The sequence below is a fragment of the Pseudomonas sp. DW-iso3 genome (assembly GCF_058725305.1).
On sequence record NZ_JBZXDZ010000006.1, the window covers coordinates 230,389 to 461,074 of the forward strand.

General features: G+C 61.3%; 189 protein-coding genes, 2 tRNA genes, 3 pseudogenes and 1 riboswitch (2 of these 195 running past the window's edge). Of the genes and pseudogenes, 112 read left to right on the forward strand and 82 right to left on the reverse strand.

The window, feature by feature from the left end:
- A protein-coding gene (secB, locus tag AC4PS7_RS19005) for a protein-export chaperone SecB (protein ID WP_010213875.1) crosses the window boundary here: on the forward strand, positions 1–396 show its 3' portion. 84 nt of this gene lie to the left of the window's left edge; the window shows 396 of its 480 coding nt (coding positions 85–480); its start codon lies off the left edge, out of view; it ends in the stop codon at positions 394–396.
- A 119-nt stretch (positions 397–515) separates the two neighbouring features.
- On the opposite strand, the gene AC4PS7_RS19010 is transcribed toward secB, so the two are convergent.
- The gene (locus AC4PS7_RS19010) at positions 516–971 is read right to left on the reverse strand and encodes a tRNA (cytidine(34)-2'-O)-methyltransferase (RefSeq protein ID WP_010213874.1); all 456 of its coding nucleotides are present in this window, start codon (positions 969–971) and stop codon (positions 516–518) included.
- Between AC4PS7_RS19010 and AC4PS7_RS19015 the strand changes: the two genes are divergently transcribed.
- On the forward strand, positions 970–1,410 hold the full coding sequence (locus AC4PS7_RS19015) for a hypothetical protein (RefSeq protein ID WP_044286495.1): 441 nt from the start codon (positions 970–972) through the stop codon (positions 1,408–1,410). The genes AC4PS7_RS19010 and AC4PS7_RS19015 overlap by 2 nt on opposite strands.
- Before the next feature lie 533 nt (positions 1,411–1,943).
- On the opposite strand, the gene ntrC is transcribed toward AC4PS7_RS19015, so the two are convergent.
- The 5 genes from ntrC to glnA all read right to left on the reverse strand — a co-directional run bounded on the left by ntrC (position 1,944) and on the right by glnA (position 7,346).
- Positions 1,944–3,380 carry a nitrogen regulation protein NR(I) gene (gene ntrC, locus AC4PS7_RS19020; RefSeq protein WP_008435682.1) on the reverse strand — a complete coding sequence of 479 codons (1,437 nt, stop codon included), beginning with the start codon at positions 3,378–3,380 and terminating at the stop codon, positions 1,944–1,946.
- Positions 3,377–4,462, reverse strand: a complete 1,086-nt coding sequence (gene glnL / locus AC4PS7_RS19025; RefSeq protein WP_010213871.1) for a nitrogen regulation protein NR(II) — start codon at positions 4,460–4,462, stop codon at positions 3,377–3,379. Before glnL ends, ntrC begins: the two co-directional genes overlap by 4 nt.
- Positions 4,463–4,749: 287 nt before the next feature.
- Positions 4,750–5,175 carry a cupin domain-containing protein gene (locus AC4PS7_RS19030; protein ID WP_154847466.1) on the reverse strand — a complete coding sequence of 142 codons (426 nt, stop codon included), beginning with the start codon at positions 5,173–5,175 and terminating at the stop codon, positions 4,750–4,752.
- A gap of 77 nt (positions 5,176–5,252) precedes the next feature.
- The gene (locus tag AC4PS7_RS19035) at positions 5,253–5,789 is read right to left on the reverse strand and encodes a chorismate mutase (protein ID WP_021492187.1); all 537 of its coding nucleotides are present in this window, start codon (positions 5,787–5,789) and stop codon (positions 5,253–5,255) included.
- Between the two features lie 150 nt (positions 5,790–5,939).
- The gene (gene glnA / locus AC4PS7_RS19040) at positions 5,940–7,346 is read right to left on the reverse strand and encodes a type I glutamate--ammonia ligase (RefSeq protein ID WP_010213867.1); all 1,407 of its coding nucleotides are present in this window, start codon (positions 7,344–7,346) and stop codon (positions 5,940–5,942) included.
- 334 nt (positions 7,347–7,680) lie between these two features.
- Between glnA and thiI the strand changes: the two genes are divergently transcribed.
- Together thiI and typA are read left to right on the forward strand one after the other, a co-directional pair.
- The gene (gene thiI, locus AC4PS7_RS19045) at positions 7,681–9,135 is read left to right on the forward strand and encodes a tRNA uracil 4-sulfurtransferase ThiI (protein WP_010213865.1); all 1,455 of its coding nucleotides are present in this window, start codon (positions 7,681–7,683) and stop codon (positions 9,133–9,135) included.
- A 139-nt stretch (positions 9,136–9,274) separates the two neighbouring features.
- Positions 9,275–11,095: a translational GTPase TypA gene (gene typA, locus AC4PS7_RS19050; protein ID WP_010213863.1), complete on the forward strand. Its 1,821-nt coding sequence runs from the start codon at positions 9,275–9,277 to the stop codon at positions 11,093–11,095.
- Positions 11,096–11,301: 206 nt separating this feature from the next.
- Here the strand turns inward: typA and AC4PS7_RS19055 are convergent, their stop codons facing one another.
- Positions 11,302–11,736 (reverse strand): YkgJ family cysteine cluster protein, encoded by a 435-nt coding sequence (locus AC4PS7_RS19055; RefSeq protein ID WP_010213857.1) that lies wholly within the window; start codon positions 11,734–11,736, stop codon positions 11,302–11,304.
- 238 nt (positions 11,737–11,974) lie between these two features.
- Between AC4PS7_RS19055 and AC4PS7_RS19060 the strand changes: the two genes are divergently transcribed.
- The 6 genes from AC4PS7_RS19060 (at position 11,975) to AC4PS7_RS19085 (ending at position 21,202) form a co-directional block, all read left to right on the forward strand.
- Complete coding sequence (locus tag AC4PS7_RS19060) at positions 11,975–14,425, forward strand: glycogen/starch/alpha-glucan phosphorylase (RefSeq protein ID WP_010213856.1); 2,451 nt, start codon at positions 11,975–11,977, stop codon at positions 14,423–14,425.
- A gap of 199 nt (positions 14,426–14,624) precedes the next feature.
- Positions 14,625–17,696, forward strand: coding sequence for a DUF2339 domain-containing protein (locus AC4PS7_RS19065; RefSeq protein WP_492179689.1), 3,072 nt, complete (start codon positions 14,625–14,627; stop codon positions 17,694–17,696).
- Positions 17,696–19,051, forward strand: coding sequence for a DUF3999 domain-containing protein (locus AC4PS7_RS19070; RefSeq protein ID WP_492179690.1), 1,356 nt, complete (start codon positions 17,696–17,698; stop codon positions 19,049–19,051). Before AC4PS7_RS19065 ends, AC4PS7_RS19070 begins: the two co-directional genes overlap by 1 nt.
- Before the next feature lie 109 nt (positions 19,052–19,160).
- Entirely contained in the window at positions 19,161–20,171 is a 1,011-nt protein-coding gene (locus AC4PS7_RS19075) for a class 1 fructose-bisphosphatase (RefSeq protein ID WP_003187818.1), read from the forward strand.
- Between the two features lie 176 nt (positions 20,172–20,347).
- Positions 20,348–20,602, forward strand: coding sequence for a hypothetical protein (locus tag AC4PS7_RS19080; protein ID WP_010213853.1), 255 nt, complete (start codon positions 20,348–20,350; stop codon positions 20,600–20,602).
- Between the two features lie 30 nt (positions 20,603–20,632).
- Positions 20,633–21,202, forward strand: coding sequence for a lipocalin family protein (locus tag AC4PS7_RS19085; RefSeq protein ID WP_010213852.1), 570 nt, complete (start codon positions 20,633–20,635; stop codon positions 21,200–21,202).
- Between the two features lie 116 nt (positions 21,203–21,318).
- On the opposite strand, the gene AC4PS7_RS19090 is transcribed toward AC4PS7_RS19085, so the two are convergent.
- Positions 21,319–22,683: a formimidoylglutamate deiminase gene (locus AC4PS7_RS19090; protein WP_069672827.1), complete on the reverse strand. Its 1,365-nt coding sequence runs from the start codon at positions 22,681–22,683 to the stop codon at positions 21,319–21,321.
- 147 nt (positions 22,684–22,830) lie between these two features.
- Between AC4PS7_RS19090 and hutC the strand changes: the two genes are divergently transcribed.
- The 22 genes from hutC to AC4PS7_RS19200 all read left to right on the forward strand — a co-directional run bounded on the left by hutC (position 22,831) and on the right by AC4PS7_RS19200 (position 49,370).
- On the forward strand, positions 22,831–23,541 hold the full coding sequence (hutC, locus tag AC4PS7_RS19095; RefSeq protein WP_232920667.1) for a histidine utilization transcriptional repressor HutC: 711 nt from the start codon (positions 22,831–22,833) through the stop codon (positions 23,539–23,541).
- Positions 23,538–24,098, forward strand: a complete 561-nt coding sequence (locus tag AC4PS7_RS19100) for a HutD/Ves family protein (RefSeq protein WP_069672826.1) — start codon at positions 23,538–23,540, stop codon at positions 24,096–24,098. Before hutC ends, AC4PS7_RS19100 begins: the two co-directional genes overlap by 4 nt.
- A gap of 405 nt (positions 24,099–24,503) precedes the next feature.
- Positions 24,504–26,174 carry a urocanate hydratase gene (hutU, locus tag AC4PS7_RS19105; protein WP_010213847.1) on the forward strand — a complete coding sequence of 557 codons (1,671 nt, stop codon included), beginning with the start codon at positions 24,504–24,506 and terminating at the stop codon, positions 26,172–26,174.
- 141 nt (positions 26,175–26,315) lie between these two features.
- Entirely contained in the window at positions 26,316–27,773 is a 1,458-nt protein-coding gene (locus tag AC4PS7_RS19110; RefSeq protein ID WP_010213845.1) for a purine-cytosine permease family protein, read from the forward strand.
- Between the two features lie 69 nt (positions 27,774–27,842).
- Entirely contained in the window at positions 27,843–28,808 is a 966-nt protein-coding gene (locus AC4PS7_RS19115) for an ABC transporter substrate-binding protein (RefSeq protein ID WP_010213844.1), read from the forward strand.
- A 71-nt stretch (positions 28,809–28,879) separates the two neighbouring features.
- Positions 28,880–29,731: an ABC transporter permease gene (locus AC4PS7_RS19120; RefSeq protein WP_010213842.1), complete on the forward strand. Its 852-nt coding sequence runs from the start codon at positions 28,880–28,882 to the stop codon at positions 29,729–29,731.
- A complete protein-coding gene (locus AC4PS7_RS19125; RefSeq protein ID WP_010213841.1) occupies positions 29,728–30,552 on the forward strand; it encodes a quaternary amine ABC transporter ATP-binding protein in 825 nt (274 codons plus the stop codon). Before AC4PS7_RS19120 ends, AC4PS7_RS19125 begins: the two co-directional genes overlap by 4 nt.
- Positions 30,553–30,712: 160 nt before the next feature.
- Complete coding sequence (gene hutH / locus AC4PS7_RS19130) at positions 30,713–32,221, forward strand: histidine ammonia-lyase (protein ID WP_029529263.1); 1,509 nt, start codon at positions 30,713–30,715, stop codon at positions 32,219–32,221.
- 32 nt (positions 32,222–32,253) lie between these two features.
- A complete protein-coding gene (gene hutH / locus AC4PS7_RS19135) occupies positions 32,254–33,792 on the forward strand; it encodes a histidine ammonia-lyase (protein ID WP_137205725.1) in 1,539 nt (512 codons plus the stop codon).
- Between the two features lie 161 nt (positions 33,793–33,953).
- Positions 33,954–35,363, forward strand: coding sequence for an amino acid permease (locus tag AC4PS7_RS19140; RefSeq protein WP_010213837.1), 1,410 nt, complete (start codon positions 33,954–33,956; stop codon positions 35,361–35,363).
- Between the two features lie 15 nt (positions 35,364–35,378).
- Positions 35,379–36,584, forward strand: a complete 1,206-nt coding sequence (gene hutI / locus AC4PS7_RS19145) for an imidazolonepropionase (protein WP_010213836.1) — start codon at positions 35,379–35,381, stop codon at positions 36,582–36,584.
- A gap of 12 nt (positions 36,585–36,596) precedes the next feature.
- Positions 36,597–37,397, forward strand: coding sequence for an N-formylglutamate deformylase (gene hutG / locus AC4PS7_RS19150; protein WP_010213835.1), 801 nt, complete (start codon positions 36,597–36,599; stop codon positions 37,395–37,397).
- 129 nt (positions 37,398–37,526) lie between these two features.
- Positions 37,527–38,462 carry a choline ABC transporter substrate-binding protein gene (locus tag AC4PS7_RS19155; RefSeq protein ID WP_010213833.1) on the forward strand — a complete coding sequence of 312 codons (936 nt, stop codon included), beginning with the start codon at positions 37,527–37,529 and terminating at the stop codon, positions 38,460–38,462.
- A gap of 153 nt (positions 38,463–38,615) precedes the next feature.
- Entirely contained in the window at positions 38,616–39,545 is a 930-nt protein-coding gene (locus AC4PS7_RS19160) for an alpha/beta hydrolase (protein ID WP_010213832.1), read from the forward strand.
- A gap of 103 nt (positions 39,546–39,648) precedes the next feature.
- On the forward strand, positions 39,649–40,620 hold the full coding sequence (gene pip / locus AC4PS7_RS19165) for a prolyl aminopeptidase (protein ID WP_010213829.1): 972 nt from the start codon (positions 39,649–39,651) through the stop codon (positions 40,618–40,620).
- Entirely contained in the window at positions 40,617–41,054 is a 438-nt protein-coding gene (gene dtd, locus AC4PS7_RS19170) for a D-aminoacyl-tRNA deacylase (protein ID WP_021492176.1), read from the forward strand. The genes pip and dtd overlap by 4 nt, the downstream gene beginning before the upstream one ends.
- 266 nt (positions 41,055–41,320) lie before the next feature.
- The gene (locus AC4PS7_RS19175; RefSeq protein WP_492179691.1) at positions 41,321–43,057 is read left to right on the forward strand and encodes a glucan biosynthesis protein G; all 1,737 of its coding nucleotides are present in this window, start codon (positions 41,321–41,323) and stop codon (positions 43,055–43,057) included.
- On the forward strand, positions 43,050–45,620 hold the full coding sequence (gene mdoH / locus AC4PS7_RS19180; RefSeq protein WP_021492174.1) for a glucans biosynthesis glucosyltransferase MdoH: 2,571 nt from the start codon (positions 43,050–43,052) through the stop codon (positions 45,618–45,620). Before AC4PS7_RS19175 ends, mdoH begins: the two co-directional genes overlap by 8 nt.
- Before the next feature lie 187 nt (positions 45,621–45,807).
- On the forward strand, positions 45,808–46,608 hold the full coding sequence (locus AC4PS7_RS19185) for a transporter substrate-binding domain-containing protein (protein ID WP_042571346.1): 801 nt from the start codon (positions 45,808–45,810) through the stop codon (positions 46,606–46,608).
- Positions 46,609–46,827: 219 nt separating this feature from the next.
- Positions 46,828–47,625 carry a transporter substrate-binding domain-containing protein gene (locus AC4PS7_RS19190; RefSeq protein WP_021492173.1) on the forward strand — a complete coding sequence of 266 codons (798 nt, stop codon included), beginning with the start codon at positions 46,828–46,830 and terminating at the stop codon, positions 47,623–47,625.
- Positions 47,626–47,683: 58 nt separating this feature from the next.
- Positions 47,684–48,643, forward strand: coding sequence for an amino acid ABC transporter permease (locus tag AC4PS7_RS19195; RefSeq protein WP_010213816.1), 960 nt, complete (start codon positions 47,684–47,686; stop codon positions 48,641–48,643).
- On the forward strand, positions 48,636–49,370 hold the full coding sequence (locus AC4PS7_RS19200; RefSeq protein WP_010213814.1) for an amino acid ABC transporter ATP-binding protein: 735 nt from the start codon (positions 48,636–48,638) through the stop codon (positions 49,368–49,370). The genes AC4PS7_RS19195 and AC4PS7_RS19200 overlap by 8 nt, the downstream gene beginning before the upstream one ends.
- 16 nt (positions 49,371–49,386) lie before the next feature.
- Here the strand turns inward: AC4PS7_RS19200 and AC4PS7_RS19205 are convergent, their stop codons facing one another.
- The 12 genes and pseudogenes from AC4PS7_RS19205 to ubiE form a co-directional block, all read right to left on the reverse strand.
- Positions 49,387–51,294, reverse strand: coding sequence for a methyl-accepting chemotaxis protein (locus AC4PS7_RS19205; RefSeq protein WP_029529262.1), 1,908 nt, complete (start codon positions 51,292–51,294; stop codon positions 49,387–49,389).
- A 182-nt stretch (positions 51,295–51,476) separates the two neighbouring features.
- Complete coding sequence (locus tag AC4PS7_RS19210; RefSeq protein WP_414811780.1) at positions 51,477–52,349, reverse strand: methyl-accepting chemotaxis protein; 873 nt, start codon at positions 52,347–52,349, stop codon at positions 51,477–51,479.
- A pseudogene (locus tag AC4PS7_RS19215) lies at positions 52,335–53,393 on the reverse strand (methyl-accepting chemotaxis protein); the annotation flags it as partial. The pseudogene AC4PS7_RS19215 and the gene AC4PS7_RS19210, both read right to left, overlap by 15 nt.
- A gap of 87 nt (positions 53,394–53,480) precedes the next feature.
- Positions 53,481–54,188 carry a 16S rRNA (uracil(1498)-N(3))-methyltransferase gene (locus AC4PS7_RS19220; RefSeq protein ID WP_010213807.1) on the reverse strand — a complete coding sequence of 236 codons (708 nt, stop codon included), beginning with the start codon at positions 54,186–54,188 and terminating at the stop codon, positions 53,481–53,483.
- Positions 54,185–54,973 carry a twin-arginine translocase subunit TatC gene (gene tatC, locus AC4PS7_RS19225; protein ID WP_010213805.1) on the reverse strand — a complete coding sequence of 263 codons (789 nt, stop codon included), beginning with the start codon at positions 54,971–54,973 and terminating at the stop codon, positions 54,185–54,187. The genes AC4PS7_RS19220 and tatC overlap by 4 nt, the downstream gene beginning before the upstream one ends.
- Positions 54,970–55,374 carry a Sec-independent protein translocase protein TatB gene (gene tatB / locus AC4PS7_RS19230; protein WP_010213803.1) on the reverse strand — a complete coding sequence of 135 codons (405 nt, stop codon included), beginning with the start codon at positions 55,372–55,374 and terminating at the stop codon, positions 54,970–54,972. Before tatB ends, tatC begins: the two co-directional genes overlap by 4 nt.
- Positions 55,375–55,384: 10 nt before the next feature.
- A complete protein-coding gene (locus tag AC4PS7_RS19235) occupies positions 55,385–55,663 on the reverse strand; it encodes a twin-arginine translocase TatA/TatE family subunit (RefSeq protein WP_003171180.1) in 279 nt (92 codons plus the stop codon).
- 26 nt (positions 55,664–55,689) lie between these two features.
- Entirely contained in the window at positions 55,690–56,022 is a 333-nt protein-coding gene (locus AC4PS7_RS19240) for a phosphoribosyl-ATP diphosphatase (RefSeq protein ID WP_003209299.1), read from the reverse strand.
- A gap of 3 nt (positions 56,023–56,025) precedes the next feature.
- Positions 56,026–56,418: a phosphoribosyl-AMP cyclohydrolase gene (gene hisI / locus AC4PS7_RS19245; protein ID WP_010213799.1), complete on the reverse strand. Its 393-nt coding sequence runs from the start codon at positions 56,416–56,418 to the stop codon at positions 56,026–56,028.
- Between the two features lie 41 nt (positions 56,419–56,459).
- Positions 56,460–58,064, reverse strand: a complete 1,605-nt coding sequence (gene ubiB, locus AC4PS7_RS19250; protein WP_010213796.1) for a ubiquinone biosynthesis regulatory protein kinase UbiB — start codon at positions 58,062–58,064, stop codon at positions 56,460–56,462.
- Positions 58,061–58,684 (reverse strand): ubiquinone biosynthesis accessory factor UbiJ, encoded by a 624-nt coding sequence (locus AC4PS7_RS19255; protein ID WP_045791391.1) that lies wholly within the window; start codon positions 58,682–58,684, stop codon positions 58,061–58,063. The genes ubiB and AC4PS7_RS19255 overlap by 4 nt, the downstream gene beginning before the upstream one ends.
- Complete coding sequence (gene ubiE / locus AC4PS7_RS19260; RefSeq protein ID WP_003171186.1) at positions 58,684–59,454, reverse strand: bifunctional demethylmenaquinone methyltransferase/2-methoxy-6-polyprenyl-1,4-benzoquinol methylase UbiE; 771 nt, start codon at positions 59,452–59,454, stop codon at positions 58,684–58,686. The genes AC4PS7_RS19255 and ubiE overlap by 1 nt, the downstream gene beginning before the upstream one ends.
- 144 nt (positions 59,455–59,598) lie before the next feature.
- Here ubiE and AC4PS7_RS19265 point away from each other — a divergent pair, with 144 nt between their 5' ends.
- From AC4PS7_RS19265 to AC4PS7_RS19275, 3 genes are all read left to right on the forward strand, one after another.
- Positions 59,599–59,874, forward strand: coding sequence for a polyhydroxyalkanoic acid system family protein (locus tag AC4PS7_RS19265; protein ID WP_010213787.1), 276 nt, complete (start codon positions 59,599–59,601; stop codon positions 59,872–59,874).
- 105 nt (positions 59,875–59,979) lie between these two features.
- Complete coding sequence (locus tag AC4PS7_RS19270) at positions 59,980–60,402, forward strand: phasin family protein (protein WP_010213785.1); 423 nt, start codon at positions 59,980–59,982, stop codon at positions 60,400–60,402.
- A 12-nt stretch (positions 60,403–60,414) separates the two neighbouring features.
- A complete protein-coding gene (locus tag AC4PS7_RS19275) occupies positions 60,415–61,398 on the forward strand; it encodes a phasin family protein (RefSeq protein WP_010213784.1) in 984 nt (327 codons plus the stop codon).
- 78 nt (positions 61,399–61,476) lie between these two features.
- Here AC4PS7_RS19275 and AC4PS7_RS19280 read toward each other — a convergent pair whose 3' ends face one another.
- From AC4PS7_RS19280 to AC4PS7_RS19325, 10 genes are all read right to left on the reverse strand, one after another.
- The gene (locus tag AC4PS7_RS19280) at positions 61,477–62,097 is read right to left on the reverse strand and encodes a TetR/AcrR family transcriptional regulator (RefSeq protein WP_010213783.1); all 621 of its coding nucleotides are present in this window, start codon (positions 62,095–62,097) and stop codon (positions 61,477–61,479) included.
- Positions 62,098–62,124: 27 nt separating this feature from the next.
- Positions 62,125–63,807, reverse strand: a complete 1,683-nt coding sequence (gene phaC / locus AC4PS7_RS19285) for a class II poly(R)-hydroxyalkanoic acid synthase (RefSeq protein WP_044286515.1) — start codon at positions 63,805–63,807, stop codon at positions 62,125–62,127.
- An 88-nt stretch (positions 63,808–63,895) separates the two neighbouring features.
- Positions 63,896–64,741 (reverse strand): poly(3-hydroxyalkanoate) depolymerase, encoded by an 846-nt coding sequence (phaZ, locus tag AC4PS7_RS19290; protein WP_010213781.1) that lies wholly within the window; start codon positions 64,739–64,741, stop codon positions 63,896–63,898.
- A gap of 149 nt (positions 64,742–64,890) precedes the next feature.
- A complete protein-coding gene (phaC, locus tag AC4PS7_RS19295; RefSeq protein WP_010213779.1) occupies positions 64,891–66,570 on the reverse strand; it encodes a class II poly(R)-hydroxyalkanoic acid synthase in 1,680 nt (559 codons plus the stop codon).
- Between the two features lie 249 nt (positions 66,571–66,819).
- Positions 66,820–67,197 (reverse strand): gamma-butyrobetaine hydroxylase family protein, encoded by a 378-nt coding sequence (locus tag AC4PS7_RS19300; RefSeq protein ID WP_010213778.1) that lies wholly within the window; start codon positions 67,195–67,197, stop codon positions 66,820–66,822.
- Between the two features lie 148 nt (positions 67,198–67,345).
- A complete protein-coding gene (hslU, locus tag AC4PS7_RS19305; RefSeq protein WP_010213775.1) occupies positions 67,346–68,683 on the reverse strand; it encodes an ATP-dependent protease ATPase subunit HslU in 1,338 nt (445 codons plus the stop codon).
- A gap of 36 nt (positions 68,684–68,719) precedes the next feature.
- On the reverse strand, positions 68,720–69,250 hold the full coding sequence (gene hslV, locus AC4PS7_RS19310; protein ID WP_003171209.1) for an ATP-dependent protease subunit HslV: 531 nt from the start codon (positions 69,248–69,250) through the stop codon (positions 68,720–68,722).
- A gap of 257 nt (positions 69,251–69,507) precedes the next feature.
- The gene (locus tag AC4PS7_RS19315) at positions 69,508–70,209 is read right to left on the reverse strand and encodes an SPOR domain-containing protein (protein WP_010213772.1); all 702 of its coding nucleotides are present in this window, start codon (positions 70,207–70,209) and stop codon (positions 69,508–69,510) included.
- A gap of 1 nt (position 70,210) precedes the next feature.
- On the reverse strand, positions 70,211–71,947 hold the full coding sequence (gene argS, locus AC4PS7_RS19320) for an arginine--tRNA ligase (RefSeq protein ID WP_021492327.1): 1,737 nt from the start codon (positions 71,945–71,947) through the stop codon (positions 70,211–70,213).
- Between the two features lie 110 nt (positions 71,948–72,057).
- Positions 72,058–74,277 (reverse strand): primosomal protein N', encoded by a 2,220-nt coding sequence (locus tag AC4PS7_RS19325; protein WP_044286517.1) that lies wholly within the window; start codon positions 74,275–74,277, stop codon positions 72,058–72,060.
- A gap of 216 nt (positions 74,278–74,493) precedes the next feature.
- Between AC4PS7_RS19325 and rpmE the strand changes: the two genes are divergently transcribed.
- The 3 genes from rpmE (at position 74,494) to AC4PS7_RS19340 (ending at position 76,992) form a co-directional block, all read left to right on the forward strand.
- Positions 74,494–74,712 (forward strand): 50S ribosomal protein L31, encoded by a 219-nt coding sequence (rpmE, locus tag AC4PS7_RS19330; RefSeq protein ID WP_010213765.1) that lies wholly within the window; start codon positions 74,494–74,496, stop codon positions 74,710–74,712.
- A gap of 35 nt (positions 74,713–74,747) precedes the next feature.
- On the forward strand, positions 74,748–75,542 hold the full coding sequence (locus tag AC4PS7_RS19335; protein ID WP_492179692.1) for a thermonuclease family protein: 795 nt from the start codon (positions 74,748–74,750) through the stop codon (positions 75,540–75,542).
- Positions 75,543–75,723: 181 nt separating this feature from the next.
- Positions 75,724–76,992, forward strand: a complete 1,269-nt coding sequence (locus tag AC4PS7_RS19340; protein WP_492179693.1) for a malic enzyme-like NAD(P)-binding protein — start codon at positions 75,724–75,726, stop codon at positions 76,990–76,992.
- A 191-nt stretch (positions 76,993–77,183) separates the two neighbouring features.
- Here AC4PS7_RS19340 and AC4PS7_RS19345 read toward each other — a convergent pair whose 3' ends face one another.
- Positions 77,184–79,643: a penicillin-binding protein 1A gene (locus tag AC4PS7_RS19345; RefSeq protein WP_370737443.1), complete on the reverse strand. Its 2,460-nt coding sequence runs from the start codon at positions 79,641–79,643 to the stop codon at positions 77,184–77,186.
- Between the two features lie 51 nt (positions 79,644–79,694).
- Between AC4PS7_RS19345 and AC4PS7_RS19350 the strand changes: the two genes are divergently transcribed.
- The 11 genes and pseudogenes from AC4PS7_RS19350 to hemE all read left to right on the forward strand — a co-directional run bounded on the left by AC4PS7_RS19350 (position 79,695) and on the right by hemE (position 94,451).
- A complete protein-coding gene (locus AC4PS7_RS19350) occupies positions 79,695–79,841 on the forward strand; it encodes a hypothetical protein (protein WP_021492324.1) in 147 nt (48 codons plus the stop codon).
- Between the two features lie 23 nt (positions 79,842–79,864).
- Positions 79,865–80,518: a type IV pilus biogenesis protein PilM gene (gene pilM / locus AC4PS7_RS19355; protein WP_021492323.1), complete on the forward strand. Its 654-nt coding sequence runs from the start codon at positions 79,865–79,867 to the stop codon at positions 80,516–80,518.
- Positions 80,515–81,069 carry a PilN domain-containing protein gene (locus AC4PS7_RS19360; protein WP_010213760.1) on the forward strand — a complete coding sequence of 185 codons (555 nt, stop codon included), beginning with the start codon at positions 80,515–80,517 and terminating at the stop codon, positions 81,067–81,069. The genes pilM and AC4PS7_RS19360 overlap by 4 nt, the downstream gene beginning before the upstream one ends.
- On the forward strand, positions 81,066–82,025 hold the full coding sequence (locus AC4PS7_RS19365) for a pilus assembly protein PilP (RefSeq protein WP_305436877.1): 960 nt from the start codon (positions 81,066–81,068) through the stop codon (positions 82,023–82,025). Before AC4PS7_RS19360 ends, AC4PS7_RS19365 begins: the two co-directional genes overlap by 4 nt.
- Positions 82,026–82,163: 138 nt before the next feature.
- Positions 82,164–83,420: pseudogene (locus AC4PS7_RS19370) on the forward strand (type IV pilus secretin PilQ); the annotation flags it as partial.
- Positions 83,421–83,424: 4 nt separating this feature from the next.
- Positions 83,425–83,943, forward strand: a complete 519-nt coding sequence (gene aroK / locus AC4PS7_RS19375) for a shikimate kinase AroK (RefSeq protein ID WP_010213757.1) — start codon at positions 83,425–83,427, stop codon at positions 83,941–83,943.
- A gap of 125 nt (positions 83,944–84,068) precedes the next feature.
- Positions 84,069–85,169, forward strand: a complete 1,101-nt coding sequence (gene aroB, locus AC4PS7_RS19380) for a 3-dehydroquinate synthase (protein ID WP_021492321.1) — start codon at positions 84,069–84,071, stop codon at positions 85,167–85,169.
- A 10-nt stretch (positions 85,170–85,179) separates the two neighbouring features.
- Positions 85,180–86,751, forward strand: a complete 1,572-nt coding sequence (locus AC4PS7_RS19385) for an SPOR domain-containing protein (RefSeq protein WP_010213754.1) — start codon at positions 85,180–85,182, stop codon at positions 86,749–86,751.
- 353 nt (positions 86,752–87,104) lie between these two features.
- The gene (gene gltB / locus AC4PS7_RS19390) at positions 87,105–91,550 is read left to right on the forward strand and encodes a glutamate synthase large subunit (RefSeq protein ID WP_069672821.1); all 4,446 of its coding nucleotides are present in this window, start codon (positions 87,105–87,107) and stop codon (positions 91,548–91,550) included.
- Positions 91,551–91,582: 32 nt separating this feature from the next.
- On the forward strand, positions 91,583–93,001 hold the full coding sequence (locus AC4PS7_RS19395; RefSeq protein WP_010213750.1) for an FAD-dependent oxidoreductase: 1,419 nt from the start codon (positions 91,583–91,585) through the stop codon (positions 92,999–93,001).
- A 382-nt stretch (positions 93,002–93,383) separates the two neighbouring features.
- Positions 93,384–94,451 carry a uroporphyrinogen decarboxylase gene (hemE, locus tag AC4PS7_RS19400; RefSeq protein ID WP_010213749.1) on the forward strand — a complete coding sequence of 356 codons (1,068 nt, stop codon included), beginning with the start codon at positions 93,384–93,386 and terminating at the stop codon, positions 94,449–94,451.
- A gap of 122 nt (positions 94,452–94,573) precedes the next feature.
- Here hemE and AC4PS7_RS19405 read toward each other — a convergent pair whose 3' ends face one another.
- On the reverse strand, positions 94,574–95,788 hold the full coding sequence (locus AC4PS7_RS19405) for an MFS transporter (protein WP_420820065.1): 1,215 nt from the start codon (positions 95,786–95,788) through the stop codon (positions 94,574–94,576).
- A gap of 184 nt (positions 95,789–95,972) precedes the next feature.
- Here AC4PS7_RS19405 and AC4PS7_RS19410 point away from each other — a divergent pair, with 184 nt between their 5' ends.
- Entirely contained in the window at positions 95,973–96,866 is an 894-nt protein-coding gene (locus AC4PS7_RS19410) for a LysR family transcriptional regulator (RefSeq protein WP_010213746.1), read from the forward strand.
- Positions 96,867–97,618: 752 nt separating this feature from the next.
- On the opposite strand, the gene AC4PS7_RS19415 is transcribed toward AC4PS7_RS19410, so the two are convergent.
- From AC4PS7_RS19415 to AC4PS7_RS19510, 20 genes are read right to left on the reverse strand one after another with little or no spacing between them, the layout of a single operon-like run.
- The gene (locus tag AC4PS7_RS19415) at positions 97,619–98,071 is read right to left on the reverse strand and encodes a hypothetical protein (RefSeq protein WP_096143961.1); all 453 of its coding nucleotides are present in this window, start codon (positions 98,069–98,071) and stop codon (positions 97,619–97,621) included.
- 26 nt (positions 98,072–98,097) lie between these two features.
- Positions 98,098–99,324 carry a beta-ketoacyl-ACP synthase gene (locus AC4PS7_RS19420; protein WP_010213741.1) on the reverse strand — a complete coding sequence of 409 codons (1,227 nt, stop codon included), beginning with the start codon at positions 99,322–99,324 and terminating at the stop codon, positions 98,098–98,100.
- On the reverse strand, positions 99,324–100,052 hold the full coding sequence (gene fabG / locus AC4PS7_RS19425) for a 3-oxoacyl-ACP reductase FabG (RefSeq protein ID WP_010213740.1): 729 nt from the start codon (positions 100,050–100,052) through the stop codon (positions 99,324–99,326). Before fabG ends, AC4PS7_RS19420 begins: the two co-directional genes overlap by 1 nt.
- Positions 100,049–100,510: a hotdog family protein gene (locus tag AC4PS7_RS19430; protein ID WP_010213738.1), complete on the reverse strand. Its 462-nt coding sequence runs from the start codon at positions 100,508–100,510 to the stop codon at positions 100,049–100,051. Before AC4PS7_RS19430 ends, fabG begins: the two co-directional genes overlap by 4 nt.
- Positions 100,507–101,673 (reverse strand): beta-ketoacyl-[acyl-carrier-protein] synthase family protein, encoded by a 1,167-nt coding sequence (locus AC4PS7_RS19435; RefSeq protein WP_042571358.1) that lies wholly within the window; start codon positions 101,671–101,673, stop codon positions 100,507–100,509. Before AC4PS7_RS19435 ends, AC4PS7_RS19430 begins: the two co-directional genes overlap by 4 nt.
- A complete protein-coding gene (locus AC4PS7_RS19440; protein ID WP_021493276.1) occupies positions 101,670–102,152 on the reverse strand; it encodes a hypothetical protein in 483 nt (160 codons plus the stop codon). The genes AC4PS7_RS19435 and AC4PS7_RS19440 overlap by 4 nt, the downstream gene beginning before the upstream one ends.
- Positions 102,149–102,883, reverse strand: coding sequence for a class I SAM-dependent methyltransferase (locus AC4PS7_RS19445; RefSeq protein ID WP_042571360.1), 735 nt, complete (start codon positions 102,881–102,883; stop codon positions 102,149–102,151). Before AC4PS7_RS19445 ends, AC4PS7_RS19440 begins: the two co-directional genes overlap by 4 nt.
- Complete coding sequence (locus AC4PS7_RS19450) at positions 102,880–104,127, reverse strand: NAD(P)/FAD-dependent oxidoreductase (protein WP_305436878.1); 1,248 nt, start codon at positions 104,125–104,127, stop codon at positions 102,880–102,882. Before AC4PS7_RS19450 ends, AC4PS7_RS19445 begins: the two co-directional genes overlap by 4 nt.
- 33 nt (positions 104,128–104,160) lie before the next feature.
- Positions 104,161–106,473: an MMPL family transporter gene (locus AC4PS7_RS19455; RefSeq protein WP_010213728.1), complete on the reverse strand. Its 2,313-nt coding sequence runs from the start codon at positions 106,471–106,473 to the stop codon at positions 104,161–104,163.
- On the reverse strand, positions 106,463–107,125 hold the full coding sequence (locus AC4PS7_RS19460; RefSeq protein WP_021493274.1) for an outer membrane lipoprotein carrier protein LolA: 663 nt from the start codon (positions 107,123–107,125) through the stop codon (positions 106,463–106,465). The genes AC4PS7_RS19455 and AC4PS7_RS19460 overlap by 11 nt, the downstream gene beginning before the upstream one ends.
- 29 nt (positions 107,126–107,154) lie before the next feature.
- A complete protein-coding gene (locus AC4PS7_RS19465) occupies positions 107,155–107,580 on the reverse strand; it encodes an acyl-CoA thioesterase (RefSeq protein ID WP_021493273.1) in 426 nt (141 codons plus the stop codon).
- Positions 107,573–109,114, reverse strand: coding sequence for an HAL/PAL/TAL family ammonia-lyase (locus AC4PS7_RS19470; protein WP_010213722.1), 1,542 nt, complete (start codon positions 109,112–109,114; stop codon positions 107,573–107,575). Before AC4PS7_RS19470 ends, AC4PS7_RS19465 begins: the two co-directional genes overlap by 8 nt.
- A complete protein-coding gene (locus AC4PS7_RS19475; RefSeq protein ID WP_010213720.1) occupies positions 109,098–110,033 on the reverse strand; it encodes a lysophospholipid acyltransferase family protein in 936 nt (311 codons plus the stop codon). Before AC4PS7_RS19475 ends, AC4PS7_RS19470 begins: the two co-directional genes overlap by 17 nt.
- On the reverse strand, positions 110,030–110,764 hold the full coding sequence (locus tag AC4PS7_RS19480) for a glycosyltransferase family 2 protein (RefSeq protein WP_010213719.1): 735 nt from the start codon (positions 110,762–110,764) through the stop codon (positions 110,030–110,032). Before AC4PS7_RS19480 ends, AC4PS7_RS19475 begins: the two co-directional genes overlap by 4 nt.
- Positions 110,757–112,427, reverse strand: a complete 1,671-nt coding sequence (locus AC4PS7_RS19485; protein ID WP_021493271.1) for an acyl-CoA synthetase family protein — start codon at positions 112,425–112,427, stop codon at positions 110,757–110,759. Before AC4PS7_RS19485 ends, AC4PS7_RS19480 begins: the two co-directional genes overlap by 8 nt.
- The gene (locus AC4PS7_RS19490; RefSeq protein ID WP_010213716.1) at positions 112,424–112,969 is read right to left on the reverse strand and encodes a COG4648 family protein; all 546 of its coding nucleotides are present in this window, start codon (positions 112,967–112,969) and stop codon (positions 112,424–112,426) included. Before AC4PS7_RS19490 ends, AC4PS7_RS19485 begins: the two co-directional genes overlap by 4 nt.
- Positions 112,966–113,220, reverse strand: a complete 255-nt coding sequence (locus tag AC4PS7_RS19495) for an acyl carrier protein (protein WP_003187949.1) — start codon at positions 113,218–113,220, stop codon at positions 112,966–112,968. The genes AC4PS7_RS19490 and AC4PS7_RS19495 overlap by 4 nt, the downstream gene beginning before the upstream one ends.
- A gap of 9 nt (positions 113,221–113,229) precedes the next feature.
- Positions 113,230–113,499: a phosphopantetheine-binding protein gene (locus AC4PS7_RS19500; protein ID WP_010213712.1), complete on the reverse strand. Its 270-nt coding sequence runs from the start codon at positions 113,497–113,499 to the stop codon at positions 113,230–113,232.
- Positions 113,477–114,289, reverse strand: coding sequence for a lysophospholipid acyltransferase family protein (locus AC4PS7_RS19505; protein WP_010213711.1), 813 nt, complete (start codon positions 114,287–114,289; stop codon positions 113,477–113,479). The genes AC4PS7_RS19500 and AC4PS7_RS19505 overlap by 23 nt, the downstream gene beginning before the upstream one ends.
- Entirely contained in the window at positions 114,265–114,984 is a 720-nt protein-coding gene (locus tag AC4PS7_RS19510) for a beta-ketoacyl synthase chain length factor (RefSeq protein ID WP_042571366.1), read from the reverse strand. Before AC4PS7_RS19510 ends, AC4PS7_RS19505 begins: the two co-directional genes overlap by 25 nt.
- Positions 114,985–115,288: 304 nt before the next feature.
- On the opposite strand from AC4PS7_RS19510, the gene AC4PS7_RS19515 reads away from it, so the two are divergent.
- Positions 115,289–116,059 (forward strand): ParA family protein, encoded by a 771-nt coding sequence (locus AC4PS7_RS19515; protein WP_010213709.1) that lies wholly within the window; start codon positions 115,289–115,291, stop codon positions 116,057–116,059.
- Positions 116,060–116,543: 484 nt separating this feature from the next.
- A complete protein-coding gene (locus AC4PS7_RS19520; protein WP_492179695.1) occupies positions 116,544–116,732 on the forward strand; it encodes a DUF6124 family protein in 189 nt (62 codons plus the stop codon).
- A gap of 129 nt (positions 116,733–116,861) precedes the next feature.
- On the opposite strand, the gene trxC is transcribed toward AC4PS7_RS19520, so the two are convergent.
- From trxC to AC4PS7_RS19550, 6 genes and pseudogenes are all read right to left on the reverse strand, one after another.
- On the reverse strand, positions 116,862–117,296 hold the full coding sequence (gene trxC, locus AC4PS7_RS19525) for a thioredoxin TrxC (protein ID WP_010213707.1): 435 nt from the start codon (positions 117,294–117,296) through the stop codon (positions 116,862–116,864).
- 111 nt (positions 117,297–117,407) lie between these two features.
- Positions 117,408–118,871: a protein adenylyltransferase SelO gene (selO, locus tag AC4PS7_RS19530; protein WP_010213706.1), complete on the reverse strand. Its 1,464-nt coding sequence runs from the start codon at positions 118,869–118,871 to the stop codon at positions 117,408–117,410.
- 48 nt (positions 118,872–118,919) lie between these two features.
- Entirely contained in the window at positions 118,920–122,258 is a 3,339-nt protein-coding gene (gene mscK / locus AC4PS7_RS19535) for a mechanosensitive channel MscK (RefSeq protein ID WP_010213705.1), read from the reverse strand.
- 50 nt (positions 122,259–122,308) lie between these two features.
- Positions 122,309–124,051: a potassium/proton antiporter gene (locus AC4PS7_RS19540; RefSeq protein WP_010213704.1), complete on the reverse strand. Its 1,743-nt coding sequence runs from the start codon at positions 124,049–124,051 to the stop codon at positions 122,309–122,311.
- A 243-nt stretch (positions 124,052–124,294) separates the two neighbouring features.
- Positions 124,295–125,167 (reverse strand): methyl-accepting chemotaxis protein, encoded by an 873-nt coding sequence (locus tag AC4PS7_RS19545; RefSeq protein WP_370694346.1) that lies wholly within the window; start codon positions 125,165–125,167, stop codon positions 124,295–124,297.
- 30 nt (positions 125,168–125,197) lie between these two features.
- Positions 125,198–125,959: pseudogene (locus tag AC4PS7_RS19550) on the reverse strand (MCP four helix bundle domain-containing protein); the annotation flags it as partial.
- Positions 125,960–126,198: 239 nt separating this feature from the next.
- Between AC4PS7_RS19550 and AC4PS7_RS19555 the strand changes: the two are divergent.
- Positions 126,199–126,429, forward strand: coding sequence for a hypothetical protein (locus AC4PS7_RS19555; RefSeq protein WP_010213700.1), 231 nt, complete (start codon positions 126,199–126,201; stop codon positions 126,427–126,429).
- Positions 126,426–126,719: a cell division protein ZapA gene (locus AC4PS7_RS19560; RefSeq protein WP_016977202.1), complete on the forward strand. Its 294-nt coding sequence runs from the start codon at positions 126,426–126,428 to the stop codon at positions 126,717–126,719. Before AC4PS7_RS19555 ends, AC4PS7_RS19560 begins: the two co-directional genes overlap by 4 nt.
- On the opposite strand, the gene AC4PS7_RS19565 is transcribed toward AC4PS7_RS19560, so the two are convergent.
- Both AC4PS7_RS19565 and putA read right to left on the reverse strand, forming a co-directional pair.
- Entirely contained in the window at positions 126,716–128,518 is a 1,803-nt protein-coding gene (locus AC4PS7_RS19565; RefSeq protein WP_010213698.1) for an acyl-CoA dehydrogenase, read from the reverse strand. The genes AC4PS7_RS19560 and AC4PS7_RS19565 overlap by 4 nt on opposite strands.
- A 228-nt stretch (positions 128,519–128,746) precedes the next feature.
- Positions 128,747–132,700, reverse strand: coding sequence for a trifunctional transcriptional regulator/proline dehydrogenase/L-glutamate gamma-semialdehyde dehydrogenase (gene putA / locus AC4PS7_RS19570; RefSeq protein WP_492179697.1), 3,954 nt, complete (start codon positions 132,698–132,700; stop codon positions 128,747–128,749).
- Positions 132,701–133,160: 460 nt separating this feature from the next.
- On the opposite strand from putA, the gene putP reads away from it, so the two are divergent.
- From putP to AC4PS7_RS19590, 4 genes are all read left to right on the forward strand, one after another.
- Positions 133,161–134,645, forward strand: a complete 1,485-nt coding sequence (gene putP / locus AC4PS7_RS19575; RefSeq protein ID WP_492179698.1) for a sodium/proline symporter PutP — start codon at positions 133,161–133,163, stop codon at positions 134,643–134,645.
- Positions 134,646–134,848: 203 nt separating this feature from the next.
- Positions 134,849–136,825 (forward strand): type VI secretion system Vgr family protein, encoded by a 1,977-nt coding sequence (locus AC4PS7_RS19580; protein ID WP_492179699.1) that lies wholly within the window; start codon positions 134,849–134,851, stop codon positions 136,823–136,825.
- Between the two features lie 21 nt (positions 136,826–136,846).
- Positions 136,847–137,530, forward strand: a complete 684-nt coding sequence (locus tag AC4PS7_RS19585; protein ID WP_492179700.1) for a DUF4123 domain-containing protein — start codon at positions 136,847–136,849, stop codon at positions 137,528–137,530.
- A gap of 134 nt (positions 137,531–137,664) precedes the next feature.
- Positions 137,665–138,501, forward strand: a complete 837-nt coding sequence (locus tag AC4PS7_RS19590; RefSeq protein WP_010213693.1) for a 23S rRNA (adenine(2030)-N(6))-methyltransferase RlmJ — start codon at positions 137,665–137,667, stop codon at positions 138,499–138,501.
- 138 nt (positions 138,502–138,639) lie between these two features.
- Here the strand turns inward: AC4PS7_RS19590 and msrA are convergent, their stop codons facing one another.
- The 4 genes from msrA to aceE form a co-directional block, all read right to left on the reverse strand.
- Positions 138,640–139,287: a peptide-methionine (S)-S-oxide reductase MsrA gene (msrA, locus tag AC4PS7_RS19595; protein WP_010213692.1), complete on the reverse strand. Its 648-nt coding sequence runs from the start codon at positions 139,285–139,287 to the stop codon at positions 138,640–138,642.
- Positions 139,288–139,359: 72 nt separating this feature from the next.
- Positions 139,360–142,053 carry a putative bifunctional diguanylate cyclase/phosphodiesterase gene (locus tag AC4PS7_RS19600; protein ID WP_010213691.1) on the reverse strand — a complete coding sequence of 898 codons (2,694 nt, stop codon included), beginning with the start codon at positions 142,051–142,053 and terminating at the stop codon, positions 139,360–139,362.
- Positions 142,054–142,368: 315 nt separating this feature from the next.
- Positions 142,369–144,015, reverse strand: a complete 1,647-nt coding sequence (gene aceF / locus AC4PS7_RS19605; protein ID WP_045791371.1) for a dihydrolipoyllysine-residue acetyltransferase — start codon at positions 144,013–144,015, stop codon at positions 142,369–142,371.
- A gap of 11 nt (positions 144,016–144,026) precedes the next feature.
- Positions 144,027–146,672: a pyruvate dehydrogenase (acetyl-transferring), homodimeric type gene (aceE, locus tag AC4PS7_RS19610; protein WP_010213689.1), complete on the reverse strand. Its 2,646-nt coding sequence runs from the start codon at positions 146,670–146,672 to the stop codon at positions 144,027–144,029.
- Between the two features lie 383 nt (positions 146,673–147,055).
- On the opposite strand from aceE, the gene glnE reads away from it, so the two are divergent.
- The 8 genes from glnE to AC4PS7_RS19650 are packed head-to-tail and all read left to right on the forward strand — an operon-like array spanning position 147,056 to position 156,996.
- Entirely contained in the window at positions 147,056–149,995 is a 2,940-nt protein-coding gene (gene glnE / locus AC4PS7_RS19615) for a bifunctional [glutamate--ammonia ligase]-adenylyl-L-tyrosine phosphorylase/[glutamate--ammonia-ligase] adenylyltransferase (RefSeq protein ID WP_010213688.1), read from the forward strand.
- A 54-nt stretch (positions 149,996–150,049) separates the two neighbouring features.
- On the forward strand, positions 150,050–151,084 hold the full coding sequence (gene waaF, locus AC4PS7_RS19620; protein ID WP_492179701.1) for a lipopolysaccharide heptosyltransferase II: 1,035 nt from the start codon (positions 150,050–150,052) through the stop codon (positions 151,082–151,084).
- 1 nt (position 151,085) lies between these two features.
- Complete coding sequence (gene waaC, locus AC4PS7_RS19625; RefSeq protein WP_042571374.1) at positions 151,086–152,147, forward strand: lipopolysaccharide heptosyltransferase I; 1,062 nt, start codon at positions 151,086–151,088, stop codon at positions 152,145–152,147.
- Positions 152,147–153,271 (forward strand): glycosyltransferase family 4 protein, encoded by a 1,125-nt coding sequence (locus AC4PS7_RS19630; protein WP_010213684.1) that lies wholly within the window; start codon positions 152,147–152,149, stop codon positions 153,269–153,271. Before waaC ends, AC4PS7_RS19630 begins: the two co-directional genes overlap by 1 nt.
- Positions 153,268–154,074: a lipopolysaccharide core heptose(I) kinase RfaP gene (rfaP, locus tag AC4PS7_RS19635; RefSeq protein ID WP_010213682.1), complete on the forward strand. Its 807-nt coding sequence runs from the start codon at positions 153,268–153,270 to the stop codon at positions 154,072–154,074. Before AC4PS7_RS19630 ends, rfaP begins: the two co-directional genes overlap by 4 nt.
- Positions 154,074–154,808, forward strand: coding sequence for a lipopolysaccharide kinase InaA family protein (locus tag AC4PS7_RS19640; RefSeq protein WP_010213681.1), 735 nt, complete (start codon positions 154,074–154,076; stop codon positions 154,806–154,808). Before rfaP ends, AC4PS7_RS19640 begins: the two co-directional genes overlap by 1 nt.
- Positions 154,805–155,557 (forward strand): lipopolysaccharide kinase InaA family protein, encoded by a 753-nt coding sequence (locus AC4PS7_RS19645; protein WP_042571376.1) that lies wholly within the window; start codon positions 154,805–154,807, stop codon positions 155,555–155,557. Before AC4PS7_RS19640 ends, AC4PS7_RS19645 begins: the two co-directional genes overlap by 4 nt.
- Positions 155,557–156,996 carry a lipopolysaccharide kinase InaA family protein gene (locus AC4PS7_RS19650; RefSeq protein ID WP_044286538.1) on the forward strand — a complete coding sequence of 480 codons (1,440 nt, stop codon included), beginning with the start codon at positions 155,557–155,559 and terminating at the stop codon, positions 156,994–156,996. Before AC4PS7_RS19645 ends, AC4PS7_RS19650 begins: the two co-directional genes overlap by 1 nt.
- Positions 156,997–157,114: 118 nt before the next feature.
- Here the strand turns inward: AC4PS7_RS19650 and AC4PS7_RS19655 are convergent, their stop codons facing one another.
- Entirely contained in the window at positions 157,115–159,214 is a 2,100-nt protein-coding gene (locus tag AC4PS7_RS19655) for a TonB-dependent receptor family protein (RefSeq protein ID WP_021493258.1), read from the reverse strand.
- A 206-nt stretch (positions 159,215–159,420) separates the two neighbouring features.
- On the opposite strand from AC4PS7_RS19655, the gene AC4PS7_RS19660 reads away from it, so the two are divergent.
- From AC4PS7_RS19660 to AC4PS7_RS19685, 6 genes are all read left to right on the forward strand, one after another.
- A complete protein-coding gene (locus tag AC4PS7_RS19660; protein WP_010213675.1) occupies positions 159,421–159,756 on the forward strand; it encodes a YceK/YidQ family lipoprotein in 336 nt (111 codons plus the stop codon).
- Between the two features lie 133 nt (positions 159,757–159,889).
- Positions 159,890–161,647, forward strand: a complete 1,758-nt coding sequence (locus tag AC4PS7_RS19665; RefSeq protein WP_010213673.1) for a carbamoyltransferase family protein — start codon at positions 159,890–159,892, stop codon at positions 161,645–161,647.
- Positions 161,648–162,544, forward strand: a complete 897-nt coding sequence (locus tag AC4PS7_RS19670; RefSeq protein WP_044286540.1) for an antimicrobial resistance protein Mig-14 — start codon at positions 161,648–161,650, stop codon at positions 162,542–162,544.
- Complete coding sequence (locus tag AC4PS7_RS19675) at positions 162,541–163,941, forward strand: PIG-L deacetylase family protein (RefSeq protein WP_042571380.1); 1,401 nt, start codon at positions 162,541–162,543, stop codon at positions 163,939–163,941. The genes AC4PS7_RS19670 and AC4PS7_RS19675 overlap by 4 nt, the downstream gene beginning before the upstream one ends.
- 59 nt (positions 163,942–164,000) lie before the next feature.
- The gene (locus tag AC4PS7_RS19680; RefSeq protein ID WP_010213669.1) at positions 164,001–165,149 is read left to right on the forward strand and encodes a glycosyltransferase; all 1,149 of its coding nucleotides are present in this window, start codon (positions 164,001–164,003) and stop codon (positions 165,147–165,149) included.
- Complete coding sequence (locus tag AC4PS7_RS19685; protein WP_010213668.1) at positions 165,146–166,027, forward strand: glycosyltransferase; 882 nt, start codon at positions 165,146–165,148, stop codon at positions 166,025–166,027. Before AC4PS7_RS19680 ends, AC4PS7_RS19685 begins: the two co-directional genes overlap by 4 nt.
- 55 nt (positions 166,028–166,082) lie before the next feature.
- On the opposite strand, the gene AC4PS7_RS19690 is transcribed toward AC4PS7_RS19685, so the two are convergent.
- Positions 166,083–167,939 (reverse strand): O-antigen ligase family protein, encoded by a 1,857-nt coding sequence (locus tag AC4PS7_RS19690; RefSeq protein ID WP_042571381.1) that lies wholly within the window; start codon positions 167,937–167,939, stop codon positions 166,083–166,085.
- A 158-nt stretch (positions 167,940–168,097) separates the two neighbouring features.
- On the opposite strand from AC4PS7_RS19690, the gene msbA reads away from it, so the two are divergent.
- The 3 genes from msbA (at position 168,098) to AC4PS7_RS19705 (ending at position 172,360) form a co-directional block, all read left to right on the forward strand.
- Complete coding sequence (gene msbA / locus AC4PS7_RS19695) at positions 168,098–169,903, forward strand: lipid A export permease/ATP-binding protein MsbA (protein WP_010213666.1); 1,806 nt, start codon at positions 168,098–168,100, stop codon at positions 169,901–169,903.
- Between the two features lie 113 nt (positions 169,904–170,016).
- On the forward strand, positions 170,017–171,441 hold the full coding sequence (gene hldE, locus AC4PS7_RS19700) for a bifunctional D-glycero-beta-D-manno-heptose-7-phosphate kinase/D-glycero-beta-D-manno-heptose 1-phosphate adenylyltransferase HldE (RefSeq protein WP_010213665.1): 1,425 nt from the start codon (positions 170,017–170,019) through the stop codon (positions 171,439–171,441).
- Positions 171,434–172,360: an NAD-dependent epimerase/dehydratase family protein gene (locus tag AC4PS7_RS19705; RefSeq protein WP_492179702.1), complete on the forward strand. Its 927-nt coding sequence runs from the start codon at positions 171,434–171,436 to the stop codon at positions 172,358–172,360. The genes hldE and AC4PS7_RS19705 overlap by 8 nt, the downstream gene beginning before the upstream one ends.
- A 40-nt stretch (positions 172,361–172,400) precedes the next feature.
- Here AC4PS7_RS19705 and AC4PS7_RS19710 read toward each other — a convergent pair whose 3' ends face one another.
- From AC4PS7_RS19710 to AC4PS7_RS19725, 4 genes are read right to left on the reverse strand one after another with little or no spacing between them, the layout of a single operon-like run.
- Positions 172,401–173,360 (reverse strand): hypothetical protein, encoded by a 960-nt coding sequence (locus AC4PS7_RS19710; protein WP_010213662.1) that lies wholly within the window; start codon positions 173,358–173,360, stop codon positions 172,401–172,403.
- 41 nt (positions 173,361–173,401) lie between these two features.
- Positions 173,402–174,214 carry an aldo/keto reductase gene (locus AC4PS7_RS19715; protein WP_044286544.1) on the reverse strand — a complete coding sequence of 271 codons (813 nt, stop codon included), beginning with the start codon at positions 174,212–174,214 and terminating at the stop codon, positions 173,402–173,404.
- The gene (locus AC4PS7_RS19720; RefSeq protein ID WP_010213658.1) at positions 174,211–175,386 is read right to left on the reverse strand and encodes an NAD(P)/FAD-dependent oxidoreductase; all 1,176 of its coding nucleotides are present in this window, start codon (positions 175,384–175,386) and stop codon (positions 174,211–174,213) included. The genes AC4PS7_RS19715 and AC4PS7_RS19720 overlap by 4 nt, the downstream gene beginning before the upstream one ends.
- Before the next feature lie 55 nt (positions 175,387–175,441).
- The gene (locus tag AC4PS7_RS19725; protein WP_010213655.1) at positions 175,442–175,777 is read right to left on the reverse strand and encodes a DMT family transporter; all 336 of its coding nucleotides are present in this window, start codon (positions 175,775–175,777) and stop codon (positions 175,442–175,444) included.
- 101 nt (positions 175,778–175,878) lie between these two features.
- Here AC4PS7_RS19725 and AC4PS7_RS19730 point away from each other — a divergent pair, with 101 nt between their 5' ends.
- Together AC4PS7_RS19730 and waaA are read left to right on the forward strand one after the other, a co-directional pair.
- A complete protein-coding gene (locus AC4PS7_RS19730; protein ID WP_010213654.1) occupies positions 175,879–176,769 on the forward strand; it encodes a LysR family transcriptional regulator in 891 nt (296 codons plus the stop codon).
- A gap of 23 nt (positions 176,770–176,792) precedes the next feature.
- Entirely contained in the window at positions 176,793–178,070 is a 1,278-nt protein-coding gene (gene waaA / locus AC4PS7_RS19735) for a lipid IV(A) 3-deoxy-D-manno-octulosonic acid transferase (protein WP_042571382.1), read from the forward strand.
- 120 nt (positions 178,071–178,190) lie between these two features.
- On the opposite strand, the gene AC4PS7_RS19740 is transcribed toward waaA, so the two are convergent.
- Positions 178,191–179,630, reverse strand: a complete 1,440-nt coding sequence (locus AC4PS7_RS19740; protein ID WP_010213649.1) for a TolC family outer membrane protein — start codon at positions 179,628–179,630, stop codon at positions 178,191–178,193.
- Positions 179,631–179,826: 196 nt separating this feature from the next.
- Positions 179,827–179,932: riboswitch (TPP riboswitch) on the forward strand.
- Positions 179,933–180,080: 148 nt separating this feature from the next.
- Between AC4PS7_RS19740 and thiC the strand changes: the two genes are divergently transcribed.
- Entirely contained in the window at positions 180,081–181,985 is a 1,905-nt protein-coding gene (thiC, locus tag AC4PS7_RS19745) for a phosphomethylpyrimidine synthase ThiC (protein WP_010213648.1), read from the forward strand.
- A 166-nt stretch (positions 181,986–182,151) separates the two neighbouring features.
- Complete coding sequence (gene cytX / locus AC4PS7_RS19750; RefSeq protein ID WP_198729723.1) at positions 182,152–183,441, forward strand: putative hydroxymethylpyrimidine transporter CytX; 1,290 nt, start codon at positions 182,152–182,154, stop codon at positions 183,439–183,441.
- Here cytX and AC4PS7_RS19755 read toward each other — a convergent pair.
- Positions 183,410–184,156: an RsiV family protein gene (locus tag AC4PS7_RS19755; protein WP_042571384.1), complete on the reverse strand. Its 747-nt coding sequence runs from the start codon at positions 184,154–184,156 to the stop codon at positions 183,410–183,412. The genes cytX and AC4PS7_RS19755 overlap by 32 nt on opposite strands.
- Positions 184,157–184,349: 193 nt before the next feature.
- Here AC4PS7_RS19755 and AC4PS7_RS19760 point away from each other — a divergent pair, with 193 nt between their 5' ends.
- From AC4PS7_RS19760 to AC4PS7_RS19795, 8 genes are all read left to right on the forward strand, one after another.
- Positions 184,350–184,967 (forward strand): NUDIX domain-containing protein, encoded by a 618-nt coding sequence (locus tag AC4PS7_RS19760; RefSeq protein ID WP_010213645.1) that lies wholly within the window; start codon positions 184,350–184,352, stop codon positions 184,965–184,967.
- Positions 184,958–185,407, forward strand: coding sequence for a DUF1249 domain-containing protein (locus AC4PS7_RS19765; RefSeq protein WP_003171323.1), 450 nt, complete (start codon positions 184,958–184,960; stop codon positions 185,405–185,407). The genes AC4PS7_RS19760 and AC4PS7_RS19765 overlap by 10 nt, the downstream gene beginning before the upstream one ends.
- 97 nt (positions 185,408–185,504) lie before the next feature.
- The gene (cpdA, locus tag AC4PS7_RS19770; RefSeq protein WP_069672804.1) at positions 185,505–186,320 is read left to right on the forward strand and encodes a 3',5'-cyclic-AMP phosphodiesterase; all 816 of its coding nucleotides are present in this window, start codon (positions 185,505–185,507) and stop codon (positions 186,318–186,320) included.
- A gap of 205 nt (positions 186,321–186,525) precedes the next feature.
- Positions 186,526–187,134, forward strand: coding sequence for a YqiA/YcfP family alpha/beta fold hydrolase (locus AC4PS7_RS19775; protein WP_010213640.1), 609 nt, complete (start codon positions 186,526–186,528; stop codon positions 187,132–187,134).
- 45 nt (positions 187,135–187,179) lie between these two features.
- Complete coding sequence (gene parE / locus AC4PS7_RS19780) at positions 187,180–189,087, forward strand: DNA topoisomerase IV subunit B (protein WP_010213638.1); 1,908 nt, start codon at positions 187,180–187,182, stop codon at positions 189,085–189,087.
- Positions 189,087–190,091: an esterase-like activity of phytase family protein gene (locus tag AC4PS7_RS19785; RefSeq protein WP_010213636.1), complete on the forward strand. Its 1,005-nt coding sequence runs from the start codon at positions 189,087–189,089 to the stop codon at positions 190,089–190,091. Before parE ends, AC4PS7_RS19785 begins: the two co-directional genes overlap by 1 nt.
- Positions 190,092–190,164: 73 nt before the next feature.
- The gene (gene parC / locus AC4PS7_RS19790; RefSeq protein WP_010213634.1) at positions 190,165–192,429 is read left to right on the forward strand and encodes a DNA topoisomerase IV subunit A; all 2,265 of its coding nucleotides are present in this window, start codon (positions 190,165–190,167) and stop codon (positions 192,427–192,429) included.
- Positions 192,430–192,605: 176 nt separating this feature from the next.
- A complete protein-coding gene (locus AC4PS7_RS19795) occupies positions 192,606–193,316 on the forward strand; it encodes a PqiC family protein (RefSeq protein ID WP_074900656.1) in 711 nt (236 codons plus the stop codon).
- A 174-nt stretch (positions 193,317–193,490) separates the two neighbouring features.
- On the opposite strand, the gene AC4PS7_RS19800 is transcribed toward AC4PS7_RS19795, so the two are convergent.
- On the reverse strand, positions 193,491–194,993 hold the full coding sequence (locus tag AC4PS7_RS19800) for an AhpA/YtjB family protein (RefSeq protein ID WP_010213632.1): 1,503 nt from the start codon (positions 194,991–194,993) through the stop codon (positions 193,491–193,493).
- 133 nt (positions 194,994–195,126) lie between these two features.
- Here AC4PS7_RS19800 and serB point away from each other — a divergent pair, with 133 nt between their 5' ends.
- Entirely contained in the window at positions 195,127–196,341 is a 1,215-nt protein-coding gene (serB, locus tag AC4PS7_RS19805; protein ID WP_492179704.1) for a phosphoserine phosphatase SerB, read from the forward strand.
- Between the two features lie 123 nt (positions 196,342–196,464).
- Here the strand turns inward: serB and asd are convergent, their stop codons facing one another.
- From asd to AC4PS7_RS19820, 3 genes are read right to left on the reverse strand one after another with little or no spacing between them, the layout of a single operon-like run.
- Entirely contained in the window at positions 196,465–197,325 is an 861-nt protein-coding gene (gene asd, locus AC4PS7_RS19810) for an archaetidylserine decarboxylase (RefSeq protein ID WP_010213628.1), read from the reverse strand.
- Between the two features lie 15 nt (positions 197,326–197,340).
- A complete protein-coding gene (locus tag AC4PS7_RS19815) occupies positions 197,341–198,156 on the reverse strand; it encodes a rhodanese-like domain-containing protein (protein WP_010213626.1) in 816 nt (271 codons plus the stop codon).
- Positions 198,157–198,213: 57 nt separating this feature from the next.
- A complete protein-coding gene (locus AC4PS7_RS19820) occupies positions 198,214–199,749 on the reverse strand; it encodes an HDOD domain-containing protein (protein WP_010213625.1) in 1,536 nt (511 codons plus the stop codon).
- 166 nt (positions 199,750–199,915) lie between these two features.
- Between AC4PS7_RS19820 and motA the strand changes: the two genes are divergently transcribed.
- Entirely contained in the window at positions 199,916–200,767 is an 852-nt protein-coding gene (gene motA / locus AC4PS7_RS19825; RefSeq protein WP_010213623.1) for a flagellar motor stator protein MotA, read from the forward strand.
- A gap of 3 nt (positions 200,768–200,770) precedes the next feature.
- Positions 200,771–201,790, forward strand: a complete 1,020-nt coding sequence (gene motB, locus AC4PS7_RS19830) for a flagellar motor protein MotB (RefSeq protein WP_010213622.1) — start codon at positions 200,771–200,773, stop codon at positions 201,788–201,790.
- Between the two features lie 51 nt (positions 201,791–201,841).
- On the opposite strand, the gene rsgA is transcribed toward motB, so the two are convergent.
- Complete coding sequence (gene rsgA, locus AC4PS7_RS19835) at positions 201,842–202,873, reverse strand: small ribosomal subunit biogenesis GTPase RsgA (RefSeq protein ID WP_003171340.1); 1,032 nt, start codon at positions 202,871–202,873, stop codon at positions 201,842–201,844.
- A gap of 108 nt (positions 202,874–202,981) precedes the next feature.
- Between rsgA and orn the strand changes: the two genes are divergently transcribed.
- Together orn and AC4PS7_RS19845 are read left to right on the forward strand one after the other, a co-directional pair.
- The gene (orn, locus tag AC4PS7_RS19840; protein ID WP_010213620.1) at positions 202,982–203,524 is read left to right on the forward strand and encodes an oligoribonuclease; all 543 of its coding nucleotides are present in this window, start codon (positions 202,982–202,984) and stop codon (positions 203,522–203,524) included.
- Positions 203,525–203,715: 191 nt separating this feature from the next.
- Entirely contained in the window at positions 203,716–204,333 is a 618-nt protein-coding gene (locus tag AC4PS7_RS19845) for a trimeric intracellular cation channel family protein (RefSeq protein ID WP_174555606.1), read from the forward strand.
- Here AC4PS7_RS19845 and queG read toward each other — a convergent pair.
- Complete coding sequence (queG, locus tag AC4PS7_RS19850) at positions 204,330–205,394, reverse strand: tRNA epoxyqueuosine(34) reductase QueG (protein WP_010213618.1); 1,065 nt, start codon at positions 205,392–205,394, stop codon at positions 204,330–204,332. The genes AC4PS7_RS19845 and queG overlap by 4 nt on opposite strands.
- A 63-nt stretch (positions 205,395–205,457) precedes the next feature.
- Between queG and AC4PS7_RS19855 the strand changes: the two genes are divergently transcribed.
- The 12 genes from AC4PS7_RS19855 to AC4PS7_RS19910 all read left to right on the forward strand — a co-directional run bounded on the left by AC4PS7_RS19855 (position 205,458) and on the right by AC4PS7_RS19910 (position 219,808).
- Positions 205,458–206,318 carry an NAD(P)H-hydrate dehydratase gene (locus AC4PS7_RS19855; protein WP_047544060.1) on the forward strand — a complete coding sequence of 287 codons (861 nt, stop codon included), beginning with the start codon at positions 205,458–205,460 and terminating at the stop codon, positions 206,316–206,318.
- Positions 206,306–206,776 (forward strand): tRNA (adenosine(37)-N6)-threonylcarbamoyltransferase complex ATPase subunit type 1 TsaE, encoded by a 471-nt coding sequence (tsaE, locus tag AC4PS7_RS19860; RefSeq protein WP_010213616.1) that lies wholly within the window; start codon positions 206,306–206,308, stop codon positions 206,774–206,776. Before AC4PS7_RS19855 ends, tsaE begins: the two co-directional genes overlap by 13 nt.
- Positions 206,777–206,791: 15 nt before the next feature.
- Positions 206,792–208,213 (forward strand): N-acetylmuramoyl-L-alanine amidase, encoded by a 1,422-nt coding sequence (locus tag AC4PS7_RS19865; protein ID WP_010213615.1) that lies wholly within the window; start codon positions 206,792–206,794, stop codon positions 208,211–208,213.
- Positions 208,213–210,129, forward strand: coding sequence for a DNA mismatch repair endonuclease MutL (gene mutL / locus AC4PS7_RS19870; protein ID WP_010213614.1), 1,917 nt, complete (start codon positions 208,213–208,215; stop codon positions 210,127–210,129). The genes AC4PS7_RS19865 and mutL overlap by 1 nt, the downstream gene beginning before the upstream one ends.
- Positions 210,129–211,100: a tRNA (adenosine(37)-N6)-dimethylallyltransferase MiaA gene (miaA, locus tag AC4PS7_RS19875; RefSeq protein ID WP_492179706.1), complete on the forward strand. Its 972-nt coding sequence runs from the start codon at positions 210,129–210,131 to the stop codon at positions 211,098–211,100. Before mutL ends, miaA begins: the two co-directional genes overlap by 1 nt.
- 95 nt (positions 211,101–211,195) lie before the next feature.
- Positions 211,196–211,456 carry an RNA chaperone Hfq gene (gene hfq, locus AC4PS7_RS19880; protein WP_003171355.1) on the forward strand — a complete coding sequence of 87 codons (261 nt, stop codon included), beginning with the start codon at positions 211,196–211,198 and terminating at the stop codon, positions 211,454–211,456.
- Positions 211,457–211,468: 12 nt separating this feature from the next.
- Entirely contained in the window at positions 211,469–212,770 is a 1,302-nt protein-coding gene (hflX, locus tag AC4PS7_RS19885) for a ribosome rescue GTPase HflX (RefSeq protein ID WP_010213610.1), read from the forward strand.
- Between the two features lie 96 nt (positions 212,771–212,866).
- On the forward strand, positions 212,867–214,042 hold the full coding sequence (hflK, locus tag AC4PS7_RS19890; RefSeq protein ID WP_010213608.1) for an FtsH protease activity modulator HflK: 1,176 nt from the start codon (positions 212,867–212,869) through the stop codon (positions 214,040–214,042).
- Entirely contained in the window at positions 214,042–214,908 is an 867-nt protein-coding gene (gene hflC, locus AC4PS7_RS19895; protein ID WP_010213607.1) for a protease modulator HflC, read from the forward strand. Before hflK ends, hflC begins: the two co-directional genes overlap by 1 nt.
- A gap of 294 nt (positions 214,909–215,202) precedes the next feature.
- Positions 215,203–216,390 carry an ATP phosphoribosyltransferase regulatory subunit gene (locus AC4PS7_RS19900; protein WP_010213606.1) on the forward strand — a complete coding sequence of 396 codons (1,188 nt, stop codon included), beginning with the start codon at positions 215,203–215,205 and terminating at the stop codon, positions 216,388–216,390.
- A 54-nt stretch (positions 216,391–216,444) separates the two neighbouring features.
- Entirely contained in the window at positions 216,445–217,734 is a 1,290-nt protein-coding gene (locus AC4PS7_RS19905; RefSeq protein ID WP_010213605.1) for an adenylosuccinate synthase, read from the forward strand.
- Positions 217,735–217,873: 139 nt separating this feature from the next.
- Complete coding sequence (locus AC4PS7_RS19910) at positions 217,874–219,808, forward strand: methyl-accepting chemotaxis protein (RefSeq protein WP_010213604.1); 1,935 nt, start codon at positions 217,874–217,876, stop codon at positions 219,806–219,808.
- A gap of 93 nt (positions 219,809–219,901) precedes the next feature.
- On the opposite strand, the gene AC4PS7_RS19915 is transcribed toward AC4PS7_RS19910, so the two are convergent.
- From AC4PS7_RS19915 to AC4PS7_RS19930, 4 genes are all read right to left on the reverse strand, one after another.
- Entirely contained in the window at positions 219,902–221,467 is a 1,566-nt protein-coding gene (locus tag AC4PS7_RS19915) for an ABC transporter permease (protein ID WP_492179707.1), read from the reverse strand.
- Entirely contained in the window at positions 221,467–222,492 is a 1,026-nt protein-coding gene (locus AC4PS7_RS19920) for an iron ABC transporter substrate-binding protein (RefSeq protein ID WP_492179708.1), read from the reverse strand. Before AC4PS7_RS19920 ends, AC4PS7_RS19915 begins: the two co-directional genes overlap by 1 nt.
- A gap of 144 nt (positions 222,493–222,636) precedes the next feature.
- Positions 222,637–222,723: transfer RNA gene (locus AC4PS7_RS19925), tRNA-Leu, on the reverse strand.
- Between the two features lie 152 nt (positions 222,724–222,875).
- Positions 222,876–222,962 (reverse strand) — tRNA-Leu (locus tag AC4PS7_RS19930).
- A 225-nt stretch (positions 222,963–223,187) separates the two neighbouring features.
- Here AC4PS7_RS19930 and rnr point away from each other — a divergent pair.
- The 8 genes from rnr to AC4PS7_RS19970 form a co-directional block, all read left to right on the forward strand.
- Positions 223,188–225,815 carry a ribonuclease R gene (gene rnr / locus AC4PS7_RS19935; RefSeq protein ID WP_010213601.1) on the forward strand — a complete coding sequence of 876 codons (2,628 nt, stop codon included), beginning with the start codon at positions 223,188–223,190 and terminating at the stop codon, positions 225,813–225,815.
- Positions 225,812–226,567 (forward strand): 23S rRNA (guanosine(2251)-2'-O)-methyltransferase RlmB, encoded by a 756-nt coding sequence (rlmB, locus tag AC4PS7_RS19940; RefSeq protein WP_010213600.1) that lies wholly within the window; start codon positions 225,812–225,814, stop codon positions 226,565–226,567. Before rnr ends, rlmB begins: the two co-directional genes overlap by 4 nt.
- A 309-nt stretch (positions 226,568–226,876) precedes the next feature.
- On the forward strand, positions 226,877–227,299 hold the full coding sequence (gene rpsF / locus AC4PS7_RS19945) for a 30S ribosomal protein S6 (RefSeq protein WP_003236224.1): 423 nt from the start codon (positions 226,877–226,879) through the stop codon (positions 227,297–227,299).
- A 28-nt stretch (positions 227,300–227,327) separates the two neighbouring features.
- A complete protein-coding gene (gene rpsR, locus AC4PS7_RS19950; RefSeq protein ID WP_002551829.1) occupies positions 227,328–227,558 on the forward strand; it encodes a 30S ribosomal protein S18 in 231 nt (76 codons plus the stop codon).
- A gap of 36 nt (positions 227,559–227,594) precedes the next feature.
- The gene (locus tag AC4PS7_RS19955) at positions 227,595–228,488 is read left to right on the forward strand and encodes a YybS family protein (RefSeq protein ID WP_010213598.1); all 894 of its coding nucleotides are present in this window, start codon (positions 227,595–227,597) and stop codon (positions 228,486–228,488) included.
- 18 nt (positions 228,489–228,506) lie between these two features.
- Entirely contained in the window at positions 228,507–228,953 is a 447-nt protein-coding gene (gene rplI / locus AC4PS7_RS19960) for a 50S ribosomal protein L9 (protein WP_003171376.1), read from the forward strand.
- 109 nt (positions 228,954–229,062) lie between these two features.
- A complete protein-coding gene (gene dnaB / locus AC4PS7_RS19965; protein ID WP_010213597.1) occupies positions 229,063–230,460 on the forward strand; it encodes a replicative DNA helicase in 1,398 nt (465 codons plus the stop codon).
- Positions 230,461–230,556: 96 nt separating this feature from the next.
- On the forward strand, positions 230,557–230,686 hold the beginning of the coding sequence (locus tag AC4PS7_RS19970; RefSeq protein WP_010213596.1) for a YgiQ family radical SAM protein. Its footprint extends 2,174 nt past the window's final position; the window shows 130 of its 2,304 coding nt (coding positions 1–130); the start codon lies at positions 230,557–230,559; the stop codon falls past the right edge of the window.

Consider the following 230,686-nt stretch of genomic DNA (forward strand, 5'->3'; position numbering starts at 1 on the left):
TTCGAAGCGCCGAAAAGCCCGGCCATCTTCCGCCAGGAATGGACCCCAAGCGTTGCACTGGACCTGAACACTCGCCAGAAGGCCCTGGAAGGCGACTTCCACGAAGTCGTGCTGACCCTGTCCGTGACCGTCAAGAACGGCGAAGAAGTGGCCTTCATCGCTGAAGTGCAACAGGCCGGTATCTTCCTGATCCAGGGCCTGGACGAAGCGTCCATGAGCCACACCTTGGGCGCGTTCTGCCCGAACATCCTGTTCCCGTATGCCCGTGAGACCCTGGACAGCCTGGTCACCCGTGGCTCGTTCCCTGCGCTGATGCTGGCTCCGGTGAACTTCGATGCCCTGTACGCTCAAGAGCTGCAGCGCATGCAACAGGAAGGTTCGTCGACCGTTCAATAAGTCGATGCGGTAAAAATGTGGGAGGGGGCTTGCCCCCGATAGCGGAGTGTCAGTCACATAGATGTCGACTGGCACTCCGTCATCGGGGGCAAGCCCCCTCCCACACTTGTTTTACGGTGTTACTTGAAACCGAGCTGGCGCCAGCCTTCGTAAACCGCGACGGCCACGGTGTTGGACAGGTTCAAGCTGCGGCACCCCTCGCGCATCGGCAAGCGCAGGCGATGGCCATCGGGCAGGGCGTCGAGTACCTCGGCCGGCAGGCCACGGCTTTCCGGACCGAACAGGAAGGCGTCACCTTCGGCAAAGCTGACATCGTGGAACGGTTGCGAGCCCTTGGTGGTGAACGCGAACAGTCGCGGATGCCCCAGGCTTTCCAGGCAACTGGCCAGGTCGGCGTGGCGCTTGAGCGTGGCGTACTCGTGGTAGTCGAGCCCGGCACGGCGCAGGCGCTTGTCGTCCATGTCGAAGCCCAGGGGCTCGATCAAATGCAGGTGGCAGCCACTGTTGGCGCACAGCCTGATAACGTTGCCGGTATTCGGCGGAATTTCTGGTTGAAAAAGGATGACGTGAAACATGCACGGCTCCGAAGGCAAAGATGCGCTGCATTCTACCCCTGAAGAGGACCCAAGACCGAAGCTTATGCCTCGGGTCATGGGCTCATTGGCGATTGTTGGCATGATGGTGGGCCTGATGATCGGTCGCCTGACCACACCGGACCCGGTCGAACTGCAGCAGGTCGAGACCGCGGCGGACGGCGTGGTGGTGTGGTTCAACAGCGAACCCAAGCTGCACGGCGAGCATATCGACGGCACCGTGGCGCTGCTGTTCGACGCACAGGGCCAGGCCGCCGGTGGGCAGCTCAAGGTCAATGACAAGGATGTGAACTGGCGCGTGCGCAAGACCGATGGCGGCCTGCTGCTGAACCTGGTGGCGGCTCGGCCGTTGCGCGGGGAATGGAAAGGGGAGGAGGCTGACGGCCGCTGGCGGCTGGCGATCCATCTCCAAGAGCAATAAAAGAGGGAGTTCCCGGCCTGCCTGTACCAGGGCTCCCAAAACAGGGTGAAGCTTGCAAAGCTTCGGTGTTAAAGAGGGAATCCCCGGCCTGCCTGTACCGAGGTTCCCCAAAGCGGTGTGGGGCGCGACGCTGCTCGCGTCAAGCACCCCGGGTGTAAAGAGGGGATTCTCGGCCTGCCTGTACCAAGGTCCCCGAAACTGGGTAGTACAAGGGTTATTGCAGGGCGCGTGCCAGAGTGGCGACGTTGTGCCAAAAAAATCCTAAAAAAAGCGCAAAGCCCCGGAATACGGGGCTTTGGTGTTTTTGGTATTCAGATTGTCATCAACGAGCCTGAGGCTTGATGCGTTAGATTCATGCCCGATGCCGGTTCATGGTGCATTGAAGCGGTGCACGGCGCTGGAACTTTGTAGCGGTCCAAATGTGGGAGGGGGCTTGCCCCCGATAGCAGTAGGTCAGTCACAACATCTGTGGCTGATATACCGTCATCGGGGGCAAGCCCCCTCCCACATTGGATCTTCAGTGGATCTGAGATTCAGGCTTCATCACCCTCGTCATCATCCCCACCATCCACCTTCATCCCCAACTCCTTGATCTTGCGCGTCAGGGTATTGCGGCCCCAACCCAGCAACACGGCGGCATCGCGGCGGCGACCGGCGGTGTGCTTGAGGGCGGTCTCGATCATGATGCGCTCGAACGCCGGCACGGCGCTGTCCAGCAGGTTCGACTGGCCGCGCGCCAGGGCCTGGTCGGCCCATTGGCGCAGCGCTTGTTCCCAGTTGGTCACCGGCGCGGAATCCTGCGGAAGGCTCAACAGCTCCGGAGGCAGGTCGCTGATGTGCACTTCGCGTCCGGAGGCCATCACCGTGATCCAGCGGCAGGTGTTCTCCAACTGACGCACGTTGCCGGGCCACGGCAGGTTCTTCAGGTATTCCTCGGTCTCGCTTTTCAGCAGCTTCGGCTCGACGGCCAGCTCCTGAGCGGCGCGGCTGAGGAAGTGGCGGGCCAGGGTCGGGATGTCTTCGCGACGGTCCGACATGCGCGGGATATGGATGCGGATCACGTTGAGGCGGTGGAACAAGTCCTCACGGAATTTGCCCGCGTGCACCAGGGTTTCCAGGTTCTGGTGGGTCGCCGCGATGATGCGTACGTCGACCTTGACCGGTGTGTGTCCGCCCACCCGATAGAACTCACCGTCCGCCAGCACGCGCAGCAGACGGGTCTGGGTGTCGGCCGGCATATCGCCGATTTCATCGAGGAACAGCGTGCCGCCGTCAGCCTGTTCAAAGCGCCCGCGACGCAGGTTGGCTGCGCCAGTGAATGCGCCTTTTTCGTGGCCGAACAGCTCGGATTCCATCAAATCCTTTGGAATCGCCGCCATGTTCAACGCAATGAACGGCGAGGCTGCGCGTGGGCTGTGACGGTGCAGGGCATGGGCGACCAGCTCTTTACCGGTCCCCGACTCGCCGTTGATCAGCACGGTGATGTTGGAATGGCTCAAGCGCCCGATGGCGCGAAACACTTCCTGCATCGCCGGCGCTTCGCCGATGATTTCCGGGGTGCGGGTCAGGGCGGGTGGAGCTTCCTGGTTCTGTTGTTCCTGGGCGTGCTGGTTGGCGCGTTTGACCAATGCCACCGCTTCGTCCACGTCGAACGGCTTGGGCAGGTATTCAAAGGCGCCGCCCTGATAGGACGCGACAGCGCTGTCCAGGTCCGAGTGCGCCGTCATGATGATCACCGGCAAGCGCGGGTGCTGCTCGCGAATCCGCGCCAGCAGGTCCAGGCCACTGGCGCCGGGCATGCGGATGTCCGAGATGATCACGTCGGGCTGCTGGCGCGCCAGGCGGCTCATTACACCGTCGGCGCTGTCGAAGCTCTGGGTGGTCATGCCTTCCTGTTGCAAGGCTTTCTCGAGGACCCAGCGGATAGAACGGTCGTCATCGACGATCCAGACAGTTTCACTACGGCTCATGTCGATGGGGCTCCTTGTTCCAGTGGCAGAAAGATCGAGAACGTGGTGTGGCCAGGATGGCTCTCACACTCGATCAGACCCTGGTGCTGGCTGATGATGTTCTGGGTAATGGCCAGGCCCAGCCCGGTACCGTCCGGGCGGCCACTGACCATGGGAAAGAAAATGGTTTCCTGCAGTTCCGCAGGAATCCCCGGGCCGTTGTCGATGATCTCGACCTTGGTCACCAGGCGATGGCGCACATGGCCAATGGTGAACTGACGCAGGGCGCGGGTGCGCAGGCTGATGCGGCCCAGGCGCAGCTCGTTCTGGCTGCTGATGGCCTGCATGGCGTTACGTACGATATTGAGCACCGCCTGAATCATCTGTTCGCGGTCGATCAAAACGTCGGGAATGCTTGGGTCATAGTCGCGCACCAAGGTGATGCAGCCCTGGCTTTCGGCCTCAACCAGCTGACAGACACGCTCCAGCACTTCGTGCACGTTGGTCATCGCCAGCGACGGCAGCTTGTTGGAGCCGAGCATGCGGTCCACCAGGTTACGCAGGCGGTCGGCCTCTTCGATGATGACGTTGGTGTAGTCCTTGAGGTTATCGTCCGGCAGCTCGCGGGCCAGCAGTTGCGCTGCGCCACGGATACCGCCCAGCGGATTCTTGATCTCATGGGCCAGGCCGCGCACCAGCATCTTGCTGGTCTCCTGCTTGGACAGCTGCGCTTCTTCCTTGGTGATGCGCAGCAGGCGGTCGCGCGGGTGCACTTCCAGCAGCAGCAGGGTGGCGCCGTTGCTGAGGATCGGGGTCACGGCGTAGTCGACGGTCAGGGTCTGGCCGGTCAGGGCCGTGAGCATCGCTTCGCGCTTGGTGAAGGGGTGTGCCTGCTCCACGGCCTGGCGCAATGAGCTCAAGGCTTCGGCTGACTCGGTGAACAATTCGCTGATGAACTGCCCATGGCTGCGCTGGCCGCTGATGGCCAGGAGCATCTCCGCCGCCGGGTTCATGTACTCAAGACGCAAGTCGTCGTTGAGTAGGATGGTCGCGGTGGTCAGGTTGTCGAGTAGCAAACGGTGCAGTGCATCGCTGATGGTCATCAGGACCTCTTTTGGAGCAACGCGCGGGCTTGAGGCACACGCTGATACAAGGAAAATGCAAAAACCAAACCAAGGCTCCGAAAAGAAGCGTGCAAGCCCTGAAATGGGGGTTTTAGGCGCGAAACTGTGGCGTTCTGCCAGCTTGCTCGGGAAGTTTCGAACCAAAATGGGCTGGGCAGGTGGGTAGGGTGCAGCCTATCGCACCAATATAGTGCGGTTTTGTGAAGGTTGTTCAGGAAGTGCTGGGCGGACCGTTTTCAATGCGGGGTGAAAACGGTTCGGGACGGTCAGCGTTGCTCTGACAGTGGCATGCCTGGAGTGCCCGCATAAAAGACCAGAAGCTCAACGGGTGTGCTTCCGGTAATGCCGCGATGTTCGGTGCCCATCATCTCGGCCAGGGTTTGCCCTTGCCTCAAGGTCCGCGAGGCGCCGCTTGCGCGGGTGTCAACGGTCAACTCCCCTGAAACGATGTAGGCAGCGTTCGGCATCGGGTGGGTGTGCCAAGGCAGTTGCGTGCGTGCCGGGATCTTCAGGCGTATCAGCGTGAGCTGCGGCGTGCCGGACGGGTAGGCTTTGTAGGGCGTGCCGTCCCAAGACTCGCTACGTTCAAGCAAGACCTCTTTCTCGATCTGCGCCGCATCTTTTGCCTGCGTGCCGCAGCCCAGCAACGACAAAACTGTCGCTGCTGCAGTCAAGCACTTGAGGGTGTCCATGGTTCCATCCTATTCGGTCAGTGAACGCTCAGGCTATGGCTGTCGGCCCAGGTGAAGATGCAGGACGGTTCCTCAAATCAAGTAGGTCGAACGCACAGCTCGGCCGTGGCACGGATCATCGCCAGTTGCCGCAGTGGATCGTTCAGCGGCTCATGCACGGCTTCGGCCAGCCACTGTGGGCACTGCGGGTCGGTGCGCTGCGGGGTAAAGTCGGCCAGCTGCTGCAGCAGGCGTTTTTGCAGTTCATCCAGCTGCGGGCGTATCTGTTTGATCAGGTCCGGGCGTGGGTCGTCCGGCGCCTTGCCTTGGAACTGCCAGTCGGAAAGGTGGGTGTATTGCACCAGCTTGTTGGCCTCGATCTGCGCCGAAAAAAACTGCTCGGCGGCGGCCGCGTCCAGCTTGTAGGTCGGTGCCTGGGCGCTAACGCTGGCGATCACCTCTTGTTCGCGCTTTTTATCTTCCACGGGCTTTTTGCTGTCCCATTTGCTCAGGGCTACCTGGTCGGCGATCTCCAGGCGTTCGGCAATGCTGTTGAGCAGCGGCTCCAGAGTGGGCGGCGCAGCACTCGCACTGGCACTGACGAACAACAGAGCGAACACAAGTCGACGTTTCAAGGATGATCTCCTGTGGGAGCGGGGCTTGCCCGCGATGGCGGAGTATCAGTCAATACAACAGGTGCTCGATGCGGCGCAATCGCGGGCCAAAAAAAAGACCTCCCGAAGGAGGTCTTTTTTCATCACGCTACATTAAGCAGCGCTACCGGATCAGCAGCTGTAGTACAGCTCGTATTCCAGTGGGTGTACGAAGGTGCGAACCTTGATTTCTTCTTCGCTCTTCAGGCCGATGTAAGCGTCGATGAAGTCGTCGCTGAACACGCCGCCTTTGGTCAGGAACGCACGGCCCTTGTCCAGCTCTTCCAGGGCTTCTTTCAGGCTGCCGCACACTTGTGGGATCTCTTTGGCCTCTTCAGGCGGCAGGTCGTACAAGTTTTTGTCGGCGGCGTCGCCAGGGTGGATCTTGTTCTGGATACCGTCCAGGCCAGCCATTACCAGGGCAGCGAAGGCCAGGTACGGGTTGGCTGCTGGATCCGGGAAGCGTGCTTCGATACGGCGAGCGCGAGGGCTGGACACGTATGGAATACGGATCGACGCGGAACGGTTGCGCGCCGAGTAGGCCAACATTACCGGTGCTTCGAAACCTGGGACCAGACGTTTGTAGGAGTTGGTCGACGGGTTGGTGAAGCCGTTCAAGGCCTTACCGTGCTTGATGATACCGCCGATGAAGTACAGGGCAGTGTCGGACAGGCCGGCATAACCTTCGCCAGCGAAGGTGTTCTTGCCCTCTTTGGCGATGGACAGGTGAACGTGCATACCCGAACCGTTATCGCCGTACAGAGGCTTAGGCATGAAGGTAGCGGTACGGCCGTAGGCAACGGCAGTGTTGTGTACGCAGTACTTCAGGGTCTGTACTTCGTCAGCCTTGGCCACCAGGGTGTTGAACTTCACACCGATTTCGTTCTGGCCGGCAGTGGCCACTTCGTGGTGGTGCACTTCGATGGTCAGGCCCATGTCTTCCATGGCGTTGCACATGGAGGTACGGATTTCGTGGTCGTGGTCGAACGGCGGAACTGGGAAGTAGCCACCTTTGATGCCTGGACGGTGGCCATGGTTGCCGCCTTCCACGTCTTGATCGGACATCCAGGAGCCTTGTTCGGAGTAGATCTTGAACATGGAGCCGGAGATGTCGGACTTGAACTTCACTTGGTCGAAGATGAAGAATTCTGGCTCTGGGCCTACGAATACAGTGTCACCGATACCGGTCGACTTCAGGTATTCCTCGGCACGCTTGGCGATCGCACGTGGGTCGCGGTCGTAGCCTTGCATGGTCGAAGGCTCGATCACGTCGCAGACCAGGATCAGGGTCGGCTCTTCGGTGAACGGGTCGAGTACGGCAGTGCTGTCGTCCGGCATCAGGATCATGTCGGAGGCTTCGATGCCTTTCCAGCCAGCGATGGAGGAACCGTCGAACATTTTGCCTTCTTCGAAGAAAGCTTCATCCAGCGCGTCGCGAGCCGGCATGGTCACGTGGTGCTGAGTGCCTTTGGTGTCCGTGAAGCGCAGATCAATCCATTTAACGTCATGATCTTTGATGAGTTGAACCGACTTCGACATAGTGTCCTCCGGGTGGCTTCGGGCTGGGGTAGTGGAGTTAGCCCTTAGAATGTGGGTGATGCCGGCGCGGATAGTCCGCCATGGCAACCTGCCTCACAAGAGAGCAAATTGCATGCCAGTGCGCCAACATGGGTTTTCTGCTCAAAAAACGACCCTATAAAGGTGCATTACGACAAAAGACTAAAAATGGCGCACCGCAATGTAGCGGAAAGGCGCACAAATGCACCTATTTAGTGCGTGATACGTGCGATGCATATTAACTGGTTAAACCTTGAGCGATTTCCGCTATAATCCGCGCCCCCCTTTTTCAGCAGGCCCGGCGCGCGCTGTTTCCATGAAATTAATCGTTAAAGTCTTCCCCGAGATCACCATCAAAAGCCGACCGGTACGGACGCGTTTCATCCGTCAGTTGGCCAAGAACATCCGTGCCGTGCTCCGCGATCTGGACCCGGCTGTGGTGGTGAACGGCGTGTGGGACAACCTCGAGCTGGAAACCCGTGTCACCGAGCCCAAAGCCTTGAAGGACATGACCGAGCGCCTGAGCTGCATGCCGGGCATCGCGCATTTCCTGCAGGTGGATGAGTACCCGCTGGGCGACTTCGATGACATCACCGAGAAGTGCAAACAGCACTACGGCAGTGAGCTTGAAGGCAAGATCTTTTCGGTGCGCTGCAAGCGTGCCGGCAAGCACACCTTCAGCTCCATGGACGTCGAGAAATACGTCGGCAGCAAGCTGCGTCGCGAGTGCGGCGCATCCGGAATTTCCCTGAAAGCGCCGCAAATTGAAGTGCGCATGGAAATTCGCGACCAACGGTTGTTTGTGATCCACAGCCAGCACAACAGCATCGGCGGCTACCCGCTGGGCGCCCTGGAACAGACCCTGGTGCTGATGTCCGGCGGTTTCGATTCCACGGTGGCGGCCTACCAGATCATGCGCCGCGGTCTGATGAGCCACTTCTGCTTCTTTAACCTGGGCGGACGTGCACACGAATTGGGCGTGATGGAAGTCGCGCATTTTATCTGGAAGAAGTACGGCAGCTCCCAACGCGTGCTATTTGTGAGCGTACCGTTCGAGGAAGTGCTGGGCGAAATTCTCGGTAAAGTCGATAACGGTCATATGGGCGTGGTATTGAAGCGTATGATGTTGCGCGCGGCCTCGCGAATCGCCGACAAGTTGCAGATCGATGCACTGGTAACCGGTGAGGCGATCTCCCAGGTCTCCAGCCAAACGCTGCCGAACCTGTCGATCATCGATTGCGTCACCGAGAAGCTGGTCTTGCGCCCGCTGATCGCCAGCCATAAGCAGGACATCATCGACCTGGCAGAGCAGATCGGCACCGCCGACTTTGCCAAGCACATGCCCGAGTACTGCGGGGTCATTTCGGTGAACCCCAAGACCCACGCCAAGCGCCATCGCGTGGAGCATGAGGAGAAAGAATTCGACATGGCGATTCTGGAGCGTGCGCTCGAGAACGCCAAGCTGGTCCCGATCGATCGCGTGATCGACGAATTGGGCCAGGACATCAAGATCGAAGAAGTCAGCGAAGCCCTGGCCGGCCAGATCGTCATCGACATCCGTCACCCGGATGCCGCTGAGGATGAGCCGCTGGAAATCGCCGGCATCGACGTACAAACGCTGCCGTTCTATGCATTGAATGCGCGTTTCAAGGAACTGGATAACAGCCGTCAGTACCTGCTGTATTGCGACAAAGGCGTGATGAGTCGCCTGCATGCCCACCATTTGCTCAGTGAGGGACATGCCAATGTGCGCGTTTATCGACCGAGCTAAGAGCCCGGGGCTGTTTGCCTGTGGCCTGCGTCACCGGCCCCCCGACTCTGCCGTCAAGCTGTAACGGCAAGGCCTGACTCTACTGTTAATCGCTGCCACGACCTGTCAGCACACCGAATCCTCTGATCGAGATACACAAGTGATCGAAAATCTACGTAACATCGCCATCATTGCTCACGTTGACCATGGTAAAACCACCCTGGTAGACAAACTCCTGCGTCAATCCGGCACCCTGGAGCGCAACGAGCTCAACGACGAGCGCGTGATGGACTCCAACGACCAGGAAAAAGAGCGCGGTATTACCATCCTGGCTAAAAACACCGCTATCAACTGGAACGGCTACCACATCAACATCGTGGATACCCCGGGCCACGCCGACTTCGGCGGCGAAGTAGAACGCGTAATGTCGATGGTTGACTCCGTTCTGCTGCTGGTTGACGCTCAAGACGGCCCTATGCCGCAAACCCGTTTCGTGACCAAGAAGGCGTTCGAAGCCGGCCTGCGTCCGATCGTGTGCATCAACAAGGTTGACCGTCCAGGCGCGCGTCCGGACTGGGTTCTGGACCAGATCTTCGACCTGTTCGACAACCTGGGTGCCACCGAAGAACAGCTGGACTTCAAAGTCGTCTACGCCTCGGCCCTGAACGGTATTGCCGGTCTGGACCACACCGACATGGCTGAAGACATGACCCCGCTGTACCAGTCGATCGTCGACAACGTACCAGCCCCGGCTGTTGACCGTGACGGCGCGTTCCAGATGCAGATCTCCGCTCTGGACTACAACAGCTTCCTGGGTGTTATCGGCGTTGGCCGTATCGCCCGTGGTCGCGTCAAGCCGAACACCCCGGTTGTCGCTATCGGCGCCGACGGCAAGAAGCGCAACGGTCGTATCCTGAAGCTGATGGGTCACCACGGTCTGCACCGCATCGACGTTGAAGAAGCGGCCGCTGGCGACATCGTGTGCATCAGCGGTATGGACTCGCTGTTCATCTCCGACACCCTGTGCCACCCGGACACCGTCGAGGCGATGAAGCCTCTGACCGTTGACGAGCCAACCGTTTCCATGACCTTCCAGGTAAACGACTCGCCTTTCTGCGGTAAAGAAGGCAAGTTCGTGACCTCCCGTAACATCAAGGAGCGTCTGGACAAAGAGCTGCTGTACAACGTTGCACTGCGCGTTGAAGAAGGCGACTCGGCTGACAAGTTCAAGGTTTCCGGCCGTGGTGAGCTGCACCTCTCGGTACTGATCGAAACCATGCGTCGCGAAGGCTTCGAAATGGGCGTTGGTCGTCCAGAAGTGATCATCCGTCAGGTTGACGGCGTGAAGCAGGAACCGTTCGAAAACGTCACCATCGACACCCCGGAAGAATCCCAGGGCAAGGTGATGGAAGAGATGGGTCTGCGTAAAGGCGACCTGACCAACATGGTGCCGGATGGCAAAGGCCGTGTGCGTCTGGAATACAACATCCCTGCTCGTGGTCTGATCGGTTTCCGTAACCAGTTCCTGACCCTGACCAACGGTGCTGGCATCCTGACCTCGATCTTCGATCGCTACGACACCATGAAGTCCGGCGACATGTCCGGCCGTCAGAACGGTGTTCTGGTATCGGTAGAAACCGGCAAGGCACTGACCTACTCCCTGGAAACCCTCCAGGCGCGTGGCAAGCTGTTCGTTGAACACGGTCAAGAGATCTACAACGGTCAGATCGTTGGTCTGAACAGCCGTGATAACGACATGGGCGTCAACCCAACCAAAGGCAAGAAGCTCGACAACATGCGTGCTTCGGGTAAAGACGAAACCATCGCTCTGGTTCCACCTGTTCGCTTCACCCTGGAACAGGCCCTGGAATTCATCCAGGACGACGAGCTGTGCGAAGTCACGCCTAAGTCGATCCGCCTGCGTAAGAAGATCCTGGACGAAGGCGAGCGTACCCGCGCTGCCAAGAAAGCCAAGAACTGAGTTAACTCAGGCTGAATGAAAAACGCCCCCGGTCGAAAGGCCGGGGGCGTTTTTTTTTATGCCTGCAAAATGTGCAGTGATTGTGCCGGCCTCTTCGCGAGCAAGCCCGCTCCCACATTTGACCGCGTTTTTTCAGGATGAATGAGGTCAAGTGTGGGGGCGGGCTTGCTCGCGAACGCGGTAGCCCAGGCAATAAAGAACTTGGATCAGAACTTATCGAGTGTCCGAAACTTGGTCTCGCGCACCACTTCCTTCGGCTTGTACGCGCAATACCCAGGGCGTGGACCGATCTTCGGGTGGTTGCGGCAGGTATCCGGGCGCTTGTCATAAATAGTGCAGAAGCGCGTCTTACGATCCAGGTACAGGCAATCGTTGTTGCTCATGCGCTGCAGGGTAAAAATCTCGGATTTGGCGTTGAAGCGCTCGACGATGCCTTCCTTCTGCAAGCGCTTGGCGATGTTCTTCGGCGGGTCGCCGCGCTCGAATTCATCGACGATACCAATGCGGATCAGGTCCTTGATCTTCACTTCGACCGGCAGCGTGCAGCAGCTGGACACGCAACCACCGCACATATGCGCGGAATATTTCTGCCACGTTTCAAGACGGTCGAGTTCCGCGGCGGCGATCAGTTGAGGCTTCATCAGGGTTCCAAGGTGGGGCGGTGTCCGGGCGCGCGATCATACCGGGATTGATGATTTTTTGAACAATTTTTTATGGGTTTCGGCCAGAAGGCGCGCTTGTATCAAAAGCAGGCACGGCCAATGCATCAAAACCCTGTAAAGGTAAATGCGTTAAAAAAGTGCCGAACCAGAGCGTCTACCGTCTGTCAGACCGTCTAGGCTCTAGCAACTCCTTCTATCTCGCCCGAGGTCGCAATTGATGTCTCAGGAACCACTTGAACGAGAAGCAGAGGTAGCCGCATTCCGCGATGCCGTCTTGACCAAACTTACCTACGCGGTGGGCAAGGACCCGGATCACGCCTTCGACCACGACTGGTTCGAAGCCATTGCCCTGGCCGCGCGCGACCAGATGGTCGATCACTGGATGGACCACACCCGGCGCATCTACCGCAAGGGCCAGAAGCGGGTTTACTACCTTTCCCTGGAATTCCTCATCGGCCGCTTGCTCTACGACAGCCTGAGCAACCTCGGCGTGCTGGAAATCGCTCGTGAAGCGCTCTCGGAGCTGGGTGTCGACCTTGAGCGCATCCGCCTGCTGGAGCCCGATGCCGCACTGGGCAACGGCGGCCTGGGTCGCTTGGCGGCGTGCTTCATGGAAAGCATGTCGACCCTGGGCATTGCCGGCCATGGGTATGGCATCCGTTATGAGCACGGCTTGTTTCGCCAGGCGATTGTCGATGGCTGGCAGCAGGAGCAGACCGAGCGCTGGCTGGACTTCGGCAACCCATGGGAATTCGAACGCCCTGAAGTGGCGTACCCGATCGGCTTTGGTGGCAGCGTCGAAACACTGGAAGATGCCTCCGGGAAAATGATCCAGCGATGGACGCCGAACGAAACCGTGCGCGCCATTGCTTATGACACGCCGGTTGTCGGCTGGCGCGGTGCCAGCGTCAACACGCTGCGGCTGTGGCGTGCCCGGGCGGTGGAAGACCTGCACCTGGAGCGCTTCAACGCCGGTGACCACCTTGGCGCGGTCGCCGAAGTGGCACGCGCCGAAAGCATCTCCCGAGTGCTTTACCCGGCCGACAGCACCGAAGCAGGGCAGGAACTGCGCCTGCGCCAGGAATACTTCTTTGTCGCCGCCTCCCTGCAAGACCTGCTGCGCCGCCACAAGAACATGCACGGCTCGGTGCTGAGCCTGGGCGAACACGCCGCGATCCAGCTCAACGACACCCACCCGTCCATCGCCGTGGCCGAGCTGATGCGTCAATTGGTCGACCTGCACCACATTCCGTGGGAAGCGGCGTGGGATGTGACGGTGGAAACCCTGTCGTACACCAACCACACGCTGCTGCCTGAAGCGCTGGAAACCTGGCCGGTCGGCCTGATGGAACGCATGCTGCCCCGGCACATGCAGATCATCTACCTGATCAACGCCCAGCACATCGACTCGCTGCGCGCCAAGGGCATCCACGACTTTGACGTACTGCGCGCGGTGTCATTGATCGAAGAAGACAACGGCCGCCGCGTGCGCATGGGCAACCTGGCATTCCTGGGCTCCCACAGCGTCAACGGCGTGTCCGGCCTGCACACCCAATTGATGCGCAGCACGGTGTTCTCCGAGCTGCACAAGCTGTACCCGGAACGCATCAACAACAAAACCAACGGCATTACCTTCCGTCGCTGGTTGTACCAGGCCAACCCCAAGCTCACGTCCATGCTGGTGGAAGCGCTCGGCCCGGACATTCTCGACAAGCCCGAAGAGCGGTTGGTGGAGCTTGAGCCATTTGCCGAAAAACAGACGTTCCGCAAGGCATTTGCCGAGCAGCGCCTGCACAGTAAGCGCGCGCTGGCGGACATCATTCACGAGCGCCTGGGCATTGCGGTCAACCCGGCGGCGATGTTCGACGTGCAGGTCAAGCGTATCCACGAATACAAGCGCCAGTTGCTCAACCTGCTGCACACCGTGGCGCTGTACCAGGCCATCCGTGCCGAGCCGGGCACCGACTGGGTGCCGCGCGTGAAAATCTTCTCGGGCAAGGCGGCGGCCAGTTATCACCAGGCCAAGTTGATCATCAAGTTGACCAACGACATCGCCCGCACGGTCAATAACGACCCGACCGTACGCGGTTTGCTCAAGGTGGTGTTCCTGCCCAACTACAACGTCAGCCTGGCGGAAAGCATCATTCCGGCGGCGGATTTGTCGGAGCAGATTTCCACCGCCGGTTTCGAGGCCTCGGGCACCAGCAACATGAAGTTCGGTCTCAACGGTGCGCTGACCATCGGCACGATGGACGGCGCCAACGTGGAAATGCACGAGCGTGTGGGGGCCGAGCACATGTTTATCTTCGGCCTCAGCGCGCAGCAGGTGGAAGCCCGCAAGCACGCTGGTGAATTCAATGCAGGTGCTGACATCGCGGCGTCTCATCGGTTGAATGACGTGCTGCAAGCGATCCGCGGCGGGGTGTTCTCGCCGGACGATCCGGGCCGCTACGCGGGGCTGATCGACGGGCTGATCGACTACGACCGCTTCCTGGTGTGTGCCGACTTCGATTCGTACTGGGACGCCCAGGCGCGGGTTGAGGCGCATTGGCATGATTCCAAGGCGTGGTGGCGTTCGGCGGTGCTGAATACGGCGCGGATGGGTTGGTTCAGCTCGGATCGGACCATCAGGGAGTACGCGACCGAGATCTGGAAAGCCCTCGACTGAACACGGCTGACCTGAATATGTGCGCGGGCTTGTGTGGGAGCTGGCTTGCCTGCGATAGCATCACCTCGGTGTGACAGATACACCGAGGTGTCTGCGTCGCGGGCAAGCCAGCTCCCACACACGCCCGCTTCCACATGGGTGCAGCGTCGATATACTAGGCCTCGGTTTGCCTGCCTCGGGCTGCTTAGGGATATCGACCATGCAATGGATTTTCATGCTGATTGGCCTGGTGCTCGGCTGGACGCTCGACGAATCGTTCAGTGATGCGGGTATCGGTGCGCTGCTGGGGCTGGGCATTGGCCAGGCGATTCGCCTGGCGCAGCTGTCGGCCCAGGCGGACAAGCAGGCGCGTCAGTTGGACACCACGCAGAAGTCGCTGATCGCGCTGGGCGAGCGCTTGCGGCAACTGGAAGTGCCCGCGCCTGCAAGCAGCGTGAAGGTCGAGCCCTCTGTTCCCGAATCGGCACCTGTCGCCAAACCGCCCGAGCTGGTGTGGGAGCTGCCTGCCGAGTTGGCCCCCGTTGCCAGGGGCGCCGAACCGAGCCAGCCGCTGCCGGATGACGTGTGGGCTCCGGCGCCGACGCCTAAAGAACCTGTAATCCCTCGCGGCCCCAACCTGATCGAGCGCGCTATTGAAGGTGCGCGCAATTGGCTGTTTGGCGGCAACACCGTGCTGCGGGTCGGCGTGGTGCTGTTGTTCCTCGGCCTGGCTTTCCTGCTGCGTTATGCCACTGAAGGCATGGTGGTGCCGATCGAGCTGCGCTACGCCGGCGTTGCCGCTGCCGCGTTGGGCCTGCTGGGCCTGGGCTGGTGGCTGCGGCTGCGCAACGGTAACTACGGCTTGATGCTGCAAGGCGCGGGGATTGCCGTGTTGTACCTCACGGTATTTGCGGCAATGCGTTTGCATCCCCTGATCGATCCTGGCGCGGCAATGGGGTTGCTGGTAGCCGTCACGGTCTGTTCGGCGATCCTGGCAATCACCCAGGATGCCATCGGCCTGGCCTGTGCGGCGGCGTTGGGTGGTTTTGCGGCACCGATCCTGGTGTCGACCGGCGCCGGAAGCCATGTGGCGCTGTTCAGCTACTTTGCGTTGCTCAACGCCGGCATCCTCACGATTGCCTGGTTCAAAGCCTGGCGCCTGCTGAACGTGATCGGTTTTGTTGGCACCTTTGGTATTGGTTTCGCCTGGGGCATGCGCGCCTACACGCCGGAGCTGTTGTGGAGCACCGAGCCGTTCCTGATCCTGTTTTTCCTGATGTACCTGGCTATCGGCCTGTTGTTCGCGCGGCGTAAATTGCTGGAAACCCAGGACGCCCCCGAAGATGCCAGCCGGGGCGCGCAACTGCGCTGGTCGGCGGCCAAGGGGGATTATGTCGATGGCACGTTGTTATTCGGCCCGCCGCTGGTGGGCTTCGGTCTGCAGTTCGCGCTGGTACAACACCTTGAGTTCGCTGCTGCGTTCAGTGCGCTGGGCCTGGGCATCATTTACATTGTCCTGGCCCGCGTGCTCAGTGGCGGGCGCGCCTTGCTCCTGACGGAAACCTGCCTGGCCCTTGGCGTGATCTTCGCCAGCCTGGCCATTCCCTTGGGCCTTGATGCGCGCTGGACTGCTGCGGCGTGGGCCGTCGAAGGCGCCGGGATCTTCTGGCTCGGTCTACGCCAGCATCGCCCCGTCGCGCGGGCGTTCGCCCTATTGCTGCAACTGGGTTCGCTGCTCGCCTTCCTTGGCGAACTGCGCGATGGCCAGGACACCTTGCTGCAGGGGCCGCCATTGGGAGCGTTGCTGCTGGGTGCGGCACTGCTGTTCAGCTTTTATCAAATACACAACGCCGCGCCGCAACAGACCCGGCGTTGGGAGCGCCTCGGCGCTCCAGGGCTCGCCGTCCTCGGCCTGGGCTGCGCTTACCTGCTGGCGCCGCTGTTGTTTTCGACCCAAGGCAGCATCGTCAGTTGGTCGGTTGCGGGCCTTGCGACCGTGTGGGCGGGCCTGCGTATCGGCTCGCCATGGGTCGTGCGCTGTGGCGTTGCCGTGCAAGTACTTGCGGGCGCGCTGTTTGCGCTCGACCCCGTGAACAATGCCTGGACACCGCTGATCATTGCCTTGGCGGCCATGCTCGGCGCCTGGTGCTTGCCCCGTGGGCGCTTGTCCGCCGGTCTGCTGGCCTGGGGCGTGGCGTGGTGGGCGTTGGCGGTGATCATTGAAGTCTGGCGCTTGGCACCTGCGGCCTTGCACGCTTCGCTGTTGGTGCTGGCGGCCGCGCTGAGCGTGGTGATCTGGACGGCACTGGCGCTGCGTTTGCGCTGGGCGGCGTTGGGTATCGCCAGCACGTTGTTGATGCCTGCGGTGGGGCTCGTGTTGTTGGGCGCGTGGACCGAGTATTACCACCCGGCCGCGCAGTTCGGCTGGCTGGCCTGGTGGGTGGTGTTCGTGGTGCATTTCATCTCGCTGCGGCATTTGTCGACGGTGGTGCCCGGCAAAGTGCTGAGCGCGGCTCACGTACTGGGTTGTTGGATGCTGATCGGTGTGCTGGCGCTGGAACTGCGCTACGGCCTGCTGGTGCTGTCGAGCGAATACAACGCCTGGCGCTGGTTGGGCTGGGCGATTCTGCCAAGTCTCTATCTCGTGCTGGCTGCCGCACCGCGCCATTGGCCATGGCCGGTGTCGGCCTACCCCAGGGAATACCGCGTGCTCGCTGCATTACCGCTGGCGGTGCTGATGCTGGGTTGGTTCTGGCTGGCGAACATCTTTAGTGACGGCACGGCCAAGCCGCTGCCCTATGTGCCACTGCTCAACCCATTGGACCTGGGCCTGCTGTTCGCGCTGCTGGGCATTTACCTGTGGTCGCGCAGTGCGGCGCCGGAACGTGGGCCGCGCGTTGAGTTGATCGCCCAGGGCGTGGCCGGCATTTCGCTGTTCGCATTCTTCACAGCGCTGGTGATGCGTACCGCCCACCATTGGGGCGGCGTGCCGTTTCATCTGGATGCGTTGCTGGAGTCCATGCTGGTGCAGGCCGGCCTGTCGATCGTCTGGACCCTTATTGCCCTCGGACTGATGATCGGCGGCCATTTGCGCCATCGTCGCGAAGTGTGGCTGATCGGCGCGGCACTGATTGCCGTGGTGGTGGCCAAGTTGTTTTTTGTCGAGCTGAGCAACCGTGGCGGTTTGGCGCGGATCGTGTCGTTTATCGGCGTGGGCGGTTTGTTGCTGGTGGTTGGCTACTTTGCGCCGCTGCCGCCTAAGCGCGTTGAACCTGAGGGAGCATCTTCTTGATGGGCAGGCTGAGTCTGAGTGGGTTGACGATATGGATGCTGTGTTCGGCGACGTTTGCTCAAGAACGTCCGGCTGATTTCGCCACCCAGGTGCCGCTGGCCGTAAGCGGCGCTGGTCCCTGGTATAGCCTGGAGCTGCCATTGGCGGTTCAAATGAGCGCGCGCCAGGCAAATCTCAGCGATGTTCGGGTTTTCGACGCTGCCGGTGAGCCTCAGGCGTATGCGTTGTCGCGCCCGTCCGCGCAGCGCACCGAGAGCCGCAACGTCACCGACGTGAAGTGGTTCCCGCTGTACGCTGCCGACACCGAGCAAGCCTTGCCTGACGTGGTGATGAAGGCCACCACCACCGGCGCCCTGGTGGAAATCACACCGTCCACTGCCGCTAAGCCCGGCAAGCAGGTACTGCGTGGCTGGGTGTTGGACGCCAGTGCGATCAAGGCGCCGTTGCAGCAATTGAGCCTGGACTGGAGCCATGAGCAAGAGGGCTTCCAGCGTTTCAGCATTGAAGCCAGTGATGATTTGCAGCACTGGCAAGCCTGGGGTGATGGGCAAGTGGCGCGTTTGTCATTTGCCGATGAGCGGGTCGAGCAGCATGACGTGAGCCTGCCCGGTCAATCGGCGCGTTACTTGCGGTTGGTGTGGCAGGGCCAGGCGGCGCCGTTGCTGACGTCGGCCCGCCTGGAGAGCTCCACTCGCAGTAACCTGCCGATGCCGTTGGTGTGGTCGCAAGCGTTGCCGGGGGGTCGCCTCAAGGCGGGCGAGTACAGCTGGCAATTGCCCACGGGGCTGAATGTGGAGCGCTTGCGGGTCGAGTTGAAGCAGCCCAACACGCTGGCGCCCGTGACGTTGTCGGGGCGAAGTGAGGTCAAGCAAGCGTGGCAGCCGTTGAGCAATGGCCTGCTGTACCGCCTGAGCCAGAACGCCAAGGAGGTGGTGCAGGATGAATTGCAGTTGCCGGGCCAGGCGGTTGCTCAGTTGAGATTGCAGGTGGACGAGCGGGGCGGCGGCCTGGGCGTCGAAGCGCCCGTGTTGCGCGTTGCCGTACGGGCCACGCAGTTGGTGTTCCTGGCACGGGGTGAGCCGCCGTTCACCCTGGCGTTGGGGAATGTGTCCGTGAAAGGGGCGAACTTGCCGCTGTCGACGCTGATCCCCGATTACCGTGACGAGCGCCTGAAAACCTTGGGCCAGGCCACGTTGGCGGGGGAGATCGCGGTCAAACCGGCTGCGATTGCTGCGTTACCCGACACTGGCCCCGACCTGAAGAAGCTCGGCCTCTGGGCCGTGCTGCTGCTCGGCGTGGCGGCACTGGGCGCCATGGCCTACAGTTTGCTGCGCAAGCCGCCGGTGGCACGTTAAATAAAGTCCATGAACTCTATTGGGTTTAAATCCTCTGATAGGAGGAAATACGCCCCGACTCGCGTTAAACTGCGCGGGTTTTCAAGCCCCCCATTTTCCGGAGCCTTACATGTCCCGCGTTACCTTGAGTCGCTATTTGATTGAGCAGACCCGCAGCAACAACACGCCTGCCGATCTGCGCTTCCTTATCGAAGTGGTGGCGCGTGCTTGCAAGGAAATCAGCCACGCCGTGTCCAAAGGCGCACTGGGTGGTGTCCTGGGCAGCATGGGCACCGAAAACGTGCAGGGCGAAGTGCAGAAGAAGCTCGACGTGCTCTCCAACGAGATTCTGCTCGAAGCCAACGAGTGGGGCGGTCACCTGGCCGGCATGGCGTCCGAAGAAATGGACAATGCCTACCAGATCCCCGGCAAATACCCGAAAGGCGCCTACCTGCTGGTGTTCGACCCACTGGACGGCTCGTCCAACATCGACATCAACGCCCCGGTCGGCACCATCTTCTCGGTATTGCGTTGCCCGAACGAATACCTGAGCCAGAACGAAGCCCTGAACGAAAAGGCCTTCCTGCAGCCAGGCACCGAGCAGGTCGCTGCCGGCTACGCCATCTACGGCCCGCAGACCATGCTGGTACTGACCCTGGGCGACGGCGTCAAAGGCTTCACCCTGGACCGCGAAATGGGCAGCTTCGTACTGACCCACGAAGACATTTCCATCCCGGCTTCCACCCAGGAATTCGCGATCAACATGTCCAACCAGCGTCACTGGGAAGAGCCGGTGAAGCGCTACGTCAACGAACTGATGGAAGGCGAAGAAGGCCCGTTGAAGAAAAACTTCAACATGCGCTGGGTCGCCGCGATGGTCGCCGACGTGCACCGCATCCTGACCCGTGGTGGCTTGTTCATGTACCCACGCGACAGCCGCGAGCCGTCCAAGCCAGGTAAGCTGCGCCTGATGTACGAAGCCAACCCGATGTCCTTCCTGGTCGAGCAAGCGGGCGGCGCGTCGACCGACGGCCACCAGCGCATCCTCGACATCCAGCCTGAAGGCCTGCACCAGCGTGTGGCGGTGTTCCTGGGTTCAAAGGAAGAAGTTGAGCGTGTGACGGCCTATCACAAGAAGTAAGTTGATGCGATAAGTGACCGGCGTTGTTGTGAGCCGGTTCACCCTTGAAGAAGCCCCGAAACGTTTCAGCGTTTTCGGGGTTTTTTTGTTTTCGTTCATCGGGAACCAGACACCTCTTTTCCCTTCTAAGCTTCTGGCAGATACCCACGCTGCTTCGTCCCTCCAGGAGTTTTTCCATGTCGTTACGCCGTCTCGCTTTGCTGGCTTTTTGCGTGTTGTTGGGCGCTTGCAGCAAGGTCAACCAAGAAAACTACGCGAAGTTGTCGGCTGGCATGGCCAAGGCTGAGGTGGAGTCGTTGCTGGGTAAGCCGACCGATTGTTCCGGCGCGCTGGGCATGTCCAGTTGCACCTGGGGCGATAAAACCAGCTTTATCAGCGTTCAATATGCCGGTGACAAAGTTCTGATGTTTTCCGGGCAAGGCCTGAAGTAAACCGGGGCGAGAGCCTGCGGGAGAAGAAGAATGATGCGTTTTGTTTTGTTCCTTTGTGCCAGCCTGTTTTTGGCGGGCTGCGCCAGCCATTCTGGCGATGATCTGCAACCCAAGACAGCCGGCAGCGTCAACCTCAAGCGTTACCAGGGCACCTGGTATGAGTTGGCCCGATTGCCGATGTATTTCCAGCGCAATTGCGCCCAGTCCGAAGCGCGCTACACCCTGTTGCCCGATGGCGATATGTCGGTGTTCAACCGTTGCTTGACGACCGAATGGAAGTGGGAAGAAGCCAAGGGCACCGCCACCCCGCAAGTGCCAGGCAAGACCGACAAGCTCTGGGTGGAATTCAATAACTGGTTTACCGCGCTGTTACCCGGCGTCGCCAAGGGCGACTACTGGGTGCTGTATGTCAGCGATGACTACAAGACTGCGATCGTCGGCAGCCCTAGCCGGCGCTACATGTGGATCTTGTCGCGCACGCCGACGGTCAATGCGGACACCCGCGAAGACCTGCTGAGCAGGGCGCGGCAACAGGGGTATGACACCACACGTTTGATCTGGCGCACGTCGGACAAGCAGATGGCGAAAACCTCGCAATAACCCTGAATCAATGCGGATCAAAATGTGGGAGCGGGCTTGCTCACGAATGCGGCGTGTCAGTCGACAGATGCAATGACTGGCACACCGCATTCGCCAGCAACCCCGCTCCCACAGTTTTAATCGAGTAAGTCCTTTAATACCTGTGTGAAGGCGCGATTGCTGTCCTCTTCGCCGGCATGGTGCCCATCGCGCACCACCCACTTCCCATTGACCAGCACATCCCGCACCTGCCGATCTCCGCCTGCGAACAGCCAGCGATTGAGAATCCCGTCCTCCGTTGCCGTCGCCAGGTACGGATCATTACCGTCCAGCACAATCCAATCCGCTCGCTTACCCACTTCCAATCGACCAATCGGCTGCCCCAGCGCTTGGGCACCACCGTCCAGCGCGGCATCAAACAGCGTGCGGCCGACCATCGGCTGATCACCGCGATACAGCCGGTTACGCCGCTGATCGCGCAAGCGCTGGCCGTATTCCAGCCAACGCAACTCTTCCACCACGCTCAGTGATACATGGCTGTCGGACCCGATGCCCATGCGTCCGCCCTGGGCGAGAAAATCCACCGCCGGGAAAATCCCGTCACCCAGGTTGGCCTCGGTGGTCAGGCACAAGCCGGCAATCGCACGGCTCTTGGCCATGCGCGCGACTTCATCCGCATCGGCATGGGTGGCATGCACCAGGCACCAGCGCTCATCCACTTCTACGTTGTCATACAGCCATTGCAGCGGACGTTTGCCGCTCCAGGCCAGGCAGTCATCGACTTCTTTTTGCTGTTCGGCGATGTGGATATGCACCGGGCACGCCTTGTCGCTGGCGGCCAGCACTGCATTGATTTGTTCGGGCGTCACCGCACGCAAAGAGTGGAAACACAACCCCAACTGTTGCGCCGGTTGTGCGGCGAGGATGGGTTTCAACTGCGCCTGCAGGTCCAGGTAGTGTTCGGTGCTGTTGATAAACCGTCGCTGGCCTTCATTTGGCGCCTGGCCGCCAAACCCGGAGTGGGTGTAAAGCACTGGCACCAGTGTCAGGCCAATCCCGCTGCTGGCTGCCGCCTGGCTGATCTGCCGCGACAGCTCCGTACGATCGGCATACGGCTGGCCGCTGATGTCATGGTGCACATAGTGGAATTCGGCCACCGACGTGTAGCCGGCCTTGAGCATTTCGATGTACAGCTGGCGTGCGATCACCTGCAATTGATCCGGGTTGATCTTGCCCACCATGCGATACATCAGGTCGCGCCAGGTCCAGAAACTGTCATTCGGGTTACCGGCAACTTCCGCCAAACCGGCCATGGCACGCTGGAATGCATGGGAGTGCAGGTTCGGCATGCCCGCCAACACCGGGCCTCTCAGCCGTTCTGCACCCTCTGCCCTGGCATTGGCCTCTACTTTGATCAGCAGGCCATCGGCGCTGACTTCAAGACGTACATCATTGGCCCATCCATTAGGCAGCAGCGCGCGTTCGGCAAAGAAAGCGGACATGATCAAGGCACCCCGGTCGTGTGTTTATTTGTATATACATATACAGACGTTTGCCTGCTCGGTAAACTCCGGCAATCTATGCATCTTTTCCCCCTGCAAGGATTCCCTGTGCCGACTCCGCCTGCCAAGTCTTCGCTGGCTGCCCACATGGACGAAAGTCCGGCGCCCTTGTATGCCCGCGTCAAACAGATGATCAGTCAGCAGATTCTCAACGGCAACTGGCCGCCTCATTACCGCGTGCCGTCGGAGAGCGAACTGGTCAGCCAGCTGGGTTTCAGCCGCATGACCATCAACCGCGCCCTGCGCGAGCTCACCGCCGAAGGGTTGTTGGTGCGCATGCAAGGTGTCGGCACCTTTGTCGCTGAGCCCAAGAGCCAGTCTGCCCTGTTCGAAGTGCACAACATTGCCGATGAGATCGCCTCCCGCGGTCATCGGCATACCTGCCAGGTCATCCACCTGGGCGAAGAGGCCGCCGGTTCCGAGCGCGCCGTCGCCCTGGAGATGCGCGAAGGTGGACGGGTATTCCACTCGTTGATCGTGCACTTCGAAAACGATATTCCCGTGCAAATCGAAGACCGTTTCGTCAACGCCCTGGTCGCGCCGGAATACCTGCAGCAGGATTTCACCCAGCAAACGCCCTACGCCTACCTGAACCAGGTGGCGCCACTGACCGAAGGCGAGCACGTGGTCGAAGCCATCCTCGCCGACGCGGCCGAGTGCAAGCTGCTGCAGATCGAACCCACCGAACCGTGCCTGTTGATTCGCCGACGCACCTGGTCGGGCCGCCAGCCGGTGACCGCCGCGCGTTTGATCCACCCCGGTTCCCGTCACAGCCTGGAAGGACGTTTCAGCAAATGAGTTCGGTAACAGTCTGGCGCGCCGCCGATTACGTACGCATGCCGTGGAAAAACGGCGGCGGCAGCACCGAAGAAATTACCCGCGATGCCGGTACTGGCCTGGATGGTTTTGGCTGGCGCCTGTCGATTGCCGATATCGGTGAGTCGGGCGGGTTCTCCACATTCGCCGGCTACCAGCGCGTGATCACTGTGATCAAAGGCGCGGGCATGGTGTTGACCGTGGATGGTGAGGAACAGCGCGGGTTGTTACCGCTGCAACCGTTCGCGTTCAAAGGTGACAGCCAGGTGTCGTGCCGGCTCATCACTGGCCCGATCCGCGATTTCAACCTGATCTATTCGCCACAGCGTTACCACGCCCGCCTACAGTGGATCGACGGTGTGCAGCGTTTTTTCAGTACCGCTCAGACGGTGCTGGTGTTCAGCGTGGCTGATGAAGTGAAGGTGTTGGACCAGAAGCTGGGTCATCACGATTGCCTGCAAGTGGACGGTAACACTGGCGTGTTGGACATCTCCGTCAGTGGCCGCAGCTGCATCATCGAGCTGGCTCCGCGCGGTTAAAACTGTGGGAGCGGGCTTGCTCGCGAATGCGGTATCTCAGCACCAGATAGGCTGGCTGACCCACCGCATTCGCGAGCGAGCCCGCTCCCACATTTGTTTTGTGGTAAGCACAAATTCTGTTTCCTGCCCCTCGCACCAATTTGTTACCAAATGCCCCAGCGTGGCGCAAAACCCCGCTGTCGTGACAAACCTTTCGCGTAGCAAAACGCCTCCGCAAGAAATTTCATAAAGTCTCAAAGCCTTATTTTCCAAGGCTTGAGCTCGACTTCGAAAAAAATCCGCACGGCGCCCTCGGGAAGTTGGCCGCTTGATTGCATATGCTTGTATGTACAAGTAAAGATGTGTGCGTAAGACTCTGCTTCGCACCATCCATGTTCGCGCATCGATCGCCGAGGAGTCCTAGCTGTGACCAAGCCTACAAAGTACCGTGACGTCGAAATCCGTGCCGCCCACGGTAACAAGCTCACCGCCAAAAGCTGGCTGACTGAAGCGCCGCTGCGCATGCTCATGAACAACCTTGACCCGCAAGTGGCCGAGAACCCGAAAGAATTGGTGGTGTACGGCGGTATCGGCCGTGCAGCGCGTAACTGGGAGTGCTACGACCAGATCGTCGAGAGCCTCACTCATCTGAATGACGACGAAACCCTGCTGGTGCAATCCGGCAAGCCGGTCGGCGTATTCAAGACCCACAGCAATGCCCCGCGCGTGCTGATCGCCAACTCCAACCTGGTGCCACACTGGGCCAGCTGGGAACACTTCAACGAACTGGATGCCAAGGGCCTGGCCATGTATGGCCAGATGACCGCCGGCAGCTGGATCTACATCGGCAGCCAAGGCATCGTCCAGGGCACTTACGAAACCTTCGTAGAAGCCGGCCGCCAGCACTACAACAGCGACCTTACCGGCCGTTGGGTACTCACCGCCGGTCTCGGCGGCATGGGCGGCGCGCAGCCTTTGGCGGCAACCCTGGCCGGTGCCTGCTCGCTGAACATTGAATGCCAGCAGGTCAGCATCGACTTCCGTCTCAACAGCCGCTACGTCGATGAGCAAGCCACCGATCTCGACGACGCCCTGGCGCGTATCGCCAAGTACACCAAGGAAGGCAAGGCCATCTCTGTCGCCCTGCTGGGCAACGCGGCGGAAATTCTGCCGGAACTGGTCAAGCGCGGCGTGCGTCCGGACATGGTCACCGACCAGACCAGCGCCCACGACCCCCTCAACGGCTACCTGCCGGCCGGTTGGACCTGGGACGAATACCGCGCCCGCGCCAAGACCGAGCCTGCTGCCGTGATCAAGGCCGCCAAGCAGTCGATGGCCGTACACGTCAAAGCCATGCTGGAATTCCAGAAACAAGGCATCCCGACCTTCGACTACGGCAACAACATTCGTCAGATGGCGCAAGAAGAAGGCGTGGAAAACGCATTCGACTTCCCAGGTTTCGTCCCGGCCTACATCCGCCCACTGTTCTGCCGTGGCATCGGCCCGTTCCGTTGGGCGGCGCTGTCCGGTGACCCGCAGGACATCTACAAGACCGACGCCAAGGTCAAAGAGCTGATCCCAGACGACGCCCACCTGCACAACTGGCTGGACATGGCGCGTGAGCGCATCAGCTTCCAGGGCCTGCCGGCGCGAATCTGCTGGGTTGGCCTGGGCCAGCGCGCCAAGCTGGGCCTGGCGTTCAACGAAATGGTACGCAGCGGCGAGCTGTCGGCACCGGTCGTGATCGGCCGTGATCACCTGGACTCCGGCTCGGTCGCAAGCCCGAACCGCGAAACCGAAGCCATGCAGGACGGCTCCGACGCCGTGTCCGATTGGCCACTGCTCAACGCCTTGCTCAACACTGCCAGCGGCGCGACCTGGGTGTCGCTGCACCACGGTGGTGGCGTGGGCATGGGCTTCTCCCAGCACTCCGGCATGGTCATCGTCTGCGACGGTACCGATGAAGCGGCCGAGCGCATTGCCCGTGTACTGCACAACGACCCGGCCACCGGTGTGATGCGTCACGCGGACGCCGGTTACCAGATCGCCATCGATTGCGCCAAAGAGCAGGGCCTCAATCTCCCGATGATCAAATAGCTAATGTGGGAGCGGGCTTGCTCGCGAATGCGGTGGGTCAGCTACAGAAAGATTGACTGGACGTCCGCTTTCGCGAGCACGCCCGCTCCCACATTTGATCTGCAGTGAACCAGGAAACAATCCATCAGAGGTTGAACACACATGGCTGCAAATGACGCACGTGCAAGCACCACCCCGTTGATCGAAAGGCGTTCGATCGACTACATCCCGGAAGCGGAAAGACACGGTCGTCTATTTAGCCAGTTCACCCTGTGGATGGGTGCCAACCTGCAGATCACCGCGATTGTCACTGGGGCCTTGGCCGTGGTGCTGGGCGGTGATGTGTTCTGGTCGTTGATCGGCCTGTTGGTCGGTCAATTGATCGGCGGTGGCGTCATGGCGTTGCATGCGGCGCAAGGGCCCAAGCTCGGCCTGCCGCAGATGATCTCCAGCCGGGTGCAGTTTGGGGTGTATGGCGCGGCGATCCCGATTGTGCTGGTGTGCCTGATGTACCTCGGCTTCACCGCCACCGGAACGGTACTTTCCGGTCAGGCGCTGGGTCAGTTGTTCGGGGTCAGCGACAGCGTCGGTATCCTGATTTTTGCCAGTGTCATCGTGCTGGTCACGGTGCTCGGTTATCGGGTGATCCATTTCATCGGCCGTGTCGCCAGCGTTATTGGCGTGATTGCCTTTGTCTACCTGTTCAGCCGTCTGATGAGCCAGACCGACGTTGGCGCACTCTTGCAGATTCGCCATTTCAGCTGGAGCAGCTTCCTGCTGGCGGTGTCGCTCGCGGCCTCCTGGCAGATCGCCTTCGGCCCCTACGTGGCGGACTACTCACGCTATTTGCCGAGCAACACCTCCTCGCTGAAAACCTTTCTCGCCGCGGGTGCGGGTTCGGTGATTGGCGCGCAGGTGGCAATGATCCTCGGCGTGTTTGCCGCGGCGATGTCCAACGGGCAATTCGCCGGTCACGAAGTCGCCTACATCGTGGGCTTGAGTGGTACGGGTGCCACCGCTGCGCTGCTGTACTTCAGCATCGCCTTCGGCAAGGTCACCATCTCGACGCTGAACTCTTACGGCAGCTTCATGTGCATCGCGACCATCATCAGCGGCTTTCGCGGTCGCCTGGAGGTCACGCGCTTGCAGCGTCTGGTGTTCGTGCTGGCGATTGTCGGCACGGCGACCTTGATCGCGTTGCTCGGCCAGCATTCGTTCCTCGGGGCATTCAAGTCTTTCATCCTGTTCCTGTTGGCGTTCTTCACGCCCTGGAGCGCGATCAACCTGGTGGACTACTACTGCATCACCCGTGAACGCTATGACGTGCCGGCGCTGGCCGACCCAAACGGTCGCTACGGTCGCTGGAACCTGCTGGGTATCAGCGTGTACGTGTTCGGCGTGCTGGTGCAGTTGCCGTTCATCTCCACCAAGTTCTACACCGGCCCTTTGGTGGCCGCGCTGGGTGATGTGGATATTTCCTGGATCATCGGACTGGTGCTGCCGGCAGCGCTGTATTACCTGTGTGCGAAAAAATGGCACGGCACGGTGCCCGATCAACTGATCCTGCCAACAGAGCAGGGCGCTATACCAAGAACAAACGGGCTGGCTGCACAAGCCTGATGGGACGTGGACAGGGCAGGACGCCTACTGACTGCCGTAATCCATTTCAAGATTGGGAGCGTCACAACAATGAAAATGCATAAGACCCTGATGGCCACCTTGCTCTCTGCAGGTGTGTTGGCAAGCGCTGGCGCCCAGGCGGCAGGTTGGTGCGAATCCGGCAAGCCGGTGAAGTTCGCAGGCCTGAACTGGGAAAGCGGCATGTTGCTCACCGACATCCTGCAAACCGTGCTGGAAAAAGGCTACGACTGCAAAACCGACAGCCTGCCGGGCAACTCCATCACCATGGAAAACGCCCTGAGCAGCAACGACATTCAGGTCTTCGCCGAAGAATGGGTGGGCCGCAGTGAAGTCTGGAACAAGGCCGAGAAGGCCGGCAAAGTCGTCGGCGTCGGCGCCCCGGTTGTCGGCGCTATCGAAGGCTGGTACGTGCCGCGTTATGTGATCGAAGGTGATGCCAAACGCAAGCTGGAAGCCAAGGCACCGGACCTGAAAAATATTGCCGACCTGGCCAAGTACGCCTCGGTGTTCAAGGATCAGGAAGAGCCGTCCAAGGGCCGTTTCTACAACTGCCCGGCTGGGTGGACCTGCGAGCTGGACAACAGCGAGATGCTGAAAAGCTATGGCCTGGAAAGCACCTATACCAACTTCCGTCCAGGCACCGGCCCGGCGCTGGATGCCGCCGTGCTGTCGAGCTACAAGCGTGGCGAGCCGATCCTGTTCTACTACTGGTCGCCAACGCCGCTGATGGGCCAGGTCGACCTGGTCAAGCTGGAAGAAAAGCCCGGTGTGGATAAAAGCGTGAGCATCAAGGTCGGCCTGTCCAAGACCTTCCACGAGCAGGCGCCTGAACTGGTGGCTGTGCTGGAAAAGGTCAACCTGCCTATCGACCTGCTGAACCAGAACCTGGGTCGCATGGCCAAGGAGCGCATTGAGTCGCCAAAACTGGCGAAAATTTTCCTCAAGGAACATCCTGAAGTTTGGCACGCCTGGGTGAGCGACGACGCAGCCAAGAAAATCGACGCGGCCTTGTAGGTCAAGCGTGCCCGGCTACCCTGAGGGGCAGCCGGGCGCCTGGCCACAACCCACTGGATCGAGAGCACGATATGTTTCCTGAGAGTTTTACGTTTTCCATCGCCGACTGGGTCAACGGTTGGGTGGACTCATTGGTCACCAACTACGGTGATGTGTTCCGGCACATTTCCGACACCCTGCTGTGGGCCATCGTCAACCTGGAAGGGTTGCTGCGCGCAGCGCCCTGGTGGCTGATGCTGGCTATCGTCGGCGGTGTCGCCTGGCACGCCACCCGCAAGGTGGTGACCACGGCGGTGATCGTCGGTTTGCTGTTCCTCGTAGGTGCGGTTGGCCTGTGGGACAAGCTGATGCAGACCCTGGCCTTGATGATGGTCGCCACGGTGATCTCGGTGTTGATCGGCGTGCCGCTGGGTATCCTGTCCGCACGCAGCAATCGCCTGCGCTCGGTGCTGATGCCGCTGCTCGACATCATGCAGACCATGCCGAGCTTCGTGTACCTGATCCCGGTGTTGATGCTGTTCGGCCTGGGCAAGGTCCCGGCGATTTTCGCCACGGTGATCTACGCCGCACCGCCGCTGATTCGCCTGACAGATTTGGGGATTCGCCAAGTCGACGGCGAAGTCATGGAAGCGATCAACGCCTTCGGTGCCAACCGTTGGCAGCAACTGTTCGGCGTGCAGCTGCCGCTGGCGTTGCCGAGCATCATGGCCGGTATCAACCAGACCACCATGATGGCGCTGTCGATGGTGGTGATCGCCTCGATGATCGGCGCCCGAGGCTTGGGTGAAGATGTCCTTGTCGGCATCCAGACCCTCAACGTCGGGCGTGGCCTTGAGGCCGGCTTGGCGATCGTGATTCTCGCAGTGGTCATCGACCGCATTACCCAGGCCTATGGTCGTCCCCGGCATGAGGCGAGCAAATGACTACTGTCAGCAAAATCGAAGTTAAAAACGTCTTCAAGATCTTCGGCGCCCGCTCCAAGGATGCGCTGTCGCTGATCGGCCAGGGCAAGACCAAGGACCAGGTGCTTGCCGAGACCGGCTGCGTGGTCGGCGTGAACGATCTGTCCCTGAGCATCGGCACGGGTGAGATCTTCGTGATCATGGGCTTGTCGGGTTCCGGCAAGTCCACGTTGGTGCGCCACTTCAACCGCCTGATCGATCCCACCAGCGGCGCGATCCTGGTGGACGGCGAAGACATCCTGCAACTGGACATGGAAGCCCTGCGCCAATTCCGTCGGCACAAGATCAGCATGGTGTTCCAGAGCTTCGGCCTGCTGCCCCACAAGAGCGTGCTCGACAACGTCGCCTACGGCCTGAAGGTACGGGGTGAAACCAAACAGGTGTGCGCTGAACGCGCCCTGCACTGGATCGGAACCGTCGGCCTCAAGGGCTACGAAAACAAATATCCGCACCAGCTCTCTGGCGGCATGCGCCAGCGCGTCGGCCTGGCCCGTGCATTGGCGGCGGATACCGACATCATCCTGATGGACGAGGCCTTCAGCGCCCTCGACCCGCTGATCCGCGCCGAGATGCAGGACCAATTACTGGAGCTGCAAAAGACCCTGCACAAAACCATCGTGTTCATCACCCATGACCTCGATGAGGCCGTGCGTATCGGCAACCGCATTGCGATCCTCAAGGACGGCAAGCTTATCCAGGTCGGCACGCCTCGGGAGATCCTGCATTCGCCGGCGGATGAGTATGTGGATCGGTTTGTCCAGCGGCGGGCCGCGGTGGTCTGATTTCGACCTTGTGGTGAGCCGGCTGGCGCTATCGCAGCGGTGCGACGATTCGACAAGCCAGCTCCCACAAGTTAATCGGTTCACACAGTTCAGCTGTGGGAGCCGGGCTTGCTCGCGAAGAGGCCGGCAAAGCTGCACAAGAATTAAAGAAGGTATGAAGATGTCCCAGGCAACAAAAATCACCATCGCCGATGCGCCATTGCGCTGGCAGGACGTAGCCGCCGTCGCCCGTCATGGCGCTGTCCTCGAACTTTCGGGCCAGGCCTGGGCGCGCATCGACAATGCCCAGGCCATCGTGCAGCGCATTGTCACCAGCGGCGAGCGCGCCTACGGCGTGAACACCGGCCTGGGCGCGTTGTGCAATGTGTCGCTCAAGGGTGAACAACTCAGCCAGTTGTCGCGCAACACCTTGCTGAGCCATGCCTGCGGCGTCGGCCCGGTGCTGAGTGACGAGCAGACCCGCGCGATCATCTGCGCGGCGATCATCAACTACAGCCACGGCAAATCCGGCCTGCATCCGCAGGTGGTGCACTCGTTGCTGGCGTTGCTCAACCATGGCATCACACCGCAAGTGCCGTCCCAGGGGTCGGTGGGTTATTTGACCCATATGGCCCATGTCGGGGTGGCCCTGCTGGGTGTGGGCACTGTGAGTTATCAAGGCCGGATCGTCCCGGCTCAAGAAGCATTAAGCGCGGAAGGTTTACACCCGGTAGTGCTGGGCGCCAAGGACGGCCTGTGCCTGGTCAATGGCACGCCGTGCATGACCGGCCTGAGCTGCCTGGCCCTGGCCGACGCCCATCACTTGTTGCAATGGGCCGACGTGATCGGCGCCATGAGCTTCGAAGCCCAGCGCGGCCAGATCGACGCGTTTGACGAAGAAATCATCGCCCTCAAACCCCACCCAGGCATGCAACAAGTGGGCATCAACCTGCGCGCCTTGCTTGATGGCAGCGAAGTGATCGCCAGCAGCCAAGGCATTCGCACCCAGGACGCCCTGAGTATCCGCTCGATCCCGCAGATCCATGGTGCGGCGCGCGATCAGGTAGAGCACGCCACCCGCCAGATCGAGACCGAACTCAACAGCGCCACCGACAACCCGTTGGTGCTCGGCACGCCGGACCACTACCGCGTGGTGTCCCAGGCCAACCCGCATGGGCAGTCTGTGGCGCTGGCGGCGGACATGCTGGCGATTGCCATGGCCGAAATCGGCGCGGTGGCCGAACGTCGCCTGGACCGTCTGATCAACCCGCACGTCAGCGGCTTGCCGGCGTTCCTGGTGAGCAACCCAGGGGTCAACTCCGGGATGATGATCGTGCAGTACGTCGCCGCTTCGCTGTGTGGGCAAAACCGCCAATTGGCACAACCGGCGGTGCTCGACAACTTCGTCACCTCGGGCCTGCAGGAAGACCACCTGAGCATGGGCACCAATGCCGCGCTCAAGCTGCACCAGGTGCTGGCCAACGTGACGCAGATCCTCGCTATCGAGTACCTGCTGGCGGCCCAGGCGTTTGAGTTCCTCAAAGAGCAACGCTTCGGCGCCGGCACTGACCGCGCCTGGCGCCTGTTGCGTGAAGTGGTGCCGGCCTATGAGCAGGACCGCTGGCTGGCGCCAGACATTGCGGCCGCCGCCAAGCTGCTCAAAGACACCGATTTACCGAATTTCCACTGAAAACCAATTCAAAAGAACAATTCAAAAGGAGTATGAATGTGACTGCGCTAAACCTGATTCCAGGTCAACTGAGCCTTGCCCAACTGCGAGCTATCTACCAGCAGCCGGTAACCCTTAGCCTGGATGACAGCGCCACGGCGCAGATCGAAGCCAGTGTTGCCTGCGTGGAGCAGATTCTCGCCGAGAACCGCACCGCCTATGGCATCAACACGGGTTTCGGCCTGCTGGCTTCGACCCGCATCGCCAGCGAAGACCTGGAAAACCTCCAGCGTTCCCTGGTGTTGTCCCATGCCGCCGGCGTGGGTGAGCCGATCAGCGACGCACTGGTGCGGCTGGTCATGGTGCTCAAGGTCAACAGTCTGAGCCGTGGGTTCTCCGGAATCCGCCGCCAGGTGATCGACGCGCTGATCGCGCTGATCAACGCCGAGGTGTACCCGCATATTCCTTTGAAAGGTTCGGTCGGTGCCTCCGGTGACCTGGCGCCATTGGCGCACATGTCCCTGGTGCTGCTGGGCGAAGGCAAGGCGCGCTACAAGGGCGAGTGGCTGGACGCGACCGAGGCGCTGAAAGTCGCCGGTTTGACCCCGCTGACCCTTGCCGCCAAAGAAGGCCTGGCGCTGCTTAACGGCACCCAAGTGTCCACCGCCTATGCGTTGCGTGGCCTGTTTGAAGGCGAAGACCTGTTCGCCGGTGCCCTGGCGTGCGGCGCGCTCACCGTGGAAGCGGTGCTGGGCTCGCGCTCGCCGTTCGACGCACGGATTCACGCCGCGCGCGGCCAGCGTGGGCAGATCGATTCGGCTGCGGCCTATCGTCATCTGCTGGGTGAAAGCAGCCAGGTGTCCCAGTCGCACCAGAACTGCGACAAGGTGCAGGACCCGTACTCCCTGCGCTGCCAACCACAAGTCATGGGCGCCTGCCTGACCCAGTTCCGCCAGGCCGCCGAGGTACTGGTGGTAGAAGCCAATGCCGTGTCGGATAACCCGCTGGTATTTGCCGCACAAGGCGACGTGATTTCCGGCGGTAACTTCCACGCCGAACCGGTTGCCATGGCGGCCGATAACATGGCGCTGGCCATCGCTGAAATCGGCTCCCTCAGCGAGCGTCGTATCTCGCTGATGATGGACAAGCACATGTCGCAACTGCCGCCGTTTCTGGTGGGCAATGGCGGCGTGAACTCCGGCTTCATGATCGCCCAGGTGACCGCCGCTGCGCTCGCCAGCGAAAACAAGGCGCTGGCCCATCCCCATAGCGTCGACAGCCTGCCGACCTCGGCCAACCAGGAAGACCACGTGTCCATGGCCCCAGCTGCGGGCAAGCGCCTGTGGGAAATGGCCGAGAACACCCGTGGCGTTCTCGCCGTGGAATGGCTTGCCGCGTGTCAGGGCCTGGACCTGCGTGAAGGCCTGAAAACGTCACCTGCGCTTGAAAAGGCGCGCGGGATTCTGCGCGGCAAAGTGGCGTTCTATGAGAAGGACCGTTTCTTCGCGCCGGACATCAACGCCGCCAGCGAGCTGTTGGCCAGCCGCTGCCTGAATGAGTTGGTGCCGGCCAATCTCCTGCCGAGCCTTTAAGCGCGACAGCGGACCATTGAGGGCGCTGGCTTGCCTGCGATAGCTATCTGTCAGTTGAAGCATGTGTGATTGATACACCGCCATCGCAGGCAAGCCAGCTCCCACATTTGATCTTTTGCAGATTCAGATTTTCTCGGGATAACAATAACTAGGGAAGAGAAATGCAACAGCAAGAAAAGGGTTTGAAACGCGGGCTCAGCGCCCGACATATTCGCTTCATGGCACTCGGTTCCGCGATCGGCACCGGGCTGTTCTATGGCTCCGCCTCCGCCATCCAGATGGCTGGCCCTGCCGTGCTGCTGGCCTACCTGATCGGTGGCGCCGCCGTATTCATGGTGATGCGCGCCCTCGGCGAAATGGCTGTGCACAACCCGGTGGCCGGTTCTTTCGGCCAGTACGCCAGCACTTACCTGGGCCCTATGGCAGGGTTCATTCTTGGCTGGACCTACGCCTTTGAAATGATCATCGTCTGCCTCGCCGACGTGACGGCCTTCGGTATCTACATGGGCTTCTGGTTTCCCGACGTCGCGCGTTGGGTCTGGGTGCTCGGCATTGTGCTTTTGATTGGCGGCCTGAACCTGTGCAACGTCAAAGTGTTTGGCGAAATGGAGTTCTGGCTGTCGTTGCTCAAGGTCGGCGCCATTGTGGCGATGATCCTCGGCGGTTTTGGCATCATGCTGTTCGGCATTCATTCGGCCGGTGAAACCCAGGCCAGCGGCCTCAGCAACCTGTGGGCCCACGGCGGCTTCATGCCCAACGGCATCGGCGGCCTGATCGCCTCCTTTGCAGTGGTGATGTTCGCTTTTGGCGGCATCGAAATCATCGGCATCACCGCCGGTGAAGCCAAGGACCCACAGCGCGTGATCCCCAAGGCGATCAACGCGGTGCCGCTGCGCATTCTGTTGTTCTACGTGCTGACCCTGTTTGTGCTGATGGCTATCTATCCGTGGCCGCAGATCGGCAGCCAGGGCAGCCCGTTCGTGCAGATCTTCAGCAACCTCGGCATCGGCTCGGCGGCGACCATTCTCAATATCGTCGTGATCTCGGCGGCCGTCTCGGCCATCAACAGTGACATCTTCGGCGCGGGTCGCATGATGTACGGCCTGGCCCAGCAAGGGCAGGCGCCCAAGGGTTTTGCACAACTGTCCAAACAGGGCGTGCCCTGGATGACTGTCGTGGTAATGGGGGCGGCGCTGCTTGGCGGCGTGGTGCTCAACTACCTGATCCCGGAAAACGTGTTTCTGGTGATTGCCTCGATTGCGACCTTCGCCACTGTTTGGGTGTGGCTGATGATCTTGTTCACCCAGGTCGCCATGCGCCGCTCGATGACCAAGGAACAGGTCGCCGAACTGAAGTTCCCCGTGCCGTTCTGGCCCTACGCGCCAGCGGCCGCCATCGTCTTCATGCTGTTCGTGTTTGGTGTGCTGGGTTATTTCCCGGACACCCAGGCCGCCTTGCTGGTCGGTGCCGTGTGGATCGTGTTGCTGGTCGTCGCGTACCTGCTGTGGGTCAAACCTTCGGCAGGGCAAGCGGCCAAGGTCCATTACGACGCGGCTTTGTCTCATCGATAACTTAGGGAGGCGTTGATGAAAACGCTTTGGCAACACTGCCACGTCGCAACCATGGCACAGGGCAACTACTCGATCATCGAGGATGCCGCCATGGTGACTGCCGGTTCGCTCATTGAGTGGATCGGCCCCCGCAGCCAGGTACCCACGGCAGATTACGCCCAGGTGCATGACCTGCAAGGCGCGTGGGTCACCCCCGGGCTGATCGACTGCCACACCCACACGGTGTTCGGCGGCAACCGCAGCGGCGAATTCGAGCAGCGCCTCGAAGGCGTGAGCTACGCCGAGATCGCGGCCAAGGGCGGCGGTATTGCCAGCACCGTGCGCGCCACCCGTGCCGCGACCGAGGATGAACTGTTCGCCAGCGCCCACAAGCGCCTGCGCAGTTTGCTGCGCGACGGCGTCACCACAGTAGAGATCAAGTCCGGCTACGGGCTGGATCTGGTCAACGAACGCAAAATGCTGCGGGTGGCCCGTCGCCTCGGTGAAGCACTGCCGGTCAGTGTGCGTGCTACGTGCCTGGCGGCCCATGCCTTGCCACCCGAATACAAAGACCGCGCCGACGATTACATCGACCACATCTGCGTCGAGATGCTGCCGGCACTGGCGGCAGAAGGTCTGGTGGACGCGGTGGATGCGTTCTGCGAATACCTGGCGTTTTCCACCGAGCAGGTGGAGCGCGTGTTCAAAGTCGCCCAGCAGTTGGGCCTGCCGGTGAAGCTGCACGCCGAGCAACTGTCGTCGCTGCACGGCTCCAGCCTGGCTGCGCGTTACCAGGCGCTGTCGGCGGATCACCTGGAATTCATGACCGAAGACGATGCCATCGCCATGGCCGCCTCCGGCACCGTTGCGGTGCTACTGCCGGGCGCCTTCTACTTCCTGCGCGAAACCCAGCTACCGCCGATGGATGCCCTGCGCAAGCACGGCGTGAAGATCGCCATTGCCAGCGACCTCAACCCCGGCACCTCGCCGGCACTGTCGGTGCGCCTGATGCTGAACATGGCCTGCACGCTGTTCCGCATGACCCCGGAAGAAGCCTTGGCGGGCGCCACCCAACATGCGGCCACCGCATTGGGCATGGGCGACACCCACGGCTCGCTGGAAGCGGGCAAGGTCGCGGACTTTGTCGCCTGGCAGATTGATCGCCCCGCCGACCTGGCCTATTGGCTGGGCGGCGAGCTGGATAAACGCGTCGTACGCCACGGCGTCGATGTCACTGTTTGAGGAGTGCTACTTGTGGATAAGGTTCTGAATTTCAAACAAGGCCGTGTGCCGCTGTTGATCAGCATGCCCCACGCCGGCCTGCGCCTGACGCCTGCTGTCGAGGCGGGGTTGATCCCTGAAGCGCAAAGCTTGCCGGACACCGACTGGCACATCCCCACGCTCTATGACTTTGCCGAAGAACTGGGCGCCAGCACCCTGGCGGCCGAGTACTCGCGGTTCGTGATCGACCTTAACCGCCCATCCGACGACAAGCCGCTGTACGCGGGCGCCACCACCGGTCTGTATCCGGCGACACTGTTTGATGGCGTGCCATTGTTCCGCGAAGGGTTGGAACCGAGCGAGGCCGAGCGCGCCAGTTACTTGCAAAAGGTCTGGGGCCCGTATCACCGCACGTTGCAAGAGGAACTGGCGCGGCTCAAGGCCGAATTCGGCTACGCCTTGCTGTTCGATGCGCATTCGATCCGCTCGGTCATCCCGCACCTTTTCGACGGCAAACTGCCGGACTTCAACCTCGGTACGTTCAACGGAGCCGCCTGTGATCCTGAGCTGGCCAACCAGTTAGAGGCCATTTGTGCCGCGCATCCGCAGTACACCCATGTGCTTAACGGGCGCTTCAAGGGTGGCCACATCACCCGTCACTACGGCGACCCTGCGCAGGATATTCACGCGGTGCAGTTGGAGTTGTGCCAGAGCGCCTATATGGAGGAGTTCGAACCGTTCCGTTATCGCCCGGATCTGGCCGAGCCGACTCGGGTGGTGTTGAAGCAGTTGTTGCAGGAGCTGTTGGCGTGGGGGCAGAAGCGCTACGGCTGACCGTCTGTCGCCTGGGTGCAAAACCCGGTCGCCACAGGTCGCTTTTGTCGAGGTCTCGCTGAGTAAGGTTGTGGATACGGCGCGTCAGACGCCACTCCTACAATAAAGCTGCCGAGTGAGACCTCCTCCATGAAACGACTGTTGTTGACCCTCACCGCCGCCGCGTTGCTCAGCGCCCATGCCATGGCCGCCGAACCGGCTTCCTGCAAGAACATCCGCATGGGCGTGGTCAGCTGGACTGACGTGGTCGCCACCTCCGGGATGGCCGATGTGCTGCTCAATGGCCTCGGCTACGACAGCAAACAGACCAGCGCCGTGCAGCAGATCATCTTTGCCGGCATCCGCGACAAGCGCCTGGATATCTTCCTCGGCTACTGGAAGCCCGCGATGGACAACAACATCGCGCCCTTCCTCGCGGCCAAGCAGGTCAAGGTGTTCGACACCCCGAGCCTCGCCGACGCCCAGGCCACCCTGGCCGTGCCGCAGTACGTGGCCGATGCCGGCTTGAAGACCTTCGCCGATATCGCCCGTTTCAAGGACAAGCTCGGCGGCAAGATCTATGGCATCGAGCCAGGCAGCGGCGCCAACACCGACATCCAGAAAATGATCGACACCAACCGCTTCGGCCTTGGCGGCTTCAAGTTGGTCGCCTCCGGTGAAGCGGGGATGCTGGCGGCGGTGCAGCGTGCGGTGAACCGCAAGGAATTCGTGGTGTTCGTCGGTTGGACCCCGCACCCGATGAACATCAACATGAAGATGGCTTACCTCACCGGCAGTGAAGACGTATTCGGCCCCGACGAAGGCCGCGCTACCGTTTCCACCGTCACCGCCCCGGATTTTGCCCAGCGCTGCCCCAACGCCAATCGCGTGTTGGAAAACCTCACTTTCACCGCCGCCCAGGAAAGCCAGTTGATGGTGCCGATCATGGAGCGCGAGTCGCCCCAGGACGTGGCCCGGCAATGGCTGCGTGATCATCCTGAGGATTTGCAGCGCTGGCTGGCCGGGGTCACGGCGTTTGATGGCACGGACGGAGTGGCGGCCGTACAAGCCAGCCTGGAGCTCTGAGCCGAACCTGCCAGACCAGACAACACCGAACTCGTGTGGGAGCCGGGCTTGCCCGCGATAGCGGTGTATCAGGCAATGAATGGTTGGCAGGTACACCGCTATCGCAGGCAAGCCAGCTCCCACATTGATCTCCAGCGTCAGGGATATTCGAGCATGTATCCGATTTCTCCAGAGTTGGCCGCTTTCGTTGCCAAAACTGCGTCCTTCACTGGCGACGACTCGTCGCTCGCCGGGTTGCGCCAGGCCTACAACCACATGTGCCGGGCCTTCACCGCGCCCACGCCTGAGGGCTTGGCGGTCACAGACTTTTCCCTCGCAGGCAGAGGTGTGCGCAGTTACCTGCCGACCATGCTCGGCCCTGCCGATGGTTGGCCGTGCCTTCTTTATATACACGGCGGCGGTTGGGTGGTGGGCGGGCTGGATTCCCACGACTTCATCTGCGTCGAACTCGCCAGCGCTCTGCAAGTGCTGGTGATCGCCATCGATTACCGCCTGGCGCCGGAGCACCCTTTCCCTGCCGCTTACGAAGATTGTCGTGCCGTGTGGCGGGCGATCCAGGCGGGGCAGGGGCCGCATGCGATCAACCGGCAACGTCTGGTGGTGATGGGCGACAGCGCTGGCGGCAATCTGGCTGCGGCCTTGTGCCTGGGCCTGCGCGACGACGGCGAGCCGCAACCTCGGGCCCAAGTACTGATTTACCCAGGCCTGGGCGGCCCGGCGGATTTGCCCTCGCGCCGCGATTGCAGGGACGCGCCCCTGCTCAGCAGCGCCGACACCGACAGCTACCTGGCGCTGTACCTGCAGGGCAGTGGCAAACCGTCGCCCTACGCCATGCCGCTGCTGGCCGCAGACTTCAGCGGTTTGCCCAAGGCGTTCATCGCCGTGGCCCAGTTCGACCCCTTGCGCGACGACGGCATTTTGTACGCCGAGCGCCTGCAAGCGGCGGGTGTGACCGCCGTGCTGTATCCAGGCAAAGGCCTGGTGCATGGCTGCCTGCGCGCGCGGCGGCAGGTGCCGGAAGTGGACCGGCTCTACGATTACCTGCTGGATTACCTGGGCAGCGAAGGGCTGACACAGGTCTAAGCGCTCTAGGACATGCTCATTGCACAATTCGGGTTTATAGTGCCAGACGGCAAAATAAAAGACGTCCCCCCAGGGATGAACCCGACCCCCTACGGAGCGCGCAATGCAGACTTGGTACCCGCAGATCAAACCCCACGCCCGGCACGATCTGGCCGTCGATGACACCCACACGCTGTACGTCGATGAAAGTGGCTCCCCCGAAGGCTTGCCCGTCGTATTCATCCATGGTGGTCCTGGTGCCGGTTGTGATGCCCAGAGCCGCTGCTATTTCGACCCGAACCTTTACCGCATTGTCACCTTCGACCAGCGTGGCTGCGGCCGCTCCACTCCGCGCGCCAGCCTGGAAAACAACACCACCTGGGACCTGGTCGCTGACCTTGAGCGCATCCGCGAGCACCTCGGCATCGACAAATGGGTGCTGTTCGGTGGTTCCTGGGGTTCGACGCTGGCCCTGGCCTACGCGCAAACCCACCCGGAGCGCGTTCACGGCCTGATCGTGCGCGGTATTTTCCTGGCACGTCCGCAGGACATTCATTGGTTCTACCAGGAAGGGGCCAGCCGCCTGTTCCCGGATTACTGGCAGGACTACATCGCGCCGATTCCGCCGGAAGAGCGCCATGACATGATCGCGGCCTACCACAAGCGCCTCACCGGCAACGACCAGATTGCCCAGATGCACGCGGCCAAGGCCTGGTCCGGCTGGGAAGGGCGCATGCTCGGCCTGTGCCCGAGCCCGCAGCATGTGGAGCGGTTTTCCGAGCCGCAACGTGCCTTGTCCATCGCGCGAATCGAGTGCCACTACTTCACCAACAACTCCTTCCTGGAGCCCAACCAGCTGATCCGCGATATGCACAAGATCGCCCATCTGCCTGGCGTAATCATCCACGGGCGCTACGATATGATCTGCCCATTGGATAACGCTTGGGAGTTGCACCAGGCGTGGCCCAACAGTGAGCTGCAGGTGATTCGCGAGGCCGGCCATGCCGCCTCCGAACCCGGCATCACGGATGCCCTGGTGCGTGCGACCAGCCAGATGGCACGTCGTTTGCTCGACTTGCCGCCTGAAGAAGCATGAAGGGCCTGTTGCAACGGGTGCGAGGCGCCCGGGTCGAGGTCGCGGGCGAAATCGTCGGCGCCATCGACCAGGGTTTGCTGGTCCTGGTGGCCGTTGAGCCTGCGGATACGCCGGAGAGTGCCGATAAGCTGTTACACAAGCTGTTGAACTATCGGGTGTTCAGCGACGACGAAGGCAAGATGAACCTGTCGTTGAAGGATATCGACGGGGGGTTGCTGCTGGTGTCGCAGTTCACGCTGGCGGCGGATACCAAGAGCGGGCTGCGGCCAAGCTTCTCCACCGCGGCCCCGCCAGCCTTGGGAGCGGCGCTTTTTGATCACTTGCTGATACAAGCGCAACAATTGCATGGCAAGGTGGCGTCAGGGCGTTTTGGCGCCGATATGCAGGTGCATTTGGTCAATGATGGCCCTGTGACCTTTCTCTTGCAGACGTGAATGTATTAAAAACGACTTTTAATGCCTAAAAACGCAGGATTTCGCTACAAATACTTCGTTATCCCTGATGCGTTGTTTCGCGGGCTACTAGATAATCGCGCGCTACGGGGATCAGCGTTGTTTGGTCCATTTTGACTTAGGTAGAGACTTGTCCGACAACCACTGGGGAATCATTTTGCCCCACGGGAGTCGGAACAATGCTCGCCAACCTGGCATATAGATAGCTGGCCGTTGGTTTTTTGATCTGTTTTCGGCGAGGGTTGCTCGTGATTGTTAGTCCCTGTAATGCACCAAAATTGTCTGCCAAACGGTTACGAAACGCACTGGTGACGGGCTCCGCCCTGTTTTGCCTGTTCGGCGCGGGTCAACTGTGGGCATTCAGTCTGGATGATGTGTCGGCCAAGGCAAAAGAGCTGGCCGGGCAGAAATACGAAGCTCCGCGCAGCAATCTGCCGAACGAATTCCGCGAAATGAAGTTCGCGGACTACCAGAAGATTCGTTTCCGCAACGAAAAAGCCGAGTGGGCCGATCAGAACACCCCGTTCAAGCTGTCCTTCTATCACCAGGGTATGCACTTTGATACACCGGTGAAAATCAACGAAGTCACCGCCGACAGCGTTCAGGAAATCAAATACGACCCGACGCGCTTCGATTTCGGCGACGTGAAGTTTGATCCCAAAGCCACCGAACAGCTGGGTTATGCCGGCTTCCGTGTGCTGTACCCGATCAACAAGGCCGACAAGCAAGACGAAATCATGACCATGCTGGGCGCGAGCTACTTCCGCGTGGTCGGCAAGGGCCAGGCGTATGGCCTGTCCGCCCGCGGCATGGCGATCGACACGGCATTGCCGTCCGGCGAAGAATTCCCGCGTTTCACCGAGTTCTGGATCGAGCGTCCAAAGCCGGGTGAGAAACAACTGGTGATCTTTGCCCTGCTGGACTCTCCACGGGCTACGGGTGCTTATCGCCTGATCCTGCGTCCGGGCACCGACACCATTGTCGACGTGAAATCCCAGATGTTCCTGCGCGACAAAGTCAGCAAACTGGGCGTTGCCCCGTTGACCAGCATGTACCTGTTCGGCGCGAACCAGCCTTCCAAAGTGCTGAACTATCGCCGTGAACTGCACGACTCCAGCGGTCTGTCGATCCATGCCGGCAACGGCGAGTGGATCTGGCGCCCCCTGAACAACCCTAAACACCTGTCGGTCAGCAACTTCACCGTAGAGAACCCGAAAGGTTTCGGCCTGCTGCAACGCGGTCGCGACTTCAGCCACTACGAAGACCTGGACGACAACTACGACAAGCGCCCAAGCGCCTGGATCGAGCCTGAGGGCGACTGGGGCAAAGGCACCGTCAACCTGGTGGAAATCCCGACCGCCGATGAAACCAACGACAACATCGTTGCGTTCTGGAGCCCGGCAGAGCTGCCTGAAATCGGCAAGCCACTGGACGTTTCCTATCGCCTGCACTGGACCATGGACGAAAAGGCCCTGCACCCGAGCGACAGCGCCTGGGTCAAGCAGACCCTGCGTTCCACCGGTGACGTGAAGCAATCCAACCTGATCCGTCAGCCGGATGGCAGCGTGGCCTACCTGGTGGACTTCGAGGGCCCGTCCCTCAAGGCTTTGCCGTCGGATGCCGCGGTGCGTAGCCAAGTCAGTGTCAGCGACAACGCCGAACTGGTTGAAAACAGCGTGCGCTACAACGAGCACACCAAAGGCTGGCGCCTGACCCTGCGCATGAAGATCAAGGACGCAGGCAAGCCGACCGAAATGCGCGCAGCGCTGGTGCAGGACGTTCCGCCACCTGCCCCTGAGCAGGACTCGAGCCACGTGCTCAAGGCCGACAAGGTCCTGGCCAAGCAGCACGAAAAACAGGCCAAGAAAGACGCGAAAGACAAGGAAACCAAGCAGCCAGAAGCTGCCCCAGCCACACCGGAGCCGATCAAGACCGAACAAGTCCTGACCGAAACCTGGAGCTATCAGTTGCCTGCCGATGAGTAACTCTCAAGTCCAGCCAGAAACTCTGCAGGAGTATCTGGCGCATCTACCGATGACCGCTGAGCAGCGCGCCGAGCTGGCGGGCTGCACATCCTTCACCGAGTTGCACGAACGCTTGTCGTCGTCGACCTTTGACGCGCCTGTCGATGCCGCACAGGCGTCGGTCGGCACGCGGTTGACCCTGAGCACGGCCGAAGAGCTGCAAGACGCCGAAATGCTGGCGCTCGACGCCGCTGGCCGCGTGTGCCTGAAGGCCACGCCGCCGATCCGTCGTACCCGCGTGGTCCCGGAGCCATGGCGCACCAATATCCTGGTGCGCGGTTGGCGTCGTATCACCGGGCGCAGCAACCCGCCTGCTCCGCCAAAGGATGAGCGTGTATTGCCGGCTGCGCGCTGGCGTACCGTCGGATCCATCCGCCGCTACATCCTGCTGGTGCTGATGATCGGCCAGACCCTCGTCGCCGGTTGGTACATGAAAGGCATCATGCCGTACCAAGGCTGGTCGCTGGTGGACTTCGATGAAATCCGCAACCAGACCCTGCTGCAAACCGCCACCCAGGTACTGCCATACGCCCTGCAAACCAGCATCCTGATCATGTTCGGGATCTTGTTCTGCTGGGTGTCGGCCGGTTTCTGGACTGCGCTGATGGGCTTTCTGGAGTTGCTGACTGGCCACGATAAATACCGCATCTCCGGTAAAAGTGCCGGTGACGAGCCGATTCCCAAAGACGCCCGTACCGCGCTGGTGATGCCGATCTGCAACGAAGACGTGCCTCGGGTATTTGCCGGTTTGCGCGCGACGTTTGAGTCGGTGGCCGCCACCGGTGACCTGGATCGCTTCGACTTCTTCGTGCTCAGCGACAGTAATGACGCCGACATCTGCATCGCCGAGCAGCAAGCCTGGCTCGACGTGTGCCGTGAAGCCGGTGGTTTCGGCAAGATCTTCTATCGCCGTCGTCGCCGTCGCGTAAAGCGCAAGAGCGGCAACCTCGACGACTTCTGCCGTCGTTGGGGCGGTGACTACAAGTACATGGTCGTGCTCGACGCGGACAGCGTGATGAGCGGCGAATGCCTGACCAGCCTGGTGCGCCTGATGGAAGCCACGCCGGACGCGGGGATTATCCAGACTGCGCCGCGTGCGTCGGGTATGGACACGCTGTATGCGCGCATGCAGCAGTTCGCTACCCGTGTGTACGGCCCGCTGTTCACCGCCGGCCTGCACTTCTGGCAGCTGGGTGAATCCCACTACTGGGGTCACAACGCGATCATCCGCATGAAACCGTTTATCGAGCACTGCGCCCTGGCGCCGTTGCCGGGCAAAGGCGCGTTCGCCGGTTCCATTCTGTCCCACGACTTCGTTGAAGCTGCGCTGATGCGTCGTGCTGGCTGGGGCGTGTGGATTGCCTACGACCTGCCGGGCAGCTACGAAGAACTGCCGCCGAACCTGCTGGATGAACTCAAGCGTGACCGTCGCTGGTGCCACGGCAACCTGATGAACTTCCGCCTGTTCCTGGTCAAGGGCATGCACCCGGTGCACCGTGCGGTGTTCCTGACCGGCGTGATGTCCTACCTGTCGGCGCCGTTGTGGTTCCTGTTCCTGGTGCTGTCCACGGCGCTGCTGGCGGTAAACACCCTGATGGAGCCGCAGTACTTCATGGCGCCACGCCAGTTGTACCCACTGTGGCCGCAGTGGCACCCGGACAAGGCGGTGGCGCTGTTCTCCACGACTATCGTGCTGCTGTTCCTGCCGAAACTGCTGAGCATCATCCTGATCTGGGCCAAGGGCGCGAAAGAGTTCGGTGGCAAGTTCAAGGTGACCTTGTCGATGCTGCTGGAGATGTTGTTCTCCATGCTGCTGGCGCCGGTGCGGATGATTTTCCACACTCGCTTCGTACTTGCCGCGTTTCTCGGCTGGGCTGCGACCTGGAACTCGCCGCAGCGTGACGACGACTCCACCCCATGGAGCGAAGCGGTCAAGCGCCATGGTCCGCAAACCCTGCTGGGCTTCCTGTGGGCGCTGCTGGTGGTGTGGTTGAACCCGAGTTTCCTGTGGTGGTTGGTACCGATCGTGGGTTCGCTGATGCTGTCGATCCCGGTGTCGGTGATCTCCAGCCGTGTCGGTTTGGGCCTCAAGTCCCGTGACGAGAGCCTGTTCCTGATCCCTGAGGAATACAATCCGCCGCAAGCGCTGTTGTCCACCGACAAGTACACCCACGAAAACCGTTGGCACGCGCTGAACGACGGCTTCGTGCGTTCGGTGGTCGACCCGCAGCAGAACGCCCTGGCCTGTGCCCTGGCAACCTCGCGTCATGCCCAGGCCGAGCCGATCGAGTACCTGCGTGCCGAGCGTGTGCGTCACGCGTTGAAAGTCGGCCCTGCCGGCCTCAACAACGCTGAACGCCTGGCCTTGCTCAGTGATCCGGTGGCCCTGGCCCGCCTGCACGAGCAGGTCTGGAGCGAAGGCCATGCCGAGTGGCTCGCCGCCTGGCGGGATTCGATCAAGGCTGACCCGCACGCGCCGTTGCTGCCGTTGCAACCGCTGTTGTCCCAGGCCCAACCGGCCTGATTCAGACGCCCCCGAGGGCTCACCTCGGGGGTGTTTAAAGCGCTGTTCCTACAGCGTCTTCCACTTCTTCCCCTCCTGCGCCAACCCCTTGTTTTTTCGAAACAAAAGACCCTCGTTTGAGGCGTATTGCCGTGCCCGTCGCTGAGTTAGCATCGCCCCCGTATTTGACTCGCCACAGGGATAATCCATGAGCAAAAGCTATTGTTCGGCGCTGTTGCTAAGTGCTGTCGCGTTGATTCACATGGGGTTGGCGCAGGCAGGCGCGATTGATGACGCCGTTCGACGCGGCGTGCTGAAAGTCGGCACAACGCCCACCTATGTGCCCTTTGAAATGACCGATAAACAGGGCCGTATCGTCGGTTTTGAAATCGACCTGCTTAACGTGATGAGCCAGGCTCTGGGGGTAGAGCTTGAAATGGTCTCGATGCCTTATACCGAGCTGGTGACGGGGTTGCAGGCGAAGAGTTTCGACCTGATCGGCAGCGGCATGACCGTCACTCAGGAGCGCAACCTCAAGCTGAACTTCAGCGACTCGTTCATTGTGGTCGGCCAGTCCGTGTTGTTGCATCCACGCCTTGCGGGCAAGGTCGCCAGTGTCGAGGACCTGGACGACGCCAGCTACCAGATCGCCACCACCGAAGGCACTACCGGCGAGGCGGCGGCGCGACGGTTCCTTGGGGCGGCCCGAATCAGCAGTTTTTCGACACCGGAGGAAGGGGTACGCCAAGTGGTGCAGGGCAAGGCGGATGCTTTTATTCATGACGCGCCCTACAACCTGATCGCCCTGAGCCGCCCGGAAAACGCCACGCTGCTGGCACTTGAGCAGCCGTTCACGTTCGAGCCGCTGGCGTTTGGCGTGAAAAAAGGTGATGTCGACAGCCTTAACTGGATCAATCATTTCCTCAACCAGATTGCCCAGGACGGGACCTACGATCGTCTGCATGACAAGTGGTTCAACGACACTGCCTGGCTGGCGGAGATCGAGTGAAAGTCATAACTGCTTACACATCAAGTCGTTGCCTCAATCGCTCACGCACGTGTCTACGCCTGCTCTTTGCTGCCCTGTTGTGGGGCCTTTCCGACATACGCCGATAACAAATAGCCGTGAAACCTTTGTGACAGCAGGGGAGTGGGTTAGGATCGCACCCCGAAATGGTGCAGCCCTTTCGCGCGCCGACCTTATAAGAATCGTTCAGGGGACTTGATGATGAAAAAGTATCTTTCGATGCTGCTGCTTGGCGTCACCGCGCTGGTCGCGGTCAATGCGGCCCAGGCCGGCGCCATCGACGATGCGGTCAAGCGCGGTACGCTGAAAGTCGGCATGGACCCGACCTACATGCCGTTCCAGATGACCAACAAGCGTGGCGAAATCATCGGTTTCGAAGTGGACATCCTCAAGGCCATGGCCAAGTCCATGGGCGTCAAGTTCGAGCCGATCTCCACCGGCTACGACGGTATCATCCCGGCCCTGCTGACCGACAAGTTCGACATGATCGGCAGCGGCATGACGCTGACCCAGGAACGCAACCTGCGCCTGAACTTCAGCGAACCCTTCATCGTGGTCGGCCAGACCCTGCTGATCCGCAAGGAGTTGGAAGGCACCATCAAGTCCTATAAAGACCTGAATGACGAGAAATACCGCCTGACCTCAAAGCTCGGCACTACCGGTGAGATGGTGGCCAAGAAGCTGATCTCCAAGGCCAAATACCATGGCTACGACAACGAGCAGGAAGGCGTGCTGGACGTAGTCAACGGCAAGGCCGACGCCTTTGTGTATGACGCGCCGTACAACGTAGTGGCGGAGAAAAAGGTCGGTAATGGCAAGCTGGTGTACCTCGAAGAACCCTTCACCTTCGAACCCCTGGCGTTCGGCCTGAAGAAAGGCGACTACGACAGCATCAACTTCATCAACAACTTCCTGCACCAGATCCGCAACGACGGCACCTACGATCGCATCCATGACAAGTGGTTCAAGAGCTCCGAGTGGCTCAAGGACATGGAATAAGGCTTAAGACCGAGTCGCGAAGGCAGCCTCACAGGCGACACACACCCTGGAACCAGAAATGAAACAGAAAAAAGCCCAATGGCCCTGGCACCTGCTGACCGTGGTCGTGCTGGTCGGCCTGGCTGGCGCCCTGTACTACGCCACCTCGCTGATGTCCTACGAGTGGCGCTGGAACCGCGTGCCGCAATACTTCGCCTATCAGGCCGAAGTGTCCCAGCGCGCCGAGGACATCTCCACCGTCGTTGAGTTGGTGCGCAAAGGCGACGTCGCCGAAGTGACTCTGCGCAACGACGCGGGCGCCGAGCAAAAGCTGACCGTTGCCGACAACAGCCTGCAAGTCGCGCGTGGCGACGACGTTGCCGAAGGCGATGTGGTGGGCGTGACCCGCCATTGGGCATTGGGCCCGCTGATGTGGGGGTTGTGGACCACGCTGTGGCTGTCGGTGGTGTCCGGCATCCTTGGGTTGATCATCGGCCTGGCAACCGGCCTGTGCCGTTTGTCCAGCAACCCGACCCTGCGGGATCTGTCGACGATCTACGTCGAACTGGTGCGTGGTACGCCACTATTGGTGCAGATCTTCATTTTCTATTTCTTTATCGGCACGGTGCTCAACCTGTCCCGCGAATTCGCCGGGATCGCCGCGCTGTCGTTGTTCACCGGCGCGTATGTGGCGGAAATCGTCCGCGCCGGCGTGCAGTCCATTACCCGTGGCCAGAACGAAGCCGCGCGGTCCTTGGGCCTGAGCGCCAGCCAGTCGATGCGTCATGTGGTGTTGCCGCAAGCGTTCAAACGCGTGCTGCCGCCGTTGGCCGGGCAATTTATAAGCCTGGTGAAGGACACATCACTGGTCTCGGTGATTGCCATTACCGAACTGCTCAAGAGCGGCCGCGAAGTGATCACCACCTCGTTTTCGCCGTTTGAAATCCTGTTCTGCGTCGCAGGCCTGTACCTGCTGATCAACCTGCCGCTGTCGAAAATGGCCAGCCGGCTAGAGCGGAGGCTCGCGCAAAGTGATTGAAGTCCGCGATCTGGTAAAAGTCTTCGACACCCGTGGCCATGTGGTCCGCGCGGTCGACAACGTGACCACCCAGGTGGCCAAGGGCGAAGTGCTGGTGGTGATCGGCCCGTCCGGCTCCGGCAAGTCCACCTTCCTGCGTTGCCTCAACGGCCTGGAAGAATTCGACTCGGGATCGGTGAGCATCGACGGCCTGCAACTGGCTGACCCGAAGACCGACGTGAACGCCTATCGCCGCGAAGTCGGCATGGTGTTCCAGCACTTCAACCTGTTCCCGCACATGACCGTGCTGGAAAACCTGTGCCTGGCGCAGAAGGTCGTACGCAAGCGCAGCAAGAAGGAGAGTGAGGCCAAGGCCCTGGCCTTGCTGGAAAAGGTCGGGATTGCGCAGAAGGCCAACGAATTTCCATCACGCTTGTCCGGCGGCCAGCAGCAGCGGGTCGCGATTGCTCGGGCCTTGGCGATGGACCCCAAGGTCATGCTGTTCGACGAGCCCACCTCGGCGCTCGACCCGGAGATGGTCGGCGAAGTGCTGGATGTGATGAAGACCTTGGCCCTGGAAGGCATGACCATGGTCTGCGTCACCCACGAAATGGGCTTTGCCCGTGAAGTGGCAGACCGGGTACTGTTCTTCGATCACGGCAAATTGCTGGAAGATGCGGCCCCGGCCGAGTTCTTCGATGCGCCGAAAGACCCACGGGCCCAGGCGTTTCTGCGTCAAGTTCTGTAGGACTTGGTCAGGGCGGTCAGACCTTGAACTGCCCCACGCACTGCTGCAAATCCGTTCCCAGTCGCGCCAGTTCGATGCTCGCCGCTGCCGTCTGTTCGCTGGCGGCGGCGGTTTGCTCCGAGGCATCGCGAACTTTCAATACACTGCGATTGATCTCTTCGGCGACCGCGCTTTGCTCTTCGGCGGCCGCGGCAATCTGTGGGTTCATTTCCTGGATGACCAGGACTGTACGGGCGATTTCGCTCAGGGCGTCCCCGGCATTGCGTGCCAGGCCGACGCTGTTGTCGGTCAGCGTACGGCTGTAGTCCAGGATATCGGCGACTTGCTGCGTGCCACTGTGCAAGCCACCAATCAACTCTTCGATTTCCTCGGCGGACTGCTGGGTCCTTTGAGCGAGGCTGCGTACCTCATCGGCGACTACCGCAAACCCTTGGCCAGCCTCGCCGGCCCGTGCGGCTTCTATCGCGGCGTTGAGCGCCAGCAGGTTGGTCTGCTGCGACACGGACTTGATCACATCCAGCACGCTGCCGATCTTCTGGCTCTCCCGTTGCAACGCCAGCATGGCCTGGCTTGAGCGTGCCATCTCATGGGCGAGGTGCTCAATTTGCGCCACGACATCCGTCACGACCTGATCGCCCAGGTCAGTCTGGTGATTGGCCTGGCCGGCGGCAATCGAAGCCTGCTCGGCATGGCGCGCAACTTCCTGGGCGGTGGCCAGCATCTGATTCATGGCGGCTGCCACCTGCTCGGTTTCCTCTCGCTGATTACTCACCCCCGCACGGGTTTGTTCGGTGATGGTGGAAAGCTCCTCGGCAGCGCTGGCGATTTGCTGCGCGTTATCGCTGATATTGCCAATCAGCCCGCGCAGGTTCAGCGTCATCTGAGTCATGCTGTGTTGCAGCTGGCCCAACTCATCTTTGCGACGGGTCTGCACTTCGTGGCTCAGATCGCCTTCGGCAATGCGATTGGCCACTGACAGGGCTTTGCGCAGCGGTGTCACTATTTGTCCGGCAATCACCCAGGCGGCCAGGACGCCCAAAAGCAATGCGGCAGCGGTCACGCCGAGGGTTTGGGTGCGGGCTTGCTCGGCTTCGTGGTCGCGTCGCTGGGTCTGATCCTGGCTCAACAAATCACTCTGCCCGAGTAACTGATCCAACTGCTGCTCCAACTGGTTTTGCGATTTTTCGGTCGTAAGCTGGGCTTCCTTGAGGCGTGTCAGGCGGGTGCGGATCTCGAGTACGGCATTTTTCAGTGCGGTGCTATCGACCGGCAGCTTCGCGACGGCCGCCTGGGCGAGTTCGAGGTTGCGCTCTGCGTCGTTCACGGCCTGGGCATAAGCATCCAGGGAACTGGCAGCCCAGGCGGGGCTTTGGGCTCGATCTTCCGCCTGCTCTATGGCCTGGCGCAGGTTTTCGACGGCGTCGAGGGCTTTTTCGTCTTCTTGATCAGGCAAGTCACTGGCCAGTTGCGCCAGCACGTCGCCGGTCCGCGTGGAGCTTTGTTTCAATTCTTCGCGGGTGTTTTCGCGTGTTTTAACCAGCGAAGGCACGTCCTTGAGTGTGGTGTTGAACGTTGCGCCAATACGCGCCATCTCTTGCAGATACTCAATGGGTTTTGGCGCTATCAGTCGGTTGGAAAGCGCCTTAAGGTGCCCATCGATTTTCTCCATGCTCGCGCTCAACCTATTGAGGCTATTGGCATCGTCAAGGGTGCGGTAGAGGATTCTGTCAGCGCGCAATTCCTCACCTGCCACCGCCAGTTGCGCGAGCACGGTCAGCGTTTGCGAACGGTAGAGGGAGGCCGCCAGGGCTTGCCAGCCTGTTACGGCAATGATGAGGCTCAGGGCCAGTACCAGGGAAAAGCCCAAGGCCAGTTTGAGGGTGACACTGGCGTCACCCAACAGGTGAGTCATTCGACGAAGCATGATCAACCTCCGACAAGTGAGTAGCGGGCGTTATCGTCGTGTCGGGCACCGCAGGTGCGCGCACACATTGACGTGACTTGAACGCTAGCTCTCTTGGCGGTCGGGTGAGCCTGATAAACGTGTAGGAAATTTCACAGACTGAAGGCGGCGACCCTGGGCAGGTCGCCACGCGGTGAGGTGCATCAGACCCTGAAGCGGCCGACCAGTGCTTGCAAATGGGTGCCCAGGCGCGCCAGTTCGGTACTCGACGCTGCGGTCTCTTCACTGGACGCGGCCGTCTGCTCCGACACGTCGCGCACATTCAGCACGCTGCGGTTGATCTCCTCGGCCACCGCGCTTTGTTGTTCGGCAGCGGTGGCGATCTGCGAGTTCATCGCCTGGATGGTCGAGACTGTCCGAGTGATGCTCGCCAGGGCACTGCCGGCACGGCGGGTCAGTTCGACGCTGCTGTCGGTCAGGCCGCGGCTGTTGTCCATGATGGTCGCCACTTGCTGAGTGCCGCTTTGCAGGCCGACGATCAGTTCTTCGATCTCTTCGGTGGACTTCTGGGTGCGCTGGGCCAGGCTGCGCACCTCGTCCGCTACCACAGCGAAGCCACGACCGGCTTCCCCGGCACGCGCGGCTTCAATCGCAGCGTTGAGGGCCAGCAGGTTGGTTTGCTGGGCCACGGACTTGATCACGTCGAGCACGCTGCCGATCTTGTCGCTTTCGCGCTTCAGGTCGCCCATGGCAACCGTGGAGTTGCCCACTTCGGTGGCCAAGCGCTCGATCTGGGCGATGGCTTCGCCGACCACCTTGTCGCCTTCACGGGCCTGCTGGTCAGCCGCTACGGCCGCTTCGGAGGCTTCCTCGGCGTTACGCGCGACTTCTTGCACGGTAGCGGCCATTTCATTCATGGCGGTGGCCACCTGATCCGTTTCGACCTTCTGGCTGTTGACCCCGGCGCTGGTCTGTTCGGTCACGGCCGACAGTTGCTCGGCGGCGCTGGCGATCTGGGTGACGCCGTCGCTGATGCCGCCGATCAGTTCGCGCAAACCGACGGTCATGCTTTGCATGGCACGTTGCAGCTGGCCCAGCTCATCCTGGCGCATGGAGGTGAGGTTGTGGCTCAGGTCGCCCGATGCCACGCGCTGGGCAACCTGGAGGGTCTGGTTCAGCGGAATCACGATCTGGCGCGTGATCGCCCAGGCGGCCACCAGACCAAAGATCAGCGCCAGTACGGTAGCCAGCAGCAAGAGTTGTTTGGCGTGCGCGGCGTCGGCGTCGCGCACCACGGTTTGCGAGAGGGTGAGTTTGTCGCTGTGGCCCAACAGCGTGTCACCCTGGGCACTCATGATCTTCAACGCAGCGGCGGCGGCGGTCTGAGAGTCACGGTACTGGCTGACCGCCGCGCGGTAGGCTTGCAGCGAGGTGCTGGCCTCCTCCAGGTTGGCCTGGTACTGCGCGGGCAGTTGGCCCTGCAGTTCGGTGATCTTTTTCACCGCGTTATCAATGGCGTCGAGGGCCGGTTGTTCAGCCTCGACCTTGGCGCTGTAGGTGTAGCCGCGCACCTGGAAGCGCGCTTGCTGGATCAGTTTGCTCAGGTCGACCACACTATTGAACTGCGTGACGCTGTCGCCTTGCAGCAGGCTTTTTTCGACCTCGCTGACCTTCGCTACGGCGTTGTCGGCGGTATCGCCCAGTTTACTGCGGGCACCTTCACGCTTGAGCCCGGCCTGAACCATGGTGGCAAAGGCCTTTTTATACTGGCTCAGGGCGTCCTGTTGCTGTTCGACAAGGGCCTTGTCGTCGGGTTGTTCGATCAGGTCTGCGGCGGTTTTCAGACCACTGTCCAGCTTGGCGATCAGGTTGTTGACCGCGTCGGTGCCTTGTTCGCCGCGCCGCATTTCGAAGTCCAGGCGCGCCAGGCGCAAGTCCTTGGTCAACCCGTTGAGGCTGGAGATATGGCCCAGCTTGTCACCGCGACTGGTGACATCGCCCAGGCCGGTCCAGCCAGTGAACATGATCAATAATGTCAGCAGTAACACCAGGCCGAAGCCCACGCCGAGTTTGGTCTTGACGCTGATATTCCCCAGCTTTTCGGCTAACCAACGATGCATGCTGCGAACTCCCCTGGAACAAGGCTTGGACTTATTCAAAGGGTATCGGCGGTGACAGACTTTTCTGTAGGAGGGCGGCGAGTGAGATTAGAAGAGACGGGCGAGCAGGGCGGTGACGGCGGTTTCGACGCGCAGGATGCGCGCGCCCAACTGCACGGGCTGCAAGCCAGCTTGGGTGAGCAGGTCCACTTCGTAGGGAATCCAGCCACCTTCCGGGCCGATCGCCAGGGTCACCGGCTCGTCCAGTCCGCGTGGGCAGGCCGGGTAATCACCGGGATGGCCAATCAGCCCCAGGCTGCCTGCGGCCATGGCCGGCAGGCGGTCTTCGACGAAGGGCTTGAAGCGTTTTTCGATGATGATCTCGGGCAATACCGTGTCCCGCGCCTGTTCAAGGCCGAGGATCAATTGCTCGCGAATCGCCTCAGGTTCCAGGAATGGGGTTTGCCAGAAGCTCTTTTCGACCCGGTAGCTGTTGACCAGCACCACCTTGGGCACGCCCATCGCCGCCACGGTTTGCAATACCCGACGCAGCATCTTTGGGCGGGGAAGGGCCAGCAGCAGGGTCAGCGGCAGCTTGGCCGGTGGTGGTTGGTCGACGCTCACTTGCAGCTCGGCTTCGGTGGCTTCCAGGCGCAGCAGTTGCGCATTGCCCATCAGCCCGCCGATGCGGCCGACGCGCAGGCTGTCGCCGACGACGGCGCGATGGACTTCCTGCATGTGCACCAGGCGCCGATCACGCAGTACCACGCGGTCGGCCGCGATGAAGTCGGCCTCTTCCAGTAGCAGCAGGTTCACGGCTGGGTCGCTGGCGGCTGGTCGTCGTCGGGCTGATCATCCGGGTGTTCGCCGCGCTTGCTGATCAAGCCGCTGAACAGGATGCCGATCTCGAACAGCATCCACATCGGTACGGCCAGCAAGGTCTGGGAGAAGATGTCCGGCGGCGTGAGGATCATGCCGACCACGAAGCAGCCGATGATCACGTACGGGCGGATTTTCTTCAGGTACGCCACGTTGACCACGCCGATCCACACCAGCAGTACCACGGCCACCGGAATTTCGAAGGCCACGCCAAAAGCGAAGAACAGCGTCATCACGAAGTCGAGGTAGCTGGTGATGTCCGTCATCATTTCCACGCCGGCCGGGGTGGCGGCGGCGAAGAATTTGAAGATCAGCGGGAACACCAGGAAGTAGGCGAACGCCATGCCGGTGTAGAACAGCAGGATGCTCGACACCAGCAACGGCACGGCGATGCGCTTCTCATGCTTGTACAGGCCCGGTGCGATAAAGCCCCAGATCTGGTGCAGGATCACCGGGATCGCCAGGAACAGCGACACCATCATGGTCAGCTTCAACGGCGTGAGGAACGGCGACGACACATCGGTGGCGATCATCGTCGCACCGGCCGGCAGGTACTGGCGCAGTGGTGTGGAGACGAAGGTGTAGATCTGCTGGGTAAAGGCGAACAACCCGGCAAAGATGATGAAGATGGCCGCTACGCAACGCAGCAGGCGGGTACGCAGCTCGGTGAGGTGCGAGACCAGCGGCATATGCTGGTCGTTTTCCGGTTTATCAGCGCTCATGGGGCTCGCGGCGGCAATGTAGGGTCATGGGGCGCGGGCGACGCGGTGGGCGTCGGCGCAGGCTCGGTTGGCGCGGTCGGTGCCACGGGTGCGGCCTCAACCGCAGGCGCGATGCTGTTTTCGACAGCGGGCTCCGCCGGTTTGGCGGGCTCATGCACGGGCGACAGAATCTTCCGGGCTTCCTGTTCCAACGACAGAATATGCTCGTTGTGCAGTTGCCGACGGATCTCGTCGGCGCCGATTTCCCGTTCAACTTCCTGTTTGATGGCGTTGAAACTGCGTTTCAGGCGCCCGATCCACAGGCCGGCCGTGCGTGCTGCACCGGGCAGGCGTTCCGGCCCCAGTACCAGCAGGGCCACGAGGCCGACGAGCAGCAGTTCAGAGAAGCTGATACCAAACATTAGTCAGTGCTCACGAGTCTTTGCGGGTCGGCTCTTCGACTTTCTCAGCCTGTACGTCGAAGGTACGACGCTCGGTGATCGGCTGAGTGGCCTGCGGGTGCACAGGCTGCGCCGGGGGGACCGGGTTGGCGGCGGGATCGGCCGGCTTTTCGTCGTCGTTCATGGCTTTGCGAAAGCCCTTGATCGACTCGCCCACGTCGGTGCCCAGGTTCTTCAGTTTCTTGGTGCCGAACACCAGTACCACCACCACCAGGATGACGATCCAGTGTTTCCAGTCAAAAATGCCCATGCTGCAAATCCTCTAGTCTTGGTTATTCAGGCGGACGGGCGCGAGGCCTTCTCGGCATGCCCGGACAAGCCGAAGCGACGGTCCAGTTCATCCAGCACTGCCTGCGGATGCTGCCCCAGTTGGGCGAGCATGACCAGGCTATGGAACCATAGGTCGGCGGTTTCGTAGATGACATCGCTGCAGTCGCCGCTGATTTGCGCGTCCTTGGCGGCGATGATGGTTTCGACGGATTCTTCGCCGAGTTTTTCCAGAATCTTGTTCAAGCCCTTGTGGTACAGGCTGGCGACGTAGGAGCTGTCGGCATCCGCGCCTTTGCGGTCTTCCAGCACCTGGGCCACGCGGTTCAGGGTATCGCTCATGTCTTAGTGTCCTGCCGAGTAAATGGCGTCGGGGTCTTTGAGCACCGGCTCGACGGTCTTCCATTCGCCATTTTCGAAAACGCGATAGAAGCAGCTGTGGCGGCCGGTGTGGCAGGCGATGTCGCCAATCTGCTCGACCATGAGGATCACCACGTCGGCGTCGCAGTCGATGCGCATCTCGTGCAGGGTCTGCACGTGCCCGGACTCTTCGCCCTTGCGCCACAGTTTGCCACGCGAGCGTGACCAGTAGATGGCACGCTGCTCAGCGGCGGTGAGGCTCAAGGCCTCACGGTTCATCCAGGCCATCATCAGCACGCGCCCGGTCTTGTAGTCCTGGGCAATGGCCGGCACCAGGCCGTCACTGTCCCACTTGATCTCGTCCAGCCAGTCTTTCATGTTCAGCTCCGGCAATTTGCGACAGTGTATAACCGGATTGGCTATCGACGCACGATCAGATAAATACCCACGGCGACCATGATGCCAGCCGGCCAGTGGCCCAGTTGGTTCAGCGGGCCACCGATGGCCAGCATCACCCCACCGACCAGGTGAGCAGCGCCCAGCAGGCGCAGGAACCAGTCGTCCTTGCGCTTCTTCCAAGGCGGCGCCGGATCCTTGGCGTGGGGCTGGGACATGCGCTCCAGCAGGTCGCGGGTCATGTTGGCCAGGTGCGGCAGTTGTTCCATCTGGCTGTGCAGGTTGCCCAGCACGGTTTTCGGGCTCATGCGCTCGCGCATCCAGCGTTCCAGGAACGGCTGGGCGGTGTTCCACAGGTCGAGGTCCGGGTACAGCTGGCGGCCCAGGCCTTCGATGTTCAGCAGGGTTTTTTGCAGCAATACCAACTGTGGCTGCACTTCCATGTTGAAGCGCCGCGCGGTCTGGAACAGGCGCATCAGCACCTGGCCGAAGGAAATATCTTTTAATGGTTTTTCGAAGATCGGCTCGCACACGGTGCGGATCGCCGCTTCGAATTCGTTGAGCTTGGTTTCCGCCGGCACCCAGCCCGAATCGATGTGCAACTGCGCCACACGCCGGTAGTCGCGTTTGAAGAAGGCGAACAGGTTGCGGGCCAGGTAGTCCTGGTCTTCCGGGGTCAGGCTGCCGACGATGCCGCAGTCGATCGCGATGTACTGCGGGCTCCACGGGTTCACGGTGCTGACAAAGATGTTGCCGGGGTGCATGTCGGCGTGGAAGAAGCTGTCGCGGAACACTTGGGTGAAGAAGATCTCCACGCCGCGCTCGGCGAGCATCTTCATGTCGGTGCGCTGGTCGGCCAGGGTCGCGAGGTCGGTGACCTGCACGCCGTAGATGCGCTCCATCACCAGAACTTTAGGGCGGCACCAGTCCCAATACACTTGTGGCACGTACAGCAGTGGCGAGCCTTCGAAGTTGCGCTTGAGCTGGCTGGCGTTGGCGGCTTCGCGCAGCAGGTCGAGTTCGTCGTAGATGGTTTTTTCGTAGTCGGCGACCACGTCCACCGGGTGCAGCAGGCGTGCATCGGCCGAGAAACGCTCGGCGGCACGGGCGAGGATGAACAGCCATGCCAGATCCTGGCCGATGATCGGCTTGAGGCCAGGGCGGATTACCTTCACCACCACTTCTTCGCCGGTCTTGAGCTGTGCCGCGTGCACTTGGGCCACGGAGGCCGAGGCGAGGGGCTCGACGTCGAAGCGGCTGAAGACTTCGCTGATCTTCTTGCCCAGTTGCTCTTCGATCAACGCCATTGACTGTTGGGAGTCGAACGGCGGCACGCGGTCCTGCAGCAGCATCAACTCGTCGGCGATGTCCTCGGGCAGCAAGTCGCGGCGGGTCGAGAGGATCTGCCCGAACTTGATGAAGATCGGCCCCAGGTCCTGCAGTGCCAGGCGCAGGCGTGCGCCACGGCTCAGTGCCAGTTGTTTGCGCGGGAACCAGCGCCACGGCAGCACATAGCGCACCGCCAGCAGGAACCACGGCAAAGGCAGGGCGAACAGCAGGTCATCGAGGCGGTAGCGGATTACGACGCGCTGGATACGAAACAAACGGCGGACGGCGAGCAGCTTCATGCGTTATCGCTTGGATCAAGGGAACGGCTTAGGCGCTCGAAGCGCGCCTCAAGGCGTTCCAGGTCGATTTTGGCCTTGTCGAGTTCACGAAAGCGCGCTTGCGCTTCCCGTTCTCCGACCAGGGTGCGCGATTCTTCGCTCAGGTATTCGGCGAGGTTCTGGTTAAGGCTGGCGAACCCTTGCTGGTACCAGCGCGAGCGGCTGCGCAGGTGCCCGCTGATCAACTGGGTGGCCACTGGACCGATCCAGCGCGACAGCTCGTATTCCCAGTCCAGTTCCAGGTCCTGCAGCACGGCGGCCAGGTCCATCAGCACCGAACTGTCGCCTTCCAGCTCCACCTCGGCGCTGTGCAGGATGGCCGTCTTGTTGCGGCTCAGGGCCAGGTGCAGCAGGCTCGATGCCGGCGCACGCAGGGTACAGTCGGCTTCTGCGGCCCATTGGCTCGCGAGCATCAGGCCTTCATCGCTGGGCAGGATAAACAGCTGCAAGGCGGGGCTGCGGCAGTCGACGACAATGACTTTGCCGCTGAGGTGCGCAAGCCGCGCCAGGGCGGTACTGTCCAGGCGCAGCACACGGTTGAGGCCGTGTTCAACGCTGGCGAGAAGGCCGGCGTACAGCATCAGGGCTTGATGCCGCGATGCAGGGCGACGATGCCCGAGGTCATGTTGTGGTAGGTCACGCGGTCGAAACCGGCTTCTACCATCATTGACTTCAGGGTTTCCTGATCGGGGTGCATGCGGATCGATTCGGCCAGGTAGCGATAGCTTTCGGCGTCATTGGTGATCAGCTTGCCCATCAATGGCATGAAGGCGAAGGAGTAGGTGTCATAGACCTTGGACATCAGCGCGTTGGTCGGCTTGGAGAACTCCAGCACCAACAGGCGGCCGCCCGGCTTGAGGACGCGCAGCATCGAGCGGATCGCGTCTTCCTTGTGGGTCACGTTGCGCAGGCCGAAGGCGATGGTCACGCAGTCGAAATGGTTGTCGGGGAACGGCAACTTTTCAGCGTCGGCCTGGACGAACTCGATATTGCCCGCCACGCCCTTGTCGAGCAGGCGGTCACGGCCGACCTTGAGCATCGAACCGTTGATGTCCGCCAAGACCACCTGGCCGGTCGGGCCAACGAGCTTGGAGAACTTGGCCGCCAGGTCGCCCGTGCCACCGGCGATGTCCAGTACGCGGTTGCCGGTGCGAACACCCGACAGCTCGATGGTGAACCGCTTCCACAGGCGGTGCATGCCACCGGAGAGCACGTCGTTCATCAGGTCATACTTGGCCGCTACGGAATGGAACACCTCAGCGACTTTTTCCGCTTTCTGGCTTTCCGGGACGTTCTTGAAGCCGAAGTGAGTGGTGGGTTCGGCATCGCTGCCTTTGCGCTGATCAGTCATATCGCTGTCACCAAAAGAGAATGCGGGACATGATAATCCCCAAGGCCTACTTTGTCTTGGCAAGGCTGCAGGTAAGATGGGTGGTCACCGAGACCTTTTGCCGCATCGAAGGTATCCACTTCCCCATAAAGAGGAGTCATTGCAATGGCCCGTATAACCGTTGAGCGTGCACATTCCCTGGGTAAAGAAGACGCACGTGCAAAGGCCGACAAGTTGGCGCACAAACTCAAGGAGCACTATGGCCTGGAGCCGTCGTGGTCCGGCGATACCTTGAACCTCAAGCGTTCGGGGGTTAAGGGCACTGTAGTCGTCGCCGATGATTCGTTGCGCATTGATGTGGAACTGGGCCTGTTGATGTCGGCCATGAGTGGCACCATCAAGTCCGAAATCGAAAAGGCCCTGGATAAAGCGTTGGCGTGATCAACCTGTTCTTAGGGTGCCGATTCTAATTTTCCAGCCTACTTTGTGCCCAAGCCCTCAACTCCTGTGGGCCGTTCCTCCACCCTATTCTGCGTGAGGTGCACCATGGCCAAAGTTATCCTGAAGAAAAAAATCGACGCCCAGACCACTACCTTGAGCGAGGTTAAATCCTACGCCCGCAAGATCTGGCTGGCAGGACTTGGTGCTTATGCCAAGGTCGGAAGCGAGGGCGGCGATTACTTCAAAGAGTTGGTTAAAGCCGGTCAACATGTTGAAAGTAAAGGTAAAAAAGTTGCAGTTGAACAACTTGAAGCCGCCAACAGTCAGATTGACCAAGTAAAGAGTAATGTCTCCTCCGTCAAAGGTCTGGTAGAAGTTCAGCTTGATAAAGTTGAAAAAGCTTTTGACACTCGTGTTGCCAGTGCCTTGAATCGAATCGGCATTGCGTCTAAACATGACGTTGAGACACTCTCTGCTAAGCTCGAAGAGCTGACGACATTGCTAGAACGTGTCGCGCGTAAACACTAAGGAGACATCGGGATGGCTGTTAAAAAGACTACTCAGAAAGAAGGCAGCTCGTGGGTCGGGGAAGTTGAAAAATATTCCCGTAAGATCTGGCTTGCTGGTTTAGGCGTGTACTCGAAGGTTAGCAGTGACGGCGGCAAATACTTCGAGACTTTGGTCAAGGACGGCGAGAAGGCCGAGAAGTTGACCAAAACCACGGTTGGTAAAAAAGTTGAAGCGGCCAAGGCAACTGCCGGTTCCGCCAAGTCGAGCCTTTCGGACACTTGGGGCAAGTTGGAAGAAACTTTCGACAAGCGCCTCAACAGTGCCATTTCGCGACTGGGCGTGCCGAGCAAGGCAGAGCTGAAGACGCTGCACAGCAAGGTCGATACCCTGACCAAGCAAATCGAGAAACTGACCGGCGCTAAAGTGGCTCCCGTGAAAACGGCGGCGGCCAAACCGGCTGCCAAGCCAGCGGCGAAAACCGCAGCGGCCAAACCGGCTGCGAAAACTGCCGCCAAGCCTCTGGTGAAAGCTGCCGCGAAACCGGCTGCCAAACCCGCTGTCAAGGCAACCGCTAAACCCGCCGCCAAGCCGGCGGCAAAAACGGCAGCTGCCAAGCCCGCCGCCAAGTCGGCAGCTAAGCCGGTAGCCGCGAAAGCTGCTGCCAAGCCTGCCGCTAAGCCAGCAGCCAAGGCAGCCGCAAAACCTGCCGCCAAGCCTGCGGCTAAAACCGCAGCCGCAAAACCCGCTGCCAAACCCGCCGCTGCGAAACCTGCAGCCAAGCCGGTCGCCGCGAAACCCGCCGCCAAACCTGCTGCAGCCAAGCCAGCGGCAAAACCAACCGCCGCGAAGAAGCCAGCGGTAGCGAAAAAGCCAGCAGCATCGAAGCCTGCGGTTGCGGCAAAGCCTGCTACTGCGCCAACCGCTTCCACAGCCAACTCGGTGTCCGCGCCGACCCCTGCTGCTGTGACCCCGACTGCAACGCCGGCAACCCCGACGCCATCCAGTCAGTCCTGATTTTTCCCAGGACACAAAAAATGCCCGGCCTGCAAAGGTCGGGCATTTTTTTAGGTGTGTGGGCTTGCTCCGACATGTTTAGACGCTGTCATCCAGGTATTTCAGCGCGAACTTCTCGGTTGCCAGGCGTGCCGGCAGCAATAGATGCGGCGCTACCAGCATCATGACCTGGTACACCACCACCCGTACCTCACCTTCACGATCAATAATCCGTTGGTAATCCAACGAGAACAGCAGGGTCAACGTGATCTGCTCCACCAGTTGCCCCAGGGCCTGGGTGCTACTGACCAACTGACCTGCCGCCTTCAGTCGCGCCAGCAATGACGCCAGGGTCCGCTTGAGCGCAGTCAGCAGGTTGCGAATGCCTTTGGCCAGCTTCGGCAAACGCCCCGCCAGGTTCGACAAGTCCTGGAACAAGAACCGGTAATGCGCCATGCGCTCGACAATCAGGTGCAGGAACAGCCAGTAGTCCTCGGCCTCCAGTTGTGCGTCCGCCGGTGGGTCCAGCAGGGGCGCCAGCTCATTCTGGAAGCGTTCGAACAACCCGAGTACCAGTGGCTCCTTGCCATGGAAGTGGTAGTAGAGGTTGCCGGGGCTGATCCCCATTTCATTGGCCACCTCCATGGTCGACACGTTTGGCTCGCCCTTCTGGTTGAATAACTGCAGGGCACATTCAAGGATACGGTCGCGGGTCTTCATCCAGTCTTCTTAATGTGATCGCTGAGCTCAGCGCACCCGCACATAGGTGCCGGGCGCTGCTTCCATCGGTGGGTAATTCTGGTTGCCCAGGGCGGTAAGGGTTTCCCGTTGCACGCCGGAGCGCTGCTGGATCCACTCCAGCCATTGCGGCCACCAACTGCCTTCGACGTGGTTGGCGTCGTAGTACCAGGCGCGCGGGTCGCTGCTCAGCTTGGGGTTCTCGACGTAATTGGCCTTGGGATTGCCCGGCGGGTTGAGAATGCTCTGGATATGCCCGCTGTTGGACAGCACGAAGCGCCGCTCGCCGCCCAGCAACTGGGTCGAGCGATACACCGCGTCCCATGGCGTGATGTGGTCGTTGATGCCTGCCACGCTGAAGCTGTCCACCGTGACCTTCTGCAAATCGATCGGTGTACCGCACACCTCCAGGCCACCGGGATGACTCAGCGGGTTGTGCTTGAAGAAGTCCAGCAGGTCGCCGTGCAGCGCGGCGGGCAGGCGCGTGTTGTCGTTGTTCCAATACAGGATGTCGAAGGCCGGCGGTTCCTTGCCCAGCAAGTAGTTGTTGATCCAGTAGTTCCAGATCAGGTCATTCGGACGCATCCAGGCGAACACCTTGGCCATGTCGCGGCCGTCCAGCACGCCTTGTTGATAAGACCGACGCTTGGCGGCTTCCAGGGTCTGCTCGTCGGCGAACAGCGTGGCGGGGCTGTCGATCTGGCTGTCCAGCAGGCTCACCAGGTAGCTGGCGCTTGAGATGCGGCGCAGCTGGCGTTTGGCTTGCAAGTGGCCTTGCAGCGCGGCGATGGTCAGCCCGCCGGCGCAGGCGCCCATCAGGTTGACCTCGCGGGCGCCAGTGATCGCGCGGCACACGTTGAGCGCTTCCTCCAGCGCCGCAACGTAGGTGGACAGGCCCCATTCGCGATGCCGTACATCCGGGTTGCGCCAGCTGACCATGAAGGTCTGCAAGCCGTTTTTCAGGGCGTACTGCACAAAGCTGTTGGCCGGGCTTAGGTCGAAAATGTAGTACTTGTTGATTTGCGGCGGCACGATCAGCAGTGGCTTGGCGTACTGCTTTTCGCTCATCGGCTTGTACTGGATCAGTTCCAGCAGTTCATTGCGAAATACCACCGAGCCGGGCGTGGTGGCGACCGTCTTGCCCACTTCGAAGGCGTGCTTGCTCACCTGGCGCGGCAGGCCGTTGTTGTGCAGCATGTCTTCGAACAGATGGGTCACTCCGCGCACCACGCTGTTGCCGCCGGAGTTGAGCAGCTCCTTGATCGCCAGCGGGTTGAGCAGGGTGTTGGAAGGGGAGACCGCATCGTTGATCAGCGAGAAGGCGAAGTGTGCGCGAGTGCGGTCATCGGCGCTCAGAGTGCTGTCATCGATCCAGTGCCGGGTCTGCTTCTGCCAGCTCAGATAAGCTTGCAGGCTACGCCGGTACAGTGGGTTGAGTGTCCAGGTGGGGTCGGTGAAGCGGCCGTCGTTGGGGTTGGGTTCGTGCACGGTTTCACCGAGCAATACGCGCCCCAGTTGTCCGCTCAACGCCCAGGCATGGCGAACGGTATGCACCGGGTTGCGCAAGCCGTGGGCGGCCACGCTGCGCAGGGTCGACAGCAGGTCCCGACCCCGCAGGCCGGTGATCGCATTTTGCGCATTGATGAACGCCGCCGGGGTGGGCGCCGGGTTCGTCACGGGTCTTTCTCGCATGAGCCAACACTCCTTCGTCAAGCCATCAAACAGGCACGCCAATTCAGAACCATAGTCGGTTCCTGGCAAGTTGCGCGGCGGTGTGTCCTTACACGGCCGGTCGCGGATGAATCACCGCACGCATACGCTCCTCTTCAAGAAATTTCATGATGATCGGCGCCACGGCTTCCGCTCGGGTGATCAGGAACAGGTGGCCGTCATCGATGATGTGCAGCTGTGCATTGGGAATGCGCCAGGCCAGCATGCGCATGTTGATCAGCGGGATCAGCGGGTCGTCGTCCCCCGCCAGCACCAGGGTGGGTTGGCGGATCTTGTGCAGCCAGTGGATGCTGGTCCAGCCCAGTCCGGCGAACAGCTGCCAGTAGTAACCGAGCTTGCCGGCCGAGCGCACTTTGCTCGCATGCTCGGCGGCCAGGTTCGAATCGCGGCGGAACGAGCCGCCATAAATCATCGGTGCGATGCGCACCACGTGGGACGGTTGGATGTAGCGCCGGGGACTGGCCATCAGCCACAGCACCTTGGGCTTGCCGGGCACCATAAAGGCCCCGGCAGCGGTGGCGGCGAGAATCAGTTTTTTGCAGCGTTCCGGATAGTCATAGGCGAACTGTTGCGCCAGCGCACCGCCCCAGGACACACCCACGGCGTTCACTTGGCCATAGTCCAGGTAATCGAGCATGCGCGCGGTGAGTTTGGCCAGGCCGGGAAAGCGGTAGGGTCGTTTGGGCGTCGAGGAGCCGCCCACGCCAGGCACATCGAAGGCGATCACTTCCAGGTCCGGGTCCAGCGCCTGGACGAATGGAAACACCAACTCAAGGTTGGCGCCGATGCCATTGAAGATCAGCAACGGCGTCAAGTGAGGCTTGCCCGGGCGCACCGCCGTGCGGAGGGCCTGGCCATCCAGGTCGATGGTACGAAAGATGAACGGTTGCGGCATGCTCAAGCCCTGTGAGGTGGTGCATAGGTCTAATGGGCGATGCGGACCTTGTGGCAGCTGGCTTGCCTGCGATGCCGGCGGTGAATCCAACACCGCTTCCGCAGGCAAGCCAGCTCCCACATCGGTCTCATTTCAACCACAAGGTCGGGTTAGCGTTCATGCACATATGTTCCCGGCGCAGCTTCGGCTGCGGCGTACGTTTTATTACCTAATACCGTCGGTGCTTTCTTTAATTTGCCCGCCCGTTCCGCCTGCCAGGCCTGCCAATGCAGCCACCAGGAATCCGTATGCTTGGTCGCGTTTTCCTGCCACTCCAGCGGCTTGCCGGCCAGGCTGTCGTTGGTCTGGTAACGCGCCTTGGGGTTGCCTGGCGGGTTGAGGATGCTCTGGATATGCCCGCTGCTGGACAGTACAAACTCCACCTTGCCACCGAACAACTGTGCTGATTTGTAGCAGGATTGCCACGGCGTGATGTGGTCATTGGTGCCGGCCAGTGAATAAATATCGGCAGTGACTTGCTTGAGGTCGATGGGCGTGCCGCACACTTCCAGGGCATTCGCCCGCACCAAAGGGTTGTTCTTGAACAGCTCGATCAGGTCGCCGTGGAATGCCGCCGGCAAACGCGTGGTGTCGTTGTTCCAGAACAGGATGTCGAACACCGGCGGCTCGTTGCCCAGCAGGTAGTTGTTGACCCAGTAGTTCCAGATCAGGTCGTTGGGGCGCATCCACGCAAACACCTTGGCCATGTCGCGGCCTTCCAGCACACCGGCCTGGTAGGAGTGGCGCTTGGCCGCCTCCAGGGTCTGCTCGTCGACGAACAGTGCCACCTGGGTGTCCAGCGTGGTGTCCAGCACGCTCACCAGCAGTGTCAGGGCATTGACCTTTTTCTCCCCCAGCGCCGCATAGTGACCGAGCAACGCGGTGCAGGTGATACCGCCGGAACAGGCGCCGAGCATGTTGATGTCCTTGCTGCCGGTAATCGCGGTGACCACATCCACGGCTTCCTTGAGCGCATCGATATAGGTCGACAGCCCCCACTCGCGCTGGGCCTTGGTGGGGTTGCGCCAGCTGACAATGAAGGTTTGCTGGTTATTGCGCAGGCAGAAACGCGCCAGGCTCTTTTCCGGGCTCAGGTCGAATACATAGAATTTGTTGATCTGCGGCGGCACCACCAGCAGCGGGCGTTCGTGCACCTGTTCGGTGATCGGCTTGTACTGGATCAGCTCCAGCACGTCGTTGCGAAACACCACCGAGCCTTCGGTCGTGCCCAGGGTCTTGCCCACTTCAAAGGCGCCCATGTTCACCTGGCTCGGCATGCCGCCGTTGTGCACCATGTCCTTGGCCAGGTGGGACAAGCCATCGAGCAGGCTCTTGCCGCCGGTTTCAAAGAAGCGTTTGACCGCTGCCGGATTGGCCGCGCTGTTGGTGGGGGCCATCGCTTCGGTCATCAGGTTGATCACGAAGTGGCCGCGGCTGATGTCCTGTTCCGACAGGTTACTGTCGCCGATCCAGTCGTGCAGTTCCTTGCGCCACGCCAGGTAGGTTTGCAGATAGCGTTTGTACAGCGGGTTCTGGCTCCAGGCCGGGTCCTGGAAGCGACGGTCGTCGTTCTCGGGCACCAACGCGGACTTGCCGAACATCACGTTCTTCAACTCAACGCCAAAATGTGCGACGTGCTTGACGCTGTGCAACGGTTGTTTGATGGCTTGGGTCAGCACCATCTTCGCTGATGCGAGTAAATCCTTTTTACGTAACGCGATGATCGGATTGAGCCCCAGGGTGTTTTCCGAGGCCTGGCGTTTCAAGTCATCGTTGTTCTTGTTACTCATCTACGACGCTCCATTGTCCGAAAGACGAGTACCGGGGACCGCTGCGCACCCAGTTTCGATACACAACACAAGCCTGGTACTGCGACTCGGGTGACCGTTGATACCGCATCGTCAAATGCAGGGAACTTGCCAGTTCCATTGGTTACCCGAGTTTAATTTTTTTCGCAAGCGGACCAATCGTTGGTCACGCGACAGGGCATTCAAGCAGATGAAATTAGAAAATGCCCTCTAAAGAGCAAGACCCCTGGGCTAGAGCATCAGCCGCACGACCGACTGATCCGGATCGCGGGTTTTGCCGGCTGCTTTGAGTTCGGCGAGGTAATCAGCCCACAGCGCGTCCTGACGCACGGCCAGTTGGTAGAGGTAGTCCCAGGTGAACAGTCCGCTGTCATGGCCGTCGTCGAAGGTCAATTTCAGTGCGTACTGACCGGCTGGTTCGACCTTGGTCAACCGGACGTTGAGCTTGCCGAATTGCAGGATGGGTTTGCCGTGACCCTGGACCTCGGCGGAAGGCGAGTGGGTGCGCAGCAGTTCGGCAGGGAGTTGGTACACCTCGTCGGGCCCGTAGGTAAGGCCGAGGGTGTTGGAGGTTTTGTGCAGGTTTACAGCTGTAGGAAATTTGGACATTGGAGATGATCCTGAAGGAACCGGCTCGAAAATGTGGGAGCGGGCATGCTCGCGAATGGGCAGTGTCAGTCAGTACAGGTGTGACTGATACACCGCATTCGCGAGCAAGCCCGCTCCCACCTTAAAGCAAAGCGGCTCTGCGTGAGGCTTACAGGATATAACGAGACAGATCTTCGTTCTGCGCCAATTCGCCCAAGTGGCTGTTGACGTACTCAGCATCAATCTTGATCACTTCGCCATTCTGCGCACCGGCCAGGTCGCCGGCGCTGAAGGATACTTCCTCCAGCAAACGCTCCAGCAGCGTGTGCAAACGACGGGCACCGATGTTCTCGGTCTTCTCGTTGACCTGCCAAGCAATCTCCGCCAGGCGCTTGATACCGTCCGCCTGGAACTCGATACCCAAGCCTTCGGTTTTCAGCAGCTCACGGTATTGCTCGGTGAGCGACGCGTGCGGCTCACTGAGGATGCGCTCAAAGTCGCCAGGGGTCAGCGCCTTGAGTTCCACGCGGATCGGCAGGCGGCCTTGCAGCTCCGGCACCAGGTCGCTTGGCTTGCTCAGGTGGAATGCACCGGAGGCGATAAACAGGATGTGGTCGGTCTTGACCATGCCCAGCTTGGTGTTCACGGTGCAGCCTTCGATCAGCGGCAGCAGGTCGCGCTGTACGCCTTCACGGGACACATCCACGCCGCCGGAGTTGCCGCGCTTGGCCACCTTGTCGATCTCGTCGATAAACACGATGCCGTGCTGCTCGACCGCTTCCAGGGCCTTGGCCTTGAGTTCTTCCTCATTGACCAGGCGCCCGGCTTCTTCGTCACGCACCAGTTTCAGGGCTTCCTTCACCTTGAGCTTGCGGCTTTTCTTCTTGCCCTTGCCCATGTTGGCGAACAGGTTCTGCAACTGGCTGGTCATTTCTTCCATGCCAGGCGGGGCGGAGATGTCGACGCCGGAGACTTCGGCGACTTCGATCTCGATTTCCTTGTCGTCCAGCTGGCCTTCACGCAGTCGCTTGCGGAACAGCTGGCGGGTGTTGGAGTCCGAGGCCGGCGCGGCGTCCTCGTTGAAACCCATGCGTGCCGGTGGCAGCAGGGCGTCGAGGATGCGTTCTTCGGCGGCGTCTTCGGCGCGGTGGCTGACCTTGGTCATTTCCTGTTCGCGCAGCAGCTTCAGGGCGGCGTCGGCCAGGTCACGGATGATCGACTCGACGTCGCGGCCCACGTAGCCCACTTCGGTGAACTTGGTGGCTTCGACCTTGATGAACGGCGCGTTGGCCAACTTGGCCAGGCGACGGGCGATTTCGGTTTTACCGACGCCGGTAGGACCGATCATCAGGATGTTCTTTGGCGTTACTTCAACGCGCAGTTCTTCGGGCAGTTGCATCCGGCGCCAGCGGTTACGCAGCGCGATGGCAACGGCGCGCTTGGCATCGTCCTGGCCGATGATATGGCGGTTGAGTTCATGGACGATTTCGCGGGGAGTCATGGACATAGTGTTTGGCGGCCTCAAGCGGAATAAGCCTACGGCTTACTCGGCGAGGTCCTGCTCCTCAATGGTCTGGTTGTGGTTGGTGAACACGCAGATATCGCCGGCAATGCCCAGGGCTGTCTCGACGATTTCGCGAGCCGACAGGTCGGTCTTCTTCAGCAGTGCGCTGGCTGCCGCCTGGGCGTAGCCACCGCCGGAACCCATGGCGATCAAGCCATGTTCAGGCTCAACCACATCGCCGTTGCCGGTGATGATCAGAGAAGCGTCTTTGTTGGCGACGGCCAGCATGGCTTCCAGACGGCTGAGGGAGCGGTCGGTACGCCATTCTTTGGCGAGTTCGACGGCTGCGCGCACGAGATGGCCCTGGTGTTTTTCCAGCTGGCCTTCGAAACGTTCGAAGAGGGTGAAGGCGTCGGCGGTAGCGCCGGCAAAGCCTGCGAGAACCTGGCCGTGGTACAGGCGACGCACTTTCTTGGCGTTGCCTTTCATTACGGTATTACCCAGGGAAACCTGGCCGTCGCCGCCCATGACGACTTTGCCGTGGCGACGTACTGAAACGATGGTGGTCAAGGGGAGAGTCTCCACGCAGCGGGGCGAAAATGCCCTGATGGAAACTGATATGGGGGTGGTGAGGGGGATTTCAACTGTAGGACGGGAGGGCGGACGAGTGGTGTTTATGTGCCGGACTCGGTCCTGAGGCCGCTTTAAATCAACTGTGGGAGCGGGCTTGCTCGCGAATGCGCTAGATCAGTCGATACATCGGGTGACTGATACACCGTATTCGCGAGCAAGCCCGCTCCCACATTTTGATTAGCGTTGACTGTGTATCAGCGGCTCTGGCGTTGTTGTAACAACAGGTTGCTAAAGCCCGCGCCGGCCAATTGTTTCTGTGCCACGGTCAGCTGTTCACGGTTGCTGAACGGCCCCACCAGCACGCGATACCAAGTCGCATCCTTCACGGTGCCGGACTCTACCGTCACCGACTGGCCCAGCAGAATGATCTGCGCCCGTACGCGATCTGCATCCGCCTGTTTCGGGAACGAGCCCGCTTGCAGGAAGAACTTGGTCACCGGCGCGGCCTTGGTCTCGGCAACCGGCGGTGCTGGCGGTGGGGTGATCCCGGCCAGTGCGGCCTGGGCACGCGCCGTGTCGATTTTCGCCGCCTCAGCAGGCGTGACCGGTGTGGTCGGCACCTGTGGCGTCGGCAGGGTTTTCTCCGGCACGGCGTCAGGCGGCACGATCACTTCCGACTCCGGCAGCAACGTGTAGAAATCGTACTTAGGCTTCACCGGTGCCGTCGGGCTCGGCGCAGTCTTGTTGGCTTCGGCCATTTTCGTGGCCTTCTGTTGTTCCTGCTTGACCCGTTTGACGTCATCGCCCTTGCCCGGATCCAGTTTCATCAGGAACACGATAAACGCGCCGACGGTGAGGCCGATCGCCAGCCACAGCCAGCCCGGAATCGGCTTCTTCGCCGGGGCTTGGTAGCGGCTGGCGCCGCGCTTGGGTGCAGGTTTTTTCTTGGCAGCCAACTTACATACGCTCCAGAGTTTCCAGGCCCAACAGTTCCAGGCCTTGCTTGAGGGTCCGTCCAGCCAGAGCGGCGAGGCGCAGGCGGCTCTGCTTCTGGGCTTCGTCGTCGGCGGTCAGGATCGGGCAGTTCTCGTAGAAGCTGGAGAACAGGCCGGCGACTTCGTACAGGTAGGTGCACAGGATGTGTGGCGTGCCTTTCTCGCCGACGCTGTTCAGCACTTCGCCGAATTGCGCCAGCTTGGCGGCCAGCTCCTGTTCATGGGTTGCCTCGAGGTTGATCTGGCCTTCGACTTCGCTGAAGTCCTTGCCCAGCTTGCGGAACACGCCGGCCACACGGGTGTAGGCGTACAGCAGGTAAGGCGCGGTGTTGCCTTCGAAGTTGAGCATCAGCTCGAAGTTGAAGCTGTAGTCGCTGGTGCGGTGCTTGGACAGGTCGGCGTATTTCACTGCGCCAATGCCCACCACGCGGGCAATGTTGCGCAGGTCGGCCTCGGCCAGCTCTGGGTTTTTCTCTTTCACCAGGTTGTAGGCACGCTCCTGGGCTTCGGTGAGCAGGTCGATCAGCTTCACGGTGCCGCCGTCGCGGGTCTTGAACGGACGGCCGTCGGCGCCGTTCATGGTGCCGAACCCCATGTGTTCCATGTGCATCGGGTGGGTGACGAAACCGGCGCGACGCGCCACTTCGAACACCTGCTGAAAGTGCAGGGCCTGACGCTGGTCGACGAAATACAGCGCGCGATCGGCCTTGAGTACGCCGCTGCGGTAGCGCACGGCTGCCAGGTCGGTGGTGGCGTAGAGGTAGCCGCCATCGGCCTTGACGATGATCACCGGCAGCGGCTCGCCGTCCGCCGTCTTGAATTCTTCCAGGAACACGCACTGCGCGCCGTTGCTTTCCACCAGCAGGCCCTTGGCCTTGAGGTCGTTGACCACGTTGATCAGGTCGTCGTTGTAGGCGCTTTCGCCCATCACGTCGGCCATGGTCAGCTTGACGTTGAGCAGCTCGTAGATTTCCTGGCAGTGGGACAGTGAAATCTCACGGAAGCGGTTCCACAGCGCCAGGCATTCCTTGTCGCCGGCTTGCAGCTTGACCACCAGGCCACGGGCGCGCTCGGCGAACTCTTCGGATTCGTCGAAGCGCTTCTTGGCGGCGCGGTAGAAGTTTTCCAGGTCCGACAGCTCGTTGCTGGTGATCGGGTTTTCCTGCAGGTAGGCCATCAACATGCCGAACTGGGTGCCCCAGTCGCCCACATGGTTCTGACGGATCACGTTGTCGCCGAGGTATTCCAATACGCGTGCCACGCCGTCACCGATGATGGTGGAGCGCAGGTGGCCCACGTGCATCTCTTTAGCCAGGTTCGGTGCCGACAGGTCAATTACCACGCGTTGCAGCGGGCCGGCCTTGTGCACGCCGATCTTGGCGTCGGCCAGGGCCGCATCCAGGCGCGACGCCAGGGCCTGGGTGTTCTGGAAGAAGTTGATGAAGCCAGGGCCGGCGATTTCAGCCTTGCTCACGCTTTCGTCGACAGGCAGCGCAGCGATGATTTTCTCTGCCAGGTCGCGCGGCTTCATGCCCGCGGGCTTGGACAGCATCATCGCGATGTTGCTGGCGAAGTCACCGTGGGTCTTGTCGCGGGTGTTTTCCACCTGGATCGCCGGCGTCAGGCCTTCAGGCAACACACCTTCGTTGACGAGTTGGGTGAGGGCTTGTTGGATCAGCTGGCGAATGGTGTCTTTCATGGTGTTCTCTTTCGACCGCAAGCGGCGGCGCGCGATGCGCAGGTGGAAAAACTGAGCATTATCCGTGGCGAGGGCGGGCTTGCCAACCTTCGCGGGACCTATGGCCAGGCTTAATACAAATCTACCGGGTCTACGTCCAACGACCATCGCACTTGGCGACCGCTGGGCATTTGCTCCAGGGCAAGCAACCAGCTACTTAATAGTCGATGCAGGGGCGCGCGCGAGGTTGCCTGCAAGAGTAGTTGAGCGCGATAACGCCCGGCACGGCGCTCCATGGGCGCGGGCACCGGGCCGAGCAGTTCGATGCCGTTCAGGCCCAGTTCGCCAAGTAAACGTTCGGCGGCGCTGCAAGCTTCATCGAGGAAACCTTCGGCTTGCCCGGGTTTGTGGGCTTCGGCGCGCAACAGGGCCAAATGGGAAAAAGGTGGCAGGCCCGCGGCGCGACGCTCGCTCAGCGCCTGCTCGGCGAAGGCAAAGTAGCCCTGTTCGGTCAGTTGGATCAGCAGCGGATGGTCGGCCAGGTGGGTCTGGATGATCACCCGGCCTGGCTCTTCGGCGCGGCCCGCGCGGCCGGCGACCTGCACGATCAACTGCGCCATGCGCTCGCTGGCGCGGAAATCCCCGGAGAACAGCCCGCCGTCGGCATCCAGGATCGACACCAGGGTCACCCGTGGAAAATGGTGCCCTTTGGCAAGCATCTGCGTGCCGATCAGGATGCACGGATGGCCTTTCTGGATGGTGGCGAACAGCTGGTTCATTGCATCTTTGCGCGAGGTGCTGTCGCGGTCGACTCGCAGCACCGGGTAGTCAGGGAACAGAATGCCCAGGCGTTCTTCGGCCCGTTCTGTGCCGGCACCGACGGGTCGCAGGTCGACTTTGCCGCATTGCGGGCAGTGGCGCGGTACGCGTTCCACATGGCCGCAGTGATGGCAGCGCAGTTCACCGTAGCGCTGGTGCACGGTCATGCGCGCGTCGCAGCGTTCGCATTCGGACATCCAGCCGCAGTCGTGGCACAGCAAGGTCGGTGCAAAGCCGCGCCGGTTGAGAAACACCAAGACCTGTTGGCCGGCGGCGAGGGTCTGGCCGATGGCTTGTTGCATCGGTCCGGAAATGCCGCTGTCGAGTGGGCGGCTTTTGACGTCAAGGCGCAGGAAGCGTGGCTGCTTGGCGCCGCCGGCACGCTCATTAAGGCGTAGGAGGCCGTACCGCCCGGTGTAGGCGTTGTGCAAACTCTCTAAAGATGGCGTGGCCGAGCCCAGCACAATCGGGATGTCTTCTTGGCGTGCGCGCACTAGCGCCAGGTCGCGGGCGTGGTAGCGCAGGCCTTCCTGTTGTTTATAAGAGCCGTCGTGCTCCTCGTCGATGATGATCAGCCCGGGGTTTTTCATCGGGGTGAACAGCGCCGACCGGGTGCCGATAATAATGTCGGCCTCGCCGTCCCGTGCGGCCAGCCAGGATTCGAGGCGCTCACGGTCGTTGACGGCCGAGTGCACCAGAGCGATGCGGGCGTTGAAACGCTGTTCGAAGCGCGCCAGGGTCTGCGGGCCCAGGTTGATCTCGGGAATCAGCACCAGGGCCTGTTTGCCGGCTTGCAGGGTTTCGCGAATCAACTGCAAATAGACTTCGGTCTTGCCACTGCCGGTGACGCCGGCCAGCAGGAAGGCGTGGAAACTGTCAAAACCTGCGCGAATCGCTTCGTAGGCCGCACGTTGCTCCGGGTTCAGCGGCAATTCCGGTTGGGCCAGCCAGTGTTCGTGGCGGGCGTCGGGGGCGTGCTTGCGGATTTCCACCTGCACCAGGCCCTTGGCGAGCAACAGGTCGAGGCTGTCTTTGCTCAGCATCAATTTGCTTAACAGTTGATGGGCCACGCCATGTGGGTGTTGGGCCAGGGTCGCCAGGGCTTCACGTTGGCGCGGGGCGCGGGCGATGCGCGGGTCGTCGAGGCGCGCACCGGGCACCATCGACCAGAAGCGTTCCTGGCGCGCTTCGGCCAATTCGCCCTGGCGCAGCAGTACCGGCAACGCCCAACTGAGGGTATCGCCGAGGCTGTGCTGGTAATACTGGGCGGTCCACAGGCACAGCTTGAACAGGGCGGGCGGCAGCGGTGGGGTGGCGTCGAGCATGGCCAGCGCGGGCTTGAGTTTTTCCGCAGGCACTTCGCTGTGGTCCGCGACTTCCACCAGGATGCCGATCATTTCCCGTCGGCCAAACGGCACACGCACACGCATGCCCGGCTGCAGCTGTGCCCGCAGCACGCCGGCCGGGGCCCGATAATCGAACAGGCGGCGCAGGGGCGAGGGCAGGGCTAGGCGCAAAATGGCGTCGGGCACGCGGGGGGTCTCTTATAAAAGGCAGGCGGTGGCGCAGGGGCGGGAGCCTAGCAGACAGGGGAGGGCTTGGGTATGCCACGGTTTTCTGATGAAAGGAGGTTTTCAGTCGAATACGCGGCTTGCGTGATTAAAAAGGTCTGGTAGAATCCGCGGCCTAATTACGTGCGGTATTCGACAATAGTGTCGAGTGGCGGCACGCTAGCCCGAGGAAGTGCCATGAAAGCCGATATCCATCCAGCGTACGAAACCATCGAAGTCACCTGCAGCTGCGGCAACAAGTTCGAAACCCGTTCGAACCTGTGCAAGCCACTGGGTACTGACGTATGCAACGAGTGCCACCCGTTCTACACCGGTAAGCAGAAAACTCTGGACACCGGCGGCCGTGTACAGCGCTTTGCTGACCGTTTCGGTGCTTTCGGTGCCAAAAAGGCCTAAGGCCGATCAACTTGGGAAGCCGTTACGGTTTTTCCATGCTGATGAAAAAGGCGTCCCTTGGGGGCGCCTTTTTTGTGCCTGGGATTTGGCTCTCAGTCGCCCAGGCCGAGGTGTTTTGCCGCGCACCGACTTCCCTGGCCCAGGTGGAAGTGCAGCGCGTGGTGGATGGCGACACGGTGCGCCTCAAGGACGGCCGCAGTGTGCGGATGATCGGCCTCAATGCCCCGGAAACCGGCAAGAAGGGCCGCCCCGACGAGCCTTACGCGGTTGCCGCCCGCCAGCGTTTACAGGCATTGGTCGACTCCAGCGACGGCCGCCTCGGCTTGGTGGCTGGGCGCGAGAGCAAGGACCGCTACGGTCGCACGCTCGCCCACCTCTACGGCGCGAATGGTGAGAATCTTGAGGCGCGGCTGCTGGCCGAAGGCCTGGGGTTTCAGGTCGGTGTCGCGCCCAACGTTGATCTTGTTACCTGTCAACAGGCCGCCGAAAACAGCGCCCGTGACGCGCGATTGGGCCTTTGGCGGCAATCGCCGGTGCAAAGCGTGGCGCAGCTCAAACAGTCCGGCTTCGCTCTGGTCAGTGGCCGAGTGAGCAAGATCGAACGCAATCGCGGCGGAATCTGGATCGAATTGCAGGGGGCACTGGTATTGCGCATTGCACCCGACTTCGTCCGTCAGTTCGACGCCGCAGGGCTCAGTGGTCTGCAAGGCAAGCTCGTCGAGGCCCGTGGCTGGGTACAGGATCGCGCCAAGCGCGGCGGCCTGAAAAACGGCCAGGTACGTTGGTTGTTGCCATTGACCGACCCTGGCATGCTCAAATCGACCGATTAAGAAAAAATTGTAGACATTTTTTTAATCGATTGTGAACAGTTGAGCCCTTGTATCCCGTGGCCTTAGACCAAAGTACGTCGCTTTAGGGCCTTGACACCTGTGACTGCCCAGTCTTGTGGGGACTTTACGACACGCGTATCCTCGGCGGTCCGTCGACCAACAGTAAAAGCGGAATGCCGATATGTCTGATTTGAAAACTGCCGCTCTCGAATATCATGCCCATCCTCGTCCAGGAAAGCTGAGTGTAGAGCTCACCAAAGCCACTGCCACTGCTCGCGACCTGTCGCTGGCCTACAGCCCTGGTGTTGCCGAGCCCGTACGTGAAATCGCCCGCGACCCTGAACTGGCGTACAAGTACACCGGCAAAGGCAACCTGGTTGCAGTGATTTCCGATGGCACCGCGATCCTCGGCCTGGGCAACCTCGGCCCATTGGCATCCAAGCCAGTCATGGAAGGTAAAGGCGTGTTGTTCAAGCGCTTTGCCGGCATCGACGTTTTCGATATCGAAGTCGATTCCGAAAGCCCGCAGGCTTTCATCGACACGGTCAAGCGCATTTCCATCACCTTCGGTGGCATCAACCTGGAAGACATCAAGGCACCTGAGTGCTTCGAGATCGAAAAGGCCTTGATCGAACAGTGCGACATTCCGGTATTCCACGATGACCAGCACGGCACCGCGATCGTTACCGCCGCCGGCATGATCAACGCCCTGGAAATCGCTGGCAAAACCCTGGCTGACGCCAAGATCGTCTGCCTGGGCGCCGGTGCTGCAGCTATCTCGTGCATGAAGCTGATCGTCAGCATGGGCGCCAAGCTGGAAAACATCTACATGGTCGACAGCAAGGGCGTGATCCAGTCCGAGCGTACCGACCTGAACCAGTACAAGGCGATGTTTGCGCTTCCGTCCTCCAAGCGCACCCTGGCTGACGCCCTCGACGGTGCAGACGTGTTCGTCGGCCTGTCCGGCCCGAACCTGCTGAGCGCCGAAGGCCTCAAATCCATGGCGGCCAACCCGATCGTGTTCGCCTGCTCCAACCCGGACCCGGAAATCGCGCCGGAACTGGCACACGCCACCCGCGACGACGTGATCATGGCGACCGGCCGTTCGGACTACCCGAACCAGGTCAACAACGTGTTGGGCTTCCCGTTCATCTTCCGTGGTGCCCTGGACGTTCGCGCCAAGCGCATCAACGAAGAAATGAAAGTGGCTGCCGCCAACGCCCTGCGTGAACTGGCCAAGCTGCCGGTGCCTCAGGATGTGTGCGATGCCTATGGCGGCGCCAAGCTGGAATTCGGTCGTGAGTACATCATCCCGAAACCAATGGACAAGCGCCTGATCACCCTGATCTCCGACGCTGTGGCCAAAGCCGCTATCGAGACCGGCGTGGCCACCCTGCCGTATCCGAAAAACTACCCGCTGCAAAGCGTGGATGATGTGTTCAACGGCTAAGCCGTTGTAGCGCACCAACAAAAAGCCCCGGCTCTCGCGAGTCGGGGCTTTTTTGTGGTCGATTAGATCTAAAGGTGGGAGCAGGCTTGCCCGCGATAGCGGTGGATCAATCCGCTCATGTGGTGCCTGACACACCGCAATCGCGGGCAAGCCCGCTCCCACATTGGGCCTGTTTCAGGCCATAAATCTCACTAGAACAGATCGATCGGCGCCGCCTCATCCGCCGGCAACGGGCTGCCCGGTACAACGCCATTGCCCAGCTCGTTGACCGACGGCGGTGTGTCTTCGCTCTTGAACAGTTCGAAGTACGCATTCGGCGTGCTTGGCGAGGCCGCGCGGCCACTCACCGGGTCGATGCGCAGGCTGAGGATACCTTCCGGCTCCGGTTGGGTGTGGGGCGGCTTGTCCTTCAAGGCTGCGCCCATATAACTCATCCAGATCGGCAGCGCGACGGTGCCACCGAACTCGCGGCGACCCAAGCTTTCCGGTTGGTCATAGCCGGTCCACACGGTGGTCACGTAATCGGCGTTATAACCGGAGAACCAGGCGTCCTTGGACTCGTTGGTGGTACCGGTCTTGCCCGCAATGTCCGGACGCCCCAGGGCCAGGGCGCGGCGGCCGGTGCCCTTCTTGATCACGTCTTCAAGGATGCTGTTGAGGATGTAGGTGGTACGGCCATCCACGATGCGCTCGGCCACGGCGGGCGTCTGCGGTTCGGTTGCAGCAGCGTTGGTGGCCGGCGTGGTGCCAGGGGCCGGCTCGATGGTGATGCCGCCATTGCTCGGCGCCGCCAGGCCATCAGTCGCCGCTACACCGTTGACCACATCACCCGGCACGCGTGGCGGGTTGGCGGTGAACAGGGTGTCGCCGTTGCGGCTTTCAATCTTGTCGATCAGGTACGGCGCGATCTTGTAGCCGCCGTTGGCAAAGGTGCTCCAGCCCGTGGCGATTTCCATCGGCGTCAGGGTCGCAGTGCCCAGGGCCAGGGACAGGTTCGGCGGCAGGTCTGACTTGGAGAAGCCAAAGCGCGTCATGTAATCGATGGTCTTGCCGACGCCCATCGCCTGCAGCAAGCGGATCGACACCAGGTTGCGCGACTTGTACAGCGCCTCGCGGATACGGATCGGGCCGAGGAAGGTGTTGGTATCGTTCTTCGGACGCCAGACCTTGTCCAGGTACTCGTCGACAAACACGATCGGTGCATCGTTGACCAGGCTGGCGGCGGTGTAGCCGTTGTCCAGCGCGGCACTGTAGATAAACGGTTTGAAGCTCGAGCCCGGCTGGCGCTTGGCCTGGGTCGCACGGTTGTAGTTGCTCTGTTCGAACGCGAAGCCGCCGACCAGGGCGCGAATCGCACCGTTCTGCGGGTCCAGGGAGACCAGGGCGCCTTGGGCCAACGGCACTTGGCTGAACTTGAGGCTGTCGTCCTTCTGGCGCTGCACGCGGATCAAATCACCCACCTGGGCCACGTCAGACGGCTGCTTGGGCAGCGCGCCCATGCTGTTGGTGTTCAGGAATGGGCGTGCCCATTTCATGCTGTCCCACGCCACATGGGCTTCGCCAGTGCGGGTCAGCACCTGCAGGCCATCTTTCTTCACCTGGGTGACGATGGCCGGCTCCAGGCCGCTGATGGCGCGTTGTTTGCCCAGTTCGGTGGTCCAGGCGCTCAGGGTCTTGCCCGGCAGGCGCGACTCAGGGCCCCGGTAGCCGTGGCGCTGGTCGTAGGTGATCAGGCCTGAGTGCACCGAGTCATTGGCGATTTCCTGCAGGTTGCTCGGCACCGTGGTGGTCACCCGGAAACCTTCGGTGTACGCCTCGCTGCCATAGCGGCCGACCATCTCGGCGCGCGCCATTTCGGCGATATACGGGGCGTTCACTTCCGGCGTCGGCACGTGGTAGCTGGCGTTCAACGGTTCGGCGATGGCGCTTTCGTAAGCGGCCTGGTCGATCTTGCCCAGCTTGTACATGCGGCCCAGGATCCAGTCGCGGCGTTCTTTGCTTCGCGCCGGGTTGGCCAGCGGGTTGAAGCGTGACGGGGCCTTGGGCAGGCCGGCGATCATGGCCATCTGCGCCAGGCTGGCGTCACGGATGGACTTGCCATAGTAAACCTGGGAAGCCGCCTCGATCCCGTAGGCACGGTTGCCCAGGTAGATCTTGTTGACGTACAGCTCGAGGATCTCGTCCTTGGTCAACTGGCGTTCGATCTGCAGTGCCAGGAGGATCTCGGTAGCTTTACGTGAAAAGCTGCGCTCGCTAGTGAGGAAGAAGTTCTTCGCCACCTGCATGGTGATGGTGCTGCCGCCGGACTGAATGTGTCCGCTTTTTACCAATTGCGTGGCCGCGCGCACCAGGCTGCTGGGGTCGACGCCATAGTGGTTGGCAAAATTATCGTCTTCGGCCGACAGCAGGGCGCTGATGAAATTGGGCGGAATATCGGCAAAACGGATCGGTGTGCGGCGCATTTCGCCGAACTCCGCGATCAGTTTTTCATCGCTGCTGTAGACCCGCAAAGGAATCTGCAACTGGATACTTCTGAGGGCCTCTACCGAGGGCAAACCCGGACTAAGGTAGAGGTAGGCCCCGCTGAATACGAGCAGCAGCCCGCAAACGATGGCGACAATGGAGTACCCGAAAAACTTCAGCAGACGAATCAAGGCTTTTGGATTTCCAGAGAAAAGAATGAGTTAGGCCTCGGGGCATGCATGGCAAACGATGGATCGACCCGAGCTGCAGATAAAAAGCGGGAAAAAACGCTGGGCATTAAAGCATTTTTCGACTTGGGGCGTCATTCGCACCTGTTCAACAAGTCGACCGAATGCATGGCGCCCAGCGGCAATCAGGCGGTATGACAGACAAAGCTTTAGGGAGTTTTATGGGAAAAGGATTTTTCACGGGAAAAGCTCGCACCTTGCTGGGTGTCGACATCAATGACACGGCCATCCGCTTGATCGAGCTGGGCCGTTCACCTTCAGGTTTCAACATTCAAGGCTACGTCACGCAGGCGTTGCCGGCGCAAACGGTGGTCGACGGCACACTCCTTGATCTTGAAGGCGTAGGGCGCGCTTTGCGCAGCGCGTGGTCGCGGTTGTCGACATCGGTTCGTGGCGCTGCCGCTGCCGTGGCCGGGCCCTCGGTGATCACGCGGATGATTGATCTGGAAGCCGGCCTCACCGACGATGAGATGGCCTGGATGATCCAGATGGAGGCAGACCAGTACATTCCTTATCCGCTGGATGACGTGGCTATCGACTTTCAAGTGCGTGGGCCGACGGCCCTGGACCCGAACCGGGTCGAGGTATTGCTGGCCGCCTGCTTGAAGGAACAAGTGGAAGCCCGCGAGGCGGTTTTGGCCTTGGCGGGGCTGGTGCCGAAGGTGATCGATGTCGAAGCGTTTGCATTGGCGCGCGCTTGCAGTCAGGATTTCGCCAGCTTCACGCCGAGTCATCGCGTCGATGGTGCACAATGGGCCGTGGATGCCCAGGGGATGGGAATTGCTTGCGGGTTGGCCCTGAGGAGTTTCGCTTGAAGACACGAATCAACCTACTGCCTTGGCGCCAGGCGCTGGCAGAGCGGCGACGCAAGTATCTACTGGCGTGCTTGCTGGCGTTCGCCTGTGCGGCGCTCGCGGCCGTTTGGCTGGCGGACCAGGTGATCGACCGGGCCATCGATCGTCAAGTGACCCGCAATGACCATCTGGGCAAGGAGATCGTTGGCCTGGATTCACGCATCAAGACCATCGACGATCTGCAGGAGCAAAGCCAGCAGTTGGCGCAACGCATGAAAGTCGTTCAAGACCTGCATGATGCCCGCTCGTCCGGTGCTCAACTGTTGGACCAACTGGCGCGCGCGGTCCCCGACGGCGTGCACCTGCATGAGGTGGTGGCCAAGGGGGATACGGTCAGTATCAGCGGCAGCGCTGAATCCAGCCAGGACATCGCTCAATTGATGCGCCGCCTGGAAGCCGCGGAAGGCGCCCATTCCACTCGGTTGCAGCATGTGCGAACGGATGGCGCGCGCGGCAACAATCAATTCCAGCTGATGGTGCGTCAGGGAGAGTCCTCCGAGGCTCAACCTTGAGCCTGCCAAGGCTCAATCTTTCTGCACTCACTTACAACGCTGCAAAATGGTCCCTACCTGGCAAGGCCCTGTTGGGTTGTGCGCTGGCGGGCGTGGTGTTTGTGGTGGGCGACCTTGTGTACCTGAGCCCTTCGCGGGAACGGTTGCACCAGGTCGAGGCGCGGGAAGTGGCCCTGCAGCAGCAAGTCGCACAAAAGACTGGGCTGGCCGCCAGCCTTGCAGCGCGTACGCAGCAGCTCCAACTGATGCAAGCGAAGGTCGACGAACGTTTGCAGGCGTTGCCTGGCGAGTCCGAGATGCCTGGTTTGCTGGAAGACATCGCGCGTCTGGCGCTGGCCAACGGGTTGGTGGTCGAGAGCGTCACGCCTTTGGATGCGTTGTCCAGGTCGTTCTTTCACGAACAACCCGTGCAGGTCGGCGTCGCGGGGGCTTATCACGACCTGGCGATGTTCCTGGCGGGCCTGGGTGGCCTGTCGCGCATCGCCACGGTGCACGATGTGGTGCTTCGGCGTGACGGCAAGCGGTTGCGCCTTGACGTGCTGGCCAAGACTTACTGGCATGCGCAGGGCGGTGGGCGGCTTGTACAGCGGCAGCCCTTTGCCTACGACTCGTCCGCGTTGCGTGATCCATTTCACCGGCTTGCGGTGCGGGTCGATCATTTGATGGGGCGACCGGCCCGTGCGCCGGACTTTGCCCGGCCACGTGGCGTGCTGGAAAACCTTGCAGTGGACCAGTTTGAAATGGTTGGCACGCTGTCTCGTGGGGGGCAGGTTTTTGCTCTGCTACGTGCCTCGTCCAAGGTGCATCGCCTGACGGTCGGGGACTACCTGGGGCCGGACCATGGCCGAGTCACAGCCATTCATGAGCGCTCCATAGAACTGGTCGAGCTGCTTCCCGATGGTCAGGGGGCATGGCTGGAACGCCCGCGAACCCTGGTGCTAAACATCAACTCATAACGGAATCAAACAATGAAAAGGACTTTCTCGTCCTTCGGTGTGGCGCTATGGATAGCGTTCACGGCACCGATGGCTGCTGCTGTGCCCAATCGTGTAGATCTGATCCAGTTGCCGCCTCCCGGCGGCACCACGCTGAGCGCCTACACAGGCGACAAGCTCAGCCTCAACTTCCAGAGCATCGAGTTGCGCACGGCGTTGCAACAAATTGCCGATGTGGCGGGCCTCAATCTGGTTGCCAGTGACGATGTGCAGGGTTCGATCACCCTGCGCCTCAAGGATGTGTCCTGGGATCAGGCGCTGGACCTGGTGCTGCAAGCCAAGGGCCTGGACAAGCGGGTGAAGGCCGGCGTGTTGTTGGTGGCGCCGGCCGAGGAACTGGCTGCGCGCGAGCTGCTCACGCTGGAATCGCGAAAGCAGATGGCCGAGCTGGCGCCGTTGCGCCGCGAGCTGCTGCAAGTCAATTACGCCAAGGCGGCAGACCTGGCCAAGTTGTTCCAGTCGGTCACCGGCCTTGAGGGCGTGACCGATGAGCGTGGTTCGGTGGCGGTGGATGATCGCACCAACAACATCATCGCCTATCAGACTGTCGAGCGACTGGAGGAACTGCGACGGATCGTGGCGCAGCTGGATATTCCCGTGCGCCAGGTGATGATCGAGGCGCGGATTGTCGAGGCCAATGTCGATTACGACAAAAGCCTGGGCGCGCGCTGGGGTGGGCGGCTCAATCGGGGTAACTGGGGCGCGGGTGGCATTGCGAAACCTCCGCCTGAGGGCGCCGCACCGCCGGAAAACCCACCCCCATCACCTTTTGTGGACTTGGGATCACTCACCGGCACCTCGGGCCTGGGCATTGCCTATATCACCGACAACCTGTTGCTGGACCTGGAGCTCACCGCCATGGAGAAAACCGGCAACGGCGAAATCGTCTCGCAACCCAAGGTGGTCACTTCCGACAAAGAAACCGCACGCATCCTCAAGGGCACCGAGATTCCCTACCAGGAATCCAGCTCCAGCGGCGCTACGTCAGTGTCGTTCAAGGAGGCCTCGCTGTCGTTGGAAGTCACCCCGCAGATCACCCCCGATGACCGCGTGATCATGGAGGTCAAGGTCACCAAGGATGAGCCCGACTACTTGAACAAACTCAACGACGTGCCGCCGATCAAGAAGAACGAGGTCAACGCCAAGGTATTGGTCAAGGATGGCGAGACCATCGTGATCGGCGGAGTTTTCTCCAATACCCAGAGCAAAGTGGTAGATAAAGTGCCATTTTTGGGCGATGTGCCGTATCTTGGCCGCCTTTTCCGGCGCGATGTGCTGGCGGAGAAAAAATCCGAGCTGCTGGTATTCCTGACTCCGCGTATTATGAATAACCAGGCGATTGCTGTGAGTCGTTGATTCTGTGCGAAATTTGATTCTTGTAGGACCGATGGGGGCTGGAAAAAGCACCATCGGCCGTTTGCTGGCCAAAGAGCTGCGCCTGCCGTTCAAAGATTCCGACAAGGAAATTGAATTGCGCACGGGTGCCAATATCCCATGGATCTTCGATAAGGAAGGCGAACTGGGCTTTCGTGACCGCGAGCAGGCGATGATTGCCGAGCTGTGCGGCTGCGATGGCGTGGTATTGGCGACCGGCGGCGGTGCGGTGATGCGCGATGAAAACCGCCGCGCGTTGCATGCCGGTGGTCGGGTGGTCTATCTGCATGCCTCGGTCGAGCAGCAGGTGGGCCGCACCGCCCGCGATCGCAATCGTCCGTTGCTGCGCACGGCCAACCCGGAGAAAACCCTGCGGGACCTGCTCACGCTGCGCGATCCGCTGTATCGGGAAATCGCCGATCTGGTGGTGGAAACCGATGAGCGGCCACCCCGGATGGTGGTCCTCGACATTCTTGAGCGCCTGCAACGGCTGCCACCCCGTTAAAGCCCGGCTCGAAATGCGCTATTCTCGGCGGCGCGCTATCACCCTGTGGGGTGTGGCGTAGAGCCATCAGGTGACGTCAGATCTTGACGTCGTCGGTCGTCACTCCATCTCTAACGCGGGGACACATGCAGACACTTAAGGTCGATCTAGGCGAGCGCAGCTACCCGATCCATATTGGCGAAGGTCTGCTGGACCAGCCCGAGTTGCTCGCACCGCATATTGCCGGGCGGCAAGTGGCGATCATCTCCAACGAAACGGTCGCGCCGCTGTATCTTGAGCGTCTGAGCCGCAGCCTGGCGGCGTATTCGGTGATCTCGGTGATCCTGCCCGACGGCGAAGCCCACAAGAACTGGGAAACCCTGCAACTGATTTTTGATGGCCTGCTGACTGCACGCCATGATCGCCGTACTACTGTGATCGCCCTAGGCGGCGGTGTAATCGGCGATATGGCCGGTTTTGCGGCGGCCTGCTACCAGCGCGGCGTGGACTTTATCCAGGTGCCGACCACCTTGCTGTCCCAGGTCGATTCGTCGGTGGGCGGCAAGACCGGCATCAACCACCCGCTGGGCAAAAACATGGTGGGCGCGTTCTACCAGCCTCAAGCCGTGCTGATCGACACCGCGACCCTCAACACCTTGCCGCCGCGCGAGCTGTCGGCGGGCTTGGCGGAAGTCATCAAGTACGGGTTGATCTGCGACGAGCCCTTCCTGACCTGGCTGGAAGAACATGTGGATGCCCTGCGCAACCTGGACCAGGCGGCACTCACTGAAGCGATTTCGCGCTCCTGCGCCGCCAAGGCGCTGGTGGTGAATGCCGACGAACGGGAGTCCGGTGTGCGGGCCACCTTGAACCTGGGCCACACCTTCGGCCATGCGATCGAAACGCACATGGGCTATGGTGTGTGGTTGCATGGAGAGGCTGTAGCGGCTGGCACGGTGATGGCGTTGGAGATGTCGCAGCGTCTGGGCTGGATCAGCGCCCAGGAGCGTGATCGTGGCATCCGCCTGTTCCAGCGCGCCGGTTTGCCGGTCATTCCGCCGGAGGAGATGACTGAGGCGGATTTCCTCGAACATATGGCAATAGACAAGAAAGTGATCGACGGTCGACTGCGACTGGTGCTGCTGCGCCACATGGGCGAAGCAGTGGTGACCGACGATTATCCGAAAGAGATTTTACAGGCCACGCTGGGAGCGGATTACCGCGCCCTGGCCCAGCTTAAAGGTTAATAAGATCCCGATGACTAGTTTGCATGCCGACGAGGCGTTCCTCGGCCATTACCAGTTAAGCCACGACCCTTTTGCTCCACGGGTGCCTGGCTTCAAATTTTTCCCGGCCCAGCGCAAGCCAGTGCTCGGCCAACTGCACCACCTCGCGCGATACAGCCAACTGCTGCTGGTCGTGACCGGCCCGTTGGGCAGCGGCAAGACCCTGCTGCGCCAGGCCCTGGTGGCCAGTACCAACAAGCAGTCGGTACAGAGCGTGGTGGTATCGGCCCGTGGTGCCGGGGATGCGGCGGGCGTGCTGCGTCAGGTTGCCCAGTCCCTGGACGTGGCCACTGCCGAGCCAAACGCGATCCTCAAGCAGGTGGTACAACTGGGCCTGACGGGCCAGGAAGTCTACCTGCTGGTGGATGACGCCGAGCAGCTCGACGAATCCGCCCTGGAAGCGCTGCTGGCGCTGGCGGCGGGTACGCCGGAAGGTCGCCCGCACGTATTCCTGTTTGGCGAGTCGTCGCTGATCGCCGATCTTGAGCAGATCAGCGGTGATCAGGAGCTGTTCCACGTCATCGAATTGCAGCCGTACGAAGAGGAAGAAACCCGCGAATACCTGGCTCAACGCCTGGAAGGCGCAGGGGCGGGTATCGAACTTTTCTCCGCTCAGCAGATCTCTGATATTCACGAAAGCTCCGACGGCTGGCCTGGCACCATCAACCAGGTTGCCCGCGATGCCATGATCGAAGCCATGATTGCCAGCCGCACTGCGGTCAAGCGTCCAAAGATGGGGTTCACAATGCCTAAGAAACACGTATTGGCTATTTCCGCCGTTGTTGTGGTCGCTGTCGCCGCCGCCTGGTTGATCCCAGGTCGCAGCAAGGCACCGACCACCGCCGGCGCGCCAACCGAACAGGCGCAGTTGCCACTGGGCAAGCCCACACCAAATGTTGAATTCGCCAACTCCGGTCAACCGACCAACCTGCCGATGGTCGGCCAGCCTGTGATGCGTGGCCCCCTTGCAGAAGAAGCCGGTGGCATCTCCGAAGGCGACGACGGCGTGCCGGTGGAAGGCTCCAGCGCGACACCGCCAACCGTGACCACCACTGCACCGCCTGCGGGCGTGCCAGCGGGTCAGCCGGCCGCCAAGCCGACCCCCGCGCCTACCCCTGCGCCGACCGTCGCCACCGCCAAGCCTGCGCCTGTGACCAAGCCGGTTGCGCCTGCGCCAACCGTCAAGCCTACCCCGGCTCCAGCGGCCAAGCCGGCTGAAAAACCGGCCGCCACTGTTGCCAAAGCGGGTGCCGCTGGCAGCAGCTGGTACGCCAGTCAGCCTTCCGGCAACTTCGTGGTGCAGATCCTGGGTACCAGCTCCGAGGCCAACGCCCAGGCGTTCGTGAAAGAGCAGGGCGGCGAGTACCGTTATTTCAAGAAAGTGCTCAACGGCAAGCCTCTCTACGTGATCACCTACGGCAACTTCTCCAGCCGTGCAGCAGCCGATTCTGCGATCAAAGCCTTGCCAGCGAAGGTTCAGGCTGGTAAACCTTGGCCTCGCACTGTTGCCAGCGTTCAACAAGAACTCGCAACAACTCGCTGAAGATCCGGCGGCCTTACCCAGGCCGCCCTCCCGGCACCTCAAAAAATAACCGCAAGTGCGTGCAGTCTCTAGAGACCGCGCGCTTTGTGGTGTCTGCGTCACAGTAGCTTTTGAGTCGTAGCGGTCAGAATTAAAAAAGTTTTGACTAGCACAGCATATCGCTTTAAACCTTTCATAAATGCGACATAGATTTGCGAAATTTCGTCGCTAAATTTGTGAGCGTCTGTGTCGGTGTGTACAATGACCTCCCTTTTGCCCCCGCTAAGCCGGCGTACGTTCGGCGTGGAAGGTAACCGGTTGAATTGAAAAGAAATTTGCCTCGATATAAGAGGCAGCCTGGTGAGAAAGTGTCTATGAAAGCAGGTCTGTACCAACCCGATGAATTCAAGGATAACTGTGGTTTCGGCCTGATAGCCCATATGCAGGGCGAACCCAGTCATACCCTTTTGCAAACGGCCATCGAGGCCCTGACCTGCATGACCCACCGCGGTGGGATCAACGCCGACGGCAAGACCGGTGACGGTTGCGGCTTGCTGATTCAAAAGCCCGACCAGTTCCTGCGTGCTGTCGCAAAAGAGCAATTTGCGGTCGACCTGCCCAAGCAGTACGCCGTGGGCATGGTGTTTTTCAACCAGGACCCGGTCAAAGCCGAAGCCGCTCGCGAGAACTTGAACCGCGAGATCCTGGCCGCCGGCCTGCAGCTCGTCGGCTGGCGCAAAGTGCCGATCGATACCAGCGTGCTCGGCCGCCTGGCCAATGAGCGCCTGCCGCAGATCGAACAAGTGTTCATCGCGGGCGAAGGCCTGAGCGACCAGGACATGGCGATCAAGCTGTTTACCTCGCGTCGTCGCTCGTCCGTGGCCAACGCGGCCGACACCGACCACTACATCTGCAGCTTTTCCCACAAGACCATCATTTATAAAGGCCTGATGATGCCGGCGGACCTCACCGCCTTCTATCCAGACCTGAGCGATGAGCGCCTGCAAACCGCAATCTGCGTGTTCCACCAGCGCTTCTCCACCAACACCCTGCCGAAATGGCCGCTGGCCCAGCCATTCCGCTTCCTCGCCCACAATGGCGAGATCAACACCATCACCGGCAACCGCAACTGGGCCGTGGCCCGTCGCACCAAGTTCGCCAACGACCTGATGGACCTGGAAGAGCTCGGCCCATTGGTCAACCGTGTGGGTTCTGACTCGTCCAGCATGGACAACATGCTCGAACTGATGGTCACCGGTGGCATCGACCTGTTCCGTGGCGTGCGCATGATCATTCCGCCGGCGTGGCAGAACGTCGAGACCATGGACCCGGACCTGCGTGCATTCTACGAGTACAACTCGATGCACATGGAGCCGTGGGACGGCCCGGCCGGCGTGGTCATGACCGACGGTCGCTACGCGGTGTGCCTGCTCGACCGTAACGGTCTGCGCCCGGCGCGTTGGGTCACCACGACCAACGGCTTCATCACCCTCGCGTCGGAAATCGGCGTGTGGAACTACAAGCCGGAAGACGTCATCGCCAAAGGCCGTGTCGGTCCTGGCCAGATCCTTGCCGTGGACACCGAAACCGGTCAGATCCTCGACACCGACGCTATCGACAATCGCCTGAAGTCCCGTCACCCGTACAAGCAATGGCTGCGCAAGAACGCCCTGCGCATCCAGGCGACCATGGAAGACAATGACCACGGTTCGGCGTTCTACGACGTCGATCAGCTCAAGCAGTACATGAAGATGTACCAAGTCACGTTCGAAGAGCGTGACCAGGTGCTGCGCCCGCTTGGCGAGCAAGGCTACGAGGCGGTCGGCTCCATGGGCGACGACACGCCGATGGCTGTGCTGTCCCAGCGCGTGCGCACGCCGTACGACTATTTCCGTCAGCAGTTCGCCCAGGTGACCAACCCACCGATCGACCCGCTGCGTGAAGCCATCGTGATGTCGCTGGAAGTGTGCCTCGGTGCCGAGCGCAACATCTTCCAGGAATCGCCTGAGCACGCCTCCCGCGTGATCCTCAGCTCGCCAGTGGTCTCGCCGGCCAAGTGGCGCTCGCTGATGACCCTGGAGCGTCCAGGGTTCGACCGCCAGATCATCGACCTGAACTACGACGAGAGCCTCGGCCTTGAAGCCGCTGTGCGCAACGTCGCCGACCAGGCCGAAGAGGCCGTGCGCGCCGGTCGTACCCAGATCGTGCTGACTGACCGTCACATCGCGCCGGGCAAACTGCCGATCCACGCGTCCCTGGCCACCGGCGCAGTGCACCACCGCCTGACCGAAAAAGGCCTGCGCTGCGACTCCAACATCCTCGTGGAAACCGCCACTGCCCGCGACCCGCATCATTTTGCGGTGCTGATCGGCTTCGGCGCTTCGGCGGTGTACCCGTTCCTCGCGTACGAAGTGCTGGGTGACCTGATCCGCACCGGTGAAGTGCTGGGCGACCTCTATGAGGTGTTCAAGAACTACCGTAAAGGCATCACCAAGGGCCTGCTGAAGATCCTGTCGAAGATGGGCATTTCCACCGTCACGTCTTACCGCGGTGCTCAATTGTTCGAAGCGATCGGCCTGTCCGAAGAAGTCTGCGACCTGAGCTTCCGTGGCGTGCCAAGCCGTATCAAAGGCGCGCGTTTCGTCGACATCGAAGCCGAACAGAAAGCCCTCGCGGCCGAAGCCTGGAGCGCGCGCAAGCCGATCCAGCAAGGCGGTCTGCTCAAGTTCGTGCACGGTGGTGAATACCACGCGTACAACCCGGACGTGGTCAGCACCCTGCAAGCCGCCGTGCAGCAGGGCGACTACGCCAAGTTCAAGGAATACACCGCGTTGGTGGACAACCGTCCGGTGTCGATGATCCGCGACCTGTTCAAGGTAAAAACCCTGGACACGCCGCTGGCCATCAGCGAAATCGAGCCGCTGGAATCGATCCTCAAGCGCTTCGACTCCGCCGGTATCTCCTTGGGCGCCTTGTCGCCTGAGGCCCACGAAGCCTTGGCCGAAGCCATGAACCGCCTGGGTGCGCGTTCCAACTCCGGCGAAGGTGGTGAAGACCCGGCGCGCTACGGCACTATCAAGAGCTCGAAAATCAAGCAGGTCGCGACCGGCCGTTTCGGCGTAACCCCGGAATACCTGGTCAACGCTGAAGTGCTGCAGATCAAGGTGGCCCAGGGCGCCAAGCCCGGTGAAGGCGGCCAGCTGCCAGGCGGCAAGGTCAACGGCCTGATCGCCAAGCTGCGTTATGCGGTACCGGGCGTGACGCTGATCTCGCCTCCGCCGCACCACGACATCTACTCGATTGAAGACTTGTCGCAGCTGATTTTCGACCTGAAACAAGTCAACCCGCAGGCCTTGGTCTCGGTGAAACTGGTGGCAGAAGCCGGCGTGGGCACCATCGCCGCCGGTGTGGCCAAAGCCTATGCCGACCTGATCACCATCTCCGGTTACGACGGCGGCACCGGCGCTTCGCCGCTGACCTCCATCAAGTACGCGGGCGCTCCGTGGGAACTCGGCCTGGCTGAGACCCACCAGACCCTGCGCGGCAACGACCTGCGCGGCAAGGTGCGTGTGCAGACCGACGGTGGCCTGAAAACCGGCCTCGACGTGATCAAGGCAGCGATCCTCGGTGCCGAAAGCTTCGGCTTCGGTACTGCGCCGATGATCGCCCTGGGCTGCAAATACCTGCGCATCTGCCACCTGAACAACTGCGCCACTGGCGTTGCGACTCAGAACGAGAAGCTGCGCAAGGATCACTACATCGGCACCGTCGACATGGTGGTGAATTTCTTCACCTACGTCGCCGAAGAGACCCGTGAGTGGCTGGCCAAGCTGGGTGTGCGTTCCCTCGAAGAACTGATCGGGCGTACCGACCTGCTGGACATCCTTGAAGGCCAGACCGCCAAGCAGAATCACCTGGACCTGACGCCGCTGTTGGGCAGCGACCACATCCCGGCAGACAAGCCACAATTCTGCCAGGTGGACCGCAACCCACCGTTCGACAAAGGCCTGTTGGCCGAGAAGATGGTCGAGATGGCTTCTTCCTCGATCAACGACGCCAGCGGTGGCGAATTCGCCCTGGATATCTGCAACTGCGACCGCTCCATCGGCGCACGCATCTCCGGCGAAATCGCACGCAAGCATGGCAACCAGGGTATGGCGAAAGCGCCGATCACCTTCCGCTTCAAGGGCACGGCGGGCCAGAGCTTCGGCGTGTGGAACGCCGGCGGCCTGCACATGTACCTGGAAGGCGATGCCAACGACTACGTGGGCAAGGGCATGACCGGTGGCAAGCTGGTGATCGTTCCGCCTCAAGGCAGCGTCTACAAGACCCAGGACAGTGCCATCATCGGCAACACCTGCTTGTACGGCGCCACCGGTGGCAAGCTGTTCGCCGCCGGCACTGCTGGTGAACGTTTCGCCGTGCGTAACTCCGGTGCCCACACCGTGGTGGAAGGCACGGGCGATCACTGCTGCGAGTACATGACCGGGGGCTTCGTCGCGGTACTGGGCAAGACCGGTTACAACTTCGGTTCGGGCATGACCGGCGGTTTCGCCTACGTGCTCGACCAGGACAACACCTTCGTCGACAAGGTCAACCACGAGTTGGTCGAGATCCAGCGGATCAGCGGCGAAGCCATGGAATCCTACCGGAACCACTTGCAGCACGTGCTGGACGAGTACGTCGAGGAGACCGGCAGCGAATGGGGTCGTAACCTCGCCGAGAACCTCGATGATTACCTGCGTCGTTTCTGGCTGGTCAAGCCCAAGGCTGCCAACCTGAAATCGTTGCTTTCCAGCATCCGTGCCAACCCGCAGTGATATGCGCCTGAAGAGTTTGATGAGGTTTTAACATGGCTGAACGTCTGAATAACGACTTCCAGTTCATCGATGTCGGGCGCAAAGATCCGAAGAAGAAACTGTTGCGTCAACGCAAGAAAGAGTTCGTGGAGATCTACGAACCCTTCAAACCCCAGCACTCGGCCGACCAGGCCCACCGCTGCCTGGGTTGCGGTAACCCGTATTGCGAATGGAAGTGCCCGGTGCACAACTTCATTCCCAACTGGCTCAAGCTGGTGGCCGAGGGCAACATCCTCGCCGCCGCCGAGCTGTCGCACCAGACCAACACCCTGCCGGAAGTGTGCGGCCGGGTGTGCCCGCAGGACCGTCTGTGCGAGGGTGCGTGCACCCTCAACGACGGCTTCGGCGCGGTGACCATCGGTTCGGTGGAGAAGTACATCACCGATACCGCGTTCGCCATGGGCTGGCGTCCGGACATGTCCAAGGTCAAGCCGACCGGCAAGCGTGTCGCGATCATTGGCGCGGGCCCGGCGGGCCTGGGCTGTGCCGACGTGCTGGTGCGGGGTGGCGTGACCCCGGTGGTGTTCGACAAGAACCCGGAAATCGGCGGCCTGCTGACCTTCGGCATCCCCGAGTTCAAGCTGGAAAAAACCGTACTGAGCAACCGTCGAGAAGTGTTCACCGGCATGGGCATCGAGTTCCGCCTGAACACCGAGATCGGCAAAGACGTGACCATGGAGCAACTGCTCGAAGAATACGATGCCGTGTTCATGGGCATGGGCACCTACACCTACATGAAGGGCGGCTTTGCCGGTGAGGACCTGCCAGGCGTGTATGACGCGCTCGACTTCCTGATCGCCAACGTGAATCGCAACCTGGGCTTCGAAAAGTCGCCGGAAGACTTCGTCGACATGAAGGGCAAGAAGGTTGTGGTGCTGGGCGGTGGCGACACCGCGATGGACTGCAACCGGACGTCGATTCGCCAGGGCGCCAAGTCGGTGACCTGTGCGTATCGTCGTGACGAAGCGAACATGCCGGGCTCGCGCAAAGAGGTGAAGAACGCCAAGGAAGAAGGCGTGAAATTCCTTTACAACCGCCAGCCGATTGCGATTGTCGGTGAAGACCGCGTCGAAGGCGTGAAGGTGGTCGAGACCCGTCTCGGCGAACCGGACGCCCGTGGCCGTCGCAGCCCCGAGCCGATCCCGGGTTCCGAAGAGATCATCCCGGCCGACGCCGTGGTCATCGCTTTCGGTTTCCGCCCAAGCCCGGCGCCGTGGTTCGAGCAGTTCCAGATCCAGACCGACAGCCAGGGCCGCGTCGTCGCCCCGGAACAAGGCCAGTACAAGCACCAGACCAGCAACCCGAAAATCTTCGCCGGTGGCGACATGGTGCGCGGGTCTGACCTGGTGGTGACGGCGATCTTCGAAGGCCGCAATGCCGCCGAAGGGATCCTGGACTACCTGCAAGTCTGACCCTGATTCCAGGTTGAAATGGGATCAAATGTGGGAGCGGCGGTTCGACTTGCTCGCGAATGCGGTTTATCAGTCACCAGATGTATCGACTGACCCACCGCGTTCGCGAGCAAGCCCGCTCCCACATTGGTTTGTGTGTATTCAATAAAGTCATGGGTTGAAATGGGATCGAATGTGGGAGCTGGCTTGCCTGCGATAGCAATCGTGAATTCACCACCGCCATCGCAGGCAAGCCAGCTCCCACACAAACCCCGTTCCACAGTGGGGTTTGCGTCGCCAGTCATTGCGACAAATTGACCCGATAGACAAAAGGCACGGCTCACTCCGTGCCTTTTGCGTCCGGCTCTGAGAAAATGCCCGTACTTTTTTTGCGGATGCCGACATGACTGCCCTCAAGAACGACCGTTTCCTTCGTGCCCTGCTCAAGCAACCTGTGGACGTCACCCCTGTGTGGATGATGCGCCAAGCCGGTCGCTACCTGCCGGAGTACCGCGCCAGTCGCGCCCATGCCGGCGACTTCATGAGCCTGTGCATGAACCCGGAGTTCGCCTGCGAAGTCACGATGCAGCCGCTGGACCGCTACCCACAACTGGACGCGGCCATCCTCTTTTCCGACATCCTCACCATCCCTGACGCCATGGGCCAAGGCCTGTACTTTGAAACCGGCGAAGGTCCGCGTTTCAAGAAAGTCGTCAGCACCCTGGCCGATATCGAAGCGCTGCCGATCCCTGATCCGCACAAAGACCTCGGTTACGTGATGGACGCCGTGAGCACTATCCGCCGCGAGCTTAACGGCCGCGTGCCGCTGATCGGCTTCTCCGGCAGCCCTTGGACCCTGGCCACCTACATGGTCGAAGGCGGCTCGTCGAAAGACTTCCGCAAGACCAAGGCCATGCTCTACGACAACCCGCAAGCCATGCACCTGCTGCTGGACAAGCTGGCGCAGTCGGTCACTTCCTACCTCAACGGACAGATCATGGCCGGCGCGCAAGCGGTGCAGATCTTCGACACCTGGGGTGGCAACCTGTCGGCGGCGGCCTACCAGGAGTTCTCCCTGGCCTACATGCGCAAGATCGTCAGCGGCCTGATCCGTGAACACGAAGGCCGTAAAGTGCCGGTCATCCTGTTCACCAAAGGCGGTGGCCTGTGGCTGGAGAGCATTGCCGACGCCGGTGCTGACGCCCTTGGCCTGGACTGGACCTGCGACATTGGCGAAGCCCGCCGTCGCGTTGGCGGCCAGGTCGCGCTGCAAGGCAACATGGACCCGACCGTGCTGTATGCCAAGCCGGAAGCGATCCGCACCGAAGTTGGCCGCATCCTCGCCAGCTACGGCAAGGGTACCGGGCATGTATTCAACCTGGGCCATGGCATTACGCCGGAAGTGAATCCGGAGCATGCCGGCGCGTTCCTGCGCGCGGTGCATGAACTGTCCGCGCAATACCACGAATAACACGCAAAACAAATGTGGGAGGAGCGGGCTTGCTCGCGAATGCGGAGTGTCAGTTGATACAGTCATGCCTGATACACTGCATTCGCGAGCAAGCCCGCTCCCACATTTAAAGCAGCACCGTATCAGGCCTTCACATTCCCCAACGGCGGCAACTTCGCCAACTTCAACGCCACCAGCAACGCACCCATCAACAGCGCCACGATAAACGCGCCGATGCCGTTCCACCCGGCAAAGTGCCAGAAGAACCCGCCCGCCGTTCCGGCAATACTCGACCCCACGTAGTAGCAGAACAGGTACAGCGACGATGCCTGCCCCTTCGCCTTGACCGCGCGGCGGCCGATCCAGCTGCTGGCCACCGAGTGGGCGCCGAAGAAGCCGAAGGTAAAGATCAGCATGCCCGGCACCACCAGCCACAGTGGGCTGAACAGGGTCAGGAGCATGCCGGCGAGCATCAGCACAATGGTGGCCCACAGCACGCGGCGGCGACCGAGGCGGTCGGCCAGGGAGCCGATTTTCGCCGAACTGTAGATACCCGAGAGGTACACCAGCGACAGCAGGCCGACCACGGCTTGGCTCAGGTCGTAGGGATCGGCCAGCAGGCGATAGCCGATGTAATTGAACATCGTCACGAACGCGCCCATCAGCAGGAAGGCTTCGAGGAACAGCCACGGCAGGCCCGCATCCTTGAAGTGCATGACAAAGCCGTCCACCAGGCTACGCGGCTTGAGACTGCTGGCGCGGAAGTTGCGCGATTCGGGGAGGATTTTCCAGAACACCGTGGCGGCGATCAGCGCCAGGGCGCCGATGATCAACATTGCGGTGTGCCAGCTGACGAAGTCGATCAACACGCCGATGATCAGGCGCCCGCTCATGCCGCCAATCGCGTTGCCACCAATGTAGAGGCCCATGGCCAGGCCGATGTGCTGCGGGTGGATCTCTTCGCTCAGGTAGGTCATGGCCACGGCGGCCAGGCCGCTCAGCGACAGGCCCACCAGTGCGCGCATGAATAGAATCCCTTCCCAGGACGGCATCAAACCACTGGCAATCGTCGCGAACGCCGCGCAGAACAACGCGGCGACCATCACCGGTTTACGTCCCAGGGTGTCGGAAATCGGCCCGGTAATCAGCAGGCCCAGCGCGAGCATCGCGGTGGACACGGACAGGATCAGACTACTCTGCGCGGCATTGATGGAAAACTCGTGGGACAGCGCCGGCATCATCGGCTGCACGCAATACAGCAGGGCAAAGGTGGCGAACCCCCCGGAGAACAGCGCCAGCACCGTGCGCATGAACATCGGCGTGCCTTTTTCGATGTACGCGTCATTGAGCTGGGCCACTACCTCATCGAGGGCAGTGGGCGGGACTTCTTGAGCAAGTGGAGCGACAGCAGAATTCACGGGGACCTCGGGGAGGAAGAGCGTGCCAGGACCGGCCATGCAAAAAAGAATATAGCTGGCTAATGATTCTTTCCAATATATTGTTCGACCTGTTTGATAGTTTTTACGACCTAATGAGGTTTGCATGGAATTGCGTCACTTGCGGTACTTCATTGCCGTCGCCGAAGAACTGCACTTTGGCCGGGCTGCGCAGGTGCTAGGCATCTCGCAGCCGCCGCTGAGTCAGCAGATACAGGCGCTGGAGCAGGAGGTGGGCGCGCGGTTGTTCGAGCGTACCAATCGTCGGGTCGAGCTGAGCGAGGCGGGGCGTTTGTTCCTGCACGAGGCGCGGTTGGTGCTGGCGCAGGTGGACAAGGCGGCGGATGTAGCGCGCCGGGCGCAGCTGGGTGAGCTGGGTGAATTGAAGATCGGCTTCACGTCATCGGCACCGTTTAACTCCAGCATTCCCCAGGCGATCTTTGCATTTCGCCAGGCGTTCCCGGCGGTGCATCTCAATCTGCAAGAGATGAGCAGCACCGAGGTGGCCGAGTCGCTGGTGGACGAGTCGATTCAGGTGGGCTTGATGCGCCCCCTGCCGTTGCCGGACTCACTGAGTGTGGTCGAGTTGATGCGCGAACCGCTGGTGGCCGTCATGAACGCTGGCCACCCGTTGGTAGCAGGCAGTGAGCGTGGCCTGCACCTGGCGCAGTTGGCGGAAGAACCATTCGTGTTTTTCCCGCGCAGCTACGGCAGTGGACTCTACGCGCAGTTGCTCAGCCTGTGCCGAGACGCCGGTTTCAGCCCGCATTTTGCCCAGGAAGCGGGGGAGGCGATGACCATCATCGGTCTGGTCGCGGCGGGGTTGGGCGTGTCGGTGCTGCCCGCGTCTTACCAGCGCATACGGATTGACGGAGTGGTGTATCGCACCTTGCTGGACCCTGAGGCAGTGACATCAGTATGGCTGGTGCAGCGAAAAGGCGCGCAGACGCCGATGGCTGCGGCGTTTGTGGAGTTGTTAACGCGTAAATCCGCTCAGTAAGAACGTGTACTTCAACGCGAAGCAGATCGAATGGAAGCTGTCGAGCTTTAGCGAGGCTGCGAAAGGATCACCGCGCCGTATCTGCAAGACCGCAGCGCCTGCATCGCAGCCTCGCTAAAGCTCGACAGCTCCCACCTTTGTTCGTCGCAGTTTTCCAGCTGTGGTTGCTTCAGGCATATGCCCGAGTTCCCGAAAGGGGCTTGTGAGACGCCGATGGCTGCGGCGTTTGTGGAGTTGTTAACGCGTAAATCCGCTCAGTAAGAACGTGTACTTCAACGCGAAGCAGATCGAATGGAAGCTGTCGAGCTTTAGCGAGGCTGCGAAAGGATCACCGCGCCGTATCTGCAAGACCGCAGCGCCTGCATCGCAGCCTCGCTAAAGCTCGACAGCTCCCACCTTTGATCGTCGCAGTTTTCCAACTGTGGTTGCGTCAGGCATATGCCCGAGTTCCCGAAAGGAGCTTGTGAGACGCCGATGGCTGCGGCGTTTGTAAAGTTGTTAACGCGTAAATCCGCTCAGTAAGCACGCGTACTTCAACGCGAAGCATATCGAGGTGGGAGCTGTCGAGCTTCAGCGAGGCTGCGAAAGGATCACCGCGCCGTGTCTGCAAGACCGCAGCGCCTGCATCGCAGCCTCGCTAAAGCTCGACAGCTCCCACATTTGATCGTCGCAGTTTTCCAACTGTGGTTGCTTCAGGCATATGCCTGAGTTCCCGAAAGGCGCCCTTTGTCGTTTCTGAGGGCGCGACTACCTCAGTTCTGCTTGGTACTGCCCGTCTGCTCAAACAACTGCGCCGCCGACCCTGCCTCACCACTCACACCATTGCTGCGCAACCCCGCCATGATGTCGCTGTCCAGGTTGTTCACCCAACGGTTGTAGTTGCGATGGATCTTGCCGTCCTTGTAACCGAGGTCGCGGCTGTCACGGTAGGTGATCGCGTAGCTGTTGCGGGTGTAGCGAATGTCGATGGCCGCGTAATACTGGTTGCGCACCGTGATCTCGGCCTGCACCAGTTGTGGGCTCAGGCGTTGAACCGTCCATTCACGTTTTTGCAGGGCGTTGACGATCACCGCTTTCATTTTTTCTTCGCTGACTTGGGCGTTGGCCGGCAGGTCGTGCAGGGTGTTGAGGATCGGCTTGCTGGTGCAGCCGGCGGTGACCAGCAGGGTCAGGGTGATCAGGGTGACGCGTAGCAAGGAAGACATTCCGTATTCTCCAATCGATTAAAAAGTCAGGACCAGCGGCGGAAGATCAGCGACGTATTGACGCCGCCAAAGGCAAAGTTGTTGTTCATCACGTAGTCGTGGTGCATCTCGCGGAACTCACCTTGCAGGTAATCCAGCTCTCCGCATTGCGGGTCTACCGACTCCAGGTTGAAGGTGTGCACGTACTGGTCGCGGTTCATCATCTCGATGCTGAACCATGACTCCAGCGCGCCGCATGCACCCAAGGTGTGGCCGAGGAAACTCTTCTGCGAGCTGATGGGCATGCGACTGCCGAACAGACTGCTGGTGGCCAACGTCTCGGCGATATCGCCCTGGTCGGTCGCTGTGCCGTGACCGTTTACGTAGCCGATCGCGGAAGGTTCAAGCCCGGCATCTTCCAGGGCCAGTTCCATCGCACGACGCATGGTTTTCTGTTCCGGGCGGGTAGTGTGCTGGCCATCGGCGTTGCTGCCGAAGCCCACCAGTTCGGCGTGGATATGCGCACCACGGGCCAACGCATGTTCCAGTTCTTCGAGCACCAGCATGCCGCCGCCTTCGCCGATCACCAGCCCGTCGCGGCCGCTGTCGTAGGGGCGCGGGCTGGTCTGCGGCGCATCATTTTTCAGGCTGGTGGCGTAGAGCGCGTCGAACACCATGGCTTCGGTGGGGCACAGCTCTTCGGCGCCGCCGGCGAGCATCAATGGCAAGCGGCCGAACTTGATCGCTTCATAGGCATAGCCGATGCCCTGGCTGCCGCTGGTGCAGGCGCTGGAGGTGGGGATCAGCCGCCCGGTCAGGCCAAAAAAGATGCTGATATTCGCCGCCGTGGTGTGCGGCATCATGCGCACATAGGAGTTGGCATTCAGCCCCTCGGCCACCGAGTTCAGCAGCATGTTGCCGAACGCCTTGATCTCGTCGGTGCTGCCGGTGGACGAGCCGCAGGCCACACCCATGCGCCCGTCCTTGATCGACTCGTCGCCGAGCAAGCCGGCGTCCTGCAACGCCTGTTCCGCCGCCCACACCGCCAGGCGTGACACCCGGCCCATGCTGCGCAGTTGCTTGCGTGTCCAGTGAGCGGGCACGACAAAATCGTCGATCGGCCCGGCCAGGCGCGTGTTCAATTCGGTAAAGCGGTCCCACTCGTCCATGCGCCGAATGCCGCTGCGGTTGGCGCGGAAGTTGGCGGCGATGGTGTCCCAATCGCTGCCCAGGGAGGTCATGCCGGCCATGCCGGTGACGACAACGCGCTTCATCAGCACAGGCCTCCATTCACGGCCAGGACCTGGCGCGTGATGTAGCCTGCCTCGGCCGACATCAGGAAATTCACCGCACCGGCCACTTCTTCCGGCGTACCCATGCGCTGCGCCGGGATCATCTTCATCAGTTCTTCCACCGGCACGTTCTCATCCAGCATGGCGGTGTCGATCAAGCCGGGGGCGACGCAGTTGACGGTGATCTTGCGTTTGCCCAGCTCGATGGCCAGGGCCTTGGCCGCACCGATCAAGCCGGCTTTGGAGGCGCTGTAATTGACCTGGCCGCGGTTGCCGATCAGACCGGAAACCGAGGTGATGCAGACGATACGCCCGGCCGCGCGACGACGAATCATCGGCATCATCACCGGGTGCAGCACGTTGTAGAAACCGTCGAGGTTGGTGCGCATCACCACGTCCCAGTCGTCTTCCGACAAGGCCGGGAAGGCGCCGTCACGGGTCAGTCCGGCGTTGAGCACCACGCCGTAATAGGCGCCATGTTGCTCGACATCGGCTTCCAGGATGGCTTTGCACACAGCACGGTCCGCCACATCGAACTGCAGCACCCGCGCCTTGCGGCCCAGGGCTTCAACCTCGGCCAGCACTGCATCGGCTTCGGCACGACCGCTGCGGCAATGCAGCACGATGTCATGCCCGGCCTGGGCCAGGCGCAGGGCGATAGCGCGGCCGATGCCACGGCTGGAGCCGGTGACCAGTACGGATTCAGTCATGGCGTTACGTCCTTCGATTCATCTAAATAGTTAGCCGCCTGGGGCGGTCGAAATACATTCAAACGGGCGCTGGCCTGGATTCCATCACCGGTCAGGTGGCATTCGAACACACCCATGCCGTTGTCGTCTTCCAGGGAGCGCAGGCCGTGGATCGCCAGCTCAGCGCCTGTCGGGAAGCAATCCACGTTGCACTCGAATTTACGTGTGCCGAGCAGGAAGCCCAGCTCCACGGCTTCGCCTTTCTGACGCGCGCGGCAACCGGCGTAGGCGGCGACGCTTTGCGCCATCAACTCGATGCCGACCCAGGCCGGCAGGCTGCCGTCCGGGCGGTTGAACAGGCCGCCGGGTTTGACGGTCATGCGGGTGTGGATCTGCTCTTCATCGAACGACAGCACCTGGTCGATCAGGATCATGTCGCCCGCGTGGGGCAGCAGTTCGGCGAGTGGCCAATCGATCATGGGGCCTCTCCGATTATCAGGCTGACATTGTTACCGCCGAAGGCAAACGAATTGCTCATCAGGCAGCGCTTTCCCAGGGGTTCTGCAGCTTGCGCCCATTGTAAAGCGGGCAGTGCCGGGTCGGCCTGGCCGTCCCACACATGGGGAGGGACGCGGTTGTGAGCCAGGCTCAACCAGCAGAACGCAGCTTCCAGCGCCCCGGCTGCGCCCAGGGTGTGGCCGCTCATGGGTTTGGTCGACGAACAGGCCACGCCGTCCGGGAACAGGCTGGCGACGGCCAGGCTTTCCATGGCGTCGTTATGTTGGGTCGCCGTGCCGTGAAGGTTCAGGTAACCAATCTGCTCGGGCTGCAGTTGGGCGCTGGCCAAGGCCTTGCGCATCGACTGCAATGCGCCTTTGCCGGTGGGCTCGGGCGCCGAGATATGGTGTGCATCGCAACTGGCGCCGCTGCCCAGCAGGGCGATGGGCGCGCGCTCCTTGCTCATCAGAAACAGCACGGCCGCTTCGCCGATGTTGATGCCGTTGCGGTTCACCGAGAACGGATTGCAGCGTTCGTTCGACACCGCGTCCAATGAGCTGAAACCGTTGAGGGTCAGCTTGCACAGGCTGTCGACGCCGCCGCAGATCACCGCATCGCACACGCCCAGGTCCAGCAAGCGCTGGGCACTCATCAAGGCGCGGGCGCTGGAGGTGCAGGCGGTGGAAATCACATAAGCCGGGCCGCTCAGTTGCAGCCAGTCGGCGAGGAAATTTGCCGGCGCGCTGAGTTCCTGTTGCTGGTAGTCGTAGTCGCCGGGGAATTGCTGTTCCCGCAGGAAGTGGGCGATGCCACGACTGGCCTCGTCGATGCCCGAGGTGCTGGTGCCGAGCACAATGCCGACCCGCGAAGCGCCGTAGGTGTGGATCGCCTGGCGGATCGCGCCCTCGATCTGCAACGCGGCCTCCAGTAGCAACTGGTTATTGCGGCTGCTTTGCTGGCCCAGCTCGGCGGGGATGGTCGCCAGCTCGCCGTGTACACCGGCCACCGGTAATACGCGCTCCGGCACCCAGCCGCTTTCGGCGCGCATCCCGCTGCAGTCACCGGCAAACAGGTTACGGCTGACTTCATCCTGGCCACGGCCAAGGGCGCAGATCACGCCCAGCGCGTTGAGGTAGGCGCTCATCGGGCGGCTCCGAGCGGCGTGATGCGGTAGCTCAAGGGCTGGCCGGTGATGTTCACGCTGAAGACCTCGGACGATTGATACACAATCTGCCAATGCCCCGGCAGGGTGCGCGTCAGGTCCATGGCCTGGGCGCTGGGGTAGAGCGCGCGCACGTCATCCGCCGAGGTCAAGGCAAACAGCAACGCGGCAAACAGCTCACGCGCCTGGGGGTTGGGCGGCAGCAAGCCATCGGCCTGCCATTTGCCATCGATCAGTTTTTGGCGGGCCTGGGGGATGCCCAGCGGGTCCATCATCGACCACCGAATGCCGCCGCCTTCGCGCTGGATCACCAGCAGCCAGTCCTGGCTCTGGCCATCGGCCAGGCGCTGCACATGCAGTTGCACCGGCAAGGCCAGGGTTGGGGTTTTCTCGGGCAGCGGCGGTTGGCTGGCGCAGGCGCTCAGCAGCAACAGGCAGGCGATCAACCACGTGCGCATCATGGGGCAGCGCTCGTCAGAGGTTTGCGTGCCACACAGTTGACCAACGTTTCCTCACGCTGGCCTACCGGTGGCGCCTTGCGCAGGCCCCAGCGTTCCAGCAGGCCGAAATCGCGGGAACGGCTCCACCACAGGTATGGATACGAGACGTGTTGCGGGCCGAATTCAAAACCCTGCTCGCGGATCATCTCCAGGTACTCTTCGGCGCTTTTCTGCACATGCATCGGGTGGCGGAACAGCCAGCGGATCACCCAGGTGTCGATATAGGCTTCGGTGGATTCGGCAAACAGCAGATAACCACCCGGCTTGAGCACGCGGTAGAACTCCTTGAGTGCGCGGTGCTGTTCCACCAGGTGGTGGAAGGTCTGGTGGCAGAACAGGATATCGACGCTTTCGTCCGGCACTTGCAAGGTGGCGCAGTCGCTGCCGATCAGCTCGATGGCCAAGCCTTGGCGCTTGGCTTCTTCACGGCTCAGTTCCAGGCTGTGCGGGTCGGCATCCAGGCCGATCAGGCGCGCGGGGGCGAACACCTGCTGCAAGTACTGGAACGATTTGCCCTGGCCACAACCGGCGTCCAGCAGTACCGGCGCTTCTGGCAAGGAGTCGGTAAACAGGCTACGCAGGTCGTTGATCGCCACGCGCAGCACATGGTGCTGCCAGGTGTGGCTGCGCAGGAACCAAAAGCCGAACTTGGTCTCTTCGACGTAGTTTTTACTCAGGTACTGACTGCTCATACCGGCTCACTCGCACAAATCTCCGATAACATCCGCAACCGGCGCTTGGGCTCGCTCACAAACGGGTTGCGCTCATCCCACGCGTAACCGGCGAGGATCGAACAGATCATCCGGCGAATGTCCGGCGAACTGTCCGGATGGAAGATCACATCCTGGAAGGTCCCGGCGTACCAACCCTCGACGTAGCAGCGGAAGGTGTCCACGCCACGTTTCAACGGCGCTGCAAATTCGCTCTCCCAGTCCACGGTTTCGCCTTTGAGCTGACGATGCAGCACGCCAGCGGCCATGCTCGCCGAGCGCATGGCGATGGTCACCCCGGAGGAAAACACCGGGTCGAGGAATTCCGCCGCATTGCCCAGCAATGCAAAGCCCGGCCCGTGCAGGGTTTTGACGTTGGCCGCGTAGCCGCCGATGGTGCGCGCGGGCGTATCCCACACGGCGTTTTGCAGCACGCCGGACAGGCTTGGGGTTTCCTCGATAAAGCCGCGCAGACAGGCATCGAGGTCACCATCGCGGCCGTCGAAATGTTCCTTGGCCGCGACCACGCCCACCGAGCAGCGACCGTTGCTGAACGGGATGGTCCAGAACCAGATGTCACGCTGGGTCGGATGTGTGGTCACCAGAATCTTGTTACGGTCGAAGCCAGGATGTTCGATGCGGTCTTCGACGTGGGTGAACACGGCCTGGCGCACAGGAAAGTCGGACGGCAGATCCAGGTCCAGCAAACGCGGCAGCACGCGGCCATAGCCGCTGGCATCGAGCACGAACTTGGCCTTGAGGTGGTACTCGCTACCGTTCTCACGGCGTACATGCAGGTAACGGGATTCGCCCTTGAAGTCCACGCCGACGAGGGTCTCGCCGTAGCGAATCTCCACGCCTTGCAGCGCGGCTTGATCGGCCAGCAGCTTGTCGAACTCGCCGCGCTGCACCTGGAAGGTGGTGGGCTTGCCGTTGCTGAAGGTGTCACTGAAATCAAAGGCGCTGTAGCGCTCGCCCCAGGCGAACGCTGCACCCGTTTTCACCTGAAACCCTGCGGCCTGTACCGCTTCGAGCATGCCCGCTTCTTCGATGAAGTCGATGCAGTGGGACAGCAGGCTTTCGCCGATCGAGAACCGCGGGAAATGCTGGCGCTCGATGATCAATACATCATGCCCTTTGCGCTTTAACAGCGCGGCGGCGATGGCCCCGGACGGACCGGCACCGATCACCACCACCTGGCGACGTTCCATTTCAACTATGGGCACGAGGGCTCCTTGCCACATTGGCGATAATCACATTCATAAGGCGTGTTTCTGTTGCCCGGCCCAGGGTGCCAGCATAAAGCTGAATGCCAGTCCCAGGCTGACCGATAAGCCGAAATTACTCACTGCCGGTGTACTGGATACGGCCAGCAGACCAAACGACAGCCAGGTTGTCAGCGCCGCCAGCAATGTTCCCAATAGACTGACCGCAGGGCCGCCAATCTGCTCGCGCATCAGGATCGCGTAGTCGACGCTGATCGCCGTGACCAACAGCAGGCCAAACAGGCTGAACAGCGTCAGCGGCTGGCCCAGCCAACCGAGGCTGGCCAGGCTGCACAGCGCAGCAAGCAGCGGCAGCGCGACGATGCGCAAGGCACCGCCGAAGCCGAACGGCAGGATCAGCAACAGTACAATCAACACGCAGGACATCAACTTCAGTTCTGCCGCGCTGATCTGTGTGTCGGCGAACACCCGGTTCAAGTCACCCAGGCGGTCCACCAGTTGCACGCCGGGTAAATCCACCGCTTGCACCCGCAGCAGCGCCGGGTTGTTCAGGCCTTGCAGGCTGACCATCGCCGCCACGCCGCCGTCCACCGGGCCCAGCCACAAGGTGCGCCAAGGCTCGGCCAATGGGCCTACCAGTGCGGCCTCGATAGTTTGCGTAGGCAACGCTTGCAGTTGCGTCACCTCGGCTTGCAGGGCGCTGGCCGGTACGCCAAGGGCCAGCAATGGCTGCCAGTGTTGCGTCAGTGTGTTCAAGGCATCACGCAGTTGTTGCTGCTCGGCGGGCAGGCTGACCAGTTGATTGAGCGCCAGATAGCCCTTGAGCTTATCCATGTTCACCAATTGATCCAGGCGCTGCGCCAGTGCGCTTTGGCGCTCCAGCAACTGCCGCTCATCCTGCGCCCGCACCAGGAAAAACTGGCTGGTGGGCTGGAACCCGGTAATCCGCGCGACGGCCTGTGCTTCTTCCAGCAATTGCGGCGGCGCGCCGATCCATTGGCGGATATCGTTTTTGCTGTTGAGGTGCCACAGCCCACCGGCGCAAAACAGCAGCACCAGCGCCAGCAGTACGGGGCTCGGTACGCGCTTGAGCAGCGATTCGCGCACCCGCCACAGGCATTCAGCGATGCGCAGCGGCCACTGCGCCGGGCGCAACTCGACGCCTTTGAGCAGCGCCGGCAACAGGCACACGGCGGACAGGTAGGCGCCGACCAGGCCGGCAGCGGAGAACACCGCGATTTGCGTCAACGCCGGGAATGGCGTCCAGGCCAGCGCCAGGTAACCGATGCAACTGGTCGCCAGGCTCAGGCTCAGGCCGGGCAAGGTCAGGCGCAACGCCGGCCAGCTGCGCCATGGGCGCATGCTCCAGCTTTTCGACAGGTAGTGCAGCGGGTAATCCACCGCTACGCCGATCAGGCTGGAACCGAGCACCAAGGTCATCACATGCATATGCCCGAACAGCGCTACACAGGCCACCGCGCCAAACAGCATGCCCACCAGCACCGGCACAAAGGCCAGCAACACGCGCCAGCGGCGGAATGCGAGCAACAGTAACAACAGGATGCCGACGGTAGCGCCGCCGCCGACCCAGGTGATTTCCCGCGTGGCTTGCTGCTGACCATTGGCGGCGTACAGCAAGCCGCTGGCTGCCAGTAGTTGCGCACCGTGTGCGCTGGCTTGGGTGCGACTGGCCTGAAGCAGATCCGCCACCTGCAGCGGCAGTTTCATGTCGAAGGCATTGCCGGTGGTGCGCGCACGCAGCAGCACCCAGCTCTTGCCGTCGGCATCGGCGATCAGTGCGCCGCTGCCGATATCCAACTGCACCGAACCCTGTTGCGGCTGGCTGTTCTGGATACGCCCGGTGAGGCCCAGCCAGTCATCCTGGCTTGGCACCAAACTGAAGCCGGTAAAGGGGTCGAAGAGGGCTTGCACGCGCTCCTGGATAAACGCGTCGGGGTGCTCGATCAGTTGCTCGCGGTCCTTGGCCGAGAGCATCGCCAGGCGACCGCGCAGCAATTGCTCGCGCAGCGCCGGCAAATCGGCTTGCAGGTTCCACTGCACTTTTTCAAACAACCCGCTGGCCTGCCAGTGTTCGCCCAATTGCTGCGCGACGGCCACGGCTTGCTGGCGGTCGGCATGGCCTACCAATACCAGCAGCTCGCGGTTCAGCGGCTCCTGCATACGCTGTTCCGCTTGCTGCTCCAGGGCGTCCGGCGTGTTGCCCGGCACCAGCTCCATCAGGTTGGCGGACAACGGCGCGCCATGGCGCCACTGCCAGCCGGCCAGGGCGAGCACCGCGACCAGCAGGATCAGGAACAGGCGCGGCAGCAGGCGTTCACTGGGCAAAGTCGTGTTGCTCCGCGTCGCTCAATGGCTGGCTGGCGGTACTGTCCTGCATACGCAGCACGGTGCTGTCGCCTTGGGTTTCCAGCAGTTCGATGGTTTGCACCAAGTCACCACCTTCGATGTTGATCTGGGTGAAGACTTGCTTGAGCAACAGTGAGCGCGGGATCAACGTGAGCTTCCACTGTTTGGCCTCGCCTTGCAGCTGCAATTCGAAGTCACGCTGCAAGCCGCTGCTGTCGCCCTGGAGCACGGCGAGGAACAGGCGGTTCTGTTCGGCACCGGCGCTCTTGTTCGGCAGCAGTTGCCAGCCATTGGCGTCGCGGCGTGCAATGCCCTGGGGGCTGATGCGGTAGTCCTGTTGCAGCGGGGTTTTCAGCAGCCACAGCAGGCCGTGGTCCTTGGCGAGGACGAAGGTGCCTTTGCTGACCAAGGGTTGGGGCAGGGCGCGCAGGTGTTTTTCCTGGGTGAAGCTGCCGTGGATCACTGAGGGTTTTGCAAGTTGGTCGCTCAGCTGCTGCAAGTCGAAGGCATGGGCCAGACTTGGAATGCCCAATAGCAGGATTAACGCGATCAAGGTGGGAGCGGGCTTGCTCGCGAAGAGCCTGAGGGCGCCGCGTAGTGTCAGGCGGATCGCGTTATCGTTGACGTCCATCGGGGGCAAGCCCCCTCCCACATGTGACCTCATTTCAAAGCCCTTTCTACGGTGTCGGTGAAGACTTTGGGGGAGGCGAGCTGCATCTCGCGGCTGGCGATTTCTACGGCGACTTGCACGGTGCTGGCGCGGGTCAAGCGCTCGCCGCTGGCCAGGTCGGTGATCAGGTAATTGACCTTCAAGCGGTTCTCCCACTCCACCAGGCTGGCGCGCACGTTGATCGTCTGGCCGAACACGGCGCCGCGCACGTAGCGCAGTTGCATGTCGATGACCGGCCAGGCGTAGCCCGACTCGAGCATCGCCGTGTAGTTGTGGCCGATCTTGTCCAGCAACGCGCAGCGCGCGACTTCCAGGTACTTCACGTAATGCCCGTGCCAGACGACGTTCATGGTGTCGACGTCAAAAAACGGCACGAGGATTTCAGTGTCGCAATGCAGCACGCCTTGGCTACGCATGCAGCCTCCAGTGTTGCTCGGCGATACGTTGCAGGCACAGGCGCAATTCGCCTTCCAGCGCACGGTCTTCGATGACCGGCGGGAAGTCCTTGGCCAGTGCTTCGTGCATCGCCGCCAGTGCTGGCGGTAACGGCCGTGCATCCTCTGCCTGGGCCCGCAGCCACACGCCCTGGTTGGCGGCGAGCAGCGTGGCGGCGGCGACCTGTTCGGTCAGTTCCAGCACGCGGATCGCATCGCGGGCGGCGATGGTGCCCATGCTTACCTTGTCCTGGTTGTGGCACTCGGTAGAGCGCGAGAACACGCTGGCCGGCATGGTGTTTTTCAATGCCTCGGCGGTCCAGGCGCTGGTACCGATCTGTACGGCCTTGAAGCCGTGATTGATCATCGCGCGGTCGGCCGGCGCGCCGGAGAGGTTGCTCGGCAGGCCGTGGTTGTAGCGCACGTCCACCAGCAACGCGAGCTGACGGTCGAGCAGGTCGGCGACGTTGGCCACCAGTGTCTTGAGGCTGTCCATGGCGAAAGCGATATGCCCGCCGTAGAAGTGCCCACCGTGCAGCACGCGTTCTTCTTCGGCGTCGATGATCGGGTTGTCGTTGGCGCTATTGAGCTCGATCTCGATGAACGAGCGCAGCCAGTTCAGGCTGTCGGCCAATACGCCGAGGACGTGGGGCGCACAGCGCAACGAATAGCGATCCTGCAGACGGTGCAGCGGCGCGGTTGGCGCATCGATCGCCAGGTCCTTGCGCAACCACGCGGCGACTTGCATCTGCCCCGGGTGCGGCTTGGCGGCGAACAGGCGCTCGTCGAAGTGTTCCGGGTTGCCTTGCAACGCCACCACGTTCAGCGCGGTGATGCGCGTGGCCAGTTGCAGCAGGTAGTCGGCGCGGGCGAAGGCCAGGCAGGCCAGGCCGGTCATCACCGCGGTGCCGTTCATCAGCGCCAGGGCTTCCTTGGGACGCAGGACCAGCGGTTCCCAACCCAACTCACGGTGCACGTCGATCGCTTGGCGGCGTTCGCCACGGAACATCACTTCGCGTTCGCCGGACAGGGTCGCCGCCACGTAGGACAGTGGCGTCAGATCACCGCTCGCGCCCACCGAGCCTTCTTCCGGGATCAACGGCAGCACGTCGTGTTCGAGGAACGCATGCAGGCGCTCCAGCAACTCCACGCGCACACCGGAAACACCGTGGCACAGCGACTGCAAACGCGCGGCCAGCACGGCGCGGGTGGCTTGGGCGTCGAGCAACTTGCCCAGGCCGCACCCGTGGAAGGTGTACAGATGACGGGGCAAGGCCTCGACGTGCTGCAACGGCACCGCCACCACGCAGGAGTCGCCGTAGCCAGTGGTGACGCCGTAGATCACGCCTTCCTTGTCCAGCAGCGAGTCGAGGAACTGCGCGCCCTTGGCAATGCGCTGGCGATACGCGGCATCGCTCTGCAATTGGGTCGGCGCCTGACGGTTGGCCAGGGCCAGCACGTCTTCGATGCGCAAGGCGCGTTCGCCAAAGGTTACCGGCTCAAGATGCGTCGTCATCGGTCTTCCAGAAAGGGTAAAAGTTGAACCATTGTTGGGGCGCTTCCAGGCAGAACTGACCCAGGCGCGCGGCGTAGCGCGCGGTCCACAGGGCTATGATCTGCTCGCGGGTATTGCGTTTCCATTCGATCATGTCGGCGAAAGGCTCAATGCTCAGGCGATAGCGGCTGTTGTGCTTGAGGCACATCAGCAGGTTTACCGGGCACTTGAGCAAACCGGCCAGCAGCCACGGGCCTTGGGGGAAGGCGGCGTCATGGCCGAGGAAGTCTACGCGCACCGTGCGCCCGCCGTGCAGCGGCACGCGGTCGCCGGCAATCGCCAGCCACTCGCCGTCGTCCAGACGCTGGCTGAGCAGCAGCATGGTGGCCGGGTCCAGCTCGCTGACCTGGATCAGGCGCAAATGGGTCGCCCCGGCTTCGCCCAGCAGGCGATTGAATTGCTCGGCGTGCTTGGTGTGCACCAGCACGTTCATGGTGACCTGCTCGCCAATCTCGGCAAGAGCGCGGCACACTTCCAAGTTGCCCAGGTGCGCGCCCACCAGCATCTGCCCGCGTTCGCCGCGCAGTTGTCCGCGCAATTGCGCCGGGTCGTTGATCTCGATCTGCTCCAGGCGCAGCTTGCCGTTCCACACGTCGAGTTTGTCGAGCAGCGAGTCGGCAAACGCCATGAACTGACCAAAGACTTTCCAGTGAGTGGGGCGCAGTTCATCGCGCCCGCTCCAGTCGGCCAGGCGCTGTTGGTATTGCCAGGCGCTCTGGCGCGCGGTGCGGCCAAACAGGAAGAAGTACAGGACGATGCCGTACAGCACCGGGCTCAACAAACGTCGGCCGAGGACTTTGGCGGCGAAGGCGGTGAGCTTCATCAGCCAATAACTGCCACGTTCCTCGCGGTCGGCCCAGTGTTTGCTGCTGTCGCTCATGCCTGCCACCGTCGCCACAGGATCATCGGCGCCCGCACCAACATGCCGAAAAACAACCGGGTGTGCATGGCTGAGATGCGCACGTTGTCACGAAACAACCGGAAGTGCGACAGGCCGTCGGCGGGGTAGTGCACCTGGGTCGGCAGCCAGCGCATTGGCTGGTTGCGCCAGGCCAGGCGCACCAGAATGTCGGAGTCGAAGTCCATGCGCGTGCCGATGTAGGCCGAGTCCATCAGCGCCAGCACCGGTGTCAGCGGGTACACGCGAAAGCCGCACATCGAGTCGCGGATCTGCAGCGACAAGGTGTTGATCCACACCCACACGTGGGTCAGGTAGCGCGCATACAGGCGGCCTTTGGGCACACTGTCGTCGTATTCGGGGTAGCCGCAGATAATGGCATCGGGGTGACGGCGCGAGGTGTCGAGGAAGGTCTCGACTTCGCGCAGGTCGTGTTGGCCGTCGGCGTCGACTTGCAGGGCGTGGCTGAAGCCCAGGCGTGCGGCTTCGCGGAACCCGGCCATCACTGCACCGCCCTTGCCCTGGTTGGTGGGCAAGGTCAGTAGGGTGACGTTGTCGATCGTCGCCAGTTGCGCCAGAACCGCTGCGCAGGCCGGGCTGCTGCCGTCGTCGACCAACAGGCAAGGCAGGCCACTGTTCAACAGGCTGCGGACCACGGCGGGCACGGCCGCTTCGTGGTTGTAGACCGGGATCAGGGCGCAGGGGTTATGCATTGACGCTCTCCAGCACAATCCGACCGCTGGAGCAGGCCGCAACACCGTTGCGATAGGCGAAATACAACTTGCCGCGTTGCGCATCAAACCGCAGATGCAATTCGATAGCGTCGCCTGGCCGCACCAGTTGCTGGAACTTGAGTACTTCCATCCCGGCAAACGTTGCCGGCAAGTCGAGCAACTGCTGACCCAGATTAAATGCCCACTCCACCTGCACCACCCCCGGTAACACGGGGGTGACCGGGAAGTGCCCGCTGAAGTAGGCCAGGTCTGGCGGGACGCTCAGTTGCAAGGTCCATTCGCCATTGGCTTCGACCTGCTCCAGTACTTCCGGGGCTTTCGGTCGTGATGCCAACAAGAGCCCCTCGACTTGCGCCTGGGGCAGTTTGCCCTGGCTGTTCAGGGGCAGCTGGCGCAGTAACCGCCAGCGCCGCGGCAGTGCCAGGGCTTCGCAATGTTGGCTCAAGTGTTGGCGCAGGGTTTGCGTGAGCGTGCGACGGCCCTGATTGCGCAGCGCATGCAGGCCCTCGTCACTCAGCACCACCAGGGCGCCAAGGGACGCGCGGTTTTCCTGCACCACCCCCAGGCGGGTTTCCGCGACCCACGGGTGGGTCATCAGCGCGTGTTCCAGCATGGGCAGGGAGATGCGTTTTTCTTCCAGCTTGACGATGCGATCCAGACGACCCAGCAGCTCGAAGCGGCCATCGGCATGGATACGTGCAGCGTCGGCGGTTTGTTCGATGTGCCCTTCAGGCAGATACGGTGAAGCAATGCGCAGGGCGCCGTCGGCATCCTGGCTCAGGTGCACGTCGGCAAACGGCTGCCAAGGCTGCGCACCCTGGCGCCAGGCGATACCGCCGGTTTCCGAACTGCCGAGGATCTCTGTCGGCCATTGCTGCAAGCGGTCATAAAGGCTGCCGGCGGCTTCCACGGGCAGTGCGCCGCCGGAGGAAAACACCCGTGACACTTGGCTTAGCGCCGGCCAGTCGAGGTTGTCGCCCATGCGCTTGAGCAGCGCCGGGCTGGCGACCCAGGCAAAATGCGTGTGCTCGCGGCTGGCGCGCTGCAAATCTTCGGGGAAGGCCAGTTGCTTGCGCACAAAGGTACGCCCGGCGCACAGCGGCCAGAGCACTCGGAACAGCAAGCCGTAGATATGTTGAGTGGCAACGCTGCCGATGATGCACGCGTCTTTTAGGTCCGGGCCCCACAGGGTTTCCAGTGCCTCGACTTCATTAGCCAGCTGGCGCAGTGTCTTGTCGATGCGCTTGGGCTCGCCGCTGGAGCCGGAGGTGCACAGGCTCAGTTGGCAGCTGTCCAGATCGAGGGCGGCGGGGCTCAGTGGTGTTTGAAACAGTGCGTCCAGGTCAGCTGCTTCGGTCAGCCAGGCGTCAACGGCGGCGTCCCAGCGCTGACGGGTCTGAGGTTGCAGGTCGGCGGGCAGCAGCACGCTGACCCCGGCGCGCCAGGCGCCCAGCAGGGCAATCGCGAGCAGGCCTGCATCTTCCAGGTACACGGCCAGGCGCTGGATGCCGCGCGCTTGCAGGCCTGCGGCCAGGCTCAAGGACTGCGCCCACAGCTGGGCATGATCCATTGCAGGTTCGGTGGTGACCGGACGCTGTTCCAGCGGCTCAAGCAGCAAGTGCTCAAGTTTCAACCCATTCATACGCGGCCTCGAACCCTTTGTCGTACCAGCCATTCCACGGCAAACAACAGCCCCATCAGCCCGTAGGCGATCAGGCCGTTGTACAACGTCCACCAGCTCAGCGGCGCCCACAGGGTGAGGGCGGCGGCGAGCAGGCCATTACACAGAAAAAACACACTCCACACCACGGTGACCTGGCGGGTATACACAATGGCTTGCGCGGGCAACACCGGGTCGGTCATGCGCGCCAGGCGCTCGACCATCGGCGGGCCGTATTTGAGACTCAGGCCGAACAGCGCCAACATAAACCCGCTGACCAGGCTCGGGTACCAGCGCAGCAGGTGCGGGTTGTCGAACCAGGCCAGCAACAGGCAGAACACCATCACGGCCAACGCCATCCAGCGGCTGCCGGGGCGTCGCGCACCGGTCAGCGTGCGCAGCAGCCACAGGCCGCCCAGCAGCAGCCCGAATTGCCACGGTGCGAAGTGTTCGGTGCCGTAATACACCGCAAAGGGGTACAGCAGCCCCGCCAACAACAGGCCAAGGCCGATCAGCCGGCTCATGCGGCCGGCTGGACCAGACGGTACACCGCCTCAACCACGTCGTTCACGGTACGCACGGCCTTGAATTCTTCGGCGGCGATCTTCTTGCCGGTTTGGCGCTTGATATGGTCGATCAAGTCGACGGCGTCGATGCTATCGATTTCCAGGTCCTGGTAAAGGTTGGCGTCAAGGGTGACGCGTTCCGGCGGCAGTTCAAACAGTTCCACCAAGGCGTCGCGCAAGGTGTTGAAAATATCGTCACGAGTTTGCATGGTCCGGTCTCAAGCTGCCTGTCTGGCCGTGACGAACGCCGCAAGGCTGGCCACGTTGGTGAAGTGATTGCGGGTGTCCTTGGCGTCGGCGTCGATCTTGATGCCGTACTTTTTCTGGATCGCCAGGCCCAATTCCAGGGCGTCTACCGAATCCAGGCCGAGGCCTTCGCCGAACAGGGTTTGCTCGCTACCGATGTCGTCGACGCTGATGTCTTCCAGGCCCAAGGCCTCGATGATCAGCATCTTTATGTCGTGCTCAAGGCGGTGTTGGTCGCTCATCTTCGGCGAGCTCCTTAATAAAATAGTGATGCAGGTAATCGTTGAGCTTGCGTGAGGCCTGGGGTGGGGGCCCCAGTGTTGCGAACGCCTGTGGTTCTATATCGGCACCCACCCGCAAACTGAAGTGCACGCGGCATTTTGGGATGCGATACCAGGGTTCGGCCTTGGTCAGCGTCGTGGGGCTGACCTTGATCACCACGGGAGTGATGATTGTCGCACCGCGCAGCGCAATGGCGGCGCCGCCGCGATGAAAGGCAGGCGCTGCGCCGGGTGTGGTGCGGGTGCCTTCGGGAAAGATGATCAGGGTTTGGCCGCCACGCAGGGCATCAGCCGCCGCATCGAGCATTTCGGCACTGCCGTCGTTGCTGATATAACCCGCGTCGCGCACCGGCCCACGGGTGAAGGGGTTCTGCCACAGGCTCTGCTTGACCACGCAGTTGGCCTGGCGCACCAAGCCGATCAGGAACACCACGTCGATCAGCGACGGGTGGTTGGCGATGATCATCTGGCCTGGGCGGCCGAGTTTTTCCGTGCCTTCGACGCTGTAGGTGAGCACGCCGGCGCGCTGCATCAGGCGGATAAAGAACCAGAACAGCCAACTGATCGTATGGCGGGCGCGGCTGCGGTGTTTTGCAGCGTCCCCTGGCAGGCAACTGAGCAACGGGAACACCAGCAAACGCAGGCACAGGCCACCGAAGCCGAACAGAGCGAAGCTGGCGGCGGTGGCGAACAGGCGCCAGTAATAGGCATCCCGAGGTTTGTCGTTCAGGGCTTGCGTTGCCAGTTCCATACACGGTTCTTCCAGGCATGTTGGCAGGCGACCTGTTCGGTGAGCAGGGTGCGCAGCAGGTTCAGGGCGTGGGGCCACTGGGTTTGAGTGAGTTGGACACTGGCGCTGCTCAGTTCCAACTGCCACTCGTCGCCCGGCGTCAGCAGCAGACCAAGGGCATAGGGAAACGGCACGTCCACAATCCAGCTGGCGTAGGCTTCGGGCGGCTGTTCTTCGGTGATGACCAGCAAGACCGCGGGTGCGCCTTCGTTGAGCAAGGCCGCCGCTTCGAGCATGCCGTGCTCCAGGCCGTCACCTGCGGCCGCGAGGGCTGTCATTTCGCTGGTTTCATTGCGCAAGATCGACCACAGGCCAATCACCGCGTTGTGCACCGACAGGCTGAACTGGGTCGGCGACAGCGGCTGCTCGTTGGCCAGATCGCTGAGAATATCGAGGGTGCGCGGGGTCTCGCCGTGTCGGGAAATAAACACCAACGGCAGGTCCTGCAGGCCCTCGGCCAGTGGCCAGCCCACGCTGAAGGCCATGCGCGCCAGGCGGCTCAGGCGGCGGCGTTGCATGGCCGGCAAAAATGACACGTCAGGGCAGGCATCGCTGGCAGGGAGTAACACCGGGGCCTGGCACCAGGCGCGCCAGTCGTCCACGCTATCAAGCCCTGGGGCCCAGGCGCGCCATTGGGCGATGTTGAAAGTGATCACTGAGAAGTTATCCCGCCCCTGCGGGCTTCCATGTGCGGCTTTTGGCCCCGAATACCGGGACAGGGAGCAATAGCCGAGTGGTGCGCATTATCCCGGTGCCGTGGGGTTCTAGCAAATATTGGTAAAAAATTGTTCACGGCTGATTACAATTTGGTTGGGATTATTTACGGATTGTCCTTTACCCCTCGCCGATTTGGATTGTCAGACCCTTCCTGTTCGTTTGTCGGGGATGGATGAACGAGGTAGCGAACATTCGCTTAAGCCCTCTACACTCGAGCATTCATTGATACACGGAGGTTTTTCCATGCGGCGCGTGGTGTTCAATCAAAAAGGCGGCGTTGGCAAGTCCAGCATTGCCTGCAACCTGGCGGCAGTCAGCGCCAGCGAAGGCTATCGAACCCTGTTGGTGGACCTCGATGCACAAGCCAACTCAACCCAGTACCTCACTGGGCTGACCGGCGACGATATACCGATGGGCATTGCCGAATTTTTCAAGCAGACCCTGTCTTCCGGGCCTTTTTCGAAGAAAAACCGAGTAGATATCTACGAGACGCCCTTCGACAACCTGCATGTGATCACCGCCACCGCCGAACTGGCGGACCTGCAGCCCAAGCTCGAGGCCAAGCACAAGATCAACAAGCTGCGAAAGCTGTTGGATGAGCTGAGCGAAGATTACGACCGGATTTACCTGGACACCCCGCCAGCATTGAATTTTTATGCGGTTTCGGCGCTGATTGCCGCTGATCGTGTACTGATCCCCTTCGATTGCGACAGCTTCTCGCGCCAAGCCCTGTATGGCCTGCTGGCTGAGATTGAAGAACTGAAGGAAGACCATAACGAAGGCCTAGAAGTGGAAGGCATCGTGGTCAACCAGTTCCAGGCGCGGGCGAGTCTGCCACAGCAGATGCTGGAGGAGTTGATTGCCGAGGGCCTGCCGGTATTGCCGGTGTACCTGGCCAGCTCGGTGCGCATGCGCGAGTCGCACCAGGAGAACAAGCCCCTGATCCACCTGGACCCGCGGCATAAGCTGACGCAGCAGTTTGTCGAGCTGCATAACCTGCTGGAAAACGCGTGATCTGAACGACAACACAAAACCCTTGTGGGAGCGGGCTTGCTCGCGAATGCGGTGTGTCAGTTTCAGATGTACAGACTGAAACACCGCATTCGCGAGCAAGCCCGCTCCCACATGTGTATCGCATTCCTGCAGCTGGAGTTGGATTTTTCCCACGGGGGCTGTAGGACGGGTCTGGCAATAGGGGTTGTGCCTTGTAACGTTGCCTACAGGTAAGCCAGAATCGCCCGGCTTGTGCGTCTGGGTGGGCGTCTCTAAGGTTCCCGGGTCGCTGAATGTTCAGTGATCGGGTTTAGTAGCCCAACCGACCAAAGCAGTTACACCGCTCCCAAAGCATGGCGGCATATCGCCTATATGATGGTGGCTGTGCGCAGGGCACTTTCGGGTGCGCCGGTCTTTGCTTTGTTCCCCGGTCTACTAACCTGCGTACAGCTACCGCCCTTCGTTTAGTAGCGAAAAGGTGGTGGCCCTATCAGGGAACAAATGCATGTCTATTCGTCTTTTCAATGTGGCGCCCAACCTCCCCACCGAAACCCTCGTCCTCAACAGCTACGAAACCTTCTCCTCCGTCCGCACCTTGTTGCTCAACCTGTCCAACGACCTCAGCGGCGAACACCGCGACGTGGCCTTGGCCATTCACCAATTAAGCGAACTCGGCGTAATGCTGGTCGGCTAGATGATGGACCGCGAAGCCCCACTAACCTGAGGCTGAAACACGGTCCATGTGGGAGCTGGCTTGCCTGCGATAGCTGTAGTGAATTCAACACTGCCATCGCAGGCAAGCCCGCTCCCACATTTGACCGCGTTACACGCCCTGGCTACGCAACCAGTTCATCAACTGCGGCAACGGAAACGCCCCGCTCTGACGCGCCACTTCGCGGCCGTTCTTGAACAGAATCAAACTGGGAATCGAGCGAATCCCCAACTGCGCCGACAGCTGCTGATTGGCCTCGCTGTCGAGCTTGGCCAATCGGCACTTGCCCTGCAACTGTCCGGCCGCCTGCTCAAACACCGGCGCGAACGACTTGCACGGCCCGCACCAGTCGGCCCACACATCCACCAGCAACGGCAGGTCGCCCTTAATCTGGCTGGCGTAGTCGCCCTGTTTCAGTTCGAAAGGCTTGCTCAACAACACCGGCTGCTTGCAGCGCCCGCATTTGGGCGCGTCACTCAGGCGTTCGCCGGGGATGCGGTTAAGGCCGTTGCAATGGGGGCAGGGGATTACAAGCGGTTCGGACATCGGGAGGGCTCCTAGGGTATGGCCAATAAGTCCAATTTGGAGCCGACGCTGACATTTATCAAGGTAAATGCAGCCCCGAACCGCGCAAGACAAGCCCGCCCACTACAGCGCCTATGAGGAACAGCTGATTTCCAGGTGTTTGCCCCAATCCGGCGGCCGCTGTGCGTATTGCTCCATCCCCGCTTGCTCCTCAAACGGCTTGGACAGCACCTCGTGCAGCCGCCGGACTTCGCTGTAATCCCCTGACTCGGCTGCAGTGATGGCGTTCTGCGCGAGGTAGTTGCGCAGGATGTACAGCGGGTTCACTGCGTGCATCCGCTCACGGCGTTGCTCTTGGCTATATTCCCCATCCCGCACAACACGGGCCTTGTACTGCTCAGCCCAGGCATCAAACCCGGCCAGGTCGACAAAGTCATCGCGCAGTCGCGTCACCGCCAGCGCCGCCGATTCATCCCCCAGGCGGCGGAAGAACAGGGTGTAATCCACGCCGCTGTTCTGCATCAGTTGCAACAAGCGCTCCACCAGCTTCTGGTCATCGTCTTCGGCGGTGGTCAGCCCCAAGCGGCGGCGCATCAAATCCAGGTAATTGGCCTGATACAGCGGCAGGTACAAGCCCAGCGCTTCTTTCAAAGCATCGACGCTGATAAACGGCGTCAACGCCTGTGCCAATGCACTGAGGTTCCACTGCCCAATCGGCACTTGGTTGCTGAAGGAGTAACGCCCTTCATGGTCGGAGTGGTTGCAGATGAAATGCGCGTCAAAGTCATCCAGGAACGCAAACGGCCCGAAGTCGAACGTGATGCCCAGGATCGACATGTTGTCGGTGTTCATCACGCCATGGCAGAAGCCATAAGCCTGCCATTTTGCGATCAGTTCGGCGTTGCGCTCGACGATTTCACGGAACATCGCCAGGTACGGCTCAGGTTGTTCACGGCACTCGGGGTAGTGCAGGTTCAGTACATGCTCGGCCAAGAGTGCCTGCTGCTCGGGCTTTTTGGTGTAGTAGAAGTATTCGAAATGGCCGAAGCGGATATGACTGTGCGCCATGCGCAACACCATCGCGCCGCGCTCCTGCTTCTCGCGCCACACGGGGGTGTCGGAGCCGATCACGCACAGCGCACGGCTGCTGGGGATGCCCAGCGCGTGCAGTGCTTCGGAGGCCAGGAACTCGCGGATGGACGAGCGCAATACCGCGCGCCCATCGCCCATCCGTGAGTAAGGCGTCATCCCGGCGCCCTTCAGATGTAGGTCCCAGTGCTCGCCGGCCTCGTTGTACGCCTCGCCCAGCAACAACCCGCGGCCATCGCCCAGTTGCGGGGTGTAGCCACCGAACTGATGCCCGGAATAGACCATCGCCCGCGGTTCGGCCTCGGCCCACAGCGTGTGGCCGCCGAACAGCTCGGCGAACACCGGTGTTTCGGCAACGGCGGGATCAAGATCGAGCAGGGCCATGGCGGCCGTGCTCGCCACGACCAGGCGCGGTGCGTCGAGGGGCTCAGGCAATACGTGGGTCGAGAACGCGTCGCCCAGGCGTGCGAAGCGGTTGTCGAAGGTCAGTTCGTCGAGGGCTTTCACCGGCCATCTCCAGCAGAATGTCCGAGCATTCTGCTGGGGATAACGGCGTTAGTCGAGTTTGCTCGGCGGCGGTTCCTGCACACCGCCGTCGTTGGCGGGCTTGGCCGGGGTGTCGACCTCCACCAATTTGTATTCCTGGCCGTGGAGGTTCTTGAGGTAGACCTCCATCTGGCGGAACGAGATGTTGATGTGCTCTTTCTTGAACTCGCGATTGATAAAGCGGTTCACTTCGTCGATCACCGGGTTACGGTCGCCGAGGTCGCGCACGTGCATGCGCAGTTCGTGGTCGAGGGTGCTTTCGCCGAAGTTGAGGAAGTACACATGGGGCTCCGGCTCCTTGAGTACCCGTGGGTTGTCGCGGGCGGCCTTGAGCAGCAGTTCCTTCACGCGGTCCAGGTCGGAGCCGTAGTCCACACCCAGCTTCAACGTGACGCGGGTGATGGTGTCGGTCAGCGACCAGTTGATCAGTTGCCCGGTAATGAAGGTCTTGTTCGGGACAATGATGTCCTTGCGATCAAAGTCAGTGATCGTAGTGGCGCGGATGCGGATCTTGCTCACCGTGCCCGACAGGTTGCCGATGGTGATGGTGTCGCCGATCCGCACCGGGCGCTCGAACAGGATCATGATGCCGGAAATGAAGTTGGCGAAAATCTCCTGCATGCCGAAGCCCAACCCCACCGACAGCGCCGCCACCAACCATTGCAACTTGTCCCAGCTCACGCCGAGGGTGGACAGGGTGGAGACGAAACCGACGCCGGCAATCACATACGACAGCAACGTAGTCGTCGCATAGGCGCTGCCCTGGGCCAGGTCCAGCTTGGACAGCACCAGGACTTCGAGCAGGCCGGGCAGGTTGCGCGCCAGCGCGAAGGTGATGCCGATAATGATCAAGGCGCCGAGCAAGTCGCCGATGCTGATGGGGACCATGCTGATATTGGCGCCGGTACCGCTGGTGTATTCGTACAGCGTGACGTTATCCAGATACGAAAATACCGAGATCAGGTCCGACCACACCCAGTACAACGCCGCGATGAAGCCGCCGAGCAAGGCCAGGCGGATCAGGCGCATGGACTGTTCGTTGACCTGTTCGATGTCCAGGGTCGGTTCTTCGATCACCGCTTCGCCGTCGCCGGCTTCCTTGGCGGCTTGGCGTTTGGCCAGGGCGCGCGCGTAGGCCAGGCGCCGGGCGGCAACGCCCAGGCCGCGAACGAAGGTGGCTTCGATCACCAGCCAGAACATCAGCAGGTACAGGGTGTTGATCAGGCGATCGCTGAGCTTGAGCGCGGTGTAGTAGTAGCCAAAGCACACGGCGATAAACAGCGCGACCGGCAGCGCGGTAAACAACAGGCCCACGGCCTTGCGAAACAGCGAAGCCTTTTCATGAGTGGGGCTGTTGAGCAACAGGCGGCCGAGCAGCCAGGCCATCAGCGCGTAGCAGGTCAGTACCACGCCGATACCCAGCACGTCGTCGGCGAGCGCCGCCGGTTGGTGTTCAGCGATGGCCACCACGGCCACCAGCGCCAGCACCACTAACCCGAGCTTGCGCACCCAACCTTGCAGGAATTCGACCTGGGGCTTTTCCCAGCGGAAGTGCAGTTCGGCCACGCCGCCCGGCGCCAGGATGCGATAAGCGGTATAGAACACCAGCCAGGCCTGGGCGATCTGCAGCAGGGCCGAGCCGAGGTTGGCGTTTTGCCCACGAGCGTCGATCTGCAACGCGTAGCCGCACAGCGCCAAACCCAGGGACACCGGCATCGCCAGCAGGATATTGATCAGGATGGCCTGTGGCGTGTGCCACTGGCTGTCACGTTTGAAGTGGCCGATGTCCAGGTGCACCTTGTTCAGGCGCTGATACAGGTTTTTACGGCGCCACAGCAGGGCACCAATCAACAGCAGCAGGGGCAGGAACAGCAGCGGGCGCTGGGTCAGGCCGTCATACAGTTCGCTGACGCTGGAAGCCCAGGGCAAGGTGGCGACTTGCTTGCTCAGGTGCGCCGGGACCGTTTCCAGCCATTCGGTGTCCAGCGGCTTGTTGCTGGGGATCCAGAACATCTGCTCATCCAGCGTCGCCCGCAGGGTAGTGGCGGTGCTGAGCAGTTGTTTCTGGTTCAGTTGCAGCGTGATGGATTCGTTGAGCAGCGCGCTCAGCTCGCGGCTCAGGCGCTCCAGCAGGTCGCTGCGGGTGATCGCCAGTTCCAGCAAGGTGCGGCGCAACTGCGGGGTGACGTCTTCCGGCGACTGGTTGGCCAGCAAGTTATCCACATAGGCGCTGGGAGAGCTGATCAGTTCACGTTGCTGGTTGACCTCGAACTGGTACAGGCGAATGTTGGCAATGTCGTCCGCCAGGTCGCGGTCTACCGTCAGGCGCGGCAAGGCCTGTTTCTGTTTATAGAGGATCTTGGACAGCAGCAGGCTGCCCTTGAGCACGTTGATCTGCTCGTCCAGGGCCGAGTCGCTCTGGGTCACGGTGTCGAGTTGCTGCTTGGTTTTCAGGTTCTTCTGGGTCAGGTCGTTGAGGCGGTCAGTACTTTTGAGCAGGTAATCGGACAGCTTCAGGTTGGCTGCGCTCTCGGTGGCCAGCAGACTGCTGCCGCCGGCCTTTTGCGCTTCGATGGACTGTTGGGTCACCGTTTGTTGGGACTGGGCCAGGCGCTTCTGGTTGATCAGGGTCTGCAGGTCCTGGATCTCTTGTTCCAGGCGCGCGGTTTTCTCCATCACTAGGTCGTGCTGGCTGTTGCCCAGGTCTTGCAGTTGGCTGTTGCCGGCCAGTTCCTGGCGGCGCAGGGGGATCAGCGCGCTAAGGGCCGCGAGTTCGGCGTTGAGCTGGTTGCGCTGGTCGCCGCTGAGGGTTTTGCCGTTGTCTTTGCCGGCCTTGAGGATCGAATTGATCTGCAGGATGCGCGTCTGGCTGCTGCTGATCTCGGTCTGGGCGCGCTCGGGGCGGGTCTGGGCGGCAATGGACAGGCTGTTGGCGTCGGCCAGTTCTTTTTGCAGGTCGCCTTGCTGGGTGGTGCGCTGCACCAGCAACTGCTCAAGCTGCGGCACCGGCAAAGTGGCGTAGCGCTGGGCGACCGGGACGATTTTGGTGGCCTTGAGCCGGGTCAGTTCGCGCTGGTTATCAGCGGTCTGGCGCGGCGCGTCTTCCAGCTGGCGTTTGAGGTCGACCAGGCGCTGCTCGTAATCCTGCTTGTTGCCCAGGTACGTCAGGGTCTGCTGCAGGATGGTCTGAAGGGCCTTCATGTCGGCGTCGGGCAGCTTGCGGTCGGGCAACTTGTCCAGGGTTTGCTGGATGGCGTCGGCGCTGGGCGGGTCGGCCGCGTGAACGGTGCCGACACAAAGTGTCAGGCCCAGCAGGGCAGTGGCGAGGAACGTGCGCAGGGTAGGCATAGAGACCGGTCTTGCAAGGTGAAGAATCGGGGGCGTCGTCGCCCCGCAGTTTAGAGGAAGAGACCGGGGCCCGGGCGACTTCCTTCGGGGAATCTGACGCCCACTTTGCCGATCTTGTTCCCATCCATGACCGCGACGGTCCAGATGGTGTTGTTCCACTCCACCTGATCGCCGACGATGGGGGCGCCGCCGACTTTTTGGGTGATGAAGCTGCTCAGCGGCATATCGGGGTCGATGCCCTCCAGTTTCAGGCCGTACAGCGCCGAAACCGCGCCCAGCTGGGCATCGCCTTCCAGCACGAAGTCGCCGAAGAAACGCAGGTCGAGACCGCGTTGCGGGGCCTGGCTGAACAGTTTGCCCAGTGCCGGCAGGTTGTGTTCGTGGCCGATCACGCAGAGCAAATCGCCGACTTCCAGCACGGTACTACCCGACGGATGGAGCAGTTGCTGGCCACGGAACAGCGCGGCGATCCGCGTACCTTCGGGCATTTTCAGCTCGCGCAGGGCAGCGCCGATGCACCATTTCTCCGCGCCCAGGCGGTAGACGAACAGCTCCCACTCGCTGGTGACGTGCACTTCCAGCGCTGCACGGGAGATCGGTGCCGGGTCCGGCGGTACGGTGACTTTGAGCAGCTTGGCCACCCACGGCAGGCTCGTGCCCTGCACCAGCAGCGACACCAGTACGATAAAGAACGCGAGGTTGAAGTACAGCTGCGCATGGGGCAGGCCGGCCATCAGCGGGAACACCGCCAGAATGATCGGGACCGCGCCGCGCAGGCCAACCCAGGCGATAAAGGCTTTTTCGCGCCCATGGAACGCCTTGAAGGGCAGCAGGCCGACCATCACCGACAACGGCCGCGCAAACAGGATCATCCACAGCGCCAGGCCCAGGGCCGGCAGTGCGATGGGCAGTAAGTCATGGGGGGTGACCAACAGGCCCAGCACCAGGAACATACCGATCTGCGCCAGCCAGGCCATGCCGTCGAGCATATGCAGAATGCCATGACGGCTGCGCACCGGGCGGTTACCGATCACCAGGCCGCACAGGTACACGGCGAGGAAGCCGCTGCCGTGCAGGGCGTTGGTCACGGCGAACACGAACAGGCCACCGGCGATCACCAGGATCGGGTACAAGCCGGTGGCCAGGTTGATGCGGTTGACCATCTGCAGCATCAACCAGCCGCCGCCCAGGCCGACCACGCCGCCGATGCCGAACTCGCGCACCAGGTGCGTCAGCAGGCTCCAGTGCAGGCCGGTCTGGCCGCTGGCGAGCATATCGATCAAGGTGACGGTGAGGAATACCGCCATCGGGTCGTTGCTGCCGGATTCGATTTCCAGGCTGGCAGTGACCCGCTCGTTGAGGCCCTTGCCGCCGAGCAGCGAGAACACTGCCGCGGCGTCCGTAGAGCCGACAATCGCGCCGATCAGCAGGCCCTGGATGAGGTTGAGGTCAAACAGCCAGGCCGCCGCCATGCCCGTGAGGCCGGTGGTAATCAACACCCCCACCGTGGCCAGCGACAACGCCGGCCAGAGTGCCACGCGGAAACTCGCCACCCGTGTGCGCAAACCGCCGTCGAGCAGGATCACGGCCAGGGCGAGGTTGCCCACCAGGTAGGCGGTCGGGTAGTTATCGAAGATGATGCCGCCGCCATCGACGCCGGCGACCATGCCCACGGCCAGGATGATCACCAATATCGGGATACCCAGGCGGGACGAGAGAGAACTCACCAGAATGCTCGCACTCACCAGCAACGCGCCGATCAAGAACAGGCTGTTGATGGTCGTCGCATTCAAAGGCAGTACTCCATAAGCAAACAGGACGGGGCGCAAACTGACCATGCAGTCTGCGTGCCAGCGATTCTAACCTGTTGAATTGCTGCGCTGTCAAAAAGCTTTTTCTGATTTGCGCAAAGCCAAATGTGGGAGCTGGCTTGCCTGCGATGGCGGCGTGTCAGGCGCTAGAGGCGCTGGCTGACACATTGCTATCGCAGGCAAGCCAGCTCCCACAGGGATAGGCGTCGTCAGGCGAATCCGATTTTAGAGACGGAACCGGCCGACCATCCCATTCAGATCCACTGCCAGGCGCGACAGCTCACTGCTCGCCGCACTGGTCTGGCTGGCGCCGGTCGCCGACTGCACTGACAGGTCACGGATGTTCACCAGGTTGCGGTCCACTTCCCGTGCCACCTGGGCCTGTTCTTCCGCTGCGCTGGCGATCACCAGGTTGCGTTCATTGATCTCGACAATTGCCGTATTGATGGTATCCAGCGACATGCCGGCACCTTTGGCGATGTTCAACGTCGATTCGGCGCGTTCCGTGCTGTTGCGCATCGAATCCACCGCATGCTCTGTGCCGGCCTGGATGCTGCCGATCATCCGCTCGATTTCGCTGGTCGATTGCTGGGTGCGATGGGCCAGGGCGCGCACTTCATCGGCCACCACCGCAAAACCGCGACCGGCTTCACCGGCACGCGCCGCTTCAATCGCTGCGTTTAGCGCCAACAGGTTGGTCTGGTCGGCCAGGCCGCGAATCACGTCCAGCACCTTGCCGATGTCGCGCGACTCATTGGCCAGGTCGCCAATCAGGGTGGCCGTGGCTTGCACGTCGCCGCTCATGCGTTCGATGGCGCTGACCGTTTCCTGCACCAGGTCACGGCCATCACCGGCGGAGGTGGTGGCGTTGCGCGAAGCTTCGGACGTGCTCACCGCATTGCGGGCGACTTCTTCGACGGCACTGGTCATCTCATTCACCGCGGTGGCGGCTTGTTCGATTTCGTTGTTCTGTTGGGTCAGGCCACGGGCGCTTTCGTCGGTGACGGCGTTCAGCTCTTCCGCAGCAGACGCCAGCTGGGTCGCGGACCCGGCAATGCGTTGCAGGGTGTCGCGCAGCTTATCCTGCATCTTGGCCATGGCGGCCAGCAGGCGCCCGGCTTCGTCGCTGCCGTCGACCTTGATCGGCCGCGTCAGGTTGCCTTCGGCCACTTCTTCGGCCGCTTCCAATGCCTGGGCAATCGGCAGGGTGATACTGCGGGTCAGCAGCCAGGCGAACAGCAGCGTCAGCAGGGTGGCGATCACCAGAAGGCTCACCACCATGTTGAAGGCCATGTTGTACTGGTCTTCGGCGTCCTTATTGGTGGCCAGGGCCATCTTGTTATTGATGTCCAGCAGACGGGTAAGCACGGCGTTGACCTGCTCGGAGTTACTCAGCAATTCGTTATTGAGCAGGCTGCGCAGCTCTTCCACCTGATTGGCCCGCGACAGGCTCTTCATGCGTTCTTCAATCTGATGGTACTGGCCAAGCAGACGCACGTAGTCGTCGTAGGCCGCACGCTCTTCGCTGCTCTCGATGAGTTTTTCGTAGATGCCCTGGGCCGTGCGAATCTGCTGATTACGCACTTCAAAGGCTTCCAGGGTTTTTTGCTGAACCTCCGGCTCACGGTTGGTCAGCAGGCGGTACGACAACACACGCAGGCGCAGGGTCAGTTGGGTGAATTCGTCGAGGGCGCGAATGCTCGGCACGCTGGACATTGTGATGTCTTCGGTGGCGCCACGGATCTTGCTCATCTGGTTCAGGGCAAACACACCGAGAAACAACATCAGCGCACCAATAAACGCGAAGCCGAGGAAGGCCCTCGGAGCGATATTCATATTACGAAGCGACATGCGGGAATCCTGGGGGAGAAGCGCGATCCGTGCGGCCATCAGACGGGGTGTCCCTCTCTATCGGTCGTACGACTAAAGTCTAAAGGGGCGTGTGCGCTTTTGTCGCATCTGACGAGGGGTTTGGCCGATTCAGGAACCAGATCCGGTAAATGCAGTCACTAAGGCTCGAAAGTGCGGCCCGGCCCTTAAAAATCGGGCTGCGCGCCGGGGATAACCCTGGCATCCGAGGTGAATTTTCTTTATCGTCACCGCCCTTTGAAAAAGCCCGAGAAATCAAAATGTTAGAAGCATCCCTCAGCCAATTGGAACAACTGGTCAGCGACCTGGTACAGCAGAATCAGGATCTGCTGAGCACCAACGAATCCCTCAAGGCGGAACTGGCCCGCGCCAAGGATGAGAACGACAGCCTGCAACTGAACCTGATGGAGCAGGAAGAAAAGCACGGCGCCACTGCCGCACGTATCCAGGCGCTGGTTGAGCGTGTGAGCGCAGGGCCCGTCGGCGCATGAGTGAAGGGATAAAGGTCGTTTCGATTCTCGGAGAGGATTACTCGATCAAGGCTCCGGCCGGGGAAGAGAAAACCCTGATGCACGCCGTGACCCTGCTCAAGGCGTCCCTGGCCACCACCAAGAAGAAGTACCCGACCCTGATCGGTGACAAGCTACTGGTGCTGGCGGCGCTGAACCTGTGCGCCGAGCAGATCGAAATGCAGCAGGCGCACCAGCAGGAACTCGACCGTTACCAAGAGCAAGTCAGCGCCACGGTCGATGTGATTTCCAAGGCGATCGGAACGCCTTAGAACCACTCATCTTGCATGCCGAGGCACGTGTCATCGCGGGCCTCCAAGAGTGCCAGTTCATGATGGCAGCTCGGTACTTCCCAGGTCAGGAAGTACCGGGCGGCCTGGAGCTTGCCTTTATAGAAGGCCACATCCGCCGCATTGCCCTTGGCCAAGCCTTCTTCGGCGCGAATCGCCTGTTCCAGCCAGCGCCAGCCAATCACCGTATGCCCGAACACCTTCAGGTACAGCGCCGAGTTCGCCAGGCTGCTGTTGACCTTGCCGTGGGCGAGATCCGTCAGCAGGCTGATGGTGACGCTTTGCAGGCGGTTGACCAATTGTTCCAGCGGTTCCCTTAGTGCGGTCAGGCTTGGGTATTCCTGCGCCCGTGCGCCGGTTTCAGCAATCAGTCGTATGAGTTGCTTCAACCCCGCGCCGCCGTTCTGCGCCAGCTTGCGCCCCAGCAAATCCAGGGACTGGATGCCGTGGGTGCCTTCATGGATCGGATTCAGGCGGTTGTCACGGTAGTACTGTTCCACCGGGTATTCGCGGGTGTAGCCATGGCCGCCGAGAATCTGGATCGCCAGTTCGTTGGCCTTGAGGCAGAACTCCGAGGGCCAGGATTTGACGATGGGGGTGAGCAGGTCTAGCAGTTCGTGGGCGTGCTTGCGCTCGGCTTCGGTTTCCAGGGTGGTGGTGTCGTCGAACAGCCGTGCGGCGTAGAGGCCAAGGTCGAAGGCGCCTTCCACGTAGGATTTTTGGGTCAGCAGCATGCGCTTGATGTCCGCGTGCTGAATGATCGAGACGGGCGCCGTTGCAGGGTCTTTGCTGTCGGGCAGACGACCTTGCGGGCGTTCGCGGGCGTACTCCAGGGAGTAAAGATAACCCGCGTAACCGAGCATGACCGCGCCCATGCCGACGCCAATACGCGCCTCGTTCATCATCTGGAACATGCAGCTCAACCCCTGGTGCGGCTGGCCCACCAGATAGCCGACGCAATGCCCGTTGTCGCCGAAGTTCAGCGCGGTGGACGTGGTGCCGCGCCAGCCCATCTTATGGAACAGCCCTGCCAGCAGCACGTCGTTGCGCTCGCCCAGGCTGCCGTCGTCGTTGACCAGGAATTTGGGCACGATAAACAGCGAAATGCCCTTCACCCCGGCTGGCGCGTCCGGCAGCTTGGCCAGCACCATGTGCACGATGTTTTCCGACAACGGGTGGTCGCCGCCGGAGATGAAGATCTTGTTGCCCTTGAGTCGATAGGTGCCGTCAGCAGCAGGCTCTGCGCGTGTGCGAATATCCGCCAGCGACGAGCCCGCGTGGGGTTCGGTGAGGGCCATGGTGCCGAAGAAGCGGCCGTCGATCATCGGTTGCAGGAAGCGTCGTTTCTGGTCGTCGGTGCCGAAGCTTTCGATCAGGTTGGCGGCGCCCATGGTCAGGAACGGATAGGAGGTGGACGCCGCGTTGGCCGACTGGAAGTGCGCGAAACAGGCTTGGGACAGTAGGGTGGGCAGTTGCATGCCGCCCGCTTCGAAACTGCGCGCTGCGTTGAGGAAGCCGGCTTCCAGGAAGGCGTCCACGGCGGGTTTCACTTCTGGAATCAGGATGGCCTTGCCGTCTTCGTAGCGCGGTTCGTTTTCGTCGTTCTTGCGGTTGTGAGGGGCGAAGTACTTTTCCGCGATGTTGCGGGCGGTGCTGATGGCCGCATCGAAGGTTTCACGGTTGTGTTCGGCAAACCGCTCGCGCTGGGTCAGACCCTCGGCATCGAGGACTTCATACAGCTCGAAAGCCAGATTGCGGGAACTGAGCAGCGTCTCGGACATGGCGGCTTACCTTTGGAGGAATTGGCCTGAGTCTAAGTGCGCGAATGGTGGGTGGATAGCAAGATTGATCTGGGTGATGGAGGAACAAAACGCGGATGGAAGGCAAAGCGCGGTCAATGGGGGAGCGGGCTTGCTCGCGAATGCGCGATGTCAGTCAACATCTTCATCGACTGACACACTGCTTTCGCGAGCAAGCCCGCTCCCACATTTCTGACCGTGTTGGGTCAGTTAACCGATGGTCATCAGGCTGGCATTGCCACCTGCCGCCGCGGTGTTAACACTCAACGCCCGCTCGATCACCAAGCGCTCCAGCGCAATCGCCGTCTCGCCTTGCGACAAACCTTGCACCCCGACAATCGCACCGCCACGCTGGGCCACTTGCTGGCACACCGCACGCAACTGGTCGGAATCACCGTGGTGCAGGACCGCATCGAACACAACCTCGTCCTTGGTCCAGTCAGCCACGCGCTTGATCTTCGCCTGAATCTCCTTCGGCAGGCGTGGGAACAAGGCCTTGGTCAGGTCAGTTTCCGGCCATACCGCCGAACCGCCGACGGCCAGTACCGCCGTCAGTTGCGTCAGCAGATCGCCTTCCACGTCCGCCAGGCACAGTACATGCTCGCGAGGCAGGATGGCGTAGCTGTTGCGCTCACCGGTCGGGCCGGACAACTGGCGGGTGATACCGCTTTGCGACTGCGCGGCGAACTGGCTGCACAGGGCGCTCAAGTCGCTGAACTTGTTACTGTCGGCCCAGGTTTTCAGGGCGGTCAGCGGCTGGCTCATGGCGTCGCGCAGGCGCACGTCCGGCGCGGCCAATGCGTCGCCGCGGACGAAGGATTGCTCGATGGCATCCGTAGGGCGCGTCGACAGCAGGCGGTACAGGTACAGCGGGCCACCGGCTTTCGGGCCAGTGCCCGACAGACCTTCGCCGCCGAACGGTTGCACGCCGACCACAGCGCCCACGATGTTGCGGTTCACATAGACGTTGCCGGCATTGACGTTGTCGATCACCTTGGCGATGGTCTCGTCGATACGCGTGTGCACGCCCAGGGTCAGGCCGTAGCCGGAGGCGTTGATCTGACCGATGAGTTGGTCGATCTCTTTACGCTTGTAGCGCACCACGTGCAGTACCGGGCCGAAGATCTCGCGTTGCAGTTCGTCGAAGCTGTCCAGCTCGATCAGGGTAGGCATCACGAAGGTGCCGCGCTTGATCTCTTCGCCATCGGCGATAGCCACCTGATACACATTGCGGCCTTTGTCGCGCATGGCCTGGATGTGTTTCTCGATGCCGGCCTTGGCTTCGGCGTCGATCACCGGGCCGATGTCGACGGACAGGCGCTCAGGGTTACCCAGGCGGCATTCCGCCATGGCGCCCTTGAGCATTTCGATGACGCGGTCTGCCGAATCTTCCTGCAGGCACAGTACACGCAGGGCCGAGCAGCGTTGACCGGCACTGTCGAAGGCCGAGGACACCACGTCGATGACCACTTGTTCGGTCAGCGCCGAAGAGTCGACGATCATCGCGTTCTGGCCACCGGTTTCGGCGATCAGCGGGATCGGACGGCCCTGGGCATCCAGGCGACCGGCGACGTTGCGTTGCAGCAGGCGAGCTACTTCGGTAGAACCGGTGAACATCACGCCTTTGACGCGATCATCACCCACCAGGCGGGCACCCACGGTTTCGCCCTGACCCGGCAGCAATTGCAGGACGCCTTCCGGAATACCGGCTTCCAACAGGATGCGCACGGCTTGCGCGGCAACCAACGGGGTTTGCTCAGCAGGCTTGGCCAGTACCGGGTTGCCGGCGGCCAACGCAGCCGCAACCTGGCCGCTGAAGATCGCCAGTGGGAAGTTCCACGGGCTGATGCAGACCACCGGGCCCAGCGGGCGGTGGGCGTCATTGGTGAAATCGTTACGCGCCTGCACCGCGTAGTAGCGCAGGAAGTCCACCGCTTCACGCACTTCGGCGATGGCGTTGGCGAAGGTCTTGCCGGCTTCGCGGGCCAGCAGGCCCATCAGCGGCTGGATCTCGCCTTCCATCAGGTCGGCGGCACGCTCCAGGATTGCAGCGCGCTCGGCGGGCGGGGTGGCCTGCCAGATCGGTCCGGCGCTGATAGCGCACTGGATCGCGTTGTCGACGTCTTCGACGGTTGCTTCTTGTACATGACCGACTACATCACGCAGGTCGGACGGGTTCAGCACCGGTGCCGCCGCTTGCTCGCTGGAGGCGCAGCCGAGCATCGGCGCGGCTTTCCAGTTGTTGTGGGCGGTGGCCAGCAAGGCGCAGGACAGCGACGCCAAGCGGTGTTCATTAGCCAGGTCGATACCGGCCGAGTTGGCGCGGTCGCTGCCGTACAGGTCACGCGGCAATGGAATGCGCGGGTGCGGCAGGCCGAAGCCGCCTTCCAGCGTGGCCATCTGTTCGATGCTGGCCACTGGATCGGCCACCAGCTCCTGGATCGAGATGGATTGGTCGGCGATGCGGTTGACGAACGAGGTGTTCGCGCCGTTTTCCAACAGGCGACGTACCAGGTAGGCCAGCAGCGTTTCGTGGGTGCCGACCGGTGCGTACACGCGGCACGGACGGTTCAGCTTGCCGTCGGAAACCTTGCCTACAACCTGCTCATACAGCGGTTCGCCCATGCCATGCAGGCATTGGAATTCGTACTGGCCGGGGTAATAGTTCTGACCGGCGATATGGTAGATGGCCGACAGCGTGTGCGCATTGTGTGTGGCGAACTGCGGGTAGATGACTTCCGGCACCGACAGCAGTTTGCGTGCGCAGGCAATGTAGGAAACGTCGGTGTACACCTTGCGGGTGTAGACCGGGTAGCCTTCCAGGCCTTCGACCTGGGCGCGCTTGATTTCGCTGTCCCAGTACGCGCCTTTTACCAGGCGGATCATCAGGCGATGGCGGCTGCGGCGTGCCAGGTCGATGACATAGTCGATCACATACGGGCAACGCTTCTGGTAGGCCTGGATCACGAAACCGATGCCGTTCCAGCCGGTCAGTTGCGGCTCGAAGCACAGGCGTTCCAGCAGGTCCAGGGACAGCTCCAGGCGGTCGGCTTCTTCGGCATCGATGTTCAGGCCGATGTCGTATTGCTTGGCCAGCAAGGTCAGGGACAGCAGGCGCGGGTACAACTCGTCCATCACGCGCTCGTATTGCGCACGGCTGTAACGCGGGTGCAATGCCGAGAGCTTGATGGAAATGCCCGGGCCTTCATAAATCCCACGGCCGTGGGACGCTTTGCCGATCGAATGGATGGCTTGTTCGTACGAGGCCAGGTACTTCTGCGCGTCGTGTTCAGTCAGCGCGGCTTCACCCAGCATGTCGTAGGAGTAACGGAAGCCCTTGGCTTCGAACTTGCTCGCGTTGGCCAAGGCCTCGGCAATGGTTTCGCCGGTGACGAACTGCTCGCCCATCAGGCGCATGGCCATGTCGACGCCCTTGCGGATCATCGGCTCGCCGCTCTTGCCGATGATGCGGCTCAGGGACGAGGTGAGGCCTGCTTCGTTGTGGGTAGCGACCAGTTTGCCGGTCAGCAACAAGCCCCAGGTGGCGGCGTTGACGAACAGCGATGGGCTGTTGCCCAGGTGCGGCTGCCAGTTGCCGGTGCTGATCTTGTCGCGGATCAGTGCGTCGCGGGTGCCCTTGTCCGGGATGCGCAGCAGCGCTTCGGCCAGGCACATCAGCGCCACGCCTTCCTGGGACGACAGGGAGAATTCCTGCAGCAGGCCCTGGACAATACCGGCACGGCCGCCGGCGCTCTTCTGGTTGCGCAGTTTTTCAGCGATCGAGGCCGCCAGCTTGTTGGTGGCTTCGGCCATCGGGGTCGGCAGGCGAGCCTGTTCGATCAACATCGGCACCACTTCCGGCTCAGGGCGGCGGTAAGCGGCGGTGATCGAGGCGCGCAATACGGACTGTGGCAGGATGCTTTCGGCGAACTCAAGGAAGCACTGGTGGGCGTGGTCGGTCTGGACCTCGCCTGCATCGTCGGCGTCCTTGCTGCTCAAACCATTGAGTTCGGTCAGGGTTGCACCACCCTCCAGTTTCTCCAGGTAATTGAAAATCGCCTGCTTGATCAGCCAGTGCGGCGTGCGATCAATGGAGGTCGCGGCAGCCTTCAGGCGCTCGCGGGTCGGGTCGTCGAGTTTGACCCCAAGGGTGGTTGTAGCCATTTTCTTATCCTCATGGGTGCCACTACCGAGTGGCATCAGCTGGCGGCAAGATTAGCTTTGCGCATGCAGAGGTGCAACCGGGTGCAACCCTTTTTATTCAGGAAATTTTCGATCGTGATCGGGAAAAAAACACACCGCCAACAGATTCCGCTCCGCCTTGGTGCGTTTGCTTCTGAGATCGGCTGTTCTTGCTCCGAAAAGGAGCAAAAACAGGGTGTTTTTTACAAAACACGTTAAGGTGCAACTTATTCTCGCGAAACTGGTTGCACCTTATTTGCTTTGTTGAATAGCATTCGCGGCCAAGGTGCAACCACCTCGACGGGTCGGTTCATCGGCTGACGGCTTTCCTGGGGAAACGTCAGTCATAAATGCGCGGCACGCAGTTACGTCTACCCACTACCAGTGGGTGGCCGTCTGACAGACCGCTGCTACATAAAAACAAAGCCAGGGCGTCACTCTTATGAGCGTTAGTAATCCAACCCTGATCACGTTCGTGATCTACATCGCAGCAATGGTACTGATCGGCTTCATGGCCTATCGCTCCACCAACAACCTTTCCGATTACATCCTGGGCGGTCGCAGCCTCGGTAGCGTGGTGACTGCCTTGTCGGCCGGTGCTTCCGATATGAGTGGCTGGTTGTTGATGGGCCTGCCGGGCGCGATCTACATGTCTGGCCTGTCGGAAAGCTGGATCGCCATCGGCCTGATCGTCGGTGCTTACCTCAACTGGCTGTTCGTCGCCGGTCGCCTGCGGGTCCAGACCGAGCACAACGGTGACGCCCTGACCCTGCCGGATTACTTCTCCAGCCGTTTCGAAGATAAAAGCGGCCTGCTGCGGATCATCTCTGCCGTGGTGATCCTGGTGTTCTTCACCATTTACTGCGCTTCCGGCATCGTCGCCGGTGCCCGCCTGTTTGAAAGCACCTTCGGCATGTCCTACGAGACTGCGCTGTGGGCCGGTGCTGCAGCGACCATTGCCTACACCTTCGTCGGTGGTTTCCTGGCAGTGAGCTGGACTGATACCGTACAAGCCACGCTGATGATCTTCGCGCTGATCCTGACGCCAATCATCGTGCTGCTGGCCACCGGTGGTGTTGATACCACTTTCCTGGCCATTGAAGCCAAGGACCCGACTAACTTCGACATGCTGAAAAACACCACCTTCATCGGCATCATTTCGCTGATGGGCTGGGGCCTGGGTTACTTCGGCCAGCCGCATATCCTCGCGCGTTTCATGGCGGCGGACTCGGTGAAGTCGATCGCTAAGGCACGCCGCATCTCCATGACCTGGATGATCCTGTGCCTGGGCGGCACCGTGGCCGTGGGTTTCTTCGGTATTGCTTACTTCTCGGCGCACCCGGAAGTCGCAGGTCCGGTCAACGAAAACCACGAGCGTGTGTTTATTGAGCTGGCCAAGCTGCTGTTCAACCCATGGATCGCCGGCGTGCTGCTGTCGGCCATCCTGGCGGCCGTGATGAGCACCTTGAGCTGCCAATTGCTGGTGTGCTCCAGCGCCTTGACCGAAGACTTCTACAAGACCTTCCTGCGCAAAAACGCCTCCCAGGTTGAGCTGGTATGGGTCGGTCGCCTGATGGTGCTGCTGGTTGCGCTGATCGCTATCGCCATGGCCGCCAACCCGGAAAACCGCGTTCTGGGCCTGGTGAGCTACGCCTGGGCCGGCTTCGGCGCCGCGTTCGGTCCTGTGGTGCTGATCTCGGTGATCTGGAAAGGCATGACCCGCAACGGCGCACTGGCCGGTATCCTGGTCGGCGCGATCACCGTGATCGTGTGGAAACACTCTGAACTGCTGGGTCTGTACGAAATCATCCCGGGCTTCATCTTTGCCAGCCTGGCGATCTACTTCGTGAGCAAGCTGGGCGCTCCGACTGCGGGTATGGTCGAGCGTTTTGATGCTGCGGAAAAAGACTACAACCTCAATAAGTAATTCGCTGGGCGTTAAACGCCAGGTGAGTTGAAAAAAGGCCCGCGTCCTACGGATTGCGGGCCTTTTTTTACGTGGGGTTTACGTCGGTCCGAAGAAGATTCAGACGTGTGAACGTAGGGTTTTACTGATTTGCTTGGCGTGTGCTCAGCGGGGCGCAAGGGTGATGCAAAATCGGCAGCCCACCCCTCGCAGAGAAACACCGGATGTTCGCTCCTGCCAATCAAAGCGCCTTTACCCTGACCCTCGATGGGGAGCCCAGTGAATTCAAGGTATTCGAGTTCAGTGGTATCGAATCCATCAGCCAGCCTTACCGTTTTGATATCGAACTGGTCAGCGAGCAGCCCGACCTGGACCTGGAGAGCCTGCTGCACCGGCAGGTGTACCTCGGTTTCGATGATCGGGGCCGGGGTGTCCACGGTCTGGTTTACCGAATGGCGCAAGGCGACTCCGGCCGACGCCTGACGCGGTATCAGATGACGCTTGTGCCGCAGCTTGCCTATCTGGGCCACAGTAGCCACCAGCGTATTTTCCAGCACAAGACGGTGCCGCAGATTGTTGCGCAAGTACTCGAGGGGCAGGGGATCCAGCGCGACCGTTTCGAGTTCCGGCTCAGTGGCACCTACCCGGAGCGTGAATACTGCGTGCAGTTTGGCGAGACGGACCTGGCGTTCATCCAGCGGCTTTGCGCGGAGTTGGGCATTCACTATCACTTTCAGCATTCGTCGGCCGGTCATTTGCTGGTATTTGGCGATGACCAGACCGTTTTCGTCCAAGCAGCCCCGCCCACGCCCTATACCCCCGGTTCCGGGATGGTGGCGGACACCCCGGTGATCAAGCGGTTTGCAGTACAGATACAAGCCCGTACCACGGGGGTGAACCTGCGCGACTACGACTTTCGCAAGCCAAGCCTGGCGCTGGAAAGCGAGGTGACAGGCGAGCAGCTTCCACCGCTTGAAGCTCAGGTTTATCCCGGCCACTTCAACGACCGTGCCCATGGCAAATACCTCGCGCAGCGTGGTCTGGAGCGGCACCGCAGTGACTATCGCGTCGCCCGTGGCAGCGGTGATGAGCCTGCCTTGGGCAGCGGTCGGTTTCTCAAGTTGGCCGGTCACCCGCGGGAAGACTGGAACGACCTGTGGCTGGTGACGCACGTGACCCATGAGGGGCTGCAGCCCCAAGTGCTGGAAGAGTCCGTCACCGAGGTGGCAGGCGGGGATTTCCGCCAGGGTTATCGCAACGAATTTTCCGCTACGCCTTGGGACGCGATCTTCCGCCCGCCCATGCCTGAGCAGCCGCGTCCGACCATTGCCGGCTATCAGAACGCCGTGGTGACCGGCCCCGCCGACAGCGAAATCCATTGCGATGAATACGGCCGGGTCAAGGTGCAGTTGGTGTGGGATCGCGACGGGGAACATAACGACCATTCCAGTTGCTGGCTGCGGGTTGCCAGCGGCTGGGCCCATGATCGTTATGGCTCGGTGTTGATCCCCCGGGTCGGTATGGAAGTGCTGGTGGGTTTCGTCAATGGCGACATGGATATGCCGCTGGTCATGGGTTGCCTGCCCAACGCGGCCACCCAGGTGCCCCTCGACCTGCCGGCGGACAAGACCCGCAGCGTCTTCCGCAGCCAGAGCAGCCCCGGTGGTGGAGGCTACAACGAGCTGCGCATCGAGGACCGAAAGGGCGCCGAGGAAATCTACCTGCGCGCCCAGGGGGACTGGACGCAGCACGTGCTGCATGACCTTCGGGTAAACGTGGATGGCGAGTCGCATCACGAATTGCAAGGCGAGGAGCTGCGCATCACCCACGGCAACCGTCTGACCGACCTAAAGCAAGACGACCACTTGATGGTTGGCGGCTCGCGGCAGGTAAGGGCAGGACAGACCATCCAGATAGGCGCGGGGCAAAGCGTGGTGATCGAGGGTGGCGCAACCGTGACGATTCAGGCGGGCGGACAATCGATCACCCTGTGCGCGGGCGGGATTTTCAGCAGCGTCCCGATCCAGCTTGGCAGTGCGCCCGCTGCGACTGCGGCGCCATTGACGCCTGGCCTGAAGGAAACACTGCTGGCGGTGATTCCCGCTCCACTGAGCCGGGTGCAAGTGGCCAGCCTGAAGCGCAGTGCGCCGTTTTGCGAAGAGTGCGAGCGTTGCAAGAACGGCCAGTGTGGCCTCATCTGACTTTTAAACGGATTTACGAAGATGCATCAACCTTTGCTTCCGGGTGAACAGATGTTTGCAGTGCTGGGCGCTGGCAGCGACGCCAAGCCGCTTGACGCTTGGCGGGCGCTCGCCGCCGGGCCAGCGCCGCAGCCCGTATGGGCCGGCACGGCCTATGCGACATGGGATGAGGTGATGCCCTATGTGGGAATTGTCGAACCGGATAGCCCGTTCCTCGATTGGGCTGCTTCCACGGCCTCCACGGATTGGGGCTGGTTGGCCCTATCGTCGCACCCGCTGGAAACCGTGATTGCACACCTGCAAGGCCTGACCAAGGTCTACCTGCCCGACGGCAAGGAAGTGTTCTTGCGGTTCTGGGATGGTGCTCAGTTCCTGCCGATCCTTCAGCAGACGGGCGGTGAACTATTGCCGGTGTTCCAGCGCTACTTGATCAATGGCCAGTCGCTGACCGTCGCCACTGGCCCGGTCACTGCCGCCAGAGCGAGCCCGTGGTGGCGAGTACCTGCGCCGTTACTTCAAGATCTGGCCGAGCAATCGCCGCACACCCTGATCGATAACCTCCTGCAAGGGCTCGAAGAGCAACGCCCTGACCTCTACACTGCGTTCATGCCGACGACCTTGCGGGACAAGGTCGCCTACTTCACGCGCCGCCGCGAGGTCAGCCACCAGGGTTTGGCGGACTTTCTGGCTTCAGAGTCGAGTTGAAACCAGCGCCTGCTGCAGATCTTCGATCAGTTCGGCGATGGCTTCGGCGCAGTCTTCGCGGGCGAAGCGCGCACCGAAGCACTGCACCAACACCCGCGTAAAAGGTAAACTTCGCCCCCTGCGCAGGAGCAACCATGAATTATCGTCACGCCTTTCACGCCGGCAACCACGCCGATGTCTTCAAACACCTGACCTTGACCCGCCTCATCGCCCTGATGTCGCGCAAGGAGCAGCCGTTCGCCTACCTCGACACCCACGCGGGGATCGGTCTGTACGACCTGCAGGGCGACCAGGCCAACCGCACCGGTGAGTACCTGGAGGGCATTGCGCGCCTGTGGGGCGAAAGCGACCTGCCGCCACTGACCGCCGATTACATGCGTGTGCTGCATGAGATGAACCCGGACGGAGAGTTGCGCTACTACCCGGGCTCGCCGGAACTGGCGCGGCGGCTCACCCGCCCTCAGGACCGTGTGCTGCTCAATGAAAAGCACCCGGAAGACGGCGTGCTGCTCAAGGACAACATGAAGGGTGACCGTCGCGTGAAGGTGCACCTGGGCGAAGGCTGGCATGTGCCGCGAGCTTTGCTGCCGGTCCCGGAAAAACGTGCGTTGATGCTCATTGATCCGCCGTTCGAAAAACTCGACGAGATGCAGCGCTGTGCGGCATCCCTCAAAGAGGCGGTGGGTCGCATGCGCCAGACCGTCGCGGCCATTTGGTATCCGGTGAAGGATCAGCGCATGTTGCGCCGTTTCTACCAGGACCTAGCCGGCACCGGTGCGCCGAAGTTGCTGCGTGTGGAATTGCTGGTGCATCCGCTGGATACGCCCAACACCCTGACCGGCTCGGGCCTGGCGATCGCCAACCCGCCGTGGGGCTTGGAGGAGGAGTTGCGGGAGTTGCTGCCGTGGCTGTCCAAGAAGCTTGGGCAGACCCAGGGTGGATGGCAGATGGATTGGCTGATCGCTGAGTGATCCAGTCTTAAGCCATGCACGGAACCCAATGTGAGAGCGGGCTTGCTCGCGAAGGCGGTGTATCAGTCTACTAATTCAGTGACTGACACCCCATTTTCGCGAGCAAGCCCGCTCCCACATGTTGAATGGCGTTGGCCTTTAGATCGGGCAGCTCACACCCGTTCCGCCGATCCCGCAATAGCCCTGCGGATTCTTCGCCAGGTACTGTTGGTGGTACGCCTCGGCGAAGTACACCGTCGGTGCCTCTTCGATTTCGGTGGTGATCGCGCCCAGGCCGGCCTTGGTCAACTCACCCTGATACGCCTCGGCACTGGCCTTTGCCGCCGCCAATTGCTCCGGGGTGGTCGCGTAGATCACCGAGCGGTACTGACTGCCGATGTCATTGCCCTGGCGCATGCCCTGGGTGGGGTTGTGCAGTTCCCAGAACATCTTCAGCAGGTCTTCGTATTTCACCTTGTCCTGGTCATACACCACCAGTACCACTTCGCTGTGGCCGGTCAGGCCTGAACAGACTTCTTCATAGGTCGGGTTTGGCGTGTAGCCGCCAGCGTAACCGACCACGGTGCTGACCACGCCATCGCGCTGCCAGAACCGGCGTTCGGCTCCCCAGAAACAACCCAGGCCGAAGATCGCGAAGCCGACGTCATCCAGAAATGGGCCGAGCAGCGGATTGCCGTTGACGAAGTGAGTCTCCGGCAGCGACATCGGGGTTTCACGGCCAGGCAGAGCTTGTTCTTGAGTGGGCAGCACGTTTTTGTTCACCAGAATTTCCGAGCGCAAGACCATGATCAGTCCTCTCAGTCAGATTGAGTTGGGTAAGAATTCAGACAACCAGTGTGCCCGAGTGTTACGGCGCTGTCAGGCGATTGGCCCGCGCGGATAGCGTTTGAGCATCGCCAGCAGCTCTGCCCCAGGGATTGGCCGGTCAAACAGGTAGCCTTGGCCCACATCGCAACGGTGGCGGCGCAGGAACGCCAGTTGTTCGGCGGTCTCGATGCCTTCGGCCACCACCTTGAGCTTAAGGTTGTGGGCCATGGCGATCACCGCGGAGGTGATTTCCATGTCGTCCTGGTTGTCCGGGATTTCGTGGATGAAGCTGCGATCGATCTTGATGATGTCGATGGGGAATTTTTTCAAGTAACTCAGCGACGAGTAACCGGTGCCGAAGTCGTCCATGGCCAGGGTCAGGCCAAGGCTTTTCAATTGATCAAGCTGCAGGCGTGTGTCTTCGGTGGCTTCCAGCAGCAGGCCTTCGGTCAGTTCCAGCTCCAGCAGGTTGGCCGGCAGTTGTTCTTCCTTGAGGATGCTGGCAATCGAGGCCACCAGGTCCGGGTCGGAGAACTGTTTGGGTGACAAGTTGATTGCCACCTGCAAGTTGCCCATGCCGCTGGCGCTCAGTTGCTTGCTCATGCGACAGGCCTGGCGGGCGATCCATTTGCCGATGGGGATGATCAGGCCGGTCTCTTCCGCCACGCTGATAAATTGGTCGGGGCGGATCATGCCCTTTTCCGGGTGGTTCCAGCGCAGCAGCGCTTCCATGCCGAGCAGGCGGCCGCTGCGCAGGCACAGCTTGGGCTGGTAAAACACGTCCAGCTCATTCTGGGTGAGGGCGCGACGCAGGTTGTTCTCCACGAACAGCTTGTAGCTGGCCTCGGCGTTCAGTGCTTCGGTAAACACTTGGACCTGATGCTTGCCGTTGGCCTTGGCCTTGTGCAGGGCGAGGCCGGCGTTGCGCATCAGGGTCTGCGGGTCGCGGCCATGCAGCGGTGCGCAGGCCAGGCCCACGGAGCCGGTGACGCTGATCAGCTGATTGTCGACAAACATCGGTTTGTCGAGCGTCGCCAGCAACTGACTGGCCACCTGCTGGCCGCTCTCCAGATCGGTGTCGTCGAGCAGCACCGCGAACTCGTTACTGGCAAACCGCGCCAGGCTGCCGCCGGTACTCAGGCTGTTACGCAAGCGGCGCGCCAGGCTGATCAGCAGCTTGTCGCCGGTCTGGTGACCAAGACTGTCGTTGATGCGCTTGAAGTTGTCGATGTCCACCAGCAACAGGCTGATCGGACTGTCACTGTCACGGGCGAAGCGCTCGTCGAGGTTGCGGATGAACGCCGGGCGGTTGCCCAGGTTGGTCAGGTTGTCGGTGTAGGCCAGACGCTCGATGCGCTGCTGGGCCAGCTTGGTCTGGGTGATGTCTTCGTAGATGCCGATGTAGTGGGTCAACTCGCGGTTGTCGCCATACACTTTGGAAATCGACAACTGGCCCCAGTAGGGTTCGAGGTTTTTACGGCGGCTTTTGAATTCACCCTGCCAGCTGTTGCTCTTGGCCAGGCTCGACGGTGCGTCGAACAGCAACTCACTGAGGTTCTCCAGCGCCGGCAACTGGGCCAGGCGGTGGCCGTGGACCTCCTCGGCGCTGTATTGGGTGATCGCGGTAAAGCTTGGGTTGACGTACTCGACCACGCCGTCGCAATTGACCAGCAGAAAGGCGTTGGCGCTTTGTTCCACGGCGCGCTGGAACAGGTGCAGCGCGCTGGTTGCCGTCCGACGGTTGTGGTTGTTGATGACTTGCGCGAACTGATCGGCCAGCTCGCCGGCGAAGGCAATTTCATCGGCTTGCCAGGCGCGGGTGCTACCGCTTTGCTCTAGGCACAGTACGCCCACGACATGGCCGTCGACGCGAATGCTGGCGTCAAGCATGGCGTGGATGTCTTTGTCGCGCAGGCTGTCGGCCATTTCCCGAGTGCGTGGGTCGCGCATCGCGTTGGTGGCGTCGATCGCCCGGCTGCTGTGCAGGGCTTCCAGGTAGTCCGGGAAGCAGCTGGCATCGATGGATTCGGGCAGGTGGTGTTGCCCGTCGGCGCGGTGGTAGGCCGAAATCGGCACCAGGCGCTGGCCTTCGAGGTTCCAGATGCTGGCGCAGTCGATCTGGTAGATGTCACAGGCACTGCGGGTAATCAGCTCGGCGGCTTCTTGCAGCGAATTGGGGGTGGTGTAGCGCTGACGGGCCAGCAGCAGAATCAACTCTTGCTGGGCGCGCACCCGCTCCAGATGCTGCAGTTGTTCCTGTTGGGCGCGCTGGTTGAGCTCCAGGGCGATCTGCAGGCGGCTATTCTGGTTCTCCAGGTCTGCCGTGGGGGCCGCGGTGGGAATCTCGCTGAACAAGCCATCGACCACCATCAGGTAGCCGCGCAGCAGATGGCGATTGTGTTGCTTATAGGCTTCGCCCATTTCCAGCAGGCTCAGCGGCCCGTCGCTGGTGTGCAGGGTATAGCGCACCAGGTAATGAGGGCTCTGGGTCAGTTGCTGCTGGATGGTGTCGTGCAGTTGATAGCGCGCCTGGGGCTCCATCAGGCTGGCGTAAGGCGTGCCGATCAAGGCACACAATTCGACCGCCGAAAGGCCGAATTGGCGTTCGCAATTGGGGTCGAGGTAAAGAAGGGCCCAGCTTGCCTCATTAAGCCGCTCGAAACGCAGCATACCGAGGCGCGAAGGCACCGGTAACTGCGTCACTACCTCGGCCGCCATACGGGCGACATCGGGTTGGCTTTTCATGGGGGAAACTCACTTGAAATTACGCGCACTGCGCCGGGCTCACGCCCTCTTTTCTGCTGCCTGCGGCAAGGTTGCATCATGCGGCGCGGGCTGACAAGAGAGGATGAAGGCTAAGTGCTATAAGGGGGTTATCGGCCGCGAGAGGGATTTCTGCAATCGAGGTGATGGAAGGTGTACAAACCTGTTTTGTGTGTCCAGCTTCCTGCGGGAAAACAGGCAAAAAAAGCCCCGCCAAGTGGCGGGGTTGAGGTGCGAGCGTGGCGCTCGAAAATCGTTGCAGCCAGGCCTCCTCGGTGAAGAGGAGGCCATGGCGGCTTACAGCAGGATAGTGCGGATATCGTTCAGCAGTTGGCTCAGACGCTGGGTGAAGCGTGCAGCTGCGGCGCCGTTGATCACGCGGTGATCGTAGGACAGCGACAGTGGCAGCATCAGCTTCGGCTGGAACGCTTTACCGTCCCACACAGGCTGGATGGTTGCCTTGGACACACCCAGGATCGCCACTTCCGGCGCGTTGACGATTGGCGTGAAGCCAGTGCCGCCAATGTGACCGAGGCTGGAGATGGTGAAGCACGCGCCCTGCATGTCGTCCGGGGTGAGCTTCTTGTCGCGGGCCTTGGCAGCCAGTGCAGCGGCTTCGGCAGCGAGTTGCAGCAGGCTCTTCTGGTCAACGTTCTTGATGACCGGCACCAGCAGGCCATCCGGGGTGTCGACCGCGAAACCGATGTGCACGTACTTCTTGCGGATGATCGCCTTGCCGCTTGGAGCCAGCGAAGCGTTGAAGTCCGGCAGTTCCTTGAGCAGGTGCGCGCAGGCCTTGAGCAGCAGTGGCAGCACGGTCAGTTTCACGCCGGCCTTCTCGGCCACGGCTTTCTGCGCAACGCGGAAAGCTTCCAGGTCGGTGATGTCGGCCTGGTCGAACTGAGTCACGTGCGGGATGTTCAGCCAGCTCGCGTGCAGGCCGGCCGCGCCGATTTGCATCAGGCGGGTCATCGGCACTTCTTCGATTTCGCCGAAGCGGCTGAAGTCCACGGTACGGATCGGCGGAATGCCCGAACCACCGGTAGCGCCACCAGCAGCCGGCGCTTCCTTGGCCTTCTGCATCATGGCCTTGACGTAAACCTGCACGTCTTCCTTCAGCACGCGACCGTGAGGGCCGGTGGCCGACACAGCGCTCAGCTCAACGCCGAACTCACGGGCCAGTTGACGCACGGCAGGACCGGCGTGAACCTTGGCACCGCTTGGCGCAGGAGCGGCAGCAGCAGGGGCCGGAGCGGCCTCGGCTTTGGCAGCAGGCGCAGGGGCGGCAGCAGCCGGAGCCGCTTCAGCCTTGGCGGCCGGAGCGGCGGCCGGTGCTGGAGCAGCAGCAGGTGCAGCGCCTTGTACTTTCAGCTTGAGGATGAAGTCGCCAGTGCCGACTTCGTCTTCCAGCTTGACCGCGATGCTTTCCACTACGCCGGCAGCCGGCGAAGGGATTTCCATGGAGGCCTTGTCGGACTCCAGGGTGATCAGCGACTGGTCGGCTTCGACGGTGTCGCCGACCTTGACCAGCAGCTCGATGATCTTGGCCTTGCCCGACGAGCCGATGTCCGGGACGTGAATGTCCTGGACGGTGGCGGCGGCAGGTGCAGCGGCCGGGGCTGGAGCAGCCTCGGCAGCAGCAGGCTTTTCAGCAGCAGGGGCGGGTGCAGCAGCGGCAGCAGGCGACGCCGCAGGGGCCGCGTCAGCGGCACCTTCGATTTCCAGTTCCAGCAGTTCGTCGCCTTCTTTCAGGCGATCGCCCAGCTTCACTTTCAGGCTCTTGACCACGCCGGCCTTGGGAGCAGGGATTTCCATGCTCGCCTTGTCCGATTCCAGGGTCAGGATGCTCTGGTCGGCTTCGACGGTGTCGCCGACCTTCACAAACAGCTCGATTACTTCACCTTCACCGCTGCCGATGTCAGGTACGCGAATGAGTTCGCTCACAAAAAATCTCCTCAGCAGTCCAGTGGGTTGCGTTTTTCCGGGTTGATCCCGAACTTGACGATAGCGTCTGCTACCACCTTAGGTTCGATCTCACCGCGGTCAGCCAAGGCTTCCAGGGCTGCCAACACCACGAAGTGACGGTCGACTTCGAAGAAGTGACGCAGCTTCTTGCGGCTGTCACTGCGGCCGAAACCGTCGGTGCCCAGGACTTTGAATTCCTTGGACGGGACCCACTGGCGAATTTGTTCAGCAAACAGTTTCATGTAGTCGGTCGAAGCGATCACCGGGCCTTTACGGCCGGTCAGGCACTCTTCAACGAAGGTGCGCTGTGGCTTCTGGCCAGGGTGCAGGCGGTTGTGACGCTCTACGGCCAGGCCATCGCGACGCAGTTCGTTGAAGCTGGTCACGCTCCATACGTCAGCGCCGACGTTGAACTCGTCACGCAGGATCTTAGCCGCTTCACGCACTTCGCGCAGGATGGTGCCGGAGCCCATCAGCTGTACGTGGTGCGCCGCTTCCTTGGTGTCTTCTTCGAGCAGGTACATGCCCTTGATGATGCCTTCCTCGACACCGGCCGGCATGGCTGGCTGCTGGTAGGACTCGTTCATCACGGTGATGTAGTAGAAAACGTCCTGCTGCTCTTCGGTCATCTTCTTCATGCCGTCCTGGATGATCACCGCCAGCTCGTAGCCGTAGGTTGGATCAAAGGTGCGGCAGTTCGGGATGGTGGCAGCCAGGATGTGGCTGTGACCGTCTTCGTGTTGCAGGCCTTCGCCGTTCAGTGTGGTCCGGCCGGCGGTACCGCCGATCAGGAAGCCACGGGTACGGCTGTCGCCTGCTGCCCAAGCCAGGTCGCCGATACGCTGGAAGCCGAACATCGAGTAGAAGATGTAGAACGGCAGCATCGGCTGGTTGTGGCTGGAGTACGAAGTACCGGCAGCGATGAAGGAGCTCATGGCGCCCGCTTCGTTGATACCTTCTTCGAGGATCTGGCCCTTCTTGTCTTCCTTGTAGAACATCACCTGGTCTTTATCGACTGGCTCGTAGAGCTGGCCGACGGAGGAGTAGATGCCCAACTGACGGAACATGCCTTCCATACCGAAGGTACGGGCTTCGTCCGGGATGATCGGTACGATGCGCGGGCCGATGTCCTTGTCCTTGACCAGCTGCGCGAGGATCCGCACGAAGGCCATGGTGGTGGAGATTTCACGGTCGCCCGAGCCGTCGAGGATAGCCTTGAGGGTGCTCAGGTCTGGCGTCGGTACGCTGAAGCTGTTGGCGCGACGCTGAGGCACGAAACCACCCAGTGCGGCGCGGCGCTCAGCCAGGTAACGGGCTTCGGCGCTGTTCGGCTCTGGCTTGAAGAACGGCAGGTTCTCCAGCTCTTCGTCCTTGACCGGGATGTCGAAGCGGTCGCGGAACAACTTCAGACTGTCGACGTCGACTTTCTTGGTGTTGTGCGCAGTGTTCTTCGCTTCGCCGGCACCGGTGCCATAACCCTTGATGGTCTTGGCCAGGATTACGGTTGGTTGTTCTTTATGGTTGACCGCTTCGTGGTAGGCCGCGTAGACCTTGTACGGGTCGTGGCCGCCACGGTTGAGTTTCCAGATCTCGTCGTCGGACAGGTCGGCAACCATCGCCTTGAGTTCAGGCGTGTTGAAGAAGTGTTCACGCACGAACGCGCCGTCTTTGGCTTTGTAGTTCTGGTACTCGCCGTCGATGACTTCGTCCATGCGACGTTGCAGGATACCGTCGACGTCCTTGGCCAGCAGTGGGTCCCAGAAGCGGCCCCAGATGACTTTGGTCACGTTCCACTGAGCACCGCGGAACACACCTTCGAGTTCCTGGATGATCTTGCCGTTGCCGCGAACCGGGCCGTCGAGGCGCTGCAGGTTGCAGTTGATAACGAAGATCAGGTTGTCCAGCTTCTCGCGGCCGGCCAGGGAGATGGCGCCCAGGGATTCCGGCTCGTCACACTCGCCGTCACCCAGGAAACACCAGACTTTCTGCTTGCCTTCCGGGATGAAGCCACGGGCTTCCAGGTACTTCATGAAACGTGCCTGGTAGATCGCCTGGATTGGGCCCAGACCCATGGATACCGTCGGGAACTGCCAGAAATCAGGCATCAGCCAAGGGTGCGGGTACGACGACAGGCCGTTACCGTCCACTTCCTGGCGGAAGTTGTTCATGTGTTCTTCGCTGATGCGGCCTTCCATGAACGCACGGGCGTAGACGCCTGGCGAGGTGTGGCCCTGGAAGTAGATCAGGTCGCCGCCGTGTTCGTCGGTCGGGGCCTGGAAGAAGTAGTTGAAGCCGATGTCATACAGGGTTGCGCTGGAGGCGAAGCTGGAGATGTGACCGCCCAGGTCCGAATCTTTCAAGTTCGTGCGCATTACCATCGCCATGGCGTTCCAACGTACCAGCGAGCGAATGCGGCGTTCCATGAACAGGTCGCCAGGCATGCGTGCTTCGTGGGTAACAGGAATGGTGTTGCGGTATGGCGTAGTGATGGCGTAAGGCAGTTGCGAGCCGCTGCGGGTCGCGAGTTCGCCCATACGGGTCATCAGGTAGTGAGCACGGTCTTCGCCTTCTTTGTCGAGAACCGATTCCAGGGCGTCCAGCCATTCCTGGGTTTCGACGGGATCGAGGTCTTGCATGGCTTGCTCCAGGGCGGAAAGGCTACCAGAATCGGTTGCCTGAAGTTTGCGACTGGCCTTGTGGGCAGACGACATAAATTCTTGGATGGCCGAAGGTTGCTTCGGCGTCCTGTAGTTTTACTACAAATCGTCGGCCATTTCAGCCTTTCGAATGTATATACGAGTAGTAAAACTACACAAGACTGAGCGTATGGCTCGGTCTGGCTGGTGAGCATAATCGTTATTGTTGATCTTTTGCGAACAAGAAAAGGTGAAAGTTTGATGTTGGCTGCCAAAATGAAATTAATTTCAGCTATTTCTAACCTTTGTTCGACAGTCCTTCATAGAGCGTGGTTCTTACGTTCACACCTACACGCCCTTTACGCGCCGATCAAGGATAGACCATGAGCCTTCCAACACTGGCCGAACTGCCAGCCATTCTCTTGCCAAAAGCCCAGCGGGCCGAGCAGTCATTTCGTGACGCAGTGGCCGCGCTGGACGACGATCATGGACTTTCTGCGTGGACGCCGCAACGGTGGGCCGACTTCGCCCGCGTGTGCGCGGCCAGTGATTTCGTCATTGAACAGAGTGTTCGTGACCCTTTGATGTTGTTGGAGCTGGTGGCCTGGGGCGAGTTGGACCGTGGTTTTGCGCCCGGTGAGTTGTGCGGTCAGATCGCTGGTGCGGTGCAACAAGCCGAAACAGAAGACGAGTTGGGCCGCGTGCTGCGTCGTCAGCGTACGCGCCAGCAAGTGCGCATCATCTGGCGCGACCTGACTCGCCAGGCGGACCTGGTGCAGACCTGCCGCGACCTCTCCGACATGGCTGACGCCAGCATCGACCAGGCCTACCAGTGGCTGTACCAGCGTCACTGCGTCCAGTTCGGCACGCCCACTGGTCGGCGCAGCGGCGAGCCGCAGCAGATGGTGATCCTCGGCATGGGCAAGCTCGGCGCGGTCGAGTTGAACCTGTCGTCGGATATCGACCTGATCTTCGCCTACCCCGAGGGTGGCGAGACCGTTGGCGTCAAGCGCGCCCTGGATAACCAGGAGTTTTTTATCCGTCTTGGTCAAAAACTGATCAAGGCCCTCGACCCGATGACCGTCGACGGTTTCGTGTTCCGCGTCGATATGCGCCTGCGCCCTTACGGTTCGGCCGGTGCGCTGGTGCTCAGCTTCAACGCGCTGGAGCAGTATTACCAAGACCAGGGCCGTGACTGGGAACGCTACGCCATGATCAAGGCGCGCGTCGTCGCGGGCGACCAGGTTGCCGGTGCGCAGTTGCTGGAAATGTTGCGACCCTTCGTTTATCGCCGCTATCTGGACTTCTCCGCCATCGAAGCGCTGCGCACCATGAAGCAGTTGATCCAGCAGGAGGTGCGGCGCAAAGGCATGGCCGACAACATCAAGCTGGGTTCGGGCGGCATCCGCGAAGTGGAGTTCATCGCCCAGGCCTTCCAGCTGATCCACGGCGGTCGTGACTTGAGCTTGCAGCAGCGACCCTTACTCAAGGTGCTCGGCACCCTGGAAGGCCAGGGCTACCTGCCGCCGGCGGTGATCGCCGAATTGCGCAATGGCTACGAATTCCTGCGTTACACCGAGCACGCGATCCAGGCGATTGCCGACCGGCAGACGCAAATGCTTCCGGACAGCCCGGAAGACCAGGCGCGCATTGCCTTTATGCTGGGCTTTGCCGACTGGGCCTCGTTCCACGAGCGCCTGATGTATTGGCGCGGTCGGGTGGACTGGCATTTCCGCCAAGTGATCGCTGATCCTGACGAAGAAGAGGGCGAAGAAAGCGAATTGGTCGTGGGTGGTGAGTGGTTGCCGCTGTGGGAAGAATCCCAAGATGAAGAGGCTGCCTGCCGCCAATTGGCCGAAGGTGGTTTTGCCGACGCAACCAAGGCCCTCAAGGCGTTGGCCGGCCTGCGCAACAGCCCGCAACTGCGTGCCATGCAGCGTTTGGGGCGTGAGCGGCTGGATGCGTTCATTCCGCGCCTGCTGGCCCAAGCGGTCGAACACGCCAACCCGGACTTGGTGCTGGAGCGCGTGCTGCCATTGGTCGAAGCCGTCGCCCGGCGCTCCGCTTACCTGGTGCTGCTCACGGAAAACCCCGACGCCCTGCGTCGGCTGTTGACCCTGTGCGCCGCCAGCCCGTGGATCGCCGAGCAGATCACGCGTTTCCCGCTGCTGCTCGACGAGTTGCTCAACGAAGGCCGTCTGTTCAAGCCGCCGCTGGCGCCCGAGTTGGCCGCCGAACTGCGTGAGCGTTTGACGCGCATTCCCGAAGACGACCTTGAGCAACAAATGGAAGCCCTGCGTCACTTCAAGCTGGCCCACCGCCTGCGCGTGGCCGCCTCGGAAATCGCCGGCAGCCTGCCGCTGATGAAAGTCAGTGACTACCTCACCTGGCTCGCCGAGGCGATCCTTGAACAAGTGCTGGCCCTGGCCTGGCGCCAGACTGTCGCGCGCCACGGCTCGCCGCAGCGCTTGGACGGCACCCTGTGCGATCCTGGGTTCATCATTGTCGGTTATGGGAAAGTCGGTGGGATCGAACTGGGTCATGGTTCGGACCTGGATTTGGTGTTTATCCACGATGGCGATCCGCAGGCGGAAACCGATGGCGCCAAGCCGATCGACGGTGCGCAGTTTTTCACACGCCTGGGCCAGCGCATCATCCATCTGCTGACCACGCAGACCAACTCCGGCCAGCTGTATGAGGTGGATATGCGGCTGCGACCTTCCGGCGCGTCCGGGCTGTTGGTCAGTTCGCTGGGCGCATTTGCCCGTTATCAACAAAATGAAGCCTGGACTTGGGAGCATCAGGCCTTGATCCGCGCTCGGGTGCTGGTCGGCAGCCAGGATGTGGGTCAGGCATTCGAGCAGGTACGGGCTAACGTGTTGGGGCAGGCGCGGGACCTGACGAAGCTGCGCCAGGAGGTCAGCGAGATGCGCGCCAAGATGCGTGACAACCTGGGCACCAAGACCACGGCGGCCGGCACCGGCGCCAATGCCTTTGAGGCCACGGCGGCGTTCGACCTCAAGCAGGACGCCGGAGGTATCGTCGATATTGAATTTATGGTGCAATACGCGGCTTTGGCGTGGTCTGCGCAACATCCATCGTTGCTGCGCTATACCGACAATATCCGCATTCTGGAAGGCCTGGAGCAGGTGGGTTTGATGCCCGCCGCCGATGCCCATCTGCTGCGCGAGGTGTATAAGGCCTACCGTTCGGCTGCGCATCGCCAGGCCTTGCAAAATGAGGCCGGTACGGTGGCCGGGGATCAGTTCGCCGACGAACGGCGCCAGGTGATGCGTATCTGGCAGGAGCTGGGGTTGAGCTGAAACACTATTAGGGCGGGGAGGCATAAGCCTCCCCGCATCGTTTGTGGAAACTACATGAATATTCTGATCGTTGGGCCCAGTTGGGTCGGTGACATGGTGATGGCGCAGACACTGTTTCAGTGTCTGCGCATGCGCTACCCGGACTGCCAGATTGACGTGCTCGCCCCTGAGTGGAGTCGGCCGATCCTCGAACGCATGCCCGAAGTGCGCATGGCCTTGAGCTTCCCGCTCGGCCATGGCGCCCTGGAGCTGGCGACCCGCCGTCGTATCGGTAAATCCCTGGCGGGCGAATACGACCAGGCGATCCTGTTGCCCAACTCACTCAAATCGGCGTTGGTGCCGTATTTCGCCGGTATTCCCAAGCGCACCGGCTGGCGTGGCGAGTTCCGCTACGTGCTGCTCAACGACGTGCGTACGCTGGACAAGGCCCGCTACCCGCTGATGATCGAGCGCTTCATGGCCCTGGCTTACGAGCCGGGGGCCGAGTTGCCCACGCCGTATCCGCGTCCGAGCCTGCAGATTGACCCCGTGAGCCGTGATGCCGCCCTGGCCAAGTTCGGCCTGGCGCTGGACCGTCCGGTCCTGGCGCTGTGCCCTGGGGCCGAATTTGGCGAGTCCAAGCGCTGGCCGTCGGAGCACTACGCCAAGGTCGCCGAAGCCAAGATCCGTGAAGGCTGGCAGGTCTGGCTGTTTGGTTCGAAGAAGGACCATCCGGTGGGTGAGGACATTCGCCAGCGCCTGATTCCTGGCCTGCGTGAAGAGGCGGTCAACCTCAGTGGTGACACGTCCCTGGCCGAAGCCATCGACCTGCTGTCCTGCGCCGATTCGGTGGTGTCCAACGACTCCGGCCTGATGCACGTCGCCGCCGCGCTGAACCGCCCGCTGGTGGCGGTGTACGGCTCCACATCGCCGGGTTTCACCCCGCCGTTGGCCGACAAGGTCGAAGTGGTGCGCCTGGGCCTGGAATGCAGCCCGTGTTTTGATCGCACCTGCCGTTTTGGTCACTACAACTGCATGCGCCAGTTGCTGCCGCAGCCGGTGAACGAAGCCTTGCAGCGGTTGCAGGGCTCTGCGGTCGAGGTCCGATAGTTTGCGCGTACTGGTAATCAAGACCTCATCCCTGGGCGACGTGATTCATGCCTTGCCGGCCCTGACCGATGCAGCGCGGGCGATCCCGGGCATTCGATTCGACTGGGTGGTGGAAGAAGGCTTCGCCGAGATTCCCACTTGGCACCCTGCGGTGGACAAAGTGATCCCGGTAGCGATCCGCCGCTGGCGCAAGAACATCTGGCAGACCATCAAAAGTGGCGAATGGCGGCGTTTCAAGCAGCAAGTCCAGTCGACCAAATATGACTTGGTGATCGATGCCCAGGGCCTGCTGAAAAGCGCCTGGCTGACCCGTTACGTGCGCGCGCCAATCGCCGGTTTCGACAAGAATTCCGCGCGCGAGCCGATGGCTGCACGTTTCTACTCCCGACGCCTCGCCGTGGCGCGTGGGCAACACGCGGTGGAGCGTCTGCGCCAGTTATTCGCCGTGGCGCTCGGTTATGACTTGCCCAAAGGTCTGGGTGACTACGGCCTGAGCACTGAAAAGCTCCTGGGCCTGCCGCCGAAGAAACCTTTTGTGCTGCTGCTGCACGGCACCACCTGGGACACCAAGCACTGGCCCGAAGCCTACTGGCGCGAGCTGGCCGAGCGCATGGGGCGCCTGGGTGTGGAGGTCAAATTGCCTTGGGGCAACGCCGCCGAAAAAGCCCGCGCCGAACGCCTGGCCCAAGGCCTGCAACATGCCGAAGTGCTGCCCAAATTGAACCTGGCCGGCGTCGCTCGCGTACTGGCCAGCGCCCGCGCCTGCGTGGCGGTGGACACTGGTCTCGGCCACCTGGCCGCCGCGCTGGATGTACCGACCATTTCCCTGTTCGGCCCGACTAACCCCGGCCTCACCGGCGCCTATGGCAAGGGCCAGATTCACCTGGCCAGCGACTTCCCCTGCGCGCCGTGCCTGCAAAAGCAATGTACCTATCAACCGACGGCCGACGACCTGCGTCGGTTCGACATCAAGCGCGAGTCGCCCCTGTGCTTCACGCGCCTGAACCCTGAGCGTGTGGCAAGCCGACTGAGCACGTTGTTATTGGCTGAGGAGCTGCACTGATGCAACTGGCTTTTGTGCTGTACAAGTATTTCCCCTTCGGTGGCCTGCAGCGCGACTTCATGCGCATCGCCCTGGAGTGCCAGCAGCGCGGCCACCAGATTCGTGTCTATACGCTGATCTGGGAGGGCGACATCCCGCCCGGTTTCGAAGTGCTGGTGGCGCCGGTCAAGGCGTTCTTCAACCATCGGCGCAATGAGAAACTCAGCGCATGGATGGAGGCCGACCTGGCCAAGCGCCCCGTGGACCGTCTGATCGGCTTCAACAAAATGCCCGGCCTGGATGTGTACTACGCCGCCGACGGCTGCTTTGAAGACAAGGCACAGAACCTGCGCCACTCGCTGTACCGCTATTTTGGTCGCTACAAGCACTTTGCCGACTACGAGCGTGCAGTGTTCGCCAAGGACGCCAAGACTGAAGTCCTGATGATCTCCGAAGTGCAGCAGCCGTTGTTCATCAAGCATTACGACACGCCGCTGGAACGCTTCCACCTGCTGCCGCCGGGCATTGCCCAGGACCGCCGCGCACCGCCGAATGCCGCCGAGATTCGCGAGGGTTTCCGCCAGGAGTTCAACCTGGGCGATGACGATTTGCTGCTGGTGCAAATCGGCTCGGGCTTCAAGACCAAGGGCGTCGACCGCAGCCTCAAGGCCGTGGCCGCATTGCCGTCTGAGCTGAAAAAACGCACGCGCCTGTTTGTAATCGGCCAGGACGACCCCAAGGTATTCCAACTGCAAAGCGCGACGCTGGGGCTGGGGGACAATGTGCAGTTTCTCAAGGGCCGCAGCGATATCCCGCGTTTCCTGCTGGGCGCCGACCTGTTGATCCATCCGGCGTACAACGAAAATACCGGCACCGTATTGCTTGAGGCCCTGGTGGCCGGGCTGCCGGTGTTGGTCTCGGCCGTGTGTGGGTATGCTCACTACATCGCTGAAGCTGACAGCGGCCTGGTGCTGGATGAGCCGTTTGAACAAACGCAGCTCAACACGTACCTGGCGAAGATGCTCACCGACACTGCACAGCGCGCGGCCTGGAGCCGCAATGGTTTGGCCTTCGCTGAGACGGCCGACCTTTACAGCATGCCGCAGCACGCTGCGGATGTGATCCTGGCGGAGCCAAAACGATGAAGTTGATTCTTGCCGAACCGTTCAAGACGTTATGGGCCGGGCTTGATGCCTTTGCCGAAGTCGAGAAACTGCAAGGCGAAGTATTCCGTGAGCTGGCGGCGCGTCGCACCCTGCGTACCGTGGTGGATGGCCGTCCGTATTTCGTCAAGATCCACCGTGGCATCGGCTGGGGCGAGATCTTCAAGAACCTGATCACCGCCAAGCTGCCGGTGCTGGGCGCGGGCCTTGAGTGGGCGGCGATTCATCGCCTGCAGGAACTCGGCGTGCCAACCATGACCGGCGTCGCCTTCGGCGAAAAGGGCAGCAACCCGGCAGACCAGCACTCGTTCATCATCACCGAAGAGCTGGCGCCGACCCTCAGCCTGGAAGATGTGACTATCAATTGGGTTGCCGAGCCTCCGGCGCCTGCGCTGCGTCACGCCCTCACGGCGGAGCTTGCTCGCATGGTCGGCGACATGCACCGTGGTGGCGTGAACCACCGCGACTGCTACCTGTGCCACTTCCTGCTGGACACTGCCAAACCCATCGATGCGAAGAACATCAAGCTGTCGGTGATCGACCTGCACCGCGCCCAACTGCGTGCGCACTTGCCGTTGCGCTGGCGCGACAAGGACCTCTCCGCGCTGTATTACTCGGCGCTGGAAATCGGCCTGACCCGTCGCGACAAACTGCGCTTTCTCAAGGGTTACTTCCGCCAGCCGCTGCGCCAGATCCTGGCCGAGCACTCGGCGTCGTTGAGCCTGATGCAACGCAAGGCCGACAAGCTGTATGCACGCAAACAGCGCCTCGGGGATGCAATCTGATGGCGGGTTGGAACCTGGAACCGGTTTACGCCCACCTGGCGGATGATTTTGGCAGCCTCGAAGCGGTGTTCGCCCTGCAGGGCGAGCGGCTGACCCGTGATCCGCTGTCGGAAGTGATCCGTGTGGAGCGGGGCGGGGTCAATTACTACGTCAAGCGCTACACCGGTGCTGGCAAGGGGTTGCGGCGTTACCTGGGCAAGCCTCGGGTCAAGTCCGAATGGCAGAACCTCAAGCGATTCGCCAAATGGGGCATACCCACCGCCGATGTGGTCGCCTGGGGGCTGGAGCGCAAAGGCCTGGCCTACGACCGTGGGGCGATGATCACCCGCGAGTTGCCGAAGACCGAAGACCTTTCGGTACTGGCCGAGCGCAATGATGCGCGCCTGCACGACCCGAAGTGGGTCAACGCGGTGAGTCGCCAACTCGCCGAGTACACGCGCACCATGCACGAACATCGCTTTACCCATAACGATTTGAAGTGGCGCAACCTGCTGATCGATGATCAGGCCACCCTGTACCTGATCGATTGCCCCAATGGTGATTTCTGGCGCGGGTTCTGGCTCAAGTACCGCATCACCAAAGACCTGGCGTGCCTGGACAAGGTGGCCAAGTATCACCTGTCTGCCACCCAGCGCCTGCGGTTCTACATACAGTACCGTCAGTGCCGGCACCTGAGTGCATCGGATAAAGAGCGGATTCGCCACGTGGTGAAGTTTTTCGAGGGACGCGAATGAGTGATTTCCTGGCGGTTGAAGACCGTGCGCTGCTGGAGCGCCACGGCCTATCGACGTTCGACGCCTTGTGGGCCAAACAACTGGACGCGGTGGATGAACCCAATACCAGTCGCGGAGGTTGGAGCAGCGTGTTTCGCCTTGAACTCGATGGCCAGGGTTACTACCTCAAGCGCCAGAGCAATTACCTGACGCGCAGCTTGCACCGTCCTTTTGGCGAGCCGAGTTTCTCGCGTGAATTCCGCAATATCAGCCGTTACCGCAAGCTTGGCATTCCGGCCTTGCAAGCGGCGTTCTACGGCGAGCGCAAAGTCGATGGCGAACACCGCGCGATGCTGCTCACCCGCGCCCTGGACGGCTGGAATGACTTGGATTCGTTGCTGGAACAATGGGCGCAACTGAGCGACGCCCAGCACCGTGCGATCCTGCTGGCTTGCGGTCAGCTTGCTCGTCGGTTGCACAGCGTTGGCCAAGTGCATGGCTGTTTCTATCCCAAGCATATTTTCCTGCAGGCCACCGGCGACGGGTATGCCGCGCAGTTGATCGACCTGGAGAAAACCCGCCCGTTGCTGTTCGGCTGGCGTGATCGGGTCAAGGATCTGGAGCCGCTGTTGCGTCGTGCGCCGCAGTGGTCTGATGAGCAAGTGCGCCAATTGCTGGCCGCCTATCTCGACCAGTCGGAAGACAGCGCGCTGGTCGGCACCTGGTTGCAGAAGTTGACCGCCCGCCGCAGCCACAAGGAAAACCGTTGATGCGTTTGTCCGAGCTGAAAACCGCCGGCCGTACCCCGGACTTGCCCCTGGCCCTCGAACTGGCCGATGCGGCGGGCCCTGGTCAGTTGCAACTGCTGAGCCTGTTGCGCGTGTTGCCAGGCGAGCGCTATGTGGGTGCGGCCGTCTGGCGTGGCCGTCCGGTGTTGGCCAAGTTACTGGTGGGCAGCAAGGCAGCACGGCACTTTCAGCGTGAGCTCAGCGGCGTGCGCCTGTTGGCCGAGCAGGGGCTGACCACACCGTTGTTGCTGGCGGACGGCTTGCAGGAAGGCGAGGGCGGCTGGTTGCTATTCGAATTCATCGAGGGCGCCGAAAGCTTGGCCGATGCCTGGCAGGCTGTCGAACACTTGCCGCCGCTGGCCGATGAGCAAACCGCGGTGCTCGCCCAAGCGCTGGGCGCGATTGCGCAGATGCACACCCAAGGCCTGTGGCAGGAAGACCTGCACCTGGACAACCTGCTGCGCAAGGACGGCAAGCTGTACTTGATCGATGGCGCCGGCATTCGCGTCGAAGAGGCTGGCAAGCCGTTGTCGCGCAGCCGCGTGCTGGAAAACCTCGGGGTGTTTTTCGCCCAGTTGCCGAAAAATCTCGAACCGTTCACCGAAGAACTGCTGGTGTACTACCTGCTGAGCAATGGCGAACACGCCCTGCCGTTGGAAGCCTTGGAGAAGCAGGTGCGCAAGGTCAGCGCCTGGCGCCTCAAGGACTTTTTGAACAAGGTCGGCCGCGAGTGCACGTTGTTCAGCGTGGTACGTGGCGCTTTTGCCTTGCGCGCCATTCGCCGCGAAGAAGAGCGTGCCATGCTGCCGGTGCTGGAGCAGGCCGATTCGCTGCTGGATAAGGGCCACCTGTATAAAACCGGTGGTGCCGCCAGCGTGGCCAAGGTCGACGTGGCTGGCCGGCAGTTGGTGATCAAGCGCTACAACATCAAGGGCTTTGCGCATTGGCTCAAGCGCTTCTGGCGTCCGAGCCGCGCCTGGCATTCCTGGCGTGAAGGCAACCGCCTGGCGTTCCTCGGTATTGCCACGCCCAAGCCGCTGGCGGTGCTGGAAAAACGCTTCTTCTGGCTGCGTAGCCGTGCGTACCTGATCACCGAGTACCTGCCGGGGCCGGACATCATCGAACGCTTCGCGCCGTACGTTGAAAACGGTGACGCCCCGGAAAGCGAACTGCAGGCGCTGGATCACCTGTTCGCTGAACTGATCCGCGAGCGCATCAGCCATGGCGATTTCAAGGGGCATAACCTGTTCTGGGACGAGGATCGCTGGTCGCTGATCGACCTGGATGCCATGTGCCAACACGCCTCCGACGCCAGCTTTGCCTCAGCGTATGCCAAGGATCGTGCGCGGTTTATGCGTAACTGGCCGTCGGAGAGTGCGTTGTACAAACTCATCGATCAGCGCTTGCCAGCTCAGGTCTGATCGCGGTCAAAATGTGGGAGCGGGCTTGCCCGCGAATAGGGTGTGTCAGTTAGTACATGTGTTGCTGACCTAACGCATTCGCAGGCAAGCCAGCTCCCACATGAGCCTTGTGGTGGTTTTAGAACTGGTACTCGGCACCAGCACCGGCGTACCACGAGCGGCCAGGAGCGGCTTCGTAGTATCGGTTGTTGCCATCGCCGACGATCACCGAGCCGACGTACTGGCGGTCGAGCAAGTTGTCCAGACGCAGGGTCTGGTGGAAGGTCCAGTGTTCGACTTTCTGCTCAAAACGTGCGCGCCAGTTAAAGACGCTGTAGGCCGGCGCGGCACGTTGGCTGTTGGTGTCTTCGACATAGACCTTGCTGCGGTACAGGCCTTCGATGGCGGTGCTGACCCAGTCCCGGGGTTTCCAGTTCAGCTCGGCGAACAGCGTGGTTTGCGGCACGCCGGGCAGGTAGTTGCCCTTGTCGACAGCGGTGCTGCCGCCGCTGACGAAGTCGCTGTCGTAGGTGGCTTGCAGGCGGGTGTAGGCGAGGTTGGTGGTCCAGTGGTCGCTGAGTTGGCTTTCGATGCCCAATTCAAAGCCGCGGCGCAGGGTGCGGCCGGCGTTTTGATAAGTCGTACGGCCGCCGCTGGATTGCTGTACCACCAACTCGTCTTCGGTCGTGATCTGGAATACGGCGGCGTTGATGCGTGTGTCCTGGCCTACGCGTGCTTTCAGGCCCACCTCATACTGCGTGCTGACCGAAGGCTTGAGCGCGAAGTTGAAGCCGTTTGAGTTGCCGGAATATGCCGATTCAGCTTGCGTCGGGGTTTCAAAGCCTTTGCCAGCGCTGACGTAGCCATGCAAGTCAGGTGTGAAGGCGTACATGATGCTGACTGACGGTGTGTTCTTCTGGTAAGTCTTGCTGCCGCTGTCGTTGCCGTCGCTGAGGAAGTGGTCGTTTACTTTCATTTCCATGGTGCTGTGGCGTAGGCCTGCTTGCAGCGTCCAGTCACCGAGTAACCAGTTGGCTTGCACGAATGGGTCAAGGCTGGTGGCGGTGTCGATTTCGTCACGGCCAAGAGCGCCTTTTACGCCGTGAACGCCATTGACGGTGTTGGAATAGCCTTGGCGATCGTCCTGGCTGCGGTCGTAGTCGACGCCGGCGATCAGGGTCAGGTTGCCCGGAACGCTGGTGATAGGTTGCAACCAGTGGACGGAACCGCCGTAGAACTTCCGGTCGAACGCCACCACTCCGCCGCGCGCATTGGCAGGGTTGGTCACGCCGCTGGCGAACTTGTCAGGGATCGACAGATACTGAATCACACTCCGCCGCCCCGTATACGCATTCACCTGCAACGTCGCATCGCCGAGGTAGCGCTCGTAATTCATGCCCAATTGCTGATGGTCGATACTTTTTCGCGTGTTGTAGGTCAGTGCATTGGCACTTACCGAACGCGGATCGGCCTTATACCCTGCCCAAGTCTGGCCGAGTGGGTCCTGCGTGCCGTTCTGTTCCAGGCTGCTGTAAATCAGGGCGAGTTTGCTGTCGTCATCCGGCTGGAAGTTGAGCTTGGCAAAGGTCTGGTCGCGTCGCGCACTGCTGTGGTCGCGGTAACCATTGGTGTCCATGCGCGAGGCGTCGAGCACGAAGCCGGCACCGTTGGCGGCGCCTTCAGCAGTCAGGTGGTTTTTGTTCAGTCCGTCGCTGCCCACCAGGGTTTCGGCGCCGATGCGCGGTGGGCCTTCGCCGTCGCGGGAGAACATCTGGATCACGCCGCCGGCATTGCTGCCATACAGAGTGGCGGCAGGGCCGCGCAGCACTTCAATGCGTTCGGCTGTATCGAGGTTGAACGTGGCCGCCTGACCCTGGCCGTCCGGGGTGCTGGCGGGAATACCGTCGGCAATCAGCTTGATACCGCGCACGCCGAATGCCGAACGGGCGCCGAAGCCACGGGAGGAGATCTGCAGGTCCTGGGCATAGTTCTGGCGGTTCTGCACGACCAGGCCGGGCACGCGGGACAGGGCTTCGGAGGCGTTGATGCCGAGCTGGCCGTCACTGATTTGTTCGCGGCTGACGCCGTCCACCGAGTAAGGCAGGTCGAACGTCGGGCTGGCGCTGCGCGAACCGGTGACGACGCTGGGGTCGAGGGTCAACGAGCCGTCATCGGCCAGTGCGCTGGAGCACAGGCCCAGCAGTAACAGGGCAAGGCGAGTGGGGGCGGTTGTGTTCATGGAAAGGCCGGGTCCGTGGCGCAACGCGTCAGTAAGTGGCGTAGGCGCAAAAAAAAGCGCGAGTTTAACGGCTACCTCCCTCGTTTACCGAATTTCTGACACGTCAGGGATATGGGAAGGTTCCTACGCATATTAACGTTGTCGGGAGGCTGTGAAGGGCGGTGTGCGATGGTAGGTTTTTGGTCCCTCTACAGGATGAGCGACTTATGAAACCTAACGTTGCAGGGTTATTGGCATTGCTGGGTGTATGTTTGATAGTGGCCGGTTGCGGCACAATGACCACGGTGCTGCGTGAAGACCGTGTCACGGTCCAGTCGCTCAAAGCGAAAAAAACCTACTGCCAGTCGGTTCCGCGTGTCTACAGCGGCGTGTCTTATGATTTGTGCGTGCTGCATGCACCCCCCAGCTCAGGAAGTGGGCTTTCCTTGAACGATGTTCCATGGCCTTATCTCGATGTGGCTGTATCCGCTGTCCTGGATACACTCTTCTTGCCCTATACCGTCTACCGGCAGAGTGCCGACGGCAGTATTGAGCTTCGCTAGCCGCTTGCCGCTAACAGTTTCCTGCTGCTTTTACGCTATAATCCCGCCCTTTAGCTGTTTCCTGCCCAGGCGGGAAGCACACTTTTTTCAGGCGCACCCCGCCTGTATGCAGACTAAAAGAGGCTAGACCCCTGTGGCATTGACGATTCTTGGCCTGTCCGGCGCCCTTAGCCATGATCCTTCCGCAGCCTTGTACATCGACGGCAAGCTGATCGCGGCCGCCGAAGAAGAGCGCTTCGTACGCGACAAACATGCAAAGAACCGCATGCCCTACGAATCGGCGAAGTTCTGCCTGGAGCAGGCCGGCATCAAGCCTTCCGACGTTGACGTGGTGGCGATCCCGTTCGCCCCGATCAGCCTGTTCGGCGAGGCGCGCTGGCACTACGCCAAGCGTTACTGGTACGCCCCGGACCGCGCCCTTGACGCGATCCTGATGGGCAACCGTCGCTACAAGCGCTATCGCAACAAGATCGTCTGGTGCCTGGAGCAACTGGGCTTCGATCCGAAGAAAATCAAGATCGAGCCGGTTGAACACCACCTGGCCCACGCTTCCAGCGCCTACCACTGCTCCGGCTTCCAGGAGAAAACCGCGATCCTCGGCATCGACGGTAAAGGTGAGTACGCCACCACGTTCTTCGGCTACGGCGAAAACGGCAAGATCCACAAGATCAAGGAATTCTACGATCCGGACTCCCTCGGCGGCCTGTACGGCGCAATCACCGAATTCCTCGGTTTCGAGATGCTTGACGGCGAGTTCAAGGTCATGGGCATGGCCCCGTACGGCGATGCCAGCAAGTACGACTTCTCGCGCCTGGCCTCCTTTGAAAACGGCGAGTTGGTGATCAACACCGACTACGCCAACGTGATCGGCCTGCGTCGTTACAAAGAGAAGGGCAAGGGTTTCTACTTCTCGCCAAAACTGATCGAGTGGCTGGGTCCGAAGCGCGAAGGCGATATCGCCGACGAACCTTACATCCACTACGCCGCGAGCATGCAGGCGCTGTTCGAGAAGCTGGCCCTGCAGATGATCGACCACTACCTGGGCGACATCCTGAAAGACACCGGCAAGCTGGCCTTTGCCGGCGGTTGCGCGCTGAACGTGAAGCTGAACCAGAAGATCATTGCCCGCGACGACGTGAAGGAGCTGTTCGTACAGCCGGCCTCCGGCGATGCCGGCACTGCTGTCGGTGCCGCGGCCTATGTGTCCCACGCCCGTGGTGTACCGGTGGAGAAGATGGAACACGTCTACCTCGGCCCGTCCTACAGCAACGAAGATGTGATTGCCGCGTGCGCCAAGCACGAAAGCAAACCGAACTGGCGCAAGATCGAAAACATGCCCCAGCGCATCGCCAAGATCATGGTCGACGGCAATCCGGTGGCCTGGTTCCAGGGTCGCATGGAGTTCGGCCCGCGTGCCCTCGGCGGTCGTTCGATCATCGGTTGCCCGAGTGCGACCGGCGTGGCTGACCGTATCAACCACCAGATCAAGTTCCGCGAGCGTTGGAGGCCTTTCTGCCCGTCGATGCTCGACACCGTGGCCCCGCAGATGATCAAGGTCGATCACCCGGCGCCGTTCATGACCTTCACCTTTGAAGTGGCGGAAGAGTGGAAGACCCGCGTGCCGGAAGTGGTCCATGAAGATGGCACCTCCCGCGCCCAGGTGCTCAAGCGCGAGTACAACCCGCGCTACTACGACATGATGAAAGAGCTGGAAGTGCTGACCGGCAACGGTGTGTCCTTGAACACCTCGCTCAACCGTCGTGGCGAAGCGATGATCTGCTCGCCGAAAGACGCGCTGGACATGTTCTTCGGCTCCGACCTGCAGTACCTGATCATGGAAGACATCCTGGTCGTCAAGGACGGCGTGGACCCTTATGACGCCGTGGTCTAAATGCTGAACCGCTTCCAGGCGTGGCGTGAGCGTGGCTGGACGCCTGTCGAGGCCGAGGTTTACGCCCAGGCCTGGCAGCGGTTTGGCGGCAGCGTGGCGACCCATCCGCAGGTGGTCGAGCGGTTGGCGGGCCTGGCGCAGATTCCTGTGCGTTACCTGGGCTGGGAGCAGGACGGCGAACTCAAGGGCGCGATTGCCACCTGGGGGCGCGACCTGGCCCTGTCCAAGGACGTGCTCAAACGCAGCGGCAAGAAAGGCCTGTTTGACCTGGGCAATGCCGAGATCATCCTGCCGATCGCTGCCGATGCGCAGTTGCCGGTGCGCCATCGCGGGCGCTACCTGTCAGCACTGAACCAGGGCCGCATCATCACCCTCAAGCCCCAGGCCGAGCAATTGGCCATGGCGCGTACCCCCGAAGACCTGTCGAAGAAGTTTCGCTACAACCAGCGCCGCGAATTGCGCCTGCTGGAAGAGGCAGGCGGTGTGGTGCGGGCGGTGAACGAGTTTTCCAGCACCGAGCTGGCGGCAATCTACTGCGATCTGTTTCAGCGCCGCTGGGGCTTTCCGGCCACGGGGGCCGAGCGTCTGGCTGAGGTGCTGGCGCTGCTCAAGGAGTTCCTGATCGGCTCGGTGCTGTTTCTCAACGATGCGCCGATTGCCGTGCAGTTGGTGTACCGGGTCGAGTCGCCAGAGTGGATCAGCATTGAGTACGTCAACGGCGGTGTTGATCCTGAAACCCGTGCGTTCAGCCCTGGCAGCGTGCTGAGCTTCCTCAACACGCAAAGCGCCTGGGAACAGGCGCGGGCCGTGGATAAGCCGCTGCGTTTTTCCTTCGGGCGTGCCGACCGCGAGTACAAGGAGCGCTGGTGCAACCCGGTGCCGGTGTTCAGCCTATGAGCCGCAAACAGCAACTGCTCAAGCGCCACCGGCGCAATAAACGCATTGCGCTGCTGATCGGCCTGCTGCTGTTGATCGCGGCCGGTGTGCTGGTGGCCTGGTGGCTGCCGCTGATCCTGGCGGTGTTGCTGTGGGTGGCCCATGAAGCCTGGTTTGCCGACCACCTGTTTTATTCGCCCAAGGATGACTACCAATACAGTTTTGCGCCGAGTGGCCAGCAGGTCGGATTGCGTCTGGAGGGCGGCAGGTTGCTGGCAGATACGCCGCTTGAGCTGGCTGGCGATGAAACGCTGATCGTCGAAGTACAGCTCAAAAGCAACCTGTGGGGGCGTTTCTTTGATCCTGCGGTTGAGTTTCTGGACGATCGCCAGGCGTTCGAGCGCGGTGTGGTCGGCAAGCGTTACCTGAACCTCACGGGCTCGGCGCAGGCATTGGCCGCGGGTGAGCTGCGCCTGCGCGGGCGTTTTTGCCGCGTGATCGGCCAGCCGGTCTTGTGGGTGTTTCGCCAGCCCGATGCTGCGCGCCATCGCGTGATGGTGATCGCCCCTCATGCCGACGATGCCGAACTGGCCGCCTTCGGCCTGTACGGCCAGGCGGATGAAAGCTGGATCGTGACCCTGACCGCCGGTGAGATCGAGGCCGAGCACTATCAGCAGATGGGCCTGCCCAAGGCTGAAGCGGCGCGGATCAAAGGGCGCCTGCGCGCCTGGGACAGCATTGCCGTGCCACGCTGGGCCGGCGTGCCCGAGGCGCACTGCGTGCAGTTGGGGTATTTCTGCCTGCAACTGCCGGCCATGCGTAACGCCCCCGACCAACCCCAGGCATCGCGCGAAGCGCAGTTGGACGATACGCGGCTGTTCCGCCAGTTCAATGCCCTGGCGTTGCCGGGGGATGTGGACGGTGCGCCGACCTGGAATAACCTGATCGCTGACCTGCGGGCAGTGTTGCTCAAGGCGCGTCCCGAGGTGATTGTACTGCCCACGCCAGTGCTCGACCCCCACCCTGACCATATCTGCGCCCACACCGCGGTGGTGCAGGCGTTGCAGGGACTTGAGTGGCAACCGACCACGTTGCTTGGCTACGCCAACCATCTGCACGATAACGACCGTTGGCCCATGGGTGATTCCGGTGCTGGCGTCGCTTTGCCGCCGCAGTTCGATGCTGGCCAGGTGCTTGAACCTTATTGCCGGGTGCTGAGCGAGAGCCAGCAGCAGGACAAGGCCATGGCGCTGGGCATGATGCATGACTTGCAGCCCCGTGCGCCGTTCAAGCGCCGGGTGCGTCGCCTGTTGCAGCAATGGCTGGCTGGTCGTGGTCCATCGCCTTACGGCGAGAATGAGTTTTTCCGTAAGGCCGTGCGTCGTCACGAGCTGCTTTGGGTGCTGAAGCAGGACTGAAATTGACTTTTTTCGTCGGGCTGCGTGCGCGTAGCAGCCCGATTGCCTCATGGAGTGATATGAAGCCTCGTTTCAAGGTTTTGCAGTTGCAGCCTGACTACAACGTCAAACTCAATGATTTCGCCGATCTCGGTGAGCAGATCGTCAAGGCGTTGCCGACCGAGCGATTCGAGGTGACGTCGGCCTTTCTCAGCGGGCGACCGCAGCCGGGCCAGCCGTTGAGCGTGGCGGATCATTCCAAGTATTTCGAGTTTCCCGAGAAGGCTCTCAAGGGCATTCGCCTGGGCGCCATGTGGGAAATCTACAAGTACTGCCGCGAGCAGAAGTTCGACGTGGTCATCTGCAATCGCTTCAAGTCGGTGAACATGATGCTGTCGCTCAACCGCTGGTTGAAGATCCCATTGTGCATTGGTATCTCTCACGGTTTCGGCGAGTACGAGCGCGCCTATCGCCGGCGCCAGACGCGTCGTTTGGTCAGCCCGGCCTGGCGCTTTGTCGGGGTGTCGGCGGCGGTCAGGGATTACCTCGTCGGGCTCAACTGCGGTTTTACCCGAGAGAACACCACCTTCGTCACCAACGCCATCGATATTCCGCAGGCCGAAGCCTTGCAGCTGCCGCGCGAGCAGGCGCGCCAGGCGCTCGGGCTGCCGCTCGACGCGCGAATCATCGGCGCATTGGGGCGCCTGGTGCCGATCAAGGGGCACACGCACCTGCTGCAGGCGTTCGCCCGCCTCAAGGACAAATACCCCAACGCCCAGGTCGGCATCATCGGTTCCGGCCGTGCCGAGGCGGATTTGCGCGCAGACATCGAGCGCCTCGGTCTCACCGGCCGTGCGCACCTGCTGGGTTTTCGCGAGGATGGCCTCAAGTATGTGCGTGCCTTCGATATCTGGACCATGCCTTCCTTGCTTGAGGGGCTGGGCCTGGCGCTGCTGGAAGGCATGAGCGGGCGCCTGCCGGTGATTGCCTCCAACGGGCCGGCCATGCTGCCCCTGGTAGAAGGGGCGGGCGGTTTGTCCCACGAGCCGGGCAATGTCGAGCAACTGACAACTGCCCTGGACACTTATTTGGCCATGAGCGATGAGCAATTGCGCGCCAAGGGTGAGCAGGTGTTCCGTTACCTGGAAGAGAACCACGCCTTGGCCGAGTTCCAGCAGAAGTACCTGAACCTCATCGAAACCGGTTTGAAAGAAGTAGGTAGAGCATGACAGCGCAACAACCCCTGGTCTCAGTGATTATCGCGTCCTACAACCACGGCCGGTATATCGAAGAGAGCATCCTCAGCGTGCTCGGCCAGACGTACCCGAATATCGAACTGCTGGTGGTGGATGACGGCTCCACGGATGACAGTGTCGAACGCATCCAGCGCTTGCAGGCCAAGCACGGCTTTGATTTCCAGGTGCAGCAGAATCAGGGGCTGACCGCCACGCTCAACGCTGCCATCGCCCGCGCCAAGGGCAGCCTGATCGCACCGTTCGGCTCCGATGACATCATGCTGCCGGACCGTCTCGCCATCCAGGTGGCCTATATGGCGGACAAGCCGAAGGTGGGCATGTGCGCCGGTAATATCGAGCTGATCGATGGTGATGGCAACCTGCACCCGGAGAAAAAGCAGCGCCGCGACGTGCCCTTTCGCAGCCTGGATTTCGACGACATGTTCATGGACCGCAAGCCTTTCCCGCCAGCGCCGACCATGTTGATTCGCCGCGAAGTGCTGGAAGAAGTGGGTGGTTTCGACCCGTTGATTCCTCTGGAAGACCTGCTGATCCAGCTGAAGATCACGGCTGCCGGCTACACCATCGACGCTCTTGGCGTGGTGATGGCGCGCTACCGGCAGCACGCGAACAACACCTACAAGAACCACCGCTACATGATCCAGAACATTCTCAAGACCTATGCCCATTTCAGCGAGCATCCGGCCTACGACGCGGTGCGCTACAACTTCCTGAACTCGATGTTCTTGAAGACCGCCGACCGTGACCGGCCGCTGGCGCGAGAGATACTCAAGCAGATCCCGTTGAAGTTCTGGGGGCGCAAGACCTTGCGTGGCTTGGTGCGATTGTATCTGGCACCCCTCAGGGCGTGAGGCGGCAGGCGCAGTGAAGAAGGCGACTATCAGCAGTGATAGTCGCCTTTTTTTATCAGACGGCGGGGCGGCTCAGCGCCAGTACGTGCTCGCGGATTTTCGCCGTGGCGCCTTGACTGGCAACCGACGCATAACCTTTGGCCAGCTGTTCGAAGTGTGTCTCAAATAACCAGGCGCGGTCCTGCGGGTAGCGCTGCATATGACGCAGGTTGCGCTGGCGCAAGGCGTTGCGCAGCGGCGACGGGTAGATGCGCAGGTCGGCGATATCGATCAGGCCGAACTCGCCGTCGTCCATCAGCAGAACGTTGCCCAGGTGCAGTGAGCGGAAGTACACGCCGCGCTCATGCAGTTGGGCCATGAACTGGCCGAAGCGTTCGATCAGCGATTCGCGCAGGCTGTTGTCCAGGCTTTGCAGGGCCTGGCGCAGGGTCAGGCCGGGCAGTGGCGAATAGCTGACAGCACTGCTTGCATCGGGCAGGCGGTAGAGGCCCAGAATCTGCGGTGTGGGGATACCCAGGGTGCGCAATTGCTCGGCGTTGCTGGCAAACCGTTCGGAATAGGGGTTGAAGCTGCCAGAGGTATACCACCGGCGTGGGCGGAACACTTTGAGGAAACGACCGTCGGCCAGGCGCAGGACCTTCGGGCCCAGGCCGTCGGCTTCGATCACGTGGGCATCGGCGCACAGTTGATTAAAGCCTTCAGGCAGCAGGTTTTGCACCGGTATGCGCAGCAGGCTGCGACGGCGCTGGGCCATGCTCAGGCCGGTGATGATGGCCAGTGGAATCCACAGCAGGAACCAGTGCTCCTTGGGGCGTGACAGGATGCCACCGCCTTCGGTCAATCCGGCGCCGATGCCATAGGCAAGCAGCGACGATGCCAGGATAAACAGTGGTTGCGCACGTTCTTTGAGGCCTTTATACAGGCCCCAGCCGAGCATGAAGATCCATGGGATAAAACCGATGATCCCGACGTAATACAGCACGCCCAGGGCAAAGCTGTGCGGCTCGCGCAGCTCGTAGCCGTCGGACAGGGTCAGGTACAACTCGGAGTCATAGCTGTGGCCGATCCAAGGATGTTCAGCAATGCGCTGCAGGGACATGCCCCACAATTCGAAGCGGAACGAGCTGCCGCGAGTGGTGATCTGTTCGGGGTAGAGCAGCAGAAGCCCGACGCCGCCCAGGATCATGCCGGCTATCAGCAAGGCTGAGCGGCGGTTGCGGCTGACGAAGGTCATCCACAGGATGGTCAGTGTCAGGGCGACCAACGGTGTGCGTGAGCCCGTGGCCAGAACCGCCGCGAGCATGACCGCCAGAGCCGGGGCGCTGAACCACAGGACGTTCAGGCGCTGGGTGGTCATGCAGACATATAGCCAGTAGACGCAGAAGAAACCGAATAGATGAGAGCTGAGCAGCGGGTTGTCGAGGGCGCCACGCCCACCGATCATGCGCATGCCCGGTTCGAAGCCTTTGACGAAGGCCACCAGGTTGCACAAGCTCACCACGAGTGCAATCACAGCAGCACTGAAGAAGATCGGTTTGAACAGTTCGTTGCGGTAATGCAGTAACAGACCGCAGCCGCCAAACAGCATGAAGGTATTGAGCGGGCGCTTGAACAGGTCGGTGTCGGTGGTGGGCTCGGGGCTCCACATCAGGCTGGCCAGGGCCCAGGCAGAGAAGGCCAGGAATGCGAGCGCCAGGGGCTCACGCAGTAACTCCTTTAACTCCCGAGGGCGCATGCACAACATGAACAGGGTCGGTACGCTGAACAGGATGTAGACGATTCGATGCAGCACGTTGCGGTTGGACACGAAGAACAGCGAACTCAGTAACAACAACAAGCCAATGGGCAAAATCCATAGGACCAGGAAGTCGAAAACGCGATTTGAGCCATAGATCAGGCGCTTGGAGTGCATACAGAAAAGCCATTCCATTTAGAGAAAGCCGACCATCTTAAAGTAGTGGCTATATAATGTCGCTGGTCGGGACCGACCAGGCTGTGGGTCATGCAGGGTGCAAGTACAACAGAGAAGCTGTGCTAAAGTCAGCCTCCTTTTTCAAAACGCCGCGTGATATGACCGACTCCAGTCCGAGCGCAAGCCCTTCGAGCTTGAAAATATACTTCCGTCTGCTCAGCTATGTCAGACCCTATGCGGGTCTGTTCGCATTGAGTATCCTCGGATTTCTGATTTTCGCGTCGACCCAGCCCATGCTGGGGTACATCCTCAAGTACTTCGTCGACGGTCTGTCCAATCCTGAAGCCGTACTGTTCCCCAGCGTGCCATTCCTGCGGGACCTGCAGTTGCTGCAGGCGGTGCCGCTGCTGATCATCCTGATCGCCGCCTGGCAGGGCCTTGGTTCGTTCCTCGGTAACTACCTGCTGGCCAAGGTTTCCCTGGGCCTGGTGCACGACCTGCGGGTGCAGTTGTTCAACAATCTGCTGACACTGCCGAACCGCTATTTCGACAACCACAACTCCGGGCACCTGATTTCCCGCATCACCTTCAACGTGACCATGGTCACGGGCGCGGCCACTGACGCTATCAAAGTGGTGATCCGTGAAGGCATGACGGTGATCTTTCTGTTCGCCTCGCTGCTGTTCATGAACTGGCGCCTGACGCTGGTGATGATCGCTATCCTGCCGTTGATTGCAGTGATGGTGAGCACGGCCAGCAAGAAATTCCGCAAGCAGAGCAAGAAGATCCAGGTGGCCATGGGCGACGTGACGCACGTCGCGTCGGAAACCATCCAGGGCTATCGCGTGGTGCGCAGCTTTGGTGGCGAAGTCTACGAGGAAAAACGCTTCCTCAAGGCCAGCCAGAGCAACACCAACAAGCAACTGCGCATGACCCGTACCGGCGCGATCTACACGCCGGCGCTGCAATTGGTGATCTACACCGCGATGGCGGTGCTGATGTTCCTGGTCCTTTATCTTCGCGGCGATGCCTCGGCAGGTGACATGGTGGCCTACATCACCTTGGCAGGCCTGTTGCCCAAGCCGATTCGTCAGCTCTCGGAAGTCAGCTCGACGATCCAGAAGGGTGTGGCCGGCGCCGAAAGCATTTTTGAACAGTTGGACGAAGAGGTCGAAGTTGATCGCGGCACGATCGAGCGTGACAAAGTCAGCGGTCGTCTTGACGTACGCAACCTCAATTTCACCTACCCAGGCACCGAGCGCCATGTGCTCAAGGACATCAGCTTTACCGCCGAGCCAGGGCAGATGATTGCCCTGGTAGGGCGTTCGGGCAGCGGTAAATCGACCCTGGCCAGCCTGATCCCGCGTTTCTATCATCATGAAAGCGGCGAGATCCTGCTGGACGGCATCGAGATCGAGAACTACAAGCTGCTCAACCTGCGCAAGCACATCGCCCAGGTGACCCAGCACGTGACGCTGTTCAGCGACACCGTGACCAACAACATCGCCTACGGCGACCTGGCCGGCGCACCACGTGCGGAGGTTGAGGCGGCGGCTGCGGATGCCAATGCCAAGGACTTCATCGACCAGTTGCCCAAGGGCTTCGATACCCAGGTCGGCGAAAACGGTGTGCTGCTGTCCGGCGGTCAACGCCAGCGCCTGGCTATTGCCCGTGCCCTGCTGAAGAACGCACCGTTGCTGATTCTCGACGAGGCCACCTCGGCCCTCGACACCGAGTCCGAGCGCCACATTCAGGCGGCGCTCGACAAGGTCATGCAAGGTCGCACCACCCTGGTGATCGCGCACCGTTTGTCCACCATCGAGAAAGCTGACCTGATCCTGGTGATGGACGATGGCCGGATTGTCGAGCGTGGCACCCACGGCGAACTGTTGGCACAGAACGGCTACTATGCCCGCCTGCACGCCATGGGACTGGATGCGCCGGTTTCCGCCGACATCACCTGACCTTCTGTGCAGGAGCCGGCTTGCCGGCTCCTGCATTGCAAAACCCTCCCGCAATCCTCCTGTAACCCTGTGCTAATATCGCGCCCCTGTTCATTTTGTATGTGGGTTGCTCCATGAAGTTGTCCATGCCGCGATTCGATCAAGCCCCTGTCTTGGTGGTCGGCGATGTCATGCTCGACCGTTACTGGCATGGCGGTACCTCACGGATTTCCCCTGAGGCACCGGTACCGGTAGTCAAGGTCGAGCAAATCGAAGACCGTCCAGGTGGCGCTGCCAACGTTGCCCTTAACATTGCCGCCCTCGGCGCCCCAGCCTCCCTGGTCGGCGTGACCGGCGACGACGAAGCCGCCGACAGCCTGGCCAACAGCCTGCGCGGTGCTGGCGTGCGCGCGCTGTTCCAGCGCATCGCCCACCAGCCCACCATCGTCAAGCTGCGGGTCATGAGCCGGCACCAGCAATTGCTGCGTATCGATTTTGAAGAACCCTTCACCACTGACGCCCTTGCCCTGCGTGGCCAGGTCGATCAGTTGCTCGAAGGCATCAAGGTGCTGGTGTTGTCCGACTACGGCAAAGGCGCCTTGAAGAATCACCAGGAACTGATCCAGGCCGCCAAGGCCAAGGGCATTCCGGTACTGGCCGATCCCAAGGGCAAGGACTTCTCGATTTATCGCGGAGCCAGCCTGATCACGCCTAATCTCAGTGAGTTCGAAGCCATTGTCGGCGGTTGCACCGATGAGCACGATTTGGTGACCAAGGGCGCGGCGCTGATGGCCGATCTCGACTTGGGCGCCTTGCTGGTGACCCGGGGTGAGCACGGCATGACCCTGCTGCGTCCGGGCCACCCGGCGATGCACTTGCCGGCACGTGCCCGCGAAGTGTTTGACGTGACCGGCGCCGGCGACACCGTGATTTCCACCCTGGCCGCCTCGATTGCGGCGGGCGAAGAACTGCCCCACGCTGTGGCCCTGGCCAACCTGGCGGCAGGCATTGTGGTGGGCAAATTGGGTACCGCTGCCATCAGCGCGCCTGAATTGCGGCGTGCGATCCAGCGCTCCGAAGGTTCGGAGCGCGGTGTACTGACCATCGAACAACTGCTGCTGGCCATTGACGACGCCCGTGCCCACAACGAGAGCATTGTGTTCACCAATGGCTGCTTCGACATCCTGCACGCCGGTCACGTGACGTACCTGGAGCAGGCGCGCGCCCAAGGTGATCGCCTGATCGTTGCGGTCAACGACGACGCGTCGGTCAGCCGCCTCAAAGGCCCTGGCCGTCCGATCAACAGTGTCGACCGTCGCATGGCAGTGCTCGCGGGGCTGGGCGCGGTGGACTGGGTGATCAGCTTCCCTGAAGCGACCCCGGAAAACCTGCTGGCCCAGGTCAAGCCCGACGTGCTGGTCAAGGGTGGCGATTACTCCGTCGACCAGGTTGTCGGGGCGGATATCGTCAGTGCCTACGGCGGCAAGGTCAAAGTGCTGGGCTTGGTCGAAAACAGCTCGACCACGGCCATTGTCGAGAAAATCCGCAACAATGAGTAAACGCGTTCTTATCACCGGTGGCGCCGGTTTTATCGGCTCGCACCTGGTCGATGCGCTGCTTGCCAAAGGCTACGGCGTGCGGGTGCTGGATAACCTGTCCACCGGCAAGCGCAGCAACCTGCCGCTGGACAATCCGCGCGTTGAATTGCTGGAAGGTGATGTAGCCGATGCCGAGCTGGTGGCCCGCGCCGCCGTCGACACAACGGCGGTGGTGCACCTGGCGGCAGTGGCCTCGGTGCAAGCGTCGGTGGATGATCCGGTCAGCACGCACCAGAGCAACTTCGTCGGCACCTTGAATGTCTGCGAAGCTATGCGCAAGGCCGGCGTAAAACGTGTGGTGTATGCCTCCAGCGCCGCGGTCTATGGCAACAATGGCGAAGGCGCTTCGATTGACGAAGAAACCACCAAGGCGCCGTTGACGCCCTATGCGTCCGACAAGCTGGCTGGCGAGCACTACTTCGACTTCTACCGTCGCCAGCATGGCCTGGAGCCGGTGATTTTTCGCTTCTTCAATATCTTCGGCCCCCGCCAGGACCCCTCATCGCCGTATTCCGGCGTGATCAGTATCTTCAGCGAGCGCGCGCAGCAGGGCGTGCCGATTGCCGTGTTTGGCGATGGCGAGCAAACCCGTGACTTCATGTACGTGGAAGACCTGGTGGACGTGCTGGTGCAGGCCATTGAAGCGCCGTCGGCACCGTTGAGCGCCATCAATGTGGGCTGGAACCGCACCACCACCCTCAAGCAGGTGTTGCAGGCCTTGGAAGAAATCGTCGGCAAGCTGCCAACGGTGACTTACGGGCCGGCGCGTTCCGGGGATATCCGGCATTCACGGGCGAATAACCAGCGCTTGCTGGCGAGCTTCACGCTGCCGGAGCCCACGCCGTTGAAGGTTGGGCTGGAGCGCTTGCTCGAAGGCTGAACGCAATCAAGTGTGGGAGCAGGCAAGCCCGCTCCCACATTCAAGCCTTGGCTTTTTTCTTCGGCACGATCTTGCGCAACACCCGCTGTGCCAGGCGCTTCAATTTCGACTCTTTCTCAGGCATAGCCAAACCCTGTTGGCGTAGCCAATCCTTCCAGCGAATCCGCTCCTCACGCACCAGCCAGCCTTCCTGTTGGGCGAAGCTCTCCGCCAGGTACAAGCCGCGAGTACTTGCCGGGTACAGCTGGTCTTTCTTGACGGTGTACAACTCGGCCAGAGGCTGGCCATCTTTCAGCGGCATCAGGTACAGGTCGGGGCGCTGACGGTCCAGGCGTGCCACCAGTTGATCGCCTTCCAGGCGCTCGTCCACATGGAACAGGCTCAGGGACTTGGCTTCCTTGGGCACTTCCAGGCGCAGGTCGTAGATCAATTGCAGGGAGGCGGTGGGCAGGTGCACGTAGGCGCGGGGGCGCTCGATCAATTGAGTGGTGGCGCAACGTACCGGGCGGGCGGCACCGGACAGCGGGCTGAGGCGAAAGGGCAAGGCTTCACGATAATGCAGCGCGGCGGAATAGGGCGCCGGTAGCCAGGTGTCGTTGAAGCGTCCGCCAAGCCAGCCTTCCGGGGTTTCCAGCAGGCACTCTTCGGCAATTTCCTGGATCGCAGTGTGCAGCGGCAGGTTCAGTTCGTGGGCGGGCACATAGCCGGAAATCAGCTTGAGGACCACGTCGCCACGGTCCTGGCGGCGCTGGCGTACCAGCACCCAATAATCGCGGTTCTGCCAATGCAGGGTCAGGCGTACGGATACGCCGAGGTTGGCCAGCTCCAGGGCGAAGCGTTCCGGGTCGGCCACCTCCACCGGTTTGCGGCGTTGCAGGGTCTGGGCAAAATTGAGCGGCATGCCGACGCTCTGGTAACTCAGGCCTTCGGGGGTGGCTTCGACGTGCAGCGGCAGTGTCTTGAAGTTGCTGGGGTTTTTTCTTATGAGCGTTCGCGGCATGTCGGCTCCTTCTTGCGACGGGGTCGGCCGCGTGGGCGGCATCAGAGTTGACGAATGACTTGGGCAGCGGTCGCCACGTTATGGGCCAGGTGCAGCGGATTAATGGTCCCGACAATAGCACTGGCGACGCCCGTTTGCGCAAACAACAGCATGAAACTCGCCCGAATTGGATCCATTCCAGGCTCCAGGCACACGTGGCCGCTGGCTAATGCCTTTTTCACCAGGATGCCCTTGCCATGGGCCGATGCATAATCAATGACGGCTTTCTCGGTCTGTTCGTTCAAATTGTAGGTGATCATGGCGCAATCGCCCTGTTCCAGAGCCTTCACGCCGCCTTCTACGGTTTTGCCGGAGAAGCCGAAACCACGGATCTTGCCTTCCTTTTTCAACTCGGCCAGCGTCTGGTAGACCTCGCAGTCGTTGAGGATGTGCAGGTCGTTGCCGTCGGAGTGCACCAGCACCATGTCGATAAAATCGGTTTCAAGTCGTTTCAAACTGCGCTCGATCGACAGGCGGGTGTGGGCCGCGCTGAAGTCGTGGCTGGACAGGCCATTCTCGAACTCTTCACCGACCTTGCTGACGATCACCCAGTCCTTTCGCTGGCCACGCAGCAGCGGGCCCAGACGTTCCTCGCTCATGCCATAGGCCGGCGCCGTGTCGATCAGGTTGATGCCCAGTTCGCGAGCCTGTCGCAACAGCATGCGGGCTTCGTCGTCACCAGGAATCTGGAAACCGCTGGGGTATTTCACCCCTTGGTCGCGGCCCAGCTTGACGGTGCCCAGGCCCAGTGGCGAGACCATCAGGCCGGTGCTGCCCAGGGGGCGATGCAGGTCGTGAAGGGTGGGCAGGCTCATGGCAACAATTGCTCCCAGGCAGGTACGCCGATGGCGGGTTTTGGCAGGGCGGGTAGAGGCTCGCTGGCAGTCGGGCGGATCCCGTCACGTTCCAGGCGGTTGATCACCCGATCGGCGAAGTCCGGCGCCAGTGCCAGTTTGGTCGGCCAGCCCACCAGCAGGCGGCCTTCCTCGGCGATGAAAGCGTTGTCGGGACGGGTCAGGCCTGATTGCAGCGGCTCGGCACGGTCGACCCGCAGAGTGGCCCACTGGGTCTGGCTCATGTCGATCCACGGCAGCAATTGCGCCAGCTCTTTCTGCGCGGTGGCGATCTGTTCTTCCGGTGTGCGCGCTACGCCATCGGCTTCGGCAATGTCGCCGCCCATGTACCACACCCAGTTGCCATCGGCTGCCGGGTGAGTGGTGACGGTGATGCGCGGCTTGGTGCCGCCCCCCAGGCAGTGGGCATACAACGGTTTCAGGCCGGGGCCTTTGGCGATGATCATGTGCAACGGGCGCTTTTGCATCGCTGGCTGGTTCAGACCCAGCGCGGTCAGCAGGTCCGCCGTGCCGGCGCCGGCACTCAACACGATACGTTGGGCGCGGATCTCGCGGCCGTCCACGTTCAAACCCACCAGTGTGTTGCCTTCACGCAAGGGTTCGATATGTTGTCCGGCGAGCAAACCATCACCGGCCAGCTGGGCCAGGCGTTCGATCAGGCTCGGCACGTCAACGACCAACTCTGCCAGGCGATAGACTTTGCCCTTGAAGCGACGGTCTTGCAGGGCAGGCGGCAGGTCGTCCCCCTTGACCTGATCGACACGGCCGCGCACGGCCTTGCTGGCGAAAAAGCTGGTGAGGTTGCCGGCGAGCGTGCCGGGGGACCACAGGTAATGAGCGTCGGACAACAGGCGCACGCCGGTCAGATCCAGCTCACCGTTACCCGCCAGCGCTTCACGCCAGCGGCGCGGCATGTCGGCAATGGCTTCGGAGGCGCCGGTGAGCGCACCGTGCAGGGCGTATTTCGCTCCGCCGTGAATGATCCCCTGGGACTTCACGCTTTGCCCGCCACCCAGGGTGGCGCTTTCCACCAACACCGTGGAAAACCCCTGGCGGCGCAGGCGCGCATTCAGCCAGAGGCCTGCAACCCCGGCGCCGACAATCAGAACGTCGGTGGACATAACGGATGGCATGGGCAACCTCAGTGTTCAAGACAAGAGGCGCAGTATACAGCGTGTTGAAGGGTGGTCAGTGCCCGGCGGTTTTCGAAAACAACTGGATCACCACCACGCCCAGCACAATCAGGCCCATCCCCAGCATCGCCGGGATATCCAGCTTCTGCCCGTAGATGAACAGCGCCGCGATGCTCACCATCACAATGCCCATCCCGGCCCACACGGCGTAGGCGACGCCCACCGGCACTGTGCGCACCACCAGCGTCAGCATCCAGAACGCCACACCGTAGCCGACGATCACCAGCAGCAGGGGGATCGGCGTGCTCCAGCCCTTGATGGCCTTCATGGAAACGGTGGCGATCACTTCCGAGCAGATGGCAATGGCCAAGTAGTAGTAAGCGACGTTCATGGGTCAATCCTCGGGTAAAGCAATCAGATAAGGCTGGCATTCTAGCGTTCAGTCAGATGGGGTAAAGTCATTACCTATCCGAATAAGAGATGGGTCGAGCCATGAGTGTGCAGTGGGATCTGGAGCAAATGCGCCTGTTTGTCAGCGTCGCCGAACACCGTTCGTTTTCGGCCGTGGCGCGTCAGCAGCGCAAGGCGCAGTCGGCGGTGAGCAATGGGATTGCAATGCTGGAGGCGGACCTTGGCGTCAGCCTGTTCGAGCGTAGCAGCGGCCGCCAACCGCGGCTGACGGAAGCCGGCAGCGTATTGCTGGAGGAGGCACGCGAAGTGTTGCGCCAGTGTGAACGGCTTAATGGCCGGGCACTGTCACTGACCCGCGGCGAGGAGGCTTGCCTGCGCCTGGCCCAGGATGAAGCCATGCTGTTTCAGCCGGTACTCGATAGCCTGGAGGCGCTGGCGGGCAAGTACCCGTTGCTGGAAGTGCAGCTGTCCAGCGCCGCGCAGGGCGATGTGGCCCGTAAGCTGGTGGAGCGCAAGGCTGACCTGGGTCTGCTGTTCTATCACGATCAAATCCCCGAAGCCCTGGAGCGACGGGTTGTCGGCAGTGTGGAGATGGTCACGGTATGCGGCGTGAATCATCCGCTGGCCAAGGAACCGTACGTGACGTGCCAGCGTCTGGCGCAGTTCCGTCAGTTGTTGATGTCGACCCAGACCAGCGTCTACCCCGGCAGCGAAGCCGCCAGCCCGTTGGTGTGGCGCGCCGACAGTTTCTACGTGTTGGCCGAATGGCTGATGAGCGGCCTGGGCTGGGCCTGGCTGCCCCGGCATATCGTGCAGTACCCGACCTATCAGCAACAAATGGTTGAGCTGGACAGCGAATGGACGCCGCCGGCCTTGGTGGTGGAGCTGGTCTGGCGGCGCGACGAGCATCTGGGGCCTGCCGCACGCTTCCTGGCCAAACGATTTGCCGAGTGCTTGCAGGCGATCGACTGAAAAAGCCGATAAACTCCGCCGCCATGAATAGAACTCTCTACAGCTGTCTGTTTTACCTGGCGCTGCCCTTGGTGGCTTTACGTCTGTGGCTGCGCGCGCGCAAGGCGCCGGCCTATGCCAAGCGCGTCGGCGAGCGCTTCTCCTATGGCTTGCCGGTGATGCAGCCGGGCGGGATCTGGGTGCATGCCGTGTCGGTGGGCGAGAGCATTGCCGCCGCGCCCATGGTGCGCGGGTTGCTGGCGCGTTATCCGACGCTGCCGATCACCGTCACGAGTATGACGCCCACCGGGTCCGAGCGCATCCAGGCGTTGTTCGCCAACGAGCCGCGCATCCAGCATTGCTACTTGCCGTATGACTTGCCGTGCGCCGCCAAACGTTTCCTCGATCGCGTGCAGCCGAAACTGGCAGTGATCATGGAAACCGAGCTGTGGCCCAACCATATCCACGCCTGCGCCCAGCGAGGGATTCCAGTGGCGTTGGCGAATGCACGGTTGTCGGCGCGCTCGGCCAAGGGCTACGCACGCTTTGCCAAACTGACGGCGCCGATGCTGTCGCAGATGAGCCTCTTCGCTGTGCAGACGCAGACCGAAGCCCAGCGCTTCCTGAGCCTCGGTGCTCGCCCGGAAACCGTCGAAGTCACCGGCTCGATCAAGTTCGACCTGACCATCGACCCCGAACTGCCGGCGCGGGCCGCTGCGTTACGCGCGCAATGGGGCGCCAGCGAGCGCCCGGTGTGGATCGCCGCGAGCACCCATGAAGGTGAAGATGACGTGGTGCTGGCGGCGCATCGACAACTGCTCGACAGCTATCCCAATGCGCTGCTGATTCTGGTGCCGCGTCACCAGGAGCGCTTCGGGCCGATGTTCGAACTGTGTCAGCAACAAGGCTTTGCCACGGTGCGCCGTTCCAGCGGCGACGCGGTCACCGCGCAAACCGCGGTACTGCTCGGCGACACCATGGGTGAATTGCTGTTTCTGTATGCCCTCGCCGACAGCGCTTTTGTCGGCGGCAGCCTGGTGGCGACGGGCGGGCATAACCCACTGGAACCGGCGGCCTTGGCATTGCCGGTGATCATGGGGCCGCACGTGTTCAACTTCCTCGAAATCACGGCGATGATGCGCGAAGCGGGAGCGCTGCGCGAGGTGGATGACGCCGAAGGATTGGCCGAGGCCGTGCGCCAGTTGTTCGAATTGCCGCAGGATGCCCGCAAGATGGCGCAGGCTGGCCTCAAGGTGATGCAGGCCAACCAGGGCGCGCTCAAGCGCCTGCTGGACGGTTTGGACAAACTGCTTACCCGCTGACACCACCAATCAACTGTGGGAGCGGGCTTGCTCGCGAATGCGGTGTATCAGTACCAGATGCACTGGCTGACACACCGCATTCGCGAGCAAGCCCGCTCCCACATTGGTTATACGCTGTGTTTAATAGCCGGGACGGGCCTTGAGTTGTTCGGCGGCGGCCTTGGCCAGGTCCGGCGGCAGGAAGTCGCGGTCCGGGTTGTAGTCAGCCTTGAGGTAGCGCGCCAGGTCCTGCAAGTCGCCTGGGTTCAAGGTGCCCGCGGCTTGTTTCAGGCGCAGGTTGTCGAGGATGTAGTCGTAGCGGCTGTTGTTGTAGTTGCGCACCGACGCGTAGAGCTGGCGCTGTGAGTCCAGCACATCGACGATGTTGCGCGTACCCACCTGGTAGCCGATTTCCGTGGCTTCTACTGCGCTCTGGTTGGAGATGATCGACTGGCGGCGCGCCTGCACCTGCTCCACATCGGTGTTCACCGCACGGTGCAGGTTGCGGGTGTTTTCCACCACCTGGCGGCGCAGGCCTTCGCGCTGCTGCTCGGTCTGGCCCAGGCGCGAGTAGGATTCACGCACTTGCGAGCTGGTCAGCCCGCCGCTGTAGATCGGGATGCTCAGGCGCAGGCCGATGGTGCGTTGTTCCACATCGCCACGGTACGGCGTGCCGAAAGCATTCGGGTTGCTGAAGCCCAGGGCGTCGTTGTCACCTTTTTCGTATTGCGCCACGGCGTCCAGGGTCGGTGCATGCCCGGCCTTGCGCTGCTTGAGGGTTTCTTCGGCGGCGGTGACGGCGTAGTTGCTGGCGAGCAGGTTCAGGTTCTGGCGGCCGGCGGTTTCGACCCAGGCCTTGGCGTCGTTCGGCAGCGGCGGCAACACTGGCAGCGTGTGGACAATGCCCTGGATCGAGTTGTACTGACGGTTGGTCAAGGTGATCAATGCTTCGAACGCGTCTTCCACCTGGCGTTGGGCCAGGATGCGGTTGGCGCGGGCGGTGTCGTAGCTGGCCTGGGATTGAAGGACATCGGTCTTGTCCGACAGGCCGACGTCAAAGCGTTCGTTGGACTGGTCCAGCTGGCGTTTGAACGCATTTTCTTCGGCCTTGGTCGAGGCCAGGTTGTCCTGGGCACGCAGCACGGCGAAATAGTTTTCGGCGCTTTGCAGGATCAGGTTCTGTTCGGTGGCCGACAGTTGCAGCGCAGCCTGCTCGTTGGTGGCCTCGGCCGCCTGCAGTTGGAACCAGCGGTCGGCGCGGAACAGGGGCTGGCTCAAGGTGGCGCGCCAGGAGTGCGCGTCGCGGTTGGCGGTGGCGGCGGGCGTGTCGATCTGGGTGCGCACGTTATTGATATCGGCACCACCGGTCAGGTTCGGTAGCAGCCCGGCGCGGGCCTGGGGCACCACTTCTTTTTGCGCGCCGTATTGGGCACGGGCAGCGGCAAGGTCGGCGTTGTTGTCCACGGCTTCCTGGTAGACGCTGACCAAGTCGGTGTTGGCGGACAAGGGCGCTTCAGCTGCCCAGACCATTCCGTTGGTCGCACAAGACACGGCGAGAGCCAGTGAAAGTTTGCGCAGCATGAGGCGATCCCTAGTTTAAATATTACGGTGATAATTTAGCGCCCAAGGCTAAGGCGGGCCATTCCTGGCGTCAAGCATTGTGGCGGCAACCGAGTGTAGTGGTGCTGACTCGGCGCAACAATCCCGCAATCACGCCATTCATCACGCTGAATGCACCGCTATTGGCAATTTGCCCGCGGCATGGTCTAGACTGGCCGCGTTCTTGTCGGGGTGCCTTGTTGGAAGGCTGAGATCGGTAAATACCGGATCCCGTTGAACCTGATCAGGTTAGCGCCTGCGTAGGGAACAAGATTTCTCGTCACCCGGCGAGTCCTCTTGTGCTTCGTCCGGGATGCTGTTCATTTATTGAGCAGCCCTCGTGCACAGAGCACAGCACTGGTTTCAGTGCGTTCATCCGTCCCAGGTTCGCTCCGACAAAAATCCACCGCCTGGATAGTTGGAGAGCCCGTGATGAGCACAGAAATAAAAAGTACAAAACTGAAAAACACCGTGCACCTGAGTGAATCGGCCAAGGTCGACTCCGGCTCCGTGCAGCCGTTTACCCGCTCGCAAAAAATCTACGTGCAGGGCACTCGCCCGGACATCCGCGTGCCAATGCGCGAAATCAGCCTGGACGTGACCCCCACCGATTTCGGCGGTGAAATCAACGCGCCGGTTACCGTGTACGACACTTCCGGCCCCTACACTGACCCGAATGTGATCATCGACGTGCGCAAAGGCCTGGCCGATGTGCGCTCGCCGTGGATCGAAGTACGCAACGACACCGAACGCCTGCCGGGCCTCAGTTCGCACTTCGGTCAACAGCGTCTGAGCGATGCCGAACTGACCGCGCTGCGCTTCGCCCACGTGAAGAACCCGCGTCGCGCCAAGGCCGGCGCCAACGTTACGCAGATGCACTACGCACGCAAAGGCATCATCACCGCCGAGATGGAATACGTCGCCATCCGCGAAAATATGAAGCTGGAAGAAGCCCGCGCCACCGGCTTGCTCGACCAGCAGCATGCCGGCCATAGCTTCGGTGCCAGCGTGCCGAAAATCATCACCCCCGAATTCGTGCGCGAAGAAATCGCTCGCGGCCGCGCGATCATCCCGGCCAACATCAACCACACCGAACTGGAACCGATGATCATCGGCCGTAACTTCCTGGTGAAGATCAACGGCAACATCGGCAACAGCGCCCTGGGGTCGTCCATCGAAGAAGAAGTGGCGAAACTTACGTGGGGCATTCGCTGGGGTTCGGACACGGTGATGGACTTGTCCACCGGCAAGCACATCCATGAAACCCGCGAGTGGATCATCCGCAACTCGCCAGTGCCGATCGGCACCGTGCCGATCTACCAGGCCCTGGAAAAAGTCGGCGGCGCCGCCGAAGACCTGACCTGGGAGCTGTTCCGTGACACCCTGATCGAACAGGCCGAGCAGGGCGTCGACTACTTCACCATCCATGCCGGCGTGCTGCTGCGCTACGTGCCGCTGACCGCCAAGCGTGTGACCGGCATCGTTTCTCGTGGCGGTTCGATCATGGCCAAGTGGTGCCTGGCGCACCACAAAGAGAACTTCACCTACACGCATTTCGACGAAATCTGCGAAATCATGAAGGCCTACGACGTCAGTTTCTCCCTTGGCGATGGCCTGCGTCCCGGTTCGATTGCCGACGCCAACGACGCCGCGCAGTTCGGCGAGCTGGAAACCCTGGGCGAGCTGACCAAGACCGCCTGGAAGCACGACGTGCAAACCATGATCGAAGGCCCCGGCCACGTGCCGATGCAGTTGATCAAGGAGAACATGGACAAGCAGCTGGAGTGCTGCGACGAAGCGCCGTTCTACACCCTCGGCCCGCTGACCACCGACATTGCGCCGGGCTATGACCACATCACCTCCGGTATCGGCGCGGCGATGATCGGCTGGTTCGGTTGCGCCATGCTTTGCTACGTCACGCCCAAGGAACACTTGGGCTTGCCGAACAAGGATGATGTGAAGACCGGGATCATCACCTACAAGATCGCCGCCCACGCGGCGGACCTCGCCAAAGGCCATCCGGGTGCACAGATCCGCGATAACGCCTTGAGCAAGGCGCGTTTCGAGTTCCGCTGGGAAGACCAGTTCAACCTTGGCCTGGACCCGGACACCGCGCGCTCGTATCACGACGAAACCCTGCCGAAGGACTCGGCCAAGGTCGCGCATTTCTGCTCGATGTGCGGGCCGAAGTTCTGCTCGATGAAGATCACCCAGGAAGTGCGTGAATACGCGGCCAACCAGCGCATTGAGGCGGTGGACGTGGATGTGGCCAAAGGCTTGGCCGAGCAGGCGCAGCGGTTCAAGCAGGAAGGGAGTCAGCTGTACAAAAAGGTCTGATCCGAGGCGGCGGTGCCTGCACCGCCGTCATCGCGGGCAAGCCCGGCTCCCACAGTTGATCGCGTTGTACACAGCTTTTGTGTCCACAGCCGTTCCCTTGTGGGAGCCGGGCTTGCCCGCGATAGCGATCTCCAAAACAACACAGTGTCCCTCAGAGATAACACCCTTGAGCATTCAACCCAGCACTTACTCCCCGGACATTGCAGTGTCCGCTGACAAACGCGTCTTCGGCGCCCGCGACCTGTTCTCCCTCTGGTTCTCCCTCGGCATCGGCTTGATGGTCCTGCAAACCGGCGCATTGCTCGCGCCAGGCTTGGGCCTGTCCGGTTCGTTGCTGGCGATTTTCCTCGGCACCCTGGTGGGTGTCCTGCTGCTGGCCGCTGTCGGAGTAATCGGCAGCGACACCGGCCTGTCCGCCATGGCCGCGCTCAAGCTGAGCCTGGGGGCGAAGGGCGCGAGCCTGCCGGCGTTGCTCAATTTGCTGCAGCTGATCGGCTGGGGCTCGTTCGAAATCATCGTGATGCGCGACGCGGCCAGCCTGTTGGGTACGCGGGCGTTCAGTGAAGGCAGCCTATTGGCCAGCCCATTGCTGTGGACCCTATTCTTCGGCGGTCTGGCGACGCTGCTGGCGGTCAGTGGTCCGCTGACCTTCGTGCGCCAGATCTTGCGCAAATGGGGCATCTGGTTGTTGCTTGCCGCCTGCCTGTGGCTCACCTGGAACCTGTTCGCCAAAGCCGACCTCGCCACACTCTGGGCCAAGGCGGGTGACGGTTCGATGCCGTTCGCGGTGGGTTTTGATATCGCCATCGCCATGCCGCTGTCGTGGCTGCCGCTGATCGCCGATTACTCGCGTTTCGGCAAGCGCGCCCACAGCGTGTTCGGTGGCACGGCGCTGGGGTTCTTTATCGGTAATTTCTGGCTGATGAGCCTGGGCGTGGCCTACACCCTGGCGTTCGCACCGAGCGGCGAAGTCAACGCGCTGTTGCTGGCGTTGGCTGGGGCCGGCCTGGGGATTCCGCTTCTATTGATTCTGTTGGACGAATCGGAAAACGCCTTCGCCGATATTCACTCGGCGGCGGTATCCAGCGGGATGTTGCTGCGTTTGAAGGTTGAGCATCTGGCGTTGGCCATCGGCGTGATCTGCACGCTTATCGCCTGTTTTGCACCGTTGGCGCAGTACCAGAACTTCCTGTTGTTGATCGGCTCGGTATTCGCGCCGCTGTTTGGGGTGGTGTTGGTGGATCATTTCATCCTGCGCCGTCGTAGCGGGGGTGCAGTAGCCAACTTGCGCTGGCCGGCGCTACTGGCCTGGCTGGGCGGTATCGCCACTTACCATCTGCTGGCCCATCTGTATCCGGACATCGGTGCAACCCTGCCGGCGCTGGTGCTGGCAGGGCTGTTGCAACTCATCCTGGGCCGGGTCTTCAGCGGCGCGCGGGCACCAGCTCAGGCTTGAGGATGCCCTCCAGGCGCGAGTACGGAATCTGCAACTCGACGTGGCCCAGGGCATACGGTGCGATGGTGGTGGTGGGGTACTTGAGGATCACGCCGCCATAAGTCAGCGCCACGTTCGGGGTTTTCTGGAAGGGGTAGGTTTTCACATACTCCGGCTCCAGGCTCAGGCGGGTGCTGATCAGCCAGCTGTTGTGAGCCACCTGGGCGGCTTTCCAGAACGCCTCTTCCTTGCCGGGCAACAGCATGTCGGTCAGGGTCAGGGCCTTTTGCTGCTGGCGCGAATAGTTGATGAATGCACGGCCCGGTTCGCCGTGGGTGGCACCTTGGTCCAGGTAGCTGGATAACTCGATGATCACCAAGCCGTCATGCTGTTCACGTACCTTGGCCTGCAGGTACATGCTGTTGCGTGGGGCGGCCGTTTTCAGGAATTGCTCGCGGTAGGTCTCAAGACTGGTCGGCAGCGGGTCGTTCGGGCTGGTGCGGGTCATTTCCAGCAGGCGCTGTTCGATCAGTGCATCCAGCTTCGGCTCCTTGGCAAAGTGCACGGTGTCGATATTCACCAGTGGGCAGTCGGCGCTGGCGCAGCCTGGCTTGCTCTGCTCGGTGGCGTCGCGGGTGGCGTCCAGCGGGGTTTTGTAACTCGGCTGGAACAGGCTTTGGCAGGCACCGAGGGTCAATGCGATGCAGGCCACGGAGGCGATTTTTAAAAGCGACATGGATGTCCTTCGTCTAGCGATAAGAGCGAAATTTGTGGAGCTTCGACTACCGGCAGGGCAGTCAGTTCGCCACTAAGCTGATTAGAGTGAGTTTGACGCCCGCCGTCTATCCCGGCAACTGGAAAGGGGCTGCATCCAGAGGCATGAGCGCGTTAGGATGGCGCCAATTGCGCAGGCTCAACGAGGAAGGGATATGACGGACATCGCAAAATCGACGCCGAGCACTATCGAAATTGTTCAGCGCGACAATGCCTACCAGGGCTTCTACAAGCTTGATCGCGTGCAACTGCGCCACGAGAAGTTCGATGGCGGCATGAGCCGGGTGATCAATCGCGAAGTCTTCGTTCGTCACGATGCCGTGTGCGTGCTGCCCTACGATCCGAAGCGCGATACGGTGGTACTGATCGAGCAGTTCCGCGTAGGCGCCATGGGTCGGACCGACAACCCGTGGCTGGTGGAAATGGTCGCCGGCCTGATCGACAAGGATGAAGCGCCGGAGGAGGTTGCACACCGCGAAGCCGAGGAGGAAGCTGGGCTGACATTCTCGGCGCTGTGGCCGATCACCCAGTATTTCCCGTCGCCCGGCGGCAGTACCGAATTTGTCCACTTGTACCTGGGCCGTTGCGACAGCTCGGGCGCGGGGGGCGTCCATGGATTGGAAGAAGAAGCTGAAGATATCCGCGTCACCGTATGGGCCTTCGAAGATGCCCTGCAAGCGGTGCGCGACGGCAAAATTTCCAATGCAGCCAGCATTATCGCCCTGCAATGGCTTGCGCTTAATCGCGCGGAAGTGAGGGGGTTATGGCAGTAAAGGCACGGGAACGTTATCGAGTCGACCTGATCGGGTTGCAAGCGGCCTGCGAGGCCAACTATGCGCGGCTGATGCGCCTGCTGCCCGACATGCGCCATGCCCCCGAGGCGCGGCGCATCGGCGTGACCCATGGCGATCAAATGCTTGGCGTGCTGGCACTGGAAGTCATCGTCAATTGCCCGTACACCACCACCCTGCGCGTGCGCCAGGAGCACAGCCTGCCATGGTTGCCGGTGCCGCAACTGGAAGTGCAGGTGTACCACGACGCGCGCATGGCCGAAGTGATCAGCGCCGAACATGCGCGGCGCTTTCGCAGCATCTATCCTTACCCCAACGTGTTCATGCACCAGCCCGATGAGAAAGCACAGCTCAATGTGTTCCTCGGTGAATGGTTGAGCCACTGCCTGGCCCTGGGCCACGAGTTCGAAGTTGTGCGGTAGATGTGAACTGCATCTGCTTCCTAAGGTTTCCTCTTGTGTCCTGCCCCAGCATAATCACGCCACACGTCCATTCCTGTGATTGCCTTGGGAGAGCGCCTTGCCGAGCGTATCCACTGTGAGCCCCGATGCGCCTGCATTGCTGGTGCAATTGTCCGACAGCCACTTGTTTGCCGAGGCCGACGGTACGCTGTTGGGCATGAACACCCGCGACAGCCTGCAAGGCGTCATCGAATTGGTGCGCGCGCAGCAGCGGCGTATTGATTTGGTGTTGGCGACGGGGGACCTGTCCCAGGACGGCACACTGGAGTCGTACCAGCAATTTCGAGACATGACCCGGCAGATCGACGCCCCGGCGCGTTGGATTCCCGGCAATCACGACGAGCCGCAGATCATGGCCCACGCCGCCGTGCACAGCGATCTCTTGGAGCCGGTGGTCGATATCGGTCACTGGCGCGTCACCCTGCTGGACTCCGCTGTCCCCGGTTCGGTGCCGGGCTACCTGCAAGACCAGCAACTGCAGCGGCTCGCCCAGGCCCTGAGCGAAGCGCCGAATCGTCATCATCTGGTGTGCTTCCACCATCATCCGGTGCCCATCGGTTGTGCCTGGATGGAGCCCATCGGTTTGCGCAATCCCGATGCGTTGTTTGCCGTGCTCGACCGTTTCCCGCAGGTCCGGGCGGTGCTCTGGGGCCATGTGCACCAGGAAATCGACCGCGAGCGCAACGGCGTGCGGCTGCTGGCATCGCCCTCCACCTGCATCCAGTTCGCGCCGGGCAGTGAAGATTTCAAGGTCAGCGAGCAAGCGCCGGGTTACCGCTGGCTGCGCTTGCATGCCGACGGACGGTTGGAAACTGGGGTGGAGCGGCTTCAAAATTTTGCATTTACCGTGGATTACGGCAGCAACGGCTATTAATAGCTGTAAACGCTGATCAACATGTGGGAGCGGGCTTGCTCGCGAATGCAGTGTTCCAGTCACCGGCGGTATTGGCTGACACACTGCCTTCGCGAGCAAACCCGCTCCCACATTGGATCTTCAGTGTATTGGGGATAGAGGGACTCACACACCACCCCGATCCCTGTAAACTGCGCCTCTTTGGCTGAGTCACGGAGAGCCTGGCATGTCTGCCTCGATCCTGTATATCCACGGTTTCAACAGTGCGCCTGTGTCCAACAAGGCCAGCCAGTTGATCACCGTGATGGGCGCCATCGGCCTGGCCGACCAATTACGCGTGCCGGCCCTGCATCACCATCCCCGTCAGGCGATTGCACAGTTGGAAGCGGCGATCGCTGAACTGGGGCGGCCACTGCTGGTCGGCAGCTCACTCGGCGGCTACTATGCAACCCATCTTGCCGAACGCCATGGCCTCAAGGCGCTGTTGGTGAATCCGGCGGTCAGCCCCCATCGGATGTTCGATGGTTACCTGGGCACCCAGAAGAACCTCTACACCGATGAAACCTGGGAACTGACCCACGATCACGTCACGGCGCTGGCCGAGCTGGAAGTACCGGCGCCCCAGGACGCCGCGCGGTATCAGGTGTGGTTGCAGACCGGGGATGAAACCCTGGATTATCGCCTCGCCCAGCAGTACTACCGGGCCTGTGCCTTACGCATCCAGGCCGGCGGCGACCACGGTTACCAGGGGTTCGCCCGGCAATTGCCGGCGATGTTGAGCTTTGCGGGCATTGGCGCAGATCAGTATCAATCCTTCGATTTTTCTTCACTGTAAAAATCGCAGGTCACTTTTTAATCGAACGACTCACGACGAGACCCCATGGCCACTCCCAGCGCTAGCTCTTATAACGCCGACGCCATCGAAGTCCTCTCGGGCCTCGACCCGGTGCGCAAACGCCCCGGCATGTACACTGACACCAGTCGGCCGAACCACCTTGCCCAGGAAGTCATCGACAACAGCGTCGACGAAGCCTTGGCCGGTCACGCCAAGTCGGTGCATGTCATTCTCCACGCTGACCACTCCCTGGAAGTGTCCGACGATGGTCGCGGCATGCCGGTGGACATCCACCCCGAAGAGGGGGTGCCGGGCGTCGAGCTGATCCTCACCAAACTGCATGCCGGCGGTAAGTTCTCCAACAAGAACTACCAGTTCTCCGGCGGCCTGCACGGCGTGGGCATTTCCGTGGTCAACGCCTTGTCCACGCTGGTGCGGGTCAAGGTCAAGCGCGACGGTAACGAGTACCAGATGACCTTCGCCGATGGCTACAAAGCCACCGACCTGGAAGTGATTGGCACCGTTGGCAAGCGCAACACCGGCACCAGCGTGTACTTCGCGCCGGATCCGAAATACTTCGATTCGCCGAAATTCTCCATCAGCCGCCTCAAGCATGTGCTCAAGGCCAAGGCTGTATTGTGCCCAGGCCTAGTGGTGACCTTTGAAGACAAAGGCACCGGCGAGAAGGTCGAGTGGCACTACGAAGACGGCCTGCGTTCGTACCTGGAAGATTCCGTCAGCGACTTCGAGCGTCTGCCCAACGAGCCGTTCTGCGGCAGCCTGGCCGGTAATAAAGAAGCCGTGGACTGGGCGTTGCTGTGGCTGCCGGAAGGTGGCGACAGCGTGCAGGAAAGCTACGTCAACCTGATCCCGACGGCCCAGGGCGGCACCCACGTCAACGGCTTGCGTCAAGGCTTGCTGGATGCCATGCGCGAATTCTGCGAGTACCGCAACCTGTTGCCGCGCGGCGTGAAGCTGGCGCCGGAAGACGTGTGGGAGCGCATCGCGTTCGTGCTGTCGATGAAAATGCAGGAGCCGCAGTTCTCCGGTCAGACCAAGGAGCGCCTGTCGTCCCGCGAGGCGGCGGCGTTTGTCTCCGGCGTGGTCAAGGACGCGTTCAGCCTGTGGCTCAACGAGCACCCTGAACTGGGCCTGGCCCTGGCCGAGCTGGCGATCAACAACGCCGGCCGTCGCTTGAAGGCGAGCAAAAAGGTCGAGCGCAAGCGCATCACCCAGGGCCCGGCGTTGCCCGGCAAGCTGGCCGATTGCGCCGGGCAAGACCCGATGCGCTCCGAGCTGTTCCTGGTGGAAGGTGACTCCGCCGGCGGTTCCGCCAAGCAGGCACGGGACAAGGAGTTCCAGGCGATCCTGCCGTTGCGCGGCAAGATCCTCAACACCTGGGAAGTCGATGGCAGCGAAGTCCTGGCCAGCCAGGAGGTGCACAACATCGCCGTGGCCATTGGTGTGGACCCAGGCGCGGCGGACATGAGCCAACTGCGCTACGGCAAGATCTGCATTCTCGCCGACGCCGACTCCGACGGTCTGCACATCGCCACGCTGCTGTGCGCACTGTTCGTGCAGCACTTCCGCCCGTTGGTCGAGGCTGGCCACGTCTACGTCGCCATGCCGCCGTTGTACCGGATCGACCTGGGCAAGGAAATCTATTACGCCCTGGACGAAGCCGAGCGTGACGGCATCCTCGACCGCCTGGTGGCCGAGAAGAAGCGTGGCAAGCCACAGGTCACGCGATTCAAAGGGCTGGGTGAAATGAACCCGCCGCAGCTGCGCGAAACCACCATGGACCCGAACACCCGGCGCCTGGTGCAGTTGACGCTGGGCGACGACTTCGCCGCCACCTCGGAAATGATGGACATGTTGCTGGCGAAGAAACGCGCGCCGGATCGCAAGTCGTGGCTGGAATCCAAAGGCAACCTGGCCGAGGTTCTGGGCTGATGCGCACAGGTTTCGCCCTGGCGATCCTGATGTTGAGCGGGCTTGCGGCTACCCAGGTGGCTGCCGCGCCCGTGGCTGAGCTGAAACTGGTGTCCGAACACCCGGTGGACGGCATGCGCGGTGGCAACCTGTCGGGTCTGGCGCTGTGTGGCAAAGAGTTATGGACGGTTTCCGATCGCGATGACGACCAGATCTATCGACTTGATACCCGCGCAGCGGTGTGGAAAGCCGAGAAGTACGGGATCGTTGTGCCGCCAGTGCCTGAGTCAGGGTTGCCCTGGGGGTTGCGCTCGCGAACCAAGGCCGCGTCGTTCATTCGCGGTGGCGACCTGGATTTTGAAGGCATCAGCTGCGATGCCGAGGGAAATCGCTACATTGTCAGTGAAGCCCATGCGGCGGTGCTGAGAGTGCCGTTTTCCGGCGAACAGGGTGATACCGAGTGGTTGAAGATCGCCCCAGGCATGGTGCGTGAAGCGCGTGCAAGTGGCATGTTGCTGCATTTCAATGCCTTGTTTGAGGGCTTGGCAATAAGCCCGGACGGCAATCAGATCTGGCTGGCGGCCGAGCGTGAGCGACGTGGCTTGATCTCGATCAAGCGTGGGCAGAGCGTTTGGGATTGTGAGGGCGCCTGCGTGTTGCTGAGCGAGGCCGGCAAGGACGTGCAGCCAGCCAAGTTCACCAATGCCAAGGCGGTATCCAAGGATTTCGCCGACCTGGCGCTGTTCAACGGCAAACTGTTTACCCTGGAGCGCAATGCGTTCCAGATTTGCCGACGCGATCCCGCCACGGCCAAGGTCGAGCTGTGCTGGTCGTTTGCCGACGAGACCCTGGCGCCCGAGCGGCGCTACGCCCAGCCTTATGGCTTGGCCGAAGCCCTGTTGATCGACGCGGAGGGGGCCTGGCTTGGCATCGACAATAATTTCGGCCCCCGCGCCGATGGTGAAAAACGCCCCATGGTCTATCGTTTCGCCGCCCCTGCCGGTGGCTGGAGCGCCCGCCCATGAGCCCCTGTTTTTTTGAATTGACCCGGTGCAGCGGCAGTTCCGCTGCGCCTTATCCGACAATGATGAGGCCCGCATGAGTGACATCCTCGCAGACAGCTTAGACGGCGTAGAACGCCGGTCGCTGGCTGACTTCACCGAAAATGCCTACCTCAACTACTCCATGTACGTGATCATGGACCGTGCCTTGCCGCATATCGGCGACGGCCTGAAGCCTGTACAACGGCGCATTATCTACGCCATGAGTGAGTTGGGCCTGGATGCCGATTCCAAGCACAAGAAGTCGGCGCGTACCGTGGGTGACGTGCTCGGTAAGTTCCACCCCCATGGCGATTCCGCCTGCTACGAAGCCATGGTGCTGATGGCCCAGCCGTTCAGCTATCGCTACACACTGGTAGACGGCCAGGGTAACTGGGGGGCGCCGGATGATCCCAAGTCGTTCGCCGCCATGCGATACACCGAGGCGCGTCTGTCGCGTTATTCGGAAGTCCTGCTGAGCGAACTGGGGCAGGGCACCGCCGACTGGGGGCCTAACTTCGACGGCACACTCGACGAACCGTTGGTGTTGCCGGCACGTTTGCCGAATATCCTGCTCAATGGCACCACGGGCATCGCAGTCGGCATGGCCACCGACGTGCCGCCGCACAACCTGCGTGAAGTCGCCACCGCTTGCGTGCGCTTGCTCGATGAGCCGAAGGCCACGGTGGAACAGCTTTGCGAGCACATCCAGGGCCCGGACTACCCGACCGAAGCGGAAATCATCACGCCGCGCGCCGACCTGTTGAAGATGTACGAGACCGGCAAGGGCTCGGTGCGCATGCGCGCCGTGTACCACATCGAAGATGGCGACATTATCGTCACCGCACTGCCGCACCAGGTGTCGGGTGCCAAGGTGCTGGAGCAGATCGCCGCGCTGATGCAGGCCAAACCGTCGAAATTGCCGCAAGTTGCCGACCTGCGTGACGAATCCGACCACGAAAACCCCTGCCGCATCGTGATCATCCCGACCAACAGCCGGGTCGACCACGAAGTGCTGATGCAGCATCTGTTTGCTAGCACGGACCTTGAGTCCAGCTATCGGGTCAACGTCAACATCATCGGTCTGGACGGCAAGCCGCAGCTGAAAAACCTGCGCAACCTGCTGGTGGAGTGGCTGGAGTTCCGGGTGCAGACCGTGCGTCGTCGCCTGCAATTCCGCCTGGACAAGGTCGAGCGTCGCCTGCACCTGTTGGACGGTTTGCTGATTGCTTACCTCAACCTGGATGAAGTGATCCATATCATCCGTACCGCCGAGCATCCGAAAGCCGAGTTGATCGCGCGTTTCGAGCTGAGCGAGATCCAGGCTGACTACATCCTCGACACCCGTTTGCGTCAGTTGGCGCGGCTGGAAGAAATGAAGCTGCGCGACGAACAGGACGCGCTGCTCAAGGAACAAGCCAAGCTGCAAGCCCTGCTGGGCAGCGAAGCCAAGCTGAAGAAGTTGGTGCGCAGCGAGCTGATCAAAGACGCCGAAACCTACGGCGATGACCGTCGTTCGCCGATCGTCCAGCGCGCTGAGGCGAAAGCTCTGACAGAAACCGAACTGCTGCCAAACGAGAAAATTACCGTCGTTCTGTCGGAAAAGGGTTGGGTTCGTTCCGCCAAAGGGCATGATATTGACGCCACTGGCTTGTCGTACAAGGCGGGCGACGGCTTCAAGACCGCCGCCGCCGGGCGTTCCAACCAGTTTGCGGTGTTTATCGACTCCACAGGGCGCAGTTATTCGGTACCGGCCCACACCTTGCCGTCTGCACGGGGGCAGGGTGAGCCGTTGACCGGGCGCCTGACGCCGCCGCCAGGTGCAAATTTCGAGTGTGTGTTGCTGCCGGACGATGATGCGCTGTACGTGATTGCGTCCGACGCGGGTTATGGTTTTGTGGTGAAGGGTGAAGACCTGCAGGCCAAGAACAAGGCAGGCAAGGCCTTGCTGAGCTTGCCGAACAACGCCAAGGTGATCCTGCCGCGGCCGGTGGATGACCGTGAGGGCAACTGGTTGGCCTCGGTGACCACCGAAGGGCGTTTGCTGGTGTTCAAGATCAGTGATCTGCCGCAGTTGGGCAAAGGCAAGGGCAACAAGATCATCGGTATTCCCGGCGAGCGCGTGGCCAGTCGCGAAGAGTACGTGACCGACATCGCAGTGATCCCGGAAGGCGCGACTTTGGTGCTTCAGGCCGGTAAACGTACGTTGTCCCTGCGTCCCGATGACCTTGAGCACTACAAGGGTGAGCGTGGCCGGCGTGGTAACAAATTGCCACGTGGCTTCCAACGTGTGGATGCTTTGCTGGTGGAAACGCCGGTTTAACGCGTATTAGAGCCCTCGATCTACGATTTAACGCGTAGATCGACGCTTTGGCGCTGGAGTCATGGCGCATATTCACGGATGATATGGCCTTTCCAGCGCCGGCGTGGCCGAGCGTGTTTAGGTTATTTTTAGTATTACATTGTGGTTCGCCTTGTGGCAGCCACCTGGATGGGATGATGACTGCTCCACGCCTTCCTTTATTTTTTATGCTCGCTGGCCTTTTGGGGCTGGCGGGTTGCAGCACACATCAGCCGGTGTCGCTGTACCAGCTGGACAGCGGAAGTCCGGCTCAACCCGCACAGACGGCTGGCATGGCCGTCTTGCTGGGCCCGGTGATCGTTGCCGACTACCTGCAACGCGAAACACTGCTGCAACGTCAGAACGACGGCAGCCTGCAAGGTTCCACGGATGGTCGTTGGGCGGGCAGCTTGTCTTCCGACATCAACCAATTGATGTTGCGCCAGGTCGCGGGTCAACTGGATAGCCAGCGTGTGGTGCTGGCGCCCGCGCCGACCGGGTTTACCCCGGATGTGCAGGTGTTGCTGACCATTACCCGTCTTGACTCTGGTGCGTCGCAACCGGCGATTCTCGATGCGCAGTGGCGCTTGATCGATCGTCGTGGCCAGGTGCGCGATAACCGCATCGTGCACCTGCAGGAAGAGCATACCGGCACCACCGCGTCCCAGGTCCAGGCCCAGGGCGTGTTGTTGCAGCATCTGGCACAGCAGTTGTCGGTGGCACTCAAGCCATTGGCCAACCAACCGCCGATTGCTGAAGTGCCGCGTAAGCAGAGCGCTCCGGTACAGGCCAAGCCGGCACAACCGCAGAAGCCGAAGATGCCGATGGCGACGCCGATTCGCACGGATATGGAAGTGTTCAGGTTCTGATCTGAAACGCGCACAAAAAAAGGCCCGCTTACTCAGCGGGCCTTTTTTTTGGGGCCAAGCGTTGGGGCCTGGCACCGTTTCACGGTGGGAGGGGGCGCGGGGATTCAGTTATTGATGGGCTAACTGATACTTCGCTATCGCGGGCGAGCCCGCTCTCACATGAGTCATACAGGGTTATTTGGTGCGGGTCTCGTGCATCCGCGCCAACTGCCGCTCCAGCATCGATGGGTACGGCTCCATCAATCTCTCCACGCAACTGGCGCCCTCTGGGCTGGCAATCGGGCGGATACGTGCGCGTTGGCGGATCAGCGTGTCTTCGCTGATCTTGCGCTCCACCAGCAACAGGTTGCGGCTGTGCTGCGACAGCGCCAGGGCGTCTTGGGCGCTCTCGGTGAGCAGCAGGTCGATCTGGGTCATGCCAAACAGATCATCGCTCACCGTCAGGCCCAACTGCAGTTGCAAAGTAATGCCGCTGTCGGCCACTTCGATCTGCAGGGCGTGGCCCAGGGCGCGCAGCAGCTCGCCGCAGCAAATCGCGTTGGTCAGGTAGTCTTCGCCACTGTCTTCGCTGTGGAACAGCATCAGCGTGCTGCCGTCGTTCAGGGTGTGCAGTTCGCTCTGATACAGCGACGCGGCCTGGTCGAGGCAGTCGCGGTAACGCTCCAGCAGCTCGGTCAGGCGTGCACGGGGCAGCCGACGCAACTGATCCTGCGCACCCAGTTGCACAGCCAATACCGCGCTGAACTGGGGTTCGGCGTTCTTCACCGGGGCCGGTTTCGGTGCGACGGCCGGTGTGCTGGCCGAGGTGTCGCGCAGATCGGCGAACGGATCTTCGTCGTCCAGCTCGTCTTCTTCGGCTTTGAACGCCTGGCGGGTAGCAGGCTTCAGGCCCGCTACCGGAGCGTCTTGCACTTCACGCTCAGGCTCGTCGTCGTAGTCGGTTTCGTCGAGCTCGGGCTCTGGCTCCACTTCGCGCACCACCGGCTCCGGGGCGAAGCTGGCGTGCAACTGGCGAGCGAGGTCGCCGATCTCATCCTGGCGGTCGGTGGCCGGGGTGTGTTCGTCGATATCGCGCAGCCAGATACGCAATTGCATCAGCGGCGTGGAGATATGTCGGCCCAGGCGCAGGCTCAAGGCCAACGCCAACGCCAGCAGGATTGCGCTCAAGATGCCCATGCTTTGCAGGCTGATGGTCATCGGCTGCTGGAATTGCTGCATGTCCAGGCTGATGCGCAGTTGGCCAGCCTTCACGTCCTGAAACGTAATATTGCTCTGGTACAGGCCTTCGGCTTCACCCAGCAGGCCGTTTTTCGGGCGCTGCCCGGCTTCGGCCATGATCCGGTTGTCCACGCTGTAAATAGCGGCGTGAGCCACCAGCGGGTTCTTGGTCAGGTTGTTGAGCAGCACGTTGAGGCTGAGAATGTCGTTGGACACCAACAGCTCAGTCGCCGAGGTGGCGGTCTGGGTGGTCAAGCTCTCGCCCAGGGCGTCGGCTTGCTCGTGCATGGCCTGTTTGAACTGCAAACCCATCACGCAGGCGTAGATCACCAGGGCCAGGGCGACCAGGATCACGTTATGGCTGGCGATGCGTAATGCGATCGGTACACGGCGGTGGCGCAGTGCCCGGAAGATCAGCAGGAAGAAGTTATCGGTTTTTACTGGCGTGGGCCGGTTCACTTGCGCTCGGCTCTTGGTCCGTGAAGTTGACGCGCAGTATAGCGACAGCCCTAGAACCGGCAAAGCGCTGGCTGTGCCCGATGGTCACTGAAAGTGGGTAGAATGCGGTTTTTTTCCAGCCTGGGGGTGCGCCTTGCGCGAAATTGTCCTGATTAACATCACTGGGGAAGACCGCCCGGGTCTTACCGCGGCCATTACCGGCGTTCTGGCCCAGGGTGGTGTGAACATTCTCGACATCGGCCAGGCAGTGATCCACGACACCCTGTCGTTCGGCATCCTGGTCGAGATTCCGAGCACTGAACAGGCGTCTTCAGTACTCAAGGACATCCTGTTTACTGCGTATAAGCTGGATCAGCAGGTGCGCTTCACCCCGGTGTCCGAAGAGGACTACCAGCACTGGGTGGCTGGTCAGGGCAAGAAACGCCACATTGTGACGCTGCTGACCCGTAAGGTCACCGCCGAGCAACTGCAGCGCGTCAGCTCCATTACTGCGCAATATGGCTTGAATATCGACCATATCGACCGTCTGTCGGGTCGCACGCCGCTGGATACCCCGGCCGACCAGGGCAAGGGCTGCATCGAGTTCTCCGTGCGCGGTGAGCCAGCCGACCCGCAAGCCTTGCGGGCCGAGTTCCTCAGCGTGGCCCAGGAGCTGAACGTCGATATCGCCTTCCAGGAGGATTCACTGTTCCGGCGTAACCGTCGCCTGGCGGTGTTTGACATGGACTCCACGTTGATCGAAGCCGAAGTCATCGATGAACTGGCCAAGGCTGCGGGCGTCGGCGAGCAGGTTGCCGAAATTACCGAGCGCGCCATGGCCGGTGAACTCGACTTCCGCGCCAGCTTCAAAGAGCGCCTCGCGCTGCTCAAGGGCCTGGACGTGAGTGTGCTGGATTCCATCGGCGCCTCCCTGCGCCTGACCGAAGGCGCCGAAACCCTGTTCGCCGAACTCAAGCGCCTGGGCTACAAGACCGCCATCCTGTCCGGCGGCTTCACCTACTTCGCCAAGCAATTGCAGGCCAAGCTGGGCATCGACTACGTGTTCGCCAACGAGCTGGAAGTGGTGGATGGCAAGGTGACCGGCATGGCGGTCGAGCCGATTGTCGACGCACAGCGCAAGGCGGATCTGCTCAAGGAGTTGGCCCACAAGGAAGGTTTGCGTCTGGAGCAGACCATTGCGGTCGGCGACGGTGCGAATGACTTGCCGATGCTGGCGATTGCCGGGCTGGGTGTAGCGTTCCGCGCCAAGCCACTGGTCAAACAATCGGCGAAGCAGGCGATTTCGACCTTGGGGTTGGACGGCGTGCTGTATCTGCTGGGCTTCCGCGACCGCGACGGTCAGCTGTAACTGAATAAATGCGGTAAAAAAATGTGGGAGCGGGCTTGCTCGCGAAAGTGGTGGTTCAGTCACTGACGTGTTGACTGATACTCCGCATTCGCGAGCAAGCCCGCTCCCACATTGGGTGTTTTGTCAGGCTTTAGGTAAAGCGATACCCTGGCCCATCTGCACCGGCGAACCCGCCACCAGCGCTTCAGCCCACGTCACCTGACCCGGCCCAAACAGCACGATCGCGGTCGAACCCAGCTTGAAGCGACCCAGCTCCGCGCCTTTCTCCAGGTGAATCGGCGCGCGTGCAGCCTCGTCATAGCGGAAGGTTTTCAGCTCACGCTTCGGCGGTGTCACCAAGCCAGCCCATACGGTTTCAATCGACGCCACAATCATCGCACCCACCAACACCACGGCCATTGGGCCGCGTTCGGTGTCGAAAATGCAGGCAACCCGCTCATTACGTGCGAACAGCTCGGGTACGTTTTCAGCGGTGGTCTGGTTGACCGAGAAGATGCGGCCAGGAATGTAGACCATCTCGCGCAGGGTGCCGGCCAGTGGCATGTGCACACGGTGGTAGTCCTTGGGCGACAGATAAACCGTGGCGAAGTCACCGCCCATGAACGGCGCTGACAAGGCCGAATCGCCACCCAGCAGTTCCAGCACGCTGAAACTGTGCCCCTTGGCCTGGAACACCCGACCATGCTCGATCGGCCCCAACTGGCTGACCGCGCCATCGGCTGGGCTCAGCACCGCGCCAGGGGTTTGGTCCAGTGGGCGCGCGCCGTCTTTCAGGGCGCGGGTGAAGAAGGCGTTGAAGTGCTCGTAGGCGGTCAGGTCTTCAACCAAGGCCTGGGACATGTCCACTTGATAGCGCTTGGCGAACCAGGCAGTGAAGGCATTCTTGAACCAACGCACGCGGCATTCGGCAATGCAACCGGCCAGGCGCGACAGCAAGTGGTGCGGCAGCAAGTACTGGCTGAGGATAAACAACTGCTTTTTCATAACTGTCCTTAAACCTTAAATCTCGACGGGGGTGTCGGGGTGGTTGCCCCATTCGCCCCAGGAACCGGCATAACCTTTGACTCGCGGATAACCGAGCGCCTTGGCCACCAGGTAGGTGAAGCCAGAGCGGTGATGAGTCTGGCAGTGGGTGATGATTTCTTTGTCTTTGGTCAGCCCGAGGTCTTCGAGGATCTGCGGCATGTCGCGACGGATACGCAGGTTGCGCGCCTTGTCCATGCCGGACGTCCATTCGAAGTTCACTGCGCCGGGAATGTGCCCGCCTTTGGCTGCGAGCACTTTCTCGCCGGAATACTCCAGCGGGCCGCGTGCGTCCCAGATACCCAGGTCGGGCGCGCCGAGGCGGCTTTGCAGGTATTCGCGGGTGGCTGTCGGGCCATCATGCAGCGTCAGGCTGACGGGGTTGCCGACCGGGGCGGGCACGTCAGTCGAAACCGGGCGTTTTTCTTCCAGCCAGGCCAGCAGGCCACCGTCGAGGTAGTGGTACTTCTGGTGGCCGATCACGTCGAGCATCCAGATGAAGCGCCCGGCCCAGCCACCGCCTTCGTCGTCATAGACCACGTAAGTGGCGTCCGGGGTGTGGCCCAGTTCGCCGAACAGTTTCTCAAGGTCGGTCTTGTTGGGCAGCAGGCCAGGCGCCGGCGGCTGGCCCAGTTGGGTGCGCTTGGGGTCAACGAAATGCGCGCCGGGGATGTGCCCTTCGGCGTAGCGGGCGGCACTGGTAAGGTCCACCAGTATCAAGTGTTCGGCATCGAGGCGACCAAGCAGGTCGCTGGGTTCGATCACCAGCGGCAAGCCAGAGAAGTCAGGCATGTGAGGTCTCCTGTGCACAAATGTTGGCGATAAAAGAGGGCGATTGTAGCGCAAGCATCAGGCGCTGCGGTTGGTAAAGCAGTGCAGGGCTTTCTCGATGCATTGGGCGGTTTTACCGAAGGCCTGCACGGTGGTTTCCGAGAACGGCCCGCCGCCCTGGTCGGCCACCATCAGCATCACCACCTTGCCATTGCAACTCAGGGACCGCAGCAACAGGTGTTCGCCGGTGAACAGGCGGCGCAGGACCGGCGGCAGCAAGGCCGAGAACTGGGCGTGGTTTTCAGGGTTGAGGCGCACTTGGGCGGACTTTTCCAGCAAGCGCTGCAGCAACGTACTATTGACCACATCCAGGCTCAAATTGGCTGCATCCTTCGGCAGGCCATCGGCCTGGTGCACACGCAACGTGCTCAAGGCGCGGTCAGCCATCAGCAGCATGACCCGCTGCATACCACTGGCGACCAGGGCCTCCTTGGCGCACGTGGTCAAGTGCATGGCGTTGGCAAAGCGGCTCGGCTCCACCAGCAGTTCAGTACAGCGTTTGCGCCACACGGCCAGGGCCTCGGCGGTGGGCGGCGGCGCGGGGAGCAGGCCGCGATGAATCTTCTGTACATGCCACGGCCAGATCAGCGACAGCGCCGGGTGCCAGAGGTCAGGCATCAAGGTGGTGCGGGCGCTGGTGACAGCCTGTTGGTGGACCAGTTGCTGCACCTCGCCCAAGGGCTGTTGCAGGTACAGCGCAGTGAGCAACTGCCAGCGTTCGGTGTGCGGGCAGGTCCAGGACTCCTGGGCCGACATTGCCAGGCCGTTGGCCAGCAGCACGGTGTTGGCCGGCTGGTTCAGCCAGCGGCGCAGGTTGGGTTCGGCATCGAGCAATTGCTGGTGGCGCAGCGGGTCGTCTTCACGGGCGATGTGCAGGGCCTTGACCAGCAGGCGCTGCTCGCTCATCAGCAACGTGTAGCCCTGGGATACCCAGATCGGCAGGTGCCAGGCTTCGGTCAGGCCGACGCACAGGTCCAGCAGGCGCACGCCGAACAGTTCTCGCTCGACCTCGCGGGCTGACTGGCCTTTGTGGATCACCCGCAGTTCCCATTCTTCCAGGAGTTTGGGATAGGCGACCGCCATTGGCCACAGCGGCGACAGAAACAACAGGCTGCCCCAGTGAATGTCCTGCCACAGCCGCGCCAGGCGACTGCCGAACAAGCCGTTGGCTTGCTGCGACGCGTGCTGGCTGATCAGCAGAAGTTGGCGCAATGCCACGGGGATCTCATTGGCCGGCACCGAAGGCAGACGTGCCAGCAGTTCTTCGGCGCGCTTGAGGCCCAGGCGGTTGAGCGCCACTTCAAGGTTTTCTGCCGGTTCCGCCAGGCTGCCATGGGTGTGGCTGTTGGCCTCGCGCATCACGCTGAGGACGAGCGCCGGGCTGCTTTGCATCAGCTCGGCAATATCTCGCAATGAACTGCGGCTGTCGCGGATGCCTTTGCACACGCGGTCGTGACTGGCCTGGGGGACAGGCAGCCGTACATCGTCCAGGCACTTGATCCAAGCGGCGAGAGAGTTGGGTTTTGCAGTTGGGACTGTCGTTTCATTAGCCATGATAGGGGCGCGATCATCACTTGCGGTCTACACGCCCGGAGCGGGCCGAACTGGCTTTTCGCCTTAACGGGCTATAGTCTGGCGCAGTTTTGCCGATAAGTAGAACAAGAGTTTTCTGCTACACCCAATATGTCCATGAACCCGACGGCGCAAGTACTCATCTCCTATGGCTAAAATTATCGGCATCATCGTCGTCTTCGCGAGCGTGCTCGGCGGGTACGTCCTGTCCCACGGTAAAATTGCGGCACTGATCCAGCCTTTCGAGGTGATGATTATCGGCGGTGCCGCACTGGGTGCCTTCCTGCAGGCGAACCCCGGCTACATGACCATGCACGTGATCAAGAAGTCGCTGGGCATGTTCGGTTCGCGCTTCACCCACACCTTCTACCTGGAGGTGTTGGGCCTGGTCTACGAGATCCTCAACAAGAGCCGCCGCGAAGGCATGATGGCCATCGAGGCCGACATCGAAGACGCCGCGGCCAGCCCGATTTTCGCCAAGTACCCGGCCGTGCTCAAAGATGAGCGCATGACCGCCTACATCTGTGACTACCTGCGCATCATGTCCTCCGGCAACATGGCCCCCCATGAGCTGGAAGGGCTGTTCGACATGGAATTGTTCAGCCTTAAAGAAGAGCTTGAGCACCCCTCCCACGCCGTGACCGGCATCGCTGACGGTATGCCGGGTTTCGGTATCGTCGCGGCGGTACTCGGCATCGTGGTGACCATGGCGTCCCTGGGTGAGGGCGACCAGGCTGCCATCGGTATGCACGTGGGTGCGGCATTGGTCGGTACCTTCTTCGGTATTCTCGCGGCCTACGGCTTCTTCGGTCCGCTCGCCACCTCCCTGGCCCATGACGCCAAGGAAGAAATCAACCTGTACGAGTCGATCAAGGCCAGCCTGGTCGCCTCCGCTTCCGGGATGCCGCCATCGCTGGCGGTGGAGTTCGGTCGCAAGGTGCTGTACCCCAAGCACCGCCCAAGCTTCGCCGAGCTGGAACAAGCGGTTCGCGGTCGCTAAGCCATGGAAAACAACCAGCCGATAATCATCAAGCGCGTCAAGCGCTTCGCTGCGGGGCACCATGGCGGCGCTTGGAAGATCGCCTTCGCCGACTTTGCGACGGCGATGATGGCGTTCTTCCTGGTGCTGTGGCTGATGTCCACTGCCACGCCGGAACAGAAGATCGCCATTGCCGGCTACTTCAAAGACCCGATTGGTTTCTCGGAAAGCGGCACGCCCTTCGTGATCGACCTGGGCGGCTCACCGCAGTTGGCGCCTGAGCGCACCATCAACCCGGAAATCAAGACCGAATCGCCTCAGGAGAAAATCCCGATCGAGCGCGATACCGTCGAGGCCATGGCTGAACAGGTCGAGCAGGAGCGTCTTGAGCTGTTGCTGCAAGAGCTGCAGAACAAGGTCGAGGAAAACCCGCAGTTGCTGAAGTTCAAGGATCAGATTTCGTTCGAGATCACCCCGGACGGTTTGCGCATCCAGATCACCGATGCGGCCAACCGACCGATGTTCGACTCGGGCAGTGCGCGCTTGAAGCCGTACTTCGAAGACATCCTGCTGGCCATGGCCGACACCATCAAGGCGGTGCCGAACAAGATCAGCATCAGTGGCCACACCGACGCCAAACCCTATGCGGGGCAGGGCGACTTCGGCAACTGGGAGCTCTCGGCCAACCGTGCCAACGCAGCTCGTCGTGCGTTGGTGGCCGGTAGCTACCCGGATCCGCAAGTCGCGCGCGTGGTGGGGTTTGCGTCTTCGCAGTTGTTTGATGCGAAAGACCCGTTCAACCCGATCAACCGCCGTATCGATATCGTGGTGCTGACCAAAAAGGCCCAGCGTGCGATTGAGGGTGACCCGCCGCCGGCACCGCAACCCACCCAAGGTGCAGGCGCGCCGGGTGAAGTGCCGGCCGATCCGAACGCTATTCCGCCAGGACAGGAGCCGTTGCCGGCGCATGAACTGCGCCAGAAGCTGAATTTGTTTGATGAGGGTGGGGTGAAGGATCCAACGGTGCCAGGTACGGGTTCGTAGGCTTCACATACAACAAGGCCGCGATGATCGCGGCCTTGTTGTTTCAGCAGTTTAATAACTGCTTTCGGGCAGACTCGCAATAATCGACCGATAGCTGTTCATCCGTTGCTGCTGCACACGCCCATCCTCCAGCGCCTTGAGCAACGCACAGCCCGGCTCGCGGTCGTGTTTGCAGTCGCGGAAGCGGCAGGTGCCGATCAGGTCGTTGAACTCGATGAAGCCCGCTTCCACATCGCTGCGGCTGACGTGGCCGAGGCCGAATTCACGGATGCCTGGGGAGTCGATCAACTCACCGCCGCCGGGGAAGTGGAACAGCCGCGCGGTGGTGGTGGTGTGGGTGCCCTGGCCGGACAGTTCCGACAGCGGGCCTACACGGGTGTCGACTTCCGGCAGCAGGCTGTTGACCAGCGAGGATTTACCCACGCCTGACTGGCCGACAAACACGCTGATGCGCCCGTCCAACTGCTGTTGCAGCTGTTCCATACCATTACCGTGATGCGCCGAAACCTCCAGCACCGGGTAACCGAGGGTGCGGTACACCGCCAGCAAGGCGTTGAGCGCCGGGGCGTTCTGTTCGTCGATCAGGTCGAATTTGTTCAACAGCAACAGCGGGCGGATGCCGGCGTGCTCGGCTGCGACCAGGTAGCGGTCGATCAGGTTGGCATGCGGCTCAGGCAGTGGCGCGAACACGATGACAATCATGTCGACGTTGGCCGCCACTGGCTTGAGCTGGCCGCGGCTGTCCGGGCGACGCAGTTCGGTGGTGCGAGGCAGTTGGGCGACGATCACGCCGATGCCCTGGTTGCCGGCACGCCAGACCACTTTGTCGCCGGTGACCAGCGCAGGCAGGTTGGCGCGCAGGTGGCAACGGGATACCGAGCCTGCGAGTTCGCCTTCCAGCGCCTCGACTTCGACCTGTACACCAAAGTGCGCGATCACCAGGCCCGTTTGCTCGGGGCCCAGGTCGCCGCCTTCAAGCGCTTCCACGGCGGAGGATTCACGTTTGGCGGCGCGAGCGGCGCGTTCACCTTGAATCTTTTCGATGCGCCAGTTTTGGCGACGGTTGAGCTGGCGTTTGGCCATTGGTGTTCCGTGTCGATAATACAAAGGTTGGGTAAAACGGTCGCGAGTCTAGCATGCCCCTGCCTGCTAAACTGCGCAGCTAAGCCAAGGTGCCAAGAGAATCAAGCCATGCAAAACCCACAGAACCTGATTTGGATCGATCTGGAAATGACCGGTCTGAACCCTGACACCGACGTCATCATCGAAATGGCGACGATTGTCACCGACAGCAACCTCAACACCTTGGCCGAAGGGCCGGTGATTGCCATCCACCACAGCGACGCCGTCCTCGCCACCATGGACGAGTGGAATACCCGCACTCATGGCAACTCCGGCCTGACCCAGCGCGTGCGCGACAGCCGTATCAGCATGGCCGAAGCAGAAGCCGAGACCATCGCCTTCCTGGAAAAGTGGGTGCCCAAGGGCAAGTCGCCGATCTGCGGCAACAGCATCTGCCAGGATCGTCGCTTCCTTTATACGCATATGAAGGCGCTGGAAAGCTACTTCCACTACCGCAACCTGGATGTGTCCACGCTTAAGGAATTGGCCGCGCGCTGGGCGCCGGAAGTCAAAGACAGCTTCCATAAAGGCAGCACGCACTTGGCGCTGGATGATATTCGCGAGTCGATTGCCGAGCTGCAGCATTACCGCAAGCATTTCATCAAGGCCTGAAGATGTGGCGCCTGGCCCGGCGCCATCGCAGGCAAGCCAGCTCCCACGCTTGACCGTTTTGTCACGACGCGCGCGGAACAAATGGGGGAGCTGGCTCGCCTGCGGTAGGGTCGACGCGGTCTTTCGCCAAGCGCCCTCTTTTGGTGCCATCAGCAAATGATTAGACTGCCGGCCTCAATGCAAGGATCGCCATCATGCTGCTGATGCTCTACCTCATCGCCATCACCGCCGAAGCCATGACCGGCGCGCTGTCGGCCGGACGGCGTGGCATGGACTGGTTCGGCGTGGTGCTGATCGCGTGTGTGACGGCGTTGGGTGGCGGTTCGGTGCGTGATGTGCTGCTTGGGCACTACCCGCTGACCTGGGTCAAGCACCCGGAATACCTGGTGCTGACCTCCATTGCCGCACTGGTGACGATCTTTATCGCACCGCTGATGCGCCGCCTGCGCTCGCTGTTCCTGGCGCTGGACGCCGTTGGCCTGGTGGCCTTCACCCTGATCGGTTGCATGACTGCGCTGGAAATGGGCCACGGCATGCTGGTGGCATCGGTCAGCGGGGTGATCACCGGGGTCTTCGGCGGCATCCTGCGCGACATCTTCTGCAACGACATCCCGCTGATCTTTCGCCGCGAGCTGTACGCCAGTGTGTCGTTCCTCGCCGCCTGGTTTTATATGCTGTGCCTTTATCTGGAGCTGCCCAGCGAGCAAGCGATCCTGCTGACCCTGTTCAGCGGCTTTCTACTGCGCCTGCTGGCGATCCGTTTTCACTGGGAAATGCCCAAGTTCGTCTACAACGACGATGTGCACTAGCGGCTGGCGTGCTGGTTCAGTGCCCATTCCACGTGTTCGCGCACCAGTTCCGACGGGTAATCCCGGCGTGCCTTCAAAGCCTCCAGCACTGGAATGCTCGACGGCGCATTGCCCAGGCCCACCGCGAGATTGCGCAGCCAGCGCTCGTAGCCGGCACGACGCAGCGGTGAGCCTTCGGTGCTGCTGAGGAATTTATCCTCGTCCCACATAAACAACTCGGCCAGTTCTGCGTTATCCAGATTGTGGCGTGGCTTGAAATCGCTTTCGCCGGTAGCGCGGGCGAAACGATTCCACGGGCACACGATCTGACAGTCATCGCAGCCGAACACGCGGTTGCCGATCAGTGGGCGCAGGTCCTCGGGAATCGCGTGTTTGAGCTCGATGGTCAGGTAGGAAATGCAGCGTCGCGCGTCCAACACATAGGGACCGACGAAGGCATTGGTGGGGCAGATGTCCAGGCAAGCAGTGCAGCGGCCGCAGTGTTCAGTGCTGTGGGGCGCGTCGATCGGCAGCGGCAAGTCGACAAACAGTTCGCTGAGGAAGAAGTAACTGCCCGCCTTGCGATTGAGTACCAGGGTGTTTTTACCGATCCAGCCCAGCCCGGCTTTTTCGGCGATGGCTTTTTCCAGCACTGGCGCGCTGTCGACAAAGGCGCGGAAACCGAAAGGGCCGATCTGCGCCTGGATGCGGTCAGCCAGTTGCTGCACGCGCTTGCGGATCAGCTTGTGATAGTCGCGGCCCAGGGCGTAACGCGAGATGTAGGCTTTTTCCGGCTTGGCCAGTAATTGGGCCATTTGTGTATCGCCCGGTAGGTAATCCATGCGCAGCGACACCACGCGCAAGGTACCGGGCACCAGTTCATCGGGATGAGAGCGTTTGCTGCCATGGGCGCCCATGTACTCCATCTCGCCGTGGTAGCCCGCGTCGAGCCAGCGTTGCAGGTGCTGCTCATGCTCGGCGAGGTCCAGGCCGCTGATGCCGACTTGTTGAAAGCCCAGTTCGCGGCCCCAGTCTTTGATCGATTGGGCGAGGGCGGGCAGATCGGTGGTGATGGCAGGCATGAGACAAGGGAAACCGCAGGTTAGATAGGTATAATTCTGCCAGACATCGGAGCTCGAAGACGCATGCCGCAGACAAAACACGCAATAACCGACGTACAGTCCCTCTTGCACGGCCATTTGCCGCAGCTGGCGGCGCGCTCCCCGGACGACCATAAAGGCCGGTTTGGCCACCTGTTGGTCATAGGTGGCGACCGCGGCTTTGGTGGCGCAGCCTTGCTGAGCGCAGAAAGTGCCTTGCGCAGTGGCGCGGGCATGGTGTCCCTGGCAACGCGCCTGGAGCACGTGCCAGCTGCTTTGGCTCGCTTGCCGGAAGTCATGACGGTGGGTGTGAGCTCAGCCAACCAACTGATGGGCCTGCTGGAAAAAATCTCGGTCATTGTGATCGGGCCTGGCCTTGGAGACGCGTCCTGGGGCAAAAGCCTGCTGTCTGTGGCCGCCAACGCCAAGCAACCGCAAGTCTGGGACGCCGACGCCTTGAACCAACTCGCCAGCGGCAGCGTCAGCTTGCCGGCCAACTGCGTGATCACCCCGCATCCGGGGGAGGCCGCGCGGTTGTTGGGCATTTCGATAGCCGAGGTTCAGGCCGATCGCCTTAAGGTGGCGCGCGCGTTGAGCCAGACATTCAATGCAGTGGCTATCCTCAAGGGGGCTGGCAGTTTGATTGCCAGCCCGGACGGACGTGTTTCACGGTGTGAACAAGGTCATCCGGCGATGGCAACTGCAGGGCTGGGCGATGTCCTGGCCGGCCTGGTGGGCGCGTTGCTGGCCCAGGGCATGCAGGCCTATGAGGCAAGCTGTCTGGCGGTTTGGTTGCACGCCACGGCGGGCGATCGCCAGGGCACCTTTGGTCGTGGCTTGGCTGCCAGCGACTTGATACCTGCCATTCGTCAATTGTTGGAGGAGCAGTCGCCGTGTCTGAAGTAATCCTTTTCCTGGCCGATGAAGAGGCCACCGTTGCGTTCGGGCAACGCCTTGCGCAGGTGACGGCAGGGACAGGGCTGATCTTTCTGGAAGGCAACTTGGGGGCGGGCAAGACCACGTTGTCCCGAGGGATTATCCGCGGGTTGGGCCACACTGGGGCAGTAAAAAGCCCTACGTTCACCCTGGTCGAACCCTACGAAATCGGTGCGGTGCGCGCCTTCCACTTTGACCTCTATCGTCTGGTGGACCCCGAAGAGTTGGAATACATGGGGATCCGGGATTACTTCGATGACGATGCGTTGTGCCTGATTGAGTGGCCAGATAAAGGCACAGGCTTTTTGCCAAAGCCTGACATGACCATTACCATTACGCCGCATGAGCACGGGCGTCAGTTGAAGTTGTTGCCCCAGAGCGCGCGCGGCCAGTCGTGGTGCGCCGCTTTGGCATTGGAATTCAAATAATTGGTGGGGTTAGGTATGCGCTTTCGCGCGTTGGTTGCTGTCGTGGGGGTGTTGCTTGCGGCAATGACTGTCAATGCTCTGGCTGCTTCACAGGTAAAAAGTGTGCGCCTGTGGCGAGCGCCGGATAACACGCGACTGGTGTTCGACCTGTCTGGGCCGGTCCAGCACAGCGTCTTTACCCTGACGGCGCCCGATCGCCTGGTGATCGACATCAACGGCGCGACCCTGGCCGCGCCGTTGAAAGTGTCCACCGCCAATACCCCGATTACCGCCATGCGCTCGGCCCAACGGACACCGACCGACCTGCGCGTGGTGATCGACCTGAAAAAGGTCGTGACCCCGAAAAGCTTCTCCCTGGCGCCTAACGCCCAGTACGGCAACCGACTGGTGGTCGACCTGTTCGACAATGCCGCCGATGCCAACCCGCCACCTGCACCGCCCCCGAGTGTTGCGACTGTCCCGGCGGTTCCGGTCAATCCGTCGCAACCGCAGGTCAAGCTGCCTCCGCCACCACCGGCTCCGGCCGGCAAGCGCGACATTATCGTGGTGATCGATGCTGGTCACGGTGGTGAGGATCCGGGTGCCTCCGGTTCACGCGGTCAGCATGAAAAAGACGTGGTACTGGCGATTGCCCGTGAACTGCAGCGTCAGATCAATGCGATGAAAGGCTACCGCGCCGAGCTGACCCGTACCGGCGACTACTTCATTCCATTGCGCGGCCGTACCGAAATCGCCCGTAAGAAGGGCGCCGACCTGTTCGTGTCGATCCATGCCGACGCTGCGCCTTCGGCCGCAGCCTTTGGCGCCTCGGTGTTTGCCCTGTCGGATCGCGGCGCTACCTCCGAGACCGCGCGTTGGCTGGCCGACAGTGAAAACCGTTCCGACCTGATCGGCGGAGCCGGCAACGTATCACTCGATGACAAGGACAAAATGCTCGCCGGTGTGTTGCTCGACCTGTCGATGACCGCTTCGCTGACGTCCAGCCTGAACGTCGGCCAGAAGGTCCTGAGCAATATCGGCCGCGTTACGCCGCTGCACAAACAGCGCGTAGAGCAAGCGGGCTTCATGGTGCTGAAATCGCCGGACATCCCCTCGATCCTGGTGGAAACCGGCTTTATCTCCAATTCCAACGAAGCCTCGAAACTGGCGACCGGCAGCCACCAGCAGGCGCTGGCGCGTTCCATCAGCGCCGGTGTTCGCCAGTTCTTCCAGCAGAATCCGCCACCGGGCACCTATATCGCCTGGCTGCGTGACTCCGGGAAAATCGCTCAGGGCCCGCGTGACCATCGCGTGCAGCCCGGCGACACCCTGGCCATGCTGGCCGTGCGTTTCCAGGTGTCGGCCGCTACCTTGCGCAGCGCCAACAACCTGAAGACGGATGAATTGAAAGTCGGCCAGGTGTTGACCATCCCTGGCACTGAATTGGCGGCACAGTAATGAGCGAATCCATTCTGGACAACGGCTCACGCATCGAACTGCTCAGCCCACGTCTTGCCAACCAGATTGCGGCGGGCGAGGTTGTGGAGCGTCCGGCATCGGTGATCAAGGAGCTGCTGGAAAACAGCATCGACTCCGGCGCCAAGCGCATTGATGTCGACGTGGAGCAGGGCGGCGTCAAGCTGCTGCGGGTGCGTGATGATGGCAGCGGCATTTCTTCCGATGACTTGCCGCTGGCCTTGGCGCGTCACGCCACCAGCAAGATTCGCGACCTGGAAGACCTGGAACGGGTGATGAGCCTGGGCTTTCGCGGTGAGGCCCTGGCCTCTATCAGCTCTGTGGCGCGCCTGACCCTGACGTCTCGCACTCGCAGCGCCGAGCAGGCCTGGCAAGTGGAAACCGAAGGTCGCGACATGGCACCTCGGGTCCAGCCGGCAGCCCATCCCGTCGGTACTTCGGTGGAAGTGCGCGACCTGTTCTTCAACACCCCGGCGCGGCGTAAATTCCTCAAGGCCGAAAAAACCGAATTCGATCACCTGCAGGAAGTCATCAAGCGCCTGGCCTTGGCCCGCTTCGACGTGGCGTTTCACTTGCGTCATAACGGCAAGACCATCCTCAGTTTGCACGAAGCCCACGATGACGCCGCGCGCGCTCGCCGTGTGTCGGCGATCTGCGGGCCGGGGTTCCTGGAGCAGGCGCTGCCGATTGAAATCGAACGCAATGGCCTGCGCCTGTGGGGCTGGGTCGGCTTGCCGACCTTCTCCCGCAGCCAGGCGGACTTGCAGTATTTCTTTGTGAATGGCCGTGCGGTGCGCGACAAACTGGTGGCCCACGCGGTGCGCCAGGCCTATCGCGATGTGCTGTTCAACGGGCGGCACCCAACGTTTGTGCTGTTTTTTGAGGTCGACCCGTCGGTGGTGGACGTTAACGTGCACCCCACCAAGCACGAAGTGCGCTTCCGTGATGGACGCATGGTGCACGACTTCCTCTATGGCACCCTGCACCGCACCCTGGGTGATGTGCGTCCGGACGATCAATTGGCCGCGCCCATTGTGACGGCCGTGGTCCGCCCAAGTGGCCCGCAAGCCGGTGAGTTTGGCCCCCAGGGCGAAATGAGCCTGGCGGCCAACCTGTTGCAATCGCCGCAGTCGCAACCGTCCTATACCGCGCCGAATGCCGGCGCCGGCTCGGGTTATCAATACCAATACACTCCGCGTCCACAGTCGGCGGTGCCGGTGGCTGAGGCCCAGGCTGCTTACCGCGAGTTTTTCGCGCCGCTGCCGGGTGCTGAACCGGGCGCGCCGGTTGCCCTGCCGGAAGGCGGTGGAGATATCCCGCCGTTGGGCTACGCGTTGGCGCAGCTCAAGGGCATCTACATCCTGGCGGAAAACGCCCATGGCCTGGTGCTGGTGGACATGCACGCCGCCCACGAGCGGATCATGTACGAACGCCTCAAGATTGCCATGGCCAGCGAAGGCCTCAGCGGCCAGCCGCTGCTGGTGCCGGAGTCGCTGGCAGTCAGCCAGCGCGAGGCCGATTGTGCCGAAGAGCACCACAGCGTGTTCCAGAAGCTGGGCTTCGAACTGCAGCGCCTGGGCCCGGAAACCCTGGCCATCCGCCAGATTCCTGCGCTGCTCAAGCAGGCCGAGGCCAACCGGCTGGTGGCCGACGTACTGGCTGACCTGATGGAATACGGCACCAGTGACCGCATCCAGGCCCACATCAACGAACTGCTCGGCACCATGGCCTGCCACGGTGCCATTCGCGCCAATCGCCGCCTGGCCTTGCCGGAAATGAACGGCCTGCTGCGCGACATGGAAAACACCGAACGCAGCGGGCAATGCAACCATGGCCGACCGACCTGGACCCAGATGGGCCTGGACGATCTGGACAAACTCTTCCTGCGCGGCCGTTGATGAGTGCCTTGCCCCCCGCGATCTTCCTGATGGGCCCCACGGCCGCCGGCAAGACCGACCTGGCCATCGAGCTGACCAAGGTGCTGCCGTGCGAGCTGATCAGTGTCGACTCGGCCCTGGTTTACCGGGACATGGACATCGGCACCGCCAAGCCATCAAAAGCGCTGCTGGCCCAGTATCCGCATCAGTTGATCGACATCATCGACCCGTCAGAGAGCTATTCGGCCGCGGATTTTTGCACAGACGCCCTGGCTGCCATGGCTGACATCACCGCGCGAGGCAATATTCCGCTGCTGGTGGGCGGCACGATGCTCTATTACAAGGCTTTGCAGGAGGGCCTGGCGGACATGCCGCCGGCCGACGCCCAGGTGCGCGCCGAACTGGAAGAAGAGGCTGCACGCCTTGGCTGGCAAGCCTTGCACGACCAGTTGGCGTCGGTAGACCCAATATCTGCCGCGCGCATTCACCCCAATGACCCCCAGCGCCTCACTCGCGCCTTGGAGGTCTGGCGTGTCAGCGGGCAGACCATGACTGAACACCGGCTGAAACAAAGTGCGCAAAGTGCTGACGCAGGCGCATCTGGCGCATCACAATTGCCCTATACTGTGGCGAATCTGGCCATCGCTCCGGCAAATCGCCAGGTGCTGCATGAACGAATTGCACAAAGATTCACAATTATGTTGGAACAGGGGTTTGTGGACGAGGTCGTAGCTCTGCGTTCCAGAGGTGACCTGCACCCAGGGTTACCTTCGATACGTGCTGTAGGCTACCGTCAAGTCTGGGATCATCTGGATGGCAAGCTGACGTCAGCCGAAATGCAGGAACGCGGCATCATTGCCACGCGCCAATTGGCGAAACGCCAGTTCACCTGGTTGCGCAGCTGGAGCGATTTGCACTGGCTGGACAGTCTGGACAGCGACAATCTGTCACGCGCCTTGAAATACTTGGGAACGGTCTCCATATTGAGCTGAGTCCCTGCAATTGCCGTCTATCCTTGGGGGTGTGACGGCCATAAGCTATCTATTTTCCGATTTTTTTATTATTGATCCTTAAAGGAGTGCGGCACATGTCAAAAGGGCATTCGCTACAAGACCCTTACTTGAATACTTTACGTAAAGAGAAAGTGGGGGTTTCCATCTACCTGGTCAACGGTATCAAGCTGCAGGGCACGATCGAGTCGTTCGACCAGTTCGTGATCCTGCTGAAGAACACCGTCAGCCAGATGGTCTACAAGCACGCTATCTCGACAGTCGTTCCAGTTCGTCCAATCCGTCTGCCTAGCGCAGCAGGTGATGATGCAGCTGACGCTGAGCCAGGTAACGCCTGATAGGAGTCTCCTTTGTTCTTTGAGCGCCACGGTGGTGGTGAGCGAGTAATCCTCGTTCACTTGGATGGACAGGACCCTGAGGCGCGCGAAGATCCGCAGGAGTTTCAGGAGTTGGCAAATTCGGCCGGCGCCGAGACCGTTGCGTTTTTTAACGTACCGCGTCATCGGCCAACCGCCAAATTCCTGATTGGCAGCGGCAAGGTCGAGGAACTGCGCGACCTGGTGCACGCCGAAGAAGCCGATCTGGTGATCTTCAATCACGTCCTCACGCCCAGTCAGGAACGTAACCTCGAACGTGTCTTCGAGTGTCGCGTGATCGACCGTACCGGTCTGATTCTCGATATTTTCGCCCAGCGCGCCCGTACCCATGAAGGCAAGCTCCAGGTCGAACTGGCCCAGCTTGATCACATGAGCACCCGCCTGGTCCGCGGCTGGACTCACCTTGAGCGTCAAGGTGGCGGCATCGGCATGCGTGGTCCGGGTGAAACCCAGCTCGAAACCGACCGACGCCTGTTGCGGGTTCGCCTGCGCCAGATCAAGGGTCGCCTGGAGAAGGTACGCAGCCAGCGTGAGCAATCACGACGGGGTCGTTCCCGTGCGGATATCCCGACCGTGTCGCTGGTGGGCTATACCAACGCCGGCAAATCCACACTCTTCAATAACGTGACGAAATCGGACGTGTACGCGGCCGACCAACTGTTCGCCACCCTCGACCCGACCTTGCGTCGTCTGGATCTGGACGACCTGGGGCCGATTGTCCTGGCCGACACCGTAGGTTTCATTCGTCACTTGCCGCACAAGCTGGTCGAGGCATTTCGGTCTACGCTCGAAGAGTCGAGCAACTCCGACCTGCTGTTGCACGTGATCGATGCGGCCGAACCGGATCGCATGTTGCAGATTGAACAGGTGATGCTGGTACTGGGCGAGATCGGTGCCCAGGACTTGCCGATCCTCGAGGTCTATAACAAACTCGATTTGCTTGAAGGCGTTGAGCCACAAATCCAGCGCGATGAGAACGGCAAGCCCCAGCGGGTCTGGCTGTCGGCGCGTGATGGCAGTGGTCTTGAGTTGCTTGAACAAGCCATTGCCGAGTTGCTCGGCAGCGATTTGTTCGTCGGCACCTTGCGCTTGCCCCAGCGTTTTGCTCGACTGCGTGCACAGTTTTTCGAGCTGGGTGCGGTGCAGAAAGAAGAACACGACGAAGAAGGTGTCAGCTTGCTGGCCGTTCGATTGCCGCGCTCGGAGCTGAATCGGCTGGTCAGCCGTGAAGGCGTTGTACCGGCAGAGTTCATCGAACAACACACTTTGCAATAAAAGCCTCCTAAAGCGGTTGTGCCGCGGTGGCAGGCATTCTGTAGCATTGGTCGGCGCGCCGTGGGTGCGTCTTTGCTTTATCAGATGGAGAGCGCTATGGCTTGGAATGAGCCGGGTGGCAACTCGAATAATCAGGATCCTTGGGGTGGTAAACGCCGCAATAATGGCGACCGCAAGGGGCCACCAGATCTCGACGAGGCCTTCCGAAAGCTGCAGGAAAGCCTGAATGGGTTGTTCGGTGGTGGAAAAAAACGGGGTGGTGACGACGGTGGTCGCACAAGCAAGGGCGGCGGCTATGGCCTGCTGGGCCTGGGTCTTGTCGTGCTGGCGGCCGTATGGCTGTACAGCGCCGTCTACGTGGTGGACGAGCAGGAGCAAGCCGTGGTGCTGCGCTTCGGCAAATACTACGAGACTGTCGGCCCTGGCCTGAACATCTATTTCCCGCCGATCGACAAGAAGTACATGGAAAACGTCACGCGTGAGCGTGCCTACACCAAGCAGGGCCAGATGCTGACCGAAGACGAGAACATCGTCGAAGTGCCGCTGACCGTGCAGTACAAGATCAGCAACCTGCAGGACTTCGTGCTGAACGTTGATCAGCCGGAAATCAGCCTGCAACACGCTACCGAAAGTGCCCTGCGCCATGTCGTCGGTTCTACCGCGATGGACCAGGTGCTGACCGAAGGGCGTGAATTGATGGCCAGCGAGATCAAGGAGCGCCTGCAACGGTTCCTCGATACCTATCGCACCGGTATTACCGTCACCCAGGTGAACGTACAGAGCGCAGCCGCACCGCGCGAAGTACAGGAAGCCTTCGATGACGTGATCCGTGCCCGTGAAGACGAGCAGCGCTCGCGCAACCAGGCTGAAACCTACGCCAACGGCGTCGTGCCGGAAGCCCGTGGTCAGGCCCAGCGCATCCTCGAGGACGCCAACGGTTATCGCGACGAAGTGGTCTCTCGTGCCAAGGGTGAGGCGGATCGCTTTACCAAGTTGGTCGCCGAGTACCGCAAGGCGCCAGAAGTCACGCGTGAGCGTCTGTACCTGGACACCATGCAGGAAGTCTTCAGCAACACCAGCAAGGTTCTCGTGACCGGCAGCAAAGGTGGGCAGAACAACCTGCTGTACCTGCCGCTGGACAAGATGATCGAAGGTGGTCGTAGCAGCACCAGCGCACCGTCCACCGGTTCCACTGCCGCTGCCAACGAAGCGAGCGCCCGTGCGGCCGCTGACTTGCTGCAACAGCAAACACGTACCAGGGAGAGTCGTTGATGAGCAATAAATCGCTGACCGCCCTGATTGTGGGCGTCGTCGTGGTCATCGCTGCCTGGAACTGCTTCTACATCGTGGCTCAGACCGAGCGTGCGGTGCTGCTGCAATTCGGTCGCGTGGTCCAGGCGGATGTCCAGCCGGGCCTGCATGTGAAAGTCCCCTACGTCAACCAGGTGCGCAAGTTCGACGCCCGCCTGATGACCCTGGATGCACCGACACAGCGCTTCCTGACCCTGGAAAAGAAAGCCGTGATGGTTGACGCTTACGCCAAGTGGCGCGTCAAGGATGCCGAGCGCTTCTACACTGCGACCTCCGGCCTCAAGCAGATTGCCGACGAGCGTTTGTCGCGCCGTCTGGAGTCGGGCCTGCGTGACCAGTTTGGTAAGCGCACCCTGCATGAGGTGGTTTCCGGTGAGCGTGATGCGCTGATGGCTGACATCACCCGTTCGCTGAACACGATGGCGGAAAAAGAGCTGGGCATCGAAGTGGTTGATGTCCGGGTCAAGGCTATCGACCTGCCGAAGGAAGTGAACCGCAGCGTGTTCGAGCGGATGAGCACCGAGCGTGAGCGCGAAGCCCGTGAGCACCGCGCCAAGGGTAACGAGTTGGCAGAAGGCATCCGAGCGGATGCCGACCGTCAGCGCCGTGTCCTGCTGGCCGAAGCCTATCGCGAGTCTGAAGAGGCCCGTGGTGATGGCGATGCTCAAGCGGCGGCGATCTACGCCAAGGCCTACGGACAGGACCAGGAGTTCTACGCGTTCTACCGTAGCCTTCGCGCCTACCGTGAAAGCTTCGCGAACAAAACCGACGTCATGGTGCTGGACCCAAGCAGCGACTTCTTCCGCTACCTGGAAAAGTCCAAGTAACCAGCCTGTGATTCTGTAGGTGTCATCTCCGTCGGGCGGCTAAAACGCCTGGCGGGGTGATCCTTTCAGAAAACGGGTGTATGATGCGGCAGCCGGGAAATTCCCGGCTTTTTTGCGTCTGCATGTTTGATTCGGCAGGCGTGACAGGTTTTTCGAGGAAAGTGCCCGACGAGGCCGATTACAGGCCGTTCGTCACGTCGCTCTTGCGCGTGGTTTATGCAGGGGGCGGGTGTTTTCTGCTTCACTCAAGGCTCGGCCGAGGGCTGGCCGCCCGGATCAAAGGGGAATGGCGTAATGGCAACGGTAGACCGCTGGCTGCTGCCAGATGGCATCGAAGAAGTACTGCCACCAGAAGCTGCGCGCATTGAAGTAGCGCGTCGCCAGGTGTTGGATCTGTTCCAGAGCTGGGGTTACGAGTTTGTCGTGACCCCCCATATCGAGTACCTGGAATCCCTGCTGACCGGCGCGGGCCAGGACCTGGATCTGCGCACCTTCAAGGTCATCGACCCGCAGTCGGGCCGGCAAATGGGTTTCCGTGCCGACATCACGCCGCAAGTGGCGCGTATCGATGCGCATACCCTGCGCCGCGAAGGTCCGAGCCGTCTTTGCTATGCCGGCAGCGTGCTGCATGCACAGCCGCGTGCGTTGTCGTCGTCCCGGAGCCCGATCCAGCTGGGCGCCGAGTTGTACGGCGATGCCAGCCCGAGCAGCGATGTTGAAGTGATCAGCTTGATGCTGGCCATGCTGCAATTGGCCGATGTGCCGGATGTTCACATGGACCTGGGACACGTGGGTATCTACCGTGGCCTGGCCCGTGCGGCTGGTTTGTCCGGTGAAGTGGAACAGCAGCTCTTCGATGCCTTACAACGCAAGGCCATCGATGAAGTGATCGCCCTGACCGCCGGTGTGCCTGCCGATCTGGCTGACATGCTGCGTGCATTGGTCAACCTGTGCGGCGGCCGTGAAGTGCTGGTCGCCGCGCGTCAGCGCCTGGCCAACGCGCCGGCGCCGGTACTGGCTGCGCTGGACGACGTGCTGGCGATTGCCGAGCAGTTGTCGGCGCGCTTCCCGGAGCTGCCGCTGTACTTTGATCTGGGTGAGTTGCGCGGCTACCACTACCACACCGGTGTGGTGTTCGCGGTATTTGTACCGGGTGTTGGCCAGGCCATCGCCCAAGGTGGTCGTTATGACGATATCGGCGCCGACTTCGGTCGGGCGCGTCCGGCCACTGGTTTCTCCACCGATTTGAAAACCCTGGTGACCCTGGGGCGTGCTGAGGTCGAGCTACCGTCTGGTGGCATTTGGATGCCCGACAGTACGGACGCAGCACTCTGGCAGCAGGTTTGCCAGTTGCGCAGTGAGGGTCAGCGTGTCGTCCAGGCTTTGCCTGGGCAACCATTGGCCGCCGCCCGTGAAGCGGACTGCGACCGGCAATTGATTCTGCAGAACGGGCTTTGGCAAGTATCGCCACTGGCTTCTTGAGTTTTCCTGCCGGCCATCGCCGGCACCAAGTTTGCGCGAATGAGGACAAGTGTTATGGGTAAGAATGTCGTAGTCCTGGGCACCCAATGGGGTGATGAGGGCAAAGGCAAGATCGTTGATCTGCTGACCGAACATGCTGCCGCCGTAGTGCGCTACCAAGGTGGTCACAACGCTGGCCACACCCTGGTCATCGATGGCGAAAAAACCGTCTTGCACCTGATCCCGTCGGGTGTACTGCGCGAAGGCGTGCAGTGCCTGATCGGCAACGGCGTCGTGGTTGCACCTGACGCCCTGCTGCGTGAGATCACCAAGCTGGAAGAGAAAGGCGTACCGGTGCGTGAGCGCCTGCGTATCAGCCCGTCTTGCCCGCTGATCCTGTCCTTCCATGTTGCGCTGGACCAGGCCCGTGAAAAGGCCCGTGGCGAGCTGAAGATCGGTACGACCGGTCGCGGCATCGGCCCGGCCTACGAAGACAAGGTTGCACGTCGTGGCCTGCGTGTGGGCGACCTGCTCAACATGCCGCGCTTTGAAGACAAGCTGCGTGAACTGGTGGATTACCACAACTTCATGCTGGTGGGGTACTACAAAGAGCCAGCCATCGAGTTCGAAAAGACCCTGGCCGAGTGCAAGGAATACGCTGAGCTGCTCAAGCCGCTGATGCTGGACGTGACCGCCGAGCTGCACGACCTGCGTCGCGCTGGCAAAGACATCATGTTCGAAGGTGCCCAAGGTTCGCTGCTGGACATCGACCACGGTACCTACCCGTACGTGACCAGCTCCAACACCACTGCGGGTGGCGTTGCGACCGGTTCGGGTGTTGGCCCGATGTTCCTGGACTACATCCTGGGCATCACCAAGGCTTACACCACTCGCGTAGGTTCGGGCCCGTTCCCGACTGAGCTGTTCGACGAAGTCGGTGCGCACCTGGCCAAGCAAGGTCACGAATTCGGCGCGACCACCGGCCGTGCTCGTCGTTGCGGCTGGTTCGACGCGGTTATCCTGCGTCGCGCTATCGATGTGAACAGCATCTCGGGCATCTGCCTGACCAAGCTGGACGTGCTCGACGGTCTGGAAACCATCAACATCTGCATCGGCTACAAAGACGCAGAAGGTAAAGATGTGGCCCCGACTGACGCTGACAGCTACGTAGGCCTGCAGCCTGTGTACGAAGAAGTGCCGGGCTGGACCGAATCGACCGTGGGTGCCAAAACCCTGGAAGAACTGCCAGCGAACGCCCGTGCCTACATCAAGCGTGTTGAAGAGCTGATCGGCGCACCGATCGACATTATTTCGACAGGTCCGGACCGCAACGAAACCATCGTTCTGCGTCACCCGTTCGCTTAATAAGCTGTTGATGTAAAAAGCAAAGGGCTCCTCGGGGAGCCCTTTGTCGTTTCTGTCGTTCGGGCGGCACGACCTTTGCTTCGGTTCTCTCTTTCGCGGTGCTATCAAATTAATGGCACCCGTGGTCGAGGGATTCCCGATGTCTGCCGTTCTCTCATTGTTACAAAGCCGTCTGTTGCGGCCGGTGTTCGTTACCCTAGGTATCGCTCTTTTGGTGCAAGTGCTGGTAGCGGTTGCTCTCACACGCAGCACGGTCACGGCGCTGGAGGCTGATCTGGGCAATCGCCTGGGTATCGACAGCCAGAAACTGTCGGCTGAGCTGGCCCAGGCTGGTAAAGAAGTCACATCCAGCCTGGACAGCTTGTCGACCAGTACCCGTCAGCGTCTGACCGCGGGGCTTTCAACCCGCCTGCAGGAAGAGCAGAAGCAGCTGCGTGCGACCCTGGAAAAAGACCTGCAGGACTCCGCCAATGACATGGCGCAGCTGCTGGCCTCGGTGGCGCCGCGTGCCATGTGGGACAGCGACGTGCCGACGCTGTCGGAGTTCGCCCGGCGTGCCCAGCGCAATCCCAACGTGCTGTTCGTAGTGTATGACGACGCGGCGGGTGAGCATTTGACCCGCTACCTCAATCGTGAAAACCCTATCAACCAGGCGCTGTTGGAAAAGGGCAAGGGTGACCGCGCCTTGGATAAAGTGTTGAACGCGGCGAAAGACGACCCTTCTGTGTTTTATGTCGAAGCGTCCATCAGCCCCAATGGCGTGGAGATCGGCAAGGTGCGCATGGGGGTTTCCACTGCCGCGGTGGAGGCTGACTTGGTGGCGCTGGATAAGCGTTTCGCCGCACTGATCGCCAGTGGTGACCAGCTGGTGGGCGACAGTCTCAAGGGCGCGGCGGCTGATAGCGCTGCCGCCATGGGCGCCCGTCTGCAATCCGCACAGGCCACTGCAACCCAGATGACCGCCAATACCACCGGCGCCGTCCAGGACGCTGCTGGCACCTTGCGCTGGCGTATCGGCATGGGGCTCGCGCTGGTCGGTTTGGGCGTATTGCTGTTGATCGCCATCGTGCTGGGGCGCCGGGTAGTCAATCGCCTGAAGTTGCTGATCGCGGCCATGGATGATTTGGCTGCGGGCGAGGGCGACCTCACCAAGCGCGTGCAAATCAGCAGCAAGGACGAAATCGGCGACATGGCCTCGGCGGTCAATCGCTTTGTGGATAAGTTGCAGCCCATCGTGCGCGAAGCCGGGGATGTGGCCCAGCGTACGGGTGTGGAAATCGGTGCCATGACCTTGCGCAATGCCGGTGCTGATGCAGCGGCCGGCTTGCAGCGCGATGAAGTGGCTGAGAGCTTGCGCGCACTGTCGCAGATGGCCGACGAGGCACAGGCCGAAAGCCATGCGATGCAGGCGGCGTTGCAGCAGGTCGTGGATATTCGCCAGGCGACCGATGAGAACTCGCGCACTTCAGCCGAGGTCGGCAGCCTGATCGAAGCGTTGGCGGGCCAGGTACAGGCGGGGTCCCAGGTGATCGAGCGGCTGGCCCAGCAAAGCGAGCAGATCGAGGTGGTGTTGACCGTGATTCATGGTATCGCCGAGCAAACCAACCTGCTGGCGCTCAATGCGGCAATCGAAGCGGCGCGTGCCGGTGAAACCGGACGCGGCTTTGCCGTGGTGGCGGACGAAGTGCGGGCGTTGGCGAGCAAGACACAAAGCTCCACGGGCGATATCCAGGCGCATATTGTGGCGTTGCAGCAGGGCGCGCGGGAGGCGGTGGACACCATCGGCAAGGCTGGGCGCCAGGCCAGTGAAGGTTTGCTGGTACTGCGCGACAGCGTGCGCCTGCAGCAGACGGTGCAGGCTTCGGTGGAGCAGGTGCATGCCGCGATAGGCTTGGCGACGCGTGCGGCAGAGCACCAGGCCCAGGGTGCCCATGCGGTGCGTGGTCGGGTCGAGGTCATCCATGCCCAGGCCGAACGTGCCGCCCAGGCGGTGCAGGAGACCACCGCCAGTGGCAAGGTGCTGGATGGATTGGCAGCGCAGTTGAAGGCGAGCCTGGGGCAATTCCGGGCCTAGCGTCGCCTGTTACGGCGTCATCGCGGGCAAGTCCAGCTCCCACCTTGGAATGCATTCCAAAGGTGGGAGTCGGGCTTGCCCGCGATAGCGGTCTCAGCGGCTCAGGTATATCCGCGTCGTGAGCACATACACCGGCAACCCGGACACCAGGATCAACAGTGCTGCATAGGGCGCCGCCGCCGCGAATTCCACATTCGAGGTGTGCGCCCACACCGCCGTCGCCAGGGTATTGAGCCCGGTCGGACTGAGCAGCAGCGTCGCCGTCAGTTCTTTCATTGCATCCAGGAATACCAGTGCAAATGCTGCGCCGAGCGCCGGGAAGATAATCGGCAAGGTCACCCGGCAAAATGCACTGAACGACGAGGCGCCCAGCGTGCGCGCAGCGTCTTCAAGCTGCGGCGCAGCCTTGTTCAGCGCTGTGCGAATCGGCGCCTGGGCCAGCGGCAAGAACAGCAGCGCATAAGCAATCAGCAACAGCGCGGAGGTCTGGTACAGCGCCGGCACATAGTGCAGGGCGAAATACACCAGGGTCAGTGCAATCACCAGGCCTGGCAGGGCGTGCAGGAGGTACGGTAGGCGTTCGGCCCAGATCGCCAGCCGGCCCTTGTAGCGCACCACCAGCAACCCGACCGGTACGGCCAATACCAGGCACAGCGCGGCGCCTGCCAGGGACAGCGCCAATGAGGACAGCAACGCCTCGCCGATCTCCGCCACCGGGAATGCTGCGGAAGATCCTACTTCCAACCAGTAACCGAGCATCCCCAGCGGAATCCCGCTGCCGATGATCGCCAACGCCAGGCAATACACCTGGCCCAAGGGTGCCCACTGACCCAGTCGAACCTGCTCCGCATGCCGCGCCGCGCCCTGACCGATACGCACATGCCGGCCCTTGCCGCGGACCCGCAATTCCAGCCATAGCAGCGTCAGGCACATCACCAACAGCACCGCCGAGAGCATCGCGGCGTTGGCATTGCTGAATTCCAGTTCGAACTGCTGGTAGATCGCGGTGGTAAAAGTTTGCAAGCCGATGATCGACAGCGCGCCGAACTCCACCAGCATATGCAGTGCAATCAATAATGCCCCGGCCAGTAGCGACGGCCACAGCAGCGGCAATGTGATGCGAAAGAACACGCCCCAGCGATTCAGCCCCAGGGTGCGGGCCGACTCCTCCAGGGAGGGGTCAAGATTGCGCAGGGTCGCTGCCACCGGCAGAAAAACCAGCGGATATTTCGACAGGCTCATCACCAGGATGGCGCCGCCGAGCCCTTCGAAACTCGCGCTCAGCGACACCCAGGTGAAGCTGCTGACAAACGCCGGTACCGCGAATGGCAGGCACAGGATCACGCCCCAGATGCGTCGCCCTGGCAGGTTGCTACGCTCCAGCAGCCAGGCCAGGGACAGGCCGATTACGGCGCACGTGACCGTCACCCCGACCATCAACGCCAAGGTGTTGCGCAGCAACCCGAACACATACGGCCGCCATAGCAGGTGTACCGCTTCCGCCCAGCCGGCCTGCCAGGCTTTGAGCCCGACATAGGCCAGCGGCAGCAGGCTCAAGCCGACCAAAAACAGCACCGGCAACAACAGCCAGATCGACGGTCGCTTGGGCCTTGGGCTGAAACCCCCGCGCAGGGCGGGGGCGGGTAGCGATGGGTTCATCAGTTCAAGCCAACGTCACGTTCCAGGTCCAGGGCTTCTTCGGCGTTGCCCAGGTCGGCAGGGGTGACTTTCGGCGGTTGCAGCTCGCTGAAAGGCTTGAGGCCGCGGTTGGATTCCATGCCTTTGCGCAGAGGGTACTCGGCCGAGGTGTTGGTGATCACGCGCTGGCCTTCTTCGCTGGCCATGAATGCCAGCAGTTGCTGGGCTTCCTTGGGATGCTTGCTGGACTTCAGCGCCGCCGCCGAAGACACAGTGATCAAGCCACCAGCATCGCCATTGGTGAAGTAATGCAGTTGGGAATCCAGGTTGGTTTTTTCTTTTTTCAGGGCGAACCAGTAGTAGTTGTTCACCAGCACGGTAGTCACTTCGCCATTTTCAACAGCTTTGAGGGCGACCATGTTGTTGCTGTACACCTTGCCGAAGGCGCGCAGGCCGGTCAGCCATTCTTCGGCGGCTTCACGACCGTGCAGCTTGATAATCGCCACGGCCTGTTCCTGGAAAGCGCCGCTGGTGGGCACGAAGCCGACCTTGCCTTGCCATTCGGGGCCGGCGAAATCCAGGACCGATTTCGGCAGGTCTTTTTCAGCGATCAGTTTCGGGTTGAAGGCCACAACGCGAGTGCGCGCGGTCACGCCCATCCAGTCGCCATTGGCGCCGACATAGTCCTTGGGTAATACATCGAGGGTGCTGGCGTCGATTTTCGCCAGCAGGCCTTGCTCGCCGAGTTTGTTCAGCGGTGGCGATTCTTCGGTGTAGATCACGTCGGCAGGCGAGCGGTCGCCTTCTTCAACGACCTGGCTGGCGAGCTGATTACTGCTGCCCTTGCGTACGTTGACATGAATGCCGGTCTTGGCCTCGAAGGCTTTGGCGAGTTCATCGCCGACTTCTTTGTGCTGGCCGTTGTACAAGGTCAGGGAAACCTTGTCGGCGGAATAAGCGGTGGGCGAGAGCAGGGTCAGGCCGAGCAGAGTGAGGGTCAGGCCACGCAGAAGAGATGTCTTGAGACGGGTATCGCGGATGGTCATCCGAAGTTTTCCTCGCTTATGTGCAACAAATCATTGCAAGGATAAACGATAAAGCTTCTCAGGTGCGGGCGAGGGGCAAATCGCTGGGGAAGTTTTTCAGGCCCGGAAACGAAAAAACCCGCTTTCGCGGGTTTGATCTGAATTTGGTGCCCAGGAGAAGACTCGAACTTCCACGACCTTGCGATCACCAGCACCTGAAGCTGGCGTGTCTACCAATTTCACCACCTGGGCATTATCAGCAACGCTTGCGCTGTTGATGGAACGAACTATACGGAGGCCTTTTTGATCTGTAAACCCCTGATTCGAAAAAATAAATCAAGTTTTCCGTTAAAAATCAAAGGGCTGAAACGAAAAAACCCGCTTTCGCGGGTTTAATCTGAATTTGGTGCCCAGGAGAAGACTCGAACTTCCACGACCTTGCGATCACCAGCACCTGAAGCTGGCGTGTCTACCAATTTCACCACCTGGGCATTATCCAACAACGTTGCCGTCGTCGATGGCGCGCACTATACGGAGGGGTCATTAAGCTGTAAACCCCCGCCACGAAAAAATCCTGGAAAATTTCGCCAATGGTCGTGCAAGCTGCTCGTCGGGGGCTGCAAAGGGCTTTTAAAGGCTTGTTGGCGTCTGAAATTTCCCGTTTCAATACGCGTATGCCAAACTAACCCGCATATAGACAAGGTGAAAACTCTCTAATGGCCGATTGGCAGTCCCTCGATCCCGAGGCCGCTCGTGAAGCGGAAAAATATGAAAACCCTATTCCTAGCCGCGAACTGATCCTGGCGCATCTCGCCGATCGGGGTTCGCCTGCTAGCCGCGAGCAGTTGGTTGAAGAATTCGGTCTGACCACCGAAGACCAGCTCGAAGCCCTGCGCCGCCGTTTGCGTGCCATGGAGCGCGATGCTCAACTGATCTATACCCGCCGTGGCACTTACGCGCCTGTGGATAAGCTCGACCTGATCCTGGGGCGCATTGCCGGCCATCGTGACGGCTTCGGTTTCCTGATTCCGGATGACGGCAGCGACGACCTGTTCATGAGCCCGGCGCAAATGCGCCTGGTGTTCGATGGTGACCGTGCCCTGGCGCGGGTTTCCGGCCTGGACCGTCGCGGTCGCCGTGAAGGCGTCATTGTCGAAGTGGTATCCCGCGCCCACGAGTCCATCGTTGGCCGTTACTTCGAGGAAGGCGGCATCGGCTTTGTGGTGCCGGATAACCCGAAGGTCCAGCAGGAAGTGCTGATCACGCCGGGCCGTAATGGCGCCGCCAAGGTCGGCCAGTTCGTTGAGGTGAAGATCACCCACTGGCCAACGGCGCGCTTCCAGCCACAGGGCGACATCGTTGAAGTGGTCGGCAACTACATGGCGCCGGGCATGGAAATCGACGTTGCGCTGCGCACCTACGATATTCCTCACGTCTGGCCCGAGGCTGTGCTGAAAGAAGCCGGCAAGCTCAAGCCAGAAGTGGAAGAGAAAGACAAAGAAAAACGCATCGACCTGCGCCATCTGCCGTTTGTCACCATCGACGGCGAAGACGCCCGCGACTTCGACGATGCGGTCTACTGCGAGGCCAAGCCCGGCAAGCTGCGCCTGTTCTCCGGGGGCTGGAAGTTGTTCGTCGCGATTGCCGACGTGTCCAGCTACGTGAAGATCGGTTCGGCCCTGGATAACGAAGCCCAGGTACGCGGCAACTCCGTGTACTTCCCTGAGCGCGTGATCCCGATGCTGCCTGAGCAGCTGTCCAACGGCCTGTGCTCCCTGAACCCGAAAGTCGACCGTTTGGCCATGGTGTGCGAGATGACCATCTCGAAAACCGGCGAAATGACCGACTACCAGTTCTACGAAGCGGTGATCCACTCCCAGGCGCGTCTGACCTACAACAAAGTCAGCACCATCCTGGAAACGCCGAAGACCAGCGAAGCCAAGGCTCTGCGCAGCGAGTACGCTGGTGTGGTGCCGCACCTAAAACAGCTTTACTCGCTGTACAAGGTGTTGCTGGGCGCACGTCATACCCGTGGCGCGATCGATTTTGAAACCCAGGAAACCCGGATTGTCTTCGGTTCCGAGCGCAAGATTGCCGCGATCACCCCGACCACGCGTAACGATGCGCACAAGCTGATCGAGGAGTGCATGCTGGCGGCCAACGTAGCCACGGCTGAATTCCTGAAGAAGCATGAGATTCCTGCGTTGTACCGTGTGCACGACGGTCCGCCGCCTGAGCGTCTGGAAAAACTGCGCGCCTTCCTCGGCGAGCTCGGCCTGTCCCTGCACAAAGGCAAGGACGGCCCGACGCCGAAGGACTACCAGGCTCTGCTCGCCAGCATCAAGGACCGTCCGGATTACCACGTGATCCAGACCGTCATGCTGCGCTCCCTGAGCCAGGCGGTGTACAGCGCCGACAATCAGGGCCACTTCGGCCTGAATTACGAGGCGTACACCCACTTTACCTCGCCGATTCGTCGTTACCCGGACCTGCTCACGCACCGCGCGATCCGCAGCGTGATCCACTCCAAGCAGAACACGCCGCACGTCAAGCGCGCCGGTGCGATGACCATTCCGAAGGCACGGATCTATCCGTACGACGAAGCGGCCCTGGAACAGTTGGGCGAGCAGTGCTCCATGAGCGAGCGCCGTGCCGACGAGGCCACCCGCGACGTGGTGAACTGGCTCAAGTGCGAGTTCATGAAAGATCGTGTGGGCGAGACCTTCCCTGGCGTGATCACGGCCGTGACCGGCTTTGGCTTGTTTGTCGAGCTGACCGACATCTACGTCGAAGGCCTGGTGCATGTCACCGCCTTGCCGGGTGACTACTACCACTTTGACCCTGTGCATCACCGCCTGGCGGGCGAGCGCACCGGCCGTAGCTTCCGCCTTGGCGATACCGTGGAAGTGCAGGTCATGCGTGTCGACCTCGACGAACGCAAGATCGACTTCGGCATGTCTGACAAGCCAGCCGAATCGCCTGGCAGCCGTAAAAAGCGTGGCAGCGAACCGGCCAGTAAAGGCAAGGCTGCGCCCGCTAAGGCAACGGCCGCCGAGCCTGCGCCAGCCAAGGCCGGTCGTCGCTCGTCGACCAAGGAAAAGGCCCCCGAAGCCTACCGCCCAAGCGACGCTGCGGCGAAAAACGCCGAGCTGCGCAAGAGCCGCGAGTTGAAGCAGCAGTTGCTCAACGAAGCCAAAAGCGGTGGTAAAGCGGCGTCTGGGGGAAAGTCCCGCGGGGCGGAAAATCCGTCGAGCAAGCCTAGTAAACACCGTAAAGGCCCGCCCAAAGCGGGTTCGGCTCCCGCGAAAAGCGGCGGGTCGCGCAAACCTAAGGCCAAGTCATGAGTCTGGAAAAAATCTACGGCGTCCACGCCGTAGAAGCACTGCTGCGTCACCACCCTAAACGCGTCAAGCAAGTGTGGTTGGCAGAAGGCCGCAGCGAGCCGCGCGTGCAAGCGTTGGTCGAGCTGGCGACCCAAAACAAGGTTGCCATCGGCCAGGCCGAGCGTCGCGAAATGGACGTATGGGTCGAGGGCGTCCACCAGGGCGTGGTGGCGGATGTCAGTCCGAGCCAGGTCTGGGGCGAGGCGATGCTCGACGAGCTGCTCGACCGTACCGAAGGTGCGCCATTGCTGCTGGTGCTGGACGGCGTGACCGATCCGCACAATCTCGGCGCCTGCCTGCGTTCGGCGGACGCTGCCGGTGCGCTGGCGGTGATCGTGCCTAAAGACAAGTCGGCGACCCTGACACCCGTCGTGCGTAAGGTCGCATGCGGCGCGGCGGAAGTGATTCCGTTGGTGGCTGTGACCAACCTGGCGCGCACGCTGGAGAAGCTCCAGCAGCGCGGCCTGTGGGTCGTGGGCACGGCCGGAGAGGCCGAGGTCAGTATTTATGACCAGGACCTCACCGGCCCGACCATCCTGATCATGGGGGCTGAAGGCAAGGGCATGCGCCGCCTCACTCGCGAGCATTGCGATTACCTGGTGCATCTGCCGATGGCCGGTAGCGTCAGCAGCCTCAACGTGTCGGTCGCCACCGGCGTGTGCCTGTTCGAAGCCCAGCGCCAGCGTGGCGCCAAGGCCAAGGCCAAGAAGTAATCCCGAGCCTGGCACAGAACCAAAATGTGGGAGGGAGCTTGCTCCCGATTGCGGTGTATCAGTCAGCTGATGTTTGGCTGACACACTGCTATCGGGAGCAAGCTCCCTCCCACATTGGTTTCCGGTGTCAGTAACCATTGTTCAAATAATCACCAATCACCTTGCGCCGCTTCTCCCCCTTCTCTACAATTGCGCCCCTTGCCTTCCAGGCGGGCACCGATGTGCCTCCCCGTGGCAAGATCCATAAGTGTCATTCACTCCTTGTCTGACCGTTTTTGAGCGGCAGGCTACAACCCGTAAGGAGCATTCATGCGTCATTACGAAATCATCTTTTTGGTCCACCCGGATCAAAGCGAGCAAGTCGGCGGCATGGTTGAGCGTTACACCAAGCTGATCGAAGAAGACGGCGGCAAAATCCACCGTCTGGAAGATTGGGGCCGTCGTCAACTGGCCTACGCAATCAACAATGTTCACAAGGCTCACTACGTGATGCTGAACGTTGAGTGCACTGGCAAGGCCCTGGCCGAGCTGGAAGACAACTTCCGCTACAACGATGCTGTGATCCGTAACCTGGTCATCCGTCGCGAAGAAGCCGTTACCGGCCAATCCGAGATGCTCAAGGCTGAAGAAAACCGCAGTGAGCGCCGTGAGCGTCGCGACCGTCCTGAGCACGAAGGCGCTGATAGCGCTGATAGTGATGACAGCGACAACAGCGATAACGCTGACGAGTAATCCACGGACCTTTTAAGGAGCCTATCAAATGGCACGTTTCTTCCGTCGTCGTAAATTCTGCCGCTTCACCGCTGAAGACGTGAAAGAGATCGATTACAAAGATCTCAACACTCTGAAAGCCTACGTATCCGAGACCGGCAAAATCGTTCCAAGCCGTATCACCGGTACCAAAGCACGTTATCAGCGTCAGCTGGCCACCGCTATCAAGCGCGCCCGCTTCCTGGCCCTGCTGGCCTACACCGACAGCCACGGCCGCTGAGACCGGGCAGTCGACAAGTAGTAAGGGATTGAATGCATGCGCGCCTTAGCTGAGTTCATCATGCGCGGTCGTGTGCAGGCCACTCTGGTAGTGGCTGGATGTGCAGCATTGCCGTTGTTGTATTGGTTGGGTGCTGCCGCTGGATGCCTTGTGCTCCTGCGGCGCGGTTTGCAGGATGCCATTGGCGTCCTGGCCCTGGGAGTCGTGGCTGCCTTGATCTGGTGGCTGCAACTGGGCGAACCCAAAGTGCTTCTGGTGCTGCTGGGGTCGTCGAGCCTTGCGTTGGTTTTGCGCGCAAGTGAGTCCTGGGTCCGCACGCTGCTGGTCAGCGTGGCACTGGGGTTGGTGTTTTCGGTGTTGATTGACGCGGCTTTCCGCCCGCAGATCGAGGCGCTGTCGCAAGAGATCGTCAAGATCCTGCCGATGGCCCTCGGGGAACTCTACCAGCAGCTGTCGGTAGAAGAGCGAGCGCGACTGGCAACGCTGATTGCACCGGCCCTGATCGGCCTGATGGCGGTAATGATGCAGATCGTCAGTTTGCTGAGCCTGATGCTTGGGCGTTATTGGCAGGCGTTGTTGTACAACCCGGGTGGTTTTGGTCGCGAGTTTCGCAGTATCAGAATCCCCGTGGGCCCGGCGATGTTGCTGCTGGCACTGATGGTGGTCGGACCGTACTTCGGTTCACACGCCGCCTTGCTGGTGCTGTTTTGCAGCGTACCGCTGGTGTTTTCCGGACTGGCCCTGATGCATGGGCTGGTCGCGCAGAAGCGCCTGGCCAAGTTCTGGCTGGTGGGGATGTACGTAACGATGCTGGTGTTCATGCAACTGATCTATCCGTTACTCGTGGTTTTGGCCATTGTCGACGGCCTGATTGATTTTCGCGGTCGTCTGGCGCCGAAAGACGCCGATAACGCGAACGGTGAAGGTTAAAAGTTAGAGGATTTTCACATGCAACTGATCCTTCTGGAAAAAGTCGCCAACCTGGGCAACCTGGGCGACAAAGTGAACGTTAAGGCCGGTTACGGTCGTAACTACCTGCTGCCATACGGCAAAGCCACCGCTGCAACCGCTGCCAACCTGGCTGCGTTTGAAGAGCGTCGTGCTGAGCTGGAAAAAGCAGCAGCAGACAAAAAAGCTTCGGCCGAAACTCGCGCTGCCCAACTGGCTGAGCTGGAAGTGACTATCACTGCCACCGCCGGTGACGAAGGCAAGCTGTTCGGTTCGATCGGCACCCACGACATCGCTGATGCACTGACCGCCTCCGGCGTTGAAGTGCAGAAGAGCGAAGTTCGTCTGCCGAACGGCACCATCCGCAACGTAGGCGAATTCGACGTAGCCGTGCACCTGCACGCCGAAGTTGAAGCCACCGTACGCGTTGTCGTGGTAGCAGCTTAAAGCAAGCTAACTGACTGGCACCCCCGGTGTCAGGCGGTTAACATCGGGCACGATCCTGTTTACAGGTCGTGCCTTTTGTTTTTCTACACACCCCTAATTCCAAGTGGCCATGAACGATATTTCAGCTCCTGAGCAATACGATCTGCAAACCGCTGCCCTGAAGGTGCCGCCGCATTCCATCGAGGCCGAACAGGCTGTGCTCGGTGGTTTGATGCTGGACAACAACGCCTGGGAACGCGTGCTGGATCAAGTCTCGGACGGTGACTTCTATCGCCATGACCACCGCCTGATTTTCCGCGCCATCGCCAAGCTGGCCGACCAGAACTCACCTATCGATGTGGTGACCTTGGCCGAGCAACTGGACAAGGAAGGCCAGACCTCCCAGGTCGGCGGCCTCGGCTACCTCGGTGAGCTGGCGAAAAATACGCCGTCCGTCGCCAACATCAAGGCCTACGCCCAGATCGTTCGCCAGCGGGCCACGTTGCGCCAACTGATCGGCATCAGCACCGAGATTGCCGACAGCGCCTTCAACCCGGAAGGGCGCACCGCCGAAGAGATCCTTGACGAGGCCGAGCGCCAGATCTTCCAGATCGCCGAGGCCCGCCCGAAAACCGGCGGCCCGGTGGGCGTCAACGAGCTGTTGACCAAGGCCATCGACCGTATCGACACGCTGTTCAACACTGACGCGGCCATCACCGGTATTTCCACCGGCTACACCGACCTCGACGAGAAGACCAGCGGCCTGCAGCCGTCCGACTTGATCATCGTCGCCGGTCGTCCGTCCATGGGCAAGACCACCTTCGCGATGAACCTGGTGGAAAACGCCGTGTTGCGCAGCGACAAGACCGTCCTGGTTTACTCCCTGGAGATGCCAGGTGAGTCGCTGATCATGCGTATGCTCTCGTCCCTGGGGCGTATCGACCAGACCAAGGTGCGTTCCGGCCAGCTGGAAGACGACGACTGGCCGCGCCTGACCTCAGCGGTCAACCTGCTCAATGACCGCAAGCTGTTCATCGACGACACCGCGGGCATCAGTCCTTCGGAAATGCGTGCACGTACCCGCCGCCTGGTGCGTGAACACGGCGACATCGCGCTGATCATGATCGACTACTTGCAGTTGATGCAGATCCCGGGCTCCAGCGGTGACAGCCGGACCAACGAGATTTCCGAGATCTCTCGGTCCTTGAAAGCCTTGGCCAAGGAATTCAATTGCCCGGTGGTGGCGCTGTCCCAGCTCAACCGTTCCCTGGAACAACGTCCCAACAAGCGCCCGGTGAACTCCGACTTGCGGGAATCCGGAGCGATCGAGCAGGACGCCGACGTGATCATGTTCGTGTACCGCGACGAGGTGTATCACCCCGAGACCGAGCACAAGGGCATTGCCGAGATCATTATCGGCAAACAGCGGAACGGTCCCATCGGCTTTATCCGCCTGGCGTTCATCGGTAAGTACACCCGCTTCGAAAACCTCGCGCCAGGCAGCTACAACTTCGACGACGACGAATAACCCGTCTGCTCAATTCCGACCATTACCGTCGGAATTGGTCAAAATTTGTGCTATATTCCGCGCCCGCGATTTTCCATCTCAACACCGGTCACCGTCATGCAAACAGCCAAGCCGTTATTTGACTATCCCAAGTACTGGGCCGAATGTTTCGGTCCAGCGCCATTCCTGCCCATGAGCAGGGAGGAGATGGATCAGCTTGGCTGGGATTCCTGCGACATCATCATCG

Excerpts from the sequence above, each read along its gene's own strand:
- AC4PS7_RS19140 (WP_010213837.1), top strand. The coding sequence starts at position 33,954 with ATGCAACAGCAAGAAAAGGGTTTGAAACGCGGGCTCAGCGCCCGACAT.
- hutH (WP_137205725.1), top strand. The coding sequence starts at position 32,254 with ATGAATGTGACTGCGCTAAACCTGATTCCAGGTCAACTGAGCCTTGCC.
- parE (WP_010213638.1), top strand. The coding sequence starts at position 187,180 with ATGGCCACTCCCAGCGCTAGCTCTTATAACGCCGACGCCATCGAAGTC.
- dnaB (WP_010213597.1), top strand. The coding sequence starts at position 229,063 with ATGAACGATATTTCAGCTCCTGAGCAATACGATCTGCAAACCGCTGCC.
- AC4PS7_RS19440 (WP_021493276.1), bottom strand. The coding sequence starts at position 102,152 with ATGATGCGCACGTGGTTGATCGCCTGCCTGTTGCTGCTGAGCGCCTGC.
- glnE (WP_010213688.1), top strand. The coding sequence starts at position 147,056 with ATGAGCCTTCCAACACTGGCCGAACTGCCAGCCATTCTCTTGCCAAAA.
- AC4PS7_RS19545 (WP_370694346.1), bottom strand. The coding sequence starts at position 125,167 with ATGGCCAAGATGCAGGATAAGCTGCGCGACACCCTGCAACGCATTGCC.
- fabG (WP_010213740.1), bottom strand. The coding sequence starts at position 100,052 with ATGACTGAATCCGTACTGGTCACCGGCTCCAGCCGTGGCATCGGCCGC.
- rsgA (WP_003171340.1), bottom strand. The coding sequence starts at position 202,873 with ATGGCCAAACGCCAGCTCAACCGTCGCCAAAACTGGCGCATCGAAAAG.
- putP (WP_492179698.1), top strand. The coding sequence starts at position 133,161 with ATGAGCGTTAGTAATCCAACCCTGATCACGTTCGTGATCTACATCGCA.
- AC4PS7_RS19430 (WP_010213738.1), bottom strand. The coding sequence starts at position 100,510 with ATGATCGATTGGCCACTCGCCGAACTGCTGCCCCACGCGGGCGACATG.
- AC4PS7_RS19555 (WP_010213700.1), top strand. The coding sequence starts at position 126,199 with ATGTTAGAAGCATCCCTCAGCCAATTGGAACAACTGGTCAGCGACCTG.
- AC4PS7_RS19715 (WP_044286544.1), bottom strand. The coding sequence starts at position 174,214 with ATGAGCCTGCCCACCCTTCACGACCTGCATCGCCCCCTGGGCAGCACC.
- AC4PS7_RS19350 (WP_021492324.1), top strand. The coding sequence starts at position 79,695 with ATGGCAAACGATGGATCGACCCGAGCTGCAGATAAAAAGCGGGAAAAA.
- mscK (WP_010213705.1), bottom strand. The coding sequence starts at position 122,258 with ATGCCTACCCTGCGCACGTTCCTCGCCACTGCCCTGCTGGGCCTGACA.
- AC4PS7_RS19725 (WP_010213655.1), bottom strand. The coding sequence starts at position 175,777 with ATGAACGTCGCTTACTACTACTTGGCCATTGCCATCTGCTCGGAAGTG.
- thiI (WP_010213865.1), top strand. The coding sequence starts at position 7,681 with ATGAAATTAATCGTTAAAGTCTTCCCCGAGATCACCATCAAAAGCCGA.
- glnA (WP_010213867.1), bottom strand. The coding sequence starts at position 7,346 with ATGTCGAAGTCGGTTCAACTCATCAAAGATCATGACGTTAAATGGATT.
- mdoH (WP_021492174.1), top strand. The coding sequence starts at position 43,050 with ATGAGTAACTCTCAAGTCCAGCCAGAAACTCTGCAGGAGTATCTGGCG.
- AC4PS7_RS19270 (WP_010213785.1), top strand. The coding sequence starts at position 59,980 with ATGGCCAAAGTTATCCTGAAGAAAAAAATCGACGCCCAGACCACTACC.
- mutL (WP_010213614.1), top strand. The coding sequence starts at position 208,213 with ATGAGCGAATCCATTCTGGACAACGGCTCACGCATCGAACTGCTCAGC.
- AC4PS7_RS19255 (WP_045791391.1), bottom strand. The coding sequence starts at position 58,684 with ATGCTGTACGCCGGCCTTCTCGCCAGCGTTGAACACGGCCTCAACCGT.
- AC4PS7_RS19435 (WP_042571358.1), bottom strand. The coding sequence starts at position 101,673 with ATGAGCGCCTACCTCAACGCGCTGGGCGTGATCTGCGCCCTTGGCCGT.
- trxC (WP_010213707.1), bottom strand. The coding sequence starts at position 117,296 with ATGTCCGAACCGCTTGTAATCCCCTGCCCCCATTGCAACGGCCTTAAC.
- glnL (WP_010213871.1), bottom strand. The coding sequence starts at position 4,462 with ATGACCATCAGCGATGCACTGCACCGTTTGCTACTCGACAACCTGACC.
- AC4PS7_RS19190 (WP_021492173.1), top strand. The coding sequence starts at position 46,828 with ATGAAAAAGTATCTTTCGATGCTGCTGCTTGGCGTCACCGCGCTGGTC.
- AC4PS7_RS19785 (WP_010213636.1), top strand. The coding sequence starts at position 189,087 with ATGCGCACAGGTTTCGCCCTGGCGATCCTGATGTTGAGCGGGCTTGCG.
- AC4PS7_RS19795 (WP_074900656.1), top strand. The coding sequence starts at position 192,606 with ATGACTGCTCCACGCCTTCCTTTATTTTTTATGCTCGCTGGCCTTTTG.
- AC4PS7_RS19730 (WP_010213654.1), top strand. The coding sequence starts at position 175,879 with ATGAGTGTGCAGTGGGATCTGGAGCAAATGCGCCTGTTTGTCAGCGTC.
- AC4PS7_RS19280 (WP_010213783.1), bottom strand. The coding sequence starts at position 62,097 with ATGAAGACCCGCGACCGTATCCTTGAATGTGCCCTGCAGTTATTCAAC.
- hutI (WP_010213836.1), top strand. The coding sequence starts at position 35,379 with ATGAAAACGCTTTGGCAACACTGCCACGTCGCAACCATGGCACAGGGC.
- AC4PS7_RS19680 (WP_010213669.1), top strand. The coding sequence starts at position 164,001 with ATGAAGCCTCGTTTCAAGGTTTTGCAGTTGCAGCCTGACTACAACGTC.
- AC4PS7_RS19335 (WP_492179692.1), top strand. The coding sequence starts at position 74,748 with ATGCTGATGAAAAAGGCGTCCCTTGGGGGCGCCTTTTTTGTGCCTGGG.
- AC4PS7_RS19650 (WP_044286538.1), top strand. The coding sequence starts at position 155,557 with ATGCGTTTGTCCGAGCTGAAAACCGCCGGCCGTACCCCGGACTTGCCC.
- AC4PS7_RS19585 (WP_492179700.1), top strand. The coding sequence starts at position 136,847 with ATGCATCAACCTTTGCTTCCGGGTGAACAGATGTTTGCAGTGCTGGGC.
- AC4PS7_RS19300 (WP_010213778.1), bottom strand. The coding sequence starts at position 67,197 with ATGTCCAAATTTCCTACAGCTGTAAACCTGCACAAAACCTCCAACACC.
- hisI (WP_010213799.1), bottom strand. The coding sequence starts at position 56,418 with ATGAAAGACTGGCTGGACGAGATCAAGTGGGACAGTGACGGCCTGGTG.
- ubiE (WP_003171186.1), bottom strand. The coding sequence starts at position 59,454 with ATGACTGATCAGCGCAAAGGCAGCGATGCCGAACCCACCACTCACTTC.
- AC4PS7_RS19010 (WP_010213874.1), bottom strand. The coding sequence starts at position 971 with ATGTTTCACGTCATCCTTTTTCAACCAGAAATTCCGCCGAATACCGGC.
- rpmE (WP_010213765.1), top strand. The coding sequence starts at position 74,494 with ATGAAAGCCGATATCCATCCAGCGTACGAAACCATCGAAGTCACCTGC.
- AC4PS7_RS19060 (WP_010213856.1), top strand. The coding sequence starts at position 11,975 with ATGTCTCAGGAACCACTTGAACGAGAAGCAGAGGTAGCCGCATTCCGC.
- waaF (WP_492179701.1), top strand. The coding sequence starts at position 150,050 with ATGAATATTCTGATCGTTGGGCCCAGTTGGGTCGGTGACATGGTGATG.
- AC4PS7_RS19490 (WP_010213716.1), bottom strand. The coding sequence starts at position 112,969 with ATGAGCCGGCTGATCGGCCTTGGCCTGTTGTTGGCGGGGCTGCTGTAC.
- AC4PS7_RS19865 (WP_010213615.1), top strand. The coding sequence starts at position 206,792 with ATGCGCTTTCGCGCGTTGGTTGCTGTCGTGGGGGTGTTGCTTGCGGCA.
- AC4PS7_RS19815 (WP_010213626.1), bottom strand. The coding sequence starts at position 198,156 with ATGCCTGACTTCTCTGGCTTGCCGCTGGTGATCGAACCCAGCGACCTG.
- rpsF (WP_003236224.1), top strand. The coding sequence starts at position 226,877 with ATGCGTCATTACGAAATCATCTTTTTGGTCCACCCGGATCAAAGCGAG.
- phaC (WP_044286515.1), bottom strand. The coding sequence starts at position 63,807 with ATGCGAGAAAGACCCGTGACGAACCCGGCGCCCACCCCGGCGGCGTTC.
- AC4PS7_RS19080 (WP_010213853.1), top strand. The coding sequence starts at position 20,348 with ATGTCGTTACGCCGTCTCGCTTTGCTGGCTTTTTGCGTGTTGTTGGGC.
- AC4PS7_RS19235 (WP_003171180.1), bottom strand. The coding sequence starts at position 55,663 with ATGGGCATTTTTGACTGGAAACACTGGATCGTCATCCTGGTGGTGGTG.
- rnr (WP_010213601.1), top strand. The coding sequence starts at position 223,188 with ATGGCCGATTGGCAGTCCCTCGATCCCGAGGCCGCTCGTGAAGCGGAA.
- AC4PS7_RS19125 (WP_010213841.1), top strand. The coding sequence starts at position 29,728 with ATGACTACTGTCAGCAAAATCGAAGTTAAAAACGTCTTCAAGATCTTC.
- AC4PS7_RS19765 (WP_003171323.1), top strand. The coding sequence starts at position 184,958 with ATGGCAGTAAAGGCACGGGAACGTTATCGAGTCGACCTGATCGGGTTG.
- hflK (WP_010213608.1), top strand. The coding sequence starts at position 212,867 with ATGGCTTGGAATGAGCCGGGTGGCAACTCGAATAATCAGGATCCTTGG.
- AC4PS7_RS19645 (WP_042571376.1), top strand. The coding sequence starts at position 154,805 with ATGAGTGATTTCCTGGCGGTTGAAGACCGTGCGCTGCTGGAGCGCCAC.
- AC4PS7_RS19445 (WP_042571360.1), bottom strand. The coding sequence starts at position 102,883 with ATGAGCAGTCAGTACCTGAGTAAAAACTACGTCGAAGAGACCAAGTTC.
- AC4PS7_RS19900 (WP_010213606.1), top strand. The coding sequence starts at position 215,203 with ATGGCAACGGTAGACCGCTGGCTGCTGCCAGATGGCATCGAAGAAGTA.
- AC4PS7_RS19460 (WP_021493274.1), bottom strand. The coding sequence starts at position 107,125 with ATGGACGTCAACGATAACGCGATCCGCCTGACACTACGCGGCGCCCTC.
- AC4PS7_RS19160 (WP_010213832.1), top strand. The coding sequence starts at position 38,616 with ATGTATCCGATTTCTCCAGAGTTGGCCGCTTTCGTTGCCAAAACTGCG.
- AC4PS7_RS19520 (WP_492179695.1), top strand. The coding sequence starts at position 116,544 with ATGTCTATTCGTCTTTTCAATGTGGCGCCCAACCTCCCCACCGAAACC.
- asd (WP_010213628.1), bottom strand. The coding sequence starts at position 197,325 with ATGAAAAAGCAGTTGTTTATCCTCAGCCAGTACTTGCTGCCGCACCAC.
- AC4PS7_RS19705 (WP_492179702.1), top strand. The coding sequence starts at position 171,434 with ATGAGTAAACGCGTTCTTATCACCGGTGGCGCCGGTTTTATCGGCTCG.
- AC4PS7_RS19070 (WP_492179690.1), top strand. The coding sequence starts at position 17,696 with ATGGGCAGGCTGAGTCTGAGTGGGTTGACGATATGGATGCTGTGTTCG.
- AC4PS7_RS19660 (WP_010213675.1), top strand. The coding sequence starts at position 159,421 with ATGAAACCTAACGTTGCAGGGTTATTGGCATTGCTGGGTGTATGTTTG.
- AC4PS7_RS19630 (WP_010213684.1), top strand. The coding sequence starts at position 152,147 with ATGCAACTGGCTTTTGTGCTGTACAAGTATTTCCCCTTCGGTGGCCTG.
- aceE (WP_010213689.1), bottom strand. The coding sequence starts at position 146,672 with ATGCAAGACCTCGATCCCGTCGAAACCCAGGAATGGCTGGACGCCCTG.
- AC4PS7_RS19420 (WP_010213741.1), bottom strand. The coding sequence starts at position 99,324 with ATGAAGCGCGTTGTCGTCACCGGCATGGCCGGCATGACCTCCCTGGGC.
- AC4PS7_RS19685 (WP_010213668.1), top strand. The coding sequence starts at position 165,146 with ATGACAGCGCAACAACCCCTGGTCTCAGTGATTATCGCGTCCTACAAC.
- hutC (WP_232920667.1), top strand. The coding sequence starts at position 22,831 with ATGGACGAAAGTCCGGCGCCCTTGTATGCCCGCGTCAAACAGATGATC.
- AC4PS7_RS19915 (WP_492179707.1), bottom strand. The coding sequence starts at position 221,467 with ATGAACCCATCGCTACCCGCCCCCGCCCTGCGCGGGGGTTTCAGCCCA.
- phaC (WP_010213779.1), bottom strand. The coding sequence starts at position 66,570 with ATGAGTAACAAGAACAACGATGACTTGAAACGCCAGGCCTCGGAAAAC.
- AC4PS7_RS19110 (WP_010213845.1), top strand. The coding sequence starts at position 26,316 with ATGGCTGCAAATGACGCACGTGCAAGCACCACCCCGTTGATCGAAAGG.
- AC4PS7_RS19485 (WP_021493271.1), bottom strand. The coding sequence starts at position 112,427 with ATGAATGGGTTGAAACTTGAGCACTTGCTGCTTGAGCCGCTGGAACAG.
- AC4PS7_RS19760 (WP_010213645.1), top strand. The coding sequence starts at position 184,350 with ATGACGGACATCGCAAAATCGACGCCGAGCACTATCGAAATTGTTCAG.
- pip (WP_010213829.1), top strand. The coding sequence starts at position 39,649 with ATGCAGACTTGGTACCCGCAGATCAAACCCCACGCCCGGCACGATCTG.
- AC4PS7_RS19265 (WP_010213787.1), top strand. The coding sequence starts at position 59,599 with ATGGCCCGTATAACCGTTGAGCGTGCACATTCCCTGGGTAAAGAAGAC.
- AC4PS7_RS19090 (WP_069672827.1), bottom strand. The coding sequence starts at position 22,683 with ATGTCCGCTTTCTTTGCCGAACGCGCGCTGCTGCCTAATGGATGGGCC.
- AC4PS7_RS19560 (WP_016977202.1), top strand. The coding sequence starts at position 126,426 with ATGAGTGAAGGGATAAAGGTCGTTTCGATTCTCGGAGAGGATTACTCG.
- AC4PS7_RS19195 (WP_010213816.1), top strand. The coding sequence starts at position 47,684 with ATGAAACAGAAAAAAGCCCAATGGCCCTGGCACCTGCTGACCGTGGTC.
- AC4PS7_RS19905 (WP_010213605.1), top strand. The coding sequence starts at position 216,445 with ATGGGTAAGAATGTCGTAGTCCTGGGCACCCAATGGGGTGATGAGGGC.
- motA (WP_010213623.1), top strand. The coding sequence starts at position 199,916 with ATGGCTAAAATTATCGGCATCATCGTCGTCTTCGCGAGCGTGCTCGGC.
- AC4PS7_RS19495 (WP_003187949.1), bottom strand. The coding sequence starts at position 113,220 with ATGCAAACTCGTGACGATATTTTCAACACCTTGCGCGACGCCTTGGTG.
- AC4PS7_RS19755 (WP_042571384.1), bottom strand. The coding sequence starts at position 184,156 with ATGTCGCTTTTAAAAATCGCCTCCGTGGCCTGCATCGCATTGACCCTC.
- hfq (WP_003171355.1), top strand. The coding sequence starts at position 211,196 with ATGTCAAAAGGGCATTCGCTACAAGACCCTTACTTGAATACTTTACGT.
- AC4PS7_RS19855 (WP_047544060.1), top strand. The coding sequence starts at position 205,458 with ATGCCGCAGACAAAACACGCAATAACCGACGTACAGTCCCTCTTGCAC.
- AC4PS7_RS19675 (WP_042571380.1), top strand. The coding sequence starts at position 162,541 with ATGAGCCGCAAACAGCAACTGCTCAAGCGCCACCGGCGCAATAAACGC.
- hldE (WP_010213665.1), top strand. The coding sequence starts at position 170,017 with ATGAAGTTGTCCATGCCGCGATTCGATCAAGCCCCTGTCTTGGTGGTC.
- AC4PS7_RS19410 (WP_010213746.1), top strand. The coding sequence starts at position 95,973 with ATGGAATTGCGTCACTTGCGGTACTTCATTGCCGTCGCCGAAGAACTG.
- AC4PS7_RS19120 (WP_010213842.1), top strand. The coding sequence starts at position 28,880 with ATGTTTCCTGAGAGTTTTACGTTTTCCATCGCCGACTGGGTCAACGGT.
- AC4PS7_RS19710 (WP_010213662.1), bottom strand. The coding sequence starts at position 173,360 with ATGCCGCGAACGCTCATAAGAAAAAACCCCAGCAACTTCAAGACACTG.
- AC4PS7_RS19030 (WP_154847466.1), bottom strand. The coding sequence starts at position 5,175 with ATGGACACCCTCAAGTGCTTGACTGCAGCAGCGACAGTTTTGTCGTTG.
- rplI (WP_003171376.1), top strand. The coding sequence starts at position 228,507 with ATGCAACTGATCCTTCTGGAAAAAGTCGCCAACCTGGGCAACCTGGGC.
- AC4PS7_RS19565 (WP_010213698.1), bottom strand. The coding sequence starts at position 128,518 with ATGTCCGAGACGCTGCTCAGTTCCCGCAATCTGGCTTTCGAGCTGTAT.
- AC4PS7_RS19775 (WP_010213640.1), top strand. The coding sequence starts at position 186,526 with ATGTCTGCCTCGATCCTGTATATCCACGGTTTCAACAGTGCGCCTGTG.
- AC4PS7_RS19340 (WP_492179693.1), top strand. The coding sequence starts at position 75,724 with ATGTCTGATTTGAAAACTGCCGCTCTCGAATATCATGCCCATCCTCGT.
- waaA (WP_042571382.1), top strand. The coding sequence starts at position 176,793 with ATGAATAGAACTCTCTACAGCTGTCTGTTTTACCTGGCGCTGCCCTTG.
- hemE (WP_010213749.1), top strand. The coding sequence starts at position 93,384 with ATGACTGCCCTCAAGAACGACCGTTTCCTTCGTGCCCTGCTCAAGCAA.
- dtd (WP_021492176.1), top strand. The coding sequence starts at position 40,617 with ATGAAGGGCCTGTTGCAACGGGTGCGAGGCGCCCGGGTCGAGGTCGCG.
- msbA (WP_010213666.1), top strand. The coding sequence starts at position 168,098 with ATGACCGACTCCAGTCCGAGCGCAAGCCCTTCGAGCTTGAAAATATAC.
- argS (WP_021492327.1), bottom strand. The coding sequence starts at position 71,947 with ATGAAAGACACCATTCGCCAGCTGATCCAACAAGCCCTCACCCAACTC.
- AC4PS7_RS19740 (WP_010213649.1), bottom strand. The coding sequence starts at position 179,630 with ATGCTGCGCAAACTTTCACTGGCTCTCGCCGTGTCTTGTGCGACCAAC.
- rlmB (WP_010213600.1), top strand. The coding sequence starts at position 225,812 with ATGAGTCTGGAAAAAATCTACGGCGTCCACGCCGTAGAAGCACTGCTG.
- motB (WP_010213622.1), top strand. The coding sequence starts at position 200,771 with ATGGAAAACAACCAGCCGATAATCATCAAGCGCGTCAAGCGCTTCGCT.
- ntrC (WP_008435682.1), bottom strand. The coding sequence starts at position 3,380 with ATGAGCCGTAGTGAAACTGTCTGGATCGTCGATGACGACCGTTCTATC.
- AC4PS7_RS19100 (WP_069672826.1), top strand. The coding sequence starts at position 23,538 with ATGAGTTCGGTAACAGTCTGGCGCGCCGCCGATTACGTACGCATGCCG.
- AC4PS7_RS19670 (WP_044286540.1), top strand. The coding sequence starts at position 161,648 with ATGCTGAACCGCTTCCAGGCGTGGCGTGAGCGTGGCTGGACGCCTGTC.
- AC4PS7_RS19600 (WP_010213691.1), bottom strand. The coding sequence starts at position 142,053 with ATGAAAAGCCAACCCGATGTCGCCCGTATGGCGGCCGAGGTAGTGACG.
- AC4PS7_RS19415 (WP_096143961.1), bottom strand. The coding sequence starts at position 98,071 with ATGTCTTCCTTGCTACGCGTCACCCTGATCACCCTGACCCTGCTGGTC.
- AC4PS7_RS19590 (WP_010213693.1), top strand. The coding sequence starts at position 137,665 with ATGAATTATCGTCACGCCTTTCACGCCGGCAACCACGCCGATGTCTTC.
- AC4PS7_RS19395 (WP_010213750.1), top strand. The coding sequence starts at position 91,583 with ATGGCTGAACGTCTGAATAACGACTTCCAGTTCATCGATGTCGGGCGC.
- ubiB (WP_010213796.1), bottom strand. The coding sequence starts at position 58,064 with ATGAAGCTGCTCGCCGTCCGCCGTTTGTTTCGTATCCAGCGCGTCGTA.
- tatB (WP_010213803.1), bottom strand. The coding sequence starts at position 55,374 with ATGTTTGGTATCAGCTTCTCTGAACTGCTGCTCGTCGGCCTCGTGGCC.
- msrA (WP_010213692.1), bottom strand. The coding sequence starts at position 139,287 with ATGGTCTTGCGCTCGGAAATTCTGGTGAACAAAAACGTGCTGCCCACT.
- gltB (WP_069672821.1), top strand. The coding sequence starts at position 87,105 with ATGAAAGCAGGTCTGTACCAACCCGATGAATTCAAGGATAACTGTGGT.
- AC4PS7_RS19465 (WP_021493273.1), bottom strand. The coding sequence starts at position 107,580 with ATGCGTAGCCAAGGCGTGCTGCATTGCGACACTGAAATCCTCGTGCCG.
- AC4PS7_RS19580 (WP_492179699.1), top strand. The coding sequence starts at position 134,849 with ATGTTCGCTCCTGCCAATCAAAGCGCCTTTACCCTGACCCTCGATGGG.
- putA (WP_492179697.1), bottom strand. The coding sequence starts at position 132,700 with ATGGCTACAACCACCCTTGGGGTCAAACTCGACGACCCGACCCGCGAG.
- AC4PS7_RS19955 (WP_010213598.1), top strand. The coding sequence starts at position 227,595 with ATGCGCGCCTTAGCTGAGTTCATCATGCGCGGTCGTGTGCAGGCCACT.
- queG (WP_010213618.1), bottom strand. The coding sequence starts at position 205,394 with ATGCCTGCCATCACCACCGATCTGCCCGCCCTCGCCCAATCGATCAAA.
- miaA (WP_492179706.1), top strand. The coding sequence starts at position 210,129 with ATGAGTGCCTTGCCCCCCGCGATCTTCCTGATGGGCCCCACGGCCGCC.
- tatC (WP_010213805.1), bottom strand. The coding sequence starts at position 54,973 with ATGAGCGCTGATAAACCGGAAAACGACCAGCATATGCCGCTGGTCTCG.
- AC4PS7_RS19155 (WP_010213833.1), top strand. The coding sequence starts at position 37,527 with ATGAAACGACTGTTGTTGACCCTCACCGCCGCCGCGTTGCTCAGCGCC.
- AC4PS7_RS19065 (WP_492179689.1), top strand. The coding sequence starts at position 14,625 with ATGCAATGGATTTTCATGCTGATTGGCCTGGTGCTCGGCTGGACGCTC.
- rfaP (WP_010213682.1), top strand. The coding sequence starts at position 153,268 with ATGAAGTTGATTCTTGCCGAACCGTTCAAGACGTTATGGGCCGGGCTT.
- AC4PS7_RS19475 (WP_010213720.1), bottom strand. The coding sequence starts at position 110,033 with ATGAGCGACAGCAGCAAACACTGGGCCGACCGCGAGGAACGTGGCAGT.
- AC4PS7_RS19385 (WP_010213754.1), top strand. The coding sequence starts at position 85,180 with ATGACTAGTTTGCATGCCGACGAGGCGTTCCTCGGCCATTACCAGTTA.
- AC4PS7_RS19085 (WP_010213852.1), top strand. The coding sequence starts at position 20,633 with ATGATGCGTTTTGTTTTGTTCCTTTGTGCCAGCCTGTTTTTGGCGGGC.
- AC4PS7_RS19275 (WP_010213784.1), top strand. The coding sequence starts at position 60,415 with ATGGCTGTTAAAAAGACTACTCAGAAAGAAGGCAGCTCGTGGGTCGGG.
- AC4PS7_RS19505 (WP_010213711.1), bottom strand. The coding sequence starts at position 114,289 with ATGGAACTGGCAACGCAAGCCCTGAACGACAAACCTCGGGATGCCTAT.
- thiC (WP_010213648.1), top strand. The coding sequence starts at position 180,081 with ATGAGCACAGAAATAAAAAGTACAAAACTGAAAAACACCGTGCACCTG.
- AC4PS7_RS19910 (WP_010213604.1), top strand. The coding sequence starts at position 217,874 with ATGTCTGCCGTTCTCTCATTGTTACAAAGCCGTCTGTTGCGGCCGGTG.
- AC4PS7_RS19515 (WP_010213709.1), top strand. The coding sequence starts at position 115,289 with ATGCGGCGCGTGGTGTTCAATCAAAAAGGCGGCGTTGGCAAGTCCAGC.
- pilM (WP_021492323.1), top strand. The coding sequence starts at position 79,865 with ATGGGAAAAGGATTTTTCACGGGAAAAGCTCGCACCTTGCTGGGTGTC.
- AC4PS7_RS19240 (WP_003209299.1), bottom strand. The coding sequence starts at position 56,022 with ATGAGCGATACCCTGAACCGCGTGGCCCAGGTGCTGGAAGACCGCAAA.
- AC4PS7_RS19205 (WP_029529262.1), bottom strand. The coding sequence starts at position 51,294 with ATGCTTCGTCGAATGACTCACCTGTTGGGTGACGCCAGTGTCACCCTC.
- AC4PS7_RS19115 (WP_010213844.1), top strand. The coding sequence starts at position 27,843 with ATGAAAATGCATAAGACCCTGATGGCCACCTTGCTCTCTGCAGGTGTG.
- AC4PS7_RS19640 (WP_010213681.1), top strand. The coding sequence starts at position 154,074 with ATGGCGGGTTGGAACCTGGAACCGGTTTACGCCCACCTGGCGGATGAT.
- hflC (WP_010213607.1), top strand. The coding sequence starts at position 214,042 with ATGAGCAATAAATCGCTGACCGCCCTGATTGTGGGCGTCGTCGTGGTC.
- rpsR (WP_002551829.1), top strand. The coding sequence starts at position 227,328 with ATGGCACGTTTCTTCCGTCGTCGTAAATTCTGCCGCTTCACCGCTGAA.
- AC4PS7_RS19075 (WP_003187818.1), top strand. The coding sequence starts at position 19,161 with ATGTCCCGCGTTACCTTGAGTCGCTATTTGATTGAGCAGACCCGCAGC.
- AC4PS7_RS19690 (WP_042571381.1), bottom strand. The coding sequence starts at position 167,939 with ATGCACTCCAAGCGCCTGATCTATGGCTCAAATCGCGTTTTCGACTTC.
- AC4PS7_RS19655 (WP_021493258.1), bottom strand. The coding sequence starts at position 159,214 with ATGAACACAACCGCCCCCACTCGCCTTGCCCTGTTACTGCTGGGCCTG.
- AC4PS7_RS19055 (WP_010213857.1), bottom strand. The coding sequence starts at position 11,736 with ATGAAGCCTCAACTGATCGCCGCCGCGGAACTCGACCGTCTTGAAACG.
- aroB (WP_021492321.1), top strand. The coding sequence starts at position 84,069 with ATGCAGACACTTAAGGTCGATCTAGGCGAGCGCAGCTACCCGATCCAT.
- hutH (WP_029529263.1), top strand. The coding sequence starts at position 30,713 with ATGTCCCAGGCAACAAAAATCACCATCGCCGATGCGCCATTGCGCTGG.
- AC4PS7_RS19470 (WP_010213722.1), bottom strand. The coding sequence starts at position 109,114 with ATGACGACGCATCTTGAGCCGGTAACCTTTGGCGAACGCGCCTTGCGC.
- AC4PS7_RS19185 (WP_042571346.1), top strand. The coding sequence starts at position 45,808 with ATGAGCAAAAGCTATTGTTCGGCGCTGTTGCTAAGTGCTGTCGCGTTG.
- AC4PS7_RS19480 (WP_010213719.1), bottom strand. The coding sequence starts at position 110,764 with ATGCATAACCCCTGCGCCCTGATCCCGGTCTACAACCACGAAGCGGCC.
- AC4PS7_RS19015 (WP_044286495.1), top strand. The coding sequence starts at position 970 with ATGCACGGCTCCGAAGGCAAAGATGCGCTGCATTCTACCCCTGAAGAG.
- parC (WP_010213634.1), top strand. The coding sequence starts at position 190,165 with ATGAGTGACATCCTCGCAGACAGCTTAGACGGCGTAGAACGCCGGTCG.
- AC4PS7_RS19820 (WP_010213625.1), bottom strand. The coding sequence starts at position 199,749 with ATGGCTAATGAAACGACAGTCCCAACTGCAAAACCCAACTCTCTCGCC.
- orn (WP_010213620.1), top strand. The coding sequence starts at position 202,982 with ATGCAAAACCCACAGAACCTGATTTGGATCGATCTGGAAATGACCGGT.
- AC4PS7_RS19920 (WP_492179708.1), bottom strand. The coding sequence starts at position 222,492 with ATGACCATCCGCGATACCCGTCTCAAGACATCTCTTCTGCGTGGCCTG.
- hslU (WP_010213775.1), bottom strand. The coding sequence starts at position 68,683 with ATGTCCATGACTCCCCGCGAAATCGTCCATGAACTCAACCGCCATATC.
- AC4PS7_RS19210 (WP_414811780.1), bottom strand. The coding sequence starts at position 52,349 with ATGCAAAGCATGACCGTCGGTTTGCGCGAACTGATCGGCGGCATCAGC.
- phaZ (WP_010213781.1), bottom strand. The coding sequence starts at position 64,741 with ATGCCGCAACCGTTCATCTTTCGTACCATCGACCTGGATGGCCAGGCC.
- AC4PS7_RS19720 (WP_010213658.1), bottom strand. The coding sequence starts at position 175,386 with ATGCCATCCGTTATGTCCACCGACGTTCTGATTGTCGGCGCCGGGGTT.
- AC4PS7_RS19500 (WP_010213712.1), bottom strand. The coding sequence starts at position 113,499 with ATGAGCGACCAACACCGCCTTGAGCACGACATAAAGATGCTGATCATC.